This is a genomic window from Hamadaea sp. NPDC050747 (genome assembly GCF_040654195.1).
Classification (GTDB): Bacteria; Actinomycetota; Actinomycetes; order Mycobacteriales; family Micromonosporaceae; genus Hamadaea.
This window is the reverse complement of the sequence record NZ_JBFAHM010000002.1, coordinates 449,829-650,745: the sequence shown is the minus strand read 5'-3', so window position 1 is coordinate 650,745 and position 200,917 is coordinate 449,829. Positions and strand designations below refer to the sequence as shown.

The following is a 200,917-nucleotide window of genomic DNA, read 5'->3' as shown; positions in this document are numbered from 1 at the left end:
ACCAACGACGTCTACGTCGCCCTGTCCACCGGAACCACCTTCACCGCCAGCACAAAATGGCACGACTTCTTCGGCCTCACCGGCGAAACCACCCTGTAATCACCGAAGCGACAACCAGACGGGCGGGCCTGGCGGCAAGCCGGCCCCGCCCGTTTCCTGTCCTGTGGCAGATACCAGGCAGCAGGTCGACAGACTACTAAGTGGTACCGTATAGTGGTACTCGGTGATGCTAGGTACTGAGCCGGAGGACCTGCGGTGGATGACTTGACGGAGATGCTGAAGGGCACGCTCGAGGGTTGCGTGCTGCACATCATCGGCGGCGAGGAGACCTACGGGTACGCCATCACCCGCCGGCTGAACGACCTCGGCTTCACCGACGTCGTCGAAGGCACGGTGTACACGATCTTGCTGCGGCTGGAGCGCAACGGACTGGTCGACGTGACGAAACGGCCATCCGAGGTCGGCCCGCCACGCAAGTTCTATGCCCTCAACGACGCCGGGCGTCAGGAGCTCGCGAAGTTCTGGGCGAAATGGCAGTACGTCTCGTCGCGCATCGACAGTCTTAAGGAGGGCGGGAGATGAACTTCTGGGAAAGAGTCACCGGCAGCGATCTCACGCGGCAGTGGAAGGCGTTCGAAGCCCGCGCTGCGGCGTTACCTGCGGACTACCAACAGGTATGGGAGCAGGTCAAAGGTCACCTCTTCCCATTCGGGGATTTCAGTGGCCGCAACTTGACGCCCATCGCCGACGCCGCGTTGGCGCTTCTCGAAGAGGCATCCGCGGACGGGCAAGGCGTGGACGAGGTCTTCGGCGATGACGTCGGCGGATTCTGCACGGCGTTGGCAGGCGGGCAAGGTGCCCGGACCTATCGCGATCGGTGGCGCGAACAGTTGAACCGCAACGTGGCCCGCAAACTGAGCCGGCTGGGAGGTTGACGTGGGCATCCAGGACATCATCGAAGGCAAGCGGCAGTGGCGGGCGCATGTGGCCCGGGTCAAGGCGCTGCCACCGGACTACCGGATCGTGTACGAGGAGATGCAGAAGTACTTGTTCAAGGTCGGTCCGGTTGATCTGGCGGACGGACGCCTGCTGCCGGGGATCGTGGACTTCTTCGAGGAGGGCGTTGCCGCCGGCAAGGGTGTAGTGGAACTCATCGGCACCGACGTCGCCGCCTTCTGCGACGATCTGATCAAGGATTCGCGCACCTACGCCGAGATCTATCAGGAATCCCTCCGCGCCAAGTCGGATGCCGATGAGACGTGACGCCCGCCGTCGCGCGCCCATGTTGGTGCTGTCGAGCCGGCGCGCGTGCCGGAGACGGGTTCGCGGGCTGCAGGTGAGCGCGGCGATCTGGCTGTGCAAGTTCCGTGGGCGTACGGCTCGGTGGGGGAGACCATGAGCGATGTATGGCACCTCCATATCGCTTCCTGGAAAAGTTGCATTCATCAACATGTTTCCCGTGTGTTTCCTCTCGTAGCGTGACGTTCGGGAAGCGATGCGCTTTGCCAGACTTGCCCGATTGGCGCAGTGCGATCCAGCTTCCTCATCGGAATTCTGGATGGAGGTGCCATGCCGATCCGCCGTAGCCGAACAACAACCGTCCTGAGCCTCGTCGCCGTCATGATCGTGGGAGTCCTGGTCGCCCTCGCGCAGCAGCAGACCGCCACCGCTGCCGGCGCGTGGACCAGCGAAACCATCGCGGGCATGAACGTCCGCCTCTACACGCCGTCCACCGCCGGACAGCTGGACGGCAAGCGCGCTCTCATGATCAGCCTGCACGGCTGCGTTCAAACCAACGCCAACCTGCAGACTGGGGCCAACTGGGCCGGCACCGCCGACCAGTACGGCATGGTCGTCGCCCTGCCGGCGGCGCCGAACGGCGGCGTCATCGCCGGCTGCTGGGACTACTACGACACCAACCACAGCCGCAGCAATCCCGGCCGGCACGACGACGACCTGTTGAACCTCGTCAGCGCCCTGCTCGGGCGTACCTCCCTCAACCTCGACGCCAACCAGGTGTACCTGTCGGGTCTGTCGTCCGGCGGCGGCGAGACGATGGTCATGGGATGCCTCGCGCCCGACATCTTCGCCGGCATCGGCATCAACGCCGGACCGACTGTGGGCACGACCTCCGGTCAGATTTCGTCGGTCGCCACCAACCAGTCGACGGGCACCTCGGTCTGCAAGCAGTTCGCCGGCTCCTCGACCGCGGGCTTCACCACCCAGCTGACCTCGGTCGTCTACGGCAGCAACGACACGACGGTCGCACCCGGCTACAACACCCTCAACGGCCAGATCATGGCCGGCATCTACGGCGCCGCAACCACGTCGACGTTCAGCCTCAGCGGGCTGGCCGGAACCAACACGGCGGGCAGCGGCACGCTCTACTCCGACGCCCAGGGCCCCCGGGTCTCGGTCATTCAGAACACCGGCCTCGGCCACAACTGGCCGGCGGGCGGCGGGTCGGGAAGCAGCTACATCAGCACCAACAGCATCAACTACCCGGCGTACCTGGCGAGCTTCTTCTTCGCCAACAACCGGCGGGTGAGCCGGACGGGAACCCCGACCGCCTCACCGACCACGACGGCGACCTCGTCGCCGAGCCCCAGCCCGAGCGCGTCGCCGACTTCGGGTCTGTTCTGCGGCTCGGCGACGAACCTGCAGCACAAGACCGCAGGCCGGGCCACCAGCTACGGCGTCGACCCGTACAACCCCTACTACGCGAAGGGCACCCTGGCCTACCTGGGCCTGGGTGACTCCACGGTCACAACTCTGAAGGAGACCTCGGCGGGCGTCTTCGCCGTCGTCACCAGCTGCTGATCCGCACGGCCGGTCCGCACTGCGGGCCGGCCGACTGCGGCGATAGCGCCTGTTGCCGCCGGATCACGGGGTCAGCGGAGGCGGAAGCGGCGAGCGGTCCGGCGCGCCACGCGTACTCCGCCGACGAAGGCGCGGCCCATGCGTGCCGGTCCGGAGGTGCTCAGCAGCTCGACCAGGTGCAGCGTCTCGCGGAGTTTCTGCGCGCGCTCGTCGGCCAGCTGCTGGTAGGCGGCCCGTTGCGCCTGGGTCTCGGCCAGCAGGCGCGCCAGGTCGTCGCGTTCGCTCACCAGGTCGTGCCAGGTCTGGACCGGCTCGCCGGGCGGCACGTCCGCCGGGTGCAGCTCGATCCCGGCCATCGCGGCCAGCGCCACCGTCAGGTCGGTCACGCCTTCGGCCGGCCAGGCGTGCGCGTACCCGTTGCGCGTCAGGAAGGCCGCGAGCCGCCGCAAGGCCTCGATCGGCTCGTCGCCCGCGCTCAGCGCGGTCAGCCCGGACGGCTCGACGATCACTTGGTCCGCGGGCACGCCGGCGGGTCCCCGCTGCCACGCCTGCACCAAGTCACGGACCGCGGGAAGGTCGCGCTTCGCGGCGGCCTCGCTGATCGATTCCTCGAGGGTACGCCCAGCGGGGCCGGCTGAGTCCGGCACCGACGTGGGCAGGTCCGCGTCCGCAGTGGCGCCCGCGACGAGGAACCACGCCGCTGCGACCGGCATCGCCGCCTGGCTGCGCAGGGCGCGGGCGGCGACCTGGCCCGGATCGGCGAGCGCGCCCGGAGGAGGGCTGGTCCGCCGGAGCGCCGCCTGCAACACACCACTGTCCGGGGTGTCCGATCCGATCAGGACGGCCGGCTCGACCGGCGACGGAAAACCCCCGTACGCCCGGACGACCGGCCGGCCGAGCGCGCCGAGGATGGCGTCGAACCCGGGTCCGCCGAGGTCTTCGGCCCAGTCCTGATCGGCCGGCGGCTCGGGTGGCGCGGTCAACCAGTGCACCCCGAGCGGGTTGGTCATGCCCAGCAGCAGTACGCCGTCCGGCCGCAGTCGCCGGGTCAGGCGGTCCAGCACCTCGGTCCACTCCGGGCGGTCCGTCTCCGGTCCTGTGAGCCGGTCGAGCCCGGCCAGCGCCACGACCGTGTCGTACGCGATGTCGCCGTCCAACGAGGCGTCCAGCGCGAACAGGTCACCGGAGTAGACGGTCGCGGCCGGATAGCGGGCGGCCAGTGTTTCGGCGTCGGGCCGGGCGCGGACGAGCACGGTCAGCTGGTCCGCGCCGGTCGATTCGAGGATCGCGTCGATCAGCCCGGGATCGTGCGGTCCGGCGACCAGCACCCGCCCACGGGCCGCGAGCGCGAGCGTCGCGAGTGCCGCCCCGCGCGCCGGACCGGCGCCGTGCGTACCGTCGAGATCGGAGTAGGCGAGCAGCTCGCCGCCGAGCGGGTGGGTCATCGATCCGCCTTTTCTGTCGGCCAGCGCAGCAGCCAGCGCATCTCCGCCGGGTCCAGCAGCCGGTCGGCGCCCAGTTCGGCGACGGCCGCCGCGCGGGCCACCCCGACGTCGATCTGTTCCCCGTGCAGGTCGGGCCATTCCCGACGGACCCGCGCCTGCCCGCCGTAGACCGGGTTCTCCCGCTGGAGATGCATCGGGTCGCCGTAGACGGCCGGTTCGCAGCCCGCGAGGGTTCCATAGAACACCGCCGTCGACAGCCGGTTCGACGCGACGCGCAGATGACGGCGTTGCTCGCTGAGCTGCCGATAGAGGAACTCCGGATCTTGGTTGCCCCACCGGTCGCCCCGGTAGCCGTGGCAGATCACCCGGAACCCGGCCTGCTCGTAGCGCCGCCGCAGCCGCCGTGACTGGTACTCCTGCCAGTACAGGCAGATGGTCACCGGGCCGGGCTCGGTCAGCTGGATCTGCGCGATCAGGCGGCTGTGGTCGCCGAGGACGTCCTGGCCCTCCCAGCCGTGAAACGGGTACCAGATGGTGCCCCGGCGCGGTTCCGCCGGCTCGTCGGGCATCATCCGCACCAGATACGCCCAGGGCGCGCCGAGGGCGTACGCCGTATGCCGGCCGAGCGACCAGGCGCGGCGGCGGGTGCGTTCGGACCACACGAGTAGCGGCACACCCGGCACGAAGTCGTGGTCGGGGGCCATGCCGTCGCCGATGTTCCAGCCGTGCTGCAGATAGCCGTGGATGCGCGGGAAGTCGCCGTCGTCCAGTCCGCAGTAGCGGGCCAGGATGCGCGAGTGCCCGTAGTAGTGATTGGCGTGATGCACGGAACTCATTCGGTCGGCGTGGTCAAAACGTCGCCGGGCGACGCCAGGAGCAGGGTATCCGGCTCGACCTGAACAACGCACGTACGGCAGGTGACTTTCTTGCCGTGGCTACCCTGGAGATCATGAAGCGGCTGGTAGACCTCTCGGTGGCCGGGAACGAGGCCAGTGACCTGCTGCGTGTCGAATCGCCGGAGATCCTCGCCGCGCTGGGCGCGCGGGCGGCGTACTGGACGGTCCTCGACGAGGGTCCGGTGGAGGACTGCCTGGCCGTGCTCGCCGTGGGCGACGACGGCTGGCACGCTCGGCACCTGCCCGCGATCGCCGGTACACACACCGGCCGCACCGAGGACGGCGAGGCGCTGGCCCGGCACGACGGCTGGGTCTACGTGATCGGCTCGCATTTCGGCTCCAAGTCCGGCCCGCTACGCCCGAAGCGGGCCTTCGTCGCCCGGTTCGCCGAAAGCCTGGCGCCGCGACTGCAGGTCGTGCGGCACCGGTTCACCCTGCATCGGCTGGTCAACGAGGCGTTGCGCCGGCTCGCCGAGGCGGGTCATCCGGCCGCGCCCGAGCCGCCCGCCGATCGGGTGCACGCGACGTTCATCGAGCAGACCCGCCGCCGGGGCGAGGCCAAGGCCAAGCAGTGGGTGGGCGACCTGCGTACGGGTGATCATCCGATCAACGTGGAGGGCGCCGCCTTCACTCCGGCCGGCACCCTGTTGCTGGGCCTGCGGTGGCCGGTCTCGACCGCCGGGGAGCCACTCCTCGTCGAGATCGAGGGGATCCCCGGCATGTTCGGCGAAACGCCTGTGCCGCTGTCGGTCGTCGCCGTGTACGCGTTGACCGGCGTCGGGCCCGGCCCGCTGGGCGTACGCGCCCTGGCGCCGCGTCCGGGCGTGCCGGGGGAGTACGACGTGATCGTCGGCTCGATCGACGCGCTCGGCAAGAACTCGGTCCTGATCGAGGAGCACCCGCAGGCCCGCGACGCGACCTGCGCGCATCTGCGGTTCACCCTGCCCGGCGACCGGCCGGTCGAGGTCAAGCCGGTCTTGGTGGCCGATCTCGCGCCGCTGCACCACGTCGAAGGCGTCGCGGAACTGGACGGCTCATCGCTCTACGTCACCGACGAGGATCACCGGGTCGCGCTCTGGGCGCACCATACCTCGGCGTCGGCCAGGTAGGCGTGCGTCTGGCCGGTGACGGCCGAACCTCCGACCGTCAGCGTGCCCGAGACGCACGGCAGGTAGACGGTCGACAGCAGATGCGGGACGCCGCCCAGGTCGAAGGCCTCGTCCCGGACGAGCCGGCGATCCTTCGGCCCGGTGATCTCGACCGTCACGTCGGCGGCGGACGCCCGCAGCCCCACGCCGAGATCCTGTTCCCAGGCCACCGGGGCGTCGACGACCGCCGGATCCGGCCACTGCTCTCCGCGTACCTCCGGGAAATGCCGGGTGAACTCCTCGGCCAGCCAGCGGCCCAGCTCGGGCGACCCGGTGACCACCCGGGTGGCGCCCGCGTGCCAGAGGACGAGCGCGAGCCCGGCGCCGCGCTCGGACCAGTCGACCCGCCAGACCGAGGCGAACGCGAGCAGGCGGTCGCCGTCGCGGACCGTCATTCCGGGATTGGCACCGATGAGGCGGACCGACATGGCCGCCACGGTACGCGATCAGACGCCGTGCCGGGTGACCAGACTGGCCTTGCCCTCGGCGAGGCGGTAGGACATGCCGACGACCGCGCAGCGGCCCTCCGCGACCCGCTCGGCGATCAGCGACGAACGCTCGATGATCGTGTCGGCGGTGTAGCGGATGTGCTCGGTGACCGCGAGATCCGGATCGCGCACTGCCAGCTCGCGGACCGGAACCACGCTGATCATGACCCGTTCGACGATGTCCCGGATGAACCCGGGCGGGCTGGTGCCCTCGGCGATCGAGTCCAGGGTCGCGCCGATCGCCCCGCACGAGTCGTGGCCGAGGACGGCGATGAGCGGCACGTCGAGCATGGCGACCGCGTATTCGATGCTGCCCAGCACCTCCGCGCCGACCACGTGCCCGGCGGTCCGGATGACGAACAGGTCGCCCAGGCCCCGGTCGAAGATGATCTCGGCGGCCAGCCGGGAGTCGGAGCAGCCGAACAGCACGGCGAACGGGCGCTGGCCGGTCGCGTTGACCGCGCGCCGATCGGCGTCCTGGTTCGGGTGCAGGAGGTCACCGCCGACGAACCGGTCGTTGCCGTCGAGCAGCAACTTCAGCGCGTCGGCCGGGCTCACCGGCAGGTCGGTGTACTCGGGCTCGCTCATCTCGGCCTTCCGGTCGACGGATCATGAGTCCTAGTTCGTCATTCTGCCCCACGAAGATTGCCCGTGTATGTGGTAGACCTCATAAGCGCCCGTTTCCCGGCGTTGGCCGGCGGCGACGGGCTCGGCTACCGGAGCCGGGTCGGCACCCAGAAGCGCAGCTTGCCGCCGTCGGCCTCGAACAGCCGGCCACCGGCGGCCTCGATCACCTTCCGCGAGGCGATGTTGGTGTCGTCGCAGGTCAGCAGGGCGGGGTCGATGTCCAGCGCGGCGGCGACCGGCAGTGCGTCCAGCAGCATGCGCCCGGCGTACCCCTGCCGTCGGCGTGACGGGCGGACGTCGTAGCCGATGTGCCCGCCGACGAGGCGTAGCTGCGGGGTGAGCCGGTGGCGGATGCCGACGCGGCCGACGAACTCGCCGTCCTCGATCCACCACAGCGTCGTCGCCGGCACCCAGCCACGCGGGCGAGGAGTCTCCTCCAGCGGCGCGGCCAGCAGATTGGCGACGTACCGGGCGAACGTGGCGGGATCGGCAAGCCGGTCGGGATCGAGATCGGCGACGAACGGCGAACGCCCGGTCGGGTCGGCCTCGTGGAACTCGCGTACGCCCGCGGTGAACGAGACGCGGTGCCGGACGTCCGGCGCTTCCAGCGGCATCCGTTGATTCTAGGTTCAGCGGCGGCCGTTGCGGGTGGTCCCCGCGTGATCGTTGCGTCAGGCGCCGGGGAGGTGCTTGCGCCGAGCCGCCAGAAGTGCGGTCAGCTGTTTCAGGCGGCGGAATGCCCGAATGAGCAGCATGGCTGACGCAATGATCTTGCGAAGAAGGGATGCGGCCCGCGCGGCTCCGGCGACAGCAGGCGTGTCATAGTGCGCGAGTGGACATCGAAGCGTTCTGGGATCTCGTCGAGGCCGCCGACAGGAGCGGGTCCGACCGGACGCAGCAGCTCACCGAGGCGCTCGCCCAGCGTACGGTGGCCGAGCTGGTCGAGTTCGACCTGCAGTTGGAGCGGCAGAAGCAGCGCGCCGACACCTGGCAGATGTGGGGCGCGGCGTACGCGATCTGCGACTCGCACTGCTCCGACGACGGCTTCTGGTACTTCCAGTCCTGGCTGATCGGCCTGGGCCGGGAGACGTTCGAGCGGGTGGTCGCCGATCCGGACGCGCTCGCCGACGTTCCCGAAGTACGCGCCCTCGCCGGTCGCCCGTCCCACGAGTGGGCCGAGGACGACTGGCCCGACTGGGAACTGCTCGACTACGTCGCAGCCGAGGCGTACGAGCGGATCACCGGCGGGGACGGCGACGACTTCGAGGATCTGCTGTCGGCGGCCGGGGCGAGCGGGCAGGCCTCCCCGGAACCGTCCGGCGAGTCCTGGGACTTCGAGGACCCGGCCGAGAACGCGCGCCGCCTGCCCAAGGTGAGTGCCCTGTTCCCGTTGTCGCCCATCGAAGAGCGCGACGCGCGTACGGAGGCGGTGTTCGCCGACTTCCTCGCCCAGTCCGGCCAGTCCGAGGAGGAGTTCTTCACCGCCCTGGAAAGCCGCGTCCAGGGCGGCAAGTAGAGTAGGTTCATGATCACGAAGGAGTGGGCGGCCGAGTTCAGCCGCCACTGGGTGGACGCCTGGAACAGCCACGATCTGGAGGCGATCCTCGCCCACTTCCACGACGACGTGGTCTTCACCTCGCCGGTCGCCGCACAGCTGCTGCCCGACACCGGTGGCGTCCTGCGCGGCAAGGAGGCGCTGCGGGCGTACTGGGGCAAGGGATTGCAGGCGATCCCCGATCTGCGCTTCAGCGTCGAGGCCGTCTTCGCGGGCGTCAGCACGATCGTGATCAGCTACCGCAACCAGCGCGGAAACGTCGTCAACGAGGTGCTGATCTTCGACGGCGACCTCGTCGCGCAAGGCCACGGCACGTACCTCGGCCAGGACAACCCGGCCGGTGTCACCGCCTAGACGCGGCGGGCGACCGTGATGATCTCGCGGCTGTGTGGGCCGATCCGCGTACCGTCCCAGTCGCCGAACTGATCGGCGATCGCGAATCCGGCGTCGGTGAGGAACGCGTTCAGCGTCGGCACGTCGAGGAAGCGCAGCGCCGTCTGCTCCGTCCGCACGATCGTGCCGGACGGGTCGCTCACGAAGCCGGTGAAGGTCACGACGTCGGCGTCGACCGCGTCGACCTGATACCAGCTCCGAAGTGGATGGCCGTCGGCGTCGGTGAAGTCGGTGACATTGGCGGGATTCCACTGTTCCCACGCCCGCGCCTGCGGATGCCGCGTCTCGAAGGCGAAGCGCCCGCCGTCGCGCAAGGCCGCGCGGATCGCGGTGAGCGACGCGCGTATCTCCTCGTCGCCGGTCAGGCATTGAAACGCGTGGCTGGTCATCGTGGCCAGGTCGAACTCGCGGGTCCAGGCCGCGTCGGCCGCGGCTCCGGACACCCATTCCACAGTGGTACGCGCTGACTGCACTCCTGGCGGCTCACGCAAGCGTTCCCCGGCGGCGCGACCGAGCATCGCCGGGTCGGGTTCGAGGCCGACCAGCCGGCCTCGGTGGCCTTGGGATCGGGCGTAGTGCAGCATCGATCCGGTTCCACAGCCGACGTCGAGCACGGAATCGGCGGCCATGACGAGCCGGTGGTAGAAGGCGTCCGAGGCGTACCGGTCGACGTCCCAAGGGTTGAGCACATCGTAGAGAGCGGCGAACTCGGCGTCGGAGATCATTCTGGCATCGTGCCAGAGGCCGTGCTGCCGTAGGCTCGGACACGGGAGGTCACGTGTCCAATACGCGCCGTGCACAACCGCGCCTGGTGCCGTCGCCGCGCGGCGGGGTGTTGTCGGTGGAGGTGAGCGGCGCGCCCGACGGACGGCCGGTCTTCCTGATGCACGGTACGCCCGGCAGCCGCAGCGGGCCGCGTCCGCGCAGCATCGTCCTCTACCGCATGGGCGTACGCCTCATCTCCTACGACCGTCCGGGATACGGCGGCTCCACCCGGGTGCCCGGTCGGCTGGTGCGTGACGCGGCCGACGACGTGGCCGCGATCGCCGACGATCTCGACCTGCCGACGTTCGCCGTGATCGGCCGGTCCGGCGGCGGGCCGCACGCGCTGGCCTGCGCGGCGCTCCTGCAGGGCCGGGTGACGAGGACGGCCGCGCTGGTCAGCATCGCCCCGCCGGACGCACCCGGCCTGGCCTGGTTCGACGGGATGGCGAAGGGCAACACGAGCGACTACGAGGTGGCCGACCGCGACGTCGCGCTGTTCACCGAGCGGCTGCTGGAACGGGCCGACCATGTGCGCCGTGATCCCCGGATCCTGATGGACGCCCTGCGTGGGGAACTGCGGAACTCCGATCTGCGGGTGATCGACGACGCCGCGTTCCGCCGCCACATCACCGACACCTACGTCGAGGCGATGCGCTACGGCGGGCACGGCTGGGTGGACGACGCCCTGGCGTTCCGGCGCGACTGGGGGTTCCAGCTGTCCGACGTGGACACCGAAGTGCTGCTGTGGCACGGGGCGGACGACTCGTTCTCGCCGGTCGGGCATACGGAGTGGCTGGCGTCCCAGCTCAAATGGGTCGAGGTGCAGATCCAGGCGGACACGGCGCACTTCGGTGCGATGGAGATCCTGCCGCAGGCGTTGGCCTGGGTCGTCGCCGGCACCTGATCCGGGGTCGGGTTCACCCCTCGGGGAAGGAGGCGACCTGGAACTTCAGGTACGCCAACTGCCGGCGCAGCTCGGCGGCGTCGGGCTCCTCCGCGACGGTCAGGCGCTCGCTCCAGGTCTGTTCGAGGCTGCGGCCCAGGCGGCGGCCTTCGGCGTACTGGCCTCGCCGGCGCAGGTGGCGTAGCCGGTGCAGCAGCAGCTGCCGGACGGCGGGATCGGTGCACCCGGCCGCGCCCGAGGCGTCCAGATGCGGCCCGAGTTCGGCGTACGCTCCCCAGCCGCGCGGATCGTCCTCGTCGGCCGGTGGGCGGGTCGCGGCGAGCACCACGTGGGCCTGGTGCCGGGTGAGCGCGAGGTCGGTGTCGGTCATCCGTGATCGGATCACCTGCTGGAGCACCGGGTGGACGACGACCTTGGCGCCGCCCGCTTCGGGGCCGCGAACGTCGAGCTGGATGAGGGCGAGCCGGGTCAAGGTCTGCACGAGTTTGCCGCGAGTCCAGCGGTCGGTGACCGCCGGGTCGACCTCGGCGAGGGCCGCCGCGAGGGCGTCGCTGTACACGATGGACAGACCGATCTCCGGTCCGAGCACCGAGCACACCTCCAGCAGCCGATACGCCGCCGCGGCCTCGGTCCGTAACCGGTCGAGCGACGCGTTCCACCAGCGCAGACGCGATCCGATCCGCTCCGGCTCGACGAGCAGTTCGGCCGCGGGCCGGCCGGTGTCGGCCAGCCAGCGCCCGGCGGCGGCCACGGCCACGGGCAGGTCCGCCACGGACGCGGCCACCTGGACGGCCTCGGAGTCGCGGATGGTCGGCAGGCGATGCCGCAGGTGCGCGATGCTCTCCGCCCGGTCGAACAGGCCGATCTCCAGCGGTTCGGCGTGCTCGGCCCAGGCCGGGTCCCGCGAGGTGACCAGCGTGTGCCCGAAGCCGCGGGGGAGCAGCCCGGCGATCGCGTCGAAGTCGTCGGCTCCGTCGAAGACGATCAGCCAGTCGCCGGACATGCGGCCGCGTTCCAGCGCCGCGAGCGCGGCCTTGGCCGCGGCGACGGGCGACGGGCGCTTGACCGCCAGGTGCGGCGCGAGCGCGGCCAGCTGGGCGGTCACGTCACCGGCCGCGTCGATCCACCACACCAGGTCGTACGCGGCGGCGTAGCGGTGGGCGTACTCGACGGCGATCTGGGTCTTGCCGATGCCGCCCATGCCGAGGACGGCGACGCGCGACCCACCGGGGAGCAGCGCCGCGCCCTCGTGATCGCGCAGCCGGTCGCGCAGCTCGCGCATCTCCTGCCCGCGGCCGGTGAACCGGGGCTCCCGCCGGGGCGCCGAGAAGATCGACGGCGCGCGGCCCGGGAAGCGGATCGGCGGATGCGGTCCATCCAGGACGGTTCCGGCGTGACCCAGGAGGGTGAGCAGGTTCGTCGTGGCCGCGACCACGTCGTCGCCCCACAGCCGGGCGCTGTGGGCGGCGTCGAACGCGCTCACCGGCGCGACGTCGGCCACGTACGCGGCCAGCGGCGGGCCGCCGGTCTGGGCGCGTTCGTCGTGGGTCAGCCGGGACAGCGTGGCCGCGTTGGCCGCCGAGACCAGGGTGAGCCGGGTCGCCCCGGGCGGTGGATCGATCCCGTCGAGCGCGGGGTCGGCGACGGCCAGCCCGGCGCTGCGGCAGATGGAGGTGACCCATTCGGCCCAGACCGCGTCGGTCGCGGCGTAGTGGAGGGCGATGTCGCTGACGGCGGGGTCGGGCGTCCGGACGAACCGGGCGGCAGTACGCCGCCGCACGCTCTCGTTGAGCATCGGTGGCCCGGTGACCTCCCCGTTCGTGATGTGCCGGACCAGTTCCGTGTACGCCGACAGCAACGTGCCGGGCACCCCCGGCGGATCGGCGACGGCGGCGAGGATCTCCTCGAACGCGTACGCGGGCTGGTAGGGCACCTCGACGGCGGCCCAGTAGCGGCGGCGCTGCGCCTCGGTCAGCCCGGCCGGCAGCCCGGCCAGGCGTCGCATCGCGACCGTCCGGCCCGCCTGAGCCTGCGCCGCCTGGCTCCGGTCGATGTGCATCGGCGCGGGCAGTACGCGGATCGCCCGGTTGCGGTGGCGGCTGGCGATCTCCCGGGCGAGCACCGACGCGCCGGAGATCGCCTGCTCGGCGAAGGTGAAGCAGGTGACCAAGGTGTCCGGCAGATGCGCCGTGCAGATGTCGGCCAGCTCGCTGAGCCCGGTCCGGCTGTCGATCAGCACGTAGTCGTAGCGGCGGCGCAGATCCTCCCGGAGCGCGTCGAAGAACCGGCCGCCGTGCCGCCGCTCGTAGAAGTCCTCCCAGTCGAGGTCGCCCAGATGGGTGGCGTAGTCCCGGTTCTGCCGACCGGCCGACAGGAGATCAAGTCGTCCCCGGCCGAACGACCACTTCAGAGGGAGGGCGTATCGGTCCACTTCGGCGTAATGGGCGTACCAGGCCGGGTCCTGCGGCTCACCCGCCTCGGTCGCGTGCTCGAACTCGCGGATCAGGTCGATCACCCCGCCCGCCGTGGACAGCCGGGCGACGTCGAGGAACGGATGGAGGAACCGGTGCAGGCCAGGTGATTCGAGGTCCCAGTCGGCGGCCAGCACGCGTTTGCCGGCGGAGGCCAGGATCCAGGCCACATTCGCCACCGCCATGGTGCGCCCGGTGCCGCCCTTGAAGGAGTAGAACGTGACTATCTCACCGCGTCGACGATCGGTGCCGCTGCTCACACAGGGCCTCCCTCATATGCGATGTCCTTCGATTAAAGCACTCCGGCACGACGCCGTAACGATTCATCGTTTCCGATGTTTTGTGGGACGGTCGCGGTCGGTTACGATCCGTTCGGGTATCGGTTCATTTCAGGACCTGCTCAACGAGGGGAAAAGAGAGCCCATGGCCGAGTCGGCGACGCGAGGCACGCTCGAGAACCTCGTAGACATGCTCGTCCGGCTGCCCGAACTGGCCGACCCCGCCGTCCGCGACCACCTCGTCGACCGCGTACGCCAAGAGCTGCGCCGGCCGCTGCGGATCAAACGCTTCGCCGACGTACGCCCCGAGCTGTCCAGCTTGGTCAACGCGTGCAACGCGTGCTCGGGCGGCCTGCGCGTACTCGCCTCCGTGGTGGCCGAACAGCACGTGGGCGACATCGCCGCCGTGCGGGCCGCCGTCACCGACCTGAGCCCGGGGCTGCTGTCGGTGCCCGACCGTGATCACCTGCGCGGCCTGCTCGCCAACCTGCCGGCCAATCAGATCGGCGAAGCCGTCGACGGACTCGGCGGCGCCGAGCAGCTCTACTCCATGCGTACCTGGCGGGACACGGCGAACGCGATCCGCATCATGGAGGGCCTGCCGATCCCCGAGGACGGCGTGCCGCAGGTGCTCGCCTTCGCCAGCCGATTGTCCGAACTGCTCACCGGGCCCGTCTCGGACGGTCTGCGGACCTGGGTCGACACCGTCGCAGGTGGACTCGGCGTGGACCTGGCCGCCCTCGTCGTGCTACGGGGCGGCGCCGGTCCGCTGGCCGCGCCGTCCGCGTTCACCCCGCCGGCCCCGCGTGGCCCGGTGCCGCCACGCCGCTCGGAGACCCGCGTCGTCGGCGGTGGCGTACCGACCCGGAACCGGCACTTCACCGGCCGCAGCGAGCTGCTCGACAAGCTGACCGACGTGCTCAGCAGCGGCGAGCAGGCGGCCGTCCTGCCCCCCGCCCTGCACGGACTCGGCGGTGTCGGCAAGACGCAGCTCGTCGTCGAATACGTCTACCGCCACCTCGACGATTACGAGCTGGTCTGGTGGATCCCCTCCGAGCGCACCACGACGGTGCTGGCCTCGCTGACCCAGCTCGCCGAGACGCTGCACCTGACCGTGGCCGAGGACCGGCAGCAGACCGCTCGGACGGTGCTCGACGCGCTCGCCGGCCTGCGGGTGCCGTGGCTGCTCGTCTACGACAACGCCGACGACCCGGACGCGCTCAAACCGTTCCTGCCCGCCACCGGCGGCCACGTCATCGTGACGACCCGGAACCCGGAGTGGGGCGCGGTCGGGCGGCCCATCGAGGTCGACGTCTTCCCCCGCGACGAGAGCATTCAGCTGCTCGAAGGCCGGGGCCTGCAACTGAAGGAAGGCGAGGCGGAGAACCTCGCCAACAAGCTCGGCGACCTGCCGCTGGCGCTGGAGCAGGCGGTCCTGTGGTGCAAGTCCACCGCGATGCCGGTCACCGAGTACATCGACCTGCTGGACAGCCACCGGCGCTCGGACCTGCTGTCGGAGTCCAAGCCCTACGGCTACCCGATCACGGTGACGGCGTTCGTCACGCTCGCCAGCGCGACCCTGCGGGAGAAGGCTCCGGCCACCGCCCAGCTGTTCGAACTGCTGTCGTTCCTCTCCGGCGAGCCGGTTTCGCAGAATCTGCTGAGCCGAGGCAAGTCGGCCAACGTCACCGAGCCGCTGCGGTCCACTCTCAACGATCCGGTCGCGCTCAGCCGGGTCGTCCGCGACCTGAACAACCGCGGTCTGGCCAAGGTGGACCCGGCCCAGCGCATCCAGGTGCACCGCCTGGTGCAGGACATCCTCCGCGACATCCTGCCGGAGGACCGGGCGGAGACGACGCTGCGCAACGCCCAGCGGCTGCTGGCGGCGGCGAACCCGGGCGACCCCGACGAGCGTGGCGAACTCGAGAGCCAAGCCGAACTCGGCCCGCACCTCGACCGCGCCCGGATGATCTACGCCGAGGACGACGACGCTCGTGTCGCGGTCCTCGACCACGCCCGATACCTCTACCTGATCGGCGACTACGAGAACAGCCTCCGGTTGGCCACCGACGCCGCCGCGCACTGGAGCAAGCCCAGCGACGACCCGCTGCTCGGACCGGACGGTCTCTACACCCTCCGGGCGGCCAGCGTCCGGGCGAACGCGCTGCGCGTACTCGGGCAGGCGAGCGAGGCCCAAGTCGTCGCCAACGACACCTACAACCGGATGTGCGCCAGCCCGCAGATCGGGGAGATGCACGAGTTCACCCTCATCCACGCCAACCAGGTGGGCCACGACCTGCGGATCGCAGGACGCTACAACGAGGCGCTCGCGTTCGACACCGCGTCGCTGGCCCGGCACCGGCGAGTGTTCAACGCGACCGAGGCGTACACCCTGCGGGCGCAGGCCAACCTCGCCGTCGACCTGCGCATGATCGGCGACTTCGCCCAGGCTTTCGAGCAGGACAAGGAGATCGCCAACCACTGGGAGGACGTCGGCGGGACCGACCCCCGGGCCTTGGCGGCATACATCAACCAGGCTCGCAACTACTACGGCATGGGCGCGTACCGGGCGGGTCTGGAGTGGATCCAGCAGTGGCGCGAGCCGCTGGCCGACGCGCTGGGCGCGGGGAGCAGCCAGGTGCTGCTGGCCGACCGGACCTACGCGATCCTGCTGCGCAAGCTCGGCTACCTCTTCGAAGCGCGGGCGGTGCTGCGCGAGCACTTCGAGCGCAGCCTCAGCCGGTTCGGCGAGACGCACGAGTTCACCAACGCCGCCGCGGTCAGCTACGCGAACGTGCTGCGCCAGGTCGGCGAGCTGGACGAGGCGGCCCAGCTCATCGAGGACGCGCTCGAGCGGTACGACGTCTACTTCGGCGTCAAGCACCCGCTGACCTTGGCGGCGCGGGTCAACCAGGGCATCCTCATGCGGGCGATGGGCGACTACGACGACGCCCGCGTCCTCGGCGAGAGCTGCTTCACCGACTTCGCCGAAGTGCTGGGCGCCGGCCACCCGTACACGATCTGCGCCGGGGTCTCCCGTGCGACCGACCTCGCCCTCGCCGGTGACCACGCGGCGGCCGCTCAGCTGTCCGAGGAGATGCACCGGATCAGCCAGCAGATGTCCGGCGGCGGTCACGAGGCCCGCAACGGCGCCGAGCACCCCTATCTGCTGATGCGCGGCATCAACCTCGCCCACGACCTGCGCGCCGTGGGCCGGACCGCCGAAGCGGACCGGCTGCGGCAGACGTCCTTCCGGGCGTTGCGAGACTCGCTGGGCGCCAACCACCCCGAGGTGCAGGCGATCGAACGCGACGAACGGACCGAGGGCGACATCGAGCCGCCCCCGACCTGATCGCTAGGCCGTGGCGGCCGCGTTCTGGTCGCTCCAGCGGCGGAACGTGTCGCTCAACGTCAGCTCCGCGGCCCGGACGACGTCGTGCGGGAGCGGCTCGGCGAGGAGTTCGTCGGTACGCTTCCGCAACCCCCGCACCAGGCGTACGCCGTCGGGCAGCAACGCGCCGGCCTCGACCGACCGCAGTCCTTCGGCGACGTTGACCCGAGCCTCGGCGAACTTGCGCGTGGCCTCCTCGGCGATGTCCGGCTCGGCCCGCAGTGCCCGCCAGCTGTCGGCCACGCCGACGAAGGCGTACACGCCTTGCAGGAGACCGGCGAGCGGCCGCGGGTCGGTCCGCCACGGCGCGAAATGGCGGCTCGTGTCGGCCGGGTCGGTCATCGGCACGAGGTCCAGGATCGCGCTGAGCTTCGAGTGCTGGAACTCGTGCACCATCGTCACCGCGAACTCCGCCGCCGACGGCGGCAGCGTGAGCCCGAAGACGCCGAACGCGTACTTGATGGTGGCGCTGCGGGCCGACCGCGAATCGGTCTGCGCCAACGGGACGAGCGTGCGCAGTCCGGCGGCGAGTTCGGCGGCCCGCTCCGGCAGCTGCCGAACCAGCAGCCCCCACGCCTCGGCGAACAGCTTGTCCCACTGTTCCAGCTCGGCGTCGTCGAGCCGGTTCGCCGGGGGAGCGTGGTGGCCGTGCCGGTACGGGTCGACGTCGTCGAGCGAGATCCGGACGCCGGGCGCGGACAGGAACCGCACCCGCTGGAAGCCGGGCACATCCTCCGCAGTGGACAGCAGTACGCGATCCCCGTCGACGTCGGCGGAGATCGCTCCGTCGTGGGCGATGAGGCGTACGGGGCGGTCGCCGACGGTCAGCGCGCCGACGCTGGGCACCGACGCGACGCCGTCGCGTACCGGGACCGCCAGGTCGGCCGGCACGCCGGCCGCCGCGGCGGCGACCACCGCGATGCCCGCGAGCTGGCCGAAGTCGGACGGGTCGGCGACGCCCCGGCCCAGTGCCCGGGTCACGATGCCGGACCAGGAGCCGACAAGTGGTGCGCCGAGGACGTCGGCGAACCGGTCGGGGTCGGCGGCGCGAGCACGGTCGAGCGTGTCGCGGATCGCGTCCCGTTCGGCAACCGGGCCCGGCCACTCGGAAAGCAGATTTCCGATGAGGATCAAATGGCGGCTCACCTGCGCCCGCTGCAACGCGGCGATGGCGGACGGGCCGCCGTCGCCCGCGGCGAGGGCGGTGAAGGTAGCGGTATCGAGTTCGTGGAACGTCGTCACTTAAGGTCTCTCCAGTGCGGCGGCGCGCCGCAGTTCGGTGGCGACGCGCGCGGTGATGTGATCGATGAGACGGCGTAGATCGCCGCAGTACGCCGAAGGATTGCGGAAGCCCGCGCCCGGCCGGTAGCGATGGGCGTAATGGCCGCCGCCGCAGACGTCGCGAACCGGGCAGCCGAGGCAGGTCTCCGACAGCGCCCGGCGGCCCAGCTGACGGGCGACCACACCCGGGTCGTCGAAGACGTCCTCGAGATCGTCGTGCCGAACGTCGAGCCCGGTCGCGGCAGCACCGGGATAGGCGGACTTCAGAGCGTCCACCTGCTCGATCGCCCCGTCGGACTCGACGACGAGCATGCCGGCCGGGCTCAGGCCGACCTGTTCGGAGCCGCTCGCCCCGCCCAGCAGCAAAGCCAGGATGTCGTCGAACAGCCGGACGCGGATCGGATCGCTCCGGCCGTACCAGTGGTCGAAGACCGCGATCAGCCAGTCGGCGTACGGGGTCGCCCCGGGCCGCGCGTGCGGCGGCGGAGTGCCCCAATTGGCATGGGGGAGAAGGAAATCGATCATCGGCGGGTCGAACGCCGACAGCGTCTCGAAGGTCGCGATCGGATCCGACTCGGGGGACACAGTGGACAGGATGCCGGCGTACGCCGGGCGCAGCTCCGGTTCCCGCAACAGGTCCAGCGCCCGGGCGGCGGCGGCGTGACTTCCCCGGCCGGACCGCGTACGCCGATGGCGGTCGTGGTCGGCCTCGGTCCCGTCGACGCTCACGCCGACGGCGATCCGCAGGGCGACCAGCCGTTCCAGCGTACGCCGGGTCAGCAGGACGCCGTTGGTCTGCATCCCGACGTCGGCGCGGGTGCTCAACGGCAGCTTCGCGTGCAGGTACGCCACGAGCCGCTCGATGCGGTCGAGCCGGAAGAGCAAGGGCTCGCCGCCGTGCAGGATCACCTGCACCCGGCGTAGGCGATGCCGGGCGGCGTATCGGGCGAGATTGTCGACGGCGGCCTGCCACACTTCCGTGGACATCACCGCCGGGCGGTCCTGCCAGCTCTGGTCGGGCGACTCGTAGACGTAGCAGTAGTCGCAGGCCAGGTTGCAGCGCTGGTGGACCTTCAAGATCACGTCGCGGACCGGTGCCGGACGCCAGCCGGCGGCGCGCAGCCGTTCCGGGTCGAGCTCGGCGTACGGCCATGGCGCCGCCACCCGCTGCGCGTCCCGGAGCAGGCTGAGCCCGCCGGCCGGCGTCATCGTCATCCGGCCGTGGCTCAGGAGGAGGTGAACGACTGGAAGGCGGAGATGATGCCGTCCGGGTCGTCCAATGCGCGGATGACCCGGCGGGCCGCCCGAGCGAGGGCGTCGTCACCACCGGAGATCACGTCGAGCAGTGGACGGTCGGAAAGGTCAACGAGCGGGGACCATTCGCCCGACGTCGGTTCCGACATAGTTGCGGCGTTCACCATAAGCTCCCGCTTGGGTGCGTGTTCTGTCCTTCCCGGACGGGCTTGTCCGGCGATTCACCATAGGATGCGTGGAGATCATTCCCCAGCGGAAACCCTCGAACTTGGCAAAACTTGACGCCGCTCGGGTGACCCCGCCAGTGCCGGGCTGACCTGCGGATCCACCCGTCTGTCGCGGTCACATCGGCCAGGGGTCCAGGTCGCATTCCACCCGGTTTCCCCGCGCCAGCCGGGCGACCTGCTCGTGCTCGCCGAACAGCTTCGTCCAGCCCGTGAGCATGCTTTCGCGGAGGCGGTCGTCCGGGGTGCCGACGGCCAGCAGATCGAGGGTGAGGTTCGTGCCCGCCGCGAGCGTGTCGGGGTGTTCCGGCCCGAGAACACGCTCCGCGACCGCGTACGCCGATCGCGAGGCGGCGACGGCTCCGGCGCGGTCGCCGGTCAACGCCAGATCGGTGGCGTGGTTGACCGCCGCGATGATCGCGTACGGATGGTCGGCGCCCAGCGTACGGCGCAGGTGTTCGGCGGCCCGCTGGCCGAGTTGCCGGGCGACCGGCCACTGGCCCTGGGCGCGGTGCACGGCGGCGAGGTTGACCCGGGCCGCCACCGCGAGCGGGTGACGGTCGGACAGCCGCCGTTCGTAGGCCGCGATCGCGTCGAGGATGAGCTGTTCGGCCTGGCCCGTCCGCCCGGCTTCGCGAAGCGCGTTGGCATAGCTGAGGGCGACCGCCAGCACCTGCGGAGCGGCCTGGTCGAGCAGTTCCCGGCAGCGCAGGTGCAGCCCGGCCAGCTCGTCCAGCGCCCCGGTCCGGCCGAGGCGGCGGCGCACCATCGCAGCCGTACGCCCCGCGGCAAGCACCCCGGGATCATGGTCGCCGATGAGCCGGGCGCCCTGGGCGGTGTACTGGTCGAGCAGGTCCAACGCCGGCTGGTACTGCCCGAGCCCGGTCAGGTCGTCGGCCAGCGCGAAGGCGACCCGGACGGCGTCGATCGCGTCGTCGGAGGCGGTGAGCCGGTCGAAGTCGTGCTGGTCGAGATCGGCCGCCTCGGCGTACCGGCCGGCGTGGCGCAGGCTGGCGGCCAGGTGGCGGCGGCAGTCCACGGTACGCGCGTGGGCCGACCCCAGCGCGGCCACCGACCGTTCGTACGCCTGCTGCTGGGCGTCGACCGCGCGGGCGTACCGGCCCATCATGAGCAGGTCCAGCGCCGCACCCACCTCGGCGGCCAGGGTCAGCTCGTGTTCCGGCCCGTACGCCGGGCTCGTCTGCAGATGCCGCACCGCGGCCGTCGCGAGCGCCCGAGCCTCCGCGTACGCCCCCAGTCCCCGAAGCGCGGCGGCCAGTTCGACGCGGGCGCGCAGCACGAGTTCGTGATCCGGGCCGAGGGAGCCGGGCCGCTGCCATTCCTCGACGGCCGAGCGGGCCAGGTCGGCCGCGCCGGCGAGGTCGCCGTCCAGCGCCCGGAATTGGACCTGGTCGATGATGAGCTGCCGGGCGTTCGGGTGGGCCGACTCGACCAGGCGCGCCGGTTGCAGGTGGGCGTCGATGTCGCGGTAGCCCTGCGCCAGCGCCGAACCGGGCGGGCCCAGCCGGGCTCGGGCGAGGATCTCGTGCACGTGCCGCCGGGCGACCTCGGCGTCCCCGGCCGGGATGATCTCGACCAGCGCCTGCCGGGCCGGGGACGTCATCTCGACCTGGACCGCGCCCAGCCGGACGAGACCGTAGTTGGCCAGCTCACGCAGCGCGATACGCAGCTCGATCGGGTTCGCCAGGATCTCGCCGACCCGGCCGTCGACCGTGCCGTCGCGTTGGAGCAGCGCCATCGGCACCGGGGCCGCACCGAACCAGCCGAACAGGTCGAGGATGCGGCGATGGTCGGCGCTGAGGATCTCGCGAACCGCGCGTACCGTGCCGACCAGGGGACCGGACGGGGCGTGCGAGTTGCGCAACGTCTCCAGATCCACCCGGGCCGCGATGTCCAGCGCGAGCGGCAGCCGCCCGGTGAGGTCGATGATCTCGGCCCGTTGGGAGTCGGTGCTGTCGGGCAGCCGGCGTTCGAGGAACTCGGCGGCCTCGTCCGGGCCGAAGTCGAGCACTTCGACCTCGATCATCGAGGTGTCGTACGCGAGTTCGCGGTCGGTCGTGGTGACGAGGACGTGCCCGCCGCCGTTGGGGATCAGGCCGCGTACCTGCCGATCCTCCACGCCGTCGAAGATCAGCAGATACGGCAGGTTCGGCGAGCTCAGGTACGCCTTCAGCGCCGCCAGCGACCGGTCGCCGTCGCCGAGGCCGAGCTCGGTCGCGAGGTCGCCCAGATCCGCCCGCGCCTGATCAGCGCTGGCGCAGCGGATCCACCACGTCACCGGATAGTCGTCGGGATAGCGGTACGCGTACTCGGCGGCCAGCTGAGTCTTGCCGGTGCCGTTGACGCCGTGCAGGACGACCGTCGCCGTCGGGTGCTGCTCGAACGCGTTGCGCAGCCGGATCAGCGTCGCCCGGCGGCCGGTGAACCAGGTGTTGCGGTCGGGCAGGCGGCGTACCGGCCGGGAGCCGTTCTCCGCCCGGGGCGGCGGCGGCAGCCCGCGCCCGGATCGCAGCGTTCGATAGTCCTGCTGGGCGAGCGTCCACAGTGCCTGAAATCCGGCCAGGATCTCCGACTCCGCCCGAGGCGTCGGCGTACGCCGGTTCAGCTCGACGACGATCGACAGGTATTTGGGCCACGACAACAGATAGGAGCCTTTGAGCGCGGCTCGATAGGTCTCATGGGAGACCGCCTCCAGCGCCCGGTTCTTGTAGATGGCCGAGCTGATCGTACGGGCGGACGGACCGCCGGCGAGCAGGTAGAGGTCGTGCAACCCGTCAACCAGGTCGCGAAACGATCCCGGCGGAACCGCGTCGTAACCGGGTCTGCTGATCTGCACGCGTGGCTCGCTTCTGGAGAACCGTCGGCGGTGGGCGGTGGGACCCGACGCGAGCATATCGACGCGACGTACTCCCGCGCCATCGACACGCGTTGTCGGATGCCCGGGTCGCACACTCCGCGTCACTTGTCGACAGCGGATAGATTTGCCGCTATGGCGCGCGTGGTTATGGTGCACGGGATCAACAACACGTACGCGAGCCGTCCCCAGATGGCCGATCGATGGATCCCCGCCTTGCGCGGCGGTGTGGACAACGCCGTCCTCGAAGGACTGACCGCACCGGTCGAGGTCGCCGCCGGAGACGTCGAATGCGTCTTCTACGGCGACCTGTTCCGCCCGGCCGGACGACGGCTCAGCGGTGACGTGCCGCCACTGACCGCCGACGACGTCGAGGACGGCCCGGAGCTGGATCTGCTGCTCGCCTGGTGGGCGGCGGCCGCGCAGACCGACCCCGGGGTGCCGTCACCCGACGGGCGTACGCTCGGCCCCAAGGCGACCGCGCGGGCGGCGGTGCTGGCCCTGGCCGGTTCGCGGTTCCTGGCGCGGATTTCCGAGCGCCTGCTGATCTTCTGGCTCAAGCAGGTCACCGCCTATTTCACCGACCCGGTGATCCGGGCGGCGGTGCAGGACCGGTTCGCCGCCGCGATCTCCGCCGACACCCGGGTGGTGGTGGCCCACTCGCTCGGCTCGGTCGTCGCGTACGAGGCGTTGTGCGGGCATCCCGAGTGGCCGGTCACCGATCTGGTCACGCTCGGGTCGCCGCTGGGTGTGCCGCACATCGTGCTGCACCGGCTCGTCCCGGCCGTCGGCAGCTGGCCGAACGTCGCCCGCTGGAGCAACATCACCGATTCGGGCGACTTCGTGGCCCTGCGGCCCAGGCTGCGGGAGGTCTACGGCGACCAGGTAATGGATGTGGAGATCGCCAACGGGATCAGCGCCCACGAGGTCGAGCGGTACCTGTCGGCCGCGCCGACCGGGGTCGCCGTCGCCACGGCGCTCCTGAATGGACAGATCTAGCGTGGCGGGACGGTTCTTCGTCGGCGCGGCGACCACCGAGTACGCCCCGTCGACGGGGCTGGCCTCGTTGCCCGAGCTGGCCGCCGAACTGGACCGGGCCACGAAACTGTTCACCGAATTGGGGTACGAGTCGGTGCCCGGCTTCGGGCTGAACCTGACGTCTGTCGAGTTCGTCCACCGGCTGCGGGAGTTCCTGCTGGACGCCGCACGTCGGCCGGACGACGTGATCGTCGTCTACTACACCGGGCACGGCGAGGTCGCCGGATCGGCCCGGGACGTGCTCCTGCTGCCCATGGCCGACGCGACCCACGACCGGTCGTTCACCTTCCTGCGGGCCGGCGACCTCACCGGACGCCTGCTCGACAGCGACGAGCCCGGCCAGCTGGTCGGTCAGCAACTGCTGGTCATCCTCGACACCTGTTACGCCGGGGCCGGCGGCGGATCCCTGGCGGCGGGGGCCGTCGGTTTCGTCAACCGCTTGCGGCGTACCGCGAGCGGGCCCGCGGTCGCGGTGATCGTCGGCGCCCGGGACTATCAGCAGGCCGGGGTCGGCACGTTCACGCAGGCGCTCGCCCGCGCCGTCCGCGAACGGGCGCTGGCCGGGAACGAGGTCCGGCACATCCCGCTGGACCCGCTCGTCACCCAGATCAACGCGGAGATGGCCGCGAGTGGGGGCGCGGTCGCCGATCAGGCCGCAAGGCTGCTGTTCGTCGGTGAGCGGGCCGCCGAGTTCTTCCCGAACCGGCGCTACGACGAGTGGTACTCCACAATCGACGTCCGTACCCGGGATCTGCGGCTGCAACGCGATGCCCGGCAACGCGACCGCGAAGCCGCCGGACTGTCCGCCCAGGGCCTGGCGGACTTCGTCGAACGGGACGACCTGTGGCTGTTCACCGGGCGGCATGCGGCGCTGCGGCAGGCCACCGCATGGCTCGCCGGAGCAGGACCGTCCACGATGGTGATCACCGGCGACCCCGGTTCGGGCAAGTCCGCCCTACTCGCCCGGCTCGACATGCTCGCCGATCCGGCCCGCAGCGCCCGGATACCCAACATCCACTCGCTGCCGCCGGACACCATTCCGGCGCCGGGGTCGATCACCCGGTTCGTCCACGCCCGCGGGCTGACGCCCCTGGGCCTGCTCGCGGCGCTCGCCGAGGCTTGCGGCGTGGACGACGTCGCCGCCGTGGACACCGCCGGGGGCCTGGTCTCGTATCTGCGTGACCGGGACGAGGCGGTCACCGTCGTGATCGACGGGCTCGACGAGGCGGCGGGCGAACCGGGCGACACCCAGGCCGCCGGACTCGCGCTCGTCGACACGGTCCTGGCCCCGCTGGTCAAGGCCGCGACGCGGGTCCCGCTGCGGTTGCTCATCGGCACGCGCAGCCATCTCATCGGCGCTCTCGGGGCACCGCTCGACGTGGTCCATCTCGATCGGCGGTACGCCGACCGCCCGAGCCTGCGACGTTATGTGCGTTCGTGCTTGACGGAGCTGGTCGAGTCCTCGCCGTACCGGGGGCTGCGCCCGGCGTACCTCGACGCCCTGGTGGACGCGATCGCCGAGGCGGCCGGGGACTCCTTCCTGGTCGCGTTGATCACCGCGCGCAGTCTGGCCCTGCGAGACGATCCGGTCGCCGATCCGTACGACGCGGGCTGGCGTACGTCGCTGCCCCGGGAGGCGGCCGAGGCGATGCGGCAGGACCTCGACGGACGCCTCGGTCCCGCCGCCGACCGGGCGCGGGACCTGCTGCTGCCGCTGGCGTACGCCCAGACGACCGGGCTGCCCTGGGAGGACGTCTGGCCGACGCTGGTGACCCGGCTGACCGGACGCAGGTGCGGCAACCGGGACCTCGACTGGCTCATCGAGCACGCCGGGTACTACGTCGTCGAGACACGGCTGAACCGCGGGTCGGCGTACCGGCTGTATCACGCGGCGCTGGGCGCCCACCTGCGCACCGGCCGCGACGCCGGCCCGGACCACGGCGCGATCGTGGACGTGCTGCTGGACCGGGTGCCCCGGCTGCCGGACGGTACGCGCGACTGGGCGCGGGCGCATCCGTACACCGCGGCGGCCGTCGCCGGGCACGCCGCCCCGGCCGATCGCCTCGACGAGCTGCTGGCCGAGCCCCGCCTGCTGACCGAGACCCCGCCCGGCCCCCTGCTGGCCGTCCTGCACCACGTACGCACACCGCGCGCCCGGGCCACCGCCGACGCGTACCGGCGGGCGGCCGGGCGGATGCAGGCGCATCCGGGGGAGAAGGCGGCGTACCTGCAGCTCGCGGCGCGCAGCGCCCGCGCGCCGCACCTCGCGGACGACATCTCCGCCAGCGGACTGCCGTTGCCCTGGGCGACGCACTGGGCCTCCCTGCGGCAGCATCCTCCACATCAGACGCTCACTTGGCATCGCGACTGGGTGACCGCGGTGGCGATCGGGGAGGTCACCGGACGCTCGGTGATCGCCTCGGCGAGCGCCGACCGCACCGTACGCCTCTGGGACGTCACGACAGGACGGCCGTTCGGGCCGCCACTGGCCGAGCACACCGACTGGGTGACGACCGTGGCCTTCGGGCAGGTCGACGACCGGGCGATCGTGATCTCGGGCGGCAACGACGGCACTGTACGCCGCTGGGACGCCGTCACCGGCCGCCCGTTGCCCGGTCCCGGCGGCCGCAGCCATCCCGGCGAGGTCCGCTCCGTGGCGTTCGGCCGCCTCGACGGCCGTCCCGTCGTGGTGTCCGGCGGCGAGGACGAGGCGGTCCGCGTCTGGGACGCGGCTACCGGCCGTTCCGTGGGGCGTCCGCTGACCGGGCTCGCCGCCGGGGCGTACTGCGTCGCGGTCGGCCGCGTGCGGGATCGGACGGCGGTGGCCGCCGGGGGAGCCGACGGCACCGTCCTGCTCTGGGACGCGCTGACCGGCGAGCCGATCGGCGAACCGCTGGAGCACGACGGCAGGATCCGGTCCGTCGCGTTCGGACGGATCGGCGACGAGGTGGCGGTGATCTGCGGTGGCGACGACCATCGCGTCCACATTCGCGGCGCCGAGACCGGCGACCTGCTCGCCACGCCGTACGCCGGTCACGCCGCCGCGGTGACGGCGGTGGTGTACGGCCATCGGGGCACGCAGCCGGTGATCGTCTCGGGAAGCAACGATCAGACCGTCCAGATGTGGGACGCCGAGACGGGCGCCCTGATCGGCGCGCCGTTCACCGGGCACACCGGCTGGGTGCTGTCGGTGGCCTGCCGCACCCGCGAAGGCCGCCTGATGATCGCCTCCGGTGGCGCGGACGAGACCGTCCGGCTGTGGGACTCGGCGTCGGGCGAGCCCATCGGCGAACCCTTCACCGGTCACACGGGCGCGGTGACGGCGGTCGCCGCCGGGGCGGCCGACGGTGAGACCGTCGTGGTCTCCGGCTCGGCCGACCACACCGTACGCCGCTGGGACGCCGTCTCCGGCCAGCCGCTCGGCCCGGCGTCGACCGGGCACACCGCCGCGGTGACCGCCGTCGGATTGGGGGAGATCGACGGGCAGCCCGTCATCGCGTCGGCCGCCGCCGACCGCACCGTACGCCTGTGGGACCCCGCCTCCGGCGAGCCGGTCGGGGAACCGGTCGACGCCGGGACGCCATTGCGCTCCGTCGCGATCGGCGCGGCCGGCGAGCATACGGTGATCGTGGCGGGTGGTGACGACGGTGCGGTGCGGGTCTGGGACGCCGCCGGACGCCGTCCCGTGCACGCGCCGCTGACCGGCCATGACGCGCCGGTCACCGCGGTCGCGGTCGGCGACGCCGAGAGCGGTCCCGTGATCGTCTCAGGTGGAGCGGACCACACGGTACGCCTCTGGAACGCCGCCACCGGCGAGCCGATCGCCGAACCGTTGACCGGGCACACCGACGTCGTCACCAGCGTCGCCATCGCGACCGTCGACGGGCAGCCCGTCGTCGCCTCGGGCGGACTCGACCGCACCGTACGCCTCTGGGACGGCGAGACCGGCGAGGCGCTGGACGATCCGGCGGTGGAACGGGCGGCCGTCCACGCGGTCGCGTTCGGCAACCTCGGCCGGGAACCCGTGATCGTCAGCGGGGGCGCCGACGCGTACGTGCGCATCGCCGACGCGGGCACCGGCGAACGGGTCGGCGACCTGTACGCCGGCCCGGCCGGCGTCCGGTCGGTCGCCTTCGCCGGACCGCAGCCGCTGCTGATCGCCGGGGGAGCCGATCACGTGCTCCGCGCCTGGGACGCCGCGACCGGGCAGGTCGTCGCCGCGCCCTTCGACGGCCATGCCGGCCCGGTGACCGCCGTCGCGCTGGGCCGCCTCGACGGCTCGCTGGTCGTCGTGTCGGGCAGCACCGATCACACCGTACGCCGCTGGGACGCCGGAACCGGCCGCCAGCTGGGTCCGCCGCTGACCGGGCACGCCGACGGCGTCCGATCAGTCGCGTACGGACAGTGGGGCGGCCGGGCGCTGATCGCCTCGGCCGGCGACGACCGCACCGTACGCCTCTGGGACCCGGCGACCGGCGTACCAGTGGGGGAGCCGTTCACCGGCCACCGCGGCGTGGTCAACGCGGTGGCCTTCGGCCACGTGGCCGGGCGTCCCGTGGTGATCTCGGGCGGCAACGATCACCTGGTGCGGATCTGGGATCCGGACGACCACGAGCCGGTGTGCCCGCCGATCGCCGCACACGAGGGCTACGTGAGCGGCGTCGCGTTCGCCCATCTCGCCGGGCGGCCGGTCGTGGTGACCGGCGGCCACGACCAGGTGGTCCGAATCTGGGACGCCGAGACCGGCGAGCCCGTCGGCGACCCACTGATCGGGCACACCGACGACGTCAACGCCGTCTCCTGCGCGGAACTGAGCGACCGTCTGGTCATCGCCACAGCGAGCAACGACGGCACCGTACGCGCCTGGGACGCCGCCGCCGGCGAACCGATCGGTCCACCTTCGACAGTGCACCAGGGCTGGGTGCACACCGTGGCCCTCGGCCGCCTCGGCGACCGGCCGATCCTCGTCAGCGGCGGCACCGACCAGACCTTGTGCGTACGCTCGCTCGCCGGAGTCGACATGGCCCGCGTCCGGCTGTCCGCGACGGTCAACGCAGTCGCCGTACGCGACGCGGCGCACCTCGTCGTCGGTACCGACCTCGGCCTGGTAAGCCTCCGCCTGCCGGGCTGACCCCGCCACGACGCGGACGAGTTCCGTGACCCTCATGGACCGGGTTGCCGTGCTGGCGCTGCACGGCCCCGGCGGGGACATGAACGTGCCTGCCGTGGCTCGTGAAGTCCGGGCGCCGCCTGCGTCAGCTGCGACGATGGCTGCTTGTGTTCGATAACGTAGAAGCCCCCGCCGACATCATGCCCTGGCTGCCGGGAGGACCTGGTCATGTGCTCATCACGTCGCGGGACCACGGCTGGGGACCGCCGCACACGTCGTGGAGGTGGACGTCTTCCGCCCGGTCGGAATCGACAGACCTGCTATGGCGACTCGCTCCGAACATCACTGGAGCGGAAGCCGACGCGATCGCGAGCCTCGTCGGTGACGCACCGGAGTTTCCTGAACGCTTGCGGGACGCAGCCGCGTCAGGACTCGATCTGTCGGTGGCGATCGCCGCGATCGGCCAGCTTGGGCTGGCCAAGGTGGGCCGTGAAGTCGTTCAGCTGCACCGGCTCACACGAGAAGTGCTCAGAAGGCGCTGGTCCGGCCCGGCAGCGGTACGCCGATGGGCCGAGGCCGTCCTCGTCGCCGCGATCCGGCGAAACCGAGTTGGGAACCACCCTCCGATCGGGCCATACGTTCGGCGCGATGCTCGCCCGCGCGGACCACGTGCGAGAAGCGCGGGAAGTCCTGCCGGATACCTTCGAGCGGGGTGTGGCGACGTGGGGTGGCAGCCATCCGGAAACACCAGAGACAGCGCACGAGAGCGTTGCCGGGGTTCTCCGGCGACTGGCCGCAACGCCGAGGCTGTCGAGGTCGAAAGCCCGCGCACAGGATGAGTGGAGGTGCCCGACGTCCGGCGAAGGGTGATTCGTTCGCCCTGTGTATGCGCTCGGAGCGCCTTTCGCACATACGGAGGGCGAACGTCGCGGCGATCGCCCGAGATCGCGGATGTCGGGCGCACGAGTGCCTGATTTGCTCAGCATCTTCGGTGGAGGGTGTTGCGGACGGGCCTTCGGAGCGGGTCAGCGCAGGAGTTGCCGTCGTGTGCCCTCGGTATGCGATTCCTGCCCGTTTCTCGGGATCATTCGCCGTGGGTGTGCGCTCAGGCCCGGGTTTTGCGCATAGGGAGGGTGAATGTCGCCGCGGTCGGCCCCGCGATCGCAGCTGTAGGGCGCATTGCGGCGGTCGCGCGGCTGGCGCGTCAGCATCTTCGGTGGAGCGTGTTGCGGACGGGCCTTGGGAGCGGGTCGGCGCAGGAGTTGCCGTGGTGTGCCCTCGGTATGCGATTCCTGGCCTTTTCTCGGGATCATTCGCCGTGGGTGTGCGCTCAGGCCTCGTTTTGCGCATAGGGAGGGTGAATGTCGTCGCGATCCGGCTGCAGATCGCACATGTAGGGCGCATTGCGGCGGTTGCGCGGCTGGCGCGTCAGCATCTTCGGTGGAGGGTGTTGCGGACGGGCCTTCGTTGTGGGTCGATGAAGGTGGGTGGGAGGAATTCGGGGAAGCCGTCGGGTCGGATGCGTACTTGCCAGTGTCCGTGGTGGATTTCGCGATGGTGGAACGCGCAGAGCAGGACTGAGTTCGCAAGGCAGGTGTCGCCGCCGTCTGCCCAGGCTTTGAGGTGGTGGCCGTGGCACCACTGGGGTGGCCGGTCGCATCCGGGGAAGGCGCATCCCTTGTCGCGCAGCACGAGTGCCCGCCGCAGGGGTCCGTCGATGAGGCGTCGGGCGCGGCCGATGTCGAGGATTTGGCCGTCGCCGCCGAGTACGGCGGGGATGATCATGGCGTCGCAGGCGAGGCGTCGCACGGTCTCGGGGGTGAGCAGGTCGCCGGTGTCGAGCAGGCCGGCGCCGACTTTGGCTTGCAGGGCGTCCCAGGGCAGGGTGACCGTGAGGTGCGGCTTCTCCCCACCGTTGTCCGGCAGCTCGCCGGCGTTGAGGATCCGCTGGCACAACTCGATCAAAGCATCAGCCCGCCGGGCACCCGCCGAACGCAAATCCGCCTCGCCCGGCAGCACCCGGCCAGCTGAACCCGCAGCACCGTTTCTGCCCCCGCCGCCTCCGCCCGCGCCACCTTCACACCCCGCGCCACCTTCCCAGCCCGCGCTACCTTCCCAGCCTGCGTGGCCACCTCCGCTCGCGCGGTCGTCACACCCGGCGCTACCTTCCCAGCCTGCGCCGCCATCGCCGCTCGCGCTGTCTTCCCCTCCCGCCCCGCGGTTCCCGCTCGCGCCGCGGTTCGCGTACGCGCCGCGGTTCCCGTACGCGCCGCGGTTCCCGCTCGCGCCGCGGTTCCCGCTCGCGCCGCGGTTCCCGCTTGGCGCGCCAGCACGGGCGCACGCGCGACCAGGCCCGGCACGATCGCCGGACGGGGATGCGGATGTGGCTGCTGCGGTGGGGGCGGGTTTGCGGGGCGCGGACAGCGGGTCGAGGGCGGTGCGGACGATCGCGGCCATCTCCGCGTCCAGCACCCCACGCACGCGGTATTCGCCGTCGCCATAGGGCACGAGGGTGAAGTCACGCCGATCGTGCGCGGAGCGTTCGGCCCGTTCCAACTCCCTGCGCAGGCGTTCCTCGGCGATCTCGGGTGCGACCATCTCCAGGATCTGCGACCGGTGCTTCTCCAACACCTCCGGGCGCAGGCGATCGTCGACAGCCAACCTCGTCAGCGCATCGGCGGCCTTCGCCTTGCCGACCTCACCCACAGCGGAGGGCAGGTCGTGGACGGTCTTGGCGATCACCCGCGCCTGCTCCACGTTGACCTGCCCGGAAGACAACGCCGACTCCACCACGGGAACCGAGGGCAGCATCGCCGCCAACGACGCCCACGCACGAGCGTCCTTATCCCGCATCGCCAACAGAAACGTCAGCCAGTTCACCGTCCCCGTCGCACCCGCGTTATACGGAACCTCACGCCCGTCCGCGGTAGCGATCAACGCCGCCAACCGACCCGACAAACGCTGGATCGTCGCATAAACCCGGCGCACCTCATCGGTCAACTCTGCGTCGGACAGCGTCCACAGGGGACCGGCGAGCAGTTCGGCGACATCCGCCTCCACCTGCGCCAACACCCCCGTGCCCATGAGATCGAGTTTAGAACGTCTGTCGGACCACTAACCGGGGGAAAAGCCATCCGGCACACAAGATGCCGACAAACGATCAAGCCCTTGACTCGTCCCAATCGGACAATCGCGAGACTGCCTTCAACCCATGGTTTTGGACGCCATCGAACAGGCCCTGAACAGCAGGTCCGAGCCCCACGGCTCGCCGCAGTATCCGATGACCCGTCCGGAATCGTCATCACGGCCGCGCCTGGAACCCGAGTCGCCGACTGGCGCCTGACACCCGAGCAGGAGCGCTGTGGCTGAACCGCCCGACCTTGCAGCGGCGTTCCTCGCGAGTTCGGCTGGCTAGACTCTGTGCGCGTCACACTTGAGGAGCCACCGACATGGGCCAGTCCAGCCACTTCCGCTACCACATCGGCCAGAAGGTCCACAGCACCGCGCGCAAGAAGGACATCTGCATCACTGAGTTGATGCTGGAGACCCTGCCGGTGATGCGAGGTGTGCTCATCCAGGTGGCCCTGCGTAAGGAGACCATTACCTACAAGCAACTGTCGGTGGCGCTGGACCGTCGGTACTACCCCTACCAAGGCGTGCTGGGCGATGCCCTCGACGTCCTCTCCGAGGACTGCATCGACCATGACGAGCGTTCACTCGCGGCTCTCGTGGTCCGCGGGGACACCAGCGAGGTCGGATATGCCTTCCTGGGGGATGCTGCTGCCGAACGAGAAGTGTGTTACCAGCACTGGGCCAAGGAGTTAGGAGCCTAGTGGTCCGAGCTGGAGCGGATTGCTGACCCGCGATCGACGATGGGTTGCGTAGTCCGGTGCGGCTGTCCGCGTCTCGCGAAGTCGGGTGCGTCGCCACTCGCCAGAGGACGGTTCGTGTGAGCGATTGAGGCAGCTGAATTAACCGAGGGCGTACCGAGCCGGACAATCTTCGTGATCTCGAACGATGGCGCGTTCGTCCCATTGGGCGTTGCAGCCTGCGGCGATGTGGGCAGGCGGTCAGTCGGCGGCGCGGCGGCGGCGTCGGGCGGGCAGCAGATCGCCGAGCAGCTCGGCTCCGGCGTACGCGCTGACGTCGACGACGCAGCCGTGCCGGAGGTTGCCGAGGAGCAGCTCCTCGCCTCGCTCGATGACCATCGTGTCGGCCAGCGGGAAGGAGTGCACCCGGCCGTCGGCCGACACGACGTGGAAGCCGTCGGCCGCTACGACGAGACGGTCGTCGTCGCCGCGCCAGCGCCGCCACCGCGACGGCCGCATGACTTCGCCGGTGGGCACAACCTCGGAGGTCGGGCAGCGCGTCTCGGTCAGGCCGTCGAGTTCCGCGGCGACTCCGGACGGCACGACGACGGTCGCCGACCGCAGCCAGCCGACCGCCGCGGTCGCGACCGCGGTCGGCGACAGCGTGGCGATCGCAGCGAGCTGGTTGCTGGTCGGCTCGTCGGTGACCTCGAACAAGGCTGCCTTGGCGGTGCGTTCCAAGTCGTCGTAGCGTGCGCGACCGTCCGCGATCGGGCGCAGGTCGTCGGCGGTCAGGTCGCCGCGCGCCAACCGGCGTAGCTCCCGCCACAGCGTCGCGGCGGCGTAGGCCGAGTCGGCCTTGCGCCGGCCCTTGACGGCGTGCAGGCTCAGTCCAATCTCGACGCGGTTCGCGTCCACGGGGGAGTACCAGCAAGTCTGCCAGTAGTCCAGTCCGTGCGCCCGCAACGCCGAGGACACTCGGGCGTCCAAGAGGGACACGACGGCCAGCGACTCCGGTCCGGGGGTCGCCGTCAACGCCATGCCGGGCGCGACGACTTCATCGGCGTACCAGCTGGGCGTCGTGACGGCCGGGAGGGCGGAGGGCGTGGCCGAGGTCCGCGGGCCGCTGGGCAGGGGCAGCCGCAGGCCGTCCGGCGGCGGGCCGCTGAGCGCGAGAACCGCGTTGCCCGCCGTGAAGCCGCGCGCCACATGCGCGCGGATCTCGTCTTTCGAGAATTGCTGGTACGCCACGGGCGCCCACCGGACCAGGCCGAGTCCGGCCGGGCCGAGCCGGTGGGCGAGCAGCGACCCCCACGGGTCGCGGGTGGCGTCGTCGATGTCGAGGTCCAGGAACCGGTCACCGGGGTCGGCCGAGGCGGCGACGTCGTCGAGCGCGTCGAGCGGAAGCTTCGTGAGCGCCTCGCAGACGGCCGTCAGCCGCTGCGCGACCGATTCGGGCGGCCCGGCGACCGCGAAGTGACTGTCTATCGTGGACGCCATCGAGTCCACCGGTACGCCCACCGCGTCCGTGACGAGCAGCTGGACCAGGTGCGTCAGACCGATCCGGTCGACGTCCTCGTCCCGCAGCCCGCACCCGAAGGTCAGGGTCGCCGACAGCTGGCCGGGGGCCGGGTGCCAGACGACGGTAACTCCGTCTATCTCGTCCCGCTGCATGCGCAGAGGGTAGGCCGATCGGTCAACTCCCGGGGGCCCCTATCGTGAGTGCGACACCCACCGAGCCGGCGCGGTGACCGCGGTGACCATTGCGCGGAGCAGGAAGTCGATCCAGTCGAGGGTCGGCATGCTGAGTTGTTCACCGTCGACGTGTCGTGCGGCTCGTGCCTGGCGATCGGCCCGGATGAACTCCGCGTAACTCGGTGTGCTCGCCATCGCGGCACCCCCCTTTATCGGGACGTAAACTCCGATATCGTAAGTATTACCCCGAGGCCGAGTTCTATGCCACGACTTGCCGAAGACTTCTCAGCTGGTGCAGAGCACGTCGATCCGCTGTGCGGCGTTGTTGGCGAATCCGCCCCGGCTCCACACCTGGTCGGCGGGCTGCGCCTCACCGTCGGCCGTGACAGCTCGAGCGGCGAGCACGTGAGTGCCCGGCTCGGCCTGCCACTCGGCGGTGAACCGTCGCCAGGCCCAGGGATGCTCGCCGGCCGGTTCCAGCCGGGCCTCGAACCAGGTGCGTCCGTCGTCGGCGCTCACTTCGACGCGCTCGACCGGCCCCCGGCCTGACCAGGCTCGCCCCTCGAGTGTCACCGGCCCCGGGCGGACGATCCGCGTACGGCTCATGAAGTCGGGGTGGCCCGGCGGGACGAGCAGCGCCCGCGGGGCGATCCGCGTCACCGGCTCACCCGGGTCGTCCGGCGACTGCCGCATCCGGTACGCCACGGTGTGCTGGAAGCCGTCGAACTCCCGGTCGATCGTCTCGATCCCGACGAGCCACTTCACGTGCGCCATGCCGTACCAGCCCGGCACCACGAGCCGCAGCGGAAAGCCGTGCTGTGGCGGCAGGGGTTGGCCGTTCATCGCGTACGCCAGCAGCACGTCGTCGCGGCGGGCTTCGGCCAGCGAGAGCGCCCGCTGATAGTCCTGCTCGACCCCGCGTTCGACACCGTGGTCGGCGCCGGTGAAGACGACGTCGACGGTCTCCCGGCGTACGCCTGCCGCGTCGAGCACCTCCCGCAGCGGCACGCCGGTCCACTCGGCGGTGCCGACCGCCTCGACCAGCCACGGCTGGCTGACCGGGCGGGGTTCCAGGCGGGCTCGGCCGTTGCCGGCGCATTCCATGGTCACGCGGACGGTCCGGGCCGGCAGCGCCCGCAGGGCGGCGAGGTCGAGATCGAGCGGGGTGTCCACGAGGCCGCCGACCCGCAGCCGCCAGGCGTCCGCGTCGAGCGCCGGAATGTCGTAGTGCACGAGCAGGTAGTGCAGGCCGGGCGGGGTGATCTCCCAGCGCAGCGCCTCCAGCGGCAGCCCGTGGTTGCGGGCCGCCAGCGCCAGTTCCTCGGAGCTGATCGCCTCGCCCGGAGCGGCCAGGCGGCCGGGTCGGCTGACCTCGTCGATCGTCATTCCGTCAGTGTCGTCCCTGGGCCGCCCCGCCGGAAGCGGATCACCGGCCGATTGCCCGCCTCAACGTCCGAGCAGTACGCCGATCGCGTGGTGGTCGTGGTAGTCGTGGGTCTCGACGAGCTTGCCGTCCCGGCTGCGGAACAGCTGGATGTTGTTGATCTCGCCGGTCTGCCCGGTCGCGGTGTTCGTCCCGTGATAGCGGTATTCGACGATGATCGTCTCCGGGTCGGCCGTCTCGTGGATGACGGCGTCGCGTACCTCGAACCGGAGCGGTCCCTGCCCCATCGAGGTCAGCCGGTCGGCCAGCGCCTGGCGGCCGCTGATCCGGAACGGCTCCGGCGTCGCGAAGGCCATCTCGACGACCGCGTCGTCGGCGTACAGGCCGGCCAGGTCGGCCCAGCGGTGTTCGTTGATGATCCGGACACGCTCGTGCCACAGCTCCTGGGGTGTCAAGACGGAGTCCTTTCGCCGTACACTATCGGAGTGATCACTCCGGTTAACAACTATACGGAGTCGCGACTCCGGTTGTCGAGGGGGTCGCGATGACTCCCGATCCGCCGTTGCGGGCCGACGCCCGTCGCAACCGGGAAAAGCTGCTGGTCGCGGCCGAGCAGGTCTTCGCCGAACAGGGCGTGACCGCGTCGACCGAGGATGTGGCCCGCGCGGCCGGCGTGGGCGTCGGCACCGTGTTCCGGCACTTCCCGACCAAGGAACAGCTGATCGAGGCGGTCTACCACGCCCGGCTCGCCCGGCTGGCCGACCTCGCCGATCAGCTGGCCGCCAGCGCCGATCCGGGCGCCGCCTTCGCCGAGTTCTTCACGACCACTGTGGAGGGTGCCGCGACGAAGAACGCCCTGGTGGACGCGCTGGCCCGGGCCGGCGTGACCACCGACAGCCCGGAGGTCGGGCAATGGGTCCGGCGGGCGCTGGGCGTACTGCTGACGCGGGCGCAGGAGGCGGACGCCGTGCGGTCCGACGTGACGCTGCCCGATCTGCTGGGGCTGCTCGTCGGGACGTCCCGTGCGGTCGAGCACCTCAGCGACGACCCGGCCGCCCGCGTACGCGTCGTCCGGGTCGTCCTGGACGGGCTGCGGCCACCGGGCGGCGCTCAGAAGGTCGACTGATACAGCGAACAGCCGCGGCAGACCTCGGGCGGCTCCTCGGTGGTCAGCTGCCGCCGGAACTCCTGGTACGCCTCGCCGTGCCAGATCTCCGGGAACGTCTGCTCGGTGAGGTCGCCCAGGTGCACCCGGTCGTCGCCCATCACCATGCAGCACGGCTGGACGACACCGGCGCTGGTGACGTAGGCCGAATCCCAGGGCCAGGTGCAGCCCGGCCGGTCCGGATCCCGCGACGGAGCCGGCGTCAGGCCCGGCAGCCGCAGGCGTACGCCGTTGTCCCGGGCCGCGTCGCGGGCCTCGGCGAACGCCTCGCCCACGCGATCGGAGTCCGCGCCCGTCCACAGTGCCTCGGCGGCCGCGAAGTCGCGGATTCCGGCGTACTGGCCGGACGGGTCGGTGTCGGAGAAGGAATGCGACAGGTTCTGCACCCGCACCTCGTCGACGCCCACCTCGCCGAGCAGCTGGACGAGCGCGGCCAGTTCGCCGACATTGCGGCGCATCGCCACGAACACGACCCGGATCCACGGACTCGGGGAGTCCGCCGACCGTTTCGCCTCGACCAGGCCGGACAGGTTGCCGACGACCCGATCGAAGTCCGCACCGGCCCGGATGCCCTCGAACGTCTCCGCCCGCGCCCCGTCCAGCGACACGTGCAGCCAGTCGACTCCGGAGCCGACCAGCTCCTCGGCCCGGCCCCGCGTCAGCAGCGTGGCGTTGGAGTTGAAGCCGGCGCGAACACCACGTTCTTTGGCGTACCCGATGTGCCTGAGCAGGTAAGGCGACAGCAGCGGTTCGCCGAGCCCCTGCAGGGTGAGGGTGTCCAGCTCGGGCAGCGAGTCGACCAACGGCTCGAACAGGTCCGGCCCCATCGCCCCGGCCAGCTTGTTCACCGGCGCCCGATAGCTCACCAGGCACATGGCGCACCGCAGGTTGCAGGCGGACGTGATCTCCACCTGAAGCGAGCTGGGTAGCGGGGGAGTCGCCGGATAGCGATCGTCCATGGGCGTCGCGTACCCGCATCGACCTGGGCGAAACGGCCCCGCCCAAACGGCGGACCTCGGTGTTTGAGGCCGGTTACGGTGGGGTAGCCGACGCAGGTTGCCCGCATCGTCTGGGGGGAGATCGCTGTGACCACCGGCTACTGGGGGCCGTCCGGCTCCGACCCGTTCGACGACTTCGTCAACCGCTTCTTCGGCTCGGCTCCGGCCGGCGGCCCACGCCGCATCGACCTGGGTCGCCTGATGAGCCAGGACGCGCGCGAACTCGTGGAACAGGCCGCGGTCAAGGCGGCCGACCTCGGCAGCGCCGACTTGGACACCGAGCATCTGCTCTGGGCGGTCACGCAGCGGCCGCCGTTGCGCCGGCTGCTGACCGGTGCGGGCGCGGATCCGGACTCGATGGCGGAGGAGATCACCAGCATCGGCAAACGGGGCGAAGCCTCGCAGCAGATGCCCGCGCTGACGCCGGCCGCCAAGCGCGTCCTGCTGCAGGCCCATCAGATCTCCCGCGCGGTCGGCGCCTCCTACCTGGGGCCGGAGCACATCCTGCTGGCCTTGACGTTCAACAAGGAGACCGAGGCGGGCCGCCTGCTCGCCGCTCGTGGCGTCACCGTCGAGAAGCTCCAGCAGGCGGCGGTCGAACGGATGGCCGGTGGCCAGCAGCAGCCGGCCAGCTCACCCACGCCGACCCTCGACAAGCACGGCCGGGACCTGACCGCCGCCGCGGGCGCGGGCGAGATCGACCCCGTCGTCGGGCGCGCGAGCGAGATCGAGCAGTGCGTCGAGATCCTGTCGCGGCGTACCAAGAACAACCCGGTCCTGATCGGCGAGGCCGGGGTGGGCAAGACCGCCATCGTGGAAGGGCTCGCGCAACGGATCGCCGACGGCGACGTTCCGCGTACGCTGCGGGGCAAGCGCGTGGTGCAGCTGGATCTCACCGGTCTCGTCGCCGGCACGCGATACCGCGGTGACTTCGAGGAGCGCCTGAAGAACCTCATCGACGAGGTGCGCGCGCACTCCGACGAGCTGATCATCTTCATCGACGAGGTTCACACCGTCGTCGGCGCCGGACAGGGCGAGGGCTCGGCCGACGCCGCCAACATGCTCAAACCGGCGCTGGCCCGGGGTGAACTGCACGTGGTCGGGGCGACGACGCTCGACGAGTACCGCAAGTACATCGAGAAGGATCCGGCGCTGGAACGGCGGTTCCAGCCGATCCTGGTCCCGGAGCCGTCGGTCGAGGACACGATCGAGATCCTCCGCGGGCTGCGCGACCGCTACGAGGCGCACCACGGCGTACGGTTCACCGACGAGGCGCTGATCGCGGCGGCCGAGCTGTCCGACCGCTACCTCGCCGACCGGTTCCTGCCGGACAAGGCGATCGACCTCATCGACCAGGCGGGCGCGCGCGTACAACTGCGCAGTCACGGCGGGACCGCCGACGTGCGTGACCTGGAGACGCGGCTGGAGCAGCTGGGCCGGGACAAGGACCAGGCGGTCGCGGGCGAGCAGTTCGAGCGCGCGAGCGAGCTGCGCGACGAGATCGCGACCATCCGCGAGGAGATCGCGCGGGCCTCGACCGACCGGACCCGGGTCCCCGAGGTACGCCCGGAGGACATCGCCGAGATCGTCGCGCGGGCCACCGGCATCCCCGCGCAGCAGTTGACCGAGGAGGAGAAGCACCGGCTGTCGCACCTGGAGGAGCGGCTGCACGAGCGGCTCATCGGCCAGGACGAGGCGGTACGCGCGGTGGCGCAGGCGATCCGGCGGTCCCGGACCGGCCTCGGCGACCCGAACCGCCCGATCGGCAGCTTCCTGTTCCTCGGCCCGACCGGCGTCGGCAAGACCGAGCTGGCCCGGGCGCTGGCCGAGGCGATGTTCGGCAGCCAGGATCGCATGATCCGCCTCGACATGAGCGAGTACCAGGAGCGGCACACGGTCAGCCGGCTCGTCGGCGCCCCGCCCGGATACGTCGGTTACGACGAGGCCGGGCAGCTCACCGAGGCCGTCCGGCGGCGGCCCTACTCCGTGGTGCTGCTGGACGAGATCGAGAAGGCGCACCCGGACGTGTTCAACCTGCTGCTGCAGGTGCTCGACGACGGACGGCTGACCGACTCCCAGGGGCGTACGGTCAGTTTCAAGAACACCGTGCTCATCATGACCAGCAACCTCGGCTCGGAGTTCATCACCGCCGAAGGCCCCGGGCTCGGCTTCACCGCCGACGGCGAGGTCGGCGGACGGGCCGAGGAGCGGATCCGCGACCAGGTCCTGCGGCGGCTGCGCGACCAGCTCCGTCCCGAGTTCCTCAACCGGATCGACGAGATCGTCATCTTCCACCGGCTGGACGAGGAGCAGCTCGAACAGATCACCGACCTCATGCTGGAGCAGACCCGGCGGAAGATGCGGGCGCAGGACGTCACCGTGGAGTTCACCCAGGACGCGATCAAGTGGCTGGTCGCGCACGGCTTCGAACCGGCGTATGGGGCCCGGCCGATGCGGCGCACGATTCAGCGGGAGGTCGACAACCGGCTGTCGGAGATGCTGCTCGACGGGCGGGTCGGCCCCGGGTCCCGGGTGGTGGTCGACGCTCGCGGCGGAGATCTGGCGATCGACTCGCCCGCCGTGCCGGCACACGCCTCCTGACGCGGCGGTCCGAGCGTCCTGACGCGGTGTCCCGAGCGGCATACCGACCGGTCGGAATTGACATCGGACCCGGGGCTGCGCTCTGATGTGCGCATGGTCCGCGAACGCATTCTCGCCTGCGCGGTGGAGCTGTTCGCGGCGAACGGGTACGACGCCACCTCGGTCCAGCAGGTCGTGACTCGGGCCGGGGTCACCAAGGGCGCCCTCTACCACTACTTCGGCGCGAAGGAAGACCTCCTCTTCGAGATCTACCATTCGCTGCTCACCGACCAGCTGGCCCGCCTGGACGCGATCGTCGCTCAGGGAGCCGATCCCGCCACGACGCTGCGCGAGATCATCCGATCGCTGGCCGAGACCACGTCGGAGAACTCCCGCGCGGTCGCCGTGTTCTCCCGTGAAGCCTCCCGGCTCGACGAGGAACGCTGGCAGACCCTGCGCGCGGAGTGGCGGCGCTACCAGGACACCGTCCGCGGGATCATCCGGGACGCGCAGGAGTCCGGCGTCTTCGCGGCGTACGCGTCGCCGGAGGTGATCTCCTGGGCGATCTTCGGGGTGAACACCTCGATGCCCACCTGGTTCCGTCCGGACGGGCCGAAGAAGGCGGTCGAGATCGCCGACGAGCTGGCCGACTTCGTGCTGGCCGGGCTGCGCCCCTGAACGGGCGCCGTCGCTTCGCTATAGTGCCCCGATGCGACGCTGGCTCGTGTGGTCCTTGGTGGCGGTGGTGGTTCTGGTGGGCGCGGTGGTCGGCGGCGTGGCCGTCTATCGCAAGGTGACCTACGGCGACCAGTACGACGCCGGCCACTCCGCGGTGGCGGTCTCCGACGGATCGGTCTTCACCCTCGTGGTCCGTGACCGGGGCGCGTCGGTGGGCGACAACTGGTCCGCCACCGTCGCCGACCCGGCGATCGCCGAGCAGATCGGGTCGACCCTGGTCGCCGACAGCCTGTCGGACCGCGTCTTCGGCCCGGCCGACGGCGGTGGCGCCGGCGAACGGCTGATCACCTTCAAGGCCAAGGCCCCCGGCACCACCACGATCACGCTCACCAACTGTTTCCAGGGCTGCGACAACGACCGCCGCCGCGCCGCGTCGTCGACGGTCAGCTGGTCTGTGACCGTCGGGAGCTGAGCACCACCGCGACGGCGTCGAGCCACCGCGCGACGGCGTCGCCGCCTTCGAAGGCATCCGCCCACCGCACCTCGGCCGCCGCGTCGAGCCACGACCGGACCAGGGCGGCCTGCTCCGGCTCCGGCAACGGCTCGGGCAGCGAGCGGGCGTACTCGAGGCCGCCGCGCCGGACGATCTCGGCCAGGAAGGTGATCGACCGGGGCAGGACACCCAGCCGGTCGGCGGCCAGCGCCGCCGCGATCGCGCCCTCGGCGTACAACTTGGGATCCTGGGGCAGGCCGGAGCGCAGCAGTTCGGGCACGTCAAGGCCGAGCACTTCGGCGTCGGTGCGGGTTTCGTGGCCGCGGGTGGGGTGGCTGCGCTGCATCGCTCGTCCTTACTTCGGCAGCCGGATGGTGGCCGGCGTCGTGGGTACGCCCTGCTGCACGGCTTCCATGTGCCCGTTGATGAAGTCGTCCTCGTTGACCCAGACGGTGTAGCCCCACGGGTTGTAGATCTGCACCATGTCGCCGTCGTGCCCGACGATCAGCATCTCATGGCCGCCACTGCTGTCGCGGGACGCGAACGGCACCGGTACGCCCTGGTCCACGGCCTGTTCGGCCTTGCGAAGCGCGTCGCGGCGGTCGTCGGCGTTGTCGAGGTCGTGGTTGTCGTACTCGACCCCGGTGTGCGGGGCGACGTTCTGGTTGGCGATCGACTCCGACTGACCCGAGTTCATCCCGTCCGACCCGATCAGCGGCAGCTTCTGGGTCCAGTTGCGGCCGTCGTCATAGACCCGCTCCTGCTCGTCGCGCAGTCGCTGGGCGAACGCGTCCGGATTGTCGTACGCCGGATCGCCGGGATGCCCGCCCGTGGTCAGCTGGAGCGCGTACAACGGGTCGACCTGGCTGCGGGCCATCACGTTGGACGAGGCCACGCAGGTCGGGTACTGCCCCTGCGTCCATTCCCTGCCCATGGTCAAGGTGTCGGTGTGCTGGCCGCGCGTGTCGTTCGAGGCGTCGCTGACGTCGAGCGGGGCCAGGTGCTCGTGCAGCCACTGCGGGTCGTCGCCGTGGTCGTGGATCAGCTTGTCGAACTCGGCGACCTTGTCCATCGGATAGCCGGCGGCCATCGCCTTGAGGATGTACGCCTGCTCGTCCGGCGACTTGGCTCCGGCGAGCAGCGCGTCGAGCTTCTTGCGGTCCTCCGGGGACAGTTTGTCGATCGCCTCCCGGGCCCGGTCGGCCATGAGCGGCGTCAGGATCAGCTCGTCGGCGTCACCGCCGCCGCCCGCGTCGGCGATCGCCAGCTCGCTGATCGGGTCGAGGCTGGAGCCGGACAGATGCGACAGCCGAGCCGCCCCCGCGAGGTCGCGCAGCAGCTTCTCGGCCCGCTCGGCGGCGTCCCGGGCCTGGTCGGCGGCCTTGCTGCGGTCGTCGATGCCGGCCATCGCCTCGTGGTGGGCGGCTGTGACGGCGTCGCCGTCGTAGGTGAACCAGCCGGTGTGGCCGCGCAGCTTGTCCCGGGCGCTCTCCAGCGGCCCCATGCCGTGCGCGTCGGTCTTCTGCGCGTCGGCCAAGTTCTGCGCGTGCTCGAAGAACACGCCCCGGGCCTCGTAGAACGCGTCGCCGACCCGTTCCAGCTCCCGCTCGAGCGCCTGCAGCGCGCAGTCGGCGGCCACGTGCGCCTCGCCGCTCCACGCCTCCGGCAGCTTCGCCTTGCGCAGCTTCTGCACCACGGTGAGCGCCTTGTCGACGTCGATGTGGGCGTTGCGTACGGCGTCTGATGTGGAGGAGATCGTGCTCGGCTGCCCCGGGGGCCCGGCCACGCCCAAGGCGTCGTTGACCGCGTCCTCCAGGTCGTCGGCGCCCCAGAAGCCGTAGCTGGAGTGGATGTCGTTCTTCAGCCCCGCCAGCTTGGCGGCCGTCTCGCGCTCGCTCATGCGGTCACCGTCCCTGTCATCGGAGATTGTGGACGCGGTTGGACGCGGTCTTGTCGGCGGCGTCGTATCCGGCCGCGGCCTGCTCCAGCGAGCCGGCGAGCTGTTCGACCGCGTCGAGGACGGCTTTCAGCTCGGCTCGCCACGCGTTCAGGAACTGCTGAGCCACCGGAGCCGCGGTCGGCCCGAAGCCGCCCTCGGTGGCGTCGTCCCGAATCTTCTCGTGGGCCGCCCTGAGGCCAGGTCCCACTTCTTCGCGGAGTTCCTTGGCAGCGGCCCGGAGCTGATCGCCCCGCGCGATCACGGTCGGAGTCACGCGCGACAAAGTACCGCACTTAAACGGGTGAGTCACTACGGGAAATGCAGTGTGTAGTGATGGCGGCCACTTTGTCCAGTACAAGCTGTCTAGACCACTTAGCATGATCAGGATGAGCGGTGATCAACGGACGCCTTCGCGGCCCCGGCTGATCCGGCGGACGCTGGGCCTGACGGGCACCGCGCTGGCCGTGCTCTTCGCCTGCTTGGCGCTCACGCCCTCGCTCCTGCCCCGGCCGTGGCCGCTGCAAGGGGTCGCCTGCGGGCTGACCGCGGCCACCGGGTACGCCGTCGGCGCGACCCTCGGCGCGCTGGCCCGCCTCGCATGGCGGCGGCCGCCGCTCGTGCCGGCCCGCATCGCGTGGCGCGTACTGGCCGTCCTCGGGCCGATCTCGCTGGCGGTGTTCCTCTGGCTGGGCGCCTCATGGCAGCAGACGCTGCGGCAACGGCTCGACATGGAGCCGGTCCGCGTCCACCACGTCCTCGGGACCGTCGCCGTCGGACTGGCCACCTTCGGCGTCCTGCTCGGAGTGGCGCGAGGGCTGCGCCTGATCACCCGATTCCTCACCCAGCTGCTCGGGCGCTGGATCCCCCGGCCGATCGCGGTCGCGGCGGGCTGCCTCGTCGTCGCGTACGCCTCGGTCGGGATCGTGCAGAACTTCCTCGTCGACGGCACGTTCAACGTCATCAGCCAGGCGGCCTCGCTGACCAACGGCGAGACCGCGCCCGGTGTCGACCGGCCGCTGTCCGGCCTGCGATCCGGCGGGACGAACTCGTTCGTCGCCTGGGACGCGCTGGGCAAGCAGGGCCGGTCGTTCATCGGCACCGCCCCGACCCGGCAGCAGATCACGGCGTTCACCGGCGCTCCGGCCGTCGACCCGATCCGGGTCTACGTCGGGCTCGACTCCGCGTCCACCGCCCACGAGCGGGCACAGCTCGCCCTGCGCGAACTCGACCGGACGAACGCCTTCACCCGGGCCGTGCTCGGCATCGTCATCGCGACCGGCACCGGCTGGGTCGACGAGAACGTCACCGACGCGCTGGAGTACATGCACGGCGGCGACACCGCGCTCGTCTCGATGCAGTACTCCTACCTGCCCAGCTGGCTGTCGTTCGTGGTCGACCAGGAGAAGGTCCGCCAGACCACCCGGGAACTCGTCGAGGCGGTCCACGACCGCTGGGCGGCGATGCCCGAGCAGACCCGGCCCAAGCTCGTCGTCTTCGGCGAGAGCCTCGGCGCGTACGGGATCGAGTCGGCGTACGGGAGTCTCGACGCGCTCGCCGCCGGGACGGACGGCGCGCTGCTGGTCGGGCCGCCGTTCGCCAACCCGATCTGGGGCGACCTCGTCCGCCATCGCGACCCCGGCACGCCCGTCTGGGATCCCGTCTACCGCGACGGATCGGTCGTGCGGTTCGCCGACGAGGCGGAGGAGCTGCGTACGCCGATCGCCCCGGTCCGCCCGAAGGTGGTGTACCTCCAGAACTCCTCCGACCCCGTCGTCTGGTTCAGCCCCGAGCTGCTGATTCGGCCGCCCGCCTGGCTCCACGGTCCCCGGGGTCCGGACGTGCCGGAGCGCATGCGGTGGTACCCAGGCGTCACGTTCTGGCAGACGATGCTGGACCTGGCCTTCGCCAACGAGGTCCCACCGGGTCACGGGCACCTCTACGGCTCCGGGGTGGCCGACGGCTGGGCCGCGCTGGTGCCGCCGGACGGCTGGACCGCCGACGACACCGCGCGGCTGCGTACGCTTCTCGACTCGATCGTCCGCCCCGAGTGACCTCAGGCCCGGGTCACCACAACCTCGTACTGCGAGGCGGTCGGCGGAAGCCCGGTGTCGAACTTGGCGTTCACGGCGGCCACCCGGTCGCCGAACAGGGCGGCGGTGGTCGGCACCTCGAACAGCGGGCTGGTGATGACCTTTTCCAGCGTGCCCGACGAGTAGTCCGCGCTGAGCTTGAACCGGCTGATCTGGTTGGAGAAGTTCTGCACCGCCCAGACGCGGTGACCGCGCAGCACGATGCCGTCGACGTTCGGCACGCTGACCCCGGCGATGAGTGCGCTGGCGCCCGTCTTCGGGTCGACCGTGTAGAGCGAGGCGTTGGCGGTATGCGCAACGATCAGGGTCTTGCCGCTCGGTGTCGCGGCGATCCCGTTGAGGTTGAAATCGCCGGTCAGGGCGGCCGCCGGGCCGGTGACCGTCAGCGTTGTGAACGGGCCCGGCCGGCCGGCCGCGTCGACCGGTACGAAGTACAGCTTGGGCTGGACCGAGTCGGTGAACCAGGCGCCGCCCGGCACCAGCGTGACGTCGTTGACGACTGAGCCGTTCGCCGGGCCGAAGGTGTAGTCGGCGACGGTGGCCCGGGTCCGGATGTCGTAGACGTAAGCGTGCCCGGTGAACCCGCCCGCCACGAACAACAGCTGGTGCGGAAGGTCCGCCTTCATGCCCAGCGCCATCCGCCCGGCGGGCGCGTCGATGAACAGCGCCGCGGTCTTGGTCTGCACGTTCCCGCGATAGATGTCGCCCGCGAACAGGTCCCCGGCGAAGAAGGTGTTCCCGGCACCGCGGGCGATGCCTTCGGCCGAGGTGGCCCCGGGCAGGACGATGGCCGAGTCCTGTTTCGGCGTCGCCGGTTGGGCGCCGGCGGGCGTGGCCGGCAGGACTGATCCCAGACAGAGCAGGGCGAACGCCATACCGGCGACCCGGCGTAAGGAACGATGCATAATGAAAACCCCGTTTCGGATGATTACCTCCGATCACCTAACGGCACGGGGTCGGCGACGGTGGCGTCAGACACGCCGTCAGGAGAATCGTTCGACCGTGACCGGGATGAGCCCGAAGCGGCGTCCGGTCGCCCGGATCTCCGGCAGCAGATCGGCGGCGACCTGCGGTGGAGCGGTCAGGTCGACCGCCCAGGCGACGCCCGGGCCGACGTCGCGCAGCCGCCACTGCGCATTCCCACGGCGCGCCACGCCGGCCACCCTGGGTTCGTCCGACGGAGCCATCGCCCACGCGGCGATCAGTGCCTCCATGGCGGACGGACGACCGGCGAAAAGCGTACGGTACAAGGGTTCCGCCTCGGCCAGCACGAGCGGTGCGACGGGCAGCGGATGCCGGTCGGGTAAGTGCGCCGGGAGCGCACCGAACGCCGCCGCGGCCTCGTCGCGGGAGATCGATCGCGCCAGGGCCGGTTCGCGGCGGATGCGAAGCGCCGTCTCCGCGGAGGTGCAGTCGATCGCGACGGCGGTGTGGTCGTCGGCCAGCACGAACTCCTCGGCGTGCAGCTCAGCTCCGTTGATCACGTAGTAGTCCACCCCGCTATCCTCCCCGGATGGCGCACTCCTGGCTGACCGGTCCCACGCCCACCCGCAAGCTTCCCCGCGAACGGCTCGAGGAGCGCATCCGCAACCTGCTCGGTACGCAGAACATGTGCGTACTTGCCACGACCGGCCCGGACGGGCCGCTGGCGACACCGGTGCGGTTCTACGCGCACGAATTCGCCGTCATGTTCACCGCGTCGCCGAAGTCGCCCAAGATGCGGAACCTGGCCGCCGACCCGCGCGTGTCGATCGGCGTGTTCGCGCCCCTCGTCGGTCTGGCCAGCAGCCGTGGCGCGCAGCTGTTCGGGGCGGCTCGCGTACTCGAACCGGGCGACCCCGACCGGGATCGCTACTGGCCGTCGTTCCGCTGGGAGAACGAGCACGCCGAACGCGGCCGCCCGCTGACCGAGCCGCCGGCCGACCCGCTCGTCGTCGTGGAGCCGGAGCGGATCGTCTACACCGAACACTGGCTCCGCCAAGACGGGTACGCCCCGCGCCAGTTCTGGCGCCGCACCGCCTGATTCGCTGTCTGATCCGCTGCCGACGCGGCGGAGTTGATTATGGAGACTGTGGCGCCAACGGCGTTGGGCATGGGAGGGAGGTGAGGGGGAGGGTCAGCGGGTGGAGCGGCCGGAACGGGGCGTGGCGACCGACGGTTCGAGCGTATGCGTGCACGGCAGGAGGATCTGCCGCTCGTAGTCCCCGGCGGGGTCGCTGAGGAGCGCGGTCAGCAATCGCACCGCTCGGCGGCCCATGGCGTTCCGGGGCACGTGCATCGACGCCCAGGTCCCGGGGCCGCCGGTGTCGTCGACGAGCAGCACGACGGACAAGTCTTCTGGGACCGACAGCCCACGCAGCCCGATGATGGCGTGGAGCACCCGCAGCAGACTGACCGATTCCACGAGGACGACGGTCGTTCCGGCGGCCAGGGCGCTGTCCAGCCATTGGGCGGACAGCTCTTCCGGCTGGGTGTACGCGGGCACGGGCACGGTGAGCCCGAACCTGTCGAGCGCGGTGGCGAAGCCGTCCCACCGATCGGCCTGAGGTTCGTAGCGGACCGCTTCGCCGAGGTACGCGAAGGTTCGGTGGCCGAGCGCGACCAGGTCGTCCACGATGCGGCCGGTGGCCGAGCGGTAGTCGCCGCCGACGTAGCTGATCTCGAAGCCGGGAACCTCACGGTGTCCGATGTAGACGAATGGGTGTCCGTCGGCGGCGAGGCGGGCCAGGTCGTCCTGGTGGGCACGGTGGCCGAGGATCAGGCTGCCGGCCGCCTGGCCGAGCCCGTTGACGTCACCCCGATAGATCCGGCGTACGCCGGCCTCGTCGCGCGCGGCGGTGAAGAGCACCAGGTTGCAGCTTTCGACGCTCGCCTGTTCCTCGATGCCCTGGAGGAACTCGAAGTAGTAGTCCCCGGCGCTGGTCGGGAAGATGGGTTCGAAGGTGTGCACGCCCAGCAGCGGGGGAGCGTGGCGCTTCTCGACGGCCGAACGCTGCTGCGGGCTCGTGGTGTAGCGCAGCCGCTTGGCGGCCGACAGCACCCGGCGCTGGGTCTCGGTGGAGATCCGGCTCAGGTCGCCGGCCCCCCGCAGCACCTGGGACACGGTGGACTGCGAGACGCCCGCCTCGCGCGCGATGTCGGCCTGCCGGATCATGCCGCGTTCTCCGTTCACCGGACTCCTCCCACCGAGTCGGCCGACAGCACAGCTCCACCGGCGAGCAACTCCTTGCGCAGGGTCTCATAGTCGACGTCGCGTACGCCGGATCCGGTGGCCGCCGCCAGTCCGGCGGCGCAGCCGGCCGCCTCGCCGAGCATCATGAACACCGGCTCCATGCGTACGGAGGCGAAGGCGACGTGTGAGGCCGAGATCGCCGACGCCACGAGCAGGTTCGAGCATTCCCCGGTACGCGGAACCAGCGCCCGATAGGGCACGCCCAGCGGCGCGGCCAGCGGATGCTGCACGTTGCCCTCGTTCACCGGCCGGCCGTCGACCACCACGCGCTTGGCGTTGTGGGAGTCCATCACGTAGGAGGCGAGCGCGACCGGATCGTCGACCTCCGAGAAGGTGGACGCGTCGTGCTGGGTGATCACGTAGCCGGAGACCATCCGGCGGGCTTCGCGGATGTAGAGCTGGTGTGGCCAGTGCGACGTCTCGCCGAATTCGCCGGGCGCGAGCCCGTAGGCCTGGGCCGCCGAGCGGACGGCGGACGGCAGGGAACGGGAGAAGGACAGGTAGTGCAGCAGACCGGCCTGATAGCGGACGTGATCGGCGAAGATGTCCTCGCGCAAGGCGTACCCGGCCGCCGCGGCCGCCGCCTGATCGTCCGGCGAGGACGCCGAGGACAGTGACACGGCCGCCGGCCAGGCGTAGTTCGCTCCGATATGGTCGGAGGAGAAGGCGCCGTGATTGTTCATGTCGTAGACGTCGCCGTGGACCCGCGTCGTCCGCCCGTAGAGCTCGAAGACTCCTGCCTCGACATAGCGCCGGAGCAGCTCGTATCGGCCGGGATCGTAGCCGTCGGGCTCGGGATAGGGCAGGCGATCGGCGGTGTCGGTCACCTGCAGCCGGAAGTTGTACGCCTGCACGCGCTCGTCGCCGTCGCCGATCTTTCCGTACGCGTCAGCGGAGACCCCGGGGAGCCGGCCGGAGGCGGGCTGACCCGGCACGACGTAGGGATCGACCGGCATGGTGAACTGGTGACTGGAGCTCGGCTGCACACCAGCGAGCGGCTCCCCGTAGACCGCCGACGCCTCCCGGCCCGTGACGTGCGACACCCCGGCCGCCGCCATCAGGTCGCCCTCGTAGGAGGCGTCGACGAAGACCTTGGCGCGGTGCCGTCCGCCGTCATCGGTGCGAACCTCGACCAGGCGGCCACCGGACATGGCGACGCCGCAGAGGTGCTGCCGGTGCAGCACAGTCACTCCGGCATCGGTCAGCCACTTCCGGAAAACCGACTCCGCGACGTGCGACTCCACGCGCCAGTGCACTTCGGCCGTGCCGTACGCGTCACCCACGGCGCGGTAGAAGGCCAGCGCCAGACCACCCACGGTGGACGCCCGGCCGACGTCCGTCTCGCCGAGTCCGCCGCTGCTGAGTCCGCCGACGTGATCGTCGAAGGCGAGCAGGGTCACCGAGTGCCCGTCGCGGGCCGCCCGGACGGCCGCCGTCACGCCGCCGGAGGTCGCCCCGTACACCACCACGTCCGCGGACGTCTCGCGAGACGTGACGGCGGACGGGAGGTGATAGCGCAGTCCGGGCAGCGGCGAGGTCATGCCCGGATTTCTAACATCTCTGTCCGAGCGCTGTACATAGCTAATATTTGCTAATTCTGCGCAACCGAATCGTGCCCAAAGCTGCTGCGTACCAACGTCTTGACATCACCGAGATGAAGCGATGTAACGTAGCCGCAATCTTGGGCGAGCGTGATGGCCGCCAATATATTAGCAAGTTAGGGGACACCGGCATGAGCATGGCGACCGAGCTGGAGACCGACCTTCTGGTGGTCGGCGGAGGCTTGGGCGGCGTCGCCGCGGCGTTGACCGCCGCGCGGCTGGGCCGCCGCGTCGTCCTGACGGAGGAGACCGACTGGCTGGGCGGCCAGCTCACCGCGCAGGCGGTGCCGTCCGACGAGCACCCCTGGATCGAGACGGAATTGATCTCGCCCGGGTACCGTGAGCTGCGCGAACGCGTTCGCGACTACTACCGTCGCAACTACCCGCTGCTGCCCGAGGCGGCCGCTGATCCGACGCTCAACCCGGGGCTGGGGAACGTGAGCCGGCTCTGCCACGAACCCCGGGTCGGCGTGGCCGTCATCGACGAGATGCTGGCCGGATACGTGTCGGCCGGGCGCATCACGATCTTGTACCGCCACGTGCCCGTCAGTGCTCACACCGACGGCGACAGTGTCAAGGCCGTCACGCTGCGCGACGAGGTGTCCGGCAAGCAACGCACGGTCACGGCGAAGCTTGTCGCGGACGCCACCGAACTCGGCGACCTCCTGGAGCTCGCCGGGGCCGAGCATGTCATCGGCGCGGAGTCGCAGGACCAGACCGGCGAGCCCTTCGCCGCGCCCGAACCGGATTGGACCGATCAACAGTCCATCACGTGGTGCTTCCCACTGGAGTACCGGCCGGGCGAGGACCACGTCATCGACAAGCCCGCCTCCTACGACCACTGGAAGACCCACGTCGACCCGTTCTGGCCGGGCCCGCAGCTGTCCTGGTTCAAGATCGACATCCACACGAACGCGGGCAAGGAGAACCGGATCTTCGAGGGCGACCTCGACGGCGTACGCCTGCCGGACCTCTGGCACTTCCGGCGTATCCGGGCGCGCAGCCAGTTCCGCCGCGACCTCGTCGACACCGACGTCACGCTGGTGAACTGGCCCAACATCGACTACTGGGAAGCGCCCCTGATCGGCCCGGGGGTCGACGATGCCGCTCGGGGCCGCGCACTTCAGCGGTGCAAGGAGCTGTCGCTGTCCTATCTGCACTGGATGCAGACAGAGGCGCCCCGGCACGACGGCGGCCACGGCTATCCCGGTCTGAAGCTCCGCCCGGACCTCACCGGCACCGACGACGGCCTCGCGAAGTACGTCTACATTCGGGAGTCGCGCCGGATCAAGGCGCGGTTCACGGTGCTGGAGCAGCATGTCGCGGTGGTGGACCGGCCCGAGGGCGGCGGCTCGGAGCTGTTCGCGGACGCGGTCGGCGTCGGGCACTACAACATCGACCTGCACCCGAGCACTGCGGGTGTGAACTACGTGAACCTGGAGTGCTACCCGTTCCAGATCCCGCTGGGCGCACTGATTCCGGTACGCCTGCGCAACCTCCTGCCGGCCTGCAAGAACATCGGGACCACCCACATCACCAACGGCTGCTATCGGCTGCACCCGGTGGAGTGGAGCATCGGCGAGGCCGTCGGGGCACTGGCGGCATACTGCCTGCGGCAGGGCACCGAGCCGCACGCGGTGGCCGACTCGCCCCGGCTCACCGAGGACTACCAGAGCCTGCTCACGCAGACGCTCGGAATCCCGATCGCCTGGCCCGACGAGGTACGCCGGACCCGCCCCTCGCAGGCGTCCAAGAACTCGACGCCGCTCCTGGCCATGCCCGAACGCCGTGTGAAGGCCACGTCATGACCGGCGATCCGACGACCCGGCGTGAGCCGACCGACGTCGTCGTCTACGGCGCGACCCTCGCGGGGATCATGGCGGCCTTGCGACTGCGCATGCGCGGCTATCGCACGGTCATCCTTGAGCCGACCCGGCACGTCGGCGGCATCGTCGCGGGTGGCCTGGTCAAGTCCGACTGCCCGAACGTCATCGAGGCGCTGGCGGGGCTCACCCTCACCCGGTTCTTCGAGGGCGTCGGGCGGGCGTACGGACTAGACGGGGCGGCGTACCGGTTCGAGCCGAAGGTGGCCGAGCGGGTTGCCTGGGATCTGCTCACCGAGGCCGGCGCCACCGTGCTCACCGGCGAGCGGATTCACGGACGGTCGGATGTCGACATGCGGGCCGGCCGCATCGAACGAGTGAAGGGCATCCGGGCGCGCTTCTTCATCGACGCCTCCTACGAGGGCGACCTCATGGCCGCGGCCGGCGTGCCGTACGCGTACGGGCGGGAAGGACACGACGAATACGGCGAGCCCCTCGCCGGGTTCCAGCCGGTGCAGGCGTACCGGCGGCGCAGCTTCCGGCCCACCGATCTCTATCCGGTCAAGCCGGTCCCGTCCCAGCTGGCGGGCGAGGCCGACGAGAAGACGCAGGCCTACAACTTCCGGGGCGTGCTCTCGACCGATCCCGACCGGCTGCCGTTCCCGAAGCCCGAGGACTACGATCCGAAGCTCTACGCGTACCTGGGACAACTCCTGAAACAGCGGGGCGTCCAGGGGCTGTCCGACATCGTGACCCACACGGCGCTGCTGCCGAACGGCAAGTACCAGACCAATCAGGCGCTGTTCATCGGGTTCGACCTGCCCGGCGCCTCCTGGGGCTATCCGGACGGCAGCTGGGCCCGGCGGGACGAGGTCATCGCCGAGCACGTCCGCTGGCATCAGGGAATGCTGTACTGGCTGGCCAACGACCCCTCGCTGCCGGAGAGCTTCCGGGCCGACACCCGGACGTTCGGCCTGCCGCCCGACGAGTTCGTGGACAGTCCACACGGGACCGGCTTCCCGCACGCGCTCTACATTCGGGAGGCCCGCCGGCTGCTCGGCGCGTACGTGCTCACCCAGCACGACCTGCTCAAGCCGAACAACACCAAGGCGACGCCGGTCTGCTGCTGGAAGTACGGCATGGACAGTCACATCGTCCAGTACTATGCCGAGGGCGACGACACGATCGTCGGCGAGGGCACGCTGTCGGGCACCGAGAGCAACCCGCCGGTCGACCTCTACCAGATTCCCGCCGAGGTGCTCTTCCCCGCGCGGGGCGGCGTCGAGAACATCACAGTCCCGCTGTGCTTCTCGGCCAGTCACGTCGGCTACAGCTCACCGCGCATGGAGCCCAACTACGGCATGCTCGGCGAGGCCGCCGGTGAACTGGCCGCCCAGTCGCTGGGCACCGGGCGGGCCGTGCAGGACTACGACTATCCCCAGCTGGCGGCGGCGTTGCGGGAGCACGGCAGCGTCCTGACCCTCCCGGGGCTGGAGTAGCCGTGCGGCCGATCACGCTCGCCCCGCCCGATCCGGCCTTCCAGCCGGGTCCGCTCGACGCCTCGTCCGGCTGGCAGCCGCATACCGTCGAGCTTCCGGTCCACATCGGAGAGCCGGTGCCGGACGAAGGATGCCTGCTGCGCCTGGAGTTCGCGGCGGGTCACGGTCCGTGCCCGGATCTGTCCATCGTGGTCGACGGGACGCATCGCGGGTTCTTCCACCCTCGCGTGCGCCGGGAGGACCGCTCGGAGACCTACCGGCACGGCCCCATCGCGGGCGAGGTCACGCTCGACGTGTGGCTGCCGGCCGCCTGGCTCGGCGTCGGTGAGCACCGGTTGTCGATCACCACCACGCTCGACGAGGGTGCGGCGACCGGTCCGGTCCAGCCCGAGGACGGTCCGCGTCCGCGTCACCGCGAGCAGTTCGGCCACCACTTCGGCAGCGGGATCATGTGGCACGAGATCACCCTCCGGCCCGCGGACCGTCCGGCCACGTCGGACGTCGCGCTCACCGCCACCCCGCTCTACCTGCACGACGGCTCCACACTGGTCGAGCTGACCGTCTCGGTTCCGGCGCAGTGCACTGCCGACCACGCAGTGGTACGCGTGGAGCAGCAGACGTATCCGGTCGACCTGCAGCGGGGTGACCGCGACTTCGGCGACGTCCGCGTACGGTTCCCGGTGCCGGAGTTCACCGAGCCGGTGACGGCGACGGTCAACGTCGACGGCGGATCGGAGACGTCGTTCGAGCTGCGGCCGGCGCGCAAGTGGACGTTGCACCTGATCCCACATGTGCACCTGGACGTCGGCTACACCGACGTGCAGGGCAAGGTGCTGGAGCTGCACAGCCGCAACCTCGATCGGGCGCTCGACGCGCTCGCCGGCCGCCCCGGCGAGCCCGGCTTCGCCTTCTCGGTGGACGGCTCGCTGATCGTGGGGGAGTACCTCGCGACGCGGTCGGCGAAGCGCGCTGAGCAGGTGCTCGCGGCGCTGCGGTCGGGGCGGCTGTCGGTCAACGCCTTCCACAGTCTGTTCCTGTCCGGCGTCGCCAGCCTCGAAGAGGTCTACCGGGCGGCGTACGCGGCGGCGCGGCTGCGCGCCGACCACGGTGTCCCGATCGAGTACGCCAACCTCACCGACGTTCCCTCGTACTCCGCGGCGATCCCGTCGATGCTGCACGCGCTCGGCATCGACGGCTTCGTCGGGATTGAGAACCACCACCGGGGCGGCAACGCCGACAGCGACGCCCAGCACCTGGCGAGCCCGGTGATGTGGGAAGGTGTCGACGGCTCCCGCGTGCTGACCCACTTCTCCGACACATACTCGCAGCTGCGATTCATGGTCGGCGACCCGCAGACCGTCGCCGGGGGAGCGCACGCGTTCTGCCGCCTCCTCGCCCGCTACGACCGGCCCGACTACCTCCCGGCCGACCTGGCCGTCATCGGCACGCACGCCGACAACGAGGATCTCGGCGACGGCGACGCCGGGTTCGCCGCCCGCTGGAACGAGCGGTACGCGTTCCCGCGGCTGGTCGTGTCGACGATGGCCGGATACCTCGACGCCGTACGCCCGCTGGCGGATCGGCTGCCCGTGTGGCGCGGCGACGGTGGCTCCTACTGGGAAGACGGTGTCGGCACCGGAGCCACCGTCGCCGCCGAGCATCGGCGTACGCAGTCCGCACTGCCCGCCGCGGAAGGGCTCGCCGCGTTGGTCGGCCTCGCCGAACCCGGCTACCGGCCACACCGGGCCGCCCTCGACGCCGCCTGGGAAGGTGCGCTCTACGGCTGCGAGCACACCTGGACGTGGGCTCATGGCAACGCCCATCCGCATGGCCATCAGGTCGGCGACCAGCTCGACTGGAAGCGGCATCAGGTGCACACCGCGTACCGGATCGCGACGGACGAGACCCGCCGGGCGCTCAGCCAGCTGGGCGAGCTGGTCAGCACGGCCGGGCCGACGCTGCTCGTGCACAATCCGCTCGGCTGGGCGCGGGACGTCGACGTCGAGCTGGAGACTCTGCACGGCAGCCCCGACGGGTTGTCCGGCGAGGTGATGGCGGACTGTAACGGCCTCAAACGAGTGCGCGTCACCGTTGCCGGGGTGCCCCCCTTCGGCTATCGGGCGCTGGGGCTCGGCGTCGGGCGTACGCTCACGCCTGGCGAAGAAGACGGCTCCACCGGGCAGTCGGCCGCGGGCCGGGACGAGTGGCAGACCGTGCCCGCGAGCCTGACCACCGTGCGGTGGGAGGTGGCTCTCGACCCCGGGACCGGCGCGATCCGCGGCCTGCGCCACCGCGCGAGCGGTCGGGAGCTGCTGGACAGTCGAGAGTGGACGCTCGGCCAGGTTCTGTACGTCCTCGACGGCCCGGTGTCGCTGACGCGCGGTGACCACCCGCCTCACCCGGATCGCAATCGGCATTCGGGCGAGCCGCATCGGCACGAGCCCGCGCCCCGCAGCACGCTGTTCGGCCGCCGTCCGAAGGCGGACCCGCCGGAGCTCACCGTGACCGCGGCCGAGATGCGGCCGATCGGGCTACGCCGCACCTACGACGGCTGGCGCCTGCGAACGGTCGGGAGCGGACCGAGTCTGCCCCGGGTCGAGGTTGACGTGTTGCTGCGGGACGACTCCGACCGGGTCGACGTCACGGTCGAGTTCGACAAAGTACGCGTGCTGGCCAAGGAATCGGTGTACGTGGCGTTTCCCTTCGCCGGGACCGATCCGGTGCTGCGCTACGACCGTCAGCAAGGCTGGATCGATCCGGCGGTCGACACCGCGCCCGGCGCCTGCCACGACTGGTTCACCACGCAGTACGCCGTCGTCGTGACCGAGGGAGACGGTCCGGCGGTCGCCTGGAGCTCGGCGGACGCGCCCTTGTTCACCGTGGGCGACATCGTTCGCGGCGACTGGCGAGAGCGGTTCCGGCCGGCGTCGGCCCTCTTCTCCTGGGTCCTCAACAACTACTGGCCGACGAACACCCCGCCGGAGCAGGACGGAACCCTGACCCTCCGGTACGCCTTCACGCCACTGCCGGCGTTCGACCCGGTGGCGGCCGGGCGCTTCGGCCGGGAGGTACGCGCGGCCGCCACCGCGACCGAGATCACCTGGCTCGACAAGTTCGACGTCGATCCGCGGCCGTTGCCGGTCACCGGATCGCTGCTGGACCTGGACCTGCCGGAGACGGTGCACGCCACCGTCGCCCAGCCGCAGACCGCTGACGGACTGCTGCTGCGCCTGCAAAACCTCTCCGGCCAGGCGGTGCGCATCCCGCTGCGAGTCGCCGGAGACGTCATGTCGTGTACCGCCGACGAACGCGAGATCGGCCCGCTGCCCCGCGACGACGACGGCCTCCCAGCCGTCGGCATCGGACCATGGCAGGTCGTCTCGCTGATTGTGCATCCCTTCCCGACGGACACCCCGAAGGATTGATCATGGCAAACAGCGCTCTCACCAGACGCCGATTCCTGGCCCTGACCGGCGGCGCCGCCGCGGCCGTCGCCGGGTCCGGCCTGCTCGCGGCCTGCGGCAGTTCGACCACGCCCACGACCGGCGGCGCCGGCAGCGTCACCTTCCCCGAGTACGCCCCGGCGACCCTGGTCAAGCCGGATCTGCCCGCGACTGCCGACGGCGTCATGGCCGGGTTCTACGACTACCCGGCAAACCTCGCGACCGCGTTCACGAGCAAGCCCGGCGAGGGCCTCGGGAACGTGACCGTCCTGACCAACATGTTCAACCCGGTGCCGCCCAGCGCGGGGTCGAACGCGTACTGGCAGGAGGTGAACAACCGGCTGGGGGCGACCCTCGACATCACGATGACGCCGTCGGCCGACTACCTCAGCAAGCTGTCCACCGTCATCGCCGGTGGCGAGCTGCCCGACATGACACTGATCTCGGCCAAGCTCGCCCACCGGGCCGATGTGCTGACCCGGATGTGCGCCGATCTCAGCGAGTTCGTCTCGGGTTCGGCGGTCAAGGACTACCCGTTCCTGGCCAACATCCCCAAGGACGCCTGGCTGCCGGCGGCGTACGGGGGCGGCATCTACGGCGTGCCGATCCCGCGTGGCATCGCCGGGACGATCTTCTTCTCGCGCAACGACCTCATCCGCGCCCGGGGCCTGAACAACGCTCCGGCCAGCTACGCCGAGTTCGTCACGCTGGCAGAGGGCCTGACCGACGCCAAGGCGAACCGATGGGCGTTCGGCGGCGTCAAGCGCGTGCTCGTCTTCGTCGGAACCATGCTGGGTGTGCCCAACACCTGGAAGGTCGAGGGCGGCAAGTTCGTCTCCGAGTTCGAGACGGAGCAGCGCAAGGAGGCGGTCGCTCGTACGGCCGAGCTGTACGCCAAGGGGCTGTTCCACCCGGACAGCCTGGGCAACAAACTGCAGGTACGCGACTTGTTCGGCAACGGCACGATCGCGCTGCACGGTGACGGGTACGCCGCCTGGGACACCATGGCCGCCGCGTACAAGTCGGTGGAGATCGGTGCGATGCCGGCCCCGAAGGCCGAGGGTGGCGGCATCGCTCAGCACCCCGCCGGAGCGGCGGCGTTCGCCATCACCGCGTTCAAGAAGGGCGACAAGGCCCGGATCAAGCAGCTGCTGAAGATCTGCGACTGGCTGGCGGCCCCGCTCGGGACGACGGAGTACATGTTCCGCAAGTTCGGCGTCGAGGGCACCCATTACACGATGCAGAACGGCCGGCCGGCCCTGACCGACAAAGGCAAGGTCGAGGTCAAGCTGCCGCTGGAGTACATCATCGACGCCCCGCCCATCCTCGGTCCCGGCGACCGGGCGCGGGTGGACGCTCAGCGGGCGTACCAGGAGAAGATCGTCCCGACGCTCCTGCGCAGTCCGGCCGACGGACTCTACTCGGCGACGGCGGTGGACAAGGCCGGCGAGATGAGCAAGATCATCGATGCGGCGGAACTCGACATCGTCTCGGGCCGTAAGCCGGCCGCGTACTGGGACGAGGCGGTGGCCGCGTGGAAGAAGGCGGGCGGCGACGCCGCGCGAGCCGAATACGAGAAGGCACTGACCACCAAGTAGAGCGTCGGCGAAACGGCGGGTGAGGACGACGATGATGCGACGGTTGCGGCGGGACTGGTTCCTGCTGATGCTGGGGCTGCCCGGCATTCTGCTGGTGGTGCTGTTCCACTACGTGCCGCTGGCCGGGAACGTCATCGCGTTCAAGGATTACCGGCCCTACCTGACGATCTGGGAAGCGCCCTGGGTCGGTTTCACGAACTTCCGGGTGATCTACGAAGGTGACCCGGCGTTCCTCAACGCCCTGACGAATACGCTGATCATCTCGCTGATCCAGGTCGTGGTGGTCTTCCCCATCCCGATCGCGCTGGCTTTGCTGATGAACAGCCTGCTCTCGGAGAAGATCAAGCGGGTCGTGCAGTCGGTGCTGTACCTGCCGCACTTCATGTCGTGGGTGATCGTGGTCGCGCTGTTCCAGCAGATGCTGGGCAACGCCGGGCTCTACAACACCTGGGCCCGCGTCCACGACCTGCCGCTGCTCCACATCATCGGCAACGCCGACCTCTTCCTGCCGCTGATCACCAGTCAGGCGATCTGGAAGGACGTCGGCTGGGGCACGATCATCTTCCTCGCCGCGATCTCCCGCGTCGACACGGAACTGTTCGAGGCGGTCGCCGTGGACGGCGGCGGACGGCTCCGCCAGCTGTGGCACGTGACCCTCCCGGCTATCCGGTCGGTGGTCGTGCTGCTGCTCATCCTGCGCCTCGGCGACGTCCTCTCGGTCGGCTTCGAACAGATCTATCTGCAACAGGCGGCGGTCGGCCAGGACGTCTCCGAGGTGCTCGACACCTACGTCTACAACCGCGGCATCCTCGACGGCAACTTCGGGATGGCCGCCGCGGTCGGGCTGGTCAAGGGCCTGGTCGGGCTGGCGCTCGTGCTCATCGCCAACAAGGTCGCGCACCTGTTCGGGGAGAGAGGAATCTACTCGCGATGGTGACTCTGGCTTCTCGTCCGCGGACGGTCCGGCGTGCGGCGAACAAGCCGCGGTTGGTCAACGGCGCGCCCGCGCCCAACCCGGTGGTCCGGGGGCTCAAGGGAATCGTGCTGCTCATCTGCTGTGCCGCCGTGGCGATCCCGTTCATCGGGGTCATCTCGACGTCGCTGGCCGGCCAGGAACAGATCACGAAGGCCGGAGGCTACGTCCTATGGCCCTCGCATCCATCCTTCGACGCGTACGCGGCGATCTTCCGGGGTGGCGCGGTCACCCGGGCGACTCTCGTCTCCATAGGGGTCACTCTGGTGGGATCGCTGCTGTCGATGGCGGTCGTCGCGTTGCTGGCCTACTCGCTGTCCCGGCCGGGCAGCTTCGGTCACCGGCCGCTGCTCATGCTGGTGCTGATCACGATGCTGTTCAACGCCGGCATGATTCCGAACTACCTGCTCATCAAACAGCTCGGGCTGATCGACTCCTGGTGGGCGCTGATCCTGCCGCCCGCGGTCTCCGCCTTCCAGGTCATCATCGTGCGCGCCTTCTTCATGGAGGTGCCGCGCGAGATCATCGACGCCGCCCGCATCGACGGCGCCGGTGAACTGCAGATCCTCACCCGGATCATGCTGCCGCTGTCCAAGGCCGTGCTGGCGGTCGTGGGCCTGTTCCAGGCGGTGGCCTACTGGAGCGCGTTCTTCAACGCGCTGCTCTACATCAACGACCCCGACAAGTGGCCGTTGAGCCTGGTCCTGCGCACTTACGTCGTCGACAACGCGGCCGTCGGAACCGACCTGCCGGGCGAGGTCGTCCCGCCGCAGCAGTCCCTGCAGATGGCGATCCTGGTCGTCTCGCTCGTCCCCATCTGCCTGGTCTACCCGTTCCTGCAGAAGCACTTCGCCAAGGGCGTGGTCGTCGGCGCCGTCAAGGGCTGACCCCGCTCACCCCCGCGCAGTCGCACCCGGCCGGGCCATCCGTCCCGGCGGGCTGACGCCTGCCCACGTCAAGGAGGCTTTCATGCACGACCGCTCCCCAGCCGGCTCGCCTGCCGCGGACGCCTTCGCCGCCGTCGAGGCGGCTCTCACCCCAGAGTCCACGGCGAACCGCCGGACCGGACGCCGGCAGGCGCTCGCCGCGCTCGGCTTCGCCGGGGCCGCGCTGGCGGGCGGCCAGGCCCTGCCCGGGATCGCCCAGGCCGGGCCGCCCAAGAAGCTCGACGCCGGTGACGGCTACGGCAGCGTCGCCGAGTTGCGGACTAACCCCGGAACCGTCGACGGCCAGCAGGTCCACCTGGTCGGCTACCACGCCGACCGGCCCGGGGTCGGCGGCGGCCTCTTCTACTGGGATGCCGACGCGACCGAAACCGACAACGGCGGCACCGTCATCGCACCGGCAGGTTTGGCCGCCGGACGGTGGAAGCGCCCGGTCGAGGCCCGGGTCGACCTGGCCTGGTTCGGCTGGACCGGAGTCGGCGACGTCGACGACTCACCCAAGGTACGCGCGGCGGTGGCGGCCCTGCCCACCGGCGGCATCATCGAGACCGGCCCCGGCAAGGTACGCCTGGAGTCCACGATCGAGATCACCTCCATCCCGATCCTCTTCCAGGGAGCCGGGGCCACCGACGTCGACGACTACTCGACGCAGTACGTGGTGGCGACCGGGAACGCCGACGGCTTCCGGCTCAAGAACGTCCACGGTGGCGGGATGCGGGATCTCGTCGTGCGCGGCTTAGGGCTGACCGGGGGCAGCCTGGTGGCGACCGAGGCGGCCGGCAGCGATCGCAACTACATGGTGTCCTTCATCAACGTCCGATTCAAGGACGGCTACAACGGCATGACACTGCGCTCGTGCAACACGATCCGGTTCCGCAACTGCGTCTGGAACGGGTTCAACGGGCAGTACGTCCTCCTGCTCAACGGGGTCGGCGACAGTTCGCGGGCCGACCCGATCGAGTTCGTGCAGTGCGGCATCGCGGCCGGGCCGGCGAACACCGGCGTCGACAACATCGTGATCGACGGGCTCGGCGGGTCGATCAAGTTCTTCGCCGTCGCCGTCCTCTTCGGGCGACACGGCATCTGGCTGAAGAACACCACCGGCGGCTCCTACCCGAAGTTCCTCTACTTCGAAGGCGGCGGGTTCGAGAACGGCCACGGATATCCGGTGCTGCTGGAGGCGGGCGCGCAGGCCCAGTTCGCCAACGTCTACATCTCGGCCGACAATGAGCTCAGCAACGTCCGGATCACCGAGGGCTTCACCAGCACCGCCACCTTCACCGGCTGCATCGTCCGCGGTTGTGGCCACAACGGGCTCGACATCGCGTCGACCCGGGTCACCGTGACCGGCTGCGTCATCGGCAACAACGGGCGCACGGCGCACCCCGCCTTCGCCCGGACGATCACCGGCGCCTCGTCGGGCAATGGCGGCAAGGTCCGGCTCAGCACCGGGGTCGAGCACGGCTGGGAGACCGGCGATCGGGTCAGCGTCCTGGACGTCACGGGCACCACCGAGGCCAACGGCAAGTGGGCCATCGAAGTGGTCAACCCCACCGCCTTCGAGATCCCGGTGCAGTTCGCCCACGCGTACGCCGGCGGCGGCAGCAGCTACCGGCACGGCGCCGGGATCAACCTCCGGTCGGCGGCCACCCGCGTGGTGGTGGTCGGCAACGCGATCGGCGGGCTCGCCGACGGAATCAACCGGCAGGATTACGGGATCGTCAGCGCCTCGCCTGACGTCCTGGTCGCCGACAACGACCTGAACGGCAACGTGACCGGCCCGTACTCGATCGTCGGCTCGATCACCGGGCAGACCCGGTTCACGGGCAACAAGGGCGTCGAGCAGATCGACGGCCGCCTCGTCGCCCGGGTCGGTGGGGCCGTCGCCGACGGCCTGTACGACTTCGGCAACCTGCTCTACCTGGAGGGCCAGCGCATCCGGATCGTCAAGGTGACCCGGAAGCTCGGCGCGGGCTCCGCCGACGTACGCCTCGACGCCGACAGCCAGAGCGCGGGCGGGAACGCGATCGGCGTCACCACGACCTCGCAGACGACGGCGTTGAGCACCCCGTTCACCGTGGACGGCAGCGGCACACCGCTCCGCCTGCGGCTGCGAGTCCTCAACGCCGCCTCGGCGAGCGACCTGGAGGTGCAGTTCGCGTACCAGATCCTCGGCTGACGCCAAGGCACGGCCTTCGCCCATGATTCGAGCCCGGCCGCTGCCGGCCGGGCTCGAACGGGGGACGTCACACGCGGTCGCTGTTCTCCAGCGCCCGGATGAGGGCTCGCTTGATCTGCCCGAACAGCCGCTGATCCGTGGTCCGGAACAGGCTGATCAACTGTCCGTAGTAGACGGCCCGCAATTCGTAGACCGGGCCGCGCCGCCCGTGGATCTCGACGAAGACGTCGCGCAACTGGTTGATCGAGAAGGCCTTCACGGCGGTCTCGCGTACCAGGAAGACCTCGTCGCTCACGTGTACCGAGGGGCCTCGATAGAAGGTCCGCATTCTCCCTCCTCGACTGACAATCCGAAGGGGAGTGGCGACGATGATCGCTTAGTGGATGGGTCCTCCCCCTTGTCATCGAGTGTGCTGTTGTTACTCATGAGTCGGAAGGGACGGAGGCAATACTTGGCAAAGTTTGCCACCCATGTGACCGGCGCTAACGCGGCTTTCCGCAGGTCAGGAGCGGCCGGAGAGGACCAGCTCGTCGCGCTGATCGCTGGTGACCAACTCGCGGGCGGCCAACCGAAGTGCCGCGCGGAACTCGTCCTCGGTCATCTCATCGACCACAGTGGTGTCACCGACCTCCCGCTGCAGCCACGCCGCCCACGCCTCGGCGAGCCGCTCGAACTCTGCTCGGCCGATGGGCGTCAACTCCAGGTCGTCGCCGTCCACTGTGACGAACCCGGCTTCGACGCAGTCGCGCACGCTCGGCTCCAGGATCGCGTCCGGCAGGTCGTGACTGCGGGCGATGGCCGAGATCCGGGCGCCGCCGCGATGCTGGTCGAACAGTGCCACATGGGCCACGCACCACGCTTGTGCTGTGTCGAGGCTGCTGCTGGACGCCGCGACGATGCCGGGCGCGGCGGCCGGTCCCTTGCTCAGCCAGATCCGGGAGATCGCCTTCTCCAGGATCGGCACCCGGTCCGAACTGCGCGGCGTCGCGAAGCCCTCGTCGAGGTCGCCCGCGGCCGCCCGCGCGGTGTCTCGTAACGGCACCTCCTTGAGCAGCAGTGCGATGAGCACCGCCAGCACGGCGACCGGCACCGCCCAGCGGAACACCGTCTGCAGCGAGGAGGCGTACGCGTCGACGACGAGCGACTTGAACGGCTCGGGCAGTGCGTGCACCCCCTCCGGAGTGGACAGGAACTGCGGATTCACGCCGGTGGGGAGCTGAGCCGACGCCGAGGCGACCTTGTCCGACAGGGCGTTGCTGTAGATCGTGCCGAAGACGGCGACGCCGAAGCAGCTGCCCAGCGTACGCAGGAAGCTCACCCCGGAGGTGGCCACGCCCAGGTCGGCGTACGGGACGGCGCTCTGCACGACGATCGTCAGCACCTGCATGCTGAGGCCGATGCCGAGGCCCAGGATGAACAGGAACAGCGACACGGTGATGATCGACGACGAGGCGCTCATGGTCGAGAGCAGGAACAGCCCGGCAGCGGTCACCGCGTTGCCGACGATCGGGAACAGCTTGTACCGGCCGGTCCGCCCGACGATCGTGCCGGACGCGATCGAGGTGATGAACAGGCCGATCACCATCGGGATCATGCGCAGCCCGGACTCGGTCGCCGAGACGCCCTGGACGAACTGCATGAAGGTCGGCAGATAGGTGAGCGCGCCGAACATGGCGAAGCCGACCAGGAAGCTGAGCGCGCCGCACACCGTGAACACGGGGTTGGCGAACAGTCTCAGGGGCAGCATCGGTTCCCGGGCGCGCCGTTCAACCAGTACGAAGAGCGCGAAGCCGACGACGGCGCCGATGCCGAGCCCGATGATGATCGGCGAGTCCCAGTCGTACTCGACGCCGCCCCAACTGGTCAGCAGGATCGCGGCGCTGGACGCGGCGGCGATGACGGCGATGCCGAGGTAGTCGATGATGGGCCGGGCGCCGCGGGCGACCGCGGGCATCGTCGTGAACGAGACGATCATGACCAGGATGCCGAGCGGCACGTTGACGTAGAAGGCCCACCGCCACGACAGATGGTCGGTGAACAGGCCGCCGAGCAGCGGGCCGAAGACGGAGGACAAGCCGAACACGGCCCCCATCGCGCCCTGGTACTTGCCGCGTTGCCGCAACGGGATGTAGTCCGCGATAAGGGCCATCGCGGTGACCATCAGGCCGCCCGCGCCGATGCCCTGCACGCCCCGCCAGACGATCAGCCAGATCATGGAGTTGGCCAGCCCGCAGAACGCCGACGCCACCACGAACACGACCACGCTGACCTGGAAGATCAACCGCCGTCCGAACAGGTCGCCCAGCTTGCCCGCGATCGCCGTCGCGATCGTCTCCGCCAACATGTAGGCCGTGACCACCCAGGACAGGTGGGTGGCGCCGCCGAGATCGCCGACGATGGTGGGCAGCGCCGTGCTCACGATCGTCTGATCGAGCGCGGCGAGCAGCATGCCGAGCGCGATGGTGGCGAAGATCGCGTTCCGCCGACGGGAGGTCAGCGGCGGCGCGCTTCCCGCGGCGGTCTCGGCCGTGGCAGCGGTCATGCTCCGATCATGGCGGGTCGATGCCCCTGTTGTACGCAGATTGTCCGAATAGCCCCAGGGTGTCGTTGGGGCGCTGGATCAGGGATCTGGGTCGAATCATGGCGCAAGATTCGACCGAGATCCCTGATCCAGCGCCACATTGAGCGGGCCGACGGGAGTGCGCCGGCCGGCGTCATGATCAACGGGGCGTGTCAGTGCGTCACGGGGTCCACGGGGAGGTGACGACCCAGCTCGAGTCGTCGCCCCACAGCGCGGTCGCGTCGAACGTGTTGGAGCCGCCGTAGCTGGCGATGTAGAGGCTGTTGTTGTAGTGGCGCAGGTCGCGGTTGGAGAAGTTGTAGGACTGGAGCGAGATGCCCTGTCCGTTCACTCCGGTGGTCGGGCAGAACGTGGCGTCGTTGGCGAACAATAGACTGCCGTCGTTGGCGTGCAGGTACAGCTGGTAGTTCTGGTGCCGCAGGTAACTGCCCGAGGTGTTGCGCGACTCGAAGGAGACGCAGGCGCTGTTGGCCAGGCCGGCCCGGACGATCCAGGTCGCGTTGGCCTTGTCCGTCGCCGAGCTGGACGAGGTCACCACGGAGGTCAACGTCGTCGCGCCGGAGTGGGAGATGTACCGCGTGGTGCAGCAGGCGGTGGTGGCGCGCAGCGAGACGACCGACCCGTTCGCGGGACCGACGCGGGCGGCGGTGGCGTACCCGGCTGCGGTGATGTTGGCCTGCACCGAGTTCTCCGTCGCGTCGGACGGGTAGCCCGAGGTCATGACGCCCTCGTAGAACGTGCCCGCGGCGCTGACGCTGTTGTCACCGCCGATGCCGAGGATGATCGCGCCCTCCTTCTTCATCGGGTTGTAGCCCGCCACGTTGGGGCGTACGCCGTTGTAGAAGGTGGACAGTGAGCCGGACTGTGCGTTGCCGCCCCGGATCGACCAGTGGTTCGGCTCGCCCTTGACGATCGCCGTCAGGAACCGGTGGCTGATCGACGGGTCGTTGGCGTTGTATCCGGCGTTCACCCCGGAGAAGAGGCCGTTCTCCAGGTCGGCCATGATCCACGGGCCGTTCCCGGTGCCGTACCCCCAGGCCTTGATGTTGCCGAAGTAGATCGCCTCCATGGTGCCGTTGCCGTTGTCGCGGCTGTTCGTCTCGGCGTTGCCGTAGTCGAAGCAGCAGCCGGCGTTGTAGTGCGTGCCGTCGAAGATGGCGTACATCCCCTCGGGCTGGTCGCCCTTGGCGATGCCGTTGGTGGCGTTGTTCCGGTATCCCGTGCCGGGCGACACGAACACCCCGTACGCCTTGTGCCCGCCGACCATGATCGGCGCCATCGTCGCGGGTGCGAGGTTGTCGTAGCCGCCCGCGGCCGGCCCGCTGAATCCGCCGGGCGGGGCCTGGGTGAGGTGGTTGCCCCGGCCGGACTGGTCGTAGATCACGGAGATGACGCAGTACGTGCCGGCGCAGAAGGAGTCCTGCGGGGCGGAGTTGACGTATCCGCCGGCGGACAACAGGCCGATGTTGAGGGTGGCGTTGTCGGAGGAGCGGCGTACCTGATAGAGCGAACCGTTGTACGCGCCGTAGAGCGCGCGGGTCGTGCTGTGGGCGGCGACGCAGGGCGTGCCGCCGGAGGCGTAGATGTCGCAGGGGCCGGTGGTGGCGGCCTGTGAGGTGCCGCCTCCGGTGAGCAGGCTGGCGACGAGTGCCGCCGCGGCTGTGAGGGCCAGGACGGCGGGACGTGGACGGCCGAATAGGGCCATGGGTGGTGACCTCCTTGCGGGGCGGTGGAGGGCGAACCGTGAGTTGGGCTCGGTTCACCCGCGCAAAGGTGGTCGGTCCTGGGGACGGCGGTCCGGCCATGTGAGCGTTAACATAGCCGACCGGAAATCTCCTGGCAACACTTAAATTTTTCGATCGCCGGATCGTTCGCCGCGTCGGCCCGCCCGGCAGAGCCCTTACCAGAGCCCTTACCGAAGCCCTTACCGAAGCCCCTACCAGAGCCAGCGGGCCTGGGCGGTCAGCCGCCGCCACCAGGGCGCGAGGCTGTACCGCAGCCCGGCTCCGGTGACCGCGATCGCGATGATCACGAAGGCGTAGATCAGGTGGTCGTCGAGGAACGGGTTGCTGCTGATCGGCAACGCGGTGAGCCACATCAGGAAGAGCAGGATCGTGCCGGTGACGGCGGCGATCCGCATGCCGATGCCGAGCATGAGGGCCAGGCCGATGCCGCAGAGCCCGATCATAAACAGCCAGTCCGCCCACGCCTTGCCCGCGAGGTCGTTGAACGTGTCGGCGAAGGTGCCCTTGAGCCCGGACAGGTAGCCCTTGGTCGGCGAGCCGCCGTTGATCCAGCTCTTCTCCTCGGGGGTGGACTTGCCGAGGCCGAAGAGCTTGTCCAGGAACGCCCAGAAGAAGATGAACCCGATGGCGACCCGGGTCACGGCGAACATCGCCTCGCCGAAGCCGCCCGAGCCGACCTGGTCCGCCCGGTCGCTCGGCAGTCGATGTTGACTCATGTGATCAGCGTATGGGGAATTATCTGCCGGTTTTCCGGATATCCCGGATTCGACACGATCATTCGGCCGCGCTACTAGCGTGAGGACGAGGGCGCCGGTACGGCGTCCGTCGATCGGCTACGCGGATCGATCAGCTAACGGGGAGTCGGCGATGAAGTCCATGAAGAAGGCAGCCCCCGCCTCTGGCCGGGGCCGGAAGATGGCGGTCGCCGGGGTCGCAGCCACCGGGCTGGCGGCCGGGGCGGCGTACCTCGCCTATCGGCGCCGCCGCAACAGCGACGGCGGCATGCTCGACGAGGAGACCATGCTCGGTATCGCGTCCGCGCCACCGGCCGGCTCGTCCGGAGCCGACTCGGAGACGTCCGGCGCGGAGGCGGCCGGCGTCCAGATGAACGCGCCGGAGCCGATGACCGAGTCGATCGCCGAGCTGGCGCACGGCGTGAACGACCCGCAGTGACATGTCGATCGACGGGATGGCCGGACTGACCGGCCGGGGCTTCGACGACCTCATCAACCGGTTCTTCGGCGGCGACCCGTTCGCGGCCCGGCCGGTCCAGCGGGTGGACCTCTCGCGTCTGCTGTCCGACCAGGCCCGGGAGCTGGTCGAGCTGGCCGCCACCCAGGCCGGGCACTGGGGTTCGCACGAGATGGACGTGACGGACCTGTTGTGGGCGGCGACCCAGCAGGATCCGACGCGACGGCTGCTGAGCACGGCGGGCGCCGATCCCGACCAACTCGCCGAGCAGATGGCGGAGGCGCACGAGCGCGGTCCGTCGGGTGGTCCGGCCTCGCAGCTGACGCCCGCCGCGAAACGGGCGCTACTGGACGCGCACACCCAGTCCCGGCAGTCGGGCTCCTCCTACATCGGGCCGGAGCACATCCTGCTCGGAATCGCCGCCAATCCCGACACCGTCGCCGGTCAGGCGCTGCGTACGCTGGTCACTCCGGCCACACCAGGGCAGCCGCCGGGGGCGAAACCGCCGAGCGAGACGCCGACGCTGGACGAGTACGGGCAGGACCTGACGAGCCGCGCCGAGGCCGGCGAACTCGATCCCGTCGTCGGGCGGGAAGCCGAGATCCAGGACACGATCGAGATCCTCTCGCGGCGTACCAAGAACAATCCCGTCCTGATCGGCGACCCCGGCGTGGGCAAGACCGCGATCGTCGAAGGCATCGCGCAGCGCATCGTCAACGGCGACGTGCCGGAGACGCTGTCCGGCAAGCGAGTGGTCGTCCTCGACCTCGCGGGCATGGTGGCGGGCAGCAAGTACCGGGGCGACTTCGAGGAGCGCCTGAAGAAGGTCATCGACGAGGTACGCGCGGCCGGCGGCGACGTGATCCTGTTCCTCGACGAGCTGCACACCGTCGTGGGGGCGGGCGCCGGCGGCGAGGGCGCGATGGACGCGGGCAACATGCTCAAGCCGGCGCTGTCCCGGGGTGAGCTGCACGTTGTCGGCGCGACCACGCTGGAGGAGTACCGCAAGCACATCGAGAAGGACTCCGCGCTCGAACGGCGGTTCCAGCCCGTGCTCGTCCCAGAGCCGTCCGTCGACGACACGATCGCGATCCTGAAGGGACTGCGCGACCGCTACGAGGCGCATCACCAGGTACGCATCCTGGACGCCGCGTTGACCGCAGCGGCCGACCTGTCCAACCGCTACATCACCAATCGATTCCTGCCGGACAAGGCGATCGACATCATCGACCAGGCCGGTGCGCGCGTACGCCTGCGGTCGCGCATGCCGAAGCCGGACACCCGCGACGCCGAGGAGCAGGTGGCGAAGCTGCAGCGGGAGAAGGACGCGGCCGTCCGCAACGAGGAGTACGCCAAGGCGGACCAGCTGAAGGCGGCCATGGCCGACGCCGAGGACCACCTCGCCCGGCTCAAGGGGCAGACGGGCGCCGTCCCCGAGGTCGGCGTGCCGGACATCGCCGACGTCGTGGCCCGGCGTACCGGGATTCCGGTGGCGCAGCTGACCGAGGCGGAACGCGACCGGCTGCTCAAGCTGGAGGAGCACCTGCATCAGCGCGTGGTCGGGCAGGACGAGGCGGTGACGGCGGTCGCAGAGGCGGTACGCCGCGCACGCGCCGGACTCGGCGACCCGAAGCGACCGGACGGCTCCTTCCTGTTCCTGGGACCGACCGGGGTCGGCAAGACCGAGCTGGCCCGTACGCTCGCCGAGGCGCTCTTCGGCGACGAGGACGGCATGGTCCGCTTCGACATGAGCGAGTTCCAGGAGAAGCACACGGTCAGCCGGCTCGTCGGGGCGCCACCGGGATACGTCGGCTACGACGACGCCGGGCAGCTGACCGAGGCGGTCCGCCGGCGTCCGTACAGCGTGCTGTTGTTCGACGAGATCGAGAAGGCCCACCCGGACGTCTTCAACATCCTGTTGCAGCTGCTCGACGACGGGCGGCTGACCGACGGCCAGGGGCGTACCGTCGACTTCAGCAACACGGTCGTGGTGATGACCAGCAACATCGGCGCGGACCGCATCCTCGCCGCGCAGACGGCAGGCAAGGACGTGTCGGCGCTGCGCGACGAGCTGATGGAGCTGCTGGGGCAGCGGTTCCGGCCCGAGTTCCTGAACCGGATCGACGACGTCATCATCTTCACCGGCCTGACCCAGACGGAGCTGCGGCAGATCACCGAGCTGCTGCTCGACGGCACCCGACGCCGCCTCAAGTCGCAGGACATCACGCTCGAGGTGACTCCGGACGCGGTCGACTGGCTGGCCGAACGCGGCCACCAGCCCGAGTACGGCGCCCGCCCGCTACGCCGGGCACTGCAGCGTGAGCTGGACGGGCCGCTGTCGAAGATGGTCTTGTCGGGTCAGGTGACCGAGGGTGACACGGCCACGGTCGGCGTGGCCGACGGCAAGCTCGACTTCCAGGTCACCTCGCCGGAGCGGACCGCGGAGCCGGCCCCGGCATGACGGCGGCGGCGGCGACGCCGAACAACAGAGATGCCCCGTGATGGTCCTGCCTCACCAGCAGGACCAGACCGGCCAGCGGCACCAGGACGGCCAGAATCCGGGTGCCGCGGCCGGTCTTTTCCAGCACGCCGTTGACCGCCACCACGACCACCACTCCGATCACCACGGCGATCCAGCCGCCGAAGTGCGTACCGGTCAGCGCCACGGCGTACAGCGTCGCGAAGAGACCGGCGTTCGGCGGCAGCGTCGCCCGGTTCAGCAGCACGGCCGCGGCCAGTCCGCCGACGAGGCCGCAGACCGCGACGGAGTTGCCGCCACCGGGCGGCTCCCAGGCGTAGCCGAGCGCCTGCCCGACCAGGCCGGCCCCCACGTAGAGCACCGACCAGCGCCAACGCCCCAGGTACGCCTCGACGAGGTACCCGAAGACGGCAAGGGTGAGCAGATTGAACACGAGCTGCGTCCAGCCGTCTGACTGCACCAGCAACGCCGTGACCAGACGTCCGGCTCCGCCCGCCGAGAAGCCGGCCGGATCGCGTTCCAACGCCCGCAGCACGTCCCCGTCAGCGGCGGCCCACAGGTTGACGACAGCGGTGACGACGAAGACCGAACCGGTCAGCCAGGGGATCCTCCGCACGCCGGTGATCATGCCTGAGCCGAGATCAGCCGGGCGACCGCCCGGTCGGCAGCGGCGCGTACGCGGGGAACGGGGTCGTCCCGCAGCTCGGCCACGGCCGGCCCGGCCTCTGCCACCAGATGCCTCGCGACCACCTTCGCCGCCATCTCGCGTACGCGCCACGCCTCGTCGCCGAACGCCCCGATCACCGCGGCAGTGGCGCTGTCGTCCCACGACCACAGCAGCCCTCGCATGGCCCAGACCCGGAACCAGTACGTGTCGTGATGTTCCTCGCCGTCGAAGTACTTGTCGGCCCCGCGCCCGGCGACCGACCGCAACAGCCGCAGATCCGTCTCGCCCCGCAGCAGCGCCAGACAGTCGGCGAGCACCGCCGCCTTGCCCCGGCGACGGCACTCCGCCTCGATCAACTCACGCGGCGTCAACTCCACGCCGCCGACTATGACAGACCGGTGCGACAGCCCTTAGACGCTGGACGCGGCGGCCGAGGCCGACCGGTTGCCCCGGGCCACCAACCGCAGCGCCTGTGCGATCGCGATCGCCTCCAGCGCCGACATCACCGGCGCGAGCAGCTCGAAGGCGTACGAGTCGGGGCGGAACGTGAACGTGCCCGTGGTCGGCTGGATCCGGCCGACCAGACCATGCCGGCCGTAGAACTCGAACCTCCGGTCCGACCACACGCTGACCTGCCGCACCGCCAACTGACCGCCGGCCGCCAGAATCAGCTCGGCCCCGTTGAACGGCCGCCACGCGCCCGGCGTCAGCTCGATGACGCGCCGTCCGTCGAGCGTACGCACCGGAAACCGCCGCCGGAACAGACCCTCCGGCCGGCACTCGGCCACGATCGAGCCGGTCAGGTCGGTGATCTCGAAACGCTGGGTCCAGGTGTGCCACACGATCCCGGCGATCGGGCGGCCGTCCGGCAGCAGGACCGGCGTACTGGTGTTCAGGAACTCCTTGTCGGGGAGGTAGAGCGTCCCGCTGAACGGGGCGAACAACGTCATATCCCCGAAGGTAACCGCCATTCGCAAGGGCTAGTCGGGTAGCGCGGCGAGGCGTTCTTCGAGGAAGGCACGTTCGACCTCGTTCTCCGTGAGCATGAGCGCCTCGGTGAACGCCAGCCGCGCCTCGACGATCCGGCCGAGCCGCTCGAGGAACTCGGCGCGGGCCACTGCCAGGTATGCGTACCGGGCGAGTTGGGGTTCGGCGCTCAGCTCGTCGAGCGCGTGCAGTCCGGCGAGCGGACCGTGGGCGAAGCCCACGGCGACGGCCCGGTTCAGGGCGACGACGGGGGAGGGCCAGGTCGCCATCAGCAGGTCGTAGAGGCCGACGAGTTCCGCCCAATCGGTCGCCGCCCAGCTCGGGGCTTCGCTGTGGACCGCGGCGATGGCGGCCATCAGGGCGTACCGGCTCGGTGGGCGGCTGCGCAGCGCTTCGCGTACCAGCTGGGTTCCTTCGGAGATGGCCTGGCGGTCCCAAAGGGAGCGGTCCTGCTGGCCGAGGAGCACGAGCCGGCCTCCCGGATCGGTCCGGGCGCCGCTGCGCGCGTCGGTGAGCAGGATGAGCGCGAGCAGGGCGGCGACGCCGGTGTCGCGTGGCAGGAGTTCGCGCAGCATGCGGGCCAGGTCGAGGGAGCGCTGGACGAGGTCCGCGCGGATGAGACCGGTGCCGGACGGCGCGGTGTGACCGGTCGTGTAGAGCAGGTGGACGACGGACAGCACGGCCTCGACGCGGGCCGGGAGATCGGCAGAAGACGGTACGCGGTAAGGGATCCGCGCGTTCGCGATCTTCTTCTTGGCACGCGTGATCCGGGCGGCCATGGTCGGCTCGCTGACCAGGAAGGCGCGGGCGACCTCTGCCGTGGTGAGCCCGCAGAGCAGTCGGAGGGTGAGCGCGACCTGGGCTTCGACCGCGAGACCAGGGTGGCAGCAGGTGAAGATCAGCCGTAGCCGGTCGTCGGGGATGTCCGGAGTGTCCAAGGCGCTCTCCGGGCCGGGGAGCGTGGGATCATCCAGGAGCAGCGGGAGATGCCGCCGGGCGGTCTGATCGCGACGGAGAAGATCGAGCGCACGATTGCGGGCGGCGGTTGTGAGCCAGGCGCCGGCCCGTGCGGGGACCCCCGATGTGGGCCAGGCCGACAAGGCGCTGGCGTACGCGTCCTGGACGCACTCCTCGGCGAGATCGAGATCGCGGGTGACGCGCACCGTCGCGGCGAGCACGAAGGCCCACTCGCGACGGTGTGCGTCGGCGACGGCGGCCGCGACCTCGGCCGGAGCCGGCAAGCGGATCGCGGTCACGGGGTATGTCCTACTCGAATTCCATGATCGGGCGCACCTCGACGCCGCCGTCGGGCATCGGGCAGTCCTTCGCGACGGCGATCGCCTCATCGAGGTCGGCCGCCTGGATGAGGTAGTACCCGCCCAGCGCCTCCTTGATTTCGGCGAACGGACCGTCGGTGATGGTGCCGTCGGTCCGGATGGTCGTGGCGGTCTTGGTCGACTGGAGCGCCTCGCCGCCGAGAATGGCCGGCCCGTGCTTCGCGGCGAACGCGTTGTGGGCGGTCATCATGGCGTCGAACTCGGCCGGCGTGGCGTTCTCCCAGGCCTGCTCGTCGCCGTGGATCAGGATGAGGTACTTGGCCATGGTCGTGGCCCTTCCGATCGGTGACCCGGGAATCGGGTCGTTCGAAACTCCGACGTGCGAGGATCGCCGGGATCGACAGTACGCCGACGGGATTTCCGGCGGCTTTTCCGGCCAGATCATGGATATACCTGCGATCTTGGACCAAGATCGCAGGTATAACCGTGATCCGGCGGGAACGGGGCTGGCGGGAACGGGGCTGGCAGGAACGGGTCCGCGAGCGGGGCTGAGCAGGAGAGGGAGAAATGTCGTATTTGCGCCGACTGCTGGAACCCTCGCTATCGTTGGGCGGACGTTGATATCGTTTCTCATCCGCCGCGCCGCGAGCATCCCAGCAGGGGGGTGTGCCCATGCCCCATAAGTCTCCGACGCAGGCCTGGAGGGTTTTCCTGGCGGGCGGGCTCGTCGCAGCGGCGTTGTACGCCTTCGTCCCGAACCCGATCGTCAGCGGGCTTGCGTTCAGTGCGGTCGGCCTCGGTGCCGGTGTCGCGATAGTCCTCGGCATCCGCCGCTACCGGCCGCGGCCGTCCTGGCCTTGGCGTCTGCTGTCGGCCGCCTGTTTCCTGTTCCTGGCCGGGGCACTGCTGCGTACGATGCTGGACCAGCATTCCGGGCTCGGCGGGGTGCTGCCGGACTGTTTCACCATTCCCGGCTACCTGTGCATGTTCCTCGCGCTCGGCGGCTTCCTGCGGGCCCGGGTGGGCGACAAGCGGCATGCGGTCATCGACGGCCTGCTCATCGGGGTCGGCGTGACCATCATGTTCACCATGTTCTTCGCCGTGCCGGCGGCCTCGATCAGCGGGCGGGAGGCGGCCGTCTCGGCGCTGGCCGGGGTCTATCCGCTGCTCGACGGAATCCTCGTGCTGCTGGTCGCCAATCTCGCCTTCGCGACCCGGCGGGGTCCGGCGTTCACCATGCTGCTGGGCTGCATGGCGTTGCTGCTGACCGGCGACGTCGCGTACGCGATCATCGGCACCGAGGGGGAGTTGGTCGGCTCGCCGCTGCTGGACCTGCCGTTCCTCCTGGGCTTCACGCTCATCGGCGCTTCGGGGCTGCACCCCTCGATGGCCGACATCGGCCGGCAGGCCAGTCTGCCGATCCAGGCGTGGTCGGCTCGCCGCCTGCTGTTGATCGCTCCGGCGCTCGCCGTCCCGTTCGTCCTCGGTGTCCTGATCGAGCAGCCGACGGCGTTCGACCGGATCCTGCTGGCCGTCGGCGGGGCGGCCATCGTGGCGCTGCTGCTCGCGCGGGCGGTCTCCGCCGTCCGCGGGTACGCAGCAGCCCAGCACCGGTACGAGCACCAGGCGACCCATGACTCCCTGACCGGGCTGGCGAACCGGTCGCTGTGGTTCACCGAGGTACGCCAGTTGCTGGCGCACCCGATCGAGGGCCAGGAGGTCTGGGTCTACTTCCTGGATCTGGACGGCTTCAAGTACGTCAACGACTCCCGGGGGCACATGGCGGGCGACCAGGTCATCGCCGAGGTCGCCGGTCGGCTCCGGGCGTGTGCCCCGGCGGCGGCCCATATCGCCCGGATCGGCGGCGACGAGTTCGTGGTGGCGTACCGGGCGAGCCGGGAGGACGCCCTCACGCTGGCCGAGGTGATCCTGCAGACGATGCGGCAGACCTTGCGGATGCCGGCCGCCGACGTCGTCGTGAGCGTCTCGATCGGCATCTCCAGCTCGACCCGGTCTGCCGCGACGAGGGCGGAGACCGCGTCCGCGACCGGCGAGAACGCCGCGGCGAAGGCCGGCGAGCCGGCCGGTGCAGACACGGCGACCGTCACCGCCGAGGATCTGCTACGCGACGCCGACACGGCGATGTATCAGGCGAAGGCGAACGGCCGCGACGGCTGGGTCATCTTCGACCCGGTCATGCGCGACCGCGTCCGCGAGCGGATCGACATCGACCTGGCGCTGCGGGAGGCGATGGCGCTGGGCCAGCTGCACCTCGCCTTCCAGCCGGTGGCGCACATGCCGAGCGGCCAGATCGTCGGCGCCGAGGCGCTGCTGCGCTGGACGCATCCCGAGCGCGGCCTGATCGGGCCGGCCACCTTCATCCCGGTCGCCGAGGAGTCGGGGCTGATCATCGAGCTCGGGCGCTGGGTGATGCACGAGTCGCTGTGGCAGCTCGCGCAGTGGCGGGCCGAGGGAGTGGTCGCCGAGCACTTCTGGCTGTCGATCAACGTCTCCCCGCGGCAGCTGCGCGACGCCCGGCTGCCGGGCGAGGTGGGCGCGGCGCTCCGGGAGTACGGCCTGCCCGCGTCGGCGGTGGCGATCGAGCTGACCGAGTCGGTGATGATCGAGCCGTCCGGCGCCGTCGACCAGACCCTCCGCGCGTTGCGGGAACTGGGGGTGAGTCTGGTCGTCGACGACTTCGGCACCGGCTTTTCCGCCCTGGGCTATCTGCGGAACTATCCCGTCACCGGGGTGAAGATCGACAAGTCGTTCGTGGTCGGGCTCGGGCACAACCCCGAGGACGAGGCGATCGTCCGGGCGGTGGCCGCGATGAGCGAGGCGCTCCAGCTCACCGTGGTGGCCGAAGGGGTGCAAGACGAAGCCCAACGCGACCTGCTGTCCCGGATCGGCGTCAGCTACGGCCAGGGCTGGCTCTGGGGCCACGCGGTGAGCGCCGGGGACTTCGCGCGACGCTGGTCGGTCGCGCCGCCGGTGCGGATTCAGGCCGGCGCGTCGAGGCTGAACGCCCAGTAGGTCTGCACGTCGATCTCCTCGGTCACCATCGCCGGGGTGAGGTCTTTGAGCGTCCGGGTGATGGCGCCGGCGAGCCCGAGCGAGATGTTGACACCGCAGATGTCGAGGGCGGCGACGCCGCCGGCGGCCTGGATCGGCCGCCACATCTGCGAGATGACCTGCTCGAAGATGCCGCTGTGCCGGTAGTCGGGGTGGATCGCGAAGAAGCCGAGGTACCAGATCTGCTTCTTGGCGAACTGGTCGGGCCATCTTGCGGCGAAGTACTCCGGGGACAACCAGGTCAGCGCGTCCAGCGCGTTCGTGAACGTCGCCAGCGCGACGACCTCGTCGTGGGCGGGATCGACCGCGAAGTGCTTTTCGATCCGTTTGTCCAGCATGACGACGTCGAACTCGTGCCGGTACAGGACGTTTCGCTCGACGGTGGCCGCCCGGAGCTCGTCGAAGGCGGCCGAGTACGTCTTCCAGGCCTGATCGAGCCGGGGCTGCTCCAGCTTCTCCGCCATTTCGTAACGCATCGTCACCTCCACTGGTTCTGCGCTCCAACTTAACTGTTGCAGGAGATGAGCGGGGTACCGCTCCCAAACCGGAGCAGACTGGTGAGTATGACCGCCGCCAGTTGGGCCGGCCTGTGCTGCCTGACCGCCTCCTGCGGCCAGTTCCTGATCCCGTCGCGCGTCTACACCCAGCCCACGGACGTCGTCTTCGGACTGCCGATCGTCCCGGTGGTGGTGCTGGGCTTCTCGGCGACGTTGTTCACGACCGGGGTCGTCCTCCTGGGCGAGGGGATCTGTGGCCGGCTCGGTGCGCCGTCGTTGTGGACGCTCGCCGTCGGCGATCCGGCCCGCTTCGCCCGCGTCCTGCTGGCCGGGGCGGCGGCCGGGCTGGTCATGGAGGTCGTGGCCGCGTGGCTGGGCCGGCTCTGGAGCTATCCCTACTGGACGGTCTGGCTCTACGCGCTGATCGTCGTGCCCGGCTTCGCGTTCTACTGGCTGTCCATCGTGGAGAGTTATCTGGCGGTCAAGGCCGTCCTCGACCGGTTCGCGCGCCCGTCACGCTCCGTGGCCGCGCCGCGGTCCGCGACACTGCTGCTCATCGGGGGCTCCGCGCTGCTCGTGGCGGTCCTGCTCTACCTCCACTGGTACGCACAAGGCTATGTGCTGGCCGTCCAGCACCCGGTCGGCCACGCGCCCCCGTTCTGGTACGCCCTGGTCGCCTTCGGAGGCGTGGGGGCGACGGCCGAGGCGCTGCTGTCCCGGCGGGGCCGCCCGTCGTTGCTCGGCGCGATCCGGCGCGGCTACTGGACTCCGCCGGCCGCGATCGCCGGGGCGTCGGCGGTCCTGGGAGTGCTCATGGAGGTCCAGAACGCCGTGCACCACCATTGGGCGTACGCGAACTGGCCGGGCGGTTCCGTGGCGGGCGTCCCGGTGGCGGTGCTGGCCGCCTGGCCACTCCAGTACGCCGCTTTCCTCGTGCTGCCGTTGCTGCTGGCCCCGGAACTCGCCGCCCTCTTCTTCACCCGCCCCGCCGGGCAGCCGGCCCGGTGAGGCGGGCGGCGATGCCGTCCAGGACGACGTCGAGCCCGCCGTCGAAGGTGTCCGCCGGCCCGAGGTCGGCGAAGGCGCGCGCGAGCGTCGGGTACGCCCCACCGCCGACCGCCGTGGCGAGGTACCGCTGAACCTCGGGGGAGTCGGGTGCCCCCGCCTCCTGGGCCAGTGCCCCGGTGACGTAGCCGATGAAGGCGGTGCACGCCGCAGCCGCGCTCGCCGGGCCGAGGGCTCGATCGTAGAGCGCCGCCCAGACCCGTTCGACGAGCCGCAGGCCGTTCGGGCCGTACGGCGGGCGCGTGCCGAGCAGCGTGATCACCCAAGGGTGGCCGGCCGCGATCGTGCGCAGTTCCCGGGCGACCTTCCGCAGCGCCGGCCGCCACGCCGTCCGGGGACCGGGCAGCTCGACCAGCCCGTATGCCCAGTCGGCCAGCAGGTCCAAGAGGTCGTCCTTGGTCGCCAGGTAGGTGTAGAGCCGCATCGGCAGCACGTCGAGGGCGGCGGCCACCCGGCGCAGGGTCACGGCGTCGATGCCGTCGCGGTCGGCGAGCGCGACCGCGGTCGCCACGATCCGGTCGCGATCGAGCGGAACGCTGCGGCGGCGCTCGGCGACCGGCCGCTCCCACACCAGAGTCATGCGATACAGTGTATCGCAGTGATACGGTGTATCGGATTGGAGGACCGGTGATGCGGATCCGGGGCATGAATTACGACGTGGGAGCCGAGATGATCGCGGGTCGGCTGTCGCGGCCCGCCTTCGACGAGGCGACCGCCCGTGCTGAACTGACCGCGATCGCCACTGATCTGCGCTGCGACGCGGTCCGCATCTCGGGCGAGGACCCCCACCGGCTCGCCACCGCCGCCCGGATCGCCCATGAGCTCGGCATGGCCGTCTACCTGTCGCCGGTGCGGGGCAACCTGCGCGAGGCCGAGGCGTTGGCGTACGTGGCGGAGACGGCCGAGCTGGCCGAACAGCTGCGCGCCACCGGCGAGGTCGTCTTCGTGGCCGGATTGGAGGCCACCCTCTTCCAGCACGGGTTCTTCCCCGGCGACACCACACTCGACCGGATCACCCTCGCCTCCCGGCCGGTGCGGCTGCTGCTCGGCATGCTGCGTACCGGCGATCCGCACAAGCGGCTCAACGCGTACCTGGCGAAGGCGGTTGCCGTGATCCGCGAACGGTTCGGTGGTCCGGTTACCTACGCGAGCGGCTCCTGGGAGCGGGTCGACTGGACCCCGTTCGACCTCGTCGGCGTCAACCTCTACCGCAGCGCGAAGAACCGCACGAAGTACCGGCAGCTGCTCCGTGACTCCACCAAACACGGCAAGCCGGTGATCCTGACCGAGTTCGGCTGCTGCACCTATCGCGGCGCGGCGGATCGCGGCGGCATGGGCTGGGCGGCGCTCGATCGGTCCACGACGCCGGCCCGGCTCGCCGACGGCATCGTGCGCGACGAGACCGAGCAGGCCACCGAGCTGGCCGAGCTGCTGGCGATCTACCGCGAGGAGCCGGTCGACGGCGCCTTCGTCTTCACCTGGGCGAGCTACCTCTACCCATGGGACGACCGACCCGAGCACAACCTGGACACCGCCGGCTACGGCGTGGTCGCCGCGCTTCCGGACGGCACCTGGCGTCCCAAGGAGGCGTACGCCGTCCTGGCCTCAGCGCGCGTCTAGTCTCGCGACGAGCGACTTCGGCGCCACCACCCGGAACGCGTCCTCGGCGATCTCGGCCAGCTCGTCCCAGGCGATCTCGCCGTCGAGGCGTACGCCGACCCAGCCGCGGTGGCCGACGTAGGGCGGCCGGAAGTAGCGGTCCGGGTCGATCGCGATCAGCTCCTGCTGGGCCCCCAGCGGCGCGGCCGCCCACAGGTGCGGGAAGTCGTCGTCGTGGTGCCCCTCCGGCCACAGCGTCGCGATCGACTTCTTGTCGCGTACGAACCACGTCGGCGCACCGTGACTGGGCCTCTCGGTCACCTCCGGCAACGCCATGAACAGCGCGCGTACGCGCTCGACCAGGTCCATGTCCTCACGATAGTCGCAGTCCATCTCGGACGGTCGATCCCTGGTACGGTGAGGTCGTGTCGTTCGCGGAGGAGCACGCCGTCGTCATCGGAGCGGGGGTGGCAGGCCTCGCCGCCGCCCAGGCGCTCGCCGGCCGGTTCGGCCGGGTCACCTTGATCGAACGCGACACCCTGCCGGACGAACCACAGACCCGGCGCGGAGTGCCGCAGGGCGGCCACGGGCACGTGCTGCTCGCGGCCGGGCAGGCGGCGCTGACCGAACTGTTCCCCGGGTTCGCCGACGCCCTCGTCGCGGCCGGGGCGGTGCCCTTCGACCCCGGTCTCGACCTGCGGGTGCACCGGTTCGGTGAGCTGTGGCCCCGGGTCGACAGCGGGCTGCGGCTGGTCTCGTTCAGCCGGCCGCTGCTGGAACACACTCTGCGGGACCGCCTGCGGCCCAACGTCGAGGTGCGGGACGGCGTCGCGGTGTCCGGGCTGACCGGTTCGGGCCGGGTCGACGGCGTACGCCTGGACACCGGCGAGGTTCTCGAGACGTCACTGGTGGCCGACTGCTCCGGCCGGGGTTCCCGATCCGACCGCTGGCTCGGCGAGCTGGGCTTCCCGACCCCGGAATCGGCTGAGGTGAAGGTCGGCGTCGGATACGCCACCCGCGTGTACCCCCGCAAGCCGGGGGACGTCGCCGACGGCGAAGCGGTGTTCGCCTTCCCGACACCCCCGTACGCCTACCTCACCGGGCTGCTGCTCCCGATCGAAGGCGACCGGTGGCTCGTCATGGCCGGAGCCTGGCACGGCGCGTACCCCCGGGACGAGGCGGGCTTCGCCGAGCACATGAAGGCGTTGCCGCATCCGGCCTTCGCCGACCTCGTCGGCCGGGCGGAGCCGCTGTCGGAGGTGTTCGTGCACACCTTCCCGGCCAGCCGCCGCCGATACTTCGAGAAGCTGGACCGGCACCCGGCTGGTTACGTCACCCTCGGTGAGGCGTTGTGCAGCTTCAATCCGATCTACGGGCAGGGCATGACCTGCGCCGCGCTGGAGGCTGCCGAACTCGGCTCCGTGCTGGACAAGCACGGGACGGTCTCGGCCGGACTGGCCAGGGAGTACTACAAGCGGGCAGCGGGGATCCTCGCCGTGCCGTGGCGGTTCGCCGCCGGGGGCGACTTCGCCTTCCCCGAGACGACCGGACCCAAGCCGCCGCTCATCGACCTGCTGAACGGGTACTCGAGACGAATGCTCCGCGCTGCGATGCGCGACCCCGACATCCGGGTCACGTTCAACCGCGTACAACATCTGGTGCTGCCGCCGAGCGTGCTGTTCAAGCCGCGCATGGTGTGGAAGGTGCTGCGTTCCCGTCCTTGAGCTTGATGATCCACATCCTGTCGCGTGTCAGAATCGGGCTCCTTTCGACACAGAACAGGATGTGGATCTCCGCGACGGCGCATGGATCACGCGACGGCCGTTACGAACTGGGCGTGCTGCGCTCCGTGCGGCCGAGCAGCAGGCCGCCGAGCGCACCGAGGACGCAGATCGCCGCGGTCGCGAGGAAGATCTCGCGGTATTCGGTCTGGAGCGCCGCCCGCAATGCCTGCTCGTACGCGGTGAGCTGCCGTTGGAAGTCCTCTTCGGACACCCCGAACGGCAGCGGCGTGTTCAGCGTGGCGGTGAGTTCCCGGAAGCGGTGGAAGCCCCAGGCGGACAACGCCGCCACGCCGAGCAGCATGCCGATCATCCGGGCGACGACGAGCGCGGCCGAGGCGACACCTCGTTGCGCGGCCGGGACCACCCGCAGGACGACCGCCGACAGCGGTGCGATGACCAGCCCGAGGCTGAGCCCGGCGAGCACCAGGTCGGTGTCGACTCTGGGCAGGCCGAGCGGATGCCGGGCGGCGAGCGCGTCGGCGGGCCAGCCCGCGATCAGCATGTACGCCCCGGCGCTGAGCAGCAGCCCGAGGACGGTCACCAGACGTTCCCCGGCGAAGCGCAGGAGCAGGCCGCCGAGCACCGCGCCGATCGGCAGCGCCACGAGGAATCGGGTGAGCAGCAGCGTGCCGTCCCACGCCGACTCGCCGAAGACGGTCTGCGCCACCAACTGCACGTCCACGAGGGTGACGAGCAACGCCGCACCCGCGCAGAGGCTGGCCAGCAGCGACCCGAAGAACGGCGTACGCCGCACTCCGGTCAGGTCGACGAGCCGCACCTTCGCGCGGGACTCCCAGACGGCGAACCCGATCAGCGCCAGCACCCCGGCACCCAGGGCGGGCAGGCCCCACGACGGCAGCACCTGGTGCTCGGGATCGGGGTTGTAGAGGCCCGCCACGAGCAGTCCCAGGGCGATCGCCAGCAGTACGCCCCCCACGACGTCGACCCGCGGCGTGCTCTCGTGCGTTGCTGGTGGCGTGTCGTGGCGCGTTATGCCGGATAACGCGGCCTCGTCGCGCCGGGAAGCAGCGTTATCCCGGATTTCGCGATCCGGAGCGTCCGCAAGTGCCGGGACGCCCGCAAGCCGGGCGGGGAGCGCGAACCAGACCGCCAGCGCGCACACCGCGGCCAGCGGAACGTTGAGCCAGAAGATGCCGCGCCAGCCCAGCCAGCCGCCGACGGCCGCCCCGAACAGCGGCCCCAGGACGGCGCCGAGTTCTTGAGCGGCGCCGACCCAGCCGAGCGCGGTGGCGCGGCGGCGGTCGCCGAAGACGTCCGCCGCCAGCGCCATCGTCACCGGCAACAGCGCGCCGCCGGCCAGGCCCTGCAGCCCCCGGCCGGCGACCAGCTGGATCATCCCGGTCGCGAGCGCGGTCGCGACCGACCCGAGGGCGAACACCCCCAGGCAGGCCAGGATGACCACGCGGCGGCCGTACCGGTCGGACAACCGGCCGAGCAGCGGCATCCCCGCCACGTATCCGAGCAGATATCCGGTGATGACCGGAGTCGCCCGCTCGAGGTGGTTGATCGGGATGTCGAGGTCGGTGACGACCGCGGTCAGCAGCGAGACCAGCACGTACGCGTCGAGCGCGCCGAGCAGGACGGCCAGGCCGCCGGCCGCGAGCGTCAGCCGGGGTCGCACGATCTCAGGGGGCACTGATCGTCACGGGAGCGTCGTAGTTCGAGAACGTGACGTTGATCGTGCCGCCGGGCTTGCCGCCGGAGGCGGGCACCGTGAACTGACCCTTCGTGACCTGCTTGGTCGCCGAGTCGATCCAGACGGCGGCGGTGATGCCGGTGACCTTGGTGGGGACGACGGCCTGCAACGCGGTCGCGTCGGGCTCGAAGGTCACCTTGTACGCGGTGCCCTCCTGGGCCACGGTCTGCGGGTTCTTCGCGACCTTGAGCAGGTTGGCCACGCCCCGGCTCGGGTCGAGGATCGCCGACGGGTCGTAGACGGTGGCGGCGAACGACAGCGGCACCTTGGTGAAGCCGCCCGTCGGGCCCTTCAGGTACGCGTCCTGGCCGACGATGACGAACTCGGTCTCGACCTTCAGCCCGCTCTGGGTGAGGGTGGCCGTGCCCTTGGCGTTGCCCTCCCGGGTCAGGTCGCCCTCGGCCTTGCTGATCGACAGGTTCTCGATGTCGCCGTCGACGCTCAGGGTGAAGTGGGCCGTCTTGACGGTCGCCATCGCCACGGCCGCCTCGGTGAGCAGGGTGGCCCCGTTGGGCAGAGTGCTCGCCGACGGCGTCGGCGTGGGCTCGTCCTTCTTCGAGCATCCACTGACGACGATCGCGAGCAAAGACAGCGCGGCTACCGCGCGGAGTGTCCGTGACATGCGGAGCATGGTAGTGAACCCGGGCAACGCACTCATAGGCTGCACAGGTGATCGGGTACGCACGCCGCGAATTCCAGTTGATGCTGCTGCGCCGCATGGCGGATCTGCGGCCTGACCTGGTCGAGGATGCCTATCCCCGGCTGGGCGCCACCCGGTGGGAGTACCTGGACGCGCACACCCGCTGGCAACGCATGCTGCGATCGCGTACGGCTCCGCAGGGGCTCCAGCTGTTGCGGGCGGTTCTCGGCCCGGCCGACTCGGCGCGCCTGATCAGCGTCGGCGACGCCGAGGTCACGGCGCATCTGTGGCACTTCGGCGGGCTGTGGCCGGAACTGTCGTGGGAGGCGATCACCGGGCACGAGGGTTTCGTCCTGCGTGGTCAGCTCGTCCGGACCGGCACATTCGTCGGCCACGAGCGGCTCGTCGCCGACGCCGCGCACGAGCTGACGACGCCGATCGAGCCGTGGCGCAGCGTCATCGGCGACGTCCTGGCCGCTCACCCCGACGCACGCCAAGTCGATCCGCAGACAGCCGCGCACTGGCTGGTGGAGACCGGCGACGCGGACTACCGGTTCGTGCACGGCCTGCTGCAGACGGTCACGCCGAACTGACCAGCCGTCACGCTGAACCGGCGAGCTGTCGCGCCGAGCTGGCGGGGCGGAACGCGGAGCCGGTGAGCCGTCACGCCGGGGTGAACAGCAGCGACACGTTCTGGCCGCCGAAGCCGAACGAATTGCAGATGGCCGCGTCGACGGTCATCTCCCGCGGCGTACCGGTCACGATGTCCAGGTCGACGTCGGCCGCCTTCTCCTCGAGGTTGAGCGTCGCGGGGATCAGCCCGTGCTTGACCGACAGCAGCGTGATGATCGCCTCGACCGCGCCCGCCGCGCCGACCAGGTGGCCCAGGCTGGACTTCGGGGCGGTGAGCACCGGCCGGTCGCCGAGCGCCTCCCGGATCGCGACCGCCTCGTAGACGTCGCCGACCACGGTCGACGTGGCGTGACAGTTCACGTGGTCCACATCAGACGGCTCCAGGCCGCCGTCGCGGACCGCCTTGCGGATCGCGCGGATCTGGCCCGCACCGGTCGGGTCGGGGCCGGTGATGTGGTGCGCGTCGGCGGTGATGCCGAATCCGGCCAGGCGGCCCAGCACTCGAGCACCGCGCGCCGCGGCGAAGTCGGCCCGCTCCAGGATCATCGCGCCCGCGCCCTCGCCCAGCACGAACCCGTCCCGCTCCACGTCGAAGGGGCGCGAGGCCCGTGCGGGGTCGTCGTTGCGTTTCGAGAGGGTACGCGCCTGGGCGAACCCGGCGATGGTCAAGGGGTTGATGGCCGCCTCGGCGCCGCCGGCGATCACGACGTCGGCCTCGTCCTCGCGGATCAACCGGGCGCCCAGGGCGAGCGCCTCGGCCCCGGAGGCGCAGGCGGACACAGTCGTGTAGACGCCCGCGCGGGCGGCGTACTCCAGGCTCACCCAGGCAGCGGGACCGTTGGGCATCAGCATGGGAACGGTCAACGGCGAGATCCGGCCCGGACCCTTCTCCTCCAGCAGGTCGTCCATGCCGAGGAGGGTGCCGACGCCGCCGATGCCGGTGCCGAACACGACGGCGAGGCGTACCGGGTCGACCTCGGGCTTGCCCGCGTCCGCCCAGGCCTGCTGGGACGCGACAAGGGCGGCCTGCTGACAGCGGTCCATCCGGCGGGCCTGCACGCGTGGCAGGACTCCGTCGGGCGACACCGCCATCGGCGCGGCGATGCGAGTCGGCATCTCATCGCCGAAGGGCGCGCCTTCGAGCAGGTCGTCGATGCGGCGTACGCCGGACCGCCCGGCGAGCAGGCCCGCCCAGAGTCCTTCGACGTCTCCGGCCAGCGGGGTGGTCGCGCCGAGCCCGGTGACGACGACGTCCGGTGCGTTCATCGTGGTGTCCTCCGACCTGTGGTGTCGCGTCCGAGAGTTGTGGTTGCGTCGCGATAGTTGTATCGCATACAACTATGGCATGTCCACCGCGAACAGGCCGCCCGAGGTCGGCGAACCGCCCAGAGCCCGAGGCCGGCGTACCCGGGCGCAGATCTTGGAACGGGCCGCCGAGCTGTTCGCCGCCCGCGGGGGAGACACCGTGAGCGTGGCCGAGATCGCGGCGGCGGCCGGCGCCCACCCGAACCAGATCACCTATTACTTCACCTCGAAGGACGGCCTGTTCGTGCACGCCGCCTTCCTCCTGCTGCTACGGGACGCGGCCCGCCTGGAGCCGCTGGGCCGCCGCCAGCGCACACCCGAGACGTTCCGCATCGTGCTGGCCCGAGCCGCGTTGGCCCTGCCCACCGTGCCGCTCGCAGTGCAGGCGATGTCGATCGCAGGCCGCCGCCCGGAGCTGAGCCCGGTCGCGCAGCACAACCTGGCGATCCTGTTCCGGCAGGCCGAGCGCTATCTCACCGGGGTGCTGTCCCGGCGAGGCTGGGTGATCGACCGTACGCCCGAGGCGGAGACGCGCACCTTCTGGAGCACCGTGCTGGGGGCGCGCCTGGTCTCCGAGTCCGGCTTCGGCGGCCGGTCCGACGACATCGACCTGGCCGGAGTGCTCACCATTCGGGCGAAAGACGTCGCTTGACCTGGCCTACCGCGGCGATTCCCGCCGCGACGCCGGCGATGGCGATCACCACGACCAGCCAGACCGGCGCGTCGAGGTCGATGGCGGCGACGATCACGAAGCCGTCGAAGAGCGAGATGAGTGTGAAGCCGATGTCGTCGGCGTACGCGCCGCGCTGGCCGCTGCCCTGCCGGCGCAGCCGTTGCCACGCACGCCAACACCGATACAGCATGTACGCGGCGAGCACCAAGAGCCCGGCGTAGACGCCCCGAGCCGAGCCGTCGAGATCCGGCCAGTCCGTCGCTACCACGATCAGCAGGAATATCGCCATCGCCGCCAGCGAGACCGCGTATGCGGCGAAACTCCAGGATCGTTGTGGCGTCGCGTACAACGCCATCACGCCGAGGACGAAGGCGATCACCCCGGCGGCGGCGTGGAGCACGATGAGGACGTCGTGCACGGGCACCTCCTTGCCCCTCATTGAACCCCGGCGCGTCGGAGGGGTCCACCGACACAGCGGGCCACAAATCTCGACGCCGGCCGCTGCCCTGCCTAGCCGACCGTTGCCCTGACTAGCCGGCCGTTGCCGTGACTAGAAGGTGGCCTCCATCCACACGTCGTCCGGCAGACCGGGATGGTCGGGATCAGTGGTCCGGCCGATCTCACGGAACCCTTGTGCGCGGTAGAACGCCGCCGCCCGGTCGTTGCCGTCCAGGTATTCCAGGCGTACGCGGTCGGCTCCCTGGCCGCGTACGCGGTCGAACACCGCCGCCATCAGGGCCGAGCCCACGCCGGTGCCCTGCGTTTCGGGCAGCACGTACAGCTTCCACAACACCGGTACGCCGTCCTTTTCGCCGAGCCCGGCCATGCCGACGATGCGCCCGTCGACTTCGGCGACGAGGACGTTGCCCGTAGCGATGCCGCGCGCGGTGGCCTCCACTGACCACCAGGTCGCCAAGCCCCACTCCACGTACTCCGGCCCGGTCAGCGGAGTGTAGGTCGGCGGCCACGCGGCGAGGCCGATGGCGCGGACGCCGTCGGTGTCGGTGAGCTCGGCTTGGCGTACGACGATGGCGGAGATCATCCGGACATGATGCCGTCGGGGGTCTTCACTAGGCTCGCCGGGTGACGTTTCTGGAGAGCACCCGCGCCGCCTACGACACCATCGCTCCGGCGTACGCCGAGCAGTTCCACGACGGGCTGGACGGGATCCCCGTCGAACGGGCCCTGCTCGGGGTCTTCGCCGAGCTCGTGCGGTCGGCCGGATCCGGCCGGGTCGCCGACATCGGCTGCGGCACCGGCACCGGCACGGCGGACCTGCGCAAACTCGGCCTCGATGTATTCGGGGTCGACCTGTCGCCCGGCATGCTCGCGTTCGCGCGCGAGCGTTATCCGGAGTTGTCGTTCACCGAGGCGTCGATGACGGCGCTGCCGATCGCGGACGAGGTGCTGGCGGGCATCGCGGCGCAGTACTCGATCATCCACATCCCGGACGGCGAACTGCCCGGCGTGCTGGCGGAGTTCCATCGGGTGCTGCGGCCCGGCGGTCAGCTGCTGCTCTTCTTCATGGATCGAGACGAGCATGTCCTGCGGACCGAGGCGTTCGGCCTCACCTTCGCGCTGGACTACTACTTCCGCTCGCCTGAGGTGATGACGAAAGCGTTGGAGCGCAACGGTTTCGACGTGCACATCACAGTACGCCGCAAGACGCAGGAGGGCGAGAACATCCCCCGTGGAATGATCATCGCCCGTAAGCCGCGGTTGTAATTGGCAAAGCCGCCTCCTACCGGGCTTTGAGGTCGCCGATCTAGTCTCGAAGGATGCGAGGGCGACTCGGCAGAGCGCTGCCGGCTGCGATCCTGGTCGTGGCGCTGGTGGGAACCGCCGTGCTCGCGTACCGGTGGGGGGCGGCCGACCGGGACGAGCCACCGGTGGCCCGGCCGTCGGCGTCACCGAGCGCGACGGCCCCGCCCACCGTCAACGAGGTCTACACCGCGGTCGCACCCTCGATCGTCTCCATCACCTCGGTCTCGAAATCGGGGAGCGCCTCCGGCACCGGGGTCGTCGTGAACGCCGACGGCAACATCCTGACCGCGCTGCACGTGGTCGACGGCGCCACGGCGATTCAGGTGGTCTTCGCCGACGGCACGCAAGCGAAAGCGCAGCTGGCCGCGTCCGACGCCGCCACCGACATCGCCGTGCTGCTGCCGGACCAGCTGCCGTCGGTCGTGGTTCCGGCGGTGCTCGGCGGTGGCGCGGCGGTCGGCGACGACGTCATCGCCATCGGCAACCCGCTCGGGCTGACCATGAGCACGACCACCGGCGTCGTCTCGGGCCTCAACCGGTCGCTGACCCGCCAAGGCGCGGCCGAGCTGAAGGGCCTCATCCAGTTCGACGCGGCGGTCAATCCGGGCAGTTCCGGCGGACCGCTGCTGAACGGCGTCGGCCAAGTGGTGGGCGTGGTCGTCGCGCTGGCCAATCCGACCAAGGACGGCACCTTCATCGGCATCGGCTTCGCCGTGCCCATCGGCACCGCCGTCGGCGCCGGCGGCGAGCGGCCGCCCCAGATCTAGCAGTCCCACGGCAGGAGGAAGCTTTGCAGCCCAACGGTTCCGCAGCGCCCGGCTCGACCCTCGTCGAACAGGTCTTCTACGAGGTCAAGAAGACGATCGTGGGCCAGGACGTCCTGCTGGAGCGACTCGTCGTCGCGCTGCTGGCCCGGGGGCACATCCTGGTCGAGGGCGTGCCCGGTCTGGCGAAGACCCTCGCGGTCAAGTCGCTGGCCGAGGCGATCGGCGGGCAGTTCCACCGCGTCCAGTTCACTCCGGACCTGGTTCCGGCCGACATCGTCGGCACCCGGATCTACCACCAGCACAGTGGCGAGTTCCAGGTGTCGCTCGGCCCGGTCTTCACCAACCTGCTGCTGGCGGACGAGATCAACCGGGCTCCGGCCAAGGTGCAGAGCGCGTTGCTGGAGGTGATGCAGGAACGGCAGGTCACGATCGGACGCGAGACGCATCGCGTACCGGAGCCGTTCCTGGTCATGGCGACGCAGAACCCGATCGAGTCCGACGGGACGTATCCGCTGCCGGAGGCGCAGGTCGACCGGTTCATGATGAAGGTGCTGGTCGGCTATCCGAGCGCGACCGAGGAGTTCGTGGTCGTCGAGCGTGCGCTCAAGGCGGCCGCCGCGATCCAGAGCATCATCGACCCCGCCCGCCTGGTGGCGCTGCAGCAGCAGGTCGATCAGGTCTACGTCGACCCGGCCCTGATCGAGTACGCGGTCCGCGTCACGACCGCGACGCGTACGCCCGCAGTCGTCGGGCTGGACAAGCTGAGCCGTTACGTGACCTATGGGGCGAGCCCTCGGGCCTCGATCAACCTGGTGCTGGCCGCTCGTGCGCTGGCGTTTCTCCGCGGTCGCGACTACGCGGTGCCACAGGACTTGACCGACCTGGCCCTGGACATCCTGCGGCACCGGCTGGTGCTGTCCTATGAGGCGCTGGCCGACGAGGTGAGCGCGGACGTGATCCTCACCGAGATCCTGCTGGCGCTGCCGGTGCCGGACATCGCGATGCAGGTCCGGTAGTCATGAGCCTGGCCTCCGACCGGTTGCTGCGACGCCTGGAATGGCAGGTGGTCCGCAAGCTCGACGGGCGGCTGCAGGGCGCCAACCGCACGGTCTGGCACGGCGCCGGGATCGACTTCACCGACCTGCGGACTTATACGCCCGAGGACGACGTCCGGCACATCGACTGGAACGTGACCGCCCGGATGGACGAGACGTTCGTCCGGCAGTACACCGAGGAACGCGACCTCACCGCGTGGCTGGTCCTCGACCGGTCCGCCTCGATGCGGGGCGGCGGCGGTCCCGGCAAGGACGCGGTCCTCGGTGATCTCGCGATCTGCCTGGCCCGGCTGCTGTCGCAGAACGGCAACCGGGTCGGCGCTGTCTTCTACGACAACCACTTCCAGCGCGTCGTCGAGCCCAAGACCGGGCGTACGCAGGCCTTGCGGATCGCGCACGAGCTGGACCGGAGTGACGCGGGACCGGCCCGGGGCACGACGACCGACCTCGCGGCGATGCTGCGTACGGTGGCGACCGCCGCCCGGCGGCGCAGCCTGGTCTTCGTGCTGTCCGACTTCATCGGCGAGGCGGGCTGGGAGCGGGCGCTCGGCCAGCTGGCCCACCGGCACGAGGTCGTCGTGGTACGCCTGGTCGACCCGGCCGAGCTCGAGTTGCCAGACGTGGGGCTGGTCCTCGTCGAGGACGCCGAGACGGGGGAGCAGATCCTGGTCGACACCAGCGATCCGCTGCTGCGCCGTCGGCTGGCCGCCGAGGTGGCGGCGCGGGAGTCGGCGCTGACCGAGGCGATGCGGCAGGCACGGGTCACCGCGCATCGGGTCACGACCGACTCCGATCTGCTGCGGGCACTGGTGGAGATGGTTCAGGACTCGCATCGGAGACGCCCATGACGGTCGTGTACCCGGTTCTCGTGGTCGTCGCGGTGCTGCTCACGGCGGCCGCGATCACGGCGTACGTGGTGTTGCTGCGCCGCCGATCCGCCGCGTTGCGGGCGACTGGGCTCGACCTGGCGGCCTTCGCCCGTCCGTCCGGCCGCCGGCGCCATCTGCCGTACGCGTTGTTCCTGGCCGCGCTGCCGCTGCTGTTGCTGGCCCTGGCCCGGCCGGCGGCCGAGGTCGACGTGCCGCGCGTCTCCGGGACGGTCATCCTGGTGCTCGACGTGTCGCAGAGCATGACCGCCGACGACGTGAAACCGAACCGGCTGTCGGCGGCGAAGACCGCCGCCGCCGGATTCGTGGCGGCTCAACCGAGCACAGTGGACATGGGAGTGGTCGTGTTCGGCCAGGACGGCCTGGCCACCCAGGCGCCCACGGCCGACCACGACGCGGTGCTCGCCGCCATCGATCGCGCCTCTGCCGCCGGTGGGACGTCGTTGCGGCAGGCCATCCTGGTCGCGCTGACCGCCATCGTGGGTAAGCCGGTCGCCCTGCCCGCCGACGGCCAGGCCCCGGATCTCGGCTACTGGGGGTCGGCGACGATCGTGCTGTTCTCCGACGGCGAGGACTCCTCGGGCGGAGGCAGCGGAGGAGGCGGAGCCGGCGGCGACGGCGCGGGTGGCGTGCAGACCGCGGCCGACCTGGCCGCCACGGCCGGCGTACGCATCGAGACCGTGGGCATCGGCACCGCCCAGGGCGCCACGGTCGAGGCGGACGGCTACCAGGTCGCGACGGCGTTACGGGAGGACGTGCTGACGAACCTCGCCGCGACGACCGGCGGCTCCTACCATCCCGCCTCCGACGCCGACCAGATCAATGAGATCCACCGCTCCATCGACCTGCGCATCACCACCCGCCCGGAGACCGTCGAGCTGACCGGCGTCCTGGCCGTCGCCGCGCTCGTGCTGCTCACCGCGGGCGGCCTGCTGATGATCAGCTGGCACGGAAGGATCGTCTGATGTCGCTCAGCTGGCCGTGGGCGCTCGCCGCCCTCCTCGTCGTCCCGCTGTTGCTGCTGGCCCGCTGGTGGGCCAACCGGCGGCGGCGCCGATTCGCCGTCCGGGTGTCCAGCGTCGCGCTCATCCGGGCCGCCGTGCCCGGGCGTACGGCGTGGCGGCGGCGCATCCCGGTGATCCTGTTCTCCGCGGCGCTGGTGTTCCTCGCCGTCGGGGCGGCGCGCCCGCAGGCCTCGGTACGCGTACCGGCCAACGCCACGTCGATCCTGCTCGCGCTCGACGTGTCCCGGTCGATGTGCTCCACCGACGTCCAGCCCAACCGGATCACGGCCGCCCAGGCGGCCGCGCGTGAGTTCATCAAGGCTCAGGGCGGCGAGACGAAGATCGGCCTGGTCACCTTCTCCGGCATCGCGGCGATGCTCGTCGAACCGACGACCGACCAGGAGGCCCTGCTGAAGGCGATCGACGGGCTGCAGACCGGCCGGGGAACCGCGATCGGGCAGGCCATCCTGACCTCCATCGACGCCATCGCCGAGACCAATCCGGCGGTTCCCCCGACCGGTGTGACCTCGCCGGACGGCGCGTCGCCGACGCCTTCGGGCGCCCCGGCCGATTATCAGGCCGACACCATCGTCGTGCTGACCGACGGCGCGAACACCCAGGGCGTCGAGCCGGTGACCGCCGCCGAGCAGGCGTCCGCGCGTGGTCTGCGTGTCTACACGATCGGCTTCGGCACGACCCAGCCTGCGCCGATGGTGTGCAGCCCCGACCAGATCAGCGGCGGTTCGGCGTTCGGCTCCGACGGCGGGCGGTTCGGCGGCGGCTTCGGGGGCGGCGGTGGCCGCGTCCAGCAGATCGACGAGGAGACCCTGGAGAAGGTCGCCGAGATCACCGGCGGTGAGTACTTCCGGGCCGAGGACGCCGATCAGCTTCAGGACGTGCTGACGGACCTGCCCGGCAACTTCGTCGGCCAACTCAAGAAGGTCGAGATCAGCGTCTGGTTCGTCCTGCTCGGTACGCTGCTCGCCGTCACCGCGGTGGTGCTGTCTCTGCGCTGGAACCGGTCGCTGAGCCTCCCGGCCGCGGCGGTCGCCCGGCGGGAACCGCCACGCTAGAACGCCGCGCTAGAACTCCGCGCTAGAAGTCCACGCTAGAACTCCACGGGATCGCGGACGATCGGGCAGGTCATGCAGTGGCCGCCGCCGCGGCCCCGGCCCAGTTCGGCGCCGACGATGGTGATGACCTCGATGCCGGCCTTACGCAGGAGCGTGTTCGTCTGCGTATTGCGGTCGTAGGTGACCACGACCCCCGGTTCCAGCGCGACGGCGTTGTTGCCGCTGTCCCACTGCTGGCGCTCCGAGGCGTACACGTCGCCGCCCGTCTCGATGACGCGGAGCTTGGGCAGGCCGAGCGCCTTGGCCACGACGTCGACGAACGGCTCGTCGCCGTGGTCGACGACCTCGACGTTCGGCGCCTTGTCGGCGGGCCGCAGCGAGAACGAGTGGATGGACTCGACGATGTTGCGGTAGAGGGTGACCACGTCCCGGTCGGCGAAGGTGAACACGGTGTCCAGGTGCATTGCGGCGCGCAGCTTGGGCATGCCCGCCACGACCACGTGGTCGGCCGCGCCGTTCTCGAACAGGGCCGCCGCCACCTGGGTGATCGCCTGGCGGGAGGTGCGCTCGCTCATGCCCATCAGGACCACGCCGTTGCCGACCGGCATGATGTCGCCGCCCTCGAAGGTCGCCTGCGCCCAGGACTGATCGGGGTCGCCCCACCAGACCTTCGAGCCGACGTAGTCGGGGTGGAACGTGTAGATCGCCTTCATGAGCATGGTCTCGTCGTGCCGGGCCGGCCAGTACAGCGGGTTCATCGTCAAGCCGCCGTAGAGCCAGCAGGTCGTGTCCCGGGTGTACAGCGTGTTCGGCAGCGGCGGCATGAGGTAGTCCCGTGCGCCGGTCGACTCGCGGACCAGGGCGAGGTAGGGGGAGCGGAACTCGTCCGGCAGGTCCGCCGTGGCCAGGCCGCCGATGAGATGCTCGGCCAGCTTCGCCGGGTCCAGGCTGTCCAGGTACGCCCGTGTCGGCTCGACCAGTCCGAGACCGACCTCGTTGGGCGTGATCTTGCGGTCGAGCAGCCAGGTCTTGGCGTCGCCGAGCGCCATGGTCTCGGCGAGCAGATCGTGCAGCTCGACGACGTCCACGCCGCGCGCCCGCATCTTGTTGACGAAGTCCAGGTGATCGCGCTGGGCGTTCTCGACCCACATGACGTCGTCGAACAGCAGGTCGTCGCTGTTGGTCGGGGTCAGCCGCCGGTGCGCCAGACCGGGCCGGCACACCAGCACCTTGCGTAGTCTGCCGACCTCGGAGTGCACGCCGTAGGCGGCGGAGGCGGGCTTGCCCGAATCGGTCATCACGATCTCCCAGCTCTACAGACTGATCCACCCGGCCGCGAGCGCGACGACGCCGAGCACCGCGCCCGCGATCGAGACCAGCAGCAACACGATTTCCGCCGGGGAGAAGAGCCGGCGGCCCTGTTCCCGGCGCGCCATCACGAACAGGACCGTGGCGGGCGCGTACACGATGAACGAGACGAGCACGAACTTCAGCCCGGCCGCGAACAGCAGGAACAGCGTGTACGCGGTGGCCAGCGCGGCGATGAGGACCTGCCCGCCGGAGCCGCGTCTTCGCTCGCCGTCCCAGCCCAGCATCACCTTCAGCGCGTACGCCGCCGCCAGCAGGAACGGGATCAGCGTCAGCGCACTGGTGAGGTCGAGAGCGAAGGTGAACGCGTCCTCGGAGAAGTAAGTCACGACGAGGAAGAGCTGCGACAGCGCCGTAGACATGATCAACGCCGGAATGGGGACGTCCGCCCGGCTGGTCCGGCGCAGGAAGCGTGGCATGTCGTCGTCCTTGGCCGCGACGAGCAGCACCTCCGCCGCCATCAGCGTCCAAGCCAGGTACGCGCCCAGCACGGAGATGATCAGCCCTACGCTGACGAAGACCTTGCCCCAGGTGCCGACGGCCGCTTCGAGTACGCCGGCCATGCTGGGCTGGCGCAGCTCGGCGATCTCGCTCATCGGCAGGATGCCGTAGGAGACGATGGTGACCGAGGCGAAGATCGCGAAGACGCTGAGGAAGCCCAGGACGGTGGCCCGGCCGACGTCCTCACGGCGCTTGGCGTGCCGGGAGTAGACGCTGGCCCCCTCGACTCCGAGGAAGACGAAGACCGTCGCGAGCATCGTGCCCTTGACCTGGTTGAACAGCGACCCGGCGTAGTCGGCCCCCGCCCAGTTCTCCGCGAAGACCTTCGGATCCAGGTAGAACAGGACCAGCAGGATGAACACGATGATCGGCACCAGCTTGGCCACGGTGACGATCCGGTTGATCGCGGTGGCCTCTTTGACACCCCGGCTGATCAGCGCGTAGAACGCCCACAGCCCGACCGAGGAGAGCACGATCGCCAGGATCGTGTCGCCGTTGCCGAGCGCGGGGACGATCGCGCCCACGGTGGACATGATCAGCACCCAGTAGGTCACGTTGCCGACGCAGGCGCTGGCCCAGTAACCGAAGGCCGAGAAGAAGCCGGGATACTCGCCGAATCCGGCCTTCGCGTACGCGTACACGCCGGCGTCGAGGGCGGGCCGGCGTACGGCGAGCATCTGGAAGACGAAGGCGAGCATCAGCATGCCGGTGCCGGCGACCGTCCAGGCGATGAGCGCGCCGGCCACTCCGGTCGCCTGGGCGAACCGGCGGGGCAGCGAGAACACGCCCGCGCCGACCATCGAGCCCACGACCATCGACGTCATGGTCCAGAACGTCAGCTTGACCGACGCCGGAGCGCCGGAAGCCGCCGGCTTCGTCTCGACCTGCATACGCACGGGCCCCTTCCGCTGCCCGTGACTCTACTGACGAGATCTCCGCTTTGGTCCGGATTCGTGCAACTTGGGGAGGAACGGACTACTGTCCGACCCGGCCGTCGATGCGCTCGCGAAGCAGGTCGGCGTGGCCCATGTGGCGGGCGTACTCCTCGATCATGTGGACGAGGATGCCCCGCAGCTCGTCGCCCTTGGCGCCGGTGAAGCCCATGTCCGGAGCCGCGGCGACATACTCCTCGGCGAACGCCACCTCGGCCCGCCAGGTCTCCCAGGCTTCCCGGACGACCTCGGGATCGCCGACCGCGCCGTTGAAGTCCTCGTCGCGATCGTCACCGGACCGGTAGAGGCGCGGCCCGTCGTAGCCGGCCATGTGGATGCGGAACCAGTAGTGCTCGACGCCGGCCAGATGCCGGATCAGGCCCAGCAGCGACATGGTCGAGGGCTCGACCGACCGCCGGGCGAGCTGCTCGGCGTCCAGGCCGGCGCACTTCAGCTCCAGCGTCTTGCGGTAGTCGTCGAGGTAGCCGACCAGCACCGCGCGCTCTCCCCGGTAGCCTTCCTGACTACGCGGGTCGTCCTCCGGCGCGACGAACATGTTGGACCAGCCGAACTGCCGTTCTTCCGTCATGCGGTCCAGCCTTGGCGCTGCGGTCGGCGCCCGCAAGCGAATTAGTTGATCACGTAGGAGTCGCCGTAGACGGACCACCGAAGCGGCGTGGCCAGGGTGAAGTTGCGCGCCTTGAGGAACACCCGTTGCTCGGTGTCGACCCGGTCGGTGTTCTCGTGCGCCTCCTCGGTCAGCATCGCCGCCTTCCGGGCGTCCAGGAAGGCCATCAGGTACGCGTACTCGTCGCCGCCCTGAGCGGGTGTCTTGGCCTTGCGCAGGGCCGCGGCCCGGATGCCGCCGAAGCTGACCGGGTCGGAGCCGGGGCCGTGCATGACGATGGCGTCGTAGTAGATGAACTGCCCGAGCGCCCGCAGCCCGTCGGCCTTGCCCTGGCGGACGGCCGGGATGAAGTAGCCGCGGTCCCGCTCGTCGTTCTGCGCCTGCTGGAACGCGCTGTCCTTCGCGGCGGCCGCCCAGTCGGCCGGGTAGCCCGGATCGAGGCCGGCGTGCGAGTCCGAGCCGTCGACGGCCCGCAACGCGGGCAGATACTTCGCGAGGACGTTGCCGGGCTTGCGCTTGGTGTACAGCTCCACCAGCTCGAGCATGTCGTGCGTGCCCGAGCAGAAGCCGATGATCCCGCCGGTGTAGCCCCGCCCGTCCCCGATGTCCTCGATGTACTTGTACTGCGCACGCCAGTTCAGTGAGGAGTTCTCGGCGCTGGAGACAAGCTTCATCGCGATCTCCTTCTTCGCCGGACTGTCCAGGCCGGCCCCGGCGGGGACGGTCGCCTTGGTCCCGCGGGGCGTCGCATGTGGACTCACGCTGGCGCTCGCGCTCGCTGACGCTGTCGCCGTGGGCGTCGCTTCGCCGCCCGGTGCGGCCGACGGCGATCCGTCGACGGCGGCGGACGCGACACCCGGGCTCGGCGCGGCCAGCTTCACAAGCGCGAAGACGAGCAGCGCCAAGACCACGACGCCAGCGGTTCCGGCCAGCCAGAAGCGGCGCACGGTGGAATTCACCCGCGCAAATCTACGGCAGGCGCGGAGTTCGTCCAATGTCCGGCTCCGTCGCGCCGGCTGGCTCGCACGCCTGCCCGGTCAGCCCGGACAGGTACGCGTCCAGCTCGGCCACCATCTCGTCCGCCGTCAGGTGGCCGGCCAGGACGTGCACACTGAGCCCGTCGACCACCGCGTGGAGGCGGCGCGCCAGCGTCGTGACGTTCTCCGGCGTCGGCGCGAGCGCCTGGCGCGCGGCGAGCCCCTCGATCATTTGACGGCACAAGTCGTGCATCGAACTGAAGTGACGCCGCTGCACCCGGGCCAATTCGCGATCACCGAGGCCGAGGGCGAGGAACGAGAACGCGATCGACGCCTCCGTGTGCCGTCGTTCGTCCACCGGCATCGTCTCCAGCAGGATCGCCCGGACCGCGCCTACGGGGTCGGCCGGCAGTTGCAGGGACTGGATGCGGGCGGTGACCTCGTCGATGACCTGCTCGCAGGCGAAGGCCAGCAGCTCGCCCCGGGTCGCGAGGTAGTGCCGCAGGGCGCCGGCGGACCACCCCGCGGCGGCGGCGACCGTCCGGATCGACACCTCGTCGACGCCGTGCTCGGCGATCACCTGCCAGACGGCCGCCGCCAGCTCCCGGCGACGCTGCTCGTGATCCACGATTTTGGGCACCGCGCTATTATGACACGGTCGTGTTAAAACACCGGGGGAGGGTGTCGTGATTCCGCTGATCATCGCCTGCGAAGTCGGCTTCTGGGTCCTGCTGCTGGCCGGTCTCGCCGCTCGCTACCTGCTCAAGGCGAAAACGCTCAGCACCGTGCTGCTGATCTGCGTACCGCTGGTCGACGTGGTGCTGCTGGCGGCGTCGGTCATCGATCTGCGCGGTGGCGGGACGGCCACGATCGCGCACGGACTGGCGGCCATCTACATCGGAGTCTCGGTCGCCTTCGGCAGCCAGCTCGTACGCTGGGCCGACCAGCGGTTCGCCCACCGGTTCGCAGGCGGACCGGCTCCCGTACGCCCTCCGGAGCACGGCGCGGCGCACGCCGCCTACGAACGGCGGCAGTGGCTGCGCCACCTGCTGGCGTACGCGATCGCAGCCGGGGTCATGGGCCTGTTCACCCTGCTGGTCGGCGACTACGAGCGGGTGCTGCCCATGTGGGGACCGATGGGCGGATGGGGCGTCGTCGTGATCGTCGACTTCTTCATCTCGTTCAGCTACACCCTGGCCCCCCGCAAGGCGAAGTCGTGAAGCGAGCCTGGGCACTGCCCACCCGCGAGCGGGATACGCTGCCTGCGGTGCCTCGAACCGGCTGACCGGAGGAGTGGAGACTGCGATGACGGCGGAGCGACCGTTACCCACCCAGGACGAGGTGCTCGCCTACTTCGACACGCTCTCGAACTGGGGACGGTGGGGTGACGACGACGAGCTCGGTACGCTGAACCACATCACCGACGACGTCCGGCTGGCGGCGGCACGCGCCGTACGCCACGGCCGAAGTGTGTCGTGCGGCTGGGAGATCGCCGTACCGGACGAGATGGAGCGGGCGACCAACACGTGCCCGTGCGCCGCCGACATGCCGGGTGCCGAGAACATCCCGGTTCCCGCCTTCCACAACGACCGGCGCTGGGGCTTCTCGAACGAGCGGCTCGGCATCATGTTCCACGGCAACACCATCACGCACCTGGACTCACCGTGCCACCTCTACTGGGACGGCCGGATGTACAACGGGCGGCCACACTCGATGGTCGACGCCGAGACCGGATCGGCGTGGGCGGCCGTCACGGCGGCGTCGAACGGGATCGTCACGCGTGGTGTCCTGCTCGACGTCGCAGCCGTACGCGACGTGCCGTGGCTGGAAACGGGTGAGCCGGTCTTTCCCGAAGATCTCGAGGAGGCCGAGCGTCGCCAGGGGGTTCGGGTGCGATCCGGCGACGCGGTACTTCTGCGGACCGGTTACGGCCGCGTCCGGCACGAGTCTGGCGCGGCCTTCAGCTTCACTCAGGCGGGCTGGCACGCATCCTGCCTGCCCTGGCTGCGGGAGCGGCAGGTCGCGCTGATCGGGGCGGACACCCCTCAAGACGTCCAACCCTCGGGATATGACGACATTCTGATGCCGGTGCACGCCGTCAGCCTCGTCGCCATGGGTCTGTGGCTGCTCGACAACTGCGACCTGGAGACGTGTGCCGCGACGGCGTCGGAGCTCGGCCAATGGGATTTCCAGCTCGCCGTCGCGCCGGTCCGCTTCGCGGGGACCTCCGGCAGCCCGGTCAACCCGATCGCCACCTTCTGAGCGCGCTAATCACACTCGTTGGCTGCTGCCTGCTGTAGCTCCGGCACGCTGAGGAACTCCGTGTCGTAGCGGCCGTCGCCGGCGTACTTCTTGGTCAGAACCGGTTGGTCCGAAGGCGCGGTCCGAAGCTCGGCCGGAGTGAACGGAAACGACGCTAGGCGATGCTCACCCGACTCGTCCCAGGTACGCACCTCGTAGTGGTCCCCGTCAACCAAAGTCGGCGCCGGATCGTCGGTGTGCCAGTCCGGACCCGGGTCGGACAAGGCGAGCTCCAGCAGCCCGCCTTCCGGGTCTTCGCCCGTACGCCGCAGACGTAGCAGCGGTTCGCCGACGCGCCCGCCGGACTCGGCCGGATACAGGATCACCGTCGCGGGACGGCCGAACTCCGGGCACCAGGCGAGCACGGCGACCAGCCGTCCCGCGCTGTCGAGGCGTACGCCCCCGACGCCGTCGACCGCCGGGCTGCAGGCTGCCAGCGTGGCAGTGAGCGTGGCGGTCAGCGTCATTGCGGTGATCATCGTCAATCCCCGTCGCATGACCCGATGGTAGATCCGATGAACGGACTGACAACGCCGTGATTCGGACGACGGGCTGACCAGCTGCTTGACAGTCCTCGCCGCGATCCTCACCCTGAGCGCACAGTTCGGTTTTCCGTTTCGGGGGAGTCACTACGGAAATGCCCCGTGCCCGTCGGTTGCGCGCCGTCATTGCGCTGGTAATCGTGGCCGCCGCCTTCGTGTGGGTGGCGCCGCGCGTCTCCGCGAGCGGCGGCGGCAACACCCCTGTCATCAGCGCTGTTCAGGTCGTCAACGACGTAAGCCGCCGGCCGATTCTGGGCCTGAGCCCGGTGACCGACGGCACGGTCGTCGACCTCCGGCGGCTGCCTCACCGCCGAATCAGCCTGCAGGCGGTCATCGCCGCCGGCGAGAAGCCCGGCAGCGTCGCCTTCACGATGGAGGGAACGAAGGGCGGCAGCATCGCCCGGATCGAGTCGCGGGCGCCGTTCTTCCTATGCGGAGACTATGTGGACTGCCCACTGCTGACCACGCCAGACGTCTACACCCTGACTGTTCAGGCGTTCACCGGTGCGACGCCGACGGGCTCGCCGATCGGCGCCGCGTTTTCCGTCCGGTTCACCGTCGCGGCCACCCAGGGTTCCGCGGACGCCCGTCCCCTGGACGTGCTGTTCGTGGGCAACAGCCTGCTCGGCACCGCGACCGAGACCACCCGCGAGGACACACCCGACCTGGTACGCCACTTCGCGGCTCTCGAAGGCCGGCCGCTGAACGTCACCAAGGTCATCCACTTCGGCTACAGCCTGCGCCACACCTGGAACGACGGCCTCGTCGCCACGGCGCTCGACGGCACGCGGCAATACGACTTCATCGTGCTCCAGGAATACAGCACCCTCGTGGCCACCAACCTGCCGGCCGCACGAGACACCCTCCTCACCCTGTACGCGCCGACGTTCAGGCGTGCGCTCAAGCCCGGTGGCCGGGTGATCCTGTTCAAGAACTGGGCGTTGGCGAACCCTGCGCCGTTCCGATCCCGAGCGGCGGCGAAGGCCGTGATCGACGCGAACTACGCGGCCCTCTCCGCCGCGCTCAGCACGCCGAACCTCCTCGCTCCGATCGGCGACGAATTCGAGAAGATCATCGCGACCAGGGGCGTGTCCCATCTGATCGTCGCCGACGGCAAGCACCCCAACGACAACGCCGTCTACCTGGATGCCGTCACCCTTTTCGGGATCGTGTTCGCCACGTCCCCGCGCGATCTCGCCCAGCTCTACCTGCCCGCCGACGTCGCCGCTCACCTCCGTGCCGTGGCCGCCACCGCGATCGGTTACTGACGGTTCGCCGCGGAGTCCGCCCTCACCTGGTACAAAGGTCTTCTGGCCTGTGATTCCTCTGGAGCGGCTTTGGATCAAGAAGAGCGCATCGCGCTGTTCCTCGACTACGAGAACCTCGCGATCGGCGCCCGCGACCACCTCGGCGGCCTGGCCTTCGACCTGAAGCCCGTGGCCGACGCCCTGGCCGAGCGCGGCCGCGTCGTCGTGCGCAGGGCGTACGCGGACTGGTCTTACTTCGACGAGGACCGGCGACGGCTGACCCGGCAGCACGTGGAGCTGATCGACATCCCCCAGCGCATGGGTGCCTCCCGGAAGAACTCGGCCGACATCAAGATGGCGGTCGACGCCATGGAGCTGGCGTTCGAGCGCGACTACATCTCGACATTCGTCTTCTGCACGGGTGACAGCGACTTCACGCCTCTCGTCCACAAGCTCCGCGAACTCAACAAACGCGTGATCGGTGTCGGTGTCGAGAAGACCACCTCGGCGCTGCTGCCACCGGCTTGCGACGAGTTCCTGTTCTACGACCGACTCGAAGGCGTGGAGATCCCGACGCGACCCGCGCCCGCCAAGGCCGCCCCGCCCTCCAAGCCCGCCGAGGCCGCCGCGCCGGTCGAGCCCGTCGAGCCGGTCGAATCCGAGCCCACGGAGACCGAACCCGCGACGCGGGACATCGACTCCCTGTCGGTGCAGGTCGCCCAGACCGTCGCTGGACTCCAGCGCAGCAGCAGCGGCTCGGTCACCGCCTCCACGCTCAAGCGGACGCTGCTTCGCAAGGACCCGACCTTCAACGAAGCCGACTACGGCTTCCGGGCCTTCGGCGAACTGCTGCGCTTCCTGGCCCAGCACGACATCGTCGAGCTGACCGACGGGCCGGCCAAGGGCGATCCCGAAGTGTCGCTGCCCGAGCACGGCGACCGCGAAGAGGCGTTCGCGCTGCTCCGGACGGTCGTCAGCGACCTGTCCCGGGGCGGCTCGGCCGTGGCGCTGTCCGGTCTGAAGAACCAGCTGCGCCGCGTACGCCCCGACTTCAGCGAGAAGAAGCTCGGCTATCGAAGCTTCCTGCAGTTCTGCCAGGCCGCCGCGACCAGCGGCGTCATCGGCTTGAGCTGGAACCCGGACGTGGGCGACTATCAGCTCAGCCCGCCGCGCGGCTGAACCCCATTCCTCACAGTCCACGGTGCGCGACACGATCATGTGGTGCCCACGTGCCCTATATCTGCGATACCTGTCCGTTCCTCGGGATCATTCGCCCTGGGTATGCGCTCAGGCCCGGTTTTGCGCACAGGGAGGGCGAATGTCGCCGCGGTCGGCCCCGAGATCGCAGCTGTAGGGCGCATTGCGGCGGTTGCGCGGCTGGCGCGTCAGCATCTTCGGTGGAGGGTGTTGCGGACGGGCCTTCGTTGTGGGTCGGCGCAGGAGTTGCCGTGGTGTGCCCTCGGTATGCGATTTCTGCCCGTTTCTCGGGATCATTTGCCGTGGGTGTGCGCTCAGGCCCGGTTTTGCGCATAGGGAGGGTGAATGTCGCGGCGACCCGGCCTCAGATCGCACATGTAGGGCGCATTGCGGCGGTTGCGCGGCTGGCGCGTCAGCATCTTCGGTGGAGGGTGTTGCGGACGGGCCTTCGTTGTGGGTCGATGAAGGTGGGTGGGAGGAATTCGGGGAAGCCGTCGGGTCGGATGCGTACTTGCCAGTGTCCGTGGTGGATTTCGCGATGGTGGAAGCCGCAGAGCAGGACGCTGTTGGCCAGGCAGGTGTTTCCGCCGTCTGCCCATGCCTTGAGGTGATGACCGTGGCACCACTGGGGTGGCCGGTCGCATCCTGGGAACGCGCATCCCTTGTCGCGCAGCACGAGTGCCCGCCGCAGGGGTCCGTCGATGAGGCGTCGGGCGCGGCCGACGTCGAGGATTTGGCCGTCGCCGCCGAGTACGGCGGGGATGATCATGGCGTCGCAGGCGAGGCGTCGCACGGTCTCGGGGGTGAGCAGGTCACCGGTGTCGAGCAGGCCGGCGCCGACTTTGGCTTGCAGGGCGTCCCAGGGCAGGGTGACCGTGAGGTGCGGCTTCTCCCCACCGTTGTCCGGCAGCTCGCCGGCGTTGAGGATCCGCTGGCACAGCTCGACCAGCGCATCAGCCCGCCTTGCACCAGCCGAACGCAGATCCGCCTCGCCGGGCAGAGCCCGGCCAGCTGAGCCCGCAGCACTGTTTCTGCCCGCGCCGTCTGCGCTCGGGTCGCCTTCACACCTGGCGCTGCCTTCCCAGCCCGCGCCGCCGTCTCCGCTCGCGCTGCCGTTCCCGCTCGGCGCGCCAGCACCGGCGGTCTCGCCGCTCGCGCGACCGGGACCGGCGAACGCGCCGGACGCGGATCCGGCTGCGGCTGCGGCGGTCGGGGCGGGTTTGCGGGGCGCGGACAGCGGATCTAATGCTGTGCGGACGATCGCTGCCATTTCCGCGTCGAGGACGCCGCGTACCCGGTATTCGCCGTCGCCATAGGGCACGAGGGTGAAGTCGCGCCGATCATGCGCCGATCGTTCGGCCCGTTCCAACTCCCTGCGCAGGCGTTCTTCGGCGATCTCGGGTGCGACCAGCTCCAGGATCTGCGACCGGTGCTTCTCCAACACCTCCGGGCGAAGGTGGTCGTCGACAGCCAGCCGAGTCAGCGCGTCGGCGGCCTTCGCCTTGCCGACCTCACCGACAGCGGAGGGCAGGTCGTGGACGGTCTTGGCGATCACCCGCGCCTGCTCCACGTTGACCTGCCCCGAAGACAACGCCGACTCCACCACGGAAACAGCGGGCAGCATCGCCGCCAGAGACACCCACGCACGAGCGTCCCTGTCCCGCATCGCCAACAGAAACGTCAGCCAGTTCACCGTCCCGGTCGCACCCGCGTTATGCGGAACCTCACGCCCGTCCGCGGTGGCGATCAACGCCGCCAACCGACCCGACAGGCGCTGGATCAACGCGAACGTGCGCCGGACTTCGTCGGTGATCTCGGCGTCCGACAGCGTCCACAGGGGACCGGCGAGCAGCTCGGCGACATCCGCCTCCACCTGCGCCAACACCCCCGTGCCCATGAGATCAAGTTTAGAACACCTGTCGGACCACTAACCGGGGGAAAAGCCATCCGGCACACAAGATGCCGACGACTATCAAACCCTTGACCCGTCCGAATCGGACAGTCGCTTGAACGGTTCCGGCCCATGTTCCTAGGACGCCATAGCGATGGTGATCACCGCGCCGAAAACATCGCGCCCACCGACGCATCGGGCGAATAGCGTGTCGGCCGTGGAGGAGACCCATCTGTGGCAGGCGCAGTTCCTGATCCGGGGCTTGCGCAACGAAGGTGCGCCCGGCTTCGGCGCTGAGGTGTTGCTGCCGTGGCTGGCGGAGCGTCCGGAGATCGTCACTGAGCTGCGCGAGATCGGCCGCCCGGACAGTCACCGGCGACCGGTCTCCGATGAAGTCTCCTTCGGGCTGTACGCGTTGTCGCGCCTGGTGGAGATCCTCATCGCGCCGTTTCAGCCGGTCGACGGCGATCCGAAGTTGCTGGCCTGGACGACGGGGGAGCCGTGGTGGTCGGGTCCGATGCCGTCGGCGACGGCGTGGTCGGAGTTCTGGCCAGCGCTCGGGGCGGTCGAGATCGCCGAGGACTCCTTCCATCCGTTCTTCCATGAGGTGGTCTGTGTCGTGCCGGCCGACGACCCGGACGAACCGCCGTCGCTGGTGGAGCAGCTGTGGCCGGGCGCGGTCGTCGGCGGCCTGGTGCTGGTTCGCTCCGGCGTCGTCGTGCGGGCCGGAGCGAACCGCCTCGATCCGGTCGTCGCGGCGAAGTCTTGCCTCTACTGGGCTTGGTGGCGGCGGAATCGGCTGGTCCGGGATCTGTCCCACGGCTGGGGCGGCAACTCCCAGTGGGGCACCGAATTCCGGCGCGACTACGTCGTCGGCGACGAGTTGCATTACAACGTCGACCTGCGACTGAATCCGCAGATGAGCAGGACCGGGGACGAGGTCAGCGATCTGCCGTTCGAGGATCGTCGTGAGCTGTTGCGGTGGCGGCACTCGAGGACGATCGATGTCGGCGACGATGAATGGCCGTACTTCGACTGGCTGGTCGAGCCGCGCAGGCGGTAGGAGTGTCAGCGCAGTAGGAGTGTCAGGGCAGTACGGCTCAGGCGGATTCGCGGACGATCAGCTCGGTCGGCAGGACGACGGAGTCGACGTTCTCGGCTCCGTCGATGAGTTCGAGGAGGAGGCGTACGGTTTCTTCGGCGACCTGTTCCAGCGGCTGGCGCATTGTCGTGAGCAGCGGATGCGTCGACATGGCCACCGAGGAGTCGTCGAATCCGGCGACCGCCACGTCTTCGGGGACGCGGCGGCCGGCTGCCCGGAGCGCTGCGAGCGCGCCGGCCGCCATGAGGTCGTTGCCGACGAAGACGGCGTCGATGTCGGGCGAGCGGTCCAGCAGTTCGGTCATGGCTAGTTCGCCGCTGCGGCGGGTCCAGTCGCCGTACGCGATGAGCTTCTTGGTGGCTTTGCGCCCGAGGACGTCGCAGAAGCCTTCGAGCCGGAGCAGTCCGCCGGGGGTGTCGAGCGGGCCGGTGATGGTGGCGATCCGGCGGCGGCCTGAGTCGGCGAGGTATTGCGTCACGCGTTGGGCGCCGCCGCGGTCGTCGGCGGCGGCGAACGGCACCTGGTGGCGGCCGCCGGGGATTTCGCCGCAGGTCACGGCGGGGATGTGCTGGCGGCTGAGCTCGTCGAGCAGCGGGTCGCCGGAGTGGGTCGTCACCAGCAGTACGCCGTCGCAGTGCCCGCCGCGCACGTAGCGCACCACGCGGTCGCGGTCGCCGTCGTTGCCGGACAGCATCATGACCAGGGAGATGTCTCGTTCGGCGAGGCGGCGCATGGCGACCCGCATGAGCGTGCTGTAGTTCGGGTCTTCGAACAGTTTCTCTTGCGGCTCGGAGAGCACCATCAGCACCGAGCCGGTCTGGCGGGTGACCAGGCTGCGGGCGGCTCGGTTCACGACGTAGCCGGTCTCGGCGACGGCTCGCTGGACGGCGGCCAGTGCGGCGGCGCTGACGTACGCGTCGCCGTTGAGCGCCCGTGAGACGGTGCCGCGGGACACTCCGGCGACGCGGGCGACGTCGTGGATGGTGGGACGGGAGGCGCGTGGGCTCACGTGCATCAGCCTTTCACAGCTCCGCTCGTCAGGTCGGTACGCCAGTAGCGTTGCATGGTCAGGAACAGTGCGATCAGCGGAATGATCGAGATGAGGGCGCCGGTGATGACGAGCGTGTATAGCGCGGGCTGGTTGGCGCCGGTCGCCAGCCAGGTGTAGAGGCCGACGGTGAGCGGGAACTTCGTGTCGTCGGCCAGCATGATGAACGGCAGGAGGAAGTTGTTCCAGATGGCGACGAACTGGAACAGGAAGATCGTCACCAGGCCGGGCACCATCATGGGCAGGGCGATCCGGTTGAGCAGCCGGAATTCGCCGGCGCCGTCGATGCGGGCGGCTTCGATCATCGAGTCCGGGATCGCCGCGCCGGCGTACACGCGGGCCAGGTAGATGCTGTAGGGGTGCAGGATGCCGGGTAGCAGCACCGACCAGTAGGTGTCGGCGAGGCCGATCTTGGCCAGGAGCAGGTACTGCGGTATCGCCAGGACGACCGAGGGCACCAGGATGCCGCCGATGAGGAGGTTGAAGATGAGGTTGCGGCCGGGGAACCGGAACTTCGCCAGGGTGTAGCCGGAGATCGCGCTGACCATGGTGGACAGCAGTGCGCCGACGCCGGCGTAGAGGGCGGTGTTGACGGTCCAGCGCCAGAAGATCCCGTCGCGGTGGTTGGTCAGCTCGACGAGGTTGTCCCACAGTCCGGTGCCGGGCTGGAAGGCGTTGCTGGAGAACAGTTCGGCGCGGGACTTGGTGGCGGCGACGAGTACCCAGATCACCGGCAGCAGGCTGTAGACCGCGCCGATCAGCAGCAGGACGGTCGGGGTGAGGCCGAGGCGGCGGCGCATCAGGACTCCTCGCTGAAGGCTCGCTTGCGGACCACGCGCAGGAAGCCGAAGGACAACACCAGGGAGATGGCGGCGATCACGATCGAGGTCGCGGCGGCCGAGTACAGGTCGAGGTTCTTGAACGCTTCGGTGAAGACCATCATCAGGGGGCTCCAGGTGGAGCTGATGGTGTTGGAGATCGGCCGGAGCGTCATGGGTTCGGTGAAGACCTGCGAGGTGGCGATGATGGAGAAGACCGTGGTGAGGATGAGTGAGGGCACCAGCATCGGCAGTTTGATCCGGGTGGCGATCTGGAATTCGCTCGCGCCGTCGAGGCGGGCGGCCTCGTAGTACTCGGGGGAGATCGACCTCAGGTGGGTGTAGAGGACCAGCATGTTGAACCCGGTGCCGCCCCAGACGGCGATGTTGGCCATCGAGAACATCACGACGTCGGGATCGAAGAGGTCCACCTGCACCCCGAACAGGTGCAGCACGGAATGGATCGGGCTGAGGCTGGGCAGGTAGAGGAAGCCCCAGAGCAACGAGGCGACGACGCCCGGCACGGCGTACGGCAGGAAGATCGCGATGCGGGACACCCGCTTGAGCCGTGCGTGGGCGGAGTCGAGCAGGAGCGCGAAGAGGACCGCGAGCCCGAGCATGACGGTGAGCACCACGACCCCGTAGCCGAGGACGCGCAGCCAGCCGGCCCAGAACTCGTGGTCGGTCAGGGTGGCCTGGTAGTTGTCGAAGCCGACCGAGACCTCGTGGCGCGAGCCCTTGCCGAGGCCGAGGCCGCTGACCTTGGTCCCCCGTGTGCCCAGGTAGAGGGTGTATCCGATGGGGACGGCGAAGAATGCGGCGAACAGTGCCATCGCAGGAGTGAGGAAGACGTAGGGCACGGCGCCCGCCCGAAGGCGGGCGCCGGTCCGTGGCGGGTGCTTCATCTACGAGGCGACCTTGAATCCGGTCTTGGTCATGTCGGCGATCGTCGCCTGCTGCACCGACGTGAGCGCGTCGGCGAACGAGGACTTCGCCTGGATGGCCTTGCCGAACGAGTCCTCGTACGCGGTGTAGGCGGCGTTGACGTTCGGGCCGAAGGTGAAGCCCCGGGCGCTGGCCGAGATGGCGGCGGCGTCTTTCCAGAAGCTCGCCTGGTTGGCGAAGTAGTCCGGCGGGGTGGTCAGGGAGGACTGCCCGGCGGTGGCGGCCGGGTAGATCTGGGCCTGCTTGACGAGCAGGTCGACCGCGGCCGGGTCGGTGTTGAGCCAGGTGAGGAACTTGGCGGCGGCGCTCTTGTGCTTGGAGGAGGCGGAGATCGAGGCGGCCGATCCGCCCCAGAAGCCGCTGTAGTTCTCGCCGGCGGTCCACTGCGGCAGCGGGGCCATGGCCCACTTGCCCTTCGTGCTCGGGACGTTGCTCGACAGCACGCCCGGCGCCCAGACGGCCGAGCACCAGGTGAGCAGCTTGTCGTTGGTGAACGCGGCGTTCCACTCGTTGGACCACCAGGCCTGGGTGTCGACGACGCCGTCCTTGACGAGCCCGCCCCAGAAGTCGGCGACCTTGGTGGTGGCGGCGTCGTTGATGCCGACTTTCCAGGTGTCGCCGGCGATCGACCACCACTGGCCGCCGGCCTGCTGCGACAGGCCGGCGAACCAGCCGCCGTCCTTGTTGGAGAAGCCGCCGAAGTAGACGGACTTGTCGGCGGCGTGGACCTTGCGGGCGGCGGCGGCGTACTCGTCCCAGGTCTTCGGGACGGCGACGCCGTACTTCTCCAGCAGGTCGACGCGGTAGAACAGGCCCATCGGGCCGCTGTCCTGCGGCAGCCCGTAGACGGCGTCGGTGCCGAGTGTCACCAGGCCCCAGAGGCCGTCGCTGAACGCCGACTTCGCCCCGCCGACCAGCGACTTGATGTCGGCGACCGCCTCGGCTGCGACGAACGAGGGCAGCATCTGGTACTCGGCCTGCATGATGTCGGGCGCGTTGCCGGCCTTCGCCGCGGTCAGGAACTTCGCCGCCGACTCGTTGCCGCCGCCCTGGTTGCTGATCGTGACCTTGATGTTGGGGTTCGCCTTGTTCCAGACCTCGGCGATCTTGTCCATGTTCGGCGCCCAGGTCCAGTAGACGAGTTCGACCGGGCCGGTTTCCTCGGGGGTCGCCGTCGTGGCGTCGTCGTCGCTGGAACAGGCGGCTACGCCACCGAGGGCGGCCGCGCCCGCGGCGCCGAGCAGCAGGCCCAGCGCAGAACGGCGGGGGAGTCCGTGGGGCATTGTTCCTCCGGCATGAGAGAGGGGCTTGGGGATATGCGAAGCCAGAATGCGCGTCTGTGAACGTTCACAGGTGCCGAACAGTGTGTGTCATCACTTCGGCCGAGTCAAGCGGGCGTTGCGAAGCCGTTAAGTTCGCAGCTCAAGCCCAAGATAAGCTGGGAGGCCCCGACCTGATCTACCGTCCGAGCGGCTCGTTCGCTACTGTGCACGTTCACAGAACAGAGCAGTGCTCGACACGAGGGAGGGTGCCGTGACGGCACGTTTTCCGGCACGCCCCGCGGGGATCGCCTACGGCGGCGACTACAACCCGGAGCAGTGGCCCCGCGAGGTGCAGCTGGAGGACATCGAGCTGATGCGTGAGGCCGGGGTCAATCTCGTGAGCCTCGCGATCTTCGCGTGGGCGCTGCTGGAGCCGGAAGAGGGCCGCTTCGAGTTCGGCTGGCTCGACGAGATCGTGGATCGGTTGCACGCCAACGGGATCGCGGTCGACCTCGCCACGCCGACGGCCGCCGCGCCGGCTTGGTTCGTCCAGGCGTACCCGGAGAGTCTGCCGGTCACCCGCGAAGGCGTACAAGTCGGATTCGGCGGGCGGGAACACTCGTGCCCTAGCTCGCCCGACTACCGCGCGGCCACCGCGCGCCTCGCAACCGCCCTGGCCGAGCACTACCGCGACCATCCCGCGGTCGTCCTGTGGCATGTGCACAACGAGTACGGCGCGCCGCTCGGCGAGTGCTACTGCCCGGCGAGCGTGCGTGCGTTCCGGGCGTGGCTGCGCGACCGCTACGGCGACCTGGAGGCGCTCAACGACGCGTGGGGGACGCTGTTCTGGAGCCAGCGCTACACCGACTGGGAGCAGATCGACGCGCCGCGCCACAATCACACGGCGGTGAATCCCGCGCAGCGCCTGGACTTCGCCCGGTTCACCAGCGACGAGCATCTGGCCTGCTACACGCTGCAGCGTGACATCCTGCACCGGATCACCCCGGGCGTGCCGGTGACCACGAACTTCATGACGACCAACTGCAAGTCGATGGATCTCTGGAAGTGGGCACGCGAGGTCGACGTGGTCTCCAACAACCACTACCTCAACGCCGAGGAGCCGGACAACCACATCATCCTGTCGATGTCCGCCGATCTGGCGCGCTCCGTGGGCGGCGGCCGGCCGTGGATCATCATGGAACACTCGACCAGCGCGGTGAACTGGCAGCCGCGCAACCTCGCCAAAGGCCCCGGCGAGCTGCGCCGCAACAGCCTCACGCACGTGGCGCGCGGCGCCGACGGCGTGATGTTCTTCCAGTGGCGCGCCTCGCGCTTCGGCGCGGAGAAGTTCCACTCGGCGATGGTCCCGCAAGGTGGGACACGCACGCAGGTGTGGCGGGACGTGGTCGCGCTGGGCGGCGAGCTGGCGGCTCTTTCAGCGGTACGCGGAGAGCAGGTCCCGGCCGAGGTCGCCATCGTCTGGGACTTCGAGTCCTATTGGGCGCTCGAGCTGGACTGGCGGCCGTCGGTCGATCTCAGGTTCCGGGAGCGCATCGACGCGTACTACGCCGAGCTGTGGCGCGAGCACGTCACCGTCGACTTCGTCCACCCCGAGTCCGACCTGACGGCGTACAAGGTCGTCGTCGCGCCCAGCCTGTATCTGCTGGGGGAGGCGGGCGCGAAGAACCTCCACGGCTACGTCCACAGTGGCGGCACGCTCGTCGTCTCCTACTTCTCCGGGATCGTCGACGAGCACGACACCGTGCCGGCCGGGCCGTACCCGGGCGCGTTGCGCGACACCCTCGGGCTGTGGGTGGAGGAGTTCCACCCGCTGCGCTCGGCCGAACAGGTGGCGCTGTCCGGCGGCGGCGTGGGCCGGATCTGGTCCGAACACGTGCACCTCGACGGGGCGTCGGAGATCCAGGCGTTCGCGAGCGGACCCGACGCCGGCCGCCCGGCGGTGACCCGCAACGCCGTCGGCGACGGCCATGCCTGGTACGTCGCGACCGCCCCGTCGGACCTGCGCGACCTGCTCGGGTCGGTGCTCGACGCCGCCGGCGTGGAAGTGCCCGTCGGCCTGCCCGACACCCTGGAAGTCGTCGTACGCGGTTCGCAGCGGTTCCTCGTCAACCACGGAACAGCCGAGGTCACGGCCTACGGCGTCACCGTCCCGGCAGGCGGCGTGGCGACCATCCCCGCCTAGCCCCGCCCCTTTCCGCGCGATCATGAACCTATGGTCGTGATCGACCGGCGTGTCGTGTCCCTGGGACCCTGATCGACTCCGGGGGATCCTGATCGACTTCGCCGTCGTCGGCGCGACGCGGGGCCTCTGTGCATTTCTGTGAACGTGCACAGAAACCGATCTTTATTTGGGCAGGTAAATCGGTATTGATTTCTAGGGGTCGGTCTACCACCCTGGTTCCTTGACTGTGAACGTTCACAGAAGCCTCCTGCCCGGGAGGCGTCGCCCGTCCTGTCGAGGAGTCCCCCGTATGCTCCGACCCACTCTCGCTCGCGCGCTTTCCGCCGCCACGGCCGCCGTCGCCGTCGCGGCGGGAGCGCTCACCGCACCGGCCCCCGCCATGGCGGCCAACACCCTCACGATGCGCGGCGCGGACGTCTCGTCCGTGCAGCGGGCGATCGACCTCGGTGCGCCCTACTACGACGCGTCCGGGGTCGCCCGCGATCCGCTCGACATCCTCGAGGCGCTCGGCGTCAACTACGTCCGGCTGCGCATCTGGAACAACCCGGCCAGCGGCTACAACAACAAGGCCAAGGTGCTGGCGTACGCGAAGACGGTGAAGGCCATGGGATTGAGCCTGCTCATCGACTTCCACTACTCCGACACCTGGGCCGACCCGGGCAAGCAGTACAAGCCGGCGGCCTGGGCCGGCCACGGCATCAGCGCGTTGCAGACCGACGTCTACAACTACACCTACGACGTCTGCAACAGTCTGAAGGCGCAGGGCACCACACCGGACAGCGTCCAGATCGGCAACGAGATCAACGTCGGCATGCTCTGGAACGACGGCAAGGTGGTCAACAACGACTTCACCAACCTGAGCCTGCTGCTGAAAGCCGGCTACAACGCGACGAAGGCGTGCAACAGCGGCACCAAGGTCATCATCCACACCGCCGACGCCGACAGCGACGCCAACATGCGCTGGTTCTACGACGGCATCACGGCCAAGGGCGTCGTCTGGGACATCACCGGCCTGTCGTACTACTGCTTCTGGCACGGCTCGCTGACCAACCTGTACAACGTCATCGTCGACGCCCGCACCCGGTACGGCAAGCCGGTCTCGATCATGGAGACGGCGTACCCGTTCACCTCCGCCAATGCCGACAGCGAGGCGAACTCCGTGAGCGGATCGGCGCCCTGCAGCGGCTACTCGGCGTCCTGGTCGGGGCAGGCCACCGAGTTCACGCACGTGCAGAACACCGCCCGCAACGCGGGCGCCATCGGCGTCTTCTACTGGGAGCCGACCTGGTACGCCGTCGCCGGCAACGGCTGGGACCCGGCGAACATCAACGGCACCGGCAACCAGTGGGACAACATGGCCATCTTCAACTGGACCGGCCACATCAACCCCAACGTCATCTGGACCCCCTAGGTCACCCCGCCCCGTTGATCATGGAGTCAACGGTCGTCTCGACGGTGTGTCGAGGCCGGAAACTCCATGGTCAACAGGGAGCATTCCTTGACAGGCATATAACGCGGGAGGCATATTAGGAGGCGTGGCAGTTGACGCCTTCGCCGTTCTCGCCGAACCGACCCGGCGCCGCATCCTGGACGAGCTCCGCCGGTCGCCCCGCACGGTCGGGGACCTGGTCGGCACGCTGGCGATCAGTCAGCCGTCGGTCTCCAAACACCTCAAGGTGTTGCGGGAGGCCGGCTTCGTGACGAGCCAAGTCGCCGCGCAGACCCGGGTCTACCGGATCGAGGCGGCGCCATTGCGAACCGTCGACGAATGGCTCGCGCCCTATCGCGAGCTGTGGCCCCGGCACCTCGACGCGCTGGAGCGCCACCTCGACCGGAAAGCCTTGGAGGAATCATGAGCACCTTCGAACCCGGCCCGCTGCGCGAAGCCGACGCGGTGCGTACCGAAGACGGCCGGTGGACCCTGGCGTTCGTCCGTGACCTGGCCCATCCGCCGGCGCGGGTGTGGGCGGCCTTGACCGACCCGGCGCAGTTGGGGGAGTGGGCGCCGTTCCGGGCCGAGCGCGACCTCGGCGAACCGGGTCCCACAACGCTTACGATGATCGACGGTGAGCTCGGCGTGGAGCTTCCAGCCACCGTGCTGCGCGCCGAACCGCCGTCCCTGCTGGAGTACGCCTGGGGCGAGGATCTGCTGCGCTGGGAGCTGACCCCGACGCCGGCCGGGACCCGGTTGACGTTGCGGCACACCGTCGCCGGAACGGACGACCTGCCTCGTGCCGCCGCCGGTTGGCACCTGTGCCTCGACGTTGCCGAGCGCCTGCTCGACGGCGATCCCGTCCCGCCGATCCGGGGCCGGGCCGCACTCGACCACGGCTGGCAGGGCCTGCACGACGCGTACGCGGAGGAGCTGCGGGGTACCGTCGGCCGATGATCCGGATCCGTCCGGCGGTGATCGCCGATGCCGCGGAGTTGAGCCGCCTCTACACGGAGAACCGCGAGTTCCTGCGGCCCTTCGAACCCGTACGCGACGAGACGTTCTTCACCAAGGATGGCCAGGAGGCACGGCTCGCGGTCGGCGAAGCCGCCCGGGCGGCCGGCATCGAGGACCGGCGTGTCATCACGAGCCAGGCGACCGGGGAGATCCTCGGCATGATCTCGCTGACCGCGATCGAACGCGGCCCGGTCCAGGGTGCGCATCTCGGCTACTGGGTCGCCCAGGCGGCCAACGGCCGCGGTGTCGCCTCCGCCGCCGTCGCGGCCGTCGTCGACCTCGCGTTCGGCGGGCTGGGCCTGCACCGGCTGGAGGCCGGTACGCTCCTGCACAACGCCGGATCGCAGAAGGTGCTGCGGCGCAACGGATTCGAGGAGATCGGCGTCGCCCGGCGCTACCTCAAGATCGACGGCGAGTGGCAGGATCACCTGCTGTTCCAGCGACTCGTGGACGACGAAGCGGCCTGACCACCTCACCGAGCAGCCCTGATCTAGCGAACCAGCTGGTCAGGGCATTATTCTTCCCGCGTATACGCTGAGAGTATACGCGCGGTGTAGGGTGGCCCGCATGATCAAGCGAGCCGTCTACGCCGCCCTGGCAATCGAGGTCGTCGCCCTCGTCGTCTTCACCCTGCTCTGGGAGTCGCTCGACTTCTCCGTCTACATGTGGGGCGGCCAGGCCGTCGCCGACGACGCCCGGCTCTACACCGAGCAGGCGCTGGCCCACTGGTTCACGTATTCGCCGTTCGCCGCGCTCGTGTTCGCACCGTGGTCGGTGCTGCCGCTGACGCTCGGGCGGCTGCTCTGGCAGCTGTTGTCGGTGGCGGCGTTCGCCGGGGGCTGTGCCGTGGTCATGCGGCTGGCCGGGCGGCCCGTCACCCGGCTGTCGTTGGCGACGGCGGTAGCGGCCGGGCTGCTGCTGGAGCCGGTTTACCACTCGCTGTTCCAGGCGCAGATCAACCTGCTGCTGTTCGGGATGATCCTGCTCGACGTGTGGCTGGTGTCGCGGGGGCGCTCCGGCGGGGTCTGGATCGGGATCGCGGCCGCGATCAAGCTGACGCCTGCGATCTTCATCGTGTTCCTGCTGGCCGCGGGGCGTACGCGGGCCGCCGTGACGGCCGTCGTGACCTTCGTGAGCTGCGGACTGCTCGGATTGCTCGTGGCGCCGGAGGCGTCCCGGTTGTACTGGCTGCACTTGTTCTTCGACACGTCCCGAGTGGGCGCGCCGTACATCAGCAACCAGTCGCCGTACGGGATGCTGCGGCGGCTGTTCACCAACGATCCCGGCATCGACGCCTGGTATCCGGTGATCCCGGCGGTCATCGGCGTCGCCGGACTGGTGATCGCGGCTCGGCTGGCCCGGCGCGGGGACTGGCTGGCCGCTGTCGCGGCGACGGGGGTGACCGGTTTGCTGGTGTCGCCGATCTCGTGGGCGCACCACTGGGTCTGGGTGGTGCCGGCCCTGGCGGTGCTGCTCCGGGGTGGCCGGGCGCCCCGGGTCGCGGCTGCGGCGGCGTACGCGGTCTTCGTGCTCGCGCCGATGTGGTGGACTCCGCACTTCGGCGGGCCCGGGGAGTACGGCTGGCACGGCTGGGTCACCGCGGTCGCGAACTGCTTCCTGTTGTGCGGGCTGGGTTTCCTCGCGTACGCGGGTCGCCTGGCGGCGATGCCGGCCGTGGCGCCTCCGGCCATCGTCGTGCCCGAAGCCGACCGTGAGCGTGCAATTGTAATGTGACGAACGTCAATGTATCCTCAATGGACTGACGTGTACGCCGGCGTGCCGCCGCTGAGTGGGCGGCCGCCGGCGTCGCCGTCTCCTGGGGAGGGCGCATCAATACCACAAAAGCTGGTTATCGCGTATGAATCCGGCATTGGGCGTGAACAGGGCGACCACACCTGACATGGTTAGCTCATGGACCGCGGCGTCGGGCTGACCTTCGGGGTGGAAGAGGAGTTCCACCTGCTCAACCCGGCCACGGGCCGGCTGGCGCCCGGCGCGCGGCAGCTGCTGGCGGCCTTCGGGGCGCACGACGTGTTCGGCCTGCCGAACCAGGAGTTCCAGCAGGCCATGGTCGAGACCGCGACACCGGTCTGCCACGACCTGACCGAGCTGCGGCAGGCGCTCGTCGCCACCAGGACGACCCTCATCCGGGCCGGCGATCAGGTCGGTCTCTGGATCGCCGCAGCCGGCACAGTGCCCGACTGCGGCATCGTCACCGCGCCGGTCTACCCCGACGAGCGCTACCGCCGCATCTCCGACGAGTACCGGCGGCTCGCCGTCGAGCAGCAGGTCTGCGCGTGCCAGGTGCAGGTGGGCGTACCGGACGAGGAGCTGGCCTTCCATCTCATCCGGCGGATCCGCGGCTGGCTGCCCGTGTTGCTCGCGCTCTCCGGTGGGTCGCCCTTCTTCCAGAATCAGGACACCGGGTACGCCTCCTATCGGGCGGTGGTGCTCTCGCGTTGGCCGACGTCGGGCCCGATGCCGCTGTTCGCCGACCGCGCCGAATACCACCGCCGGATCGACAAGCTGATCGAGGCCGGGGTGATCGGCGACTACGGGATGATCTACTACGACGTCCGGCCCTCGCAGCGGTATCCGACGCTGGAGCTGCGCATCGCCGACGCCTGCCCGTTGCTCGACGACGTGCTGCTGATCGCCGCGCTCGCGCGGGCGCTCGTGGTCACCGCGGCCGAGGAGGAGGAACGCGGCGATCCGATCCCCGACGTCGCCGACGAGCTGCTGCGCGGCGCGACGTGGCGGGCCGCCCGTTCGGGACTGCGCGGCAAGCTGGTGGACGCCGTCGCCGGCGAGGCCGTCGCCTCCAAGGACCTGGTACGCCGCTTCGTCCGGCACGTCCGCCCGGCGTTGGAGGCCTCCGGCGACGACGCGTACGTCGACGAGGCGTTGCTGGACCTCGCCAAGCGGGGCACGTCGGCCGAGCGCCAGCGGCGGGCGTTGAGCGCCGGCAAGGGCATGCACAAGGTGACCGCCTCGATCGTCGCCGAGACGCGTACCTTCAGCGAGAAGTGATTCAACGATCAGGCCGGATACGCTCGCGTCTCGGTCGCCTTCAGAGCGGCCCACACCGGCTGGCCGGGGGCGAGATGCAGGCGAACGGCAGCGGCCGGGGTGATGTCGGCGGCCGCCTCGATCGGTCCGGAGAGCTGGATGCGCAGGTAGTCGCCGTGCTGCTGGACACCGGTGATGGTGGCGGGCCAGGTGTTGCTCGGGCTGCCGTCGGGCCGCGTCGGATAGAGGGCCAGCGCGCTCGGTGGGAACGCGACGAACGCGTCGCCGCGGACGGTGTCGGCGGCGGTCAGCGCGAATCCGCCCGGCACGGTGATGGTGTGGCCGTCGGCGTGCCCGCGGTACAAGTTCAGGCCGACGAGCTGCGCGACATAGTCGGTACGCGGCCGGGCGGTGATCGCCGCGGCGTCGCCTTCCTGCACGACGACGCCGTTCTCCACGATGATCAGCCGGTCGGCGAGGACGAGCGCGTCCAACGGGTCGTGCGTCACCAGCAGCGTCGCCCCGGGATGATCGCCGAGATGGCGATGCAACTGGGCCCGGGTCTCCAGGCGCGTACGCGCGTCGAGGGCGGCCAGCGGTTCGTCGAGCAGCAGCAACGCCGGTTCGACGGCGAGCGCCCGGGCCAACGCGACGCGTTGCGCCTGCCCGCCCGACAGCTGGCGCGGCTTGCTCCGGGCGTACGCCGCCAAGCCGACCCGGTCGAGCCACACGGCCGCGGTCGCCCGGGCCTCGGCCGTGCTCCGGCCGTGATGACGGGGACCGAAGGCGACGTTGTCCAACGCGGTCAAGTGCGGGAACAGCAGGTAGTCCTGGAAGACCACGCCGATGGGACGGCGCTCAGGTGGCACGAGGACGCCGTCACCGGGCCGGTCGAGCACCCGGCCGTCGAGCGTCAGGTGTCCGTCGCTGAGCGGTAGCAGCCCCGCCAGCGCCCGGAGGGCGGTCGACTTGCCGGCCCCGTTCGGGCCGAGCAGCGCCACGACTTCTCCGGCGGCGACGGTCAGGCGTACGTCGAGCTGGAAGCCGCCGGTGCGGCGCACGATCAGCTGCGCGTCCAGGCCGGTCATGGGCTCGTGATCCATTTGTCCCGCAGGGCGGCCAGGATGCCGACCGAGACCGCCAGCAGGATGAGGCTGAGCACGAGGGCGGCGTCCAGGTCGGTCTCCAGGGCCAGATAGACGGCCAGCGGCATGGTCTGCGTACGCCCCGGGAAGTTGCCGGCGAAGGTGATCGTCGCACCGAATTCGCCGAGCGCGCGTGCCCAGCACAGGACGGCTCCGGCCGCCACTCCGGGGGCGACCAGCGGCAGCGTGACGCGGCGGAAGACCGCGAAGCGGCCGGCGCCGAGCGTCGCCGCCGCCTCCTCGTAGCGGGTGTCCGACCCGCGCAGGGCCCCTTCGACCGCGATGACCAGGAAAGGCATCGCGACGAACGCCTCGGCCACGACGACGCCCGCCGTCGTGAACGGCAGGGCGATCCCGAACGCCGAGTCCAGCCACTGCCCGACCAGACCCCGGCGGCCGAAGACGAGCAGCAGCGCGACGCCGCCGACCACCGGCGGCAACACCAACGGCACGGTGACCAGCGCCCGGACCACGCGGCGGCCGGGGAACTCGGTCCGGGCCAGCAGCCAGGCCAGCGGCACACCCAGCAGTACGCACACAACGGTGGCGAGCGTCGCGGTCAGCAGCGACAGCCGCAACGCGGCGAGCACACCGGGCGCGGTCAGCCGCTCCGGCAGGCTGCGCCACGGCGTCCGGATCAGCAGACCGGCCAGCGGCAGCACCAGGAAGGCGAGCCCGAGCGCTGCCGGGATCAGCAGCGCGATCGGTGCCCGGGCGCCCCTTCGTGCCTCGCTCACGAGATCAGCATGCCGGATCACGGAGTCTGGAAACCGGCCTGGGTGAGCACCGCCATGCCCTTGTCCGAGCGGATCCACTCGAGCAGCTTCTGTGCGGCGGTCTTGTTGGGCGCGTTCTTCACCACCGCGATCGGGTAGTCGTTGACCGCGGTCGCCGACTCGGGGAACTCCACGGCGGCGACGTCGGCCGTGGCGGCCTGCGCGTCGGTGCGGTAGACCAGCGCGGCGTCGACCTCGCCCAGCTTGACCTTCTGCAGGGCCGCCTTGACGTCCTGCTCCAGCGTCACGGGGGTGAGCTGGACCGAGGCCGCCGCCAAGGCCTTCTTCGCGGCTGCGCCGCAGGGGACCTGCTCGGCGCAGAGCGCGACCTTCAGCCCCGGCTGGGTGAGACCGGCCAAGCCCGTGATGCCCTTCGGGTTCCCTTTCGCCACGGCGATGACGAGCTGGTTGCGCACGAAGGTGACCGGCTCGCCCTCGGCCAGTCCGGCGTCGGTGACGGTCTTCATGGTCGCCGGGCTCGCCGCGGCGAACAGGTCGGCGGGGGCGCCCTGAGTGATCTGGGTGCCCAGCGCGGAGCTGCCCGCGAAGTTGAAGGTCACCTTCACACCGGGGTACGCCGTCTCGAAGTCCTTGCCGATCCGCCTGAACGACTCGGTCAGCGACGCCGCCGCGAACACGGTGACCTCACCGGTGACGCCGGGCGTCCCCGACGAGGCGGACGTCCCGGCGTCACCACTCCCCCCGGAGCAGGCGGTCAGCGCGAGGGCGGCGGCCAGGGTCGCGACGAGCGCGCGGAATCTCATGACCGATACCCTATGACTTGCAGATGCCAGCTGTACAGCTCGCTCAACCTCGCAGATGCGCTATGGCTGGCGGCGGGTGCGGGTCAGCGGGGTGGACCGGCGGCCACCCGGTCGAGCAGGGCGTCGAAGTCGCCGCGGAAGCCGTGCAGGTGCTCCAGCCACCAGGTCAGCCCGGCGTCGGCGTATGCGGAGACCAGTGCGCCGTCGGCCGGTGTGCTGACGCCGGACAGCGCGATCTCATAGCCGGCCATGGTCGGCCGGTGCCGCCCGATCTCGCGGACGATGTCGTGGAGCTTCTCCGGCGTCGTCGTCATCCGGCCTTGCTCGTCGTCTCCGCCGCCGACCCAGCCGTCCCAGGCGGCCGCCCGGCGCAGTGCCGCCGGGGCGTATCCGCCGATCCAGATCGGCACCCGGGGCCGGGTGACCGGCAGCGGAGCCAGCGTCACACCGTCCACTGTGTAGTGCTTACCGGCGTGGGTGACGGGACCGCCGCGCCACAACCGGTCCAGGATCGACAGACCTTCGTCCAGCCGGGCGGCCCGGGTCTTGGCCGACACGTCCTCGCCGAACGCCGCGTATTCGGCTGCCATCCCGCCCAGCCCGGCGGTGAACACCACACGCCCGGAGCTGAGCAGGTCGAGGGTGGCGACGGTCTGCGCGACGATCGCCGGTCGGCGCCGGGGCAGCGGGGTCACCGCCGGTCCCAGCAGCAGCCGCTCGGTCACCGTCGCCGCGGCCGACAGCGTGACCCAGGCGTCGGCGGACGGGGTGCCCCAGGCGAAGGCCAGATGGTCCCAGACGAACAGGGCTTCCCAGCCCGCCGCCTCGGCCGTCCGGGCGAGCTGCACCGTCTTCCGGGGGTCGGCGAGGTCGCCGAGGATCGCGACGTAGATCCCGAAGCGCATCCGCCCAACGTATCGAGGGGGTATGACATCAGTGCCGGGCGAAGAACTCCACCAGGTGTTTCACCACCAGGTCGGGCTGGTCGTCGACGAGGAAGTGCGACGCTCCGGGGATCTCGCGTATCTCCAGATCGTCGGCGTGCCCTTCGTGCCCGGCCAGGAGATCGGCCCGGATGACCGGATCGGATTCCCCGGTGAGCAGCAGCGTCGGCGTGGTGAGCCGCAAGCCGTCGAACTTGCGGCGCATGATGCGTACCGCCTCCGGCAGGATGAAGCCCGGATAGAGCCGGCACACCGCGTGGGCGTACGCCGGATCGCGGAGCGGACCCAGGAAGGCGTCCAGATCGGAGCCCGCGATCGCGTCCGGCCGGGCCGAATAGCTCAGCATCGCGCGGGCCAGCCATTGCCGTCCCCCCGACAACCCCCGTACGCCGACGCCGGGCGTCAGCAGCGGAGCCTGGTACCAGCTGGCCCGCATCCGGCCGATCATGCGCAGGCCGAACCGGAAGTAGGGGTGCGGGATGGCGAGGCTCACGTAGGACCGGATCCGCTCGGGATGGTTCAGGCAGATCAGGAACCCGGCGATCGCGGACCAGTCGTGCGCCACGAGCCGTACGCTGTCCAGCTCGAGCGCGTCCAGGAGGGCGAGGACGTCGCCGACCAGCGTCTCCCGGTCGTACCCGGCACGCGGCGCTTCCGTCCAGCCCGCGCCGCGCAGATCGGGGACGATCACGCGGTGGTCCCGGGCCAGTGCCGGGATCACGTCCCGCCACTCCCACCAGTGCTGCGGTACGCCGTGCAGCAGCACGACCGGCGAGCCTTGGCCCGCCTCGGCGACGTGCATCCGCAGACCCGGCAGGTCGAGGTAGCGGTGCCCGACCCCGGCCAGCTGCGGCATCGGGTGTGGAAACTCGCTGGTCATAACCCCAGGCTACTACGATCATAGTAGGAAGTCACTATGTTTATAGTGATCACGTGACGAGCACGAGACAGCGCGCCCTGGACGCCGCGATCGAGCTGGTCGGCACCGAGGGACTGCGGTCGCTGACGCACGCCAAAGTGGACGCGCGCGCCGGTCTGCCCAAGGGCTCGACCTCCAACTACTTCCGTACGCGCGACGCCCTCACGGTCGGCCTGGTCGAGTGGATGGCGCAGAAGGAGCTGGCCGAGCTGACCCCGCCGTTCTCCCCGCGAACGGGGGACGACCTGGTGGAGCTGCTGGCCGGATTGCTCGACTTCACCACCGGGCCGAACCGTACGCTCACCGCCGCCCGGCTCGCGTTGTTCAGCGAAGCCGCGCACGACGACCAGGTTCGGGCCGCGGTCTCCCGGGGTCACCAGATGATGCGGGTCTGGGTCGAGTCGGTGTTGGCCGACCTGGGCGCGCCCGACCCGGTGACCGGCGCGAGCGCACTCATCTCGATGTGCGAGGGCATGATCCTGCATCGGGTCGCACGCGGCGCGAACGACGATCCACGGCCGATGCTCCGCCTCGTGACGAGCGCCGTGCTGGCCTAACCGCGGCCGTAGACCAGGACCACGCGATGGCCCAGGCGATCGCCGATCGCCGCGACCTCTGCCGGCGTCAACTGCGGCCGGTTCCAGAACCGCAGCCCGAAGTTGCCCACCGCCCACGGCGAACCGGGCCAGTCCCAGTCGTTCAAGCCGACGTACTGCCCGCACACCACGCAGGCCGGGTCGACGACGTCGCCGTCCCACCAGCTCTCGACGGCCTCCAGATAGGACGAGAACTGCACCTCGCCGGTCTCGCCGCACAACGGGCAGATCGGCGGCCCGGAGCCCAGCCCGGCGTCGAAGACGGTCGGCTCGGCGACGATCTCCGCGTCCGGGAAGGCGTCCTCCGGCACCGACCGGGCGAGCCCGGCGGCATCGAGCGCGGTCGCCTCGACATCGACGACGACCTGGAAAGACTCGCTCACAGTTCCAGGATAGGCGGGGATAATGGCTGGCGTGGACGCTGCCGTGCGGGCCTACGTCGAGGCCATCCCGCCTCCGAACCGCCCGCTGTTCGACCGGCTGCACGCGATCATCACGGCCGAGCATCCGGACGCCGAGGTGACGATCTCCTACGACATCCCGACCTACCGGGTCGGCAAGCGCCGGCTCTACGTCGGGTCCTGGCAGCACGGCGTCTCGCTCTACGGGTGGGGCGGGGACCGCGACGGCGGATTCCTGGCCCGCCACCCCGATCTGCGCTCGGGCAAGGGCACGATCAAGCTCCGTCCGGAGGCGGCGGCCGCGATCGACGACAGCGAGTTTCGTGATCTGGTACGCGCAGCGCTGTCGCCTTGACGGGCGATTCCGGTGCGGTGGTCTTCGCCGCCTACCCGCGCAGCGAGGAGCTTTCGGTGAGGTAGGCGTGCAGCGCCGCCGAGCCGGCCAGCATCGCCCGGCCGCGCCGGGTCAGCCGCGTACGCCAGTCGGCCAGGGTGGCTTCGAGGGGTTCGACGCCGCCAGCAGTGCGTACCTGGTCGAGCAGCAGGGCGATGCGGCCGAGGGAGTAACCGCCCCGGCGCAGCTGATGGGCCAGCTGGGCGTCGCGGACGTCGGCGGCGGCGTACACCCGGTAGCCGGTCGTGCGGTCCCGGCGGGGCCGCAGCAGACCGGCCCGCTCCCATTTGCGCAGGGTCGCCGGGCGTACGCCGAGCCGCCGGGCGAGCGGGCCGACGAAGCTGCTGCCGGTCGCCGGTTCCGGTGCGGCCAGGTCGCGCAACGCGTGCTCGACGGCGGTCAGGGTCAGCCGGTCCTGCCGTAGCTGAACATGCCCGGCGTCGATCAGTTCCAGGGCCTGCTCGATCCGCTGCTCGGTGACCGCCTGCATGATCGCCGTCGCGGTGGCGTGCCCGAAGCCGGGGATCAGGGCGAGAAAGGCCCGCAGCGCCTGCGCGTGGGTCTCCGAGTAGGCGCGGTAGCCGTACGGCGACCGGCGGGCCGGGGGCAGGATGCCGGCCTCCTCGTAGTTGCGGACCGCCTGCGTGGACAGCCCGTGCTCGCGCGCGAGGTCGACCGGCCGCCATCGGGGTGAACTCACGGTTTGAAGCTTACTGGCATGGTGGCGACGTCAGCGGGGGCAAAAGTCTCAACCGACGGTTCAACGATAAGGTTGAATGCATGATGGATCGTGACACTCTTGCCGCTGCGGCCGGCCCGTTGACCCGGGAGGGTCTGCTCGACTTCCTCGACACGCTGCCCCGCCGGCCCCGGCTGCTGGGCCTCGGTGAACCGGCCCATGGGCAGCAGACCGTGCCCCGGCTACGCAACGAGATCCTGCGCCACCTGGTGGCGGACGCGGGCTACCGATCGATCGCGATCGAGAGCGACTGCCTGGCCGGGCTGCTCGTGGAGGACTACGTCCGCACCGGCGCCGGAGACCTCGACGACGTGCTCGCCCACGGCATCAGCCACGGCTGGGGGGCGTACCCGGCCAACCGGGAACTGGTCGAGTGGCTGCGCGACTGCGACGAGGAGGTGCGGTTCTACGGGTTCGACGCGCCGACGGAGACCATGTACGCACGCAGCCCACGCGGGCCGCTGCTCTACGCGTACGACTATCTGGCGGAAATGGACGCGGACCTGCTGCCCGGCGACCGGGCCGAGATCGACGGCCTGTGCGGCGACGACGCTCGCTGGGAGGACCCCGCGGCGGCGATGGAGCCGGCGCGGGGCGTGGGATCGAAGCCCGAGGTGGCGCGGCTGCGGGTGCTCGCCGACGACCTGCGGGCGGGGCTGCTGATGGCCGCGCCGAGTCTGATCGCCGCGACCTCCGCGGACGCCTGGTGGCGCGCGGAGCTGCACGCGCGGATGGCTGCCCGGCTGTTGCAGTACCACGCGGCGCTGGCCCACGACTGGCCCGGCCGGGTCAACCGGCTGATGGCGCTGCGGGACGCGATCATGGCGGAGAATCTGCTGTCCATCGTGGAACGTGAGGCGCGGCGCGGCCCGACGCTCGTGTTCTCCGCCAACGCCCACCTCCAGCGACAGCTCAGCCGGTGGGAGCTGGCCGGACCGAAACTCGCCTGGTGGAGCGCGGGGGCGATCGCCGCCACGCGGCTTGGCGACGCTTACGCCTACATCGCTACGGCCCTGGGATCGCTGCCCGACCGGGAGATCGGCGCGCCCGATCCGGCCACTGTGGAGGGACAGCTGGCCGCGCTCGGCCCGGATCGCCTGTTGCTGAACGGTGCGCGGCTGGCGGCGGCACTGACGGACGTGGCGCCGCGGACCGGGGTCCCGGCCGCCGCCGGCTACTTCCCGCTCGACCCGGCGCACCTCGCGGAGGCCGACGGCGTCGCCTTCCTCCGCGAAGCGAGCTGACCGGCTAACGCCAGCCGGGCTCGGTGGTCCGCTTGCGCACGGCGAATCCCAGGACGATCCCCGTGTACGCGCACAGCACCGCCAGCCCGGCCCACCCCGGCAGCGGGTAGTACCCGTTCGCCGGGGTGTAGTGCGCGGTGACCTGGGCGTACGCCGTCGCCGTCTGCTGGACGGCGAAGCCCGCCGCCGGAGTCAGGCGTAGCAGCCAGACGCCGACGGTGTCCGGCAGGAACGGGACGACCGTGACGGCGTAAGGCAATGCCACCAGGGTCAACCCGACGAGCGCGGCGACCCAGGCGCGCCGCAGCACGACGCCCAGCCCGTACGCGAACACCGCGGCGAGCCCGAGCACCGCCGCCAGCCCCAGGACGACGCGTACGCCGGTGAGCACCGGTAGCCGATCGACCGGAATGTCGTTGGCGGCCAGGATCGCGAGGCTCACCGGCATGGTCACGCCGATGGCGAGCAACGCTGTCGCGAACGCGGCCAGCCCGATCCGCAGCGCGCCCCGGCGTACGCCGGTGTCGTCGCGGGCCGCCCGTGCGCCATGCCGGGCCGCGACGATCACGAGGATGATCAGTGCGATGAGCAGCCCGGACAGGGTTCGGCCGGCGGTGATCCCGCTGTCCTCGGAGACCGGGCCGATGTCTCCGGTGCCGGCGATGGTGACGACGCCGTCCTGTTCGCTGGATTCGGCCGCCCGGTGGAGCTTCTCCCAGTCGGTGTGGTTCATCTCGCCGACCGCCGCGCTCTGCCACTCGCCGCCGGTGCCCTCGGTCGTGACCTTGTCGAACACGCCGACCGCCTGGGTGAACCGCACTTCTTCGATCGCGCCGCCGAGCCCGATCTCCCGCAGCGTCAGGTCACCTGGCGAGGTTGCGAGGAACCCCGCCTGAGCCGTCGCGGGCAGGCCGGTCAGCGTCGCCACGCCGACCTTGCGCCAGCTCACGCCGTCGGCCGACTCGTAGCCCGCGATCGTGTCCCCGTCGCGGGTCAGGCGCAGCCAGCGCGGGGACCGCTCGGTGACCTCGCTTCCCAGCCCCGGTGTGCCCGCGACGTCGCCGGTGTAGGCGTACTGGAATCGGACGCCGTGGCCGCCGGTCATCACGAGCGCGGCGTACGGCGACCCCGGGCGTACGCCGTCCTTGACGATGATCCCCACCTTCGCCCACGGGGTCAGACCCGGAACGATCTCGTCGTGGTTCGGCGGGGGATAGGTGATCGTCCCCGTCATCGAGGTCAGCCGGACCGTGATGCCGCCGGTCCGGCCGAGGTCCCGGTGCCGGAACCAGAACCGGTCGCTGACCATCGAGCCGTCGCTGCTCCGGGCCGCGACCGGGCAGGGGCCGTCGCACGAGGACTGGTTGCCGAAGGCGTACAGCAGGCCCAGGGCCACCACGCTCAGCCCGGCGGCGGCCAGGGCGAGGAGTGTCTTCTTCGTCATGGCGACGGTTCTACGGAGTACGCCGTAACACCGGGCGAACCGGCGTTGTCATGCCGCTGTTAGGTCGGACGAGGCATCCTTGGAGCATGATCAGGCTGCGCAGAGCGTTTCGCGGCGGCACCGTGGGAGTGCGGTTCACCCTGCTGTACGCGGTGGTGTTCCTCGTGTCCGGAGCCGCGCTGCTCGGGCTGACGGTCCTGCTGGCCGGCGGGGTCAGCCAGACGCAGCAGGCGCCCGGCGGGACGGCGACGGTGGACAACGTGCCCGAGCGCGTCCGGGCGCTTGAGGAAGAGCTCGCCGCGGTGCACGCCGAGCAGAATCGGCAGCTGCTGGTCGGCGCGCTGATCGCGATGATCGTGATGGCGGTCGTCTCGGTGCTGCTCGGCCGGGCGCTGGCCCGCCGGGTGCTGCGGCCGTTGCGGACGATCACGGCGGCCACCCAACGGATCTCGGCCGACAACCTCGACCGGCGGCTGGCCGTCGACGGCCCGTCCGACGAGGTGAAGGATCTCGCCGACACCATCGACGAACTGCTCGGACGGCTGGAGACCTCGTTCGACGCCCAGCGCCGGTTCGTCGCCAACGCCTCGCACGAGCTGCGTACGCCGCTGGCCACGATGCGGGCGTCACTGGACGTCGCGGTCGCCAAGCCGGACGTGCCCACCGCCACCGTCGTGCTGGCCGACCGGATGCGTACGCAGCTCGACCGCGTCGACCATCTGCTGGACGGGTTCCTCGTGCTGGCCCGGGCGCAGCACGGCGCGCTGGCCGACACGGCGGCGGTCTCGATGCACGACCTCGTGACGGCGGCCCTGGCCGCTCGTCCGGCCGACGGGCTCACCGTCACGGTCGACGTGCCGGCCTCGGTGCTGGTCGATGGCAGCCCGGCCCTGCTGGCCCGGCTGGTCGGCAACCTCGTCGACAACGCGGTGGTGCACAACCAGCCCTCAGGCTGGATCTCGATCTCGGCCCGGCCGCTCGACGGCGTCGCCGAACTGGTGGTGGAGACCGGCGGCGAAGTCTTCGACCAGGGCCAGGTCGACCGGCTGGCGCGCCCGTTCGAGCGGCTGGGCGCCGAGCGTACCGGGTCGTCCGGGCTGGGGCTGTCCATTGTGGCGGCGGTAGCGGCGGCCCACGGCGGCCGGCTGACCCTGGCGGCCCGCGAGTGCGGCGGCCTGCGGGCCACGGTCACCCTGCCGTCGGCGGCCGAGGCGTTGGTCGCGGCATGAGAGTCCTCGTCGTGGAGGACGACCCGGCGCTGGCCGAAGTCGTCGCCGAGGGACTGCGCGACCAGGGGATGGCCGTCGACCGGGCGGACGACGGGCTGTCCGCCGCCGCCAAGCTCGACCTCACGGCGTATGACGTGGTGGTGCTGGACCGAGACCTGCCCGGACTGCACGGCGACACGCTGTGCCAGATGATCACCGAGCGGGCCGAGCGCCCGATGGTGCTGATGCTGACCGCGGCGAGCGCGCCCGGCGACCGGGTGAGCGGCCTGACCCTGGGCGCGGACGACTACCTCGCCAAGCCCTTCCACTTCCCGGAGCTGGTGCTGCGCATCCGGGCGTTGGCCCGGCGGCAGCCCGACGCCCGGCCGCGGAGCTTGCGGGTGGCCGGGATCGAGCTGGACCCGGTACGCCGCACCGTCGTGCGCGACGGCCGGGCGCTCGACCTGTCGGTCAAGGAGTTCGCCGTGCTGGAGGCGCTGCTGCGGGCGAGTCCGGGCTTCCTGAGCGCCGAGGCGCTGCTGGAGCGGGTCTGGGACGAGAACGCCGACCCGTTCACCAACACCGTCACCGTGACGGTGGGCCGGCTGCGGCGCAAGCTCGGCGACCCGCCCGTCATCAGCACCACCCCGGGTGTCGGCTACCGGATCGCCCGCTCCTGAGCCGTCCGGCGGCCTAGCCTGAGGTCATGACGAGTGCGTTCGCGGTGGCCGCCGGGGAGGGCCTGACCTTGCCCGCGCCGATCGGCGGCGAGGTGACGATCAAGGCCGACACCCGGCGGACCAACGGCTCGATGACGGTGCTCGACTTCCACGTCCCACCCAAGGCCGGGCCCGGTCTCCACAGTCACCTGCGCGAGGACGAGCTGTGGTTCGTGCTCGCGGGCGAGTTCCGGTTCAAGGCGGGCGACGACATGTTGTCCGCGTCGGCCGGCGGTCTGGCCTTCGGCCCGCGGGGCCTGCCGCACGCCTTCCAGAACGTCGGCGACGAGCCCGGACGACTGCTGGTGATCACCACGCCGTCCGGGATCGAGCGGTTCTTCGAGCAGTACGCCGAGTCGGCCGGACCGGTCGGCCCGGCCGGGATCGCCGAGATTGGGTGGGCGAACTGGCTGGACTTCACCGGCCCGCCCCTCGGCCAGTCCGACCCGATCTGACCCGGTCGGCTCGATCGTGCTGATCATTGCGTCAGCCACGTCGTTTCGCGTGGCGATTTGTCCGCCGAAACAGCATGGCTGACGCAATGATCACCGCACCGGGCGGCGCATGAATGTCGAAGCCTTGATAGCCGCTCCGCCGGACATTTCCGTCGGTTACGGTGTCTACCGGACGTCTGCCGGCGGCCGGCTCCACGTCAGCAGCCGCCTGCAGACGACGATTCGGGGGGCGGCGAAGATGGCGAGCGACACCGAGGACCGTAAGGTTCTTCCGATCCGGCGGCCGGGCTTCTCCGGGACGATCAACCGGACTCTGGCCGGTTCCGCGCCCGATTGGGCGCAGATCGGGCACGTGCGGCCGCCCGAGGGCGCGCCCAACGTGCTGCTCGTCCTCATTGACGATGCGGGCTTCGGGCAGCCGGACGCCTTCGGTGGCCTGATCCGTACGCCGAACTTCACGCGCATGGCCGACAACGGCGTACGCTACAACCGCTTTCACGTCACGGCGCTGTGTTCGCCGACGCGGGCGGCGTTGCTGAGTGGACGCAACCACCACACGGTCGGCTTCGGTTCGATCGGCGAGCTGGCGAGCGGCTTCCCCGGCTACACCGGATTCCTGCCGCAAGACTGTGCGCCGCTGCCCCGGATCCTGCAGGGCAACGGCTACTCGACGGCCGCGTTCGGCAAGTGGCATCTGACGCCGGACCATCAGCAGGGTCCGGCCGGTCCGTTCGACCGTTGGCCCAGCGGATGGGGATTCGACTACTTCTGGGGATTCCTGGGCGGCGAGTCCGGCCAATGGGATCCGGTGATCACCGAGAACCACACCACCGTCGGCGTCCCCGAGCGTTCCGACGGCCGGCCCTACTATCTGCCCGACGACATGGCCGATCGCACGATCGATTGGCTGCACGGCGTACGCGCCCAGGAACCGGACAAACCGTGGTTCGTCTACTTCTCGACCGGCTGCGCGCACGCGCCGCATCACGTGCCGCAGGAGTGGGCCGACCGCTACAAGGGCGCCTTCGACCAGGGCTGGGACGCGTACCGGGAAGAGGTGTTCGCCCGGCAGAAGGAACTCGGCGTGGTCCCGCCCGACGCCGAACTGACGCCACGCCACGAGGCGTTCCCGGCCTGGGACTCGTTGCCGGACGAGCAGAAAAAGCTGTACGCCCGCCAGATGGAGGTCTACGCCGGCTTCCAGGAGAACGCCGACTGGAATGTCGGCCGGGTGCTGTCGGCTATCGAGGACATGGGCGAGCTGGACAACACCCTGGTCATCTGGATCTGGGGGGACAACGGCGCCAGCATGGAAGGCACCATCACCGGCTCGTTCAACGAGCTGACCATGCAGAACGGCATCCCGCTCAGCTCCGAGCAGCAGCTGGCGCTGGTGCAGCAGTACGGCGGCCTCGACGTCTGGGGGACCGACCTGGTCTCGCCGCACTTCTCGGCGGCCTGGGCCTGGGCCGGCAACGCGCCGTTCCAGTGGGGTAAGCAGGTCGCCTCGCACCTGGGCGGAACCCGGGACCCGATGGTGGTCCACTGGCCCGGCCACACCGCCGGAACCGAAGTGCGCTCGCAGTTCAGCCACGTCATCGACATCGCGCCGACGGTGCTGGAACTGGCCGGCATACCGCAGCCCACGCACGTCGACGGCATCGAGCAGGAGCCGATGCACGGCGTCAGTTTCGGTGATTCGCTGATCGACGCGAACGCCCCGGAACGCCATACCCGGCAATACTTCGAGATCTTCGGCAATCGCGCCATGTACGCCGACGGCTGGTGGCTGTCGATGATGATGCCCCGCATTCCGTGGGACGCCACCCCGGAGACGATGAAGCGGTTCGCGCCCGGCGTCTGGGACCCCGACGCCGATCCGGTGGAGCTGTACTACCTGCCCGACGACTTCACCCAGGCACGTAACCTGGCCGACCAGCATCCGGACAAGGTGAAAGAACTCCAGGAACTGTTCTGGCGTGAGGCCGAGCGATACCGGGTGCTGCCGATGCTGGGCGGCATGAGCATCTACTTCGGCATCGTCCCGCCGATGCCGAGCCAGACCCGGTTCACCTTCTACTCCGGCGTGCAGAACATCGCGTCGGGCATGATTCCGCGCATCTACAACCACTCGTACACCATCAGCGCCGACCTGGTGGTCCCCGAGGGCGGCGGCGAGGGCGTCATCGTCGCCGAGGCCGACCACCTGGGCGGGTTCGCGCTGTTCGTCGACGGAGGCATCCTCAAGCACACCTATTCGATGATGGGGGTGGAGGTCTACCGCCAGGCGGCGAGCGAGCCGTTGCCGACCGGCGACGTCCACGTCGCCCTCGTCTTCGCCGCCGACGCCGCCCGGCCGGCCACCGGCGGGCAGGTGACGCTGCTCGTCAACGACCGCGTCGTGGGCGGCGGGCGGATGGAGCGCACCGTGCCTGTGCGGTTCTCCGGGTACGCGGGCATGGACATCGGCTGCGACAACGGGCTGCCCGTCGACCGAGACTACGCCGACCGGTCACCGTTCGCGTTCACCGGCAGGATCAGGCAGGTCGTCTTCGACATCGATCCGCACGCGGACATCTCCGCCGATCTGGCGTTGCACGAGCACGCACAACGCTCGCTCGCCGTTCACGGAATGAGCGCCTGAGGTCAGCCGGCGCACACATCGGTCTCACCACGGGTCGCTGCAGGGCGGAGGCAATCAGCATGAGCACGAAGGCATCAGTCCGAACCGCGCCCGTGGACAAGGCCGGATTCGCCGCACTGTATGCGCGGCTACGGCGGCAAGCTGATTGGGGCAGCGCCGACCGGCGGGGCGCGCTGAACTACATCACGCCGTCGACCGTGCGCGCCGCCATGGAGGAGGTCCGGCTCGGCCGGTCGGTGTCCCTGGCCGTTCCGGTGGAGACGGACGCCTCCGTCGACAATCCGCATCCCTGGAACCACGAGATGATCAGTTCACCGGCGGAGCATCGCGGGGACGACGGCCTGAACTTCGCCTTCGACCGGCTGGCGCTCAACATTCACGGCAACGCGGACACCCACCTCGACGCGCTCTGTCACGTCATCTACGACGGGACTCTCTACAACGGCGTACCGGCGGACTTCGTCGAGCCTGACGGCCTGCCCGCGTTGACGATCGACGTCGTCCGCGACGGGATCGTCGGCCGCGGCGTCCTGCTCGACATTCCGCGTCTTCGGGGGGTGCGCTGGCTCGACCCGGGCGACGACGTGACCGCGGCGGATCTCGCCATGGCGGAGGCGGCCCAGGGCGTCCAGGTCAGGCCCGGCGACCTGCTGTTCGTCCATGTCGGACACCGGCGTCGCCGCGCGGCCCTGGGCGCGTGGGACACGGCCTCGGCGCGGGCCGGACTGCACCCCGCCGCGCTGGAGTTCGTCGCCGACCGCAAGGTCGCCGTGCTGGGCAGCGACGGGAACAACGACACCGCCCCGCCGACCGGGGTCGACTTTCCGATCCATGTGCTCGCGATCCACGCACTCGGCGTCCATCTGATCGACTATCTGCTGCTGGACGATCTGTGTGCGCTCTGCGCGCAGGAGAATCGATGGTCCTTCCTTTGCGTCGTCGCGCCGCTCCGGCTCCCGTCCGGGACGGGTTCGCCGGTGAACCCGATCGCGACGCTGTGACCTCACCGGTGGTGTGCTGACCCGGGCGCGACGGTGTCGGCCGGTGCGGCCGCGCGCAACGCCGCGACGCAGGCGGCGACCGCCGGATGCGCGTCGGAGCCCGTGCGGTACGCCACGTGCGTACGCCGACGCAGCGGCAACGGAGTGAGCGTCACCCCCGGCGTGGGAACGACGCCGAGCGCGGGGACGAGGGCGACGCCGCGTCCGGCGGCGACGAGGGCCAGGACAGCGGTGAAGTCGTCGACGTGATGGCGGATGCGGGGGGCGTACCCGGCGAGGTGGCAGGCCTGGAGGGTCACCGCGTGGCACAGCGTGCCGGGGCTGCCGGCGATCCAGACCCGGTCGGCGCAGTCGGCCAGCGACTCCGAGCCGGCGAGGTGGACCGTCTCGGCCAAGAGATCGACCGTGGAGAGTCCGGCCTCCGGTGTGAGCGGCAGCAGGTCGTAGCTCTGCATCAAGGCGACGTCGAGGCGCCGGTCGAGCAACTGGACGGCCATCGCGGCCGGGTCGAGTTCGTGGACGGTCAGGTCCAAGCCCGGATGGCGGTCGGCCAGCGCGACGAGAGCACGGGGGAGCAGAGTGCGGACCGCCGAGGGGAAAGCGCCGATACGCAGGCTGCCCTGCACGGCCGCGACGCTGGCCGAGGCGGCCTCCAGCGCGGCGAGCACCTTCTCGGCGTGCTCGGCGAGGACGTGACCGGCGGCGGTGAGCCGCACGGTGCGGCCGGCCGGTTCGATCAGCGGTACGCCCGCCTCCCGTTGCAGCGCTGTGAGCTGCTGCGACACCGCCGAGGCGGTGTAGGAGTGCGCCTCGGCGACGGCCGCGATGGTGCCGAGCCGGGCCAGGTCGCGCAGCAGGAGCAGACGCCGGACGTCAAGCATCAGCTCAGCTTACGCATCACCGCAGAAAGCCGAACTGGTGCTACCGAGTCGTCCTGTCCACGCTGGAAGGCATGACGTTGAGTGGCCTCTTCCTGCCCATGATCACTCCCTTCGACCACGCCGACGCCGTCGACTTCGCCAGCCTGGCGAAGCTGGCGGACCAAGTCCTCTCTGACGGGGCGACCGGTCTGGTCGCGCTCGGGACGACAGCCGAGCCGTCCGCGCTGACCGCCGCCGAGCAGCGGGAAGTCCTCGACACGCTCAGCGCGGTGTGCCGAGACCGTGGCGCACCGATGATCGTCGGCGCCAACACCCCGGAGGAACTGCGTCGGCTGGCCGACCGGCCGGAGGCCGTCGCGGCGCTGATCCTTGTGCCGCCGTTCGTCCGGCCGGGGGAGCGAGGGGTAGTGGCGTACTTCGAGCGGATGGCCGAGCTGAGCCCGGTTCCGCTGGTCATCTACCACATCCCCTATCGCACCGGGCAGCCCTTGTCGGCGGCCGTGTTGCGCGAGCTGGCGGCGATCCCCAATGTCGCGGGCTTCAAGTACTCGGCCGGCGGCATCGACGCGACCACGGTGGAGTTCCTCGCCGACCCGGGGGTCGCGGTCCTGGGCGGCGACGACCAGTTCATCTCGCCGATGCTCGCGCTCGGCGCGCACGGCGGGATCCTCGCCAGCGCTCATCTGGCCACCCGGTCGTTCGCCGACCTCGTCGCCGACTGGCGGCCCGACCTCGGCCACCGCCTCGCCCGGCTCTCGGCCGCGCTGTTCGCCGAGCCCAACCCCACGGTGATCAAGGCCGTTCTCCACGCGAGCGGCCGTCTGCAGACCCCAGGGGTACGCCTTCCGCTCGTCCCGGCGTCGTCGAGTGCGCTCGCCGCGGCCCGCGCGGCTGAGGCGGCCGTCGCCGCGGCCTGACGGCTGCGGCATGATGATCGCGTGCCACTGCTTGCGACCGCCGCCTGTCCTGAGGGAATCTTGCGTGATCAGCCCCAGCCGGTGCTGCGTACCGCGGATGTGGTGGTGCGGCCGTGGCGGCAGTCCGATGTGGACGCCGTCGTGGCGGCGTACGCCGATCCGGCCGTCCAACGCTGGCACGTACGCACGATGACCGGCGAAGAGGCGCTCGGCTGGATCGAGAGCTGGCCCCGGTACTGGTCGGCCGAACGCGCCGCGAGCTGGGCGATCACCGGCCCGGACGACGTGGCGCTCGGCCAGGTCGGACTGCGGCAGGTGGACCTGTTCGAGGGGCATGCCCACGTGTCGTACTGGGTGCGGCCGGAAGCGCGTGGCCGGGGGATGGCGGTCGCGGCGACCGAAGCCGTGATCGCCTGGTGTTTCGGCGAGGTGGGGCTGCACCGGTTGCAGCTGTCGCACTCGACGGCCAACGAGGCGTCCTGCCGGGTGGCGGCCAAGCTGGGCTTCGCCGTCGAGGGGACGCAGCGGCAGGCGGGCCGTCACGCGGACGGGTGGCACGACATGCATGTGCACGCCCGTCTGCGCGACGACCCGATGCCCGGCTAGGTGAGGGTGAACCCGGCGAACAGCAGGCTCGCCAACGCCAGGCCCAGGGCGAGGTTGGCGACCGTCGCACTGGCGAAGACGGCGACCGGCCGCCACCCGGCCTCCTTGAGCGCGCCGATCCGGAACTCGATCCCGATGCTGACGAAGGCCAGCACCAGGAACCAGACCGCCAGTCGTTGACGACCCCGCGACCTCGGATTCGGCTGCCTGTTCGTCAGCCACGACCTCGCCGTCGTGGAGCAACTGGCCGACCGGGTCGCGGTGATGCATCGCGGGCGGGTCGTCGAGACCGGCCCCACCGACGTCGTGCTCGGCTCGCCGGTGGACCCGTACACGCAGCGGCTGCTGGCAGCGGCGCCGGTCGCCGACCCCGTCCTGCAGCGCTCCCGCCGCGCGGCCGCCGTCTAGGAGCGCTTGTCGCCGACGAGGCGGCCGGAGCGGATCAGCGTCCGGCGGCTGCCCGCCGCGGGTGCGACTCCGGCCGGCTCGTCGGGGCCTTCGGGATTCGCCCGGGTGAACAGCGTGACGGTGGTCGCCGCGGTGAACCCGCTGCGTTCCATGAGCGCGGCCGAGGCGTGGTTGGTCTCCTCGACGTCGGTCACGACCCGGGTCGCCCCGGCGGCGAACAGGGCGTTGCAGCACACATCGACCAACCGGCGGGCGATGCCCTTGCCCTGCTGCTCCGGCGCGACGGCGATCCACTCCAGGTACGCCCAGTCGTCGCGTAGCTCGAAGGTCATCGACCCGAGGACGAAGCCGACGACGCGGTCGTCCACGAGGGCCACCCAGCAGGCGCCCTCGTCGGTGTCCAGGTGCTCCGCGATCGAGGTCAGCGACCACGAGGTGTAGGGCTTGACCGTCACGTCGTATACCTGACGGCCGAGGTCGCGTACCTGCCGGAGGTGTTCCAGGCCCATCGGAGTGATCTTGACGTCGTCGTCCGCCACCCTTCCGACGGTACGCGGCTGCCCGGTGCGGCACGTGAGCATCACCGAAAGTTCCTTCAAGCGACGCCCTTCCGACAGATACATCTAAATGCGTTGTGCCAGTCGATACGGTCCCCGCCATGATGCGACGAACCGTCCTCGCCGTGACGCTGGCCCTGGCCACCCTGCCGGTCGGCGCCGTCACCGCGTACGCGCTCCCGCCCAAACACATCCAGGGCAACCAGACCGTTCCCGTCTACGACTACGCCTCCGCGATCCGTGAGGTGGTCTGGGTACAGAGCAGCGTCGACAGCGACGCCGAACCCGGACCCGACCGGATCGCGGTCGACATCGTCCGGCCGGTCGACCCGGACAACCCCGGTCTGCAGGTGCCCGCCATCGTCGAGGCCTCCCCCTACTACACTTTGCTCGGGCGGGGGAACGAGCTGGAGAAGAAGCTCTACCTCAACCCGAACGACCCGACGAGCCCGATCGTCAAGATGCCGCTCTACTACGACAACTACTTCGTGCCCCGCGGGTACGCGTTCCTCGGCGTCGACCTGTCCGGCAGCACCCATTCGACGGGCTGCCTCGACGTCGGCGGCAAGGCGGAGGTATTCGGGGCCAAGGCGGTGATCGACTGGCTGGGCGGCAACGCCGTCGCCCACAACGCGATGGGCCAGCAGGTCTTCGCGACGTGGTTCAGCGGAAAGGCCGGCATGATCGGCAAATCCTGGGACGGCGCGATGGTCACCGGGGTCGCCGCGACCGGCGTACCGGGGTTGGCGACGGTGGTGCCGATCAGCGCGGTGACCAGCTGGTACGACTACGAACGTCTCAACGGGGCGGTGCGGTCGAACGTCAACTCGACCGTCGGGCTGCACGACGATTACACGTCCCGGCCGCCGGCCTCCTGCTCGGCCACCCGGGCTTCGCTGGTCGCCAACAACGGGCTGGACTACTCACCCTTCTGGGCCGACCGGGACTACGTGGCGACCACGGCGAACATCAAGGCCAGCGTCTTCCTCGTGCACGGCATGAACGACCTGAACGTCAAGAGCTCGAACTTCGGCCGGCTCTGGGAACAGCTCGCCGCGGCCGGCGTACCCCGCAAGCTCTGGCTGTCGCAGGAACAGCACGTGGACCCGTTCGACTTCCGCCGGGCGGTCTGGGTGGACACCCTGCACCGGTGGTTCGACCAGTGGCTCCAGGGCCTCGACACCGGCATCATGGACGAGCCGCAGGCCACTGTCGAGCGGGCCGCCGACACCTGGGTGGATCTGCCGGAGTGGCCCCCGGCCGGCACCACGAGCCCGGTGTACTACCTGCGTCCGGGCAACGGTGTGACCGGCGAACTGTCGACCGCCGGGCCGAACGGCGGCTCGATGGCGATCACCGATCTGGCGCTGTCGGAGTCCACCGCGACCACCGGCCCGCAGCTGGCCAAACTCGGCCGCTGGGTGTTCCTTACCCCGGCCCTGCCCCAGGATCTCCATCTAGCCGGCAGCGCCACGGTCACGGTACGCATGCAGTCGACGCTGTCCACCGCGACGCTGACCGCCCGGCTGGTGGACTACGGCAACCAGACGCGGGTCAACTGGGAGTCCGGCCAGGGCATCACGACGGGCGTGGTCGAGGACTGCTGGGGCGACAACAGCGCGGCCGACGACGGCTGCTACAAGAAGGTCACCAAGAACGTGATCAACACCGGCGTCTCCGTGCTCAGCCGGGGCTGGCTCGACCTGGCCCATCGCGGTTCGCTGTCGAGCCCGACCGGCATGCCGGCGTTGACCTGGCAGACCGTCACCCTGCGGCTGGCCGCCACCGACCAGGTGATCAAGGCCGGGCACCAGCTGGGTCTGGTCATCAGTTCGACCGACAGCTCGTGGACCACCACCTCGGCCACGGGCTCGCTGCTCACCTTCGACCTCGGCCGGTGCATCCTCCGCCTGCCGACCGCGCCGAACTGAACAGACCTGCCGGGCCGGGCGACCAGCGCACCGCCCGGTCCGGCGGAATACTCAGCCGACGGCGTACATGGCGCCGCCGGCGACGCGGACGAACGAGTTCGCGCCGGGGGCACCGGAGACCTTCGTGGTGATCCCGTTCGTCGCGACCCGGCCGACCGCCGTCACCTCGGCGGGCGAGCCCGTGAAGGTCACTCCGCGAAGCTGGGACGGGTATCGGCCGCCGGAGCGCCAGAAGACCTGAAAGCCGTCGAGAGACACGCCGGTCGCCTGAACGATGACACCGTCGTCGCGGCAGGTGTCGGCGGTCAGCCCGGCGATGACGGCCGGCGATCCGGAGATGTCGAAGCCGACGACCGAGTCCTGGACCTCCAGACAGGTGAAGGTGCCCCGGTTGCCGGCCAGCCGCATCCCGGCGATGTTGCAGTAGTAGGCCTTGCAGTTGGTCACCTTGTTGTTGCCTGACGAGACGTTGACGCCGTAGCCGTCGATGCCGCCGATGTGAATCCGGTCGACGTGCGAGTCGGGGGTCCCGTTGAGCACGACGCCGTCACCGGAGCAGTCCCGGACATTGCAGCTGTGGAAGAACGTGCCCCGCATGTCGGTCTCGGCGTATAGGCCGTTGCGGCCGGCGCCGCCGACGCCCGGCGTGCGGAATCCCCGGACGAACAAGTTGTACGCGTAGCAGTCGGGGTCCGGTGACGTGTACGGATAGCCGCTCGGGTTCGCCGAGCCGTCATTGCAGTAGACCAGGCCGTCCGCGGTCCCGCCGCCGGTGCCCCCGCCCTCCAGGGTGAACCCGTGCAGGCCGCAGCCGTGCGTATTCAGGTCGAACAGCTTGACCAGCGCGACGCGGGCGCCGGCGCCGGTGGCGGTGGTGATGCCGACCGCGCGCAGCACCGAGGCGTATATGCCCGCGCCCATGACGTCGACTCCGGAGCGCAGCAGCACCGACCCTGAGCAGTAGTACTGTCCGCCGGACAGCTCGACGGCGTTGAGCGCCCGTTCCGAGCTGCCGGCCACCGGCCCGGTCGCGGCCTCGGCGATGGCCGCGTTGATGACGACGTGGTCGTCGGTCCCCGTGCAGACATAGTTCGCGTCCGCCTTGATGTAGGCGGGAGCGTCCACCGCGGCGACCGTGATGCGCAGCGGCCGGGAACCGGTTCCGACGCCGGCGCTGGCCGGAGACGGCGCCGTCGCGCCGGTGCCCACGGCCAGGCCGACGCCGGAGGCGATGCCCGCGAAGGCCGCGCCGACGACGCGGCGGCGATCCGATTGATACTTGTCAGCAGTCATGGCGGCCATCATAGATTCGACGGCCACATTAGACAGTTAACCTACTCCGCCGGCTCGGTGGGCTCGGCGTGACCTTCGCGCTGCTCGCGTTCGCGGTCCTCGCGGAGCTTGCGCTCGAAGGGCCGCTCCTCTTCCTCGGCGAACTCCTCCGGTGTCTGCTCCCTGAACGGAGCGTCGTCGGGTGGGATCGAGTCAGGTCGCATCGGGACCTCCCAGGTCGGTGGTCCGGATACAGCTACCCGGCCGGACCAGCGCCGAAACCGGCCGCGTACGACAGGCGGAGGTAACGGCTGACAAGCGGAACCGATCGTTGTCAGCCGTGCGTGTAAGGACTGCCCAGGCGGCTGAGTGATGACTCGGCGGTCTCTGTGAGACTCCGCAGGTGGTGGGGCATCGTCGCCCTGCCATTCTCCGCTCCTGGGAGGCGACCAACGATGAGGAAGCTCACCATCCCCGCCGTCGCCGGTGCCGTCGGCGTCGCGGTGGTCTTGGCGGCGCTGCAGTGGCCGGCCGGCGCGGCGCCGGCACTGACCGCCGCCGCGGCCACGGCTCCGGCCGACACGGCTGCACAGCGACCGGACAACCGCCCCGGTCCGCGTACGGATCAGTGGATCGGCAAGCGCAAGGCGGCGCTCGAGAAGGTGGCGCGTGGCCAGGCCCACGTCGACGCGAAGGGCAACGTCACGCTCGACGCCTCGACCGACAACGTCGTCGAGGTCGCCTTCGAGAAGACCGACAAGATCTTCACCATCCTGTCCGAGTTCGGCACGCAGAGCCTGGGCAAGTACGGCACCCAGCCGGGTCCGCTGCACAACCAGATCCCCCAGCCGGACCGGTCGGTGGACAACTCGACCACCTGGGCCGCCGACTACAACCCCGCCTACTACGACCAGCTGTTCAACGGCTCGGGCGAGTCGATGAAGAGCTACTACGAGGCGCTGTCGTCCGGGCGGTACTCGGTCACCAACGCCATCAGCGACTGGGTGCAGGTGCCCTACAACGAGTCCTACTACGGCGACAACGCCATCGAGGACAACGGCGGCTCCTGGGCGTTCATCTCCGACACCGGCAACGCCTGGTATCAGAACGCGCTGCAGTCGATGAGCACGGACCAGATCAACGCGTACCTGGCCCAGTTCGACGTCTGGGACCGCTACGACTTCGACAACGACGGCAACTACGACGAGCCCGACGGCTACATCGACCACTTCCAGGCGGTGCACGCCGGTCAGGGCGAGGACGCCGGTGGCGGCGCGCAGGGCGAGGACGCCATCTGGTCGCACCGCTGGTACGTCAACCCGACCGACTTCGGGCTGACCGGCCCGACCGTTGCGGGGCAGGCGAACCTGTCCGGCGGTTCCCGGATCGGCAACTCGAACTACTGGCTCGGCGACTACACCACCGAACCGGAGAACGGCGGCCTCGGCGTCTTCTGCCACGAGTTCGGCCACGACCTCGGCCTGCCGGACTACTACGACACCGCCGGCGGCGAGAACGGCACCGCGTTCTGGACCCTCATGAGCTCCGGCTCCTGGCTGGGTCACGGCGCGGACGCCGGTCAGGGCATCGGCACCACGCCCGGGTTGATGGGCCCGGAGGAGAAGCTGTTCCTCGGCTGGCTCGACTACCGTGAGGTCGCGCTCGGCCAGAGCGGCACGATCCAGCTCGACCCGGCGCAGGACTCGAACGCGGCCAACGCCCAGGCGATCAAGGTCGATCTGCCCGACGCCACCACCTCGACGGCGTACACGACGCCGTCGTCCGGCCAGTACGCCTGGTGGACCGGCAGCGCCGACCAGCTCAACGAGTCGCTGTCGCACGCCGTCCCGGCCGCCTCGCGGGTCACCGTGACCGCCAAGGCCTGGTACGACATCGAGTCCGGGTACGACTACCTCTACGGCGAGTACTCGACCGACGGTGGCGTGACCTGGTCGCCGGCCGGGCAGTCGGTCACGGGGTCGTCCAGCGGCCGCTGGACCTCGCTGCGGTTCTCGTACGACGCCAACGGGGCGGCGACCCGATTCCGGTTCCGCTACCAGACCGACGGCGGCGTCCACTTCGCGGGCGCGTTCCTCGACGACATCGTCGCCAAGTCCGGCGGCACCACGTTGTTCACCGACGACGCGGAGCAGCCGGGCAGCTGGACGGCGACGGGCGAATGGCAGCGGTCCACCGGCACGGTGACCACCACCGCCGACCGGTACTACCTGCTGGAGAACCGGCAGTATGTCGGCTACGACGACACGCTGCGGACGGGCCCGTACCAGTTCAGCTTCGCGTACACCGCGCCGGACAAGGTCGAGTTCTTCTCGTTCCGGCCGGGCATGCTCGTCTGGTACGTCAACCACGCCGTCGAGGACAACGACGTCTCGGCGCACCTGGGCACCGGCCAATCGCTGCCGGTGGACGCTCGGCCCGCGCCGTTCACCTACCCCGACGGCTCTGCGCCGAGCAACCGCCGCCAGCCGTTCGACGCCACCTTCGGCCTGCAATCGGTGCCGGAGACGTGCCTCCACAAGGAGGTGCTGACCGGTAGCGGCAAGTCGCAGACCGTGCAGACCGTGGCGGCGTGCGCCGCCGCCAACGCGGGCATGCCGACCTTCGACGACAGCAACCCGTTGGCGTACTACAGCTCCGCCGACCCGCAGAACAGCGTCAAGGTCGCCGGGCACGGCGTGACGGCCACGGTCACCGCTCAGTCCGGCAACGTGCTGACCGTGAGCGTGGTCAACCCGCCGGCCGCCTGATCGAGCGCGCCACAAATGGAGGGCCGGAGTGATCTCCGGCCCTCCATTTTGTGCTCACGGCACCAGGACGATGCCGCCGCGCACACCGCCGGCGGCCAGCCGCTTGTACGCCGACGCCGCGTCGGCCAGCGGATAGGTCTCGGCGAGGCGCAGCCGGAGCCGGCCGGCTTCCACGAGCCCGGCCAGCTCGGCCAGGCGTACGCCGTCCGGGGCGACCTGGACGCCTTCGGTGCGGATGCCCCGCTGGGACTCCGGGGCGACCGGGTAACCGTTGACGTAGACGCCGCCGTCGCGTACGGCCGACAACGCTTCCGCTCCGGCCAAGGCCGGGTCGTAGACGCCGTCGACGCCGCCGTCGACCAGGGCGCGAATCGCTGACGCGGGCTCCGCCGACCGGTCGGCGAACCAGGTCGCGCCGTAGTCGCGTACCAGGTGCTCGTCGTGGGCGGCCGCGACTGCGACGACCCGCAGTCCGCGCGCCGCCGCGAGCTGGACGGCGAACCCGCCGACCGCGCCCGCCGCGCCGAACACCGCGAGCGTCGCGCCCGGCGGCAGATCGGCGAGATCCAGCGCGTACGCCGCGGTCAGCGCGTTGAGCGGCAACGTGGCCGCCGACGCCGGGTCGACGCCGGCCGGAGCGGGCGCCGCGGCCGACGCGTCGAGGAGCGCGAACTCCGCCTGTACGCCTTCCCCAGCAGCGAGCCAGAAGGTGAGTCCGACGACCTCGTCCCCCGGGCGGAACCGGTCGACGCCGGAGCCGACGGCGTCGACCGTGCCGGCGAGATCCCAGCCGAGTACGCGGCGTTCGCCCGGCGGCGTGAGGTGTGCGAACGCGCCGTTCGCCGCGGCCAGGTCGGCCGGGTGCACGGCGCTCGCCCGTACGCGAACCCGCAGCTGACCAGGGCCGGGCTGCGGCACGGGCAGGTCGGTGAGCTCGATCGAGTCGAAGCCCTGCGGACTGGTCACGGTGACTGCACGCATCAGATTCTCCTTCGTGGTGAGGTGTCACCAACCGTAGGAGAGGTACTCTCCATCAGAAAGAAGGCACCCAGAAGTGCGTAGGGGACCGGAAGGTGGGGACCGATGCCGACGACGACCGCGGCTCGACGTCGTGAGCAGGCCAAGTTCGAGTACAACGCCTTCCTGGCGCTGTGCCCGACGCGGCAGCTGCTGGACTCGCTCAGCGACAAGTGGGTCTGCCTGATCCTCGCCGCGCTGGCCGACGGACCGCTGCGCTACAGCGACCTGGCCCGGCAGATCGCCGGGGTGAGCCAGAAGATGCTGACGCAGAGCCTGCGGTCGCTCGAACGCGATGGGCTGGTGACCCGGACGGTCACCGCGAGCGTGCCGGTCCGCGTCGACTATGAGCTGACGACGCTGGGGGAGAGCCTGATGCCGGTGGTGCGCGCGGTCAAGATCTGGGCCGAGACGCATATGGACGAGGTGCTGGCGGCGCGGGCGGATTACGACGCCGCTCGGTGAGCGTCCGGCTTCTACACTGCGGACATGTCCCGCCAAGGGCTCCGCGTCGCCGCCGTGGGTTTCGGGCTGGTCGCGTTCGTGCTCCGGCTGCTAATCACCTTCTGGTGGCAGCCGGTCACGTGGCGCGTCGGCGATTCCGCCGATCTCCGCTTCACGGCCGTCTACGCCCTGTACGGCCTGGGCATGGTGGTCGCCCTGCTCGTGCCGTTCGGTGGCTATCAGGTGCTCGTCTGGCGACAGCGGCGGCCGCCGACGACGTTCAGCCTCCGCGACGGCCGGTTCGTGGTGCGGTCGAGTCCGTTTCTCTTCGGCGCGTGGTCCATCCTGCTGTTCTATTTCGCGGGCGGCATGATCCCGACCGAGCGGGTGCCGAACGAGTATGCGATGCGCCCGTACACCGACCCGCTGCCCATGTTCCTCGTCGCGGCGACATTGGTGGCCGCGATGATCGCCGTCGGCGTCGCGCTGCCCTTCCTGTCGCGTCCTCGGGTGGAGTTGGGGGTGGCAGGCGTATTGATCCAGCGGTTCCGGAGCCAGTCGGTGCTCGCCTGGACCCTGCTGGCGCCGGGCGGGCCGGTGCCACCGGCGAGGCGATCTCACCAGATCTGGCTCTTCGTCGCCGGTCAGGTGCGCTACACCCGCTACGCGATTCCGTTGTCGGTCGACGTCGAGCCCACGTTCCTCGCGAACGCGATCCGTCATTACGTCGACCATCCGGCCGCACGGGCGGCGATCGGCACCGAGGCGGAACTCGATCGGCTGCGAGCCGCCCTGGCCGCTGCGCAGCCGCCCGCCGCACAGTCCCCCGCCGCATAGCCGCCTGCCGGTGTCGATTCCGGTCCGGTTCGTTCGTATAGGAGGTGAGGGGCCGCAGAGGTCGGCCGACCACGGGCAGGCACGGACAGGACTGATGCCATGAAGATCGTAGTGACGATGAGCATGACCCTCGACGGTGTGACGCAGGCGCCGGGCCGATCGGACGAGGATCCGCGCGACGGCTTCCGCCACGGCGGCTGGGCGCCGCCCTACGCCGACCAGGTCATGGGCCAGGCCATGGGGGAACGCATGGCCGCCGAAGGAGCGCTCCTGCTCGGTCGCCGGACCTACGAGGCGCTGTACGCCTTCTGGCCCCGGCAGACCGACGGCAACCCGTTCACCGAGAAGCTGAATCGCACCCGCAAGTACGTGGCGTCGCGAACCCTCACCGAGCCGTTGCCGTGGGCCAACTCCACGCTGCTGTCCGGCGATCTGCTGGACTCCGTCGCCCAGCTGAAGGCCGGCGAAGACGGCACGCTGAGCGTCATCGGGAGCGTCGACGTCGTGCGGCAACTCATGCGGCGGCATCTCATCGACGAGTATCTGCTGCTGATCCACCCGCTTGTCCTGGGGAGCGGCCGCCGGCTGTTCGCCGACGACGACACCGTGGAGAAGCTGCGCCTGGTCGACAGTCTGACCACGACCACCGGCGTGATCATCGGCACGTATCGGCCTGCCTGAACCGTTTCCGCTCGCCACCTTTCAGGCGTCGAACCGACCGACACCGACGGCTGATCCGGGAGGAGAGACCGATCAGGCCCCTCCTCCCGGCGTCAGGTGGTTGGGGTATCAGATCCGTACGAGGTGGAACTGCTGGTTGGCCTGCCCGTTGCAGTCGTAGATCTGGACCTGGGCGCCGTTGGCCGTGCTCCAGACGTCGAGGCACCGTCCGGACTGCACACCGGTAATGGTGCCGTTGGAGTTCACGTTCCACTGCTGGTTGGTCTGCCCGTTGCAGCTGTAGATCTGGATAGCCGCGCCGTTGCCCGAACCGGCGGCGTCCAGACACATCGTGCCGTAGACCTGCAGTTGACGACCGGCGGTGTAGGTCCACTGCTGGTTGACCAGGCCGTGGCAGTCGTACAACTGCACCCGGGTGCCGTTGGTGCGTGAGGAGTTCGGCACATCGATACACCGGCCTGATTGCGTACCCACGATCTTGTTCACGCCGCCCGCGGACGAGGTGGGCGACGGGCTGGCCGAGGTCGGCGAGGTCGTCGGCGACGTCGTCGGGCCGGCACCGTTCAGCACGGTGAGAACGGAGGAGTACGCAGCCTTCGCCCGTCCGCTGCTGTCGAACAGCAGCGGGCTCTCACTGGACCGCCAGGAGTCGCTGTCGCGTACGCCCCACACCGTGATGCCGATGCAGCGGGACACGTTCATGCAGGCCTGGGTGAGTCCGGCGTACTGCGACGTGGACGCGTTGGTGACGTCGACCTCGGTCAGCGCCACGTCGACGCCCAGCGCCGCGAAGCTCGACAGCGTGGTCTGGAAGTTGCTCGGCAGCGAACTGCCGCCGGTGAAGTGGGTCTGCAGCCCCACGCAGTCGATCGGCACGCCCCGGGACTTGAAGTCCTGAATCATGCGGTAGACGCCCTGCGTCTTGCCGTACGACCAGTTCTCGATGTTGTAGTCGTTGTAGCACAGCTTCACCGACGGATCGGCCGCGCGAGCGGTGCGGAACGCGACTTCGATCCAGTCGTTGCCCGTGCCCTGCAGGTTGGACTGCCGCCGGCTGCCGTCCTCGTTGAACGCCTCGTTGACGACGTCCCAGGCGGCGAGCTTGCCCTTGTAATGCGCCATCACACCGTTGATGTGATCGATCATCGCCTGACGCAGCGTCGAACCCGACAGGCTCTGCATCCAGCCCGGCTGCTGGGCGTGCCAGGCAAGCGTGTGGCCGCGTACCTTCATGCCGCGCTGGGTGGCCCAGTTGTAGATGTTGTCGCCCGCGCTGAACGTGAACTGCCCGCGCTGGGGCTCGGTGGCGTCGATCTTCATCTCGTTCTCGGCCGTCACCATGTTGAACTCGCGCCCGGCGATCGTCGTATACGTCGAGTCGCCGAGCCGGCCACCCGCGATCGCCGTCCCGAAGTACCGGCCCGACTGGGCGGCCGCCGCACCCAGCGTGCTCGCCGCAGCGTTCGCGTCTGGGATGACCAGCAGAGTGGTCACGACGGCGAGCGCGCTCGTCGCGCCGATGAGCAGGGCCTTGCGGAATCGGGTGGGCGTGCCGGGGGACTCGGCATGTTGAGGAGGACGGATTGTCATCGTGGCCTTCCTTCGAGGTCTGCGCTGCGGCTCGGCAGCGCGTGCCGCATGGGCGTGCGTCGATGGGATCGTGCCACGGTTTCGCTGAGGTTCGCAACCGGGGATTCCGAAATATTTCCGGAAAGAGGATGAGCTGTGGAACCTGCTGCGCCGCTGTGCTTACAGAGCTAGAACCACCAGTTCGGACCAGCGAACGAGCCAATTCCGGTCAGTGGCGGAGGCGTCGAAAGGGACGTTCTGGCGTCGTGAGCGCCGAAAGTTGCGGGCGGGTACCGGAAGGCAAACCGGTACCCGCCCGGCAGTTCCGGGTCACCGGGGGGTCTGCTGGTGGAAGAGGAGTTTCCAGCCCTCGGAGCGCCGGACGTAGGTGCTGCTCAAGAGAGCCGTGTACGCCGGAGAGCCGGTGCGCTGGGCCACCACGGCATAGGTGACCACGCCGACGTCAGGAGTGGGTGACAAGACCCTGATGTCCTGCAGCTCGTAGTAGGACCACGGCTGTCCGGCCATCGCCTTGACGATCGCGGCCCGATCGTCGAGCACCAGTCCGCCAGGCAGCAGCATCAGGACATCGCGGTCGAGGACGCGCTCGTAGAAGTCGGTTGCCTCAGCCGCGGTCGAGGACAACGCGGCCCAGCCTGCTCGTTCGAGGTCGACCAGTTCATTCGCCTGCATCTCGCTCCGTTACCCGTGCCGCCGGCGCCCATGCCGTACGGCTTGCGGAGCTTCAGGTGCGGGAGCGCCAGGCCCGCCGCGACGATGACGACGCCCGCTGTCGCGGCTGCCGGTGGTAGGTGGTGGTCCATCAGGACGGTCGTGGCGAGGGTCGCGAGGGGGAGGACGCCGACGATGATGCCGGCCCGTTCCACGCCCAGCCGCTGCAGCCCGAGGAACCAGGCGAGGAACGCCGCGACGGTGACGAACACCGCCAGGTACGCCAACGCCGCAGCCTCGCTCGGGCTGGGCAGCCGCCAGGCGGCGGTCTCCCCGAGGATCAGCGCTCCGGCCAGCAGCACCGGCACCGCGAGCAGACAGCTGTACGCGGAGACGAGGACGGCGCCGAGGCTGTCCAACATGGGCGCGGCGAGCAGGGAGAACGCCGTCTCGCAGGCGAGCGCGCCCGCGGCGGCGGCCAGACCGATGCCGTCGGTGCGGCCGAATCCCTCGACCAAGGCGGTGCCGGCCACCACGACGGCGGCTGCCACGACGAGGCGGCCGGCGGGTCGTCGCCGGGCGATCAGCGGGCCGAGCACGGCCAGGGCGAGCGGCGCGGCGCCGACCGCGGTTCCGATGACGGCCGGTTCGGCGTGCCGCAGCCCGACCAGGACGCATACGTTGAACAGGGCCAGGCCTGTGACGCCGAGCCCGATGAGCAGGCCGAGATCTCGGCCGGTGGGCCGGGACCGGGTGGGCGGCGGCAACAGCCGAGCGAGTCCGAACAACAGGACCGCGGCTACGGCGTACCGCATCGCCTGTCCGGTCAGCAGCGGATAGTCGATTATCGCCCGGCTGGTCGCCACGGAACTGCCGACGATGACCATGCCGAGGGTGCACAGCGCGTACGCGGTGCGGGCCGAGAACGTCATGATCTCGACGGTAGGCTGCAAGTGGTTCTCGATTAAGGACCAATGGCTGGGAGAATTGGAGGACCACTTGGAGGCGCTCGTCGAGTTCGACAAGCAGGGCCGCGGGGTGGCCGGACGGTTGACCGCCGCCTTGCGTACGGCGATCGAACAACGACGTCTCCCGGCCGGCAGCCGCCTGCCGTCCACCCGTGAACTGGCCGTCGACCTGAGCGTCTCCCGGGGCGTCGTGGTGGAGGCGTACGAACAGCTGGTCGCTGAGGGCTGGCTGGTGGGACGCCGTGGTTCGGGCACCACCGTCGCGGCCGCCGTCCCGATGCGGGAGGCGACGGCGACGGTCGACTTCGTCCCGGTGGGACTGCGTCCCCTGCGGCCCGGCGTACCCGACCTCGGGCTGTTCCCACGCGGCGCCTGGCGTCGTGCGTACGAGCAGGTGCTGACGACGATGACCGACGCGGTCCTGGACTATGGCGATCCCGCCGGACCCCTGGCGGTCCGCGAGCAGCTCGCCGCCTATCTGGGCCGCGTCCGCGCGGCCCGGGTGACCGCCGCGGACCTGCTGTTGACCTCGGGCGCGGCTCAGGCCTTCACGATTTTGTCCCGGATGCTGGCCGCGGCCGGGCACCGCTGCGTGGCCATCGAGGACCCGGGCAGCCGCGGCGTGCACGACCAGCTCGCCACCGCGCTGCCCGTGCTGCCGGTGCCCGTCGACGCTCAGGGCATCGATGTGGACGAGCTGTCGCGCTCAGCGGCGCGCGCCGTCGTGCTCACGCCCGCGCATCAGTTCCCGACCGGCGTCGTGCTGTCGCCCGCGCGGCGCACGCAGGTGATCGCCTGGGCCCGTCGCACCGGCGGGCTCATCATCGAGGACGACTACGACGCGGAGTTCCGCTACGACCGTGATCCGGTCGGCTGCCTGCAGGGCATCGCGCCGGACGTCACCGTCGCCGTCGGCTCCGCGAGCAAGGCGCTCGCTCCGGCGCTGCGCCTCGGCTGGCTGTCCGCGCCGGTCGAGCATCTTCCAGCGATACGCACCCAGCAGCGCTCGATCGACCTCGGTGGCCCGGCACTGGAGCAGTACGCCTTCGCCCACCTGCTGGGCAGTGGTGGCTACGACCGGCACCTGCGGCGTGCCCGGCGCACGTACCGGACGCGCCGCGACGCCCTCGTCGCCGCCCTCACCGAGTTCCTCCCGGGTATGCCGATCCACGGCGTCGCCGCCGGGCTGCATCTGGTGCTGCAACTGCCCGCCGGTGTCGACGACGCGGCCGTCGCGGCGGCCGCGCGCCGAGCCGGGCTGGCGCCGGTGGCGCTGTCGGCGTGCCGGCTCACCGACGGCCACCCGGGTCTGGTCCTCGGCTACGCGGCGCACACGCCCGACGAGCTGACCGCGGCCGTCGCGATCCTGGCCGAGATCGTCCGAAGCGCCTGACCGCCGCAGTTTTACGACGACATCGGCGGGATTCCGCGTCTGCGGGCAGTACGCCGTACCCGACGGACCAGCGCCCAGCCGAGCGTCACCACGAAAGTAACGGGCACCACGACGGCGAGGACGGTGACGAGGCCGAATCGGGGCGGATCGGCGGCCCGGACCTCGCCGGTGGCGAGAGCGGCGTCGGCGATGTCGATCGACATGAGGTTGTGCGGGGCGGTGAGCAGCACCTGATGACCGGTTGCGGTGAGCCGCCACACGGCGACCGAGTGGACATCCTGGTAGTACGTCGTTGGTGGACCGACGGTGCTGCTCGGTTCCCGCTGGTAGACGGCGACGATCGGCTGCCCGCCGGTCCAGCCGAGCAGGCGTACGGCCGCCAGGTCGGGAGCGGTGACCGTCCACTCGGGATCTGCGCTGGTCAGCAGCGGATAACCGGAAAGTTTCGCGGCCAGGTCGACGCCGCGCAGTCGCCAGGTGTCGTCCGTGATCTCCCATGTCATGAGCCGTCCGTCCGGCGCCCAGGCGCCCTTTCCGGCCAGCCAGGCTCGGCCCGGCGTGGCGATCCGGGCGAGCTCCGTCAGGTCGCTTCGCACGACGACGATCTCACCGTCGGCCGCGTACGCGAACAGTCGTCCGTCGGGGGAGAAGGCGGCGTCGAAGCCCGGCATCGATTCGGAGCCGAACGGCGACGGGCTCTTCCGGATCGCTCCGCCGGGAAGGTCGACCAGCCCGAACTGCGGGTACTCCGCGCCGCCGGGAACCACCTTGACGGCCAGGGTGTGCCCGTCGGGCGACCACGCCAACGGTGTCACGTACTCGGTGTCGGAGAACCCCGTCAGCCGGGTCTCCTCACCGGTGCTCAGGTCGAGGATCCCGGCCCGCAGGCCGAAGCCCGAGGGCACCGCGAGGCTGTTGCCGTCGGGGGAGAGCAGGACCTCCTCGCCCGCGTGCACCTCGAATCCGACGCGCATCATCCGATACACGTCGGAGGTCGCGCCCACGACGGCGAGGTCGCCTTCGTCGTCCAGCAGCCGCAGCGGGCGGTCGACGGCGAAACCTGTCCCACCGAACAGCACCGACGCCGGTCCCGGCGGGCTGCCGGTGACGCTCGGCCAGAACGCGGGTGGGAACGCCAGCCGATCAGGGATGGACGGCCGCCCGTCGACCGATCCGATCGGCGGCGGATCCGCCAGAAGTGCGCCCGGAACGCCGGAGGTGGCCAGGATCGCCAGCACGGCGGCGGCGGCGAGACACGCACCCCAGCGCGTACGCCGACGGCGGCGGGCGGTGCGCACCGCCCGCTCGTAGACCGCGTACGCCGGGACGGCGCCGGCTTCGGCACGCAGAGCGTCGCGCAGTTCGGTGATCACGAGGACACCTCCGTCTGAAGACCGGCCGGGAGCAGAGTGCGAAGCCGGGCCAGCGCATCGTGGGTCTGCCGTTTGACCGTCCCGACCGAGCAACCCAGAATCCGGGCGGTCTCCGCCTCGGTGAGATCGTCGTAGAAGCGCAGCACGATCACGGCCCGCTGGCGCGGTGCCAGGTGGGCCAGCGCCTGCACCAGGGCTATCCGGTTCACCGCCTCGGCGGCGAGATCGCCGGCCTGCCTGTGCTCGGGGGCTTCACCGGACAGCCGTTCGGCCGGTCGCCTTCGCCGCCACCAGGAGATCTGCTCCCGATGCATCACCTGGCGCACATACGCCGCCGGATTGCCGTCGCGGATCCGGCGCCAGTGACGATAGGTGCTGGCCAGCGCCGATTGCAGCAGATCCTCGGCCAGCTGATGATCGCCGGTCAGCAGGTACGCCACCCGCGACAGCGCGGGCGAGGACGCCACCACGAACTCCCGGAAACCGTCGTCAGACCTCACAACCCTCTGTAACGCGACCGGGCCGCGGAAAGGTTGGGTGCACCGGTCAGGCCGTGCCGATCGCGATGGTGTCGATCGGCGTGTGGTTCTTGCCGATCAGCGCGGTGCCCAGCCACCGGTCCAGCCCCGGCAGCCGCATCGCCTTGACGGCCAGGCGCCGGAGCCGCACCTGCGTCGGGCTGGCCGGCAGGAACCAGCCGGCGCCCCGGCGGCCGATCCGCTGGCGTTCGGTCACGACCGGGTGCCAGCGGCGTACGAACTCGGCCAGTGAACGATCGACGTCGCCGGACTCGGCCAGTTGACGGCCCAGAACGTAGGCGCCCGCCACCGCCAGGGACGCGCCCTGCCCGGCCAGCAAAGACACCGCGTACGCGGAGTCGCCGAGCAGGAGGACCCGGCCGTCGACCCACTGCCGCATCTCGATCTGGGCGACCTGGTCGTAGTAGATCTCCGAGGCTTCCGGGCACTCCGCCAGCGCAGTCGGGGTCAGCCAGCCCAAGTCGCGATAGGTATGCCGGATGGCCGCGCGAGGATCGGCCGGAAGCGCCGGATCAGGCGCCCGGTGAACGGTGAAGGCCGCCACCCGGCCGTCGCGCAGACCGTAGAAGCCCATCTGCGCGTCGACGCTGTCGGTGAGGAAGAAGCCGTCCGCGACCTGCGCGTGAATGTCCGGATCGTCGAACACGTACGCCGCGGTGTGGAACCCGAGGTAACGGAGGTAAATGCGCTCGGGCCCGAAGATCGCCGTCCGCGTGGCCGAATGAATCCCGTCGGCGCCGATGAGCAGGTCGGCTTCCATCGTCGTGCCGTCGGACAGGACGACGGACACACCGTCGGAGCGGTTGTCGATGTCGGTGACGCTGGTGCCGTAGCGCAGGTCGACCCGATCGGCGACGGCCTCGCGCAGGGCCCGCTCCAGATCGGGACGCATGATGCTGACGATGCCGCCGCTGGCGGCCTTCTCGAACCGCTGGTAGTCCATGCTGGCCCGGACCTCACCACGGTCGTCGACGTAGCTGAACCGCTGGACGTGATATCCGAGCTCCCGGAGCCGGGGCAGCAGCCCCATCCGCTGCGCGGCCTCGTATCCCGGTCCGAAGAAGTCGATCATGTAGCCCTGGTGACGGGGCCCTGGAGCCTTCTCCGCCACCGTCACCTGAGCGCCCAGCTCCGCCAGGCGGTGCGCCACCGCCAAACCGGCGATGCCGGCCCCCACTACGACTGTCCGCATCGTCGTCTCCTCACCTGTCCGTGCTCACCAGCCGGCGCACCGCCGGCCGGATCGCCTCCACGGTCAACTCCGGGCTGAGCGCCTTGTGCAGCACGAATCCGTCGAGCGTCGCCAGGAGCAGGGTGGCGATCGCCGCCGGATCGGCCAGCCCGGCAGCGGCCAGCCACTCGGTCACCTCGGCCCGGAACCGGTCGACGAGCGACCCCAGCGCGATCCGCAACTGCTCGTCCCGGGTGGCGGCCAGGTAGGTCTCGCCGAACAGCAGCGACATCGGGTCCGTGCCGGTGAACCCGCCGAGCACGGTCAGCATCGCGTCCACGCCGTCGGCCGCCGAGGTCGCCTGCTGCAGCATCGGCCCGATGCCGTCGACCATCTCGCCGATCGCGCCCAGCGCCGCGTCGGACAACAACGCCTGAACGGAAGGGAAGTGGTAGTGCACGACGCCGGGCAGCACTCCGGCCCGTTGAGCGACCAGCCGCGTACTCACCGCGGTCCAGCCCACCTCCCCGATCAGCTGAGCTGCCGCGGTCAGCAGCCGCTGCCGGGCTAGGCGTCCCCGCTCCGCCGCCGTCTCCGCCATGCGCCGTCCTCCACTTGGGCGTGCGCCCTGGGCAACTGCCTTGGGCGAATGACCAAATCCTAACGCCCCGGCAGGCAGGACGGCAAGGCTCGATGGACGGGCCGCGACAGGCGAACGGCCAGACTGCTGATCATCGATGTTATATATTCACCTTTTAGTTATCGTTCGTACATCTGGCGTCGGTTAGCTGCCGATCATGGTTGCGGAGATCAAACCGAGCACGGAGCCGCCGCTGCTGGAGTCCTCCGCCGCGGAGCCGAGCCACCGGGCCAGGCGGGGACGGCGTCGCCGGGCGATCCGTGAGGCGGCGATCTTCCTGGCCTTCGCCGTGCCGAACCTGGCGCTGATCGCCGTGTTCACCTACCGCCCGCTCTTGCTCAACATGTACTACTCGACATTGGACTGGACGCTGGGCGCACCGACCGCCCGGCCGGTGGGCCTGGCCAACTACGCCGACTTCTTCCAGTCCGCCGAAGCGGGACAGGTCTTCCTCACGACGGCGGTGTTCACCCTCGCGACCGTGCTGCTGTCGATGGCGCTGGGGCTGCTGGTCGCGCTGGCCCTCAACCGCAAGGTCCGCGGGGCCGGGCTGGCCCGCGCCACGGTGTTCTCCCCGTTCGTGCTGTCCGGGGTGGGCGTCGGGCTCGCCTGGCAGTACATCTTCGACCCCACCGTCGGCGCGCTCGGTGCGATCCTGCGCGGGTTCGGCCTCACCAGCCCGCAGTGGTTCAACAACGAGACGCTGAGCCTGGTGATGGTGGTCCTCGTCTACGTCTGGAAGAACCTCGGCTACGCCGCCGTGATCTATCTGGCCGGCCTGCAGGCGATCTCCTCCGACGTCCTGGAGGCCGCCGCCATCGACGGAGCGAGCGCGCGGCGGAAGTTCTTCTCGGTCGTCTTCCCGTTGCTGTCGCCGACGACCTTCTTCCTCATGGTGACCAGCACCCTCAACTCGCTGCAGGCCTTCGACCTGATCCGGGTCATGACGCCGCTGGGCCGCGGCACCACGACGCTCATCTACGACGCCTATCTGCGGGCGTTCGGTGGCTACAACCAGGCAGGTTATTCGGCGATGCTCTCGACGGTGCTCTTCGGGTTACTGGTGATCCTGACCCTGCTCCAACTGGTCTTCCTCGAGAAGCGGGTGCATTACCGGTGACCGCCGAATCCCGGCCGCTGTCGCGCCGCAACCTCGCCGCCGCGCTGGTCGCCGACTACCTGCCAATCATGCTCGCCATCCTGGTCGTCGTGCTGCCGTTGGCGTACCTGATCCTGTCGTCGTTCAAAGCACCGGCCGACGTCATCACGCAGAAGCTCGTCGTTCTCCCCGACCCGTGGCATCCGGCCAACTACTCCGAGGCGGCGCGGATCGTGCCCTTCCCGCGCCTCTTCCTCAACTCGGCGATCGTGACCGTGGTCGGGGCGGGGATCAAGGTGCTGCTGGCCGTCTTCACCGCCTACGCGCTGGTGTTCGTCCAGTTCCCCGGCCGCAAGTACGTGTTCTGGGCCGTGCTGGCGACGCTCATGGTGCCGCCACAGGTCAGCGTCGTGCCGAACTTCGTGTTCGTCAGCGGCCTCGGCGGGCAGGACACCTACTGGGGCATCATCCTGCCCGGACTGGCCACCGGCTTCGGGACCTTCCTGCTGCGGCAGAGCTTCCTGACCCTGCCCACCGAGGTCATCGACGCCGCACAGGTCGACGGGGCCGGGCACTGGCGGCGCCTGTGGCACATGGTGGTGCCGATGGCCGCGCCGAGCATAGCCACGGTGGCCCTGGTCAACATCGTGTTCGAGTGGAACGACTATCTCTGGCCGCTGGTCATCGTCTCGGACCCGCAGATGATGACCTTGCCGGTGGGGCTGACCCTGTTGCAGAACAGTGAGAACTCGGCCGCCTCCTACGGCATCGTCATGGCTGGCACCGTCATGGTCCTGCTTCCCGTCCTCGTGGTGTTCGCCGCCCTGCAGCGCCACATCGTCACCGGCTTGACCCAAGGCGGCGTCAAGGGGTGATTCCGTCCACCAACCAGGAGGTGCACCGTGTCCCCGTCGCATCCCGCCCGGCAATCGAGTGAACTGAGCAGAAGAGGATTCCTCAGCCTGGCCGCCGCCGGACTGTCCGCGACGGCGTTGTCCGCCTGCAGCGGGCCGTCGACGTCGTCCGGCCCGACCTCCGGCAAGCCGCAGCAGATCGACTTCACCGGCGTCAAGCCGGCCGGCGAGATCACCTTCTGGTCGTCGAACCCCGGGTCCTCCCAGGAGATCACGCAGCAGATCATCGACGCCTTCCACCAGAGCCAGTCCGACATCCGCGTACAGCTGGTGACCGCCGGCTCGAACTACGAGGACATCGCCCAGAAGTTCCAGGCCGCCCAGGCCGGTGGCAAGCTGCCCGACCTGGTGGTGCTGTCGGACGTGTGGTGGTTCCGCTACTACCTGCAGGATTCGATCATCCCGCTGGACTCGTTGTTCACCGCGCTCAACTGGGATACCGGCGACTACCGGGAGCAGCTGCTCACCGACTACAAGTACGACGGCGCGACCTGGGCGATGCCGTGGGCGCGGTCCACGCCGCTCTTCTACTGGAACAAGGCTCACTGGCAGGCGGCTGGCCTGCCGGACCGGGCGCCGACGACGTGGACCGAGTTCGCCGAATGGGCGCCCAAGCTGAAGGCCGCCAACGCGGGCATCCAGAACGCCTTCCAGCTGCCCGCGCTCGCCGGGTACGCCGGTTGGAGCTTCCAGAACGTCCTCTGGGGCTGGGGTGGCAGCTGGTCGGCGAAGGGCACCTTCGACATCACGTGCGACAAGCCGGAATCCGTCGCCGCGTTGCAGTTCCTCGCCGACGCGGTCTACAAGAACAAGTGGTCCGGGGTGGCGGGCAAGGATTCGACCAACGACCTGTCGGCCGGTGCCGTCAGCGCGACCGTCGGGTCGACCGGCAGCCTCGTCGGCATCCTCAAGGTCGCCAAGTTCGACGTCGGCGCCGGATTCCTGCCCGGCGGCCCCGCGGCGACCACACCGGTATGCCCGACTGGAGGCGCCGGAGTCGGCATCCCCAAGAAGATCAAGCCGGAAAACCAGCTCGCCGCCGCGACGTTCATCAAGTTCCTCACGTCGCCGGAGAACACCCTGCGGTTCGCGCAGGCGACCGGATACATGCCGGTACGCAAGTCGGCCGACCCGTCCTCGCTGATCGCCAAGGCGCCGCAGGCGAAGGTGGCGATCGACCAGCTCGCCGCCACGCGCAATCAGGACTGGGCCCGGGTGTTCCTGCCGGGAGCCGACCAGGAGATGGCCAATGCGTGCGCCGCGATCCTCACCAAGAACAGCGAGGTCCCGGGCGAGATGGCCAAGCTGAGGTCCAAACTGGAAGGCATCTACACCTCGCAGGTCAAGCCGCACCTGAAGTGAGCCTGTCGCCGGCGGCCGGTCCTTGGGCCGGCTGCCGGCGCGTCGGCAGGTCAGGGCGGGCCCGCGGCAAATTCGGGTGTCTTCGCAAGTCGTCGCCGCGATAATGACCGGCGTGACTGAGGTCGAGGTCGTCGTGGCGCATGCCGAGCGGGCGACCCTGCGCGTCGGTGACGTGTTCCTGAAGATCGACTCCGATCAGGCGCGTATCGATGTCGAGGTCGAGGCGATGGCGCTGGCGCCGCTTCCGACGCCGACGGTCTTATGGCGCAAGCCGCCGGTGCTAGCGCTCGCCGCGGTGCCGGGGAAGGCCCTCGGCCGACTCGGGCAGCCCTCGACCGCGTCGCCGGAGGCGTGGGCCGCTGCCGGCGCCACCGTGCGACGACTGCACGACGCGCCGCTGCCGCCCTGGCCAGGCCCGAGCCTCGATGGAATAGCGTCCGAACTGGACGCCGAATGCGAGTGGCTCGTCACGAGCGGCGTACTGCCCGCCGACCTGGTCGCCCGCAATCGACAGGTCGCCGAAGCGGCATTGCGACCCTGGACGCCGGCGTTCACCCACGGCGATCTGCAGGTCAGCCACGTCTTCCTCGACGGTGACGAGGTGACCGGCGTCATCGACTGGTCCGAGGCGGCCTCCGGCGACGCCCTCTACGACCTGGCCGTCTTGACGCTGGGACATGAGGAGCACCTCGGTGACGTCCTCGTCGGCTACGGCGCCGACGTCGATCTCGACGTGATCCGCGCGTGGTGGTCGCTACGCAGTCTGCTCGCGATCCGCTGGCTGTCCGAGCACGGCTTCGACCCGACCGCGCCAGGCTGCGAGGTCGACGTGCTTCGGGCGCGGATGTAGGCATGTAGATCGGTCGCTTGGCGACGGTCACCCGGGTCCACGGCAAACTTCGCGGATTCGTGGGGTCACGACGCCCGCGCGAGGGGCGACGATGAAGCAGTTCGATCACCCATTGCCCTCTGATCGTCGGCCAAGTAGGCCGAAGACCAGGGGATTTATCCGTTCACACATCGACTGCCATTGGTTTCGGCTACCGAGTTGTGAGGTGTTTGGGATGAGACGCACACTCGCGCGGATCTGGCGCAGCGCCCGTCTGGGACCGTCCGTGACCATCGTCGGCCGTGGTCGTGCGACCCGGCTCGTCATCGGCTATCCAGCTCAGCCTATCGATTGGAGGCAGGATGTCTGACCCGTCTGACCGGCCGCGGGGCGTACCCCGGCGGGCCGTGCTCTACGGCGCCAGTGCGCTCGTGCCCGGGCTCCTCCTGGGCATCGACGGCACCGGCGCGTCGGCGGCCGTGCCTGGACCACGGGGAAGGTTCTCCGCTGGCGACTATTCGTGGCAGCCGGCGGACACTGCGGGCGCCCAGGCCGTCGGCGTGACGTTCACCCTGACCGCGGGTGGCCGCCCGATGGCCGGTCAGCGGGTCCGGTTCTCGATCAGCGCCGCTGACTCGGTGCGGGCCAGCGTCTGGTTCGAGACGTCGGCGGGGCTGAAGCGGCCGCGTCGGCACGGATACGTCGATCTCGATCTGGACGACGCCGGGAGCGTACGCCTGGACGACCGGCTCCGCGTCGGCCCGGTGCCGACCCGGAACACCGGCGCCGACCCGGTATTGCGTGCCCAACTGGTCGGATCCGAGACCATTCTCGCCGTCGCCCGCATCTCGGTGGCCTGACCCATGACGACGTTCGCGGCGAACCCGCGAGGCGCGTCGCCGCGCTGCGAATCTAGGAGTGAGCGTTGACAAGAACGGTCGCCGGGGCCGAATCATGGGCCCGCCAGCACGTCACCGACGCCGGTGGCGGTGGCTTCTACAACGGCTACAACTGGTCCGGCATGTGCCAGGCGCTGATGTTCCGCGCCTGTGACCTGGCCGGCTCCGCGCCAACCGCGTACCAGGCATATCTTGCCTCCGGACCGGACAATCACGACTACTCGGCCGCGCCCCGGGGTGCGTTCCACTGGTGGGGCGATCCGGGCGACCCGGGGCACGTCGCGCTGGACCTCGACGGCGGCGGCACCCGCTGCCTGATGGCGACCTCCCACCTGTCCGGCGGCGAGGACTTCGCACCCGGCGGCTACTGCATCGGCACACAGTCCGTGGCCCGCTACAACTCGCTGACCGGACTCGTCTACCTGGGTTGGACGCTCGACAACGTCGGCTCCCGCATGGCGGACGTCGGCACGCCCGGCACGGGTGGCAGCTCGTATACGTTGACGACCGAAGATCAGAAGGTTCTGCAAACCCTGGCGCAGCGCGGCGGCTACACCGGCCCGGTCGACGGCGTCATGGGCGTCAACAGCTGGAAAGGTGTGCAGACCGCCGTTCGCGGCTACGGGTACACGGGGCCGATCGACGGCGTACCGGGCACCAACACCTACAAGGCGATCCAGAGCCTTGCTCGCGACGGCGGCTACACCGGTCCCATCGACGGCATCCTCGGACCCAACACGATTCGCGGCGTGGCGACCTGGCTGGCCGCGCATCCGCCGTCGTCGCCGCCCGCGCCGGGCCCCACGCCCGACACCAGCCTGATCTACGGCATCGACGTCGGCACCAGCCAGGCGAGCCTCGACTTCCTGGCCGCCCGCAGCGCGGGATTCCGGTTCTGCGTCGTGAAGTCCGGCGGATCCAACGACGGCACCCATCTGCCCTACACGTCCCCGTACTACGTCCGGCAGGTCGACGCCGCCCGGGCGGCCGGTTTCCTCGTCGGCCACTACTGGATGACGGGCTGGGGGACGGCCTCCGGCGACGCGGACTACTTCCTCGGCCACCTGCACGACTACCGGGCCGGCGATCCGCTGATGATCGACGTCGAAGGAGTCGACCAGAGTCCGGTATGGACGGACGCGCAGACGGCGAGCTTCATCGGCATCGTCAAGGCCCGTCTCGGCGCGACGCCGTTCCTCTACACCTATTCGGCGCTGCTCACCTCGCGTACCTGGACGCAGACCCAGGCGACCGGGGCGAAGCTGTGGATCGCCGACTACGGAGCGCCGGCCGGCAGCCCGCGCATCGGGACCGCCTATCCGACCTGGGCGATCCACCAGTTCAGCAGCTCCGGCTCGGTCAAGGGCGTCACCGTCGACCTGAACCTGGCGAAGGCCGACGCGTTCGGCAGCGCGACCCTGCCACCGGCGGGACCGAACCCGGTGCCCGATCCGGCGCCGGACGTCTCCCTCACCGACGGCGTCACCCTGCAACGGATCGCGCAGCTCGGCGGGTACACGGGGCCGGTCGACGGCGTCCTCGGCCCGAATAGCTGGAAAGGCATTCAGACGCTGCTCACCCAGCTCGGCCTGTACAGCGGGCCGGTCGACGGCGTACCGGGGACGAACACCTACAAGGGACTCCAGTTGCTGGCCCAGCGCGGTGGCTACACCGGTCCGGTCGACGGCGTCCTCGGCCCCAACTCGTACTCGGGGCTGCGCACCTACCTGTCCCAGGTCGACGGCAACGTAAGCATCGCCACCGCGGACGCCAAGACGCTGCAGCAGATCGCGCAGCGGGGCGGCTACACCGGTCCGGTCGACGGCGTCCTGGGCGCCAACAGCTGGAAGGGCGTCCAAGCGGTCCTGTCTGCGGGCGGCTACTACACCGGCCCTGTCGACGGCGTACCCGGGTCGAACACGTACAGCGGTCTGCAGCGGCTGGCGGCCGACTACGGCTACACCGGCCCGATCGACGGCGTACCCGGGACGAACACGTTCGCGGCCCTGCGCACCTACTTGACCGTGACCAGCGGTGGGCCGGGGCCGATCTCGACCGCGGACGGCGCTGTGCTCCAGAAGATCGCCGTGGGTGGTGGGTACACCGGCCCGATCGACGGGGTTCCCGGCGGCAACACCTGGAAGGGTGTCCAGACGGTGCTGCGCGGATACGGCTACAGCGGACCGCTGGACGGCGCCCCCGGCACCACCACCTACAAGGGCCTGCAGACCCTGGCCGCCGCGGGCGGCTACACCGGTCCGATCGACGGTGCGATGGGTGTCAACAGCTGGAAGGGCGTGCAGACCGTGCTACGCCGGTTCGGCTACACCGGGCCGATCGACGGCGTGCCCGGCGCCACCACGTACGCCGCCATGCAGCGCATGGCCAAGCTGGGCGGCTACAGCGGGCCGGTCGACGGAGTGCTGGGGTCCTACAGCTGGCGCGGCATCCAGTCGTGTCTTCGCGGATCCGGCTACTCCGGCCTGATCGACGGTTTGCCCGGCTCGGGGACGTATGTCGCGTTGCAGCGGCTGGCGCAGATCGGCGGCTACACCGGCCCGCTCGACGGCGTACCGGGCACGAACACCTATCGCGCCTTGGCGAACCTGGTGTGATGCTCGTGGTCCTGGTGCGGCCGGGAAGCAAAGGGCCGCACCAGGACCCGGTGACGTCGGCTGATCCTCCGCGAGTCTCGCCTGGCCCCGGGCGGGATGGTGGCCGGTCGGCTGATGGAGAAAGCGCATTCAGCCGATCGCATTGTCGCAGTCGGCGTCGTCCCGCTGAGCCTGTCGAACACCCCCTCGCCTGCAGTACATTGACGGCGCGCTTCGCCGGGGCTGGGCCGGTGAGGCCGACGGCCATTTGGGGGCGCGATGGCGGGGCGGAACGCACTATGGCGTGTCACTGACCTGCCGACGACCAAGGTCGGCGTCGAGCGGGTGTTCACCTACTTCATCGCCGGGGTTCGGTTGGGGACGGTCGCTCAGATGGTCCCCGCGGTCCAGGTCGGCCTGGCCTCCTCGCCACGCGACAGCGCGTACCTGGCTTGCTGGCTGGCGGCGGCCGGTGCGTCGGTCCTGGTGACCGTCGTGACCCTGATCCGCAGACGGCCGCTAGGGGCCGCCGCGTCCACCGCCGACTTCGCGCTGGCCTGCACGCTGCTCGTGCTCGCGCCGCACGTCCTGGCGCCGGGGGAGCGCTTCGGCACCTGGGTCGCCTACCAGCCCGGGTACGCGTTGTCGGTCGTCATCACGGCCAGCGGCGTACGCAGTCTCGTGCTCTGGGCCGGCGGCCTGGTCAGCGTGGTCGTCTGCTACCTGGTGTACCTCGGTGACAACGGCGCCGGGATGACCACCACCGCGATGGGCAACGAGTTGACCTACGTCGTGTACGCCGTGGTGGCCCGCATGTTGTTCAACTACATCCGCCGCATCGCCCATGATGCCGACGCCTCCCGCGCACTGGTCGCCGAGCTGGCTCGCGGCGAGGAGGAACGCCGGGCCCGGGTGCTGATGCACAACGGGGTCGCGGTCATGCAACTGCTGGCGAACTCGACTCCCGGCGGGCCGCGTTCCGGCCTGGCCGATCTCGCCGAGGTGGAGGTGCAGCGGATGCGTGCCTACCTGCGTGGGCGCTCCACTGCGACGGAGGATGACGAACGGGTGGACGGCGGCGGCCCGGTCACTCTCGCTCCGCTGGTGGAACGCATGTGTGATCGGTTCGCCGATCTGCACGCCGATACGCTGCTGGACCTGGGCGCGTCGGTGCGGCTCCCGGCCGGGGACGCGGAGGCTGTCGAAAGCGCGCTGGAGAGCTTGCTGCTCAACGTCCGCGCCCACGCACAAGCCCATAACGTCGTGATCCACCTGGACGAGGACTCTCCCGGACGGTGGGCCTTGACGGTCAGCGACGACGGCATCGGATATGACGCGGACTCGGTGGCGCCCGGTGTGGGACTGCGCGATGTCGTCATCGGTGAATTGCAGCACCGGGGACTCGACGTCGCGATCGCCTCCGCGCCGGGGGAGGGCACTACCGTGACGATCAGCGGATCGTGCCCGCCGTCGGATCAGGGTGAGGGACACGACCGGCTGGCGGACGCCCGATGAGGCCGACGGTCGCGGTCGTCGACGACGCGTCGCTGATCCGCGCGTCGCTGGGGCTGCTGATGCCGGACCTCGATGTCGTGACGGCCACGGCCACGGTGGAGGACCTGCTGGCCACCGCCCCGGCGGTGGATCTGGTGCTGCTCGACCTGCACCTGGTCAACCTCGAACAACAGCCGGACGCCCGGCAGGGGATCGCGGCCATCCGGGCGCTGACCGCTCGGGGCTATCGCATCTGCGTCTACAGCCAGGAGGAACGCCGGTTCGTCCTGGCGGCGTGCATCGCCGCGGGCGCGAGCGGCGTCGTGTCCAAGGCGCTGCCGACCGATCGGGCGCAGCAGATGTTCCTGGAGGTCGCGGCGGGTGGCACGGTCGTACCGCAGTCGGTGGTGGGCATTCTGGAGGTGCTGGTCCGCCGGGACTGCATCACCATGCTCAGCGAACGTCAGCGGCAGATCCTGCACGGCCGGGCGCGTGGCCTCACCTACGCCCAGGTCGCCAAGCAGCTGTTCGTCAGCGAGTCCACGCTGCGCGGGTATTGGCAGGACCTGACCCGGTCGCTGTCGGAGTCGCTGCGGAGCCTGACCGCCGCCGAGATCGAGCGGGCGCTGGGGTTGGCGCCCGGCGACCTGCTGGAATTCTGGTCGCAGGACGCCGCCAGCACCGCCGACTGGTGGCGGATCAGCCGCCCGCGCTAGGGCGTCGCGGGCAGCCGCCGACGACGCCCGTCGGGGGTCGGCTAACGGACCTCGTCGAAGCCGAAGCTGGTGCTCGTCTTCCCCATCGTGATCTTCAGGGTGACGTAACCGGGCTTGCCGTCCTTGGCGTACTTGGTCCAGTACTGGCAGGTGTAGCCGGTGTCGGAGCCGAAGTCGATCACCTTGGCCGCCGGCAGTTCGTCGCACGCGAGCTTGCTGGCGTCGGTACGCCCGGACTCCGCCCCGTACCGCTCGTTCATCAGGTTGTAGATCACCTTGGCGACGAGGAGTCCCTTTGTGGGCTTCTTGGTGTAGCTGAAGACCATGGCCCCGTCGGTGTACCTGTCGCTGATCTTGACCTCGTAGGGCACGTCGACGCCCTGGTAGGTCACCACGCACTCGCTGACCGCGCCGGCCTTCATCGTGATGCCGCCGGCGCAGGTGGCGCTGGTCGTCCCGAGGACGCGCACAGTCGACAGGACGTCCTCGCGCAGGGCGTGCTCGATCTTCTCCCGCACCGGTGCGCTCGCCGCCGGGGCGGGCTTGATCCGCAGCAGGTCGCTGTCGCCGCGGCCGACGACATCGGTCTGCGGTCCGGTGATGGACACGGGCAACGGCGTACCGCCGCTGCTGCCGGCGTCACCGCTGGAATCGGCGGAACTGCTGAAGGGGTTGCAACCGGCCGCCAGCATCCCGGCGAGCACGACTGAGCAGACAGATCTGAGGCTTCGCATGGTCGTGGACTGTAGTGATCGCTTTCCGCCGGCCGTGGCAGTCGCGGACGTGGTAGTTCTCACCAGCTCCTCGGCACGCACGTGACCAGGACGTATTCGGAACACCGAGAACTTCGCGGTTTCGTGGGGTACCGGCCGCGCCGAGGTGCGGCTACGGCCTCGGAAAAGTGCGCTCCACCGGCTGCTCCATCGGGCCCTTGATCGGCACGATCTGCTTCTGCGCGTACATCGCTTCGTCGGCGGCCCGGATCAGGTCGTCGACGTCGGTGCCGTCCCGGGTGGCGGCCTCGCTGACGACCGCGCCCAGGCTCGCGCCTACGCTCACCCCGTCCAGGGAACCTTCGAACGGTTGCGCGAGGGCCGACCGCACGCGTTCCACGGCGCCGGCTACGCGGTCTGGACCGCAGTTGCGCAGCAGGGCCAGGAACTCGTCGCCGCCGAACCGGCCCACGTGGTCGTCGGCGCGGACGCTCTGCCGGAGCCGGTCGGCGATCTCGATGAGCAGGCGATCTCCGGCCGCATGCCCGAAGCGGTCGTTGACTCGCTTGAAGTCGTCGAGATCGCAGAAGATCAGAGTGCAGTCGCGGGGAGACTTCAGCTCCCTGTCGAGCGCCTCGGTGAACGCGCGCCGGTTGAGCAGTCCGGTCAGCGGATCGTGGTCGGCCTCGACGGCCAGTGCGGCGGCGAGCCGGTCCCGGTTGGCCGCCAGCAGGCCGATCCGCAGCATGACCAGCGGCACCATGACCACGCCCACGAGGATGCTGAAGGTCGCGTCGACCGGCTTGCCGATCGCCAGCAGGATCGCGTTGACGATGGCGGGCACGCTGAGGGCCAGGCCCAGCAGGGTGAGCCGGGTGAAGCTCAGGCGGTCGTGGCGCTGGGGCTCGGGCCGGGCCAGCCGGCGCATCGAGGGGTCGAACCCGACGACGGACAGCGCGATGTAGGCGACCATGAACGACATCACCGCGATGATCCGAGCCGGTTGCCCGCCCCAGCCCGTCAGGACGAACCCGGCCAGGTTGAAGGTGAGCGCCACCAGCAGCAGGCGCAGCGCGCGCGTACGGTTCCGATCGGTCTCGACCAGCCGGATCAGCGCGCCCCAGGTGCCGCACAGCAGCAGCACGATCGCGGCGAGGGCGGCCGCCTCGGCCGAGTTCAAGTCGCTCGTGGCCATTCGCGGTTGCAGGATCAGGACCCACATCAGCCCGCCGAGCGAGAAGGCGGCCAGACTGGCGTCGATCAGTCCGCTGTAGTCGTTGCCCCCGCGTTTGATCACCAGCCCGGCCGCGGCGGTGAGAAGCAGCAGGCTGGCCACGGCGTCGATGATGCCTTGGTTGGGCAGCCACAGGTGAATGGTGTTGCCGGCCGCGCCGAGCAGAATCGCGGCGAAGATCAGCCGCCATTGGTTCCGGAGCCGTGACGGGCTGTGCCGCAAGCCGTACAGCGTGGGCAGGATGGCGAGCCAGGAGAACGCGAGGTATATGCCGGTCTGCGCGGATTGGGGCACAGTGGGGATCACCGCCACCGCGCACAGCGCGACCACCAGCGCGGCGGCGGCCAGCCACCGGGGGCGCTGCGGCCTGTGCGCTTCGGGCATAGGTCCAGCCTAGGTTCATTTGCGGGGGTTTCGACCACGTCTCGCTCGGGCAATCGGCTGTGTCGTCGGGGCAGAGATCCGGTGGCCGCGCGAGCGCGGCATCGATCACCTCGGTGTTCGCTCAGCGGAGTCTAGGAGGTGGGACGGAACTTCCCGAAAACCACGTTCTACCGTAGACAGTCATCGTGACGACATCGACGGGGATTGGTGCCGGAAGGTTCGCCCGCGCGCCGTACATCTTGCTCGCAGTGCTGTTCGGTCTGCTGACGGTGTTCGTCGCGACGCAGCACGCGGTCCACGGCCGGGCCTTCGACGAATGGATGCAGGACGACTACGGCCAGCGCGTATTGGCCTTCTACCTCAGCTGGGGGCAGGACCGGTCGTTCCTGGAGATGGCGCCCGAGCTGTACATGCCGCAGCACGGGTCGGCGTACGAGCTGATCGTCGCGGCGGTGCAGAAGCTGACCGGCGAGCAGTGGCGGACGCGGTCGGTGATCGGCGGCGTCACCGGCCTGCTCGGCATCCTGGCGATCGCCCTGTGCGGCCGGGAGGTCGCCGGACCCTGGGGCGCCTTCACCGCGGCGGTCGGTCTGGCGCTCTATCCGCGCTATACCGGCTCGATCTTCAACAACTCCAAGGATGTCCCGTTCACGGTCGCGATGATCGTCGTGCTGTGGCTGGTCTTGCGGACGGTCCGCCGCTGGCAGTCCGGCGAGCGCCGGTTCGAGCTGCTCCAGGACGCCGCCCTCGGCTCGGCGATCGGGTTCGCCGCGGCGATCCGGGTCAACGCGCTGGCCTGGTTCGTGGTGCTGGCCGTGCTGATCGCCGCCTTCTGGATCAGGCGCCGGCCCGAGGGGGCGGAGGCGGTCCGGGCCGAACTGTCGCGTCAGTTCGGCTCATTGCTGCTGATCGTCTCCACCTGCTACCTCGCGATGTCGCTGACCTGGCCGTACCTTCTCGTCCGGCCGGTTTCCGGTGCGCTGGACGCGGTCGCTTCGATGTCGAAGTACCAGTGGAACCACGAGATCCTCTACCTGGGCGCGATGGTCCCCGCGCCCCAGGTGCCCTGGCATTACGCGCCCCTCTGGTTGATCATCGGCTCGCCGCTGCCGCTGATCCTGCTCGTGGTGGCCTCGGCGGGTGCGCCGTGGTGGCGGCGTGGTCCCTCCGACGGGCGTTATCTGGTGCTGGCGGCCTACGTGGCGGTGCCGCTGATCCTGCTGATCGTGCTGCGGCCGACCCTCTACAACTCGCTGCGGCAATTCCTCTACATCGTTCCCGGACTGATCCTGATCGCCACCGGCGTGCTGCTCGCGGTGGTCCGAGCCGTCGCCCGCTCCGGCCGCCTGGCCTGGGCCGCGGCCGTCGTCGGGCTTGCGATCGTCGGGCAGGCCGAGGCCGTCGTGGCCAGTCTCCAGATCTATCCCTATGAGTACGCCTACTTCAGCCCGATCGTCGGCGGGTACGCGAACGCGCGCCACTCCTTCGAGGGGGAGTACTGGGGATCGTGCTCCTCGCAGGCCGCGACCTGGCTGCGACAGCACCACCTCGACTATCCGGTCGCCGAGCCGTCCTTTCAGGACGTCCTCGGGTGGAACACGCTGATCGAGAAGGAGTTGCCCGGCATCACGCCGGTCGGCGACGGCCACCCGGTCTTCCTGATCAGCCGCGAACCCCGCGACGGCTACCGCACGATCCACTCGGTCGTGCTGGCGGGCGAGCAGCTCTGCCAGGTGGCGGTTCGCAGCGACGTGCCGTCGCCGCCGTCCGCCGGCTGACCGGTCACCGTGGTTCGGCGGTCACCGGTGCGCCCGCCGCGACCAGGGTGTGCTTCGACCCCTCGCCCTGGAGGTACGCGCGAGCGGCCGCGATGGCGTGCGGCGTGTCGGGGAAGACCCGGCCTTGCGCGGTGAGCCGGGGCAGGATGCCGATGGCGGCGACGGCCCGGTCGTGGCCGGGGCGCAGACCGGACAGGTAGACGGCGATACCGCGCCGTTCGAGGCGTTCGACGGCGTCCCGGAGCACCGTCGCCCCGGTGCCGTCGATCGTCAGCACGCGCGACATCCGCAGGATCACCACGCGTACGTCGGCGACTTCGGACAGGTCGAGCAGGAAACGGTGGGCGGCGGCGAAGAACAGCGGGCCTTCCAGCCGGTACGCGACGATGTGCTCCCGCAGCAGGGCGGCCTCTTCGTCCTGATGGTCGGTGACGTCGAGGGGCACCGTCTCCAGGGTGGTCGCGCGGGCGATGCGGCGGATCGCCAGGATGCAGGCGAGGACCAGCCCGATGCCGACGGCGGCGACCAGATCGAGGGCCAGGGTGGCGGCAGCTGTCAGCGCCATGATCACCGCGTCGGAGCGGGTGGAACGCGCCAACGCCGCCAGCGAACCGACCTCCACCATGCGTACCGCCGTGGCGAGCAGGACCCCGGCGAGCGCCGCTAGCGGAATGTGCGCCACCAGCGGCGCGGCGGCGAACATGATGACGGCGAGGGTCGCCGCGTGGGTGAGCGACGCGAGCCGCGACTGGGCGCCCGCCCGCACGTTGACGGCGGTACGCGCGATGGCGGCGGTGGCCGGCACGCCGCCGAACAGCGGCGTGACCAGGTTGGCGATGCCCTGGCCGAACAACTCCCGGTCGGGATCGTGCCGCTGCCCGACGCTCATGCCGTCGGCGACCGTCGCCGACAGCAGGCTCTCCAACGCGGCCAGGGCCGCCACGGCCAGCGCGGACGTCAGCAGGCCGGGGACGGCGGCCGGCTCCAGGAAGCCGAGCGTCGGGGCGGGCAGGGTGGCCGGCAGAGCGCCGATGGTGCCGACGGACAGTCCCGACAACGCCGTGGCGAGGGTGGCCGTGGCCACGGCGAGCAGTGAGAACGGAATGGTCGGCCGCCAGCGTGCGCCGATGAGCATGACGGCGGCGACGCCGAGCGCCAGGCCGAGTGCGGCCCAGTGCGGCGTGCGGGCGAAACCGACGACGGCCTGCCAAGCCGCCACGGTGACCTTCTCGCCACCGGACGCCTCGACGCCGAGCGCCGCCGGGACCTGCTGAAGGAAGATGACGGCGGCGATGCCGACGGTGAACCCCTCGACCACGGGAGCGGGCACGTAGCGGACGTACCGACCGGCGCGCATGACGGCCAGGGCGACCAGGAAGACTCCCGCGATCAGCCCGACGGTGAGTACGCCACCTGGCCCGTAACGGTGCACGATCGGGACGAGCACCACGGTCATCGCCCCGGTAGGACCGGAGACCTGCAGGTTCGACCCGCCGAACAGGGCGGCCAGGGCGCCGGCGACGATGGCGGTGGCCAAGCCCGCCGCCGCACCGAGCCCGGAGGACACCCCGAAGCCCAGTGCCAGCGGCAACGCGACGACCGCCACGGTGAGCCCGGCGACCAGATCGGTACGGGGACGGTGCAGCATGCGGGCCAGGTCGGCGCGGGCGGGCAGCAGCCGGGTGAGGGCGCTCATCGGGTGGCGGCCGGTTCGTCGCGCAGCGCCTCAAGCAGCTCCGACTGCCCTTCGATCATCTCGGTGAGGAAGCGCCGCGCCGCCGCCATGAGATCCGCGACGTCCGGTCCGGCCAACTCGTAGACGACGGAGCCGCCGTCCCGGCGGGAGGTCACGATCCCGGCCCGGCGCAGGACCGCCAACTGCTGCGACAGGCTCGACGCCTCGATCTCCACGTCGGCGAGCAGATCGCGGACGGCAAGCGGCCCGTCGCCCAGCAACTCCAGCACCCGGATCCGGACGGGGTGGCCGAGGGTGCGGAAGAACTCCGCCTTCCTCTGATACAGCGGTACCACGCGCGCCCTCCAGCTCACGAGATGCTTGACATGTGCAATTGAACGTTTCTTCAAGTCGGCACACGCCGATGGGGTCTCCTAGTGTGATCCCGGTCATGATTGCCGTACGGTCGCCGCCGTGAGCTGCCGGGACAGGTGACCGCCGCCGGGTGGTCGCACCCGACGGTCGGTCAGTGGTACAGCGCGGAGACCCACAGGTGGGTCAGCGTGTCCACCAGAACGGCACGGTCGTCGAAGGGTGGCACTCCACAGGCGGCCAGGTAATACAGCCGCTCACCCGTCCAGGTCAACGTCGCGGCCAGGGCGGGAACGTCGACATTCGCCAACCTCGCCGCGACCGCTGGATCGGTTCGCCGATCGGCTTCGATCCGGGTGATCGTGGCGTCGGTGAACGTCTGCATCTGGGCCAGCCACAACTCGCGGAGCAGCGGATCGGAGGGCCAGCTTTCCACGATCGCGCGCAGCACCGCCGCGTTCGACGACCAGAGAGCGGCTCCGGCGTCGATGCCCGCCCGCAGCGTCTCATGTGGGCCTGCCGCAGCCTGAACCCAGGGCTCGGCCGCCTCGTGACCGGCTCCGACGGCGCGGCGTACGAGTTCGGCCAGCGCGGCCTGCTTGCCGGTGAAATAGAAGTAGAAGCTGGCCCGGGACACCCCGGCGGCACTGATGATCTCTGCCACGCTGAGCGCGTCGAAGGTGCGCTCGCTCAGCAATCCCCGGAGCGCGTCGAGAATGCGTTCGCGCAGGTCAATCTGGCCGGGGATGGAGCTCTCGCGTCGGGTCGCCACGGGGTGAAGCGTACCAGACAGCATGTATGGACAAGGCGACCAGACAGACTGTATGGTCCTCCGCATGACACATGTCGCCGTACATCTCGTCGTGAACGACCCCGACGCCGCAGCCGCCTGGTACACCGAGGTACTCGGCGCGGCGGAGATCAACCGCATCAGGCTGCCGGACGGACGTCCGCTCACGGTCGAGCTGCTGGTCGGCGACACCGTCCTGGCGGTGGCGGGAGAGTGGCCCGACCGCGGCCTGCGTACGCCTGCGGCGCTAGGCGGGACGCCGGCCGCGTTCCATCTGCCGGTTCTTGACGTGGACGCCGTCTATGACAAGGCGATCTCCGCTGGAGCGACGGCCTTTGAGGCGCCGCACGACGCCTTCTGGGGTGACCGCACAGCGCAGTTCCTGGACCCGTCCGGGCATCGCTGGGCCGTCGACCGCCATCTGCGCGACGTTCCTGCCGAGGAGATCGCCGAGCAGGTGGCGGCCATGTTCGCCTGACGCCGTCGAACCGGCAGACCGCTTACTTCTCGGCGGCGAGCCGCGCGAGCACTCGGCGGAAGATCGTCCAGTCGTGCTCGCCGATCTCGTCCTGCCAGCGCTGTTCGGTGTCGGCGAAGATCGCCAAGATGCGCTCTTGCATCCGCGTTCCCTTGGCGGTGGGGCGGACGATGCGCGCCCGCCCGTCGGCCGGGTCGGGGCTGACGTCGAGGAAGCCGGCCTTCTGCATACTGGCGACGAACTCGCCCAGCGACTGCTTGGTCATGCCCATGATCGCGGCCAGCTCGGTCGGCCGGATGCCCGCGGCGGGGGTGAGCGACAACAGACGCAGATGAGAGCCGCGCAGATGCTGGGGTTCATCGGCGACCTCGGCCTCCATCTGTCGCTTCGCGACCGACAGGGCGGCGCCGAGCAGGTCGAACACGTGGCTGAGCGGCTCGTCGTTGACGGAGGTCATCAGGCTACCTTACTATCTCAAGGTAGTCAGGTGACCTTACTAGTGGGGGTCGGCTCATGGATGTCAGCGCAGTCGACCTGTCCGAGGCGGCGGCCGCGATCTTCGCGGAGCCGGTGACGATCCATCAGTGGCGGGGCGAGCAGATCGCGTACGAGTCCGGCTCGCCGGCCACTGGCGGTCTGCTCCGGGTGCACGGCACGACGACCGACGGGCGTACCTTCCGCGTTTTCGTCAAGCTCGTGCAGCATGCCCGGCACTGGCCGCGACTGCACCTGCTGCCCGCGTACCTGCGCGACTCCTTCGCAGCGCAGTTCCCCTGGCGGCAGGAGTTGGCGGCGTGGGACATGGGCTTCGCCGGGCGCCTGCCCGCCGGGCTCCGGGTCCCCGTCCTCTACCGTGTCGCCGACGTCGGCGACGACCGCCTCATGCTCTACATGGAAGACATCGACGCCTGCGCCGACAGCGCTTGGGACCTGCCCCGATTCGAGCGGGCCGCCACGTTGCTCGGGGGCCTCGCGGCACTTCGTGGCACCGCCGAGGCGATCGCGGCCAACCAGTACGCACCCGGCTGGGGACTGCGCGGATACATCGCCGGCCGCGTGCAGCAGGGTGCGCTGCCGCTTCTCGACGACGACGGGCTCTGGCGGCATCCACTGCTCGCCGAGGCCGACCCGGACCTGCGAAACGATCTGCGGCGGCTCGCTCGAGCACTCCCGGCGATCCTGGACCGGCTCGACGCGCTGCCGCAGGCCATCCCGCACGGCGACGCCAGTCCGCAGAACCTGCTGATTCCCCGGGACGAGCCCGACGCGCTCGTGGCGATCGACATCTCGTTCCAGGGCCCGCACGCCGTCGGGTTCGACCTCGGCCAACTGCTCATCGGGCTCGCCCACGCCGGGCTGCTCGACGTCGGCCTCCTCGCGGACGTCCACGATGCCCTCGTGCCGGCGTTCCTGACCGGGCTGCGGGCGTACGGCGGCCGAGCGGACGCCGACGAGGTGACCTACGGCTACGTCGGCAGCCTGGTCGCGCGGGCGGCGTTCACCTCGTTGCCGTTCGAGCTGCTCGGTGCGCCGGCCACACCGGAGATCGAAGCCGTGTTCCGGCAACGCCTGGCACTCACCCGGTTCCTGGCCGACCTCGGTGCCACCCTGCGGTAGGCGGCCGACCTCGTCGAGGCGGCCGACGGCCAAGGCTTGGTCACTCTGGTGGGGCGCTCAGGCGGATGCCCAGGCCACGAACCCGGTGCAGGTAACGTGGCGCCCTGCCGTCCTCGCCCAGCTTCCGGCGTAGCCAGCACAGGTAGACGTCCAGCGTCCGGCCGCCCGCATCGGGTGGCTGCCGCCAGATCTCGGCCACCAACTCGCGTCGGCTGACGATCGTGCCCGCGCGGGCCATCAGGTAGCTGAGCAGCTCGAATTCTCGGGTGGTGAGCTGTAGCGGCCGGCCGTCCAGCCAGACCCGGCCTCCCGTGGCGTCGAGCTTGAGGCCGCCGACGTGGATCATCGCGGGGTCGGGTTCAGTCACCTCGGCGACGGGCGGCCGACGCCGTGTGACCGAGACGGTGGTGCGAGCGCGTACCGTCGCCCACACGATTTTGCCTCCGTCGAAGATCCGGGCACCCCAGGCATTGGCGTGCTGCGCGACGATCTCCAGACCGGAGGTGTGCGCCACGGCCGGAGTCGCGGTGGTCACCGGCTGGATCGGCAGCCGGGGGCTGTGGTCGTACACCCGGATGCGCAGCAGGTCGCCCTGGAGCGACACGGTCAGCCGCACCTCCCCGGCGGTATGCCGGATCGCGTTCGCCACGAGTTCGGCGGCGATCTCCTGGGCGGATTCCCGGAGGCCGGGCAGTCCCCAGTCCCGGCACGCGGCGGCGGTCCGGGCGCGGGCGTCGGCCACTGACGAAGGAGCCTGGTCGAGGGCTACGTGCAGCCAGCGGTGCGGGGTGACCAGCGCGGCGAGAAAGCGACCTGCCGCGATGGAGGTGCACAGCACCAGATGCCGTCCCGCCGCAGTTGCCTTCAGCTCCGCCGCGGCCGCCTCCTCGAGGACGTAGACGAGCGACACGCCGCTGCGCGCGGTCCGGCGCTGCTCCGTGGCGAGCGCGATCGGCGAGGCTGGGACGCCCGGCGCCAGGTGGGCGAGGTCGACGACGATGCCGGCGGGATCCTCGGCCAGACATTTGCCGATGATCCGCCGCAGGTGCACGTGCCCATCGCCGGGAAACTCCCCGATCAGCCTCACGAGCCAGATTCCGTCTCGCCAATCGTGCTCGATCGATGAAGTGAGCACGAGATGGACGATACGTCGGTCGTCTGGCGCAAGTCGAGAATGCCCGCCATTGTCGGCACAATCGGTTATTCCTCGGATGAGTACTCGCCACTCATGTGGATAGTCGCGGTACCGGGAACGGTGGAGGCATGACCAACCGACTCGTCATCCTCGTCCTGTCCACTGTGCTCGTCGCCGTCACCGGCTGTGACGCGGACTCCACCCCGGAGGTAGCCCCGGCGGTGTCGGCCGCGCAGGCGCAGAAGGCCGACACCGGCGAGGTCGCCCGGCAAGGGCAGATCAACGCCGATCTGAGCATCACGGGCGACCTCGCCGCCCGCGTCGTCGGCAAGGGTGGCGTCTGCGACGCGACCGACTGGAGTTTCATCAGCGATCAGGACTTCGGCGTACGACCGCGGTTCACCTTCGAGGTGGAGATCGACTCGATGCCGAAGCTGGCGCTCAACATCGACGGCGACTCCTACGTGGCATTCCCCGGCAGCAAGCAGGGCCAGTTCGAGATCACGCCGGAGAAGATCCGGCTCGACGCCGACGTGGTGAGCTTCCAAGGCCGCAAGAGCCACCTCAAGGGCGTACTGGTCTGCGAGAGGGTGTAGCGCCGAGCGCCTCGCCCAGCTCGGCGCGGCCGCGTACGCCGAGTTTGGCGTACACGCGGTAGAGGTGGTTCTCGACCGTCCGGGCCGAAACCGTCAATCGATCGCTGATCTCCTGATTGGACAGGCCTGCGGCGGCCAGGGCGGCGATCTCCCGTTCCCGCGCGGTCAGCTCGACGCGTGTCGCCGTCGGCCACCAGGGCAACGGGGTCACCTCGTGCTCGTCCTGCACCCGCGTACGCCAGACGGCGGCGGCCGTCGCCGCCCGGTTCCGCCCCGCACGGGCGAAGCCCTGGGCCGCATGGTCGGCCGCCTCCGCCGCCAACCCGTACGCACCCCTGTCGGCGTACGCGTCGGCCAACGCGCGGAACGCCTCCGGCTCGGGTGCGGCCAGCGTGCGGGCGAAGTCGGCGTGGACACCGGCGTACTCATGACGGATCGGTACGCGGTCCAGCCACCGCGCCGCCCGGGTGGGCTGCCCGATCCGGGCGACCAGCAGGGCCACCTCCGCCGCCAACTGGTACGCCCCCTGCTCGATCGTGCGCTCGGTGAGCGCGCCGAGCCGCGCCACTGCCTCCGTCGTCCGCCCGGCGCAGGCGAGCACGAATCCGTGGCTGCGTTCCTCCTCGTCGACGAGGACCCAGTACGCCGGCCGCACGGATCGGTACGCCTCGGCCTCGGCCAGGGCGCTGAACGCGGCGGGCGTCCGTCCGGCGGCCGCCTCGGCGAGGGCCAGACGGCACAGCATGCCGTGCAGCGAGGTGCCCGGGGCGTGCAGCCGTCCGACGGCGATCGCCGCGCGCTGTCCCTCGGCGGCGGTCTCCCAGCGGCCGCGTTCCGCGGCGAGGGCGGCCCGGGTGCTGGTCGCGATGCACATCATGTCCGGCCGGAGAACCTCGCTGCCCAGGGCGAGCAGGTCGGCCGCCACCTCGTCGGCCTCGTCGAGGCGGCCCATCGCGGCCAGAGTGCCGCAGCGGCCGAACCGCATCGCCACCCGCGCCTCGGTCGCCACCTCGTCCGTGTCGTGCTCCGCGAGCAGGGCGTACGCGGTGTCGAGCCGGCCGGTCTGATAGTTCGCGGCGGCCAGCATGTGCACCGCCCACATCTGATGCGGCTGCACCGTCCGTAAAAGCGGATCGTCCGCGCAGACGCCGATCGCCTCCTCGTACCGGGCGGCGCTGCTCAACGCATACGCGCGATGGACGGCGAGCGACGGCTGGGGCGGGAGTCCGTCCAGGTAGGACAACGCCAGGTCGGACCGCATGCCGCGGCAGTACGTGGCCACCACGGCGGCGACGTCGACTTCATCGGGCGTACCGGTCGGCACCGTCAGCAGTTCGGCGGCGGCGTCTTCGTGCCGTCCCTTCCGCGTCAGCACGCGAGCCAGCACACGACTCCGTTCCGGGTCCGGTGCCGCGCGTCGAGCCAGATCCTCCGCGTCGTCCCAGCGGCCCCGTTCCACGGCCGCGACCGCGGCAGCCAGCAGATCCGCGTCAGCGGGCCGATCCCCGGCGTCGTCGAGCAGCTTCACCCGCAGCAGGGGATCACCGTCCGCGTCGAGGCACTCGGCGAGCTGTCGGCTGACGCGGCGCATGGTCGCGGCCGACGTCGTGGTCCGCAGCACCTCGGCGTACAAGGGAGTGGACAGGGTGACCAGCCGGCTGCCCGGCGGCGTCATGAGGTGCCCGCGATCCGCCAGCGCCTCGACCACCTCGAGCCGTGTGGCGCGCGCGAGCACATCGAAGCCGAGCGGCTCACCGAGCGCGACCATGGCAAGCACGTCGCGTTCCTCGGCGGTGCAGCCGGCCAGCCGCTCGCTGAAGATCTCGGCGATGGACGCCGTCGCCCGCCACGCGCCGGTCCATTGCCAGACGCCCGCTCGCTCGTTCAGGTGCCCGCTCGCCAGCCCGGCCTCGACGAGCTCCCGGCACAACAGCGCGCTGCCGTCGGTGAGCCGGTGCAGGCGCGACACCGTGTACGCGTCGACCGGCGCGCCCAGGGCCGCGCCGAGCACTGTGGCGAGCTGCTCGGCGGTGAACGGCTCGACCGGTACGCGTCGCGCGTGCCGGTCGCGCCATAGCCGGTTCACGGTGGCCGCCACGACGGTGTCCGAGCGTGCCGAACCCAGCAGCCACGGTCCATCGGCGGCGGCCAGATGGTGGACGAGCGCGGCCGAGCCTTCGTCGAGCAGGTGCACGTCGTCCACCACGACGACCGGCGGTCGGCCGCCGACCGGCCGGGTCAGCCGCTCCGCCAGCAGAAGCAGCAGCCGGGTGGGGTCGGCGTCGCCCCCGGCCGGCAGGTACGCGGCGAACGGCGCGAACGGGATCGACGCGGCCGCCTGGCTGCCGAAGACGCGGGCGACCGAATGGCCGCGCGCGCCCAGGTCGTCGGCGATCTGCCGCAGCAGATGCGTCCGGCCGCAGCCCGCCGGACCGGTCACGATCGCCGCGCCCGCCGTGCCGGTCAGTGCGCCCAGAACCGCGTCATATTCCCGTTCGCGTGCGCGCAGCGGCCAGTGGATCATGCGGTCGATCATGCAGCACGACCGCGCTAGCACGAGCGTCAGGCGGGGGCGTCCCAGTCGATGCGATTGTGGAAGACCCACGCCATCTTCTCGGGCTTGGCCATCCGGGCGAACGCCTTGATCGCCCAGGCGTTGACGACCCGCATGACCGGGCCGGCCGCCTTCGCGCTGTTCTTGCGATCGGTCGCCGCGATGACCTTCTCCACGCGCGGGCGCCGCAGCTTCTCGTACGCCGAGAACGCCTCGTCGTAGGGCAGGTCGCGCAGGCAGCGGGCGAGTTCGACGGCGCTCTCGACGGCGAGCGACGCGCCTTGACCCGAGCTGGAGGACGGCGCGTGGACCGAGTCGCCGACGAGGACCAGGCGGCCGCGGCTCCACTTCGGAACACGGGGCATCTTCTCCATCGGGCCGACGACGATCAGCTCGTCGGGAGCCGTGCGGCTGATCAGGTCCGCGGCCGGGGTGTGGTCCTCGGCGTACAGCGGGGGCAGGCGGCGGAGCCATTCCTCAGCCGGGGTCTGTCTCACCTGGGCCAGCGTCATGGGCTCGGGGTTGGGCAGGTTCACGAACCAGACCGCGGTGTCGTCGTCGAACACCTGGTAGCCGAAGAAGCCCTTCTTGCCGAACGGCATGTTCATCTTGCCGCCGGTCGACGGCACGCCGGGGCGGGGGATGAGCGCGCCGAAACTGATGAGCCCGGTGTACGCCGGTTCCGGCGCGGCCGGGTCGATGAGCGTACGCACGACGGAGCGGATGCCGTCCGCGCCGACCAGGATGTCCCCGGCCGCCTCCGTGCCGTCCGCGAAGCGCGCGGTCACCCCGTCGGCCGTCTCGACCGCGTCGACCAGGCGTTTGCCCGCCTCGATGCGGATGCCTCGCCGGGCGGCCTCGTCCAACAGTGCCCGGTAGACCTCGTGCCGGAACATGAACAGCATCGGCGCCACGCCGGGCGGGTTGCCGAACTCGCCGAGCGGGCGGCCCTTCCAGTCCTGCAACACGATGCCGGTCATCGGCTTTCCCAGGGCGCGTACGGGTTCGGCGGCGTCGATGACCCGGAGGGCTTCCATGCCGTTGGGCGCGATGCTCAGGCCGCCGCCCTTGCCGTCGGCCGTGCCCGGGTACGCCTCGTAGACGACCGAATCGATGCCCGCCTTCTGCAACGCCATGGCGAGCGCCGGTCCGGCGACACCGCCTCCGATGATCAACGCATTTCGAATGTTCCCCGTCATGCGGGCGATAGTGTCACAGCAACTAGTTGCTCTGCAAGTAGTATCGTTGCGCCATGACCGTGCGTAGTTCCCCGCTCGCGCTGACCGTGCTGGCGCTGCTGATGTACAAGCCCCAGCACATGTACGGCATCCAGCGTCTCGTCCAGGAATGGGGCAAGGATCTCGTCGTCAACGTCGGTCAGCGGACGAGCCTCTACCGCACGGTCGAACGGCTCGCCGACGAAGGACTGGTCGCCGCGCGCGAGACGCAACGCCATCAGGCGTACCCCGAGCGGACCGTCTATGAGGTCACCGAGGCAGGCCGGGAGGTGGCCCGCACGTGGCTCGGGGAGATGCTCGCCGACGCGCGCTACGAGTTCCCCCGGTTTCCGGCCGCCCTGTCGCACGTGCTGATGATCTCGCCGGCCGAGACAGCCGACCACCTTCGCCGCCGGCTGGCCACGCTCACGAAACAGCTGCAGGACATGGAGACCCGGCTCGCCGACCAGAGCGACGACGGCTTGGACCGGGTGGGGCTACTGGAGTTCGAGTACCTGCGCGCGGTGACGGCGGCCGAGGCGGAGTGGATCCGATCGGTCGTCGACGACGTCGAGTCCGGCCGGCTCACCTGGACCTCGGCGTGATGCCGGTACGCTGACGCGCGCCTACGAATGGGGGGATCACCGCAGATGACGTCGCTTCGCCTGCACGACGACGAGTTCGTCACCGACGCCGGACTCGTCCGCCGGCTGCTCGCCGGCCAGATGCCGGAATGGGCCGGGCTGCCGCTGACCCGGATCGGGCTGTCCGGCACGATGAACCAGCTCTACCGGCTCGGCGACGACCTTCTCGTCCGGCTGCCCCGGCGGGCGAACGCGGTCGAGCAGCTGCACTTCGAGCGCGACTGGCTGCCCCGGCTCGCGCCGCACCTGCCGGTACGCGTACCGGAGCAGGTGGCGCTCGGCTCACCGGGCGAAGGCTATCCGCACGAGTGGGCCGTCTACCGCTACCTCGACGGGGAACACCCGAGCGTCGACGATCCGGGCGACACCGACGCGCTGGCCGAGGATCTGGCCGCCTTCGTGGTCGCGATGCGCAGGCTGGACCCGGCCGGAGCCCGAGGCGGGTACCGCACTGGCGCACTGAGCGACCGCGACGACTACGTACGCGAATGGGCGGCGAAGGCGGACGGCCTGGTGGACGCGTCTGCTGTGCTGCGGATCTGGGACGAGGCCCTGACCGCGCCCGCCTGGACGGGCGATCCGGCCTGGGCGCACAGCGACCTGCTGGCCGGCAATCTCCTGGTACGCGACGGCCGCCTCACCGCCGTGATCGACTTCGGCGCCGCCGGGGCCGGCGACCCGTGCTACGACCTGACGGTGGCCTGGAACTGCCTGCCGATCCGGTCGCGCCGCCGATTCCGGGACACCGCCGGGCTCGACGACGCGGCCTGGGCCCGAGCCCGGGGCTGGGCGATGACCTGGGTCGGCGGTATCGCGTACTACCGGGAGACGAATCCGGTCATGGCCGAGATGGGCCGCCGCGCCGTCGCCGAGATCATCGCCGAGGGCTGATCGGGTAACGCAGAATCGTCTTGAGCCGCTCCGGCTTGGCTCGCCGGGGGTCGGACAGGTAGATCTCGTGGTGGTCGCCGCTGATCGCGTACCCCTGCTCGGTGATGAAGGCGTGCAGGACGTCGAGCGTCTCCGGCTCGGTGGCGTACGGGCCGATGTGCAGCGCCTGTGCGCTCAGTCCCTCGGCGAACCGCTCGCGCCGGACGCCGTCGGGCAGCGGGACCGCCAGTCCGGCGGCCTCCGGCGGCAGCCCGATCATCAGCGTCCACTTCCAGTGCGACCGGTCGCCCCCGGCGGCGAAGACCGCGAGATCGTCGGCCCACCACCGCCCCTCCAGCGGCGCCACCTTCCGCTCGACGCCCGCCTTCTTCAGGGCGAACCGCAGCGCGTACGCGGGTTTGTAGAGGCCGGCGACCGCCTCGGGGTAGCCCGGCCCGTCCGGGTCGCCGTGCCCGTCGACCATCAGGAACTCCTGCTCGGGGATGTCGACGATCTCCGGTTTCACGGGCGTACCTCCAAAATCAGGCGGGTCAGCAGGTCGGTGGGCTCGGCCTCGCCGGGCCCGACCAGATAGGCCTCGCGCACCGGGCCGACGGGGGTCAGTCCCCGCTCGTGGATCCAGGCGAACAAGGTGTGGTACGCCAGACGCAGCTCAGCGTACGGTCCATGGTGGACGGTGGTGGCCACGTCGGCGGCCGGCAGGTCCACCGTCTCCAGCCTGGTGATCGCGGCCGTCTCGGCGGCGGCCGTGACGAGCATGCCGTCGGCCGCGCTGTCCGGGAGGTCCAGCGGGTACAGCCCCCACAACGGTGGTGTCCACGGCTGCCCGGCGAGCGCCGCGAGCAACTGGCCGGCACATTCGCCGTACGCCGGTCCGATGCGAGCGGGATCGGCGGTCGCCCGGACGACGGCGAACCGTCTCGCCGGCTCCGTTGTGCGTATCACCTCATGCTCGGCGAGACCGGACGCGAGCCGATCGAGGAGCGCGAGCCGGGCCCGATCGCGGTCGATGCGTTCGGCGAGCCGGTCGCGTTCGGCGGACAGCAGCCGCCCGCGGTCCGGCTCGGGTGTGGCCAGGACCGCCGTGATGACCGCGAGGGGCAGGTCGATCTCGCGCAGGAGCGCCACGGTGAGCGCGTCGCGAGCCTGGGCCGGCACGTAGTAGCGGTAGCCGGTGGCCTGGTCGACGCGGGCCGGCCGCAGGAGCCCGGCCTCGTCGTAGTGGCGCAGCTGCTTCACGCTCAGGCGGCACAGCCGGGCGAACCGGCCGATGGTCATCTCGTCGGGCACGGTTCCCATGCTGGACCCTCCCACCGTGGGAGAGTCCAGCTCACAAGCGCCCGTTAAGGATTTTCACTAGATCGTTACATGGTGACAAACCATTACAGAGACGGTTATGGTGATCGACATCTTGGGAGGCATCCACAAAGGAGGTACCACCATGCGCAGGATCGCAGGTGTCGCGGCCGCAGCCGCACTCGCCGCCACGGGACTGGTCGGCCCGGCCGCCTCGGCGCAGGCCGCGGACGCGTGCACGCTCGAACTCTCCAAGTACATCTACAACGGCGCGAACATGGTCATGTGGTCGCAGGGCCTGTCGGGGTGCGCGGGCACCGTGGACACCGAAGTGCAGTCGCTGTGCAACGGCCAGTGGATCGTGTGGTCGCAGTGGAGTGAGTACTACAACAACCAGACCGCGACCTACTACGGCGACGTCGACTACCCCAACTACATGCGGGTCCACGTGACCTTCGGTACGCAGGAGAAGTACACGGAGCCGGCGCAGAACAACAACGGCGGCGGCGACTGCCTCTAGCGGGCCGGCCCGGGCGCGGACGCACCCCGCGCCCGGGTCTCCAGCAGTTCCCCGATCGCTCCGGCGATCACCGGATGAACCTCGAAGCGCTCGCGCAACCAGGCGAAGGTGACCTCGGCCGCCTCGAAGGTACGCCCATAGCCGGGCACCATCGCGGCCAGCGGCACCTCGTCCGGCGCGTAGGCCAGCTCGACCCGGCGGCTCGGATCGAAGACATCCCGCTGGTACGCCCGCGGATCGGTGAGCCGGGCCAGCGCCAGTACCCGGTCGACGGCGTACGACTGCACGAACCGGGCGGCGGTCAGCTTCTCGCCGCGCAACTCCCGGTGCAGGCCGACGTAGAGATTCGTCAGCGCCTCGTTGAGGTGGAACTCCACGGTGTCGAACGGCACCGTCAGCCCGACCGGGGCACCGGTCAGCTCGGCGTCCGCACGCGCCCAGACGACCCGAGCCCCGGTGAACGGCAGCTGCCGCACCTCTTCAGGCGTGAAGATCGCGTACTCGCAGAAGACGCCGTCGGCGTACAAGGCCTTGCGGCCGTTGCGGTCGTTGGCGAAGCTATACGCCACCGGCGCGGGCGCGTTCAGCCAGCCGAGGTCGTCGAGGTAGCGCTGTTTGGCGGCGGCGTCGTCCACCACGACGAAGAAGTCCAGATCGGAGTGCTCGTCGAACCGGTTGTGCTCCGCACCGGCCGAGCCGAGTCCCAGCACCCCGACGACATCGCCCCGGGTAGCCAGGTGAGCCGCCAGATCGTCCAAGCGTCGCAACATCGACGCCCCCTTCTAGAGAGGAGTCGACGTTTCAGCCCGCACGGTCCTTGACGCCCGCCGGGGTCGCGACGAAGGCATTGTATGGTGGGTCCGCCGATGCTGACCAGCCCGACCGCACCCGGGGCCGAGGCCACCTCCGACGAGGGACCCCGGCGGAATCTCGGCGCGCTGCTGCGGCATCTGCACCTGGCCGGGCCGATGTCCCGGGCCGAACTGGCCGAGCGGATGAACCTCAACCGCAGCACCATCATGGCGCTGACCACGCGGTTGAGCGCGGCCGGCCTCGTCCGCGAACGGCAGCCGGGCGGGCTCGGGCGCTCCGGCCGTCCGTCCCTGGTCGTCACGCCCGCCGCCGATCGTGCGTACGTGCTGGCCTTCGACGTCGCGGTGGACCGGTTGACGGCCGCTCGGGTGTCGCTGGGCGGGCGCGTACAGGACCGGCGGGTCGCGACGCGGTCGCGGTCCGGGCCGGACCTGGACGCCGTCGTGGGAGTGCTCGCCGAATTCGGCCGCGACCTGCACCGCACTGCCCGGCCGGGCGCGGTCTGCGTCGGCGTGGGCGCGTCCTACTGCGGGATGATCCGGCCCGGCGACGGAACCGTCCGGTACGGCCCCTACCTCGGCTGGGTCGACCAGGCGTTCGGCGCCGAACTCCGCGACCAGCTCGGACTGGGGCTGCCCGTCCGGGTCGGCAACGAGGCGCATCTGGGCGCATGGGCCGAACATCTGCGGGGCGCCGGAGTCGGCGTACGCAACCTGATCTACCTCCACGGTGACGTGGGCGTCGGCGGCGGAATCATCGTCGGTGGCGAAGCGCTCGGCGGCGAAAGCGGCTACGGCAGCGAACTGGGGCACATGGTGGTCAACCCCCACGACGGGCGGCCCTGCTCGTGCGGCGCGCGCGGCTGCCTGGAAGCCGAGGTGGGGGAGCGGGCGCTGCTCGACGAGGCCGGCCGGCCCGCCGACGTCATCGGCCGCGAAGCCGTCCGCGACGTGGTCGAGGCGGCCCTCCGCGGAGATCCGGCGTCCCGCCGAGCAGTCGACCGCGTCGGCGACTGGCTGGGCATCGGCGTCGCCAACCTGATCAACCTGTTCAACCCCGGGATGCTCGTCTTCGGCGGCATCATGCGCGACGTCTACCTGGGCGCCCGCGAACGGGTGGACGAACGCATCGCGGCCCACGTCCTGCCGGTCTCCCGCCACCGCGTACGCCTCGAAGTGGCCGCCCTCGGCGACGACACCACCCTGGCCGGTGCGGCGGAACTGGGATTCGCGGACCTGATGGCCAACCCGCTCGGGGTGATGGGGTCGCTCGCCTGAGCGCTCGCTTGCGCGCTCCTTCCCGCTCGCTTGCGCTCCTCGCTCGCGCTCGCGCTCCGCGCTCGCGTGCGCTCCGCGCTCGCGTGATCATTGCGTCAGCCATGCTGTTTCGCGTGGCGAAATGCCCGAGTAAACAGCATGCCTGACGCAATGATCATGCTCTCTCGGCCGGCGCGACGTGCTCAGCGCACCCAGAACTCGTACGGATGCCGGCCGGGCCGGAAGCCCAGCGCCTCCACCATCGCGGCCGCCTCGGCGAACTGGAACGCGAGCCCGGTCGGCTGATGCGCGTCGCTGCCGAAGCCGACGGCTTCGCCGCCTTCGTCGTGCCACCATCGGACGATTTCGGGATTCATCGGCCCTCTGGTGTTCACCTCCAGAATCCGACCGCTGTCGGCGAGCGTACGCAGGGCGTGGCGGAACTCGTCCTCGAACGGATGGGGGTCGAACGGTTCGGCGTCGGCGGGCCAGTAGCGGACGACGTAATCGATGTGCGCCAGGACGCCGAACTCGGCCGCCTGCGCGATCATCGTCGGCAGTTCGGCCAGGTAGTCCCGCAACACCTCGCCCGGCGGGCGGCGGCGGAGGTGGAAGGGCGGCTCGGAGGCCTTGTCGTCGTCCCACGGGATCGTGTGCAGGGAGCCGAGCACCCGCTCGAACTCGCCGACGGCCAGGAGACGGGCGACCTGATCGCGGTGCCGGTGCGGTTCACCCAGCTCCACGCCGCTGATGATCCGCAGACCGGGGAACTTCGACCGGCAGCGGTCCAGGGACTCCAGGTAGCCCAACGCGTCGAACGCGGGCGGCACCACGCGGTCGTCCGCGTCGAGGTGGGCTTTGAGGCCGGGGAAGGGATCCAGCTCGCCCGGATCGACCGTCCACTTGGTGTGATCGACGTGTTCGGTGAACGCGATCGCGGGCAGGCCGAGGGCCACCGCCTGTGCGCACGTCTGCTCCATCGCGCCGTCCGGCGCGTCCCACGACCATTCGCTGTGCACATGTCCGTCGGTGGGCACCATGCCGCTATTCTGCTGAGCGCCTGATCATTGCGCCAGCCATGCTGCTTCGCGCGGCGAAATGCCCGTTGATACCGCATGGCTGACGCGACGATCACGACATCGGGGGTTGTTCGCCCGGTGTATACGCCGGGTGTATAGTCACCCGCATGACGGTGCCACTGACCCTCCTCGGCCTGCTCGAACGCGAGCCGAGCCACGGCTACGAGCTGAAGCGGGACTACGACGCGTACTTCGGGCGCGGGCGGCCGCTGCCGTTCGGCCAGGTGTACGCGACGCTGAGCCGGCTGGCCCGGGACGGCAAGGTCGTCATCAGCGACGTCGGCAAGGGCGACGGCCCCGACCGCAAGCGCTACATCATCACCGAGGTCGGCGCCACGGAGGTCGACGCCTGGTTGACCGAGCCCGTCGAGCCCGAGCCACACCTGCAGACCATCCTGTTCTCGAAGGTGGTGCTGGCGCTCATGCTCGGCCGGCCCGCCGAGGAATACCTCGACACGCAGCGGCGCGCCCACCTTCAGCGGATGCGCGAACTCACCGAGGTTCGGCGTACGGGTGGGCTGGTGGACGCGTTGCTCGCCGACCACAGCCTCTTCCACCTGGAGGCGGACCTGCGCTGGATCGACCTGACCGCGGCCCGGCTGGACGCGCTGGCGAAGGAGGTCCGCAAGTGAGCGCCCTGATCGAGGCTCGTGACGTCGCCCTGTCCTTCGGTGAGACCCAGGCTCTGCGGGGTGCCTCCTTCCGAGCTGAGGCCGGTGAGATCGTCGCCGTCATGGGTCCCAGTGGCTCCGGCAAGAGCACCCTGCTGCACTGCCTGGCGGGCATCCTCGTGCCCGACTCCGGCGAGGTGACCTTCGCCGGGGAGCGGGTCGACCAGTTGTCCGAGACCCGCCGCAGCGCACTGCGCCGGGACCGGTTCGGCTTCGTCTTCCAGTTCGGTCAGCTGGTTCCGGAGTTGACCGTCCACGAGAACGTCGCGCTGCCCTTGCTACTCGGCGGCGTACGCCGGGCGCAGGCGATGGAGCGGGCCCGAGTCTGGTTCGAACGACTCGATCTGTCCGGAATGGAGGGACGCCGGTCCGGTGAGCTGTCGGGCGGGCAGGCGCAGCGGGTCGCGCTGGCCCGGGCCCTGGTCGCCGAGCCCGAGGTGCTCTTCGCCGACGAGCCGACCGGCGCCCTGGACTCGCTGACCGGGGAGCAGGTCATGGAGTTGCTCGTCGGCTCGGCCCGAGAGCAGGGCACGACGGTCGTCCTGGTGACCCACGAGGCCCGGGTGGCGGCGTACGCCGACCGTGAGGTCATCGTCCGGGACGGCCGCGTCGCCGTGACCGAAGGCATCGCGTCGTGATCCGGCTCGGTCTGCGCCTCACCGTCGCCGGCGGCCGGGAGGCCCTCGTCCGGCTGATCACCATCGCCGCCGCCGTGGCGCTCGGAGTCGGCCTGGTGCTGGCGACGGTCGCCGCGATCAACGCCGTCCACTCGCTCAACCACCGGTACGCGTGGATGAACACCGGGCTCGTTCCGGCGGCCGCCGGCGACTCCGTCCACGCCGACGCGCTGTGGTGGGCGCCCCGCGAGGACTTCTACGACGCGGACGCGATCGCCCGGGTCGACGTCGCGGCGACCGGCCCCGATTCGCCGATCCCACCGGGCGTGCCCCGGTTGCCGGCGGCGGGGGAGTACTTCGTCTCACCGAAACTCCACGACCTGCTCGCCGTCACCCCGCCGGAGCAGTTGGGCGACCGGTTCCCCGGCCACGAGGTGGGCATCATCGGTGACGAGGCGCTGCCGTCGCCGACCTCGCTCGTGATCCTCATCGGGCACGACCCGGCCGAAGCCGCGAAGCTGCCGAACGCGCGGCAGGTCACGAGCATCTTCGGCACCTCACCGGAGGACTGCGCCGGGTGCATCGTCGGCTACCGGGCCGCCGGGTTCGACCTCGTGCTCGGCGTCGTGGCCGGAGCCCTGCTGTTCCCGGTGCTCATCTTCATCGGCACCGCGACCCGGCTGACCGCCGCCCGGCGGGAACAGCGGTACGCGGCCATGCGGCTCATCGGCGCGACGAGCGGCCAGATCTCGAAGATGGCGGTCGTCGAGGCCGCCGTCGCCGCCGTCATCGGCACGGTGCTCGGCTTCGGCGTCTTCCTCGTGCTGCGAAAACCGTTGGCGGCGATCCCGTTCACCGGAGCGCCGTTCTTCCCCGACGACATGGCGCTGACGGCGACGAACGTGGTGTGCGTGGCGGTGGGCGTACCGGTGGCGGCGCTGCTGGTGGCGTGGCTGTCCCTGCGTCGCGTACGCGTCTCCCCGCTGGGCGTGACTCGGCGGACCACCCCGAAGCCGCCCCGGGCGTACCGGCTGATTCCGCTCGTGGCCGGCGTGGCCTGGCTCTCCTACTTGGACGGACACCGTCCCGACACGAGCATCAAGCAGGTCGCGGTCTTCCTGCCCGGGTTCCTCGTCGTCATGTCGGGGCTGGTCGTCGCCGGGCCGTGGTTCACCATGGTCGGCTCACGGCTGCTGGCCAGGCGTGCGCAGCGGCCGTCCACCCTGATCGCCGCCCGGCGCCTGTCGGACAACCCGCAGGGCGGCTTCCGCGCGGTCAGCGGCCTGGTCCTGGCGATGTTCGTGACCAGCGTGGCGGTCGGCGTCATCGGCACGATCTCCGACGACCGCAACGCGACGGACTACCGCTTCGACACCGGTTACGTGCGGCAGATGTTCTGGCCGGAACCCGGACCCACGGGTACGCCTGCCGTCACGGATCAGCTCAAGGCGGTTCCCGGGGTGACCGATGTATTCTTCCTGCGGTCCAACCCCGGCTTCGGCGGCGCGGATCAGCCCGGCGCGTATGGCGACCAGCCGTACGTGATGTCCTGCGCAGACTTGGCCCGGCATCCCGAGCTGGGCAGTTGCCCGGCCGGAGCCGAAGCGGTGTCGGTGGCCGACTTCGGGGTTCCGAAGGGAATGCCCGCGCCGCCCTGGCCGGCGGCGGCGATCACCGCCGCGGAGGTGGAGCGCCTGCCGATCGCCTCGATCCAGGTCGGCAACGACGGCTCCGTCGGCGCGATCGAACGGAGTCGGACCCTTCTCGAAGCCGCGTTCCCCAGCGTGCATCGGCCGATCGCCGAGCGTGATTTCACCAAGGACACGACGAACATGTTCACCGGCTGGGTGCAACTGGCCAACGTCGTCATCCTCGCCAGCCTGCCGATCGCCGGGTGCAGCCTGGCCGCCAGCGTCGCCGGCGGCCTCAGCGATCGCAAACGGCCCTTCAGTCTGCTGCGGCTGACCGGCGTCTCGCTGCGTACGCTCCGCCGGGTCGTGCTGCTGGAGAGCGTCATGCCGATGCTCGCGGTGGCCGCGGTCGCGATCGGGATGGGTCTGCTGTCCGCCCAGTTGTTCCTGCGGGCGCAAATGCACACCACCCTCGTGCCACCGGGCTGGGAGTACTACGTCATGGTGGCGGCCGGGCTGATCCTGTCGCTGGCGGTCATCGCCGGAACGCTTCCCCTGCTGGCCCGGATGACCGGCCCGGAGGTCGCCCGCAACGACTGATTCGAACAATTGTTCCCGACACGCGGGAGCGCCGCTTGACGTTGTCGTACTTGTGTTCGATAGTCGTCGAGTGGACACGGAACGGGAACTGACCCCGTGGTCCGACGGCACCCGACGGGTGCGCCGCTGGATCGGCCGGGGCAAGCTGTCAGACGAGAAGATGACCATCACGCTGGGCGTCCTGCCCGACGGCCGGTGGTTCGTCGGCTCGGCCCAGGCGAGCTGGACGATGTGGCAGCCGTTCGACCGCGAGCAGGACGCGGTCGCGGTCGCCGAACGCCTCGCGTGCGGCATGCGCGAAGCGCCGGTGCGCCGGGCGACGGCGGGTGTCGCGGATTTCGTCGGGGTGGCCGCCTAAGCTGACCGGGTGATGATCACCTGGGACCAGGTCTTCGCCTGGCGGATGCGGCGCCACCTGCTCGATCGGCCGGCTCGTGGCACGTCCGCCGTGGAGGTCGCCCACCGGCTCTGCGGCGTGCAGGCACAGGTGGCGTCCAGCGCCGAGCAGGCGATCACGGCCCGCCAAGCCGAACCTCCGGCCGGCCAGGTCGCGAAGGCCTTGCTGGACCGCGACCTCGTCAAGACCTGGGCGATGCGCGGCACGCTGCACCTGCTGCCCCCGGCCGACGTCCCGGCGTTGCTGGCCCTGATGGCGGCCACCAAGACCTGGGAGAAGCCGGTCTGGCAGCGCAACTTCGTCACCGCCGCCCAGCTCACCGCGATCGCCGAGGCCGCGTCGGCCGCCTTGGACGGCGCGATCCTCACCCGCGAGCAACTGACCCAGGCGGTGCTCGAGCACAGCTCCGACCCCACCCTCGCCGAGCATCTCGTCTCCGGCTGGGGTTCGGTGCTCAAACCCTTGGCGTATCAGGGTTTGCTCGTCTACGGCCCCAGCGACGGCAACCGGGTCACCTTCACCCGGCCCGACACCTACCTCGACGGCTGGCCCGGCCTGCCTGACCCGGCCGACGCCGCGCGCGTCGCGATCCCGGCCTACCTTGGTGCCTACGGCCCCGCGTCGCCCGAGGCCTTCAATCAGTGGATCACTCGCGGTGTGCTGCGCAAGACCGACCTGAAGAAGTGGTACGCCGACCTCACGGCCGACGGCGTGCTCACCGCGGTCGACGTCGACGGGACCGCGGCGTACGCGCTGACCAGCGAACTCGACGCGATCGCGACGGCGAGGCCGTTCGACGAAGTGCGCCTGCTGCCCGCGTTCGACCAGTACGTCCTCGGCCCCGGCACCCAGGATAAGCAGCTGATCGGCGCCGGGCGCCGAGCCGAGATCAGCAAGGCGGCCGGCTGGATCTCGCCGGTGGTGATCCACCGCGGCCGAGTGGCCGGGGTCTGGGAGAGCGACGGCGACACCGTGTCGGTCCGCCTGTTCCGGGAGCGGTCCGACGTCCCGAAGACGCAGATCCAAGCCGAGGCAACCCGGATCACCGGCGGCACGCCGGCCGTGGAGATCGTCGTCGGCTGAGCCGTCAGGCTTCCGTTGCGGGGACGGGTCGGAAGCACTCGCCGTCCAGCACGGGAACGACGCTGCTCTCGTCTACTTCGGACGCGATGTCGACGTCCTGCGGGTAGCCGTACCCGGCCAGCTCACGACCGCTGGCGCAGGCGTACAAGGCGTCTCGAAGGGTGGGTGCGACGTGGCGGTAGGCCGCCGCCGCCAGCTCGGCCTCGGGTGAGAAACCGCCGAGCCCCTCGTCGAGCAGCCCTTGCAGGAACGCGCCCGCGCCCCACAGGTCCTCGATCGCCGGGCGTAGTGAGCCGTCGGCCTGCCATCGTTCCCCCGCCGGGACGACGGCCAGTGCCGCCCCGTCGGGTAGCGTGCGGGCCGCCCAGGCGGCGGCTGCCCGGGCGTTGCGCAGCGATACGCCGATGACGGTCGCGCCCGTCTCGGCCAGGCGGCGGGCGATGGTGGATCCGTTGGGCGAGGGCAGCACCAGCCGCGTGATCCCCGAGGCGGCCCGGATCGTCGCCGGCGACAGGCTCACCGGCCGGTCCGGCCCCACCTCCGACCGCCCGACGGCCAGCGTCGCGTTCTGAGCGGTGGCGTACGCGGTGGCCCGTTCGTCGCGCCAGCGGTACGGAAAGACCTCGATGCCCTGATCCGCGGCGACGGTGAGGGTGGTGGTGAAGGAGAGCACATCGACGACGGCGACGACGGTGGAGCCAGGGCCGACCTCGTCCGCGCCGACGGGACCCCAATCACATCGCACCGCGTACGCGGTCTGCGCGTAAGGACTGGCCACCGCGAAAGCGTACGGTACGCCGCAGCCAGTTCTGCCCCGCCTCGTTTTCCCAGGGGAGAAGCGGCAGAATGGGCGGCGAGTACGCCGGCCACCTCGGGGAGGGGAGGGGAATCGGTGAGCGAGCTGCGTGCCCGGCTGGACGTGCCGTCCGGCGCCGACGCCCCGCGCGGCGCTCGCAAGACCGTCCGGCAACTGCTGACAGCGTGGGGCTTCGCCGACGGCGACTGGCTCGACGTCGCCGATCTGATCGTGTCGGAACTGGTGGCCAACGCCGTCCGGCACGGTGGCGGGCTGCTGGAGATCGCCGTGCAGGCGCACGAGACCCAGGTGACGATCAGCGCCGCCGACAGCACCTCCATTCCGCCGAGACGGCGTACGCCCGACACCACCGGCGGCTACGGGCTCGCCCTCATCGATCAGCTGGCCGCGGCGTGGGGCGTGGACGACTATGAGGGCGGCAAACTCGTCTGGGTCCGGCTGCGGTCGCATCCCGCCCCGGTGCGTCCCGTCACGTGATGCGTACGCCGACCACGGCCACGTCGTCGCTGACGGCCTCGTTGTGCAGCATGTTCGCCGTCGCCGCGGCGCAGAGGCTCTCGGCGTCGCCCCCGGCCAGCCCCGCGAGCAGCTTCTCGATCCCGTCGTCGATCGACTGACGGCGGCGCTCGACGAGCCCGTCGGTGTAGAGCAGCATCCCCGTCTCCGGCACCAACGGCAGGGTCGTGATCCGGCGGAAGGCGTCCGGCAGAGCGCCCAAGGGCAGGTCGACTGGAGCGTCGAGCAGATGCCCCCGCGCCCCGGGATCGAGGACGACCGGCATGAGATGCCCGGCCACCGAGAAGGTGACCGACCGCCGGTCCGGTTCGACGACGGCGTACGCCGCGGTCGCCATGGCGCCCGGCTCGAAGAGCTGGATCTTGCGGTCGAGGCGGGTGAGCACGTCGGCCGGATCGGTCGACTCCAACGCGTACGCCCGCAGCGCGCTGCGGATGCGGCCCATCACGACGGCGGACTGCAGGCCGTTGCCGGCGACGTCGCCGATGACCAGCCCGACGTGACCGGAGGGCAGGGTGAACACGTCGTACCAGTCGCCGCCGACGCCGACAGCGGCCCCGGGGATGTAACGCACGGCGATGTCCAGGCCCGGGATCTGCGGCGGGCGCGCGGGCAGCAGACTCCGTTGCAGGGCAAGGGTGGCCACGCGTTCGGTCTGCGAGAGCCGAGTGTTCGCGGCGAGGCCGGCGCGGTCGGCGACCAGCCGCAGCAGTTCGATGTCGTCCTCGGTGAACGTCCGCGCCTCGACGGAGCCGACCCGCAGAACCCCGACGACGCGGCCCGCGACCAGGAGCGGCACCCCCGCCATGGAGGTCACGCGATGGTCGATCAGGACGTGGCTGAACACGTCGCCCCGATCGACGTGTTCGATGACCAGCGGCTCGCCGCCCGCCGCCACCCGTCCGGCGAAGCCGATGCCCATCGGCACCCGGATGTCGAACTGAAGCTCCTCCTCCAGACCCACGGTGGCGGCGGTGATCAACTCGCGGCCGGTCGGGTCGAGGAGCAGGATGGTCGCGGAGTCGACGTGCAGCAGGGATCTCGTCCGCGAGACCAGCTCCATCAGTAGCGCGTCGGCCGGCAGATGGGAGAGCTCCGCATCGGTCACTGCTCGGATGCGGTCGAGGATCTCCGGGTCACGACCTGCGGTCATTCGTTGCCTTGCCCGGTGAGCAGAGGCCACACGCCGGTCAGCACCATCACCCGCCGCACGAGGTCCCCGGCGGCGACGACACGAAAGCTCAGTCCCGCGTCCTCGGCCGTGCGGCGGCCGCTGAGCAGCGCGGACATGCCCGACGAATCCAGGAAGTCGACGCCGGACAAGTCGACCTCCACACCCCGGCGCGCCTCGGTCACGGCGTCGGTGAGGCCGCGCCCCAGCTCCTCACGGGAGAGCAGGTCCACGTCCCCGGTCACCGTGACGATGACAACGCCGTCACGCTGCGAGCTAGCGATCTCCATGATCCCCCCGTTCTCCTCGGCCGTGAGATCATTGTCCTCGTCGGGAACGGTATCGCATGCTCGGACGCTTCGCTTCGGTCAACTCTGGTGGCCGCGGATCACGGGCAGACCGATACCCGTGATCCGCGGTCGCGTCAGGAGGTCGCGGCAGCCGCCTGCGCGATCACCCTCGCCACGACGTCCGCCTTCGTGATGAGGGCCAGGTGCCCGGCGCGTACCTCGGTGATCCGGGAACCGGCCCGCTCGGCCATGAACCGCTGGGCCTCCGGCGTGATGATCTGATCCTGCGTCCCGAGGACGTACCAGGACGGGATCGTCTTCCACGCCGGTACGCCGGCCGGGGTGAATCCGGCGCTCAACGCCAGCGGTCGCTGGGCGGCGTACAGGGAGAGGGCCTTCGGCCGGGGTAGGCCCGCCGCGAACGGGCCGAGGAAGGTCTCCTGCTTGAGGTAGAGGTCGACGTCGCCGGCCGGCGCGCCCGGGTAGGGCACGAAGTCGAAGACGGTGGCGGGGTCGACGTTGAGCGCCGAGTCCGCGCCCGCGAGCGGGAAGATCTGCTCGCCCTGGTCCGGGGCGAAGGCGTCTTCGTAGACCAGCGCCTTCACGTTGGGATTGCCCGTGGCGGCCTGGGTGATGACGGCGCCGCCGTAGGAGTGCCCGACCAGGACGATCGGGCCGCTGAGGGTCGCGAGGAAGTCGGCGATCGTCTGGCCGTCGGTGGTGAGGTTGCGCAGCGGGTTCGGTGGGATGCGCACGGGATACCCGGCCCGGCGTAGCCGGTCGCCGACGGCGGTCCACGACGAGCCGTCGGCCCAGGCGCCGTGCACGAGGACGACGGTGGGCCTCGGCGTGGCCTGGTGGCCGGCGGCGGCTGCGCCGGTCGCGGGGAGCAGGACGGCCAGGGTCACGGCGAGCAGGGCCGCGAGGACGAGCCGGGGCCGCCGGGCACCCGTGCGGTGTTCTTCGGACAAGAGACACTCCTTGGTCTTTCGCGTCGGGGTGGTGTCGCTAGCCGAAACGTGCCGCGCCGAACGACCGTGTCGGGCAGTTTGTCGGGAGAGTGGGTATCCGGTCGGTGTTCGGAGGAGTTCATTTTTCGGATGCTGAGCATTCGCTCGGAAGGCATCGATCTCCGAGAGATCGATGAGTAACATTGTGACGAGTGTCCCGCCGACGACCGTCCCCGGCCGCCGACCGTGATCCGCCGAAGGAGTCCGATGACCGCCAAACGCGTCACCACACTGCTGGCCGCAATCGTGGCGCTGGGCGCCGCGGGCGGCGCGTACGTGCTCCAGCGAAGCCCGGACCCGGTGCGCACCACCATGACGGTGCCCGCCGCGGTGACTGCGGCCGCCGTGCCCCGGCCCGACCATGTCGTGCTGGTCATGTTCGAGAACAAGAAGTACTCGTCGATCAACGGCAGTTCGAGCGCGCCCTACTTCAATTCGCTGGCCGGGCAGGGCGCGAAGTTCACGAAGTCGTTCGCCATCACGCACCCGAGCCAGCCGAACTACATCGCGCTGTTCTCCGGCTCGGCCCAGGGCGTCACCGACGACAGCTGCCCGCGGAGCTTCACCGGCAAGGAGAACCTCGGCCATCAGCTGATCGCGGCCGGGTTCACCTTCACCGGCTATTCCGAGGCGATGCCCTCGGACGGCTACACCGGTTGTTCCAGCGGCACCTACCGGCGTAAGCACAACAGCTGGGTCGACTTCGACAACGTCCCCGCCGCGAGCAACCTGCGGTATTCGCGGTTCCCCACGGACTTCACGACCCTGCCGACGGTCGCCTTCGTCACCCCGGACATGTGCAACGACATGCACGACTGCTCCATCAGCACCGGCGACACCTGGCTGAAGGCCAAGCTCGACGCGTACGCCCAATGGGCAAAGACCCACAACAGCCTGCTCATCGTGACCTTCGACGAGGACAGCAACACCTCGGTGAACCAGATCTTCACCGTGTTCGTCGGCCAGCACGTCAAGATCGGCAACTACTCCGAGACGATCAACCACTACGCGGTCCTGCGGACGATCGAGGACGCGTACGGGCTCGCTCCGATCAACAACGCGGCGAGCGCCACCCCGATCACCGACATCTGGCAGTGACGTGTACCTGTCGACGATAGGTCGTCCAGCGGCGGCCGGTTCGGGTCGCCGCTGGACGGCGATCGGGGCCAACGTCGTGGCCCTCGGCCTGGTCAGCCTGGTCACCGACGTGTCGGCCGAGATGGTCACCGCCGTCCTGCCCGCGTACCTGGTGCTCGGGCTCGGGTTGACGCCGTTGGCGTATGGGGCCGTCGACGGGGTCTACACCGGGGCGACTGCGCTGCTCCGGCTCGCGGGCGGCTGGCTCGCCGACCGTACGCGCCGCCGCAAAGCGGTCGCGGGCGTCGGCTACGGCATCTCGGCGGTCGCCAAGCTCGGCCTGCTCGCCGCAGGTACGCAAGCCGCCGCCCTGGGCGGGGTGATCGCCGCCGACCGAATGGGCAAGGGACTGCGTACGGCACCTCGGGACGCGTTGATCACCCTGTCCGCCCCGGCGGCACTGCTGGGCCGGGCGTTCGGCGTGCACCGGACGCTGGACGCGGCGGGCGCGTTCCTCGGGCCGTTGGTCGCCCTGGGCGTGCTGACCGCCACCGGCTCGGCCGCGATGACGGCCGCCTCCCGGGACGCGTTCGACGCCGTCTTCGTGTGCAGTTTCGGTGTCGCTGCTTTCGGCGTACTCCTGCTTGTGCTGTTCGTGAAAGAGCACCGCGATCCGCTTGCCGCGCCACGGCCTCGCGCTCGTGATCTGGCCGCGCTGGCCGCCGATCCGCGAGCCCGGCGGCTGACCGCGGCCGGCTGTGCGCTGGGGCTGGCGACGATCGGCGACGGCTTCGTCTACCTGCTGCTGCAGCGGAGGTCGGGGCTGGCGATCGGCTGGTTCCCGCTGCTCGCGGTCGGCACGAACCTCGCGTATCTCCTGCTCGCAGGCCTGGCAGGGACCATCGCGGACCGCGTCGGGCGACAGCGCGTGCTGCTCGGCGGCTACGCGCTGCTCGCGCTGATCTATCTGGCCCTGGCCGCGCCGTGGCACGGCACCATGATGATCGCGCTGATCCTGCTGCTCAACGGGGCGTTCTACGCGAGCACCGACGGCGTGCTGATGGCGCTGGCCGGGCCGGTGCTGCCCGAGTCGCTGCGCACGACCGGCCTGTCCATGATCCAGACGGGCCAGGCCGTCGCCTACCTCGGCTCGTCGCTGCTGTTCGGGCTCGTCTGGCAGACCTGGGACACGACCGCAGCGGTGCTGGTCGCCCTCGCGCTCACGGTCGCCGCCGGGGTCACGACCGTCTTCCTGGTGCGGCTGCGTGCGCACTAAACTCGTGGTCGCGGCGGCGGCCTTCGCCGTGCTGATCGCGGTCGGGATCGGCGTGATCCGCCACGCGCGGCACCCGGCCGTCACCGGCTCCGCGCCACTCACGCTTCAGTCCGGCTTGTACGCCGTGAGCACCGCGCCGGCGACGCAAGGCCACCTGATCTCGGACGGCCGAGTGGCGGCCCTGTCCTGCAGCCGCTTCTACGCCGCCGCCGCGACGGGCGTCTGCCTGCGCCCGGACGGCCCACTCGCGACCTACCAGGTCGTGCAGCTCGACGCGCAGCTCCGCGAGAAGGACAAGTTCCCGCTGGTGGGCGTGCCGAACCGGGCGCGGGTCTCGCCCAGCGGCCGCCTGCTCGCCTGGACGGTCTTCGTGACGGGCGACTCCTACAACAACGGCAAGTTCTCCACCCGGGCCGGGATCCTCGACACCGTCACCGGCGACCTCGTCGGCACGCTCGAAGACTTCACCGTCACACCCTCGGCTGGAGCGGACCGCAACTTCTGGGGCATCACGTTCACCGCCGACGACGACCACTTCTACGCGACCATGTCGACGCGAGGCCACCGTTACCTGGTCTACGGCTCCATCTCCGGCCGCTCCGTCTCGGTCGTCCGTGGCGGTGTCGAATGCCCTTCCTTGTCGCCCGACGGCACGCGCATCGCCTTCAAGTCCGCTGTGGACGGTGATCCCGCTCGGGGCTGGCGGCTGTCGGTGCTGACCCTGTCGACCGGGACGGTCGTGCCGCTCGCCGAGACGCGCAGCGTCGACGACCAGGCCGTGTGGCTCTCCTCCACGACCGTCGGGTACGCCCTCCACCGGCCCGGCGGCTCCGACGTCTGGTCCGTCCCCGCCGACGGCTCCGGTACGCCTTCGCTGCTCCTCGCGGACGCCGAATCCCCCACCTACCTCGCACTCGCGTGATCATTGCGCCAGCCATGCTGCTTCGCGCCGTGAAATGCCCGAATCAACAGCATGGCTGACGCAATGATCATGGTCCGCCGTCGGGGAGGTCGCCCGCGCTCTGACCGATATACGCTGAGGCGCGTCGAAGGGGGTACGCCGATGGGTGCGATCAAGCCGTGGCATGTGCTGGCGCTGCTCTGCTGCATGGTCGGGGTGACGGGCATCGTCGCAGGCGTGGTGGCGATCGTCTTCGCGTCGAGGAAGAACCGGGGTCAGTGATGCGCGTGCTGATCGTCGGGGGGACCCGGTTCGTCGGGCGGCACATCACCGAGGCGGTCCTGGCGGCCGGGCATGAGGTCGCAGTCCTGCATCGGGGCGCCACCGGCGCGGGGCTGTTCCCCGAGGCGACGCACCTGACCGCTGACCGCGACGGGGACCTGGGCGTCCTGCGCGGCACGCGGTGGGACGCGACGATCGACGTCAGCGCGTACCGGCCGGAGCAGGTGTCCGCGTTGGCCGGGGCGCTGGGCGACGGGGCCGGTCACTACCTCTTCGTTTCGACGGTCAGCGTCTACGACACCCCCGCTCACGCGGGCTACCCGGAAGACTCGCCGCTGCTCACGGGAACCGAGGGCTACGGGCCGCGCAAGGTCCTCTGTGAGCAGGCGGCCCGCGCCGCGTTCGGCCCGCAGACGCTGGTGGTGCGCCCTACGTACGTCATCGGCCCGTACGACCACACCGGAAGGTTCACCTACTGGGTACGCCGGCTCGCCCGGGGCGGTGAGGTTCTCGCGCCCGGTCGTCCGGAGGTCCCCATCCAGCTGGTCGACGCGCGTGACCAGGCTGCGTTCCTCGTCCACGGGATCGTCACCGGGTTGGCCGGTACTTTCCACGCCGTCGGCGAGCCGATGCCGTTCAGCGCGATGCTGGAGCGGATCGCGAGTGCGGTCGCCCCGCCCGGGACCAAGCTGACCTGGGCTGATCCGCAGTTCCTGCTCGATGCCGGGGAGACCGGCGACACAATGCCGCTGTGGTACGCGGGCGACGAGAACGAGGCGCTGCTCAACACGGCCGATCCGAGTGCCGTGGTGGCGGCCGGGCTGGTGAACCGATCGATCGAGGAGACCGCGCGGGATCTCGCCGACGCCGAAGTGCCCGACCGCGGGTACCTGACCGCCGAACGGGAAGAGGAGTTGCTGGCCGCGCTCAGTGGGCGCTGAAATACCAGGCGGCCGAGGTGAGGATGGTCCCGACGAGCACGGTGAAGACCGTGCCGCCGACGACGGGCAGCACCCAGCCGGCCACCCCGGGCTTGGTCAGCACCAGCATCTTCACCGTGAAGACGCCGAAGAACAAGCAGCCGAGCAGGGAGTGCACGAGCACTCGCGCGTCGTAGGCCTGGAAGCCGATGCCGTAGAGGCAGAAGACGGCGACCGGGACGGCGATGAAGAAGGCGAGCCGGCCGGACCAGCGGTGCACGGGTCCGATCCACGACGGCGGGCTGATCGCCTTGATCTTGCCGTACATGACCAGCGCCGATCCGAGCTGTATCAGGGCGAACACCCCGGCGGCCACGGCCAGCCAGCTCTTGACCTCGATCAGGTTCTCGAAGCCCGAGACCTTGAAGACGATGCTGTCGCCCTTGTGCCGGCCGCCGTAGACGCCGAGTGCGACCGACACCAACGCGCCGATCAGCAGAGGGACGAGCAGCTTGCTGCTCTTGGCGGGCGTACTGGTCATCGGGTCACGGCTCATCGGGTCACCGCCACGGAAGCCGGTGCGCCGTAGGGCTCGGTCGGCTGCTCGGGCTTGGCCCGGACGCTGAGGATCGCGACGATCACCGCGATCAGCACACCCACCAGCAGCGTGACGATGGGGGTCGGAACCTTCATCAGGCTGATTATCCGCGTGATCGGTCATGATCGTTGCGTTCTTCATATACCTAGAAGTACGATGCATTGATTCTCTAGGTCTTAGTGGGAGACGGCGTGCACATAACGAAGGACCTGGTCGCGGCGTCGGCGACCCCGCTGGTGCTCGGCATCCTCGCCGACGGGGAGAGCTACGGCTACGCGATCCTCAAACAGGTCGGCGACCTGTCCGGCGGCCGTCTGGAGTGGACGGACGGGCTGCTCTACCCGCTGCTCCACCGGCTGGAGCGCCTGGGACACGTCGAGTCGGTGTGGCGCGGCCCGGAAGGCGGACGCCGCCGCAAGTACTACCGCATCACCGAGCAGGGGCAGGCGGAGTTGGCCGAGCAACGCCGCCAGTGGTCGGCAGTGGTCGACGCGCTGCAGAACATCTGGAACGACGCCCAGTCGCGCAGTCCCAGACTCGCCTGGGAGGGCTGACCGGTGGACACCGACGGCATCGCGCCCGATCCGGGCGCCGCAGCGGGCACCGACGATCCCGGGGTCGAGGCGCAGATCGGCGAGTGGGTGGCGTACATGCGCCGCCGGCGTGAACTGAGCGCCGCCGACGCCGACGAACTCGAGGATCACCTGCGCAGCCGGATCGACGAGCTGACCGAGGCCGGACTCGCGCCGGACGAGGCGTTCCTCATCGCGGTCAAGCGGATGGGCAGCCTGGACGAGGTGTCCCGGGAGTTCGCCCGGGAACACTCCGAACGGCTCTGGAAGCAGCTGGTGCTCACCGGCGGCGGCGAGCCGGCCAAGACCGGGCCGGCGCGCAAGGACCTGCTGATCATGATCGCCTGCGCGGCCGTCGCGGCGGTCGGAGTGAAGATCCCCGCCCTGTTCGGGCTGACCTTCGAGGACGACTTCGGGTTCTTCGCCCGCAACGTCAGCCTGTTCGCGCTGGTGCCGCTGGCGGCGTACTTCGTGTGGCGGCGGCAGGTGCGGCCGGCCGTCGTCGGCGTGCTCGCGGTGCTGTTCGTGATCGGGGCGATCGGGGCCAACGTCTATCCGCTGGCCGACGACGCGGACACCACCATCCTCACGGGCATCCACCTGCCGATCGCGTTGTGGCTGGTCGTCGGGGTGGCGTACGCGGGCGGCGACTGGCGGTCGGGCACGCGGCGGATGGACTTCATCAGGTTCACCGGTGAGTTCTTCATCTACTACGTTCTCATCGCCTTGGGCGGCGGGGTGCTGACGGCGTTCACCGCCGGAGTGTTCAACGCGATCGGGCTCGACGCCGAGAAGTTCCTCGGCGGCTGGCTGCTGCCCTGCGGTGCGATGGCGGCGGTGGTCGTGGCGGCCTGGCTGGTGGAGGCCAAGCAGAGCGTTATCGAGAACATGGCTCCGGTGCTGACGCGAGTGTTCACTCCGCTGTTCGCGGTGGCGCTGCTGGCCTTCCTGGTGGCGATCGTCTGGACCGGCAACGGCATCGCCATCGAACGGGACGTCCTGATCCTGTTCAACCTGGTCCTCGTCGCGGTCCTCGGGCTGCTGCTCTACGGCATCTCGGCCCGGGAGCCCGCGGCGCCGAGGGGCTGGTTCGACCGGTTGCAGTTCCTGCTGGTGGTCAGCGCACTGGTGATCGACGTACTGGTGCTGCTGGCGGTGAACAGCCGGATCGCGGAGTTCGGGTTCAGCGCGAACAAGACGGCCGCGCTGGGGGAGAACCTTGTCCTGCTGGTCAACCTCGCCTGGTCAGCCTGGTTGCTGTACGCCTTCCTGTGGCGGCGGACGCCGTTCGCTCGGCTCGAGCGGTGGCAGACCAGCTACGTCGTCGTGTACGCCGCCTGGGCCTGGTTCGTGGTCTTGGCCTTCCCGCCGATCTTCGACTTCGTCTGATCCGCGGCCGCCTGGCTGTGGCTGCCTGCCGTTTGTGGCTGCCCGGTTCGCGAGCACCCCCTTTGCTCCAGCGACGCCGGGCGGCCACGACTTTCGCGTACCCCTCGGTTCACCTGGGCAAACGCGGAGCCGGCGGAGGAAATCC

General features: G+C 70.2%; 188 protein-coding genes. 96 read left to right on the top strand and 92 right to left on the bottom strand.

Annotated features, from left to right (window positions below; genetic code table 11):
• The first annotated feature begins 255 nt into the window (after nucleotides 1–255).
• The 4 genes from AB0H43_RS06415 (at nucleotide 256) to AB0H43_RS06400 (ending at nucleotide 2,820) form a co-directional block, all read left to right on the top strand.
• On the top strand, nucleotides 256–582 hold the full coding sequence (locus AB0H43_RS06415) for a PadR family transcriptional regulator (RefSeq protein WP_359997384.1): 327 nt from the start codon (nucleotides 256–258) through the stop codon (nucleotides 580–582).
• Nucleotides 579–935 (top strand): DUF1048 domain-containing protein, encoded by a 357-nt coding sequence (locus AB0H43_RS06410; RefSeq protein ID WP_359997381.1) that lies wholly within the window; start codon nucleotides 579–581, stop codon nucleotides 933–935. Before AB0H43_RS06415 ends, AB0H43_RS06410 begins: the two co-directional genes overlap by 4 nt.
• A gap of 1 nt (nucleotide 936) precedes the next feature.
• Nucleotides 937–1,263, top strand: coding sequence for a DUF1048 domain-containing protein (locus AB0H43_RS06405; RefSeq protein ID WP_359997378.1), 327 nt, complete (start codon nucleotides 937–939; stop codon nucleotides 1,261–1,263).
• Nucleotides 1,264–1,569: 306 nt separating this feature from the next.
• The gene (locus AB0H43_RS06400; RefSeq protein WP_359997375.1) at nucleotides 1,570–2,820 is read left to right on the top strand and encodes a PHB depolymerase family esterase; all 1,251 of its coding nucleotides are present in this window, start codon (nucleotides 1,570–1,572) and stop codon (nucleotides 2,818–2,820) included.
• 71 nt (nucleotides 2,821–2,891) lie between these two features.
• Here AB0H43_RS06400 and AB0H43_RS06395 read toward each other — a convergent pair whose 3' ends face one another.
• Both AB0H43_RS06395 and AB0H43_RS06390 read right to left on the bottom strand, forming a co-directional pair.
• Nucleotides 2,892–4,265 carry a hypothetical protein gene (locus AB0H43_RS06395; protein ID WP_359997373.1) on the bottom strand — a complete coding sequence of 458 codons (1,374 nt, stop codon included), beginning with the start codon at nucleotides 4,263–4,265 and terminating at the stop codon, nucleotides 2,892–2,894.
• The gene (locus AB0H43_RS06390; RefSeq protein WP_359997447.1) at nucleotides 4,262–5,092 is read right to left on the bottom strand and encodes a hypothetical protein; all 831 of its coding nucleotides are present in this window, start codon (nucleotides 5,090–5,092) and stop codon (nucleotides 4,262–4,264) included. Before AB0H43_RS06390 ends, AB0H43_RS06395 begins: the two co-directional genes overlap by 4 nt.
• Before the next feature lie 119 nt (nucleotides 5,093–5,211).
• Here AB0H43_RS06390 and AB0H43_RS06385 point away from each other — a divergent pair, with 119 nt between their 5' ends.
• Entirely contained in the window at nucleotides 5,212–6,270 is a 1,059-nt protein-coding gene (locus AB0H43_RS06385; protein WP_359997444.1) for a hypothetical protein, read from the top strand.
• On the opposite strand, the gene AB0H43_RS06380 is transcribed toward AB0H43_RS06385, so the two are convergent.
• From AB0H43_RS06380 to AB0H43_RS06370, 3 genes are all read right to left on the bottom strand, one after another.
• Nucleotides 6,222–6,737 carry a hypothetical protein gene (locus tag AB0H43_RS06380; protein WP_359997370.1) on the bottom strand — a complete coding sequence of 172 codons (516 nt, stop codon included), beginning with the start codon at nucleotides 6,735–6,737 and terminating at the stop codon, nucleotides 6,222–6,224. The genes AB0H43_RS06385 and AB0H43_RS06380 overlap by 49 nt on opposite strands.
• Before the next feature lie 18 nt (nucleotides 6,738–6,755).
• Nucleotides 6,756–7,385 (bottom strand): carbonic anhydrase, encoded by a 630-nt coding sequence (locus tag AB0H43_RS06375; protein WP_359997367.1) that lies wholly within the window; start codon nucleotides 7,383–7,385, stop codon nucleotides 6,756–6,758.
• A gap of 125 nt (nucleotides 7,386–7,510) precedes the next feature.
• Nucleotides 7,511–8,038, bottom strand: a complete 528-nt coding sequence (locus tag AB0H43_RS06370) for a GNAT family N-acetyltransferase (protein WP_359997364.1) — start codon at nucleotides 8,036–8,038, stop codon at nucleotides 7,511–7,513.
• 218 nt (nucleotides 8,039–8,256) lie between these two features.
• Between AB0H43_RS06370 and AB0H43_RS06365 the strand changes: the two genes are divergently transcribed.
• Both AB0H43_RS06365 and AB0H43_RS06360 read left to right on the top strand, forming a co-directional pair.
• Nucleotides 8,257–8,940: a DUF4240 domain-containing protein gene (locus tag AB0H43_RS06365; RefSeq protein WP_359997361.1), complete on the top strand. Its 684-nt coding sequence runs from the start codon at nucleotides 8,257–8,259 to the stop codon at nucleotides 8,938–8,940.
• 9 nt (nucleotides 8,941–8,949) lie between these two features.
• Complete coding sequence (locus AB0H43_RS06360) at nucleotides 8,950–9,333, top strand: nuclear transport factor 2 family protein (protein WP_359997358.1); 384 nt, start codon at nucleotides 8,950–8,952, stop codon at nucleotides 9,331–9,333.
• On the opposite strand, the gene AB0H43_RS06355 is transcribed toward AB0H43_RS06360, so the two are convergent.
• Nucleotides 9,330–10,097 (bottom strand): class I SAM-dependent methyltransferase, encoded by a 768-nt coding sequence (locus AB0H43_RS06355; RefSeq protein ID WP_359997355.1) that lies wholly within the window; start codon nucleotides 10,095–10,097, stop codon nucleotides 9,330–9,332. The genes AB0H43_RS06360 and AB0H43_RS06355 overlap by 4 nt on opposite strands.
• 53 nt (nucleotides 10,098–10,150) lie before the next feature.
• On the opposite strand from AB0H43_RS06355, the gene AB0H43_RS06350 reads away from it, so the two are divergent.
• The gene (locus tag AB0H43_RS06350; RefSeq protein WP_359997352.1) at nucleotides 10,151–11,041 is read left to right on the top strand and encodes an alpha/beta hydrolase; all 891 of its coding nucleotides are present in this window, start codon (nucleotides 10,151–10,153) and stop codon (nucleotides 11,039–11,041) included.
• A 13-nt stretch (nucleotides 11,042–11,054) separates the two neighbouring features.
• On the opposite strand, the gene fxsT (AB0H43_RS06345) is transcribed toward AB0H43_RS06350, so the two are convergent.
• Nucleotides 11,055–13,772, bottom strand: a complete 2,718-nt coding sequence (gene fxsT / locus AB0H43_RS06345; RefSeq protein ID WP_359997350.1) for an FxSxx-COOH system tetratricopeptide repeat protein — start codon at nucleotides 13,770–13,772, stop codon at nucleotides 11,055–11,057.
• Nucleotides 13,773–13,935: 163 nt separating this feature from the next.
• Between fxsT (AB0H43_RS06345) and fxsT (AB0H43_RS06340) the strand changes: the two genes are divergently transcribed.
• The gene (gene fxsT / locus AB0H43_RS06340; RefSeq protein WP_359997347.1) at nucleotides 13,936–17,142 is read left to right on the top strand and encodes an FxSxx-COOH system tetratricopeptide repeat protein; all 3,207 of its coding nucleotides are present in this window, start codon (nucleotides 13,936–13,938) and stop codon (nucleotides 17,140–17,142) included.
• Between the two features lie 3 nt (nucleotides 17,143–17,145).
• Here the strand turns inward: fxsT (AB0H43_RS06340) and AB0H43_RS06335 are convergent, their stop codons facing one another.
• From AB0H43_RS06335 to fxsT (AB0H43_RS06320), 4 genes are all read right to left on the bottom strand, one after another.
• Complete coding sequence (locus AB0H43_RS06335; protein ID WP_359997344.1) at nucleotides 17,146–18,423, bottom strand: HEXXH motif domain-containing protein; 1,278 nt, start codon at nucleotides 18,421–18,423, stop codon at nucleotides 17,146–17,148.
• On the bottom strand, nucleotides 18,424–19,677 hold the full coding sequence (locus AB0H43_RS06330) for an FxsB family cyclophane-forming radical SAM/SPASM peptide maturase (protein WP_359997341.1): 1,254 nt from the start codon (nucleotides 19,675–19,677) through the stop codon (nucleotides 18,424–18,426).
• Between the two features lie 11 nt (nucleotides 19,678–19,688).
• Nucleotides 19,689–19,865, bottom strand: coding sequence for a hypothetical protein (locus tag AB0H43_RS06325; RefSeq protein ID WP_359997338.1), 177 nt, complete (start codon nucleotides 19,863–19,865; stop codon nucleotides 19,689–19,691).
• 193 nt (nucleotides 19,866–20,058) lie between these two features.
• Complete coding sequence (fxsT, locus tag AB0H43_RS06320) at nucleotides 20,059–22,797, bottom strand: FxSxx-COOH system tetratricopeptide repeat protein (RefSeq protein WP_359997335.1); 2,739 nt, start codon at nucleotides 22,795–22,797, stop codon at nucleotides 20,059–20,061.
• Between the two features lie 153 nt (nucleotides 22,798–22,950).
• Here fxsT (AB0H43_RS06320) and AB0H43_RS06315 point away from each other — a divergent pair, with 153 nt between their 5' ends.
• Both AB0H43_RS06315 and AB0H43_RS06310 read left to right on the top strand, forming a co-directional pair.
• Nucleotides 22,951–23,814, top strand: a complete 864-nt coding sequence (locus AB0H43_RS06315; protein WP_359997333.1) for a hypothetical protein — start codon at nucleotides 22,951–22,953, stop codon at nucleotides 23,812–23,814.
• A 1-nt stretch (nucleotide 23,815) separates the two neighbouring features.
• Entirely contained in the window at nucleotides 23,816–28,984 is a 5,169-nt protein-coding gene (locus AB0H43_RS06310) for a caspase family protein (protein WP_359997330.1), read from the top strand.
• A 1,407-nt stretch (nucleotides 28,985–30,391) separates the two neighbouring features.
• On the opposite strand, the gene AB0H43_RS06305 is transcribed toward AB0H43_RS06310, so the two are convergent.
• Complete coding sequence (locus AB0H43_RS06305) at nucleotides 30,392–32,047, bottom strand: DUF222 domain-containing protein (protein WP_359997327.1); 1,656 nt, start codon at nucleotides 32,045–32,047, stop codon at nucleotides 30,392–30,394.
• A gap of 365 nt (nucleotides 32,048–32,412) precedes the next feature.
• On the opposite strand from AB0H43_RS06305, the gene AB0H43_RS06300 reads away from it, so the two are divergent.
• A complete protein-coding gene (locus AB0H43_RS06300) occupies nucleotides 32,413–32,796 on the top strand; it encodes a hypothetical protein (RefSeq protein ID WP_359997325.1) in 384 nt (127 codons plus the stop codon).
• Nucleotides 32,797–33,033: 237 nt separating this feature from the next.
• Here the strand turns inward: AB0H43_RS06300 and AB0H43_RS06295 are convergent, their stop codons facing one another.
• From AB0H43_RS06295 to AB0H43_RS06280, 4 genes are all read right to left on the bottom strand, one after another.
• Nucleotides 33,034–34,446: a hypothetical protein gene (locus AB0H43_RS06295; protein WP_359997323.1), complete on the bottom strand. Its 1,413-nt coding sequence runs from the start codon at nucleotides 34,444–34,446 to the stop codon at nucleotides 33,034–33,036.
• 39 nt (nucleotides 34,447–34,485) lie between these two features.
• The gene (locus AB0H43_RS06290) at nucleotides 34,486–34,662 is read right to left on the bottom strand and encodes a hypothetical protein (RefSeq protein ID WP_359997320.1); all 177 of its coding nucleotides are present in this window, start codon (nucleotides 34,660–34,662) and stop codon (nucleotides 34,486–34,488) included.
• A gap of 90 nt (nucleotides 34,663–34,752) precedes the next feature.
• Nucleotides 34,753–35,853, bottom strand: coding sequence for a sulfite oxidase (locus AB0H43_RS06285; RefSeq protein ID WP_359997318.1), 1,101 nt, complete (start codon nucleotides 35,851–35,853; stop codon nucleotides 34,753–34,755).
• 60 nt (nucleotides 35,854–35,913) lie between these two features.
• The gene (locus AB0H43_RS06280; protein WP_359997315.1) at nucleotides 35,914–36,306 is read right to left on the bottom strand and encodes a nuclear transport factor 2 family protein; all 393 of its coding nucleotides are present in this window, start codon (nucleotides 36,304–36,306) and stop codon (nucleotides 35,914–35,916) included.
• An 89-nt stretch (nucleotides 36,307–36,395) separates the two neighbouring features.
• Here AB0H43_RS06280 and AB0H43_RS06275 point away from each other — a divergent pair, with 89 nt between their 5' ends.
• Nucleotides 36,396–36,977, top strand: coding sequence for a helix-turn-helix domain-containing protein (locus AB0H43_RS06275; RefSeq protein WP_359997313.1), 582 nt, complete (start codon nucleotides 36,396–36,398; stop codon nucleotides 36,975–36,977).
• On the opposite strand, the gene AB0H43_RS06270 is transcribed toward AB0H43_RS06275, so the two are convergent.
• Nucleotides 36,962–37,975 (bottom strand): SPASM domain-containing protein, encoded by a 1,014-nt coding sequence (locus AB0H43_RS06270; RefSeq protein WP_359997311.1) that lies wholly within the window; start codon nucleotides 37,973–37,975, stop codon nucleotides 36,962–36,964. The genes AB0H43_RS06275 and AB0H43_RS06270 overlap by 16 nt on opposite strands.
• A gap of 126 nt (nucleotides 37,976–38,101) precedes the next feature.
• Between AB0H43_RS06270 and AB0H43_RS06265 the strand changes: the two genes are divergently transcribed.
• The 3 genes from AB0H43_RS06265 to AB0H43_RS06255 all read left to right on the top strand — a co-directional run bounded on the left by AB0H43_RS06265 (nucleotide 38,102) and on the right by AB0H43_RS06255 (nucleotide 41,744).
• Complete coding sequence (locus tag AB0H43_RS06265; RefSeq protein WP_359997308.1) at nucleotides 38,102–40,615, top strand: ATP-dependent Clp protease ATP-binding subunit; 2,514 nt, start codon at nucleotides 38,102–38,104, stop codon at nucleotides 40,613–40,615.
• 93 nt (nucleotides 40,616–40,708) lie between these two features.
• Nucleotides 40,709–41,272, top strand: coding sequence for a TetR/AcrR family transcriptional regulator (locus AB0H43_RS06260; RefSeq protein ID WP_359997305.1), 564 nt, complete (start codon nucleotides 40,709–40,711; stop codon nucleotides 41,270–41,272).
• Between the two features lie 31 nt (nucleotides 41,273–41,303).
• Entirely contained in the window at nucleotides 41,304–41,744 is a 441-nt protein-coding gene (locus AB0H43_RS06255; protein WP_359997302.1) for a protease inhibitor I42 family protein, read from the top strand.
• Here the strand turns inward: AB0H43_RS06255 and AB0H43_RS06250 are convergent.
• From AB0H43_RS06250 to AB0H43_RS06240, 3 genes are read right to left on the bottom strand one after another with little or no spacing between them, the layout of a single operon-like run.
• The gene (locus AB0H43_RS06250) at nucleotides 41,716–42,111 is read right to left on the bottom strand and encodes a hypothetical protein (RefSeq protein WP_359997299.1); all 396 of its coding nucleotides are present in this window, start codon (nucleotides 42,109–42,111) and stop codon (nucleotides 41,716–41,718) included. The genes AB0H43_RS06255 and AB0H43_RS06250 overlap by 29 nt on opposite strands.
• A gap of 9 nt (nucleotides 42,112–42,120) precedes the next feature.
• On the bottom strand, nucleotides 42,121–43,665 hold the full coding sequence (locus AB0H43_RS06245) for a hypothetical protein (protein WP_359997297.1): 1,545 nt from the start codon (nucleotides 43,663–43,665) through the stop codon (nucleotides 42,121–42,123).
• Between the two features lie 16 nt (nucleotides 43,666–43,681).
• The gene (locus tag AB0H43_RS06240) at nucleotides 43,682–43,978 is read right to left on the bottom strand and encodes a type VII secretion target (RefSeq protein ID WP_359997294.1); all 297 of its coding nucleotides are present in this window, start codon (nucleotides 43,976–43,978) and stop codon (nucleotides 43,682–43,684) included.
• Between the two features lie 112 nt (nucleotides 43,979–44,090).
• Here AB0H43_RS06240 and AB0H43_RS06235 point away from each other — a divergent pair, with 112 nt between their 5' ends.
• Nucleotides 44,091–45,755: an alpha/beta-hydrolase family protein gene (locus tag AB0H43_RS06235; RefSeq protein ID WP_359997291.1), complete on the top strand. Its 1,665-nt coding sequence runs from the start codon at nucleotides 44,091–44,093 to the stop codon at nucleotides 45,753–45,755.
• A 2-nt stretch (nucleotides 45,756–45,757) separates the two neighbouring features.
• Here AB0H43_RS06235 and AB0H43_RS06230 read toward each other — a convergent pair whose 3' ends face one another.
• Nucleotides 45,758–46,699, bottom strand: coding sequence for a hypothetical protein (locus AB0H43_RS06230; RefSeq protein WP_359997289.1), 942 nt, complete (start codon nucleotides 46,697–46,699; stop codon nucleotides 45,758–45,760).
• A 78-nt stretch (nucleotides 46,700–46,777) separates the two neighbouring features.
• Entirely contained in the window at nucleotides 46,778–47,290 is a 513-nt protein-coding gene (locus AB0H43_RS06225; protein WP_359997286.1) for a hypothetical protein, read from the bottom strand.
• A 17-nt stretch (nucleotides 47,291–47,307) separates the two neighbouring features.
• On the opposite strand from AB0H43_RS06225, the gene AB0H43_RS06220 reads away from it, so the two are divergent.
• On the top strand, nucleotides 47,308–47,817 hold the full coding sequence (locus AB0H43_RS06220) for a pyridoxamine 5'-phosphate oxidase family protein (protein ID WP_359997283.1): 510 nt from the start codon (nucleotides 47,308–47,310) through the stop codon (nucleotides 47,815–47,817).
• 93 nt (nucleotides 47,818–47,910) lie between these two features.
• Here AB0H43_RS06220 and AB0H43_RS06215 read toward each other — a convergent pair whose 3' ends face one another.
• Together AB0H43_RS06215 and AB0H43_RS06210 are read right to left on the bottom strand one after the other, a co-directional pair.
• Entirely contained in the window at nucleotides 47,911–48,966 is a 1,056-nt protein-coding gene (locus AB0H43_RS06215) for a LacI family DNA-binding transcriptional regulator (protein WP_359997280.1), read from the bottom strand.
• Entirely contained in the window at nucleotides 48,963–50,567 is a 1,605-nt protein-coding gene (locus tag AB0H43_RS06210) for an FAD-dependent oxidoreductase (protein ID WP_359997278.1), read from the bottom strand. Before AB0H43_RS06210 ends, AB0H43_RS06215 begins: the two co-directional genes overlap by 4 nt.
• Nucleotides 50,568–50,758: 191 nt before the next feature.
• Here AB0H43_RS06210 and AB0H43_RS06205 point away from each other — a divergent pair, with 191 nt between their 5' ends.
• The 7 genes from AB0H43_RS06205 (at nucleotide 50,759) to AB0H43_RS06175 (ending at nucleotide 63,086) form a co-directional block, all read left to right on the top strand.
• The gene (locus AB0H43_RS06205; RefSeq protein WP_359997275.1) at nucleotides 50,759–52,435 is read left to right on the top strand and encodes an FAD-dependent oxidoreductase; all 1,677 of its coding nucleotides are present in this window, start codon (nucleotides 50,759–50,761) and stop codon (nucleotides 52,433–52,435) included.
• Nucleotides 52,432–53,949, top strand: coding sequence for an FAD-dependent oxidoreductase (locus AB0H43_RS06200; RefSeq protein ID WP_359997273.1), 1,518 nt, complete (start codon nucleotides 52,432–52,434; stop codon nucleotides 53,947–53,949). The genes AB0H43_RS06205 and AB0H43_RS06200 overlap by 4 nt, the downstream gene beginning before the upstream one ends.
• 2 nt (nucleotides 53,950–53,951) lie before the next feature.
• On the top strand, nucleotides 53,952–57,374 hold the full coding sequence (locus AB0H43_RS06195) for a hypothetical protein (RefSeq protein ID WP_359997270.1): 3,423 nt from the start codon (nucleotides 53,952–53,954) through the stop codon (nucleotides 57,372–57,374).
• 2 nt (nucleotides 57,375–57,376) lie between these two features.
• Nucleotides 57,377–58,990, top strand: coding sequence for an extracellular solute-binding protein (locus AB0H43_RS06190; protein WP_359997268.1), 1,614 nt, complete (start codon nucleotides 57,377–57,379; stop codon nucleotides 58,988–58,990).
• 34 nt (nucleotides 58,991–59,024) lie between these two features.
• A complete protein-coding gene (locus AB0H43_RS06185; protein ID WP_359997265.1) occupies nucleotides 59,025–59,927 on the top strand; it encodes an ABC transporter permease subunit in 903 nt (300 codons plus the stop codon).
• Complete coding sequence (locus AB0H43_RS06180; RefSeq protein WP_359997262.1) at nucleotides 59,921–60,850, top strand: carbohydrate ABC transporter permease; 930 nt, start codon at nucleotides 59,921–59,923, stop codon at nucleotides 60,848–60,850. Before AB0H43_RS06185 ends, AB0H43_RS06180 begins: the two co-directional genes overlap by 7 nt.
• An 82-nt stretch (nucleotides 60,851–60,932) precedes the next feature.
• Nucleotides 60,933–63,086, top strand: coding sequence for a hypothetical protein (locus tag AB0H43_RS06175; RefSeq protein WP_359997259.1), 2,154 nt, complete (start codon nucleotides 60,933–60,935; stop codon nucleotides 63,084–63,086).
• A 67-nt stretch (nucleotides 63,087–63,153) separates the two neighbouring features.
• On the opposite strand, the gene AB0H43_RS06170 is transcribed toward AB0H43_RS06175, so the two are convergent.
• The 4 genes from AB0H43_RS06170 to AB0H43_RS06155 form a co-directional block, all read right to left on the bottom strand.
• Nucleotides 63,154–63,414, bottom strand: a complete 261-nt coding sequence (locus tag AB0H43_RS06170; RefSeq protein WP_275978387.1) for a DUF6232 family protein — start codon at nucleotides 63,412–63,414, stop codon at nucleotides 63,154–63,156.
• A gap of 174 nt (nucleotides 63,415–63,588) precedes the next feature.
• Nucleotides 63,589–65,628, bottom strand: a complete 2,040-nt coding sequence (locus AB0H43_RS06165) for an MFS transporter (protein ID WP_359997256.1) — start codon at nucleotides 65,626–65,628, stop codon at nucleotides 63,589–63,591.
• Nucleotides 65,629–65,827: 199 nt separating this feature from the next.
• Complete coding sequence (locus AB0H43_RS06160) at nucleotides 65,828–67,372, bottom strand: alpha-L-arabinofuranosidase B (RefSeq protein WP_359997254.1); 1,545 nt, start codon at nucleotides 67,370–67,372, stop codon at nucleotides 65,828–65,830.
• Between the two features lie 231 nt (nucleotides 67,373–67,603).
• Nucleotides 67,604–68,128, bottom strand: coding sequence for a hypothetical protein (locus AB0H43_RS06155; protein ID WP_359997251.1), 525 nt, complete (start codon nucleotides 68,126–68,128; stop codon nucleotides 67,604–67,606).
• A gap of 151 nt (nucleotides 68,129–68,279) precedes the next feature.
• Here AB0H43_RS06155 and AB0H43_RS06150 point away from each other — a divergent pair, with 151 nt between their 5' ends.
• Both AB0H43_RS06150 and AB0H43_RS06145 read left to right on the top strand, forming a co-directional pair.
• Nucleotides 68,280–68,585, top strand: a complete 306-nt coding sequence (locus tag AB0H43_RS06150) for a hypothetical protein (RefSeq protein WP_359997248.1) — start codon at nucleotides 68,280–68,282, stop codon at nucleotides 68,583–68,585.
• 1 nt (nucleotide 68,586) lies between these two features.
• Nucleotides 68,587–71,064 carry an ATP-dependent Clp protease ATP-binding subunit gene (locus tag AB0H43_RS06145; protein ID WP_359997246.1) on the top strand — a complete coding sequence of 826 codons (2,478 nt, stop codon included), beginning with the start codon at nucleotides 68,587–68,589 and terminating at the stop codon, nucleotides 71,062–71,064.
• Here AB0H43_RS06145 and AB0H43_RS06140 read toward each other — a convergent pair.
• The 5 genes from AB0H43_RS06140 to AB0H43_RS06120 form a co-directional block, all read right to left on the bottom strand.
• Entirely contained in the window at nucleotides 71,024–71,698 is a 675-nt protein-coding gene (locus AB0H43_RS06140) for a rhomboid family intramembrane serine protease (protein WP_359997243.1), read from the bottom strand. The genes AB0H43_RS06145 and AB0H43_RS06140 overlap by 41 nt on opposite strands.
• 8 nt (nucleotides 71,699–71,706) lie before the next feature.
• A complete protein-coding gene (locus tag AB0H43_RS06135; protein ID WP_359997241.1) occupies nucleotides 71,707–72,126 on the bottom strand; it encodes a hypothetical protein in 420 nt (139 codons plus the stop codon).
• 33 nt (nucleotides 72,127–72,159) lie between these two features.
• Nucleotides 72,160–72,699 carry a hypothetical protein gene (locus AB0H43_RS06130; RefSeq protein ID WP_359997239.1) on the bottom strand — a complete coding sequence of 180 codons (540 nt, stop codon included), beginning with the start codon at nucleotides 72,697–72,699 and terminating at the stop codon, nucleotides 72,160–72,162.
• A 30-nt stretch (nucleotides 72,700–72,729) separates the two neighbouring features.
• A complete protein-coding gene (locus tag AB0H43_RS06125) occupies nucleotides 72,730–73,914 on the bottom strand; it encodes a sigma-70 family RNA polymerase sigma factor (protein ID WP_359997441.1) in 1,185 nt (394 codons plus the stop codon).
• Between the two features lie 88 nt (nucleotides 73,915–74,002).
• Nucleotides 74,003–74,338 carry a YciI family protein gene (locus tag AB0H43_RS06120; protein ID WP_359997236.1) on the bottom strand — a complete coding sequence of 112 codons (336 nt, stop codon included), beginning with the start codon at nucleotides 74,336–74,338 and terminating at the stop codon, nucleotides 74,003–74,005.
• A gap of 347 nt (nucleotides 74,339–74,685) precedes the next feature.
• Here AB0H43_RS06120 and AB0H43_RS06115 point away from each other — a divergent pair, with 347 nt between their 5' ends.
• Complete coding sequence (locus AB0H43_RS06115) at nucleotides 74,686–77,046, top strand: EAL domain-containing protein (protein ID WP_359997233.1); 2,361 nt, start codon at nucleotides 74,686–74,688, stop codon at nucleotides 77,044–77,046.
• Here the strand turns inward: AB0H43_RS06115 and AB0H43_RS06110 are convergent.
• Nucleotides 77,013–77,561, bottom strand: a complete 549-nt coding sequence (locus AB0H43_RS06110) for a hypothetical protein (protein ID WP_359997230.1) — start codon at nucleotides 77,559–77,561, stop codon at nucleotides 77,013–77,015. The two genes, AB0H43_RS06115 and AB0H43_RS06110, sit on opposite strands and share 34 nt — an antisense overlap.
• Before the next feature lie 87 nt (nucleotides 77,562–77,648).
• Here AB0H43_RS06110 and AB0H43_RS06105 point away from each other — a divergent pair, with 87 nt between their 5' ends.
• Nucleotides 77,649–78,590, top strand: coding sequence for a hypothetical protein (locus AB0H43_RS06105; protein WP_359997227.1), 942 nt, complete (start codon nucleotides 77,649–77,651; stop codon nucleotides 78,588–78,590).
• Here AB0H43_RS06105 and AB0H43_RS06100 read toward each other — a convergent pair.
• The gene (locus AB0H43_RS06100; RefSeq protein WP_359997226.1) at nucleotides 78,559–79,227 is read right to left on the bottom strand and encodes a TetR/AcrR family transcriptional regulator C-terminal domain-containing protein; all 669 of its coding nucleotides are present in this window, start codon (nucleotides 79,225–79,227) and stop codon (nucleotides 78,559–78,561) included. The two genes, AB0H43_RS06105 and AB0H43_RS06100, sit on opposite strands and share 32 nt — an antisense overlap.
• 65 nt (nucleotides 79,228–79,292) lie before the next feature.
• Between AB0H43_RS06100 and AB0H43_RS06095 the strand changes: the two genes are divergently transcribed.
• On the top strand, nucleotides 79,293–80,267 hold the full coding sequence (locus AB0H43_RS06095; RefSeq protein ID WP_359997223.1) for a hypothetical protein: 975 nt from the start codon (nucleotides 79,293–79,295) through the stop codon (nucleotides 80,265–80,267).
• Here AB0H43_RS06095 and AB0H43_RS06090 read toward each other — a convergent pair.
• The gene (locus AB0H43_RS06090) at nucleotides 80,253–80,615 is read right to left on the bottom strand and encodes an MmcQ/YjbR family DNA-binding protein (RefSeq protein WP_359997220.1); all 363 of its coding nucleotides are present in this window, start codon (nucleotides 80,613–80,615) and stop codon (nucleotides 80,253–80,255) included. The genes AB0H43_RS06095 and AB0H43_RS06090 overlap by 15 nt on opposite strands.
• Before the next feature lie 56 nt (nucleotides 80,616–80,671).
• Between AB0H43_RS06090 and AB0H43_RS06085 the strand changes: the two genes are divergently transcribed.
• Nucleotides 80,672–81,970: a hypothetical protein gene (locus AB0H43_RS06085; protein WP_359997217.1), complete on the top strand. Its 1,299-nt coding sequence runs from the start codon at nucleotides 80,672–80,674 to the stop codon at nucleotides 81,968–81,970.
• Between the two features lie 100 nt (nucleotides 81,971–82,070).
• On the opposite strand, the gene AB0H43_RS06080 is transcribed toward AB0H43_RS06085, so the two are convergent.
• Both AB0H43_RS06080 and AB0H43_RS06075 read right to left on the bottom strand, forming a co-directional pair.
• Nucleotides 82,071–83,672 (bottom strand): MFS transporter, encoded by a 1,602-nt coding sequence (locus AB0H43_RS06080; protein ID WP_359997214.1) that lies wholly within the window; start codon nucleotides 83,670–83,672, stop codon nucleotides 82,071–82,073.
• Between the two features lie 4 nt (nucleotides 83,673–83,676).
• Nucleotides 83,677–84,369, bottom strand: a complete 693-nt coding sequence (locus AB0H43_RS06075) for an LppX_LprAFG lipoprotein (protein ID WP_359997211.1) — start codon at nucleotides 84,367–84,369, stop codon at nucleotides 83,677–83,679.
• Nucleotides 84,370–84,416: 47 nt separating this feature from the next.
• On the opposite strand from AB0H43_RS06075, the gene AB0H43_RS06070 reads away from it, so the two are divergent.
• A complete protein-coding gene (locus AB0H43_RS06070) occupies nucleotides 84,417–84,980 on the top strand; it encodes a hypothetical protein (protein WP_359997208.1) in 564 nt (187 codons plus the stop codon).
• A gap of 70 nt (nucleotides 84,981–85,050) precedes the next feature.
• Here AB0H43_RS06070 and AB0H43_RS06065 read toward each other — a convergent pair whose 3' ends face one another.
• The gene (locus AB0H43_RS06065; RefSeq protein ID WP_359997205.1) at nucleotides 85,051–86,286 is read right to left on the bottom strand and encodes a beta-ketoacyl-[acyl-carrier-protein] synthase family protein; all 1,236 of its coding nucleotides are present in this window, start codon (nucleotides 86,284–86,286) and stop codon (nucleotides 85,051–85,053) included.
• 79 nt (nucleotides 86,287–86,365) lie between these two features.
• Here AB0H43_RS06065 and AB0H43_RS06060 point away from each other — a divergent pair, with 79 nt between their 5' ends.
• Nucleotides 86,366–86,977: a TetR/AcrR family transcriptional regulator C-terminal domain-containing protein gene (locus AB0H43_RS06060; protein WP_359997202.1), complete on the top strand. Its 612-nt coding sequence runs from the start codon at nucleotides 86,366–86,368 to the stop codon at nucleotides 86,975–86,977.
• Here AB0H43_RS06060 and AB0H43_RS06055 read toward each other — a convergent pair.
• Nucleotides 86,949–87,416, bottom strand: a complete 468-nt coding sequence (locus AB0H43_RS06055; protein ID WP_359997200.1) for a hypothetical protein — start codon at nucleotides 87,414–87,416, stop codon at nucleotides 86,949–86,951. The genes AB0H43_RS06060 and AB0H43_RS06055 overlap by 29 nt on opposite strands.
• Nucleotides 87,417–87,548: 132 nt before the next feature.
• Nucleotides 87,549–88,040, bottom strand: coding sequence for a GNAT family N-acetyltransferase (locus AB0H43_RS06050; protein WP_359997197.1), 492 nt, complete (start codon nucleotides 88,038–88,040; stop codon nucleotides 87,549–87,551).
• Between the two features lie 41 nt (nucleotides 88,041–88,081).
• Here AB0H43_RS06050 and AB0H43_RS06045 point away from each other — a divergent pair, with 41 nt between their 5' ends.
• Genes AB0H43_RS06045 through AB0H43_RS06020 form a run of 6 tightly spaced genes read left to right on the top strand, consistent with a single transcriptional unit; the run spans nucleotide 88,082 to nucleotide 93,548 of the window.
• On the top strand, nucleotides 88,082–88,723 hold the full coding sequence (locus AB0H43_RS06045; protein ID WP_359997195.1) for a methyltransferase domain-containing protein: 642 nt from the start codon (nucleotides 88,082–88,084) through the stop codon (nucleotides 88,721–88,723).
• 53 nt (nucleotides 88,724–88,776) lie between these two features.
• Nucleotides 88,777–89,529, top strand: a complete 753-nt coding sequence (locus AB0H43_RS06040; RefSeq protein ID WP_359997192.1) for a trypsin-like peptidase domain-containing protein — start codon at nucleotides 88,777–88,779, stop codon at nucleotides 89,527–89,529.
• A 23-nt stretch (nucleotides 89,530–89,552) separates the two neighbouring features.
• A complete protein-coding gene (locus tag AB0H43_RS06035; RefSeq protein WP_359997190.1) occupies nucleotides 89,553–90,545 on the top strand; it encodes a MoxR family ATPase in 993 nt (330 codons plus the stop codon).
• A 2-nt stretch (nucleotides 90,546–90,547) separates the two neighbouring features.
• Complete coding sequence (locus AB0H43_RS06030) at nucleotides 90,548–91,432, top strand: DUF58 domain-containing protein (protein ID WP_359997187.1); 885 nt, start codon at nucleotides 90,548–90,550, stop codon at nucleotides 91,430–91,432.
• Nucleotides 91,429–92,436, top strand: coding sequence for a VWA domain-containing protein (locus AB0H43_RS06025; RefSeq protein WP_359997184.1), 1,008 nt, complete (start codon nucleotides 91,429–91,431; stop codon nucleotides 92,434–92,436). Before AB0H43_RS06030 ends, AB0H43_RS06025 begins: the two co-directional genes overlap by 4 nt.
• Entirely contained in the window at nucleotides 92,436–93,548 is a 1,113-nt protein-coding gene (locus AB0H43_RS06020; protein ID WP_359997181.1) for a VWA domain-containing protein, read from the top strand. The genes AB0H43_RS06025 and AB0H43_RS06020 overlap by 1 nt, the downstream gene beginning before the upstream one ends.
• 35 nt (nucleotides 93,549–93,583) lie before the next feature.
• Here AB0H43_RS06020 and arcA read toward each other — a convergent pair whose 3' ends face one another.
• The 5 genes from arcA to AB0H43_RS05995 all read right to left on the bottom strand — a co-directional run bounded on the left by arcA (nucleotide 93,584) and on the right by AB0H43_RS05995 (nucleotide 98,594).
• Nucleotides 93,584–94,846, bottom strand: coding sequence for an arginine deiminase (gene arcA, locus AB0H43_RS06015; RefSeq protein WP_359997178.1), 1,263 nt, complete (start codon nucleotides 94,844–94,846; stop codon nucleotides 93,584–93,586).
• Between the two features lie 15 nt (nucleotides 94,847–94,861).
• Nucleotides 94,862–96,307 carry a basic amino acid/polyamine antiporter gene (locus tag AB0H43_RS06010; protein ID WP_359997438.1) on the bottom strand — a complete coding sequence of 482 codons (1,446 nt, stop codon included), beginning with the start codon at nucleotides 96,305–96,307 and terminating at the stop codon, nucleotides 94,862–94,864.
• An 85-nt stretch (nucleotides 96,308–96,392) separates the two neighbouring features.
• Nucleotides 96,393–96,938 carry a DinB family protein gene (locus tag AB0H43_RS06005; RefSeq protein WP_359997175.1) on the bottom strand — a complete coding sequence of 182 codons (546 nt, stop codon included), beginning with the start codon at nucleotides 96,936–96,938 and terminating at the stop codon, nucleotides 96,393–96,395.
• 41 nt (nucleotides 96,939–96,979) lie between these two features.
• Nucleotides 96,980–97,936 (bottom strand): chitosanase, encoded by a 957-nt coding sequence (locus tag AB0H43_RS06000; protein WP_359997172.1) that lies wholly within the window; start codon nucleotides 97,934–97,936, stop codon nucleotides 96,980–96,982.
• A gap of 10 nt (nucleotides 97,937–97,946) precedes the next feature.
• Nucleotides 97,947–98,594: a TetR/AcrR family transcriptional regulator gene (locus AB0H43_RS05995; protein ID WP_359997170.1), complete on the bottom strand. Its 648-nt coding sequence runs from the start codon at nucleotides 98,592–98,594 to the stop codon at nucleotides 97,947–97,949.
• A gap of 46 nt (nucleotides 98,595–98,640) precedes the next feature.
• Here AB0H43_RS05995 and AB0H43_RS05990 point away from each other — a divergent pair, with 46 nt between their 5' ends.
• Both AB0H43_RS05990 and AB0H43_RS05985 read left to right on the top strand, forming a co-directional pair.
• A complete protein-coding gene (locus tag AB0H43_RS05990; protein ID WP_359997167.1) occupies nucleotides 98,641–99,174 on the top strand; it encodes a hypothetical protein in 534 nt (177 codons plus the stop codon).
• 85 nt (nucleotides 99,175–99,259) lie between these two features.
• Nucleotides 99,260–100,216 (top strand): cyclase family protein, encoded by a 957-nt coding sequence (locus AB0H43_RS05985; protein ID WP_359997164.1) that lies wholly within the window; start codon nucleotides 99,260–99,262, stop codon nucleotides 100,214–100,216.
• Between the two features lie 5 nt (nucleotides 100,217–100,221).
• Here AB0H43_RS05985 and AB0H43_RS05980 read toward each other — a convergent pair whose 3' ends face one another.
• Nucleotides 100,222–100,752, bottom strand: a complete 531-nt coding sequence (locus AB0H43_RS05980; RefSeq protein WP_359997161.1) for a hypothetical protein — start codon at nucleotides 100,750–100,752, stop codon at nucleotides 100,222–100,224.
• A gap of 185 nt (nucleotides 100,753–100,937) precedes the next feature.
• On the opposite strand from AB0H43_RS05980, the gene AB0H43_RS05975 reads away from it, so the two are divergent.
• A complete protein-coding gene (locus AB0H43_RS05975; RefSeq protein ID WP_359997159.1) occupies nucleotides 100,938–102,065 on the top strand; it encodes a hypothetical protein in 1,128 nt (375 codons plus the stop codon).
• A 69-nt stretch (nucleotides 102,066–102,134) separates the two neighbouring features.
• A complete protein-coding gene (locus AB0H43_RS05970; RefSeq protein WP_359997156.1) occupies nucleotides 102,135–103,223 on the top strand; it encodes an NYN domain-containing protein in 1,089 nt (362 codons plus the stop codon).
• A gap of 430 nt (nucleotides 103,224–103,653) precedes the next feature.
• On the opposite strand, the gene AB0H43_RS05965 is transcribed toward AB0H43_RS05970, so the two are convergent.
• Entirely contained in the window at nucleotides 103,654–105,138 is a 1,485-nt protein-coding gene (locus AB0H43_RS05965; RefSeq protein ID WP_359997153.1) for a DUF222 domain-containing protein, read from the bottom strand.
• Between the two features lie 211 nt (nucleotides 105,139–105,349).
• Between AB0H43_RS05965 and AB0H43_RS05960 the strand changes: the two genes are divergently transcribed.
• Nucleotides 105,350–106,195 (top strand): hypothetical protein, encoded by an 846-nt coding sequence (locus AB0H43_RS05960; RefSeq protein WP_359997151.1) that lies wholly within the window; start codon nucleotides 105,350–105,352, stop codon nucleotides 106,193–106,195.
• Nucleotides 106,196–106,232: 37 nt separating this feature from the next.
• Here AB0H43_RS05960 and AB0H43_RS05955 read toward each other — a convergent pair whose 3' ends face one another.
• Genes AB0H43_RS05955 through AB0H43_RS05940 form a run of 4 tightly spaced genes read right to left on the bottom strand, consistent with a single transcriptional unit; the run spans nucleotide 106,233 to nucleotide 110,328 of the window.
• Nucleotides 106,233–107,243 carry a LacI family DNA-binding transcriptional regulator gene (locus AB0H43_RS05955; RefSeq protein WP_359997148.1) on the bottom strand — a complete coding sequence of 337 codons (1,011 nt, stop codon included), beginning with the start codon at nucleotides 107,241–107,243 and terminating at the stop codon, nucleotides 106,233–106,235.
• 5 nt (nucleotides 107,244–107,248) lie between these two features.
• Nucleotides 107,249–108,082, bottom strand: a complete 834-nt coding sequence (locus AB0H43_RS05950) for a carbohydrate ABC transporter permease (protein WP_359997146.1) — start codon at nucleotides 108,080–108,082, stop codon at nucleotides 107,249–107,251.
• Nucleotides 108,082–109,005 carry a sugar ABC transporter permease gene (locus tag AB0H43_RS05945; RefSeq protein WP_359997143.1) on the bottom strand — a complete coding sequence of 308 codons (924 nt, stop codon included), beginning with the start codon at nucleotides 109,003–109,005 and terminating at the stop codon, nucleotides 108,082–108,084. Before AB0H43_RS05945 ends, AB0H43_RS05950 begins: the two co-directional genes overlap by 1 nt.
• Entirely contained in the window at nucleotides 109,006–110,328 is a 1,323-nt protein-coding gene (locus AB0H43_RS05940; RefSeq protein ID WP_359997140.1) for an extracellular solute-binding protein, read from the bottom strand.
• 250 nt (nucleotides 110,329–110,578) lie between these two features.
• Here AB0H43_RS05940 and AB0H43_RS05935 point away from each other — a divergent pair, with 250 nt between their 5' ends.
• The 7 genes from AB0H43_RS05935 to AB0H43_RS05905 all read left to right on the top strand — a co-directional run bounded on the left by AB0H43_RS05935 (nucleotide 110,579) and on the right by AB0H43_RS05905 (nucleotide 117,989).
• Nucleotides 110,579–112,510, top strand: coding sequence for a beta-galactosidase (locus AB0H43_RS05935; RefSeq protein WP_359997137.1), 1,932 nt, complete (start codon nucleotides 110,579–110,581; stop codon nucleotides 112,508–112,510).
• A gap of 379 nt (nucleotides 112,511–112,889) precedes the next feature.
• Complete coding sequence (locus AB0H43_RS05930; RefSeq protein ID WP_359997435.1) at nucleotides 112,890–113,921, top strand: glycosyl hydrolase 53 family protein; 1,032 nt, start codon at nucleotides 112,890–112,892, stop codon at nucleotides 113,919–113,921.
• A gap of 124 nt (nucleotides 113,922–114,045) precedes the next feature.
• A complete protein-coding gene (locus tag AB0H43_RS05925) occupies nucleotides 114,046–114,366 on the top strand; it encodes a metalloregulator ArsR/SmtB family transcription factor (RefSeq protein ID WP_359997135.1) in 321 nt (106 codons plus the stop codon).
• Nucleotides 114,363–114,899 carry an SRPBCC family protein gene (locus tag AB0H43_RS05920; RefSeq protein WP_359997132.1) on the top strand — a complete coding sequence of 179 codons (537 nt, stop codon included), beginning with the start codon at nucleotides 114,363–114,365 and terminating at the stop codon, nucleotides 114,897–114,899. Before AB0H43_RS05925 ends, AB0H43_RS05920 begins: the two co-directional genes overlap by 4 nt.
• A complete protein-coding gene (locus AB0H43_RS05915; protein ID WP_359997130.1) occupies nucleotides 114,896–115,426 on the top strand; it encodes a GNAT family N-acetyltransferase in 531 nt (176 codons plus the stop codon). The genes AB0H43_RS05920 and AB0H43_RS05915 overlap by 4 nt, the downstream gene beginning before the upstream one ends.
• Before the next feature lie 100 nt (nucleotides 115,427–115,526).
• Nucleotides 115,527–116,693: a glycosyltransferase 87 family protein gene (locus tag AB0H43_RS05910; RefSeq protein WP_359997127.1), complete on the top strand. Its 1,167-nt coding sequence runs from the start codon at nucleotides 115,527–115,529 to the stop codon at nucleotides 116,691–116,693.
• A gap of 177 nt (nucleotides 116,694–116,870) precedes the next feature.
• Nucleotides 116,871–117,989, top strand: a complete 1,119-nt coding sequence (locus AB0H43_RS05905) for a glutamate--cysteine ligase (protein ID WP_359997124.1) — start codon at nucleotides 116,871–116,873, stop codon at nucleotides 117,987–117,989.
• Nucleotides 117,990–117,997: 8 nt separating this feature from the next.
• Here the strand turns inward: AB0H43_RS05905 and AB0H43_RS05900 are convergent, their stop codons facing one another.
• The 5 genes from AB0H43_RS05900 to AB0H43_RS05880 all read right to left on the bottom strand — a co-directional run bounded on the left by AB0H43_RS05900 (nucleotide 117,998) and on the right by AB0H43_RS05880 (nucleotide 122,477).
• On the bottom strand, nucleotides 117,998–119,071 hold the full coding sequence (locus AB0H43_RS05900) for an ABC transporter ATP-binding protein (RefSeq protein WP_359997122.1): 1,074 nt from the start codon (nucleotides 119,069–119,071) through the stop codon (nucleotides 117,998–118,000).
• Entirely contained in the window at nucleotides 119,053–119,850 is a 798-nt protein-coding gene (locus tag AB0H43_RS05895; RefSeq protein ID WP_359997119.1) for an ABC transporter permease, read from the bottom strand. Before AB0H43_RS05895 ends, AB0H43_RS05900 begins: the two co-directional genes overlap by 19 nt.
• A 17-nt stretch (nucleotides 119,851–119,867) precedes the next feature.
• Nucleotides 119,868–120,653 (bottom strand): molybdate ABC transporter substrate-binding protein, encoded by a 786-nt coding sequence (modA, locus tag AB0H43_RS05890; RefSeq protein WP_359997116.1) that lies wholly within the window; start codon nucleotides 120,651–120,653, stop codon nucleotides 119,868–119,870.
• Between the two features lie 83 nt (nucleotides 120,654–120,736).
• The gene (locus tag AB0H43_RS05885) at nucleotides 120,737–121,558 is read right to left on the bottom strand and encodes a TIGR03619 family F420-dependent LLM class oxidoreductase (protein WP_359997113.1); all 822 of its coding nucleotides are present in this window, start codon (nucleotides 121,556–121,558) and stop codon (nucleotides 120,737–120,739) included.
• A gap of 28 nt (nucleotides 121,559–121,586) precedes the next feature.
• Nucleotides 121,587–122,477 carry an alpha/beta hydrolase gene (locus AB0H43_RS05880; RefSeq protein ID WP_359997110.1) on the bottom strand — a complete coding sequence of 297 codons (891 nt, stop codon included), beginning with the start codon at nucleotides 122,475–122,477 and terminating at the stop codon, nucleotides 121,587–121,589.
• A 53-nt stretch (nucleotides 122,478–122,530) separates the two neighbouring features.
• Between AB0H43_RS05880 and AB0H43_RS05875 the strand changes: the two genes are divergently transcribed.
• On the top strand, nucleotides 122,531–123,073 hold the full coding sequence (locus tag AB0H43_RS05875; RefSeq protein ID WP_359997107.1) for a TetR family transcriptional regulator C-terminal domain-containing protein: 543 nt from the start codon (nucleotides 122,531–122,533) through the stop codon (nucleotides 123,071–123,073).
• On the opposite strand, the gene AB0H43_RS05870 is transcribed toward AB0H43_RS05875, so the two are convergent.
• Nucleotides 123,070–123,495 carry a hypothetical protein gene (locus AB0H43_RS05870; protein ID WP_359997104.1) on the bottom strand — a complete coding sequence of 142 codons (426 nt, stop codon included), beginning with the start codon at nucleotides 123,493–123,495 and terminating at the stop codon, nucleotides 123,070–123,072. The two genes, AB0H43_RS05875 and AB0H43_RS05870, sit on opposite strands and share 4 nt — an antisense overlap.
• A gap of 31 nt (nucleotides 123,496–123,526) precedes the next feature.
• On the opposite strand from AB0H43_RS05870, the gene AB0H43_RS05865 reads away from it, so the two are divergent.
• Nucleotides 123,527–123,868 carry a DUF1801 domain-containing protein gene (locus AB0H43_RS05865; RefSeq protein ID WP_359997102.1) on the top strand — a complete coding sequence of 114 codons (342 nt, stop codon included), beginning with the start codon at nucleotides 123,527–123,529 and terminating at the stop codon, nucleotides 123,866–123,868.
• Nucleotides 123,869–123,899: 31 nt separating this feature from the next.
• Here the strand turns inward: AB0H43_RS05865 and AB0H43_RS05860 are convergent, their stop codons facing one another.
• On the bottom strand, nucleotides 123,900–124,607 hold the full coding sequence (locus AB0H43_RS05860) for a TioE family transcriptional regulator (RefSeq protein WP_359997100.1): 708 nt from the start codon (nucleotides 124,605–124,607) through the stop codon (nucleotides 123,900–123,902).
• Nucleotides 124,608–124,687: 80 nt separating this feature from the next.
• Here AB0H43_RS05860 and AB0H43_RS05855 point away from each other — a divergent pair, with 80 nt between their 5' ends.
• Nucleotides 124,688–125,890: an erythromycin esterase family protein gene (locus AB0H43_RS05855; protein ID WP_359997097.1), complete on the top strand. Its 1,203-nt coding sequence runs from the start codon at nucleotides 124,688–124,690 to the stop codon at nucleotides 125,888–125,890.
• A 4-nt stretch (nucleotides 125,891–125,894) separates the two neighbouring features.
• On the opposite strand, the gene AB0H43_RS05850 is transcribed toward AB0H43_RS05855, so the two are convergent.
• Nucleotides 125,895–127,334 (bottom strand): hypothetical protein, encoded by a 1,440-nt coding sequence (locus AB0H43_RS05850; protein WP_359997095.1) that lies wholly within the window; start codon nucleotides 127,332–127,334, stop codon nucleotides 125,895–125,897.
• 86 nt (nucleotides 127,335–127,420) lie between these two features.
• On the opposite strand from AB0H43_RS05850, the gene AB0H43_RS05845 reads away from it, so the two are divergent.
• The 5 genes from AB0H43_RS05845 to AB0H43_RS05825 all read left to right on the top strand — a co-directional run bounded on the left by AB0H43_RS05845 (nucleotide 127,421) and on the right by AB0H43_RS05825 (nucleotide 133,361).
• The gene (locus tag AB0H43_RS05845) at nucleotides 127,421–128,563 is read left to right on the top strand and encodes a HAMP domain-containing sensor histidine kinase (protein ID WP_359997092.1); all 1,143 of its coding nucleotides are present in this window, start codon (nucleotides 127,421–127,423) and stop codon (nucleotides 128,561–128,563) included.
• Nucleotides 128,560–129,222, top strand: coding sequence for a response regulator transcription factor (locus AB0H43_RS05840; protein WP_359997090.1), 663 nt, complete (start codon nucleotides 128,560–128,562; stop codon nucleotides 129,220–129,222). The genes AB0H43_RS05845 and AB0H43_RS05840 overlap by 4 nt, the downstream gene beginning before the upstream one ends.
• Nucleotides 129,223–129,248: 26 nt before the next feature.
• Complete coding sequence (locus AB0H43_RS05835) at nucleotides 129,249–129,716, top strand: cupin domain-containing protein (protein WP_359997087.1); 468 nt, start codon at nucleotides 129,249–129,251, stop codon at nucleotides 129,714–129,716.
• 109 nt (nucleotides 129,717–129,825) lie between these two features.
• A complete protein-coding gene (locus AB0H43_RS05830; RefSeq protein ID WP_359997085.1) occupies nucleotides 129,826–132,360 on the top strand; it encodes an arylsulfatase in 2,535 nt (844 codons plus the stop codon).
• A 59-nt stretch (nucleotides 132,361–132,419) separates the two neighbouring features.
• Nucleotides 132,420–133,361: a cyclase family protein gene (locus tag AB0H43_RS05825; RefSeq protein ID WP_359997082.1), complete on the top strand. Its 942-nt coding sequence runs from the start codon at nucleotides 132,420–132,422 to the stop codon at nucleotides 133,359–133,361.
• 2 nt (nucleotides 133,362–133,363) lie between these two features.
• Here AB0H43_RS05825 and AB0H43_RS05820 read toward each other — a convergent pair whose 3' ends face one another.
• Nucleotides 133,364–134,242, bottom strand: coding sequence for a LysR substrate-binding domain-containing protein (locus AB0H43_RS05820; RefSeq protein ID WP_359997079.1), 879 nt, complete (start codon nucleotides 134,240–134,242; stop codon nucleotides 133,364–133,366).
• Between the two features lie 71 nt (nucleotides 134,243–134,313).
• Between AB0H43_RS05820 and AB0H43_RS05815 the strand changes: the two genes are divergently transcribed.
• Entirely contained in the window at nucleotides 134,314–135,159 is an 846-nt protein-coding gene (locus AB0H43_RS05815) for a dihydrodipicolinate synthase family protein (protein WP_359997077.1), read from the top strand.
• A gap of 21 nt (nucleotides 135,160–135,180) precedes the next feature.
• On the top strand, nucleotides 135,181–135,765 hold the full coding sequence (locus AB0H43_RS05810) for a GNAT family N-acetyltransferase (RefSeq protein WP_359997074.1): 585 nt from the start codon (nucleotides 135,181–135,183) through the stop codon (nucleotides 135,763–135,765).
• Here AB0H43_RS05810 and AB0H43_RS05805 read toward each other — a convergent pair.
• Nucleotides 135,762–135,920, bottom strand: coding sequence for a hypothetical protein (locus AB0H43_RS05805; protein ID WP_359997071.1), 159 nt, complete (start codon nucleotides 135,918–135,920; stop codon nucleotides 135,762–135,764). The two genes, AB0H43_RS05810 and AB0H43_RS05805, sit on opposite strands and share 4 nt — an antisense overlap.
• A 79-nt stretch (nucleotides 135,921–135,999) precedes the next feature.
• Here AB0H43_RS05805 and AB0H43_RS05800 point away from each other — a divergent pair, with 79 nt between their 5' ends.
• Nucleotides 136,000–136,173 carry a hypothetical protein gene (locus tag AB0H43_RS05800; protein WP_359997068.1) on the top strand — a complete coding sequence of 58 codons (174 nt, stop codon included), beginning with the start codon at nucleotides 136,000–136,002 and terminating at the stop codon, nucleotides 136,171–136,173.
• On the opposite strand, the gene AB0H43_RS05795 is transcribed toward AB0H43_RS05800, so the two are convergent.
• Nucleotides 136,170–136,712: a GNAT family N-acetyltransferase gene (locus AB0H43_RS05795; RefSeq protein WP_359997065.1), complete on the bottom strand. Its 543-nt coding sequence runs from the start codon at nucleotides 136,710–136,712 to the stop codon at nucleotides 136,170–136,172. The genes AB0H43_RS05800 and AB0H43_RS05795 overlap by 4 nt on opposite strands.
• 119 nt (nucleotides 136,713–136,831) lie before the next feature.
• Here AB0H43_RS05795 and AB0H43_RS05790 point away from each other — a divergent pair, with 119 nt between their 5' ends.
• Nucleotides 136,832–138,661, top strand: a complete 1,830-nt coding sequence (locus AB0H43_RS05790) for a CocE/NonD family hydrolase (protein WP_359997062.1) — start codon at nucleotides 136,832–136,834, stop codon at nucleotides 138,659–138,661.
• Between the two features lie 51 nt (nucleotides 138,662–138,712).
• Here AB0H43_RS05790 and AB0H43_RS05785 read toward each other — a convergent pair whose 3' ends face one another.
• Nucleotides 138,713–139,954 (bottom strand): right-handed parallel beta-helix repeat-containing protein, encoded by a 1,242-nt coding sequence (locus AB0H43_RS05785; RefSeq protein WP_359997060.1) that lies wholly within the window; start codon nucleotides 139,952–139,954, stop codon nucleotides 138,713–138,715.
• A 41-nt stretch (nucleotides 139,955–139,995) separates the two neighbouring features.
• Nucleotides 139,996–140,157 (bottom strand): hypothetical protein, encoded by a 162-nt coding sequence (locus AB0H43_RS05780; RefSeq protein ID WP_359997057.1) that lies wholly within the window; start codon nucleotides 140,155–140,157, stop codon nucleotides 139,996–139,998.
• A gap of 231 nt (nucleotides 140,158–140,388) precedes the next feature.
• On the opposite strand from AB0H43_RS05780, the gene AB0H43_RS05775 reads away from it, so the two are divergent.
• Nucleotides 140,389–142,701: an immune inhibitor A domain-containing protein gene (locus AB0H43_RS05775; RefSeq protein ID WP_359997055.1), complete on the top strand. Its 2,313-nt coding sequence runs from the start codon at nucleotides 140,389–140,391 to the stop codon at nucleotides 142,699–142,701.
• A gap of 54 nt (nucleotides 142,702–142,755) precedes the next feature.
• Here the strand turns inward: AB0H43_RS05775 and AB0H43_RS05770 are convergent, their stop codons facing one another.
• A complete protein-coding gene (locus AB0H43_RS05770; protein ID WP_359997052.1) occupies nucleotides 142,756–143,682 on the bottom strand; it encodes an NADP-dependent oxidoreductase in 927 nt (308 codons plus the stop codon).
• A 102-nt stretch (nucleotides 143,683–143,784) separates the two neighbouring features.
• Between AB0H43_RS05770 and AB0H43_RS05765 the strand changes: the two genes are divergently transcribed.
• The 3 genes from AB0H43_RS05765 to AB0H43_RS05755 all read left to right on the top strand — a co-directional run bounded on the left by AB0H43_RS05765 (nucleotide 143,785) and on the right by AB0H43_RS05755 (nucleotide 145,680).
• Nucleotides 143,785–144,183, top strand: coding sequence for a helix-turn-helix domain-containing protein (locus AB0H43_RS05765; RefSeq protein ID WP_359997050.1), 399 nt, complete (start codon nucleotides 143,785–143,787; stop codon nucleotides 144,181–144,183).
• A gap of 24 nt (nucleotides 144,184–144,207) precedes the next feature.
• Entirely contained in the window at nucleotides 144,208–144,999 is a 792-nt protein-coding gene (locus AB0H43_RS05760; protein ID WP_359997047.1) for a hypothetical protein, read from the top strand.
• A gap of 99 nt (nucleotides 145,000–145,098) precedes the next feature.
• Entirely contained in the window at nucleotides 145,099–145,680 is a 582-nt protein-coding gene (locus tag AB0H43_RS05755) for a dihydrofolate reductase family protein (protein WP_359997044.1), read from the top strand.
• 108 nt (nucleotides 145,681–145,788) lie between these two features.
• On the opposite strand, the gene AB0H43_RS05750 is transcribed toward AB0H43_RS05755, so the two are convergent.
• The 3 genes from AB0H43_RS05750 to AB0H43_RS05740 form a co-directional block, all read right to left on the bottom strand.
• Nucleotides 145,789–147,270 carry an endo-1,4-beta-xylanase gene (locus AB0H43_RS05750; protein ID WP_359997041.1) on the bottom strand — a complete coding sequence of 494 codons (1,482 nt, stop codon included), beginning with the start codon at nucleotides 147,268–147,270 and terminating at the stop codon, nucleotides 145,789–145,791.
• Between the two features lie 309 nt (nucleotides 147,271–147,579).
• Complete coding sequence (locus AB0H43_RS05745; RefSeq protein WP_359997038.1) at nucleotides 147,580–147,942, bottom strand: nuclear transport factor 2 family protein; 363 nt, start codon at nucleotides 147,940–147,942, stop codon at nucleotides 147,580–147,582.
• Nucleotides 147,831–148,853, bottom strand: coding sequence for a DMT family transporter (locus AB0H43_RS05740; RefSeq protein WP_359997035.1), 1,023 nt, complete (start codon nucleotides 148,851–148,853; stop codon nucleotides 147,831–147,833). The genes AB0H43_RS05745 and AB0H43_RS05740 overlap by 112 nt, the downstream gene beginning before the upstream one ends.
• Here AB0H43_RS05740 and AB0H43_RS05735 point away from each other — a divergent pair.
• Nucleotides 148,816–150,282 (top strand): PLP-dependent aminotransferase family protein, encoded by a 1,467-nt coding sequence (locus AB0H43_RS05735; protein WP_359997032.1) that lies wholly within the window; start codon nucleotides 148,816–148,818, stop codon nucleotides 150,280–150,282. The genes AB0H43_RS05740 and AB0H43_RS05735 overlap by 38 nt on opposite strands.
• Before the next feature lie 11 nt (nucleotides 150,283–150,293).
• On the opposite strand, the gene AB0H43_RS05730 is transcribed toward AB0H43_RS05735, so the two are convergent.
• Genes AB0H43_RS05730 through AB0H43_RS05715 form a run of 4 tightly spaced genes read right to left on the bottom strand, consistent with a single transcriptional unit; the run spans nucleotide 150,294 to nucleotide 153,966 of the window.
• Nucleotides 150,294–151,655 (bottom strand): hypothetical protein, encoded by a 1,362-nt coding sequence (locus tag AB0H43_RS05730; protein ID WP_359997029.1) that lies wholly within the window; start codon nucleotides 151,653–151,655, stop codon nucleotides 150,294–150,296.
• Nucleotides 151,652–152,155, bottom strand: a complete 504-nt coding sequence (locus AB0H43_RS05725) for a SigE family RNA polymerase sigma factor (protein WP_359997026.1) — start codon at nucleotides 152,153–152,155, stop codon at nucleotides 151,652–151,654. The genes AB0H43_RS05730 and AB0H43_RS05725 overlap by 4 nt, the downstream gene beginning before the upstream one ends.
• A 46-nt stretch (nucleotides 152,156–152,201) precedes the next feature.
• Nucleotides 152,202–153,386 carry an FAD-dependent oxidoreductase gene (locus AB0H43_RS05720; RefSeq protein WP_359997023.1) on the bottom strand — a complete coding sequence of 395 codons (1,185 nt, stop codon included), beginning with the start codon at nucleotides 153,384–153,386 and terminating at the stop codon, nucleotides 152,202–152,204.
• Nucleotides 153,387–153,396: 10 nt separating this feature from the next.
• Nucleotides 153,397–153,966 (bottom strand): TetR/AcrR family transcriptional regulator, encoded by a 570-nt coding sequence (locus tag AB0H43_RS05715; protein ID WP_359997020.1) that lies wholly within the window; start codon nucleotides 153,964–153,966, stop codon nucleotides 153,397–153,399.
• Nucleotides 153,967–154,162: 196 nt separating this feature from the next.
• Here AB0H43_RS05715 and AB0H43_RS05710 point away from each other — a divergent pair, with 196 nt between their 5' ends.
• The 8 genes from AB0H43_RS05710 to AB0H43_RS05675 all read left to right on the top strand — a co-directional run bounded on the left by AB0H43_RS05710 (nucleotide 154,163) and on the right by AB0H43_RS05675 (nucleotide 163,912).
• Nucleotides 154,163–155,125 (top strand): sugar ABC transporter permease, encoded by a 963-nt coding sequence (locus AB0H43_RS05710; RefSeq protein WP_359997017.1) that lies wholly within the window; start codon nucleotides 154,163–154,165, stop codon nucleotides 155,123–155,125.
• Nucleotides 155,122–155,979, top strand: coding sequence for a carbohydrate ABC transporter permease (locus AB0H43_RS05705; protein ID WP_359997014.1), 858 nt, complete (start codon nucleotides 155,122–155,124; stop codon nucleotides 155,977–155,979). The genes AB0H43_RS05710 and AB0H43_RS05705 overlap by 4 nt, the downstream gene beginning before the upstream one ends.
• Before the next feature lie 27 nt (nucleotides 155,980–156,006).
• Nucleotides 156,007–157,380, top strand: a complete 1,374-nt coding sequence (locus tag AB0H43_RS05700; protein ID WP_359997011.1) for an ABC transporter substrate-binding protein — start codon at nucleotides 156,007–156,009, stop codon at nucleotides 157,378–157,380.
• A gap of 103 nt (nucleotides 157,381–157,483) precedes the next feature.
• Nucleotides 157,484–158,230, top strand: a complete 747-nt coding sequence (locus AB0H43_RS05695) for an aminoglycoside phosphotransferase family protein (protein WP_359997432.1) — start codon at nucleotides 157,484–157,486, stop codon at nucleotides 158,228–158,230.
• Nucleotides 158,231–158,571: 341 nt separating this feature from the next.
• Nucleotides 158,572–159,069: a hypothetical protein gene (locus tag AB0H43_RS05690; RefSeq protein WP_359997009.1), complete on the top strand. Its 498-nt coding sequence runs from the start codon at nucleotides 158,572–158,574 to the stop codon at nucleotides 159,067–159,069.
• A 65-nt stretch (nucleotides 159,070–159,134) separates the two neighbouring features.
• Nucleotides 159,135–161,723 carry a GH25 family lysozyme gene (locus tag AB0H43_RS05685; protein WP_359997006.1) on the top strand — a complete coding sequence of 863 codons (2,589 nt, stop codon included), beginning with the start codon at nucleotides 159,135–159,137 and terminating at the stop codon, nucleotides 161,721–161,723.
• A 258-nt stretch (nucleotides 161,724–161,981) separates the two neighbouring features.
• The gene (locus AB0H43_RS05680; protein ID WP_359997003.1) at nucleotides 161,982–163,217 is read left to right on the top strand and encodes an ATP-binding protein; all 1,236 of its coding nucleotides are present in this window, start codon (nucleotides 161,982–161,984) and stop codon (nucleotides 163,215–163,217) included.
• Nucleotides 163,214–163,912 (top strand): LuxR C-terminal-related transcriptional regulator, encoded by a 699-nt coding sequence (locus AB0H43_RS05675; RefSeq protein ID WP_359997000.1) that lies wholly within the window; start codon nucleotides 163,214–163,216, stop codon nucleotides 163,910–163,912. Before AB0H43_RS05680 ends, AB0H43_RS05675 begins: the two co-directional genes overlap by 4 nt.
• A gap of 41 nt (nucleotides 163,913–163,953) precedes the next feature.
• On the opposite strand, the gene AB0H43_RS05670 is transcribed toward AB0H43_RS05675, so the two are convergent.
• Nucleotides 163,954–164,646 (bottom strand): hypothetical protein, encoded by a 693-nt coding sequence (locus AB0H43_RS05670; RefSeq protein WP_359996997.1) that lies wholly within the window; start codon nucleotides 164,644–164,646, stop codon nucleotides 163,954–163,956.
• Nucleotides 164,647–164,797: 151 nt separating this feature from the next.
• Nucleotides 164,798–166,243 (bottom strand): GGDEF domain-containing protein, encoded by a 1,446-nt coding sequence (locus AB0H43_RS05665; protein ID WP_359996994.1) that lies wholly within the window; start codon nucleotides 166,241–166,243, stop codon nucleotides 164,798–164,800.
• Between the two features lie 185 nt (nucleotides 166,244–166,428).
• Here AB0H43_RS05665 and AB0H43_RS05660 point away from each other — a divergent pair, with 185 nt between their 5' ends.
• Nucleotides 166,429–168,021 (top strand): hypothetical protein, encoded by a 1,593-nt coding sequence (locus tag AB0H43_RS05660; protein ID WP_359996991.1) that lies wholly within the window; start codon nucleotides 166,429–166,431, stop codon nucleotides 168,019–168,021.
• A 4-nt stretch (nucleotides 168,022–168,025) separates the two neighbouring features.
• Here the strand turns inward: AB0H43_RS05660 and AB0H43_RS05655 are convergent, their stop codons facing one another.
• The 3 genes from AB0H43_RS05655 to AB0H43_RS05645 all read right to left on the bottom strand — a co-directional run bounded on the left by AB0H43_RS05655 (nucleotide 168,026) and on the right by AB0H43_RS05645 (nucleotide 170,840).
• Nucleotides 168,026–169,717, bottom strand: a complete 1,692-nt coding sequence (locus AB0H43_RS05655; RefSeq protein WP_359996988.1) for a SulP family inorganic anion transporter — start codon at nucleotides 169,715–169,717, stop codon at nucleotides 168,026–168,028.
• The gene (locus AB0H43_RS05650) at nucleotides 169,714–170,052 is read right to left on the bottom strand and encodes a metalloregulator ArsR/SmtB family transcription factor (protein WP_359996985.1); all 339 of its coding nucleotides are present in this window, start codon (nucleotides 170,050–170,052) and stop codon (nucleotides 169,714–169,716) included. Before AB0H43_RS05650 ends, AB0H43_RS05655 begins: the two co-directional genes overlap by 4 nt.
• Before the next feature lie 170 nt (nucleotides 170,053–170,222).
• Entirely contained in the window at nucleotides 170,223–170,840 is a 618-nt protein-coding gene (locus tag AB0H43_RS05645; protein ID WP_359996983.1) for a helix-turn-helix domain-containing protein, read from the bottom strand.
• Between the two features lie 64 nt (nucleotides 170,841–170,904).
• On the opposite strand from AB0H43_RS05645, the gene AB0H43_RS05640 reads away from it, so the two are divergent.
• Complete coding sequence (locus tag AB0H43_RS05640) at nucleotides 170,905–171,336, top strand: VOC family protein (protein WP_359996980.1); 432 nt, start codon at nucleotides 170,905–170,907, stop codon at nucleotides 171,334–171,336.
• A gap of 22 nt (nucleotides 171,337–171,358) precedes the next feature.
• Here the strand turns inward: AB0H43_RS05640 and AB0H43_RS05635 are convergent, their stop codons facing one another.
• Nucleotides 171,359–171,793, bottom strand: coding sequence for a MarR family winged helix-turn-helix transcriptional regulator (locus AB0H43_RS05635; RefSeq protein ID WP_359996977.1), 435 nt, complete (start codon nucleotides 171,791–171,793; stop codon nucleotides 171,359–171,361).
• A gap of 56 nt (nucleotides 171,794–171,849) precedes the next feature.
• On the opposite strand from AB0H43_RS05635, the gene AB0H43_RS05630 reads away from it, so the two are divergent.
• The gene (locus tag AB0H43_RS05630; protein WP_359996974.1) at nucleotides 171,850–172,953 is read left to right on the top strand and encodes a hypothetical protein; all 1,104 of its coding nucleotides are present in this window, start codon (nucleotides 171,850–171,852) and stop codon (nucleotides 172,951–172,953) included.
• Nucleotides 172,954–172,993: 40 nt separating this feature from the next.
• On the opposite strand, the gene AB0H43_RS05625 is transcribed toward AB0H43_RS05630, so the two are convergent.
• Nucleotides 172,994–174,088 (bottom strand): winged helix-turn-helix domain-containing protein, encoded by a 1,095-nt coding sequence (locus tag AB0H43_RS05625; protein ID WP_359996971.1) that lies wholly within the window; start codon nucleotides 174,086–174,088, stop codon nucleotides 172,994–172,996.
• A 128-nt stretch (nucleotides 174,089–174,216) separates the two neighbouring features.
• On the opposite strand from AB0H43_RS05625, the gene AB0H43_RS05620 reads away from it, so the two are divergent.
• Nucleotides 174,217–174,684, top strand: coding sequence for a hypothetical protein (locus AB0H43_RS05620; protein ID WP_359996968.1), 468 nt, complete (start codon nucleotides 174,217–174,219; stop codon nucleotides 174,682–174,684).
• Here AB0H43_RS05620 and AB0H43_RS05615 read toward each other — a convergent pair.
• Nucleotides 174,653–177,208 carry a LuxR C-terminal-related transcriptional regulator gene (locus tag AB0H43_RS05615; RefSeq protein ID WP_359996965.1) on the bottom strand — a complete coding sequence of 852 codons (2,556 nt, stop codon included), beginning with the start codon at nucleotides 177,206–177,208 and terminating at the stop codon, nucleotides 174,653–174,655. The genes AB0H43_RS05620 and AB0H43_RS05615 overlap by 32 nt on opposite strands.
• 38 nt (nucleotides 177,209–177,246) lie before the next feature.
• Nucleotides 177,247–178,437, bottom strand: coding sequence for an NAD(P)/FAD-dependent oxidoreductase (locus AB0H43_RS05610; RefSeq protein ID WP_359996962.1), 1,191 nt, complete (start codon nucleotides 178,435–178,437; stop codon nucleotides 177,247–177,249).
• A gap of 53 nt (nucleotides 178,438–178,490) precedes the next feature.
• Between AB0H43_RS05610 and AB0H43_RS05605 the strand changes: the two genes are divergently transcribed.
• Both AB0H43_RS05605 and AB0H43_RS05600 read left to right on the top strand, forming a co-directional pair.
• Entirely contained in the window at nucleotides 178,491–179,060 is a 570-nt protein-coding gene (locus AB0H43_RS05605; protein ID WP_359996960.1) for a PadR family transcriptional regulator, read from the top strand.
• Nucleotides 179,061–179,105: 45 nt separating this feature from the next.
• Nucleotides 179,106–179,990 carry an aminoglycoside phosphotransferase family protein gene (locus AB0H43_RS05600; RefSeq protein WP_359996957.1) on the top strand — a complete coding sequence of 295 codons (885 nt, stop codon included), beginning with the start codon at nucleotides 179,106–179,108 and terminating at the stop codon, nucleotides 179,988–179,990.
• Here the strand turns inward: AB0H43_RS05600 and AB0H43_RS05595 are convergent.
• Together AB0H43_RS05595 and AB0H43_RS05590 are read right to left on the bottom strand one after the other, a co-directional pair.
• Nucleotides 179,974–180,495 (bottom strand): GyrI-like domain-containing protein, encoded by a 522-nt coding sequence (locus tag AB0H43_RS05595; RefSeq protein WP_359996954.1) that lies wholly within the window; start codon nucleotides 180,493–180,495, stop codon nucleotides 179,974–179,976. The genes AB0H43_RS05600 and AB0H43_RS05595 overlap by 17 nt on opposite strands.
• Nucleotides 180,492–181,289 (bottom strand): MerR family transcriptional regulator, encoded by a 798-nt coding sequence (locus AB0H43_RS05590; protein ID WP_359996951.1) that lies wholly within the window; start codon nucleotides 181,287–181,289, stop codon nucleotides 180,492–180,494. Before AB0H43_RS05590 ends, AB0H43_RS05595 begins: the two co-directional genes overlap by 4 nt.
• A gap of 142 nt (nucleotides 181,290–181,431) precedes the next feature.
• On the opposite strand from AB0H43_RS05590, the gene AB0H43_RS05585 reads away from it, so the two are divergent.
• On the top strand, nucleotides 181,432–181,806 hold the full coding sequence (locus AB0H43_RS05585) for a hypothetical protein (protein ID WP_359996949.1): 375 nt from the start codon (nucleotides 181,432–181,434) through the stop codon (nucleotides 181,804–181,806).
• Here the strand turns inward: AB0H43_RS05585 and AB0H43_RS05580 are convergent.
• Nucleotides 181,803–182,576 (bottom strand): hypothetical protein, encoded by a 774-nt coding sequence (locus AB0H43_RS05580; protein ID WP_359996946.1) that lies wholly within the window; start codon nucleotides 182,574–182,576, stop codon nucleotides 181,803–181,805. The genes AB0H43_RS05585 and AB0H43_RS05580 overlap by 4 nt on opposite strands.
• A gap of 96 nt (nucleotides 182,577–182,672) precedes the next feature.
• Between AB0H43_RS05580 and AB0H43_RS05575 the strand changes: the two genes are divergently transcribed.
• The gene (locus tag AB0H43_RS05575; RefSeq protein WP_359997430.1) at nucleotides 182,673–183,896 is read left to right on the top strand and encodes an ROK family transcriptional regulator; all 1,224 of its coding nucleotides are present in this window, start codon (nucleotides 182,673–182,675) and stop codon (nucleotides 183,894–183,896) included.
• A 182-nt stretch (nucleotides 183,897–184,078) separates the two neighbouring features.
• On the opposite strand, the gene AB0H43_RS05570 is transcribed toward AB0H43_RS05575, so the two are convergent.
• Complete coding sequence (locus tag AB0H43_RS05570; RefSeq protein ID WP_359996944.1) at nucleotides 184,079–184,915, bottom strand: PHP domain-containing protein; 837 nt, start codon at nucleotides 184,913–184,915, stop codon at nucleotides 184,079–184,081.
• A gap of 146 nt (nucleotides 184,916–185,061) precedes the next feature.
• Between AB0H43_RS05570 and AB0H43_RS05565 the strand changes: the two genes are divergently transcribed.
• The 5 genes from AB0H43_RS05565 to AB0H43_RS05545 all read left to right on the top strand — a co-directional run bounded on the left by AB0H43_RS05565 (nucleotide 185,062) and on the right by AB0H43_RS05545 (nucleotide 189,953).
• Nucleotides 185,062–185,586 (top strand): PadR family transcriptional regulator, encoded by a 525-nt coding sequence (locus AB0H43_RS05565; protein ID WP_359996941.1) that lies wholly within the window; start codon nucleotides 185,062–185,064, stop codon nucleotides 185,584–185,586.
• Nucleotides 185,583–186,263, top strand: a complete 681-nt coding sequence (locus AB0H43_RS05560) for an ABC transporter ATP-binding protein (protein ID WP_359996939.1) — start codon at nucleotides 185,583–185,585, stop codon at nucleotides 186,261–186,263. The genes AB0H43_RS05565 and AB0H43_RS05560 overlap by 4 nt, the downstream gene beginning before the upstream one ends.
• On the top strand, nucleotides 186,260–188,473 hold the full coding sequence (locus AB0H43_RS05555; RefSeq protein WP_359996936.1) for an FtsX-like permease family protein: 2,214 nt from the start codon (nucleotides 186,260–186,262) through the stop codon (nucleotides 188,471–188,473). The genes AB0H43_RS05560 and AB0H43_RS05555 overlap by 4 nt, the downstream gene beginning before the upstream one ends.
• A gap of 70 nt (nucleotides 188,474–188,543) precedes the next feature.
• Entirely contained in the window at nucleotides 188,544–188,831 is a 288-nt protein-coding gene (locus AB0H43_RS05550; RefSeq protein ID WP_359996933.1) for a hypothetical protein, read from the top strand.
• Nucleotides 188,832–188,843: 12 nt separating this feature from the next.
• The gene (locus tag AB0H43_RS05545; RefSeq protein WP_359997427.1) at nucleotides 188,844–189,953 is read left to right on the top strand and encodes a winged helix DNA-binding domain-containing protein; all 1,110 of its coding nucleotides are present in this window, start codon (nucleotides 188,844–188,846) and stop codon (nucleotides 189,951–189,953) included.
• 4 nt (nucleotides 189,954–189,957) lie between these two features.
• On the opposite strand, the gene AB0H43_RS05540 is transcribed toward AB0H43_RS05545, so the two are convergent.
• A complete protein-coding gene (locus AB0H43_RS05540) occupies nucleotides 189,958–190,731 on the bottom strand; it encodes a 2-phosphosulfolactate phosphatase (RefSeq protein ID WP_359996930.1) in 774 nt (257 codons plus the stop codon).
• A 114-nt stretch (nucleotides 190,732–190,845) separates the two neighbouring features.
• Here AB0H43_RS05540 and AB0H43_RS05535 point away from each other — a divergent pair, with 114 nt between their 5' ends.
• Complete coding sequence (locus AB0H43_RS05535; RefSeq protein ID WP_359996927.1) at nucleotides 190,846–191,247, top strand: ATP-binding protein; 402 nt, start codon at nucleotides 190,846–190,848, stop codon at nucleotides 191,245–191,247.
• Here AB0H43_RS05535 and AB0H43_RS05530 read toward each other — a convergent pair.
• The 3 genes from AB0H43_RS05530 to AB0H43_RS05520 all read right to left on the bottom strand — a co-directional run bounded on the left by AB0H43_RS05530 (nucleotide 191,240) and on the right by AB0H43_RS05520 (nucleotide 193,718).
• The gene (locus tag AB0H43_RS05530) at nucleotides 191,240–192,439 is read right to left on the bottom strand and encodes a GAF domain-containing SpoIIE family protein phosphatase (RefSeq protein WP_359996924.1); all 1,200 of its coding nucleotides are present in this window, start codon (nucleotides 192,437–192,439) and stop codon (nucleotides 191,240–191,242) included. The genes AB0H43_RS05535 and AB0H43_RS05530 overlap by 8 nt on opposite strands.
• Entirely contained in the window at nucleotides 192,436–192,747 is a 312-nt protein-coding gene (locus AB0H43_RS05525) for an STAS domain-containing protein (RefSeq protein WP_359996922.1), read from the bottom strand. The genes AB0H43_RS05530 and AB0H43_RS05525 overlap by 4 nt, the downstream gene beginning before the upstream one ends.
• A 134-nt stretch (nucleotides 192,748–192,881) precedes the next feature.
• Nucleotides 192,882–193,718, bottom strand: a complete 837-nt coding sequence (locus AB0H43_RS05520; protein WP_359996919.1) for an alpha/beta hydrolase — start codon at nucleotides 193,716–193,718, stop codon at nucleotides 192,882–192,884.
• A gap of 246 nt (nucleotides 193,719–193,964) precedes the next feature.
• Between AB0H43_RS05520 and AB0H43_RS05515 the strand changes: the two genes are divergently transcribed.
• The 4 genes from AB0H43_RS05515 to AB0H43_RS05500 all read left to right on the top strand — a co-directional run bounded on the left by AB0H43_RS05515 (nucleotide 193,965) and on the right by AB0H43_RS05500 (nucleotide 198,234).
• Complete coding sequence (locus AB0H43_RS05515; RefSeq protein ID WP_359996917.1) at nucleotides 193,965–194,855, top strand: alkaline phosphatase family protein; 891 nt, start codon at nucleotides 193,965–193,967, stop codon at nucleotides 194,853–194,855.
• Nucleotide 194,856: 1 nt separating this feature from the next.
• On the top strand, nucleotides 194,857–196,110 hold the full coding sequence (locus AB0H43_RS05510) for an MFS transporter (protein WP_359996914.1): 1,254 nt from the start codon (nucleotides 194,857–194,859) through the stop codon (nucleotides 196,108–196,110).
• A complete protein-coding gene (locus tag AB0H43_RS05505) occupies nucleotides 196,100–197,032 on the top strand; it encodes a hypothetical protein (protein WP_359996911.1) in 933 nt (310 codons plus the stop codon). Before AB0H43_RS05510 ends, AB0H43_RS05505 begins: the two co-directional genes overlap by 11 nt.
• Before the next feature lie 260 nt (nucleotides 197,033–197,292).
• Entirely contained in the window at nucleotides 197,293–198,234 is a 942-nt protein-coding gene (locus AB0H43_RS05500; RefSeq protein WP_359996908.1) for an NAD-dependent epimerase/dehydratase family protein, read from the top strand.
• Here the strand turns inward: AB0H43_RS05500 and AB0H43_RS05495 are convergent.
• Nucleotides 198,221–198,769, bottom strand: a complete 549-nt coding sequence (locus tag AB0H43_RS05495; protein WP_359996905.1) for a DUF6529 family protein — start codon at nucleotides 198,767–198,769, stop codon at nucleotides 198,221–198,223. The two genes, AB0H43_RS05500 and AB0H43_RS05495, sit on opposite strands and share 14 nt — an antisense overlap.
• Nucleotides 198,766–198,906, bottom strand: a complete 141-nt coding sequence (locus AB0H43_RS05490) for a hypothetical protein (RefSeq protein ID WP_359996903.1) — start codon at nucleotides 198,904–198,906, stop codon at nucleotides 198,766–198,768. Before AB0H43_RS05490 ends, AB0H43_RS05495 begins: the two co-directional genes overlap by 4 nt.
• A 96-nt stretch (nucleotides 198,907–199,002) precedes the next feature.
• Between AB0H43_RS05490 and AB0H43_RS05485 the strand changes: the two genes are divergently transcribed.
• Nucleotides 199,003–199,365 (top strand): PadR family transcriptional regulator, encoded by a 363-nt coding sequence (locus AB0H43_RS05485; protein WP_359996900.1) that lies wholly within the window; start codon nucleotides 199,003–199,005, stop codon nucleotides 199,363–199,365.
• Between the two features lie 3 nt (nucleotides 199,366–199,368).
• Nucleotides 199,369–200,772, top strand: coding sequence for a permease prefix domain 1-containing protein (locus AB0H43_RS05480; RefSeq protein ID WP_359996897.1), 1,404 nt, complete (start codon nucleotides 199,369–199,371; stop codon nucleotides 200,770–200,772).
• The last annotated feature ends 145 nt before the right edge of the window (nucleotides 200,773–200,917 follow it).

Coding starts and splice junctions, on each gene's coding strand:
- AB0H43_RS06410 (WP_359997381.1), top strand. CDS start 579: ATGAACTTCTGGGAAAGAGTCACCGGCAGCGATCTCACGCGGCAGTGG.
- AB0H43_RS06400 (WP_359997375.1), top strand. CDS start 1,570: ATGCCGATCCGCCGTAGCCGAACAACAACCGTCCTGAGCCTCGTCGCC.
- AB0H43_RS06395 (WP_359997373.1), bottom strand. CDS start 4,265: ATGACCCACCCGCTCGGCGGCGAGCTGCTCGCCTACTCCGATCTCGAC.
- AB0H43_RS06380 (WP_359997370.1), bottom strand. CDS start 6,737: ATGTCGGTCCGCCTCATCGGTGCCAATCCCGGAATGACGGTCCGCGAC.
- AB0H43_RS06375 (WP_359997367.1), bottom strand. CDS start 7,385: ATGAGCGAGCCCGAGTACACCGACCTGCCGGTGAGCCCGGCCGACGCG.
- AB0H43_RS06370 (WP_359997364.1), bottom strand. CDS start 8,038: ATGCCGCTGGAAGCGCCGGACGTCCGGCACCGCGTCTCGTTCACCGCG.
- AB0H43_RS06360 (WP_359997358.1), top strand. CDS start 8,950: ATGATCACGAAGGAGTGGGCGGCCGAGTTCAGCCGCCACTGGGTGGAC.
- AB0H43_RS06355 (WP_359997355.1), bottom strand. CDS start 10,097: ATGATCTCCGACGCCGAGTTCGCCGCTCTCTACGATGTGCTCAACCCT.
- fxsT (WP_359997347.1), top strand. CDS start 13,936: ATGGCCGAGTCGGCGACGCGAGGCACGCTCGAGAACCTCGTAGACATG.
- AB0H43_RS06330 (WP_359997341.1), bottom strand. CDS start 19,677: ATGACGATGACGCCGGCCGGCGGGCTCAGCCTGCTCCGGGACGCGCAG.
- AB0H43_RS06325 (WP_359997338.1), bottom strand. CDS start 19,865: ATGTCGGAACCGACGTCGGGCGAATGGTCCCCGCTCGTTGACCTTTCC.
- AB0H43_RS06315 (WP_359997333.1), top strand. CDS start 22,951: ATGGCGCGCGTGGTTATGGTGCACGGGATCAACAACACGTACGCGAGC.
- AB0H43_RS06305 (WP_359997327.1), bottom strand. CDS start 32,047: ATGGGCACGGGGGTGTTGGCGCAGGTGGAGGCGGATGTCGCCGAACTG.
- AB0H43_RS06300 (WP_359997325.1), top strand. CDS start 32,413: ATGGGCCAGTCCAGCCACTTCCGCTACCACATCGGCCAGAAGGTCCAC.
- AB0H43_RS06295 (WP_359997323.1), bottom strand. CDS start 34,446: ATGCAGCGGGACGAGATAGACGGAGTTACCGTCGTCTGGCACCCGGCC.
- AB0H43_RS06290 (WP_359997320.1), bottom strand. CDS start 34,662: ATGGCGAGCACACCGAGTTACGCGGAGTTCATCCGGGCCGATCGCCAG.
- AB0H43_RS06285 (WP_359997318.1), bottom strand. CDS start 35,853: ATGACGATCGACGAGGTCAGCCGACCCGGCCGCCTGGCCGCTCCGGGC.
- AB0H43_RS06275 (WP_359997313.1), top strand. CDS start 36,396: ATGACTCCCGATCCGCCGTTGCGGGCCGACGCCCGTCGCAACCGGGAA.
- AB0H43_RS06270 (WP_359997311.1), bottom strand. CDS start 37,975: ATGGACGATCGCTATCCGGCGACTCCCCCGCTACCCAGCTCGCTTCAG.
- AB0H43_RS06260 (WP_359997305.1), top strand. CDS start 40,709: ATGGTCCGCGAACGCATTCTCGCCTGCGCGGTGGAGCTGTTCGCGGCG.
- AB0H43_RS06255 (WP_359997302.1), top strand. CDS start 41,304: ATGCGACGCTGGCTCGTGTGGTCCTTGGTGGCGGTGGTGGTTCTGGTG.
- AB0H43_RS06250 (WP_359997299.1), bottom strand. CDS start 42,111: ATGCAGCGCAGCCACCCCACCCGCGGCCACGAAACCCGCACCGACGCC.
- AB0H43_RS06245 (WP_359997297.1), bottom strand. CDS start 43,665: ATGAGCGAGCGCGAGACGGCCGCCAAGCTGGCGGGGCTGAAGAACGAC.
- AB0H43_RS06235 (WP_359997291.1), top strand. CDS start 44,091: ATGAGCGGTGATCAACGGACGCCTTCGCGGCCCCGGCTGATCCGGCGG.
- AB0H43_RS06230 (WP_359997289.1), bottom strand. CDS start 46,699: ATGCATCGTTCCTTACGCCGGGTCGCCGGTATGGCGTTCGCCCTGCTC.
- AB0H43_RS06220 (WP_359997283.1), top strand. CDS start 47,308: ATGGCGCACTCCTGGCTGACCGGTCCCACGCCCACCCGCAAGCTTCCC.
- AB0H43_RS06210 (WP_359997278.1), bottom strand. CDS start 50,567: ATGACCTCGCCGCTGCCCGGACTGCGCTATCACCTCCCGTCCGCCGTC.
- AB0H43_RS06205 (WP_359997275.1), top strand. CDS start 50,759: ATGAGCATGGCGACCGAGCTGGAGACCGACCTTCTGGTGGTCGGCGGA.
- AB0H43_RS06200 (WP_359997273.1), top strand. CDS start 52,432: ATGACCGGCGATCCGACGACCCGGCGTGAGCCGACCGACGTCGTCGTC.
- AB0H43_RS06190 (WP_359997268.1), top strand. CDS start 57,377: ATGGCAAACAGCGCTCTCACCAGACGCCGATTCCTGGCCCTGACCGGC.
- AB0H43_RS06185 (WP_359997265.1), top strand. CDS start 59,025: ATGCGACGGTTGCGGCGGGACTGGTTCCTGCTGATGCTGGGGCTGCCC.
- AB0H43_RS06180 (WP_359997262.1), top strand. CDS start 59,921: ATGGTGACTCTGGCTTCTCGTCCGCGGACGGTCCGGCGTGCGGCGAAC.
- AB0H43_RS06175 (WP_359997259.1), top strand. CDS start 60,933: ATGCACGACCGCTCCCCAGCCGGCTCGCCTGCCGCGGACGCCTTCGCC.
- AB0H43_RS06170 (WP_275978387.1), bottom strand. CDS start 63,414: ATGCGGACCTTCTATCGAGGCCCCTCGGTACACGTGAGCGACGAGGTC.
- AB0H43_RS06165 (WP_359997256.1), bottom strand. CDS start 65,628: ATGACCGCTGCCACGGCCGAGACCGCCGCGGGAAGCGCGCCGCCGCTG.
- AB0H43_RS06160 (WP_359997254.1), bottom strand. CDS start 67,372: ATGGCCCTATTCGGCCGTCCACGTCCCGCCGTCCTGGCCCTCACAGCC.
- AB0H43_RS06155 (WP_359997251.1), bottom strand. CDS start 68,128: ATGAGTCAACATCGACTGCCGAGCGACCGGGCGGACCAGGTCGGCTCG.
- AB0H43_RS06150 (WP_359997248.1), top strand. CDS start 68,280: ATGAAGTCCATGAAGAAGGCAGCCCCCGCCTCTGGCCGGGGCCGGAAG.
- AB0H43_RS06145 (WP_359997246.1), top strand. CDS start 68,587: ATGTCGATCGACGGGATGGCCGGACTGACCGGCCGGGGCTTCGACGAC.
- AB0H43_RS06130 (WP_359997239.1), bottom strand. CDS start 72,699: ATGACGTTGTTCGCCCCGTTCAGCGGGACGCTCTACCTCCCCGACAAG.
- AB0H43_RS06120 (WP_359997236.1), bottom strand. CDS start 74,338: ATGGCCAAGTACCTCATCCTGATCCACGGCGACGAGCAGGCCTGGGAG.
- AB0H43_RS06115 (WP_359997233.1), top strand. CDS start 74,686: ATGCCCCATAAGTCTCCGACGCAGGCCTGGAGGGTTTTCCTGGCGGGC.
- AB0H43_RS06110 (WP_359997230.1), bottom strand. CDS start 77,561: ATGCGTTACGAAATGGCGGAGAAGCTGGAGCAGCCCCGGCTCGATCAG.
- AB0H43_RS06105 (WP_359997227.1), top strand. CDS start 77,649: ATGACCGCCGCCAGTTGGGCCGGCCTGTGCTGCCTGACCGCCTCCTGC.
- AB0H43_RS06100 (WP_359997226.1), bottom strand. CDS start 79,227: ATGACTCTGGTGTGGGAGCGGCCGGTCGCCGAGCGCCGCCGCAGCGTT.
- AB0H43_RS06095 (WP_359997223.1), top strand. CDS start 79,293: ATGAATTACGACGTGGGAGCCGAGATGATCGCGGGTCGGCTGTCGCGG.
- AB0H43_RS06090 (WP_359997220.1), bottom strand. CDS start 80,615: ATGGACCTGGTCGAGCGCGTACGCGCGCTGTTCATGGCGTTGCCGGAG.
- AB0H43_RS06075 (WP_359997211.1), bottom strand. CDS start 84,369: ATGTCACGGACACTCCGCGCGGTAGCCGCGCTGTCTTTGCTCGCGATC.
- AB0H43_RS06065 (WP_359997205.1), bottom strand. CDS start 86,286: ATGAACGCACCGGACGTCGTCGTCACCGGGCTCGGCGCGACCACCCCG.
- AB0H43_RS06060 (WP_359997202.1), top strand. CDS start 86,366: ATGTCCACCGCGAACAGGCCGCCCGAGGTCGGCGAACCGCCCAGAGCC.
- AB0H43_RS06050 (WP_359997197.1), bottom strand. CDS start 88,040: ATGATCTCCGCCATCGTCGTACGCCAAGCCGAGCTCACCGACACCGAC.
- AB0H43_RS06040 (WP_359997192.1), top strand. CDS start 88,777: ATGCGAGGGCGACTCGGCAGAGCGCTGCCGGCTGCGATCCTGGTCGTG.
- AB0H43_RS06030 (WP_359997187.1), top strand. CDS start 90,548: ATGAGCCTGGCCTCCGACCGGTTGCTGCGACGCCTGGAATGGCAGGTG.
- AB0H43_RS06025 (WP_359997184.1), top strand. CDS start 91,429: ATGACGGTCGTGTACCCGGTTCTCGTGGTCGTCGCGGTGCTGCTCACG.
- AB0H43_RS06020 (WP_359997181.1), top strand. CDS start 92,436: ATGTCGCTCAGCTGGCCGTGGGCGCTCGCCGCCCTCCTCGTCGTCCCG.
- arcA (WP_359997178.1), bottom strand. CDS start 94,846: ATGACCGATTCGGGCAAGCCCGCCTCCGCCGCCTACGGCGTGCACTCC.
- AB0H43_RS06010 (WP_359997438.1), bottom strand. CDS start 96,307: ATGCAGGTCGAGACGAAGCCGGCGGCTTCCGGCGCTCCGGCGTCGGTC.
- AB0H43_RS06005 (WP_359997175.1), bottom strand. CDS start 96,938: ATGACGGAAGAACGGCAGTTCGGCTGGTCCAACATGTTCGTCGCGCCG.
- AB0H43_RS05985 (WP_359997164.1), top strand. CDS start 99,260: ATGACGGCGGAGCGACCGTTACCCACCCAGGACGAGGTGCTCGCCTAC.
- AB0H43_RS05980 (WP_359997161.1), bottom strand. CDS start 100,752: ATGCGACGGGGATTGACGATGATCACCGCAATGACGCTGACCGCCACG.
- AB0H43_RS05965 (WP_359997153.1), bottom strand. CDS start 105,138: ATGGGCACGGGGGTGTTGGCGCAGGTGGAGGCGGATGTCGCCGAGCTG.
- AB0H43_RS05950 (WP_359997146.1), bottom strand. CDS start 108,082: ATGCGCCGCCGCCTCGGCCTCACCCCGACCGTCCTGCTGCTGATCGGC.
- AB0H43_RS05945 (WP_359997143.1), bottom strand. CDS start 109,005: ATGAAGCACCCGCCACGGACCGGCGCCCGCCTTCGGGCGGGCGCCGTG.
- AB0H43_RS05940 (WP_359997140.1), bottom strand. CDS start 110,328: ATGCCCCACGGACTCCCCCGCCGTTCTGCGCTGGGCCTGCTGCTCGGC.
- AB0H43_RS05930 (WP_359997435.1), top strand. CDS start 112,890: ATGGCGGCCAACACCCTCACGATGCGCGGCGCGGACGTCTCGTCCGTG.
- AB0H43_RS05920 (WP_359997132.1), top strand. CDS start 114,363: ATGAGCACCTTCGAACCCGGCCCGCTGCGCGAAGCCGACGCGGTGCGT.
- AB0H43_RS05915 (WP_359997130.1), top strand. CDS start 114,896: ATGATCCGGATCCGTCCGGCGGTGATCGCCGATGCCGCGGAGTTGAGC.
- AB0H43_RS05910 (WP_359997127.1), top strand. CDS start 115,527: ATGATCAAGCGAGCCGTCTACGCCGCCCTGGCAATCGAGGTCGTCGCC.
- AB0H43_RS05905 (WP_359997124.1), top strand. CDS start 116,871: ATGGACCGCGGCGTCGGGCTGACCTTCGGGGTGGAAGAGGAGTTCCAC.
- AB0H43_RS05900 (WP_359997122.1), bottom strand. CDS start 119,071: ATGGATCACGAGCCCATGACCGGCCTGGACGCGCAGCTGATCGTGCGC.
- modA (WP_359997116.1), bottom strand. CDS start 120,653: ATGAGATTCCGCGCGCTCGTCGCGACCCTGGCCGCCGCCCTCGCGCTG.
- AB0H43_RS05885 (WP_359997113.1), bottom strand. CDS start 121,558: ATGCGCTTCGGGATCTACGTCGCGATCCTCGGCGACCTCGCCGACCCC.
- AB0H43_RS05880 (WP_359997110.1), bottom strand. CDS start 122,477: ATGACCAGCGAGTTTCCACACCCGATGCCGCAGCTGGCCGGGGTCGGG.
- AB0H43_RS05855 (WP_359997097.1), top strand. CDS start 124,688: ATGATGGATCGTGACACTCTTGCCGCTGCGGCCGGCCCGTTGACCCGG.
- AB0H43_RS05850 (WP_359997095.1), bottom strand. CDS start 127,334: ATGACGAAGAAGACACTCCTCGCCCTGGCCGCCGCCGGGCTGAGCGTG.
- AB0H43_RS05845 (WP_359997092.1), top strand. CDS start 127,421: ATGATCAGGCTGCGCAGAGCGTTTCGCGGCGGCACCGTGGGAGTGCGG.
- AB0H43_RS05840 (WP_359997090.1), top strand. CDS start 128,560: ATGAGAGTCCTCGTCGTGGAGGACGACCCGGCGCTGGCCGAAGTCGTC.
- AB0H43_RS05835 (WP_359997087.1), top strand. CDS start 129,249: ATGACGAGTGCGTTCGCGGTGGCCGCCGGGGAGGGCCTGACCTTGCCC.
- AB0H43_RS05830 (WP_359997085.1), top strand. CDS start 129,826: ATGAATGTCGAAGCCTTGATAGCCGCTCCGCCGGACATTTCCGTCGGT.
- AB0H43_RS05825 (WP_359997082.1), top strand. CDS start 132,420: ATGAGCACGAAGGCATCAGTCCGAACCGCGCCCGTGGACAAGGCCGGA.
- AB0H43_RS05820 (WP_359997079.1), bottom strand. CDS start 134,242: ATGCTTGACGTCCGGCGTCTGCTCCTGCTGCGCGACCTGGCCCGGCTC.
- AB0H43_RS05815 (WP_359997077.1), top strand. CDS start 134,314: ATGACGTTGAGTGGCCTCTTCCTGCCCATGATCACTCCCTTCGACCAC.
- AB0H43_RS05790 (WP_359997062.1), top strand. CDS start 136,832: ATGATGCGACGAACCGTCCTCGCCGTGACGCTGGCCCTGGCCACCCTG.
- AB0H43_RS05785 (WP_359997060.1), bottom strand. CDS start 139,954: ATGACTGCTGACAAGTATCAATCGGATCGCCGCCGCGTCGTCGGCGCG.
- AB0H43_RS05780 (WP_359997057.1), bottom strand. CDS start 140,157: ATGCGACCTGACTCGATCCCACCCGACGACGCTCCGTTCAGGGAGCAG.
- AB0H43_RS05775 (WP_359997055.1), top strand. CDS start 140,389: ATGAGGAAGCTCACCATCCCCGCCGTCGCCGGTGCCGTCGGCGTCGCG.
- AB0H43_RS05770 (WP_359997052.1), bottom strand. CDS start 143,682: ATGCGTGCAGTCACCGTGACCAGTCCGCAGGGCTTCGACTCGATCGAG.
- AB0H43_RS05765 (WP_359997050.1), top strand. CDS start 143,785: ATGCCGACGACGACCGCGGCTCGACGTCGTGAGCAGGCCAAGTTCGAG.
- AB0H43_RS05760 (WP_359997047.1), top strand. CDS start 144,208: ATGTCCCGCCAAGGGCTCCGCGTCGCCGCCGTGGGTTTCGGGCTGGTC.
- AB0H43_RS05755 (WP_359997044.1), top strand. CDS start 145,099: ATGAAGATCGTAGTGACGATGAGCATGACCCTCGACGGTGTGACGCAG.
- AB0H43_RS05750 (WP_359997041.1), bottom strand. CDS start 147,270: ATGACAATCCGTCCTCCTCAACATGCCGAGTCCCCCGGCACGCCCACC.
- AB0H43_RS05745 (WP_359997038.1), bottom strand. CDS start 147,942: ATGCAGGCGAATGAACTGGTCGACCTCGAACGAGCAGGCTGGGCCGCG.
- AB0H43_RS05740 (WP_359997035.1), bottom strand. CDS start 148,853: ATGACGTTCTCGGCCCGCACCGCGTACGCGCTGTGCACCCTCGGCATG.
- AB0H43_RS05720 (WP_359997023.1), bottom strand. CDS start 153,386: ATGCGGACAGTCGTAGTGGGGGCCGGCATCGCCGGTTTGGCGGTGGCG.
- AB0H43_RS05715 (WP_359997020.1), bottom strand. CDS start 153,966: ATGGCGGAGACGGCGGCGGAGCGGGGACGCCTAGCCCGGCAGCGGCTG.
- AB0H43_RS05710 (WP_359997017.1), top strand. CDS start 154,163: ATGGTTGCGGAGATCAAACCGAGCACGGAGCCGCCGCTGCTGGAGTCC.
- AB0H43_RS05695 (WP_359997432.1), top strand. CDS start 157,484: ATGACCGGCGTGACTGAGGTCGAGGTCGTCGTGGCGCATGCCGAGCGG.
- AB0H43_RS05690 (WP_359997009.1), top strand. CDS start 158,572: ATGTCTGACCCGTCTGACCGGCCGCGGGGCGTACCCCGGCGGGCCGTG.
- AB0H43_RS05680 (WP_359997003.1), top strand. CDS start 161,982: ATGGCGGGGCGGAACGCACTATGGCGTGTCACTGACCTGCCGACGACC.
- AB0H43_RS05675 (WP_359997000.1), top strand. CDS start 163,214: ATGAGGCCGACGGTCGCGGTCGTCGACGACGCGTCGCTGATCCGCGCG.
- AB0H43_RS05670 (WP_359996997.1), bottom strand. CDS start 164,646: ATGCGAAGCCTCAGATCTGTCTGCTCAGTCGTGCTCGCCGGGATGCTG.
- AB0H43_RS05665 (WP_359996994.1), bottom strand. CDS start 166,243: ATGCCCGAAGCGCACAGGCCGCAGCGCCCCCGGTGGCTGGCCGCCGCC.
- AB0H43_RS05655 (WP_359996988.1), bottom strand. CDS start 169,717: ATGAGCGCCCTCACCCGGCTGCTGCCCGCCCGCGCCGACCTGGCCCGC.
- AB0H43_RS05640 (WP_359996980.1), top strand. CDS start 170,905: ATGACACATGTCGCCGTACATCTCGTCGTGAACGACCCCGACGCCGCA.
- AB0H43_RS05635 (WP_359996977.1), bottom strand. CDS start 171,793: ATGACCTCCGTCAACGACGAGCCGCTCAGCCACGTGTTCGACCTGCTC.
- AB0H43_RS05630 (WP_359996974.1), top strand. CDS start 171,850: ATGGATGTCAGCGCAGTCGACCTGTCCGAGGCGGCGGCCGCGATCTTC.
- AB0H43_RS05620 (WP_359996968.1), top strand. CDS start 174,217: ATGACCAACCGACTCGTCATCCTCGTCCTGTCCACTGTGCTCGTCGCC.
- AB0H43_RS05615 (WP_359996965.1), bottom strand. CDS start 177,208: ATGATCCACTGGCCGCTGCGCGCACGCGAACGGGAATATGACGCGGTT.
- AB0H43_RS05610 (WP_359996962.1), bottom strand. CDS start 178,437: ATGACGGGGAACATTCGAAATGCGTTGATCATCGGAGGCGGTGTCGCC.
- AB0H43_RS05605 (WP_359996960.1), top strand. CDS start 178,491: ATGACCGTGCGTAGTTCCCCGCTCGCGCTGACCGTGCTGGCGCTGCTG.
- AB0H43_RS05600 (WP_359996957.1), top strand. CDS start 179,106: ATGACGTCGCTTCGCCTGCACGACGACGAGTTCGTCACCGACGCCGGA.
- AB0H43_RS05590 (WP_359996951.1), bottom strand. CDS start 181,289: ATGGGAACCGTGCCCGACGAGATGACCATCGGCCGGTTCGCCCGGCTG.
- AB0H43_RS05585 (WP_359996949.1), top strand. CDS start 181,432: ATGCGCAGGATCGCAGGTGTCGCGGCCGCAGCCGCACTCGCCGCCACG.
- AB0H43_RS05580 (WP_359996946.1), bottom strand. CDS start 182,576: ATGTTGCGACGCTTGGACGATCTGGCGGCTCACCTGGCTACCCGGGGC.
- AB0H43_RS05575 (WP_359997430.1), top strand. CDS start 182,673: ATGCTGACCAGCCCGACCGCACCCGGGGCCGAGGCCACCTCCGACGAG.
- AB0H43_RS05570 (WP_359996944.1), bottom strand. CDS start 184,915: ATGGTGCCCACCGACGGACATGTGCACAGCGAATGGTCGTGGGACGCG.
- AB0H43_RS05565 (WP_359996941.1), top strand. CDS start 185,062: ATGACGGTGCCACTGACCCTCCTCGGCCTGCTCGAACGCGAGCCGAGC.
- AB0H43_RS05545 (WP_359997427.1), top strand. CDS start 188,844: ATGATCACCTGGGACCAGGTCTTCGCCTGGCGGATGCGGCGCCACCTG.
- AB0H43_RS05530 (WP_359996924.1), bottom strand. CDS start 192,439: ATGACCGCAGGTCGTGACCCGGAGATCCTCGACCGCATCCGAGCAGTG.
- AB0H43_RS05525 (WP_359996922.1), bottom strand. CDS start 192,747: ATGGAGATCGCTAGCTCGCAGCGTGACGGCGTTGTCATCGTCACGGTG.
- AB0H43_RS05515 (WP_359996917.1), top strand. CDS start 193,965: ATGACCGCCAAACGCGTCACCACACTGCTGGCCGCAATCGTGGCGCTG.
- AB0H43_RS05500 (WP_359996908.1), top strand. CDS start 197,293: ATGCGCGTGCTGATCGTCGGGGGGACCCGGTTCGTCGGGCGGCACATC.
- AB0H43_RS05495 (WP_359996905.1), bottom strand. CDS start 198,769: ATGAGCCGTGACCCGATGACCAGTACGCCCGCCAAGAGCAGCAAGCTG.
- AB0H43_RS05490 (WP_359996903.1), bottom strand. CDS start 198,906: ATGAAGGTTCCGACCCCCATCGTCACGCTGCTGGTGGGTGTGCTGATC.